Consider the following 230,686-nt stretch of genomic DNA (forward strand, 5'->3'; position numbering starts at 1 on the left):
GTCCCAGTGTGGCCGATCACCCTCTCAGGTCGGCTACGCATCGTTGCCTTGGTGAGCCGTTACCTCACCAACTAGCTAATGCGCCGCGGGCCCATCCCTAAGTGTTAGCCGAAGCCAACTTTCCTTCCAACACCATGAGGTGTTGGAAACTATTCGGTATTAGCACCGGTTTCCCGGAGTTATCCCAATCTTAGGGGCAGGTTGCCCACGTGTTACTCACCCGTCCGCCGCTAATCTTCGGGAGCAAGCTCCCTCAGATTCGCTCGACTTGCATGTATTAGGCACGCCGCCAGCGTTCGTCCTGAGCCAGGATCAAACTCTCCGAAAGATGTTTGATCTAGCTAAATTTTAAAGCAAATTGACGAGATTTTAAAAATCTCTTGTTTTTAGACTTGCTTGGCGTTTCGTTTTGTTTAGTTTTCAAAGAACAATCTGTCGTGTTAGCGACTTTCACATTATATCAAGATAACTTTTTGTTGTCAAGCATTTCTTTTAATGTAATTTACTAACATTTCTAGCTCGTTTGTAAAAGAGCGACTTTCTTATCTTATCATCGTTAGAATCGTAAGTCAACAACTTTTTTCATTTTTTCTTTGCCGTCTCGCTTCGTTTTGTTTACCTCAGCGGCGACGTTTATTAATATACCACCCTAAAATCATTTGGTCAATATAATTTTTTAAATTTCTTTATGAATTTTATAAAACCTATGAAAAAGCTTTGCTCCCTTAGTGTTTTCTAGTACAACATCAATATAGCCACGATCAATCAAGTACTCAATTAATATCCTTAAGTCCTCTCCGTAATAGCATAACTCTTGATGTCCATACAGCTCATCAAATGACCAGTACTCTTCTCCTCTTTCACCTATAATTTCTAATATATGCCCAGACCCGGATTCTGTTCTTGTATGAATAAAAAAGTCACTAACAAGGAAAAGAAGTTCTAGTCTTTGATTAAGACTTTCTTCGCTAAAAACCAGCTCTTCATATAATTTATAAATATCAGGACCAATTTGCTTCACCTGATTCCATACAGTTACTTCTGGGTGAAACCCTTTTTCAATGATCTCTAATCTTGCAAGGTGGTGGAGTGCATGGATTATTTGATTATACGCATCTAGAGAGTTCCCTTGATCAAACAATTCTTTACCTTCCATATAACTTCTAATTAAACGCGCAAACTCTATACCTTTTTTTACTTCCCTTCCATAGATAGGGAATTCATTTAATTCTCTTTTTAATGAGGCAAGATAATCATTACGGTCAAAAACAATTTTCCCATGGTATATCCAATCAATAATTTTTTTATTGGATCCTAATAACCTCCACTCGTTTAACTTTTCATCTGTTACCATGTGGAGTGCTGCTTTTTTATTTTCGTAAGCATAATGTTTAATAAAGACCGGTTGCTTATCCTTACTATCTGTAATGATTAATAAAATATAATCAAATGTATCTGTAATTGAACTCTCAGGAGAGTTCTTCTCAATTAATAAAACTCCTTTTGTATCCGGGTTGCTGGCTCTTTCTTGATAAACGGGTCTTAGGATATCCTCCATGTTCCATTCCTCCACAATTTAATTCGCTCTCCTTATCTATTCAACAATATTCGACAGACTCCTGCCACTATTTTAATATCTATTGTTATTAAATTCTTTGGATATTATGGTATATTATAGAAGATAAAAGGGGGAAAAACGGTGGCAAAGTATTCAAGTAAGATAAATAAAATACGAACATTTGCACTCAGCTTAATTTTTATAGGCTTTATCATAATGTACGGAGGTATTTTCTTTAGAAACTCACCACTGGTTATGACTATTTTTATGGTACTCGGGCTATTAGCTATTTTTGCAAGTATGGCCGTCTATTTCTGGATAGGTATGCTCTCCACAAAAGCTGTTCAAGTTGTTTGTCCAAATTGTAATAAATATACAAAAATATTAGGCAGAGTGGATATGTGTATGTACTGTAAAGAACCATTAACACTTGATAAAGACTTGGAAGGTAAAGAATTTAACGAGGATTACAATAAGAAAAAGTTAAAAAATAAATAAAAAGAAAAAGCTGGCAAACGTCCAGCTTTTTCTTTTTATTTAACTTCCCTATCTGGTTTAATGAACTTCTTTAGCAGAACATTCCGGACAATCACCATAAATCTCCATTCGGTGATGTGTTACTTTAAATCCCGCAACATGCGATGCAAGATGTTCCACTTCATCAAGACCTGGATAATGAAAATCAACTATTTTTCCGCACTTTTCACAAATTATATGATAGTGATCTGATGACACAAAATCAAATCGACTGGATGAGTCTCCGTACGTCAACTCTTTTACTAAGCCAACCTCTTTAAACACACGTAAATTATTATATACTGTCGCTACGCTCATATTAGGAAACTTGCCTTCCAACGCCTTATATATATCATCAGCTGTTGGATGCGCATGGGCAGTTATTATATACTCGAGTATGGCATGACGTTGCGGAGTCATGCGGACACCAGTTTGTTTCAAAGTATCTAACGCTTCTTTAAGTTGTGGTTGAGACACCGTCATGCACTCCTTTTTTATATTATTCTCACTTTGTAATTGTTACAATAAGTTTACTTGATGATTGGTTGAGTTGTCAATATTTCCAGCACCTCATTCAGATATATTATATCCAGGGTGTTGGAAACTCTTGTCTCAAGAATTATGTAAAGTTGGTTCCATTTTTCCTAATTTATAGTTTACATATCTGGCAACAATAAACAAGAAATCGGATAACCTATTCAAATATTTTATAACTAAAGGATTTACCTCTTCTCCGAGAGCAACTGAATTTCGTTCAGCTCTACGTATCACTGTTCTCGCCACATGAAAAGCTGCTCCAGCTGGGTGTCCACCTGGAAGTATAAAATTCTTGAATGGAGGTAATTCCTCATTAAGTTCATCAATATAGGCTTCCAATTCATCAATCGACTCTTCTTTTATAACCCAGCCAACTTTTTTGCCGTATGGAGTAGCTAGTTCTGCACCAACGTGAAATAAATCAGTTTGTATTTTATGGAACTCCTCTAATAACTTATCTTTCCCTGAGAACTCTACATCATTTAAATAGCTTATCCCAAGTCCAATCATAGAATTCCCTTCATCACATGTTCCATACGCCTCTACACGTTGGTCAGTTTTGGATACACGCGTACCATAAACAAGAGAGGTTTGACCCTTATCTCCGGTTTTTGTATAAATTTTCATTCTAATACCCCTTTCCTACATCAATTTTATTCACATAGTTATCATCCTTATGATTAACAAACCGCTGAAAATTCTGCTCAAATATATCAAATGCGCGTGGCAAGTAATTTTTTGAAACGCTAGAAATATGCGGTGTGATAGTCAAATTAGGATATAACCATAGCTTATTATCTTCATTTAACGGTTCATTCGGAAAAACATCAAGCACCATATGACCTATAACTTGATTTTCTAACACCTCATGTATCGTGTCTTCTTTAATTAAATCTCCACGACCAATATTGATAAACATAGCTATATTTTTCATCATTTCAAAATGTTTGTATTTCAAGAGGTCCTTAGTTTCTGATGTACTAGGTAGTACAGATATAATAAAATCTGCATTCGGGAGAGCACCCTCAATTTGAGACATCGTAATAATATCATCAAAATATGAACTGGCGGAAACCCCGCTGCGATTCATCCCAATCGTTTTCATCCGAAAGGCTTTTCCTAATCTAGCTATCTCTTCTCCAATTGCGCCAGTACCTAATATAAGAAGATTTTTCCCATTCAGCTCACCGAAAGGTAGCCTCTTGTCCCATATACGTTTATCTTTATTCTCTGCCATGATCGGGAATTGCTTTATATATGAAAGCATCATCCCCATGGCGTACTCTGCCATAGGTATCGCATGAATCCCTCTCGCATTTGTTACCAGGATATTTCTTTCTCTAATTTTTTCGAAAGGCAATTTTTCAATCCCAGCTGACATTACACTAATCCATTTCAAGCGTAACGCCTGGTCGATTGTTTCCTCATCCACATCTTCTCCATATGTTATGAGCACATCCATATCCTTAATAACAGAACCTGCATTTTTGATACCTTTACAAAAATGAAACTCATGCTCTTTGTATGACTCAATCAAACGTTTCCTAATTTCCCCCGGAGGATAAATTGCAGAAACAACCTTCATCCAAATACCCCCTTCATCCACACATCACTAACATAATAACATCTTTTACCAGTATAAAGTGCTGAGACGACTGTTCAGCTTCGAAAAGCATAAGAGGAGGCACGAAGGGAGGCGTTCTTTCCTCTCGTAATGCCTACACTTATGTCTCGAGGAGCTAGGAGTCGAAGCCGGATTACATAAAAAGCTGAAACGGTTTAGTTCAATGAACGAAGACTAAATTCGCCACGTCCTGTGACAACGCCTTTGTGACCTACATCCTGTTGGCATCCGCAGCAACTCCACTTATGTCTCGAGCGTTTTAAGCTAGCTCACATAAAAGCAGAAACTAAATAAAAAAACGGACAGCCAGTTCCGGCTGTCCTTCTAATAGTTGTATGAGGAGGTATTCCCTGATTCTATCTTATTCAAAATAGCTTGTTATGCTTGGTCTTTTGCCATAGATTTTAAAAACAATCACTATAAAAGTGATTCAGGATTTAATCCTTTTAACTCCGGTAGTACAAATAATCCATCCTTTCGAATCAATTGACCATCAAAATAGATTTCTCCTCCGCCAAATTCAGTTCGCTGGATAAGCACCATGTCCCAGTGAATAGAAGATATATTTCCATTGTCGGCTGCTTTATAGGCTAATCCCGGTGTGAAATGCAGGCTTCCACAGATTTTCTCATCGAATAAAATATCTCCCATTGGATTTGTTATTAACGGGTTTACGCCTAAGGCAAATTCTCCAATATAACGGGCACCTTCATCTATATCAAATATTTTATTGATTTTATCCGCTTGATCTGCTCTTGCATCAATTATTTTTCCATCTTTAAACGTTAAACTGACATCTCTGAAGGTAGTCCCTTGATAAGGACAAGGCGTATTAAAGGTAATCGTTCCGTTTACACTATTTTTAACGGGGGCTGTATATACTTCTCCATCAGGTAAATTTCTTTCTCCGAAACACATCACTGCCGGAATTCCCTTTATAGAAAAAGAAAGATCTGTTCCCGGTGACGTGATTCTGACCTGATCTGTTTGCTCCATTAGAGATTTCAATGGCTCCATTGCCTTCTGCATTTTGGCATAATCAATTGTACAAACATCAAGCAGAAAATCTTCAAATTGACTTGTGCTCATCCCTGCTTTTTGAGCAAGTGATTTAGTCGGATAGTTCAATAATACCCAACGGCAATTATTAATATAGTAATCAACGACTGGCTTCATTACTTCTCCGCTCAGCTGAAATTTCTCTGACGGAATCTCAGCAAATTCCGCATCATTCTCTTCTCCGATCACAATAATGACAGCATCCATGTCTTCAAATTTTTTCAAATCCCAATTAGCCATGATTTCCAACTGTTCCCGGCTATACCCTTTTGCCATATATTTTTGAATCTCATCATCGAGCATTTGTACAAATGGGTATGCTCCTAGCTCATACGTTTGATTGACAAGTTCTACCAACAAAGGTTTCGTTATGTAGTGACCTTCAATCAACACTTTTTGCCCCTTCTCTAACCGTACAGAATGGGTTAGCAGTTGTCTTGCCATTTTTTTAATTCGTGGATCTTTCATACGTCATCTCCCCTGTTCTCTTTATTAAACACCTACTATCAATATACATATTTTTCCTCCAGAGAGCTTTTTATTTATAAAGAAAGCAGGCATTATTTCATGCCTGCTCACAATCTAAATTATGATAATTCATTTTTAATAAATGCTAAGGCATCTTCCACATGCCCTTTCACTCTCACCTTACGCCACTCTTTTACCACTATACCCTCTTTGTTGATAACGAATGTAGAACGTTCCGTACCCATATATTCATTTCCAAAATTGTTTTTTAATACCCATACTCCATACGCTTTTGACAATGTATGTTCTGGGTCTGACAACAAGATAAAAGGAAGATCATATTTCGTTTTAAATTTTTCATGCTTTTCAACCGGATCTGGACTAACGCCAACAATAATTGTATCCAATTCTGCAAATGATGTGTGATTTTCCTTGAAGTCACATGCTTCAGTCGTGCATCCCGGTGTCATATCCTTTGGATAAAAATAGAGAACTACATTTTTCCCCTTAAAATCAGCTAATGTAACCTCTTTTCCATTACTTGCCTGAAGCTTAAAATCCTGCGCCTTCTCACCAACTATACTACTCATAAAGCTCACTCCCCTGTTAGATAAAAATAATTAAGAACAGCTCGTTCTATTATTACTATACCTAATTTCGGGTTGTTTTTGCATGTTCAAAGTCTATGGCAGTCCTTACGACAAAAGCTGCCGGTAACGCATATCCAATTAAAGCTTCCATTGATGCAATCCATCTGCCAAATCCTACAGGTACCATATCTCCATACCCTACCGAGAGAAGAGTCATAGTACTGAAATAGAAGGAAGAGGCAAGCTTTTGAAACAAACCTCCCTCAATAGGTAAACCATTCAAATGAATAACCGTTCCAAATTTCATTTCAACCAATACGTATAGGATTCCGAAACCTATTAAAAAAGTGAAGTACACCGTAATGATCCAATAAAGATAATCGAGTGATATCCGTTCAGCCCGGGTTGGGTCTGTTGGCATCAATAATCCTCTCAAACTCATTAGTAACGTGATAACAACCGCAGCAAGGATAATATAAAACAAAGGTAACACCCCTTTTTATTACAACCGCATTTGTAATATATACGCTCTTATAGGCATACCTATGATTGCTTGTACAGGAATCAATTGCTTAGGTGACCATGTTGTACAAACAAAGAATTCCAGTGCTAAAATGAAGCAGTTACATACGAAGGAGGAGAAATAAAATGAACCACGCTCAATCTGAAAGTTTGCATGCTGAAGCTATGCAGCACATCGTCGGCGGTGTCAATTCACCATCTAGATCATACAAAGCCGTTGGAGGGGGTTCTCCAGTTGCAATGGAAAGAGCAAAAGGCGCGTATTTTTGGGATGTTGACGGCAATCGATATATTGATTATCTTGCCGCTTACGGACCTATAATTACCGGGCATGCCCATCCGCATATTACCAAAGCAATTACAAAGGCAGCTGAAAACGGCGTTCTTTATGGAACACCTACTCCTTTTGAAGTTAAATTTGCCAAGATGCTTAAGGAAGCCATCCCATCCATGGACAAAGTACGGTTTACAAATTCCGGAACTGAATCGGTTATGACCACGATTCGTGTAGCACGAGCGTATACAGGACGGGATAAAATTATTAAGTTCGCTGGCTGTTATCACGGACATTCCGATCTTGTTTTAGTCGCTGCCGGATCAGGCCCTTCCACACTTGGAACTCCCGATTCCGCCGGTGTACCAAAAAGCATTGCTCAGGAAGTCATTACAGTGCCGTTCAATGATATAGATGCCTATAAGGAAGCAATCAATAAATGGGGAAATGAAATCGCGGCCGTTTTAGTTGAACCGATTGTCGGTAATTTCGGGATTGTTGAACCAAACCCTGGTTTTCTTGAAGCAATTAATGACATTACTCATGCAGCAGGGGCACTTGTTATCTATGATGAGGTAATTACAGCCTTCCGTTTTATGTACGGTGGTGCACAAAACCTTCTTGGTGTTGAGCCTGATATGACGGCGCTCGGAAAAATCATCGGCGGCGGCTTACCGATTGGTGCTTACGGTGGCAAAAAAGAGGTTATGGAAACAGTCGCACCCCTCGGCCCAGCCTATCAAGCAGGGACGATGGCCGGAAATCCCGCTTCCATGCTAGCTGGTATTGCTTGCCTTGAAGTATTGAAGGAAGAAGGAGTATATGAACGACTAGATCAACTTGGGGCGATGCTGGAACAAGGAATCCTTCAGGCAGCGGAAGACCATCATGTTTCTATTAAAGTAAATCGATTAAAAGGTGCATTAACGGTTTATTTTACTGATGCTAAGGAAGATATCAGTAACTATGCTCAAGCTGAAGCTACGAATGGCGAAGTGTTCGGCCGATTCTTTAAGCTTATGCTGGAACAAGGGATTAACTTGGCTCCATCAAAATATGAAGCCTGGTTCTTAACGACAGCCCATACAGAAGAAGACATAGAAACTACTATTAAAGCTGTAAATCAAGCATTCAAATTATTATAAATACAAATTTTTGAATATTTATGCATATCATCAATTCTACTAATCACGGTAGAATTGATGTTTTAACGTTGTTGAAAGCGTTTACATTAAGATATTTTGATTTTAATAACCAGATAATGTTTATTTTCCAAAAAAACTAAAATGTATATTTAATTGATTTCTGAAAATTCTAATGATAATATAAATCATACTAGTATTGATTATTTATTACCCTCAAAACTGTATTTCCTTCCTCGTTCGTTTTCCAAAGTAATCTAAAAAACCACAAGTTTAAAGCAGGAGGTGAACCGGCATCGAATAGGCGCAAGCTTATAGTTGCCCAACGTATGAACAAAAGATGGAATCCTAGTACGTTTATGAATTACCACGAATCAGAACATGATGCTTGCGGAATTATTGCATGTATTGAAAAGAAAAAAATACCTACCCGTGATAATATTTTTGCGTGTATTGATGCCCTGGTTACCATGAACCATCGGGCCGGTTTTATTAACGGCGAAGGCGATGGTGTCGGCATTCACATAGATATCCCCCGTCAATTATGGAAGGAGAAGCTAAAGAACTCTGGTGCTGATACAGACCTTGCGGATCATAACCATTTTGTAGTGGGCCACTTTTTTATTAAACGTGAGGCTGAGAAACAACAAACTATTGAGGAAATAATCAAACTGGCAAACGAAAAAGACTTAAAAGAAATTTATGTATCTGATGAAGCTTATTCCACCGATGCATTGGGACCAATAGCATTACAGGAAAACCCTGTATTTCTTCAAGTTGCTTTTATAGCAAAAGAAGATTTAAAACAAACTGACCTTTCATCTCTGTTATTTGATCTCACAATTACAATTGAGAAAAATGACCACATCCACGTATCTTCGCTTAGCCAATATCATGCCATCTACAAAGTGATGGGAGCCGGCGATATTCTACCTAAGTACTATCCAGACCTTGCAAGTCCACTCGTCGCATCAACGATGACACTTGGACATAACCGCTATTGCACTAATACACTATCCAGCTTTTTTCGCGTACAACCATTTAGCGTCCTTGGACATAATGGTGAAATCAATACAATCGCCAAATTACGCGATGAAGCGCAAATGGTTGGTGTTCCATTAGTAAACGGCGGCAGTGACTCACAGGATTTAAGTCGTACATTGGAAACATTCATCTACCGTGAGGGGTATTCTCTATTTGAAGCACTTGATATTGTCTTCCCTCCAATCATTAATGAAATGAAGGAATATCCCGATCATCTTCAGGATCTATATACGTATTTGCGTGAAAGCTGGGGCCATTTCGCTCAAGGTCCGGCAGGAATCATTTCCCGCCACGGCAATGAAGCTGCTTTCTCTGTAGATGCACTTGGTCTACGTCCTTTATGGATGATGGAAACTTCAACCTCTTATTTGTTTGGCTCTGAACCAGGTGTTATTTCACCAACAGAATATGTAGCCAATCCTAAACCAATTGGTCCAGGAGAAAAGGTCGGATTAAAGTGGAATGGCGATTCAATAGAACTATATGAATATATCACTTATCAGGAAGAAGTATTCAAAAGATTTAACAAGAGACTTAACTTTACAGAATCTCGTAATCGCTTAAATCCTCCTGATGTAAAAGAGCATACTTTTGCACAGGAAGAGGACAAAATCCAAAACGGACAATATAAAGCTTTCGGATGGGAACGTGACCATATTCAACTAATTGAACAAATGGCTGAAAAAGGTGCAGAACCAATCCGTTCACTTGGTCACGATGCTCCACTGGCAGCACTCAATCCTGAGCGTAAGAATATTGCAGACTTTATTAAAGAAAGTGTTGCAGTTGTTACAAACCCTGCGATAGATCGCGACCGAGAAATGGAACATTTTTCGACCCGAACCATTATCGGTAAACGCCCTTCTCTGTTTACAGATGAAAAATCTGTAAACACAGTGATTGAGCTATTAACGCCTCTATTAGCTGAAGGAAAAGCTGGACACACTTGTGCACAGTTTGCAAAACAACCTTCTTATGAACAAATTCACCAATTATTTATGGATACAGAAGAATTGAAAACGATATCCATGACATTCACGGAGGGTGAAACGATTAAGGAAGCTCTAGATCGTATCAGTAAAGAGGCTCTTACCTTTGTTACTGACGGCTGTGGATTACTTTGCCTAGATGATGAACTATCCCATCAGGCTGAGCAATTATGGTTGGATCCTGCCCTTGTAGTCGCAGCAGTCGATAGAGCATTAGTAAAAGCAGAAAAACGAAGAGACTGTTCCATTTTAGTTCGCTCTGCTGCCATTCGTAACTTGCATGACATTGTGGTGATTTACGGATTAGGAGCTAATTTGATTAATCCATATTATATGTTCCGTACCGTATCAGATGAGCAGTCGAAATCAGTAATTAATTTATATAACTCTTTATCTAAAGGATTAGAAAAGGTCATTTCAACACTTGGAATTCATGAACTTCGCGGATATGGACGACTATTCTCTTCGATTGGACTACAGGAAGAAATAGCAGACATCCTTCAAATCGTGAACTTCTTTGGATCCAATCAATTAATCTATAATTTTGATAAATTGAAGGAAGATGCGAAACAGCGTGCAATTGATTATGCCAATGAAAAAGAACGTGTCGGCAAGACCTTTCATCTGTTCCCGCGAATCTGGAAAGCAATTGGTGAGGTGGCTTCAACTGGAGATTATCAGGCCTTTGGAGAAAAAATCTCTGAACAGGAAGAACAAAATCCCACAACTATTCGCCATTTAACAGATTTCAAGAAAACCGAACAAAAAGTTGATCCAGAAACAGTGAATATTGGTGTTGGCGATCACAGTCTACCATTTGTAATTGCATCAATGTCGTTCGGCTCACAAAATGAAACAGCCTTTCGCGCATATGCAGAAGGTGCCGATCGCCTTAATATGATTAGCATGAATGGTGAAGGCGGAGAAATTAAAGATATGCTTGGTAAATACCCGCGAACTCGCGGTCAGCAAATTGCCTCCGGTCGTTTTGGTGTAAATGCGGAATTGCTGAATTCCTCTAATTTACTTGAAATCAAAATCGGACAGGGCGCTAAACCGGGTGAAGGCGGTCATCTTCCTGGATCCAAAGTAACATCAAAAATTGCCGAAGCACGTAATGCAACGATTGGATCCGATTTAATATCACCTTCAAACAACCATGATATTTATTCTATTGAAGATTTAGCTCAAATGATCCATGAGTTAAAGACAGCCAATGATCAGGCAAGGGTGGCTGTTAAAGTACCTGTTGTTCCAAATATTGGGACAATTTCTGTCGGGATAGCAAAAGCTGGTGCTGATATTATCACGCTAAGTGGATTTGACGGCGGTACCGGAGCCGCTCGTATCCATGCCCTTCAAAACGTTGGATTACCAGTGGAGATTGGTGTTAAAGCTGCTCATAATGCCTTGCTTGAAGCCGGTCTAAGACAGGATGTTGAGCTTTGGGCTGACGGTGGCCTCAAAAGTGCAAAGGATGTACTGAAGGTTATGCTACTTGGAGCAAACCGTGTAGGTTTTGGAACCCTCTCTATGATTGCTATTGGCTGTACAACATGTCGAGGCTGCCACCTGGATACATGCCATGTAGGGATTGCTACTCAAATTGATTCTGAAGTGGAAGCAAAGGAACATGGGCTAAGGAGATTTGTTCCTAGACAATTTGATTTAGCCGTCCAGGGAATCATCAACCTATTCAGTGCTTTTGGCAATGAATTAAAAACACTTGCGGCTGAACTTGGAATCACAAATCTCCAGGAAGCTGTCGGGCGTTCCGATTTATTAGTACAAACAAAAGGAAAAGAAATGCTGGATTTAAAATACTTACTTAAAACGATTGAGCTTGGCCAGATCACACATCTCGAAGCTGCTGCTACAAAGGACGAATTAATCGTCCAAATGGCCGCAGTCGGTGCAGAATATCTGGATGCAAGTGTAAATGATCTGCTTCAATCCAGACAATTTAAAAATATCAATTCTATTCAGCGCGTACTTGGAAGCCGTGTTTCCTGCCACCGGGTAAGAGGCAGATTAGATGGTTCCTATGTCAAAATGGATCCTGTTAATCTAACCTATAAAGGTTCCATACCTGGAAATGGACTTGGTGCATACAATACAGAAGGCATTACGATAACAGTTGATGGCGGTTCTCAGGATGGCACCGGCAAAACCTCATTTGGAGGAACAATTGCAATTCTTAAAGGAATCGGCAAGGATGACAAATTCTATAATGGTTCCGTCGGAAAAGGCTTTGGATATGGTGCACAAAAAGGTCTATTAATTGCTCAGGGTGACGCTGATGCGCGCGCAGGTATCCGTCTGTCTGGTGCTGACATGATTGTCGGAGGTTCTTTAAAACGGGATATTCCTGTACAAGAACATGGAAACATTGGCGTTTATTCAAATATTAAGGGCTTTGCCTTCGAATATATGACAAACGGCCGAGGACTTGTTCTTGGAGACCCAGGTCCATGGATTTGCGCAGGAATGACAGGCGGTGTCATTTATCAACGTCATTTGCCTGAACGAGGCCTTACAAAAGATGCGCTCCAACGCAGAATTGCAAAAGGAGCCCTCGTCTCTGTTGAAAAATTAAATGAAACAGGTATAAATGATGTAACTGAACTACTTACACGCTATACAACTATTCTTAGAGAAAATGGTCAACAGGCTGAAGCGGAAGAACTGGCCCAATTGCTAGGCAACCCAAGCCAGCACTTCCTCCAAATCGTCCCAGTTAAAACCCAAGCCGACCCATCTGTATCTACAGAATAAGGCTGAAACGACTGCCCAGACCCGACAAGCATAAGAGAAGAGGCACGTAGGGAGTGCTTTTCTCCCGTAGTGACTATTCCTTATGACTCGAGGGGCTAGGAGTTGAAGCTAGAATACACGAGTAAAGCTGAGGCGACTGGTGGTCAGTTATGGGCCATATATCAATTTATATCAGGATGATACATTATTTTCGAACCTCAAGAGACCGTTTCGCTTTATTAAAGCGGCGGCCTCTTTTCTTTTCATTTCTTAACTTTCTATTAAGCCGTTCTCAATTCTTTTTTATATTTTATGAACACATAAACCTTTCATCGAAAAATCTATATATTCCTTCTCTCCATATAGCGTATACCTGATGAATCTTGAAAAAATCGTATTCAATGCATGCCTTTTAGTCTAAAGGGGAAAGTAAACAAAAGAAGTATTTTGCCTGTATATCTTGAACATGAAGACGAAACCCTGTATAGTACAGTCATGTTCGAGATAAAAATAGATAAATATTCGTAAACAACTATGAATAAAAGGAAGAGGTATTATTTATGAAGGTTGGTGCCCGAGTCTTTAAAACGGGAATAGCCATTGTGATAGCCATCTATGTTGCGACAGCATTTAATGTACCGGCTCCCGTACTAGCCGGGATTTCGGCTGTATTTGCCGTTCAGCCTACCATATACCGTTCGTACAGGACATTAATTGATCAAATACAAGCGAATATTATCGGATTTCTAATCGCGATATCGTTTGTATTATTATTTGGTAATGATCCCTTATTAATTGGTTTGGCAGCCATTATAACAATTGTAATCAACTTACAGCTGAAAAATGAAAATCAACTGACAATTTCGCTTGTAACTTTAATCTTGATTATGGAGCAACAAGACGGTAATTTTACTGAATTCGCCTTTTGGAGAGTTGCTGCCATTTTAATCGGTATTCTATCAGCGTTTATTGTTAACCTTGTCTTTCTTCCTCCAAAGTATGAGACAAAGCTTTATAAACGAATTAGCACAACCACAGACGATATTCTACAATGGATCAGAATTGGTTCTAGAAGCTCAACTGAACATATTATGATGAAAAAGGACATTAATCGTATTAAAGAGAATGTCACAAAGGCCGATAGCTTGTACGCTCTATATAAAGAAGAGCGTGAAACTTTCAGGAAAAATACGGTTGCCAAATCCCGTAAACTCGTAATCTACCGTTATATGATAGCAACAAACAAACGATCATTGGATATCTTAAAAAGATTACATCGCTTTGAAAACGAATTCCATCAAATGCCTGAGGATTTTCAAATCCAGGTTCATCATCAACTGGATTTGTTGTTGAGAAAACATGAACATATTCATCTGAAATTTATAGGTAAAGTAAAGCCGGGACTAATGCTTGAGGAATCTACGGACACTTATAACAAACAATTGCTGATTGATATTGTTAAAGGTTTTCGATTAAATACAGACGAGGATTCTCCCGTCCACTACCATATGGTTACACTAATTTCATCTATGCTTGAATATGGTGACTACTTAGAGCATCTAGAAATGCTTGTTAACAGTTTTCACTCTTATCACAAATCAGAGAACAAATCGATCAAGATAAATGATGATGATCAATTATAAACAATCACTAAATGCATCCCAAAGCCAACAAAAAGGCTTTAGGATGTCTTTTTCATTCCATAGGTTTTGTACCTTCTTTATCTGATAGTCAAAAAGAAGATTCTCCATTCAACGAAGAAAAAACCTCCTCCTTTCCAAAACCTATGTCGCTCTTTATTCTCGGCTGTTTTCAGGAGGATTGTTGTTATAATTGAATTGTGAAACAGCCACCTCCAGAAAGGAAGTGGCTGTACTTGTATTTCCCAGTTAATCAAACTTACTGTTTAATTTTTTATCATAGTTAGAAATATAATAAACAATAAAACTATATGCATCCACACCATACATTTCACGATAATTACTGCCCAAACTCTCTTTCGTAAATCATAGTAAAAGATAATAGAATAAATTACGAGAAAGGTTATTCCACGAAAGATATCACCATCCACCAACAATAAAACAACGTTTATCAATATAGATATAATAAATAAAATGGCATATATCTTATCTATCTTGTCTTTTCTTTGCTCCTCATGCTGGGATTGATACATTCCTTCCCCCCATGCTCTCCATATTCTTGATTACTCGATTATACTCTCCTTCACAAACCTTAGTAGAATAGCTAGGCATCCAACTGTTGAACCTGAAAGAGTCTATAATAAGCTCCTTGTTTAGCCATTAATTTTTGGTGTGTTCCCACTTCTATTATACGGCCATGTTCAACCATAACAATTCGATCAGCATGTGTAATGGTAGATAATCTGTGAGCCACTATAAATGTAGTACGGTCACGGGAGAGCTTTTCAAGTGCTTCCTGAATAAGATGCTCACTTTCCAAATCAAGAGCAGAGGTTGCTTCATCCAACACAATAATGGATGGATTCTTCAAAAACACACGTGCAATAGAAATACGCTGCTTTTGACCTCCTGATAATTTGACGCCCCTCTCGCCTACTTTTGTCTCATATCCACTTGGTAATTTGCAGATAAAATCATGAGCATTTGCTGCTTTGGCAGCTTCATAGATTTCTTTATCTGTCGCATCTGGCCTACCCAGTAAAATATTTTCACGAACCGATTCACTAAATAAAATACTGTCTTGCATCACCATTCCAATATTGTCCCGAAGTGAGCGTACCTGAACATCTCGGATATCCACTCCGTCCAATAGTATACGCCCTTGTGTCACATCATAAAATCGTGGAATCAAGCTAACCAGAGTAGATTTACCTCCTCCGCTCATCCCGACAAGCGCAATTGTTTCTCCCCTTTTCACTTCAAGATTAATATCCTTCAGTGCCTGAGTCTCATCTTCTCCATAAGAGAATGATACATGATCAAACGTAATGGTCCCTTGTACATCTTTACATGGACGTGCATCAGGCTTGTCCTCAATATCATACGGAACATCCAAAAATTCAAACACACGGTCCATTGATGCCAGTGATTGCGTTAATGTGGTAGATGAGTTCATCAATCTACGCAAAGGTCCATACAATAAATCGATATAGCCGACAAAGGCAACCATAGTCCCTAATGTCATATTCCCATTAATGACCTGGTATCCGGCAAATAGGATGACAACTAGAGGAGCAATATCTGTAATTGTATTGACTGCTGCAAACGATTTAGCGTTCCAGCTTGTGTGAGCTAACGCTTTTTTTAAGAAGTTTCCATTCACTTTATTAAATTGCTTTTGCTCATGATCTTCAATCGCAAAGCTCTTAATCACGGCCATCCCTTGTACACGTTCATGCAAATAGCCCTGTACTTGAGCAAGCGCCTGTGATCTATCTCGGGTTAATTCTCTTAATTTACCAAAGAAATATTTAATGGAGAATGAGTAGAGCGGTAACAGAAGCAACGATACAATGGTCAATTTTACGTCAAAGGTAAGCATAATTCCAACTGCTATTAAAATTGTAACTAGATCCAACCAAACATTCATAAGGCCGGTTATAACAAAATTCTTAGTTTCTTCAACATCATTAATCACTCTGGAGATAATTTCTCCTGCTTTTGCATTAGAGTAATATTTAAAGCTTAACTTTTGTATATGACTGAACATTTTATCGCGGATATCAAATAAGATTTTACTTGCTGTCCATTGGGCAAAATATTGACGGTAATATTCTACTGGAGGCCGAACTACCACAAAAATGAAAAACATGATTGCCATTAACATATAGAGCTTCCTTAATTGCTCTCCTTTTTGCAAAGCATTGGCACCGATTATATCATCAATCACATATGCCAATAAGGCAGGAGTCAGCAAAGGAATCGCAAATTTAACTATCCCGATTAGGATTGTCACAATGATTTGCCACTTATAAGGCCTTACAAACCTCATATATCTTTTTATACTATTCATCAAATGTCTCTCCCATCAAGCATAAAAACCTGTCCATAAAAGAGACAGGCTTCTTTTCAACTTTTAATTGTTAAATATCGGTTATACCAATTATGAACAAACTCCTGAGAAAACGGCCCTTTTTTCGCTCGAATCATACTAATCAGCTTTTCCACATTTCTCCTGAGAATATGGTCAATGACATTCGGATAACCCATTTGAAGTTTATGCTCTTCGTACTCATCTTCATCTAACAGGTTATATGTCATATCGGGATATACCTTTATATCAAGATCATAATCGATATATTTAACCGCTTCCCCATCAAATACAAATGGAGAACTTAAATTACAGTAGTAGTAAATACCGTCATCACGAAGCATGCCGATGATATTAAACCAATACTGTGAGTGAAAGTAGGTAATAGCTGGCTCTCTTGTGAGCCATGTCCTACCATCAGATTCGGTTACAAGAGTCCGATCATTGCAACCAATTACAATAAATTGGGTACCCTTTAATATGGTCGTCTCTTGCCAAACCCGGTGTATATGTCCATTATGTTTGTAACTGTGTATTTGGATTTCTTCTCCTTCTCTCGGTACTCGCACGTTGTATTACCTACTTTCTCTCCCTATAGGGCAGGGCACTTATATACCGTCTCTGTGTTCAAATTGACAATATATTAACCGTTAAATTAAGATGCTTTTTTCCGTATTCTTCTATTATTATAACGATTCACATACAATTTTAAAACAAAGAGCCACCATGAAAAGCGGATAAGCTATAAATTGTTAAACAAATCGCCATTAACCAGCTCTTTTTTAGAATGAAATATTAATCCTATAACCAAAATTAATCGTTTACAAACATGAGTCATAATGAATGAAGGAAACAGAAGCGGAGAATAAAAATAAAAGAACACCTATAGAGATGCCCTAAATAATGATGAATTGTATTTATATTTTATAGTTTCGGGGCAGATTTTGACTGATAGCTTTCAATCACTTTTTCTGTTAATTGCATAAATATCGTTTGGATTGTATCTAATTCTCTTTTCATCTCACTTATATCGTCCTGGACACATAGTAAATCTTCATCATTCTTTCGATTCCTCAGTTCCTCCTCTAGCTCCATATAACGGTCAAGTTCTGTTTGCATATGTAAAAGCTTATCCATAATGACCATTTGTTCATTAACTAACTCTTCAAAACTCTTCATGCTCTACACCACCCAAAATCAGTATAATAATACATTTCTCTAATAAGCAGAAAATACCTTTGACTTTTTCTGTAGCCTTCTAAGAGGTTTTGTCGAGCCGTTAAAAAGCACTCGCCCGCTACGGGCAAGTGCTTTAATTAAAGGTTTTACATTATTGTTGTCCGGAGTTACCGGAGTTTTTAGCTTTGTTTTTCTCTGCTTTCGCGTTTGCTTGTTTCACAGATTGCACATCAGTTTCACTTGCAAATTCAGAACCAAATTGACCTTGGCTTTGACCTGCAGATTGTGCGTTTTGTTGTCTCACTTGATTTGCATTTGTTTTTGAACTGTTGTTAGCCATTAATATCACCTCCACACCTATTAATGTATCCAACAGAGGTTTTCATATACAAAAAGAGTGTTTCTATTTTTTTCCTTGTTTTTGCTTCACTATATAGCGGCATCCTATATAGAAATTTAAAACAGGAAAAGAGGAGGCTTTATTATGTTTGTAGGAAGAGATATGTCAGAGTTATCCATGATTCCTAAAAGTGAATGGAAGGAAGATGAACTGGAATTTTACCATCATTCATTTCAGCAGATTATGCCCTATTTAAATATAGAGGGACATACCATTCAAAGAGAAATTATTGAGGAAATTGAAAGAAGAGGCGGCCTGAAGAGACAGGAAGCAACCTGGACAAAAGGAACGCGTGTTTCCTACGATTAATTAAAATAGAACCGGCATCAGCTATACCTGAAGATTATTATCTTTTCGCAGGTAGCTGATGCCGGGTTATTTTTTAACCATTAAATACATATGTTTCATAAATTTTTTGATGAGATACAGGTAAAGCATACTGTTGAAAATCATGATCTTTCACATATGCTAATTTATGTGTATTGCTTTTAAAGTTCTCCAAATTATTCACAGTGGCTGTATAGATATCAATTTCCCATGTCAAATGTGAAAATACATGATTGATATGACCGATTGGAGTTAATTGATTTAATTCAACTTGATTCTGTTCCGCAACCATTTCTTTAAGTACTTTAACATCTCCTGTTGTTTCATAGCTTGGGAATTCCCACAATCCCGCGAGAAGACCTGTCTCCGGCCGCTTCCTAATCAGGATTCTTCCACTTTCATCGTTTATCACAATTGCCGATAAATGAACAATTTTGGTCTTTTTAGCTTTCGTTTTTACCGGAAGCTCCTGTTGGATTCCTTTATCAAATGCCCAGCAGTGCTCTCTTACCGGACATAATAAGCATGCAGGTTTACCGGGAACACATATAAGAGCGCCAAGTTCCATCAATGCCTGATTAAATTCTGACGTATGTTCGGGATCAATTAATTCACGTACAGCTGACTCAAATAGTTTGCGGGTGGCAGGCTTTGCTATGTCATCATATATTTCTAATATCCTGGAAATGACTCTCATGACATTTCCATCAACTGCAGGCTCCGGAACACCATAAGCAATGCTTAATATTGCACCGGCAGTGTATGGACCGACACCTTTTAATTTTTTAATTTCTTCAGGAGTGTTTGGCACAATTCCGCCGTAGTTTTCCTTTACCTCTTTAACTGCACTATGCAAATTACGAACCCGAGAATAGTAGCCTAGACCTTCCCATGCTTTTAAATATTTTTCCTCATCAGCATCAGCAAAATCATCAAGCGTCGGAAACCATTCCATAAAACGTTCGTAATAAGGAATAACAGTATCAACACGAGTTTGCTGAAGCATAATTTCAGAAACCCAGACACGATAGGGATCTTTATTTAATCGCCATGGGAGCTGTCTTTGTTCCTGAATAAACCAATCTATAAGATCTTTTCTGAATTGTTCTATATTGCAACTTACAAGTGTCTTCACGTTTCCTCCTGTTTATGTTAAAAATTAATGGAATAGGGAATAAATTAAGTAATCATACTGAGTAGGTTTACCCATGATTTTTTGATTCCCTTCATTTTAAAACAACATGACTGGTATGAAAAGTAATTAATATTGGATAAAAATAGTGGTTTCCTTTATAAGTCAGTAGAAAAGGAGGATGTATTATGGATACCGGTACTCATCTTGTAATGGGTATAGCACTTGGCGGGTTAGCCACCTTGGATCCTGAGGTCGCCTCCCACACAGGAACAGCAACGGCCGTTATGATCGGTACAATCCTTGGTTCCCAGGCACCTGATATAGATACAGTTCTAAAAATGAAAAATAATGCAGTATATATACGCAATCATCGCGGAAGGACACATTCCATACCATTTGTAATTCTCTGGCCTATATTAATTACGGCTCTTATTGCCCTTATTATTCCTGAAGCGAATACCTTACATTTATGGTTGTGGACCTTTTTCGCTGTATTTTTGCATGTATTTGTAGATATATTTAATGCCTATGGTACACAGGCTCTAAGCCCCCTGTCCTCAAGATGGGTCGCGCTCGGGATTATTAATACATTTGATCCCTTTATCTTTGGAATTCATATTGTAGGTCTTATTTTATGGACATTCGGCTTTAATCCAGGAACTATATTCTTAATAATGTATGTAATTATTATCGGTTATTATATCGCTCGGATTACAGAATCTAGAAGCTTAAAAGCTCGAATTCGTTTACAAATCCCTGACGCTCGGCGAATTACACTTTCCCCAACCATGCGTTATCACCGCTGGAAGGTAGCTGTTACAACGCCTGATAAATATTATGTTGGGGGAGCTGAAAATCGTGAAATACAATTTTACGATACATTTGATCGTATTCCTTTACCGGAAAGTCCAATTCTGGATGCTGCTCTAAAGGATGTGAATCTCTCTGCCTTTGTATCTTTTTCTCCGGTATACCGATGGGAAATGGACTATCAGGAGGGAATGCACATTGTCCGATTCATTGATTTACGTTATCGGAGCAGAGGACGATATCCCTTTGTGGCTGTCGTTCATTTAGATGATGATTTAACTATTATCAACTCATTTACTGGATGGGTTTTTACAGAAGAAAAGCTTCAAAAGAAACTAAATATGATTACTGGATAATCAGGAAAGCTTTCTCATGAATGGGTGGGAGCCATTTTAGAATACTAATAAGGCATCCATCATCCCAGAATGAAAGGTGAGAGAATCTTGAGAAATAAAGCAAAAGGCTTTCCTTATGAGCATGATAATAAATTTAATGGGGAACCCCGAGCCAAACCAGAGTATGCTTCAAAACGAGCAGATGGCACTACAAATACTCGTCCACAGGAGCGAATGCATGCCTCTGGAGAACGGGATTCTAAATAAATTCAAAAAGAGCTTTCTACAGAAAGCTCTTTTTTTCTCGTTTTATTTTAATTTCATTAGCAAGGAAATAGGCAGCCCTTCTTCTTCATTTTGTTGAAGACGATACCCCCAGGCAAACACACCTTTTAAATACTCCACCTTAAAATATTCTCCAGGCGCTCCATCTATACCATACATTTCACCGACTATAATATCAGCCGGGTCTAATGTATAAGCCTTTGCCATAACGGCTCTCCTTTTATGTACGGCAAACTCATTAACCATCCCAAGCTGCTCAGCCTTTCTTGCTTTTTCATTTAAATCTGCGATTGTTTGTCTAAGCTCATGCTCTGACATCTCACTGAATTTTTTCTCCTGCATTTCTTTACCCCTCTCAGTACAATTCAAAATCTCCGTTATCAATTCGCTCTTTGCCCAGTTCTACAAAACGAGAAATTAAGTCCATATCAAAACCTTTTCTAAATAGAGCTGTTTTCATTTTTTGACTATACGAATAGTCATCCAGTTGAGCATACTTTCTGTGAAATTTAGTCGCTGTTTTTACAAGACTTTCCCATTCAGCATTCTTATCATCAACCGCTAACTCTTCAGTCACCAATTTGGCCAGGCTCATTGAAAAACCCTTCCGTACAAGAAATTGGATTGTTTTCTGTTTTGCTTCTTTCATGGAACCCTTACTTTTTTTTAATGTCTTACTGGCCCATTCTTCAGCATTTTCTCTTTGCAAATCATTCGTATACTGACTTAATGCAGTCTGCTGATCCTTTTCTGAGATTCCCTTATTGAGCAGCTCTGTCCGGATGACATCAGGTCCTTTTTTACTGACATTCATTTGGGTTCGTACAAATGCATTCGCATATTCCTCATCGTCAACATATCTATACTCACGCAGTTTATGAATTACTTCATCAATAACCGCCTGTTCCCATTCCTTTTCACTCAAATAGGAAATAACCTCATGCTCTGAACGAATACGATAAGATAGATAATTGACAGCAGACTGAAATGCTTTTTGGATATGGTCACGGTACTGAATTTCCATAATGGATAATTCATCGACTTCCATCCCCTTCGATAGCCGCATGCGGACAAGTAAGTCATCATCCACACTAAATGCGTATCTTTCAGGCTGTCCTTCTTCTGTTATGTATATATTAAAACGATTTTTATTCTTTTTTTGTTGTTCAATTTTTGAGATAAGTGGCATCGTTAGCTCGCCTCCTCTTTTAATGTAGCATATATCCTTATCTTAGTCCTTTCTTTGATTTTAGAAAATGAATTAAAACATTTAATTATGGAAATTATAGGAATGACACTACTTTGAAAAGGAGAATGTTCATGGATAAGAAAAAGCGAGATCAAATGAAAAATCGCCTGACCTCTACTCAAGAAGTTCGTTACAAAAGGGAATTTAAAGCAGCAGATCGAGCGGCTGGGTTTACAGGATCTAAAGGAATTCGTCCATAAACTAACCTTTTATTTACCAGAATAATGGCTTGGATTTTGTTGCAATCTAATCAGGAAGATATTCTTCATTTGGGAGGTAATCAAAAATGGGCAGATATAACCATAACTTACTTCACGGCAGAAACAGGATGGCAAGTGGAAACACCACGCCGCCTTCCATAAAATCTGACGGATTAGATGTAGAATTTTCTGAGGCATTAGCTGATCATGATGATCTCGTTGCACAAGCCAGATCAAAAGCAGCTGATGCACGCGCTAAATCCAGGAAATAAACTGATTCGCTTGGGAATTTTCACTCCCAAGCGAATCAAAAAAACAACCGATTAAACAATCGACTGGGTGCCTGCGTTTATTAACCATTTACTTCAGCAGCTAAATTAGGCGCGATAAGATCCTCTGCTTTAAAAATATCGTTAACTTTTTCACTTCCAGCATTAAAGTGCTCATTTGCTTTATCCATATTGGGTTCAGCTGTACCGGACAATTGAATTCCTTTTTCTCTATATGAATCAGAAATAGTCTTTATAGCCTTTTCAAAATCCTTGCTATATTTTTCTAAACTATCAGGAACTTTCACATCTTCCAAAGCATCCACAACAGAATTTGCTGAAGCAGCAGCTTTTTGTTTATCTTCCTCTGTTAAGACAGAAGGATTCTCTGCTCCCTCATAGGTATTTAAATCACGATCACTTCCATTAATCACATTCACTATGGAAAGATAGAAATCTAATAAGTCACTTTTTACATCCGCTGATTCTTTAGTGCCCACTTCCTCTTTTGTCTCTTCTTTTGATGAACAACCCATGACGATAACAAGCATCAAGGCCATAATACTGCATAACCACAATCCCTTTTTCATACTCTCTTACCCTCTTTTCGCTATTTTCGAATTATTCTAATTGTTGCATTAAACATCATACAACTTATGTGAGCATTCGTAAATACTGACCCTTCTAAGTATGAACCCATTAATTTTACAATTACTGTTAATCAATTGATTATCTATGCTTTTATCGTGAAATATTGTACTATTAAATGCGTATAGACCCATTAATTACAAACAATTAAGAGGCAGGAGTATAGATAAATGATATTATCCGTTAAAGATTTAAGCCATGGCTTTGGTGACCGAGCCATTTTTAACAAAGTTTCCTTCCGCTTATTAAAAGGCGAACATATTGGCCTTGTCGGAGCAAATGGGGAAGGAAAGTCTACATTTATGAATATTGTAACCGGACAGCTGGAGCCTGATGAGGGGAAAGTTGAATGGTCTAAGAAAGTTCGTACTGGTTACCTTGACCAGCATGCTGTTCTTGAAAAAGGTATGACCATACGCGATGTACTGAAAACAGCATTTCAGTATCTTTTTGATATGGAAAATGAAATGAACGAAATTTTTGCTAAGATGGGGGAAGCTTCTCCTGAGGAATTAGAAGTCTTACTTGAGGAATCAGGTGTACTGCAGGACGTCCTCACTAACAACGACTTTTATGTCATTGATGCAAAGGTTGAGGAAATAGCAAGAGGATTGGGCCTCGATGAAATTGGGCTTGAGCGCGATGTTCAGGACTTAAGCGGTGGCCAGCGTACAAAAGTCCTTCTCGCAAAATTATTACTTGAAAAACCCGATATATTACTTTTAGATGAGCCGACCAACTATCTTGACGAGCAGCATATCGAGTGGCTCAAACGTTATCTTCAAAATTATGAAAATGCCTTTATTTTAATTTCACATGATATTCCATTCTTAAACAGTGTTATCAATCTTGTTTATCATATGGAGAACCAGGAATTGACCCGTTATGTTGGAAATTATGATGATTTTATGAAAGTGTATGAGGTGAAAAAGCAACAGCTTGAAGCCGCCTATAAAAGACAGCAACAAGAGATTGCCGGCCTCAAGGATTTCGTTGCACGTAATAAAGCTCGTGTATCTACTCGAAACATGGCCATGTCCCGTCAGAAAAAGCTTGAAAAAATGGATATCATTGAACTGGCGAAAGAAAAACCGAAACCAGAATTCCATTTCCGCGAAGCACGTACATCCGGTAAACTTATATTCGAAACAAAGGATCTTGTCATTGGGTATAATGAGCCTCTATCCAGACCATTAAATTTACGTATGGAGCGTGGACAAAAAATTGCTTTCGTCGGTGCCAATGGGATTGGAAAAACTACCTTGCTCAGAAGTATTCTCGGTGAAATTAAACCAATCTCTGGCCAGGTTGAGCTTGGCGAACATTTGTATATGGGATATTTTGAACAAGAAGTAAAACAAACATCCAATAATACCTGTATCGAAGAAATTTGGCAGGAGTTCCCTTCCTATAATCAGGCAGAAATTCGTGCTGCTCTGGCGAAGTGCGGCCTTACTACCAAGCATATTGAAAGTAAAGTTGAAGTACTTAGCGGTGGAGAAAAAGCGAAGGTTCGTTTATGTAAACTAATCAATCGTGAAAACAATTTACTTGTTCTCGATGAACCAACCAACCACCTTGATGTGGATGCTAAAGAAGAATTAAAACGCGCATTAAAGGCCTTTAAGGGAAGTATTCTACTGATCAGCCATGAACCTGACTTCTATCAGGACATAGCTACAGATGTTTGGAACTGTGAATCTTGGACAACTAAAGTATTTTAATGTAACGACGCTATACCTTAAACACCCGTTAGCTTTGGATATTTACATCCTGGTTAACGGGTTTTTTATTTACTTTATACTCTTTACCCCCTGCCTTAGCCTTGGCATAGGCAAGGAATTAGTCGGAAATAATTCCAGTAACCTAGGATATAGAAATGGAGTTGTTTAATAATCTCAGATTAGCAATTAAGAGTTATTGTTTTAATTGATTGCCATGAAAAATTTTAAGAATAAAATCACGATCCGGGACCTGAAGCCGTTCATATGAAGCTAAATATTTTGTATTATCATAGGTAGCATCTTCGTTAGAGATAACCACCTTGTCTCCCGCTATATCTAGGCAGTAGGCTTTGAATTGCAACCTAAAGAGCCTGGATTTAGAAAGACAGTACGTTCACTTCTGAAGAAATGAAGTGGATGATGATGACCAAAACAGATTAACTTTTCTTCCCATCCTTTAAATAAAGTCCTTATATTCTTAAGACTTGGTTCAACAATTCTGCTAAAAGGGTCTTGGCTTATATGGTCATTTAGCTTCGTTGGCTCAATCTGATAATGAATAAACAAAATTGAATTCCCTTCGACAGTTAAATTGATTGCCCTAGGCAACCCTTCCAACTTCCGGATGAATTGCTTATCCATCCTCTCTGCTATCCATTGATGATGCTCTTTTACATGGGAGTGGCTTTGTGGATGTTCCTCTCCTTTTAGAAGTGCTAAAACCGCTTCATCATGGTTTCCCGTAATCATGGATACATCATTTCTTGTAAATAGAATATCCAAAACGTCATTGGTATCGGTCCGATTCCAATCATATCTCCCAGACAATAGATATGTTCAATATCCCTCCTTCAATCAAGCTTAGATAGTACCGCTTTTAAGGCAGGCTCATTCCCGTGAATATCAGCAATCACTCCAATTTTCATGTCAGTCTCCCTTTTTATGTAAAATTATACCTTAAAATAAAACAAAGCATTCTATTACTGCTGGAGGAATGCTTTGTTTTATCTTAGTTATGGTTTTAATATAACCTTCGTACAATTATCTTCATGTTCATTAAATAACGAATACCCTTTCGCTGCGTCCAGAAGTGGTAACTTATGAGTTACAATTTCAGTAGGGTCGAGCTTTCCTTCTTCAATCATTTTATATAATCGAGGCATATAATGAACAACAGGAGCTTGTCCCATCTTCATCGTAATATTGCGTGAAAAAAATTTCTCTAGCGGGAACATATTATAAACAGATCCGTAAACACCGGTAAGCTGCAAAGTACCAAATTTCCTTATCGCCTTCGTGGCAATTTGAATAGCACTTAACGTTCCTCCCTGCAATTTTAGTTTTTGCTCAATTTTTTCAATAGCTGATTTCTTACCATCCATTCCAACACAATCGATGACCACATCAGCTCCACCCTGTGTAATTTCTTTTATATAGCTCCCTGTATCATCATAATTATTAAGATTAATCGTCTCTACTTTATTCATTTTCTCAGCTTGTTTTAATCGATAATCCAAGTGATCAACAGCTATAACCCTTTTAGCACCAGCCATATAAGCAAATTTTTGTGTCATTAAACCAATTGGGCCACAGCCAAGTACGACCACAGTATCATCCGGTTTTACCCCCGCATGCTCCACACTCCAAAGAGCTGTAGGCAAAACATCAGACATAAATAATAATGACTCATCCTCTAATTCACAGGATTCCGGTATGACAAACGGCATATAGTTCGCAAATGGAACCTTTAAATATTCTGCTTGTCCGCCGGGATGATTCCCATATCGCTCTGTATATCCAAAATATCCGCCTGTATCCTGATGTGGATTGGATTCGGTATGATCACATTGACTTTCCATCTCATGCTGACAGTAATAGCATTGCCCGCAGGATACGTTGAAAGGGATAACTACCCGGTCGCCTTTTTTGACTTTTGTCACCTCAGGACCGACTTCTTCTACGATTCCCATTGGTTCATGTCCAATTATATATCCTTCTCTAATCGGCATATTCCCTTGATAGATATGAAGATCAGAACCACATATGGCCGTAGAAGTAATTCTGACGATTATATCATCATTCTTTTCAAGCTTCGGATCTTCAACCTCTTTAACCTCAATTTTTTTGGCCCCTTGGTATGTGACTGCTTTCATATTTCATCCTCCCATTCAGTTTAGTACAGTTACCTTATTCCCGAATAGGAGGACTCTTATGCAGGACATTTTTAAATTATGTGTTCTAATTCCAATTTAGCCCTTTTCATTTATTCTTCATATAATAATAAAGAAACCATACTGCATGCTGTTGTTCATCCTTAGCTGCACGATTAAACAACTTCTTTGCCGCTAAATTAATGGTTCCGTCTGCAACTGAAAGATAAAAATCCACGGTACGCTGCTCATCTTTTAAAGCCGCTTCAAGCCCCCGTAAATAATCATCCTCACAAGGTTCTGTCTGTTTTGGCTTTGGATCTCTCCCTGTTATGCCTGTATATAGTAGTACCAGTTGTTTAAAATGTTTAATCTCATCCTCTCTGATTTCCAATATTCGCTGCCGTTCATCTTCTGTTGGTGCTAGTCGGGCTAATTTTTCATAACACTGTATAGCACTGTACTCTCCATTAATAGCCCTTTGGGTTTGTTTCACTAAATCATTCATCGATTGTTGTCTCAATTATGTAACCTCCCCATTTTTCCTTATGACCTATCCTATGCGTGTTTCCTTTGAACAATTTCTACCTAAGTAAGATAACCTACAGGTTTTTTATCATTTTTATTTGGGTATATGAGAAATAGCGGTTAAACAAGTATCGTGGTTATCTTCGGACGTCGTTCTGTAAAAAACATATTTGACAAACGAAATTATAAAGTATATACTTAGAAGATATAATTTTAAAGTAGTGACTTACACATAGATATGTAAATAAATATGGCATTCTGCAATTTATGTTTTTCGGAACACTTATTCACACTGGAACGGCTTCGGAGCCGTAAGGATATAAGAGAGGTAGGGCTTATATCGTCTAAGTAAAAACGTCCAAGTGGAATAGATAACCGCGGCAATTTACATCACACACATAAACGAATACTAATAAATGAGAAGTTGTTACTTACATTTCAAAATTATTTTAAAACGAATCAGGCAGATGCTTGGTTCGTTTTTCAATGCATAAAAAGAAAGAAGCCATCAAGGAATCGATGACTTCCACTTATAGATATATTATTTATAACTATCTTTTCCTCTTAAATTGGGATCTCCACCCGTGGCTGGATTTATTGTTACTTTCACTTCGCGCTGCGCTCCCACTAATGGATCATCAGATCTTTCATACGTATCGCGAGCTGCATATTTCTTTTGTGATTCGGAGTCGACTAATATAAGAATCTTCCCCTTTTCTACATCAGTAGCATATTTATCAGCTGTATCTTTAGGAATACCCAATCCAACCAGCGCACCGGTCAATCCACCAGCTCCAGCGCCTGCTGCAATTCCTCCCAATGTTGTAGCAATCGGCCCTGCTGCAACAATTGGCCCAATACCAGGGATTATCAGTGCACCGACACCTGCCAATAATCCTGTTAATCCTCCTAAGATTCCACCTGTAGTTGCCCCAGCTGCAAGACCACTGTCAACATTTGTATTAGTCTTAGATGTGATTTTATCTGCCTTTTCTTTGTCCTTCACTACTACGGAAATATCTTCTTTTTGATACCCTTGCTTCTGTAATCTTTCCACTTCCCGTACAGCATCCTGACCATTATCATAAACACCAATTACTTTTTTATCCATTCCCATCATCCCCTCTCTAAAAGTTAATATATGGGTTCAATACCCGCTTAAGCACTTATTAATCCTTTTTCTTTCTAAGTCATTAGTTACTAAACGCTCAATAATGGGTAAGATATAGTTATGATAAGGGAATATTTCAAAGGAGGACTGTGCATGATCATCGTTTGGATTAGTTTAGCTATTATCGTTGGATCAATTGTATATCTCGGTATATATGCTTTTCGAACGTTCAAAGAATCAACACCTACAATTAATGAGATACAAGCAACTGTTACGCGAATACAACAACAAACGGATAGCATTAAACATGAAACAGATCGTTTAACAGGAAAGCAACAAGCAATCATGAGTGATGTTGAATATAAAAAAAGCGCCATTAATTATCCAATCAATCAGGCAAAGGGAATTCTCCCTTCTGCAAAAAAATTATGGAAAAGTACACCTGTGGCAAAACTAATCTCAAATAAATAAAAAAGCTCATATTAGATTGACCATGAAACGCATTTGAATTCCATCCGAATTTCAATGCGTTTTTTAATATTTTTAGATTAGGAAGGCAAGACCTATAAAACATGAAGTAAAGCTTATCAGAAACGATAATGACTCCGAATTTCCAAGCTCGTAATTGAAGATATAAAATGAAAGGTGAAAAGTTTATTGCAAAAGGGGGACGATTTTATGATTTTGGGATTACACCATGCTCAGATTACCATTCCAAAAGGATATGAAACAGAAGGGAAACATTTTTATTGTAGGATTCTCGGTCTGGTTGAAAAAGAAAAGCCTGCTTCACTAAGGGGACGTGGGGGATTTTGGGTATCGGTTGGAGATCAGGATGTACATGTAGGTACGGAAGATGGAATTGACCGGTTAAAAACAAAAGCTCATTTAGCCTATATAGTCGAGGATTTATCATACTGGAAAACGGTTTTAGAAGAACAAAATATTCAATTAATAAAGGGTTTACCCATACCAGGATTTGAACGATTTGAATTTAGAGACCCATTTGGAAACAGGATTGAAATGATTCAAGAATTATTATGAGTTTAAATATACGAAAAGCTTAAAGTTTCTTAAGCTTTTCGTATCGAATGTATACTGCAAATTGTATTGTAATAAACTGCCCTTTATTTATATATGTTTAGTTGAATATCTCTAATAAATCTTTCAAACAATAAATATGGTAATCCGCATCCTCCAGTTCACCATCCTCAGCATATCCAAAGTGACAAGCTATAGCTGGTACATGATGCGCTTTTGCCGCCTCAATGTCAGACGAACGATCTCCTATCATAAAAGCATCAGATTTATTTAAATGTTGAAAGTGCGCTAACAAAATATCCTTTTTCTTACGGCCGCCGACCCTTTCAATACACAGAGGCTCATAAAATAAATCTTTAATTTGCTGTGAATTTAGTATTTCATTTAAATATGCAGTTGAACAATTACTTGCTGTTGATAAAATATGCCCTCTTCTTTTTAGTTCAGTTAACACTTCTCTGGCATAGGGAAGCAGTACATTTTCAGTTTTTAAGCTTTCCAGTAATTCTTTCTCTGAACGCTCAGAAATCATTCTTACTTCCTGTTCGGTGGCATCAGGTGTTAAAAGCTCCCAAAACTCTTTATGAGGTAAACCAAACGCAGATTGAATCTTTTTAGGATTAGGGACCTTTAGGTGTGGATAATTCTTGATTTCCGCATGAATAATAGGTATACTTAATCTCGTTGTCTCAACTAATGTACCATCGAGATCAAATAACAATACAGACAAAAAAATCCCTCCAATTTTTTTATTTTTATTTTTATTTATAAACAAAAAACATATGGAATTATTGCCAATTTTATTATATAATTCCTTTAACCTCTCAATTTATTCCAATTGCCAATTGCTAAGTTTATATTTTTCAAAAAACGGGAATAGTACATTCATCCTCTCAACAACATACCGTCCATTAGAAAAACATCACTTCACTTTTACTCTAAAACCTTGGAAAACCAATTTTAGATGAACAAAAATGATGCATTTAATGCGTCTATTAACTATTGATTAAACGAACAAAAGGAGTAGATTTATATGGTAAATGTTACAGTATTAATAGATTTCATGGGGAAAAACTATCAAACAAATGTCCTTGCACCAAGAGACACTGATGAATCAGAAATCAGACAGTTAGCCTATGAACAAGTCCGTAAGCAATGGACACCGGAAACTAAATAATTGACTCAATTATCCGAGCTACCGATTCCCGATTGGTAGCTTATTTTTTTGTTCTTTTTATATTTACCCATTTATTCTTTATCGGAATCAGCATTCACTTAAACACTCCAAGGCCAAAACCTACCTTTTAACCCTCTCTTTCCCATCACTATATCAAAAAAATATAATATTCTATATAACTTCTATTTCATATCAAAAATTCATATAAAAACTTATTAAAAACGAGGGTTATCAGTTGAATTTTCATTATTTTAAATTTTATCATAATAGTATAATACTTTATTTATATAATATAAATAATTTTCAAGAAAGGAGACTATCATGAAGAAGAAATGGACTTTATTCAGTATGTCTTTTGCTGCTATATTCGCACTGGCAGGTTGTAACCCTTTAATGGTACTGAATCCAAAAGGGCCACAAGCAAAAATTCAATCCGATACGATTATTTTTTCTATGATCGTGATGGCTTTTATTTTAGTGGTTGTTTACGCTCTTTTTATCTATATGATTGTGAAATATCGAGCATCTAAACAGCCCGTAGACTATGTACCGCCATATGAAAAAGGAAATAAGTGGCTTGAAATTATATGGACTGCCATCCCTATCATTATAGTAGTCGTACTTTCAGTTGTTACGGTCATCACCACTTTTCAGGTGGAAAGTACACCAGCTGGATATGAAGACGAAGAGCCTTTAGTGATTTATGCATCTTCTTCCAACTGGAAATGGCATTTCAGCTATCCCGAAGAAGGAATCGAAACAGTCAATTATGTCAACATTCCAACAGATCGGGAGATTGAATTCCGTTTATATTCTTTTGGACCAATCACTAGCTTTTGGGTTCCCCAGCTGGCAGGTCAAAAATACGCAATGAGCGATATGGTAACTACATTACGAATCGTTGCAGACGAACCAGGTTCCTATTTTGGAAGAAACGCCAACTTTAGTGGAGAAGGCTTTGCACAAATGGAGTTCGAAACATTAGCCATGTCTCCAGAAGAATTTGATAGCTGGGTAGATGAGGTCCAAAAAACTGCCGAACCTTTAACTGAGAAGGAATTTAACAAACTGCTTGATATGGAAGTAATGGGCAGAGCCACTTACTCTTCCACACACCTTGATTTCAGTCCGGCTCCTGTATGGCCATTCCATGAAAGCAATGATGATGCTACAGATGGAACAGATACAGAAACGAACGAACATAATCATGAATAAATCAGGAAAGGGGATTAGACCATGAAATGGGATGAATTCTTTGTTACAGGCGATCCGCTTATCTATGGTGCTATGGTTAGCATTGTTGTTGCCATGTTGGCAATCATTATCTATCTGACCTATACCAAAAGATATGGATGGCTGTGGCGTGAATGGTTAACTACAGTAGACCACAAACGTATTGGGATCATGTATATCCTTGCTGCGTTCCTTATGTTATTTCGCGGTGGCGTTGACGCATTAATGCTGCGTTTGCAGCTTGCAACTCCAAATATGACATTCCTGGAGTCACAGCATTACAATGAAGTTTTCTCTACTCACGGAGTTATTATGATTCTTTTTATGGCTATGCCATTTGTATTGGGAGTCATGAATATCGTTGTTCCTTTACAAATTGGAGCTCGTGACGTTGCCTTTCCGGCACTCAACGCTATCAGCTTTTGGTTATTCTTTGTCGGAGCTATGCTTTACAATCTATCGTTTGTTATTGGCGGATCTCCAGATGCAGGTTGGAGTGCCTACTTCCCTTTGGCAAGTAATGAATTCAGTCCGACTGTCGGACACAATTATTATGCAATTGCTCTTCAATTATCCGGTCTTGGTACATTGATGACGGGCATTAATTTTATCGTAACCATTATCAAAATGAGAGCTCCGGGTATGTCTATTTGGAAAATGCCAATGTTCACTTGGTCTGCATTAATCACATGTATCATTATTTTGTTTGCGTTCCCGACATTTACTGTGTCACTTGCACAAATGATGTTTGACCGACTTTTTGGAACACAATTTTTCTCAACCACCAATGGCGGTATGGATATGCTTTGGGCAAACAACTTTTGGATTTGGGGACATCCTGAAGTATACATTGTTATATTGCCAGCTTTCGGTATTTTCAGCGATGTCATTTCTACTTTCGCACGTAAAAATCTATACGGCTATAAATCAATGGTCTACAGTATGATTGCCATCTCATTGCTATCATTCCTTGTATGGACCCATCACTTCTATACAATGGGCCACAATGCAACGGTTAATAGCATATTTGCGATTGCTACGATGGCTATTTCTGTACCAACCGGTATTAAGATTTTCAACTGGCTGTTTACTCTACGAAAAGGGAAAATTGTATTCCCTACAGCCATGCTATTCTCGCTGGCCTTTATACCGATTTTTACAATCGGTGGTGTAACGGGCGTTATGCTCGCAATGTCAAGTGCGGATTACCAGTACCATAATACAATGTTCCTAGTCGCCCATTTCCATTATGTATTAATTCCGGGTACTGTCTTTGGAATGGTTGCAGGTACTTATTATTGGTTCCCGAAAGTTTTCGGTTTCCGCTTAAATGAAAAAATCGGAAAAATTAGTTTTTGGCTGATTGCGATATTCTTTAATGTAACATTCCTGCCTCTATTCTATTTAGGTCTGGATGGTATGGCGCGCCGGATGTATACCTATTCTGAAGCGACAGGCTATGGCCCACTGAATCTCACTGCAAGTATTGGAGCCGTAGGGTTAGCAATCGGCTTTGGATTAATTATCTATAATATCATCTATAGTGCATTCAAAAGTCCTCGTGACAAACATGCGGATCCATGGGATGCACGTACATTGGAATGGTCAATTCCAAGTCCGGCACCATTCTATAATTTTGCGGTTATGCCAAACGTTAAGGACGTCGACCCTTTATGGTATTCCAAAATTAATAATGAACCGCTTTACGAAGATGAAATAAAGCCTATTCACATGCCAAGCAATACAGGAAAACCAGCCATTATGGGTATATTCTTCTTTCTCTCTGGTTTTTGCCTAGTATTCAGTTGGTGGATTCCAGCTATTATATTTGGGATTGGTGTATTTATCACAATGGCTGCTAAATCCTTTGAACGAGATCCTGGCTATTATGTTTCTGTAGAGGAAATAGAAGGAACTGAAAAAGTACTGCGAGGTGAAAAACTATGAAGATAGACTCTTCCCTTCCACTGGAATACAGTACAGAACAAAATCAATTAAGAATCTTTGGTTTCTGGTTATTCCTTGGAGCTGAGATTGCATTGTTTTCTATGTTATTCGCAACCTATTATACCCTCTTTAATGGTACGGGCGATGGTCCTACAGCAAAAGAAATTTTTGAAATTAAAGGCGTCATTATTGAAACGATTGTCCTTTTAACAAGTAGCTTTACTTGCGGGCTAGCTATTCATAGTATGAGACTTAATTTGAAAAAACCGATGATTACATTTTTTATTATTACCATGCTGCTTGGTCTTGTCTTCCTAGGTGTAGAGATTTTTGAATTTATGACCTATATCGAAGAAGGCGCAACCATGCAAACAAGCGGATTTTTATCAAGCTTATTCATGCTGCTCGGTACGCATGGAGCCCACGTAACATTCGGGTTATTCTGGGGATTATGTATACTAATTCAAGTCATACGAGAAGGATTTACGGCAGAAATAGCCAATAAATCTTTTATCTATTCCCTATACTGGCATTTCCTTGACGTAATCTGGATTCTCATCTTTAGCTTCGTTTATTTGAAGGAGTTGATATAGGATGATAAAACAACTATTTCCACTTAAACATGTTTTGGGTTATGTCATATCATTAATTCTAACCATCATTGCGCTATCCGTAGCCTTTTATGATATTTCCTTTACGGCCGGAATGGTGATCCTATCCATAACCGCCATTATTCAAACAGCTGTACAACTCTTTTTATTCATGCATGTTAATGAATCTAAAGAAAAGAGAACAATCTATCTAAACATTATCTATGCTCTATTCGTCGCACACGCAGTCATCTTCGGAACCATCCTAACCATGATCTGGGGCCACGCCCACTAAAAAGCTGAAGGGCCTTGGTCAGGAGTGAGGAGCATAAGACAGAGGCTCGTAGGGGACGTTCCTCCCCCGCAGAGGCTATGCTTATGTCCCGAACTCCTAGGCCCTGAAGCTAGATTGATTAAAAAGGCTGAGACGACTGGTCAGGCCCGACAAGCATAAGGAAAGGCACGCAGGGAGGCGCCCTAACCTCCCGCAGTGGCTATCCTTATGACTCGAGGGACTAGGAGTTAAAGCTGGATTAACTAAAAGGCTGAAGGGCTCGATTAATGAACGAAGACTAAAATCGCCACGTCATGTGGCAACGTCTTCATGACCAACATCCTGTTGGCCCGTGAGGAGCATAAGACAGGGGCACGTAGGGAGGCGCTTTTTCCTCCCGAAGTGGTCATGCTTATGTCCTGAGCTTCTAGCCGTTGAAGCTGGATTGACTAAAAGGCTGAGGCGACTGTATTAAGGAACAAAGACTAAAGACGCCACGTCGTGTGGCAACGTCTTTGTGACCAACATCCTGTTGGCCTCAAGAAAAACCTGTGTTGTACAGCCAACACAGGTTTTTTTATTATTGATAAATCGTTTAAAATATCTTCTTCTTTTCCCTATCATCTGTAATAATTTGTACTGCCTCACGGAATCGCTGAGAATGAACGATTTCTCTTTCTCTTAAAAATCGTAAGCCATCATTTAAATCTGGATCATCTGACATATTGATAATCCATTGGTAGGTAGCCCTTGCTTTTTCCTCAGCGGCAATATCTTCATATAAATCTGCGATAGGATCTCCCTTTGTCTGAATGTATGCAGTTGTAAATGGTACACCTGCTGCATTATGGTAAAAAAGAGCAGAATCATGATCAACATAGTGGTCTGCCAAACCAGCGTCTCTCATCTGCTCTGGAGTAGCATCTTTTGTGAGTTTATATATCATCGTGGCAATCATTTCCAAATGCGCGAATTCTTCTGTGCCTATGTCATTTAGCAAGCCTACCACTTTATCAGGAATGGTATATCGTTGATTCAGGTATCTAAGAGCGGCTGCTAACTCTCCATCTGCCCCTCCATACTGTTCAATTAAATATTTGGCTAAAGTCGGGTTACAGGTACTGACTCTAACAGGGTATTGCAATTTCTTTTCATAAAACCACATTCTTTAATCACCTCATCTTTTATATTTGCCAAGGCCACGGAGTAGTTCCCCAACTCCAATTGGCATCTGTATAACTATTACCAAATTGTTGAAGTGGGCCGAATTTCTTTTCGAACTGCTGTTTAAGCTGCCTGCTCTGATGAGAGAATTCGTTAAATTGCTGCATGGCTTCTAAATCATTGGGATGAGTATCTAAATAAAGGGTTAGCTCCACTAAAGCAAAGTCGATTGCCTGAATTTCCTCTAATAGCTGATAATATTCATCAGGTAATTGGGGCTTCACTGAGAATCCCTCCTTTTATGTTCATAGGGGTTTTCATAAAAGTCATAAAATACAGGCCAGAGTGTGCCCTTGAATAATGCCTCCTTTGGTGAAAATTGAGGCAAATTAGGCGGTTGAAATCCGAGAAATAGATTAGGAGGAGTAGAATAATACTTCTTACCAATTGGTCTGCACGGATCAAATCGACTGTGAAAAGGTGTATAAGATTTCATGTGCGATTTTTCAGGCCGATTTTGCTCAGTCATAGCTACACCATCCTTTTTAAAATTCATTTTCCTTTCAGGCTATGAGCATACAAACTGATTTAGTACATTTAATTGTTTAACAGAGTTTTCAGTATCCAAAAAAATCAACAATCTAATTCTTTCAAATAATATTTCAGAATATCAGGTAGTGGGTAAAAAATGGAGGTTTCCAAAAAGAGCAGAACTACAGAATTTTTTCTTGGTTTACTTGATGGTATTTTGGGGATTTTCGCAGCTGGTATAGCATTATTTGTTGGGGTTTAGATTCTGTACAACCATCAATCTTGGATGGTTAACCGTTCTATTCTTGCGATCATTGGATTAGTTGTTGTCAAAAGCAACCCTAAAATAGGAGGCTCCTTTATGCTTATTGCGGCTATTGGTGGATTTATTTGCACTTCGGCTTTCTATATACTTCCGGGAATCCTTTTACTGATAGCAGGATTAATGGATTTATTGAAAAAAACAAAAAATTAACACCGGTGACATAATTATTTTTGAATAGAATCCTATCCATTGGCGATAAGTCCTTTTTTCTATTCATTCTTTAATTGCAGACTTTAATTTATCATTTTTAATAGTGTAATAACCTAACCATTTACCCCCTAGTTTCAACTATTTGTATTTTAAGTAAAAGTGACATACCATAATTAATATAAGATTTAGTATTTTAGAAGATGGGTGAAAGAAAGTATGTCAATACTTGTGGTAGATGATAATAAAGTGAATTTATTTGTAATTGAGACCATCTTAAAGCAGGCAGGATACAGGTCTATTAAGCTGGCTAAATCAGCAAATGAAATGATTCATATTTTAGAAGAAGATTTAAGTAAAAATCACGGCAGAAGCTCCTTTAATTTAATTCTTTTGGATATTATGATGCCAGAAATTGATGGAATCGAAGCCTGCAGGCGAATCACTGCAACGGAGGAATATAAAGATATACCTGTTATTTTTGTGACCGCATTAGGTGATACCCATAAACTCGCGGAAGCACTGGATGCCGGTGGATCAGATTATCTAATGAAGCCTATTAATAAGGTAGAGCTATTGGCTCGGATACGTGCTGCTCTCCGTTTAAAAGAGGAGAAAGATTGGCATAAAAATCAGGATGAAAAAATAAGCTATGAGCTTGATCTCGCTACAAAGGTGCAGAGAAGCTTGTTAAGTGAGCCCATATTAAATAATCAAATCAAAATAACGAGGTCCTATAAGCCATCCTCTAATCTCGCAGGTGATATGTATTATTGGCAGCAGATTGATCAGGATCGCTATGCCATATTTATGTTTGATATGATGGGGCATGGCATACCTGCATCATTAGTATGTATGTATATCTCCTCTATCCTTCGTGAAGCGGTACGGAATGTGGTTGATCCTGAAAAAGTCATTCTCGAATTGAATCGCTGTATGACTTTACTGGAGGAAAAAACAAAGTTAACATCCTACTACTTAACAGGTATTTATTTATTGGTAGATACGAAATCAAAGACGATTGAATATGTCAATGCCGGCCATCCACCGGGCTACCTTTATATCGATGGGAAAGACTTAATTGAAATGGGACAGCGAAATACAGCAATTGGATTTTTCGAGGAAATGCATATAAATAAAATAACTATTCCTTATACTGATAGTTTTCAGGCTTTAATATATACTGACGGTGTGGCGGAGGCTATTGATAATGATGAAACTAAAGCCTTGGCACATTTGCGAGAAATAGGAAAGTATCAATGGTCAGAAAAAGAAGCAGTGGCTCCTTTAAATGTTATCCTTCCTGAGGAGAAACAGGCAAATCAGCATGATGATATGTGTGTCATCCTTGTAAGGGGATAAAAATCAACTTTTCTAAAAAGATAAAGAACAGATTCTAATGGAGTCTGTTCTTTATCTTTTTGTTTGATATAAGCATTCTCATCTGACAAAAGATCAAAATGTCCTCTTTTTGGATTGATGACAAGACCATATACAGGAATTGTTATTGCTTAATTGATGATTACGGACAACATCAACCTTTTTACACACTTGTTTTTAAATCACCAAGCTTTGAAGCCAACTATTAATGTCAATCGATAAATATATCAAGTGCTTCATCCGAAAATACCCCGTAAGAGAGAGGTAAAGAGTAGTAAATAAGCAGATATAGTATTTAGGGGAGATTAATATGTTAATGGTAAATAAAAATATAAAGGGCAAAGATTATAAGCAATAAATAGATTTACTCTCATTGATAATTTGGTAACCGACATTGAAGAACATATAATCGAAAAAAGAATACAAAAAGAATGAGAAATCACAAGACTTTCTGAAGATACAGCATACGTTTTTTTTTAAAATGAATAATGCTACAAGACAATTTTTGAAAGAACGTTGTAATTCCCTTTTTGATTGGATTGGTCCTGAGCTACCAGAAGACTTTATGTTTTACCATAATGATAAATGTATATTAGCTGTATGCTCCCACGAAGAATACTTTACGGTGGAAAAAACCGTTTGGAAAAGTTTCTTATCGAACTAAAGGCAATAGCAGAAGATCACGGCTGTCAAAATAAAAGGATTTTTATATGCTGCTATATAGATAAAAAGGGGACCTTAAACCCGACTGACACTAAAAAACCTGTGTCAGAACAGTTTGAAGATCTCCTTTTCCTTTTATAAATCCTATTATGAATATAATTTTTTCCTATAAAGCCGCTGATTAATATCTAGTTCCATATACGTATCAGCCAACTCCATGATCTTTAGGGATTCTTTGTTACCAAGCCCCAAAAAGCCGCCAGGACTTAAACTTTCATCAAATAGTTGGAATACTTTCGCCTGCAATTCCAATGTGAAGTATATGATGACATTTCTGCAAATAATCACATGGAATTCATTAAATGATCCATCCGTCACTAAATTATGCTGGGCAAAAACTATATTTCTTGATAGGGATGGACGAAAATATGCATATTGCATATCGGTCTTATAATATTTAGAAAAAGCATCCAATCCGCCAGCCTGCAAATAATTCTTCGTATAAGATTGCATTCTTTTTAGGGGAAATGCCCCTTGGCGAGCTTTTTCAATAACTTTTTCATTCATATCCGTCGCATAAATCTTTGTTTTATCAGCCAATCCCTCTTCTTCCAACAGGATTGCCATCGAATATACTTCCTCACCGGTCGAACATCCCGCATGCCATATCCGTATTTCTGGGAGGTCCTTCAATCTAGGAACAATCTTCTTGCGAAAAGCATAAAAGAAATCTGGATCTCTAAACATGTCTGTAACATTAATCGAAAAGTCACTCAGAAGATTATTTACATACCCTTCTTCATGAATCACTCGTACTAGAAGCTCGGAAACAGTTGTCAGGTGATCCTTATTCAGTCGATTTTTTATGCGGCGAGCAATTGATGAACGCATATAACCACGGAAATCGTACCCTGTCATCCGGTAGATTGCCTCTAGCAATAAATCAATTTCTAAATTCTCGCGTTCTTCTATAGATGATGGATAACCCAACACTATGCAGCTCCCTTCTTCCTATTTCGTTAACCAAACAGACATCACTGAATATAGCTGTTCTAAATTGATTGGTTTGCTGATATAGTCTGTTGCACCAGCTTCCAAACATTTTTCTCGATCTCCCTTCATTGCTTTAGCTGTTAATGCAATGATAGGAATCGATGTAAATTCAGGATTTGCACGTATATGTCTCATCGTATCATAACCGTCGAGTTCAGGCATCATAATGTCCATAAGAATCATATCTAAATCATCTTGCTCCTTAATGATTTCAAGACATTCGATTCCATTTTGGGCAACAATGATTTGAACACCTTTACTTTCCAGGGCTTTTTGTAGAGCAAATATATTACGATGGTCATCATCCGTGATTAATACCTTTTTCCCATTAAAGACATCCAAAATTAATAATTCTTCTTCCTCAGGATCTATTACTTCTTTTTGAACAGCAATTTGCTCCATTACATCATTTGCAATTGGCAAATGAATAATGTCATCGTTCACTTTACTGTTCTTATTAGTCATTCCATCCGGCAGATTCGGCAAGTACACAGTAAATGTACTTCCCTTGCCCTCTTCACTTTCTAGAGTTACATATCCGCCAAGTAACTTTGTAAATTCTCGGCAAATCGATAATCCTAATCCAGTTCCGCCATACTTACGGGCTGTTGCTCCATCTGCTTGCTGGAAGGCCTCAAAAATAATTTGTTGTTTATCATCTGCAATACCAGGACCTGTATCGGTTACAACAATTTTCATCCAGAAGTCGGTTTCCGTAATACCATCAAGAAGTTCTTTCTCTCGAGTATTTCTCACTTTTTCCATCTTCATAGTAACCGAACCTTTTTCCGTAAACTTCACAGCGTTGGATAATAAATTCTTTAGTATTTGTTGCATTCTTTGTTCATCCGTATAAAAAATGGAAGGCAGGTCATCTTCTTTTCCAATAACCAGTTCCAGACCTTTTTGTTCTGCCTGAGGAGAAAAGACTCGTTCTAAGCTCTCAATAACCTCACAAACATTGGTTTCATTAAAGAAGACTTCCAGCTTACCAGCCTCAATTTTAGATAAATCCAAAATATCATTAATGAGTGCCATTAAATCATTACCTGATGTATGGATCACTTTTGCAAATTCTCTTTCATCCTCTGTATATTCACCAGGCTCTTTATCGACCAGCATTTCAGATAATATTAAAATACTATTCAGAGGCGTTCTCAATTCATGAGACATATTCGCAAGAAACTCAGATTTGTATTTTGAACTTTGAAGGAGCTGTTCATTTTTAACCTCAAGCTCCTCTTTAGAAATCTCAAGTTCCCTCGATTTCTGCTCTGCTTCCTGATTGCGTTCTTCTAATTGTTCATTAATCATACGTAATTCTTCTGATTGCATCTGAAGTTCTTCAGATTGTGTTTGTAATTCTTCTGCCTGAACCTGTAATTCTTCTGTCATCGCCTGTGATTCATTTAGTAATTGTTCCACTTCCATCCGGCTCAGTACACTCTTAATAGCCATACCAAGATTATCAAGCATATGATTAATCGTTTTTAATTCTAAATCAGTAAAGCCTTTAATACTTGCAAATTCCAAAACAGCAATAACTTTATTCTCGTATAATACTGGAGCAATGACAATAGATTTCGGTTTAATTTCTCCAAGCCCTGTTGTAATAAGTTTATAATCTCCCGGAACATCATCAAGTAATACAACTTCTTTATTAGCAACCGCCTGGCCGATTACGCCTTCTCCAAAACTAAATCCATCACGTCCTCCGTCACCATAAGAGGCAGCCTTATAAAAATGGTCATCCTCAGTTTCACTTTTTAAATAAAAAGCACCCAGTTCTGCTCCCATGATTGGAGTAATTTTATTAATGAATTCATCTGCAAGCTGTCCAACTTTAAAGATACCCTGATACATCTCCGCAACTTCGGCAACTTGTGTTTGCACCCAGCTTTGATTCTCAATTTCCCGAGTATATTCTTTTTCGTTTCTACTAAATGTCTCCAATGAAGCTGACATCCTATTAAAAGCAGATGCAATTCGGCCAATTTCATCCTCTACTTTTACTTCAATCCTCGGCATAGTCGTGGTATCACTTAGGTCGACATTAGTGATCACCTTTGTAATTCTATTTAATTCCCGCGAAGAGGTCATGATTACCCAATAAGCCAAAAATAACGTTAGAACAATTGTAACAATTAGAGAACTGATAATAATCGTCTGCATTTGTTCATATTTACCGTCGGCACGCACCAGTGCGTCATCCATAAGGTTTTCTTGAAAATCAACGAAGTTTGCAATGACAGCAAGTACATTATCACTTGCTTTATCTTTTTCTGCCCTTACGACATCATAGTTTGATACCCCTTTTTGCATATCAGTGATTAATTGTGTTTCTAGCTTTGTATAGTTCTCATATGATGCACGGAACTCCGCCAACAAGGCCTCGCCTTTTTCCGTATTAGCAATGCTTTCTAATTTTCTAAAACGGTCTTCGATATATATATGATTTTGATCTATTGTTTCAGAGGCTGCGCTCAATTCTTCTTTACTTGGAGTACGCGAATCCTGTCCCAATAAATTAAGAGTACGCTCCGATTCCGCAAAATTTCTTTGAATATCATTAATATAACTAACCTTTTGGTAGCGATCATCCACTATTTCAAGTAAATCTTCTCTAGAGCTGCTCAATCTACCGTCAATTATGACCATCAATATAATTATAATCACTAGTATTGAGCCAAAACCCACTAAATTTTTTTGCTTAAATGTCATGTGTGTACCCCTCCCCCTATTCCAAACTCTCTACTATCTATTAATAAGGAGTATGATTAGAATGTTTTAAAAAACATACCAATATTATACTGCATTACCATAACAAAAAGACACTAACTCGCCCTAGTGTCTTTAAAAACAGTACATATTTACTTCTATTCATAAAACTGGAGACAATAATCTGGATAAAGACTCTTTAAACCGAATTAAAAGGGAACGATTATTATAAATTTCTGATGTAAGTTCATGGCTCTGTTTTAAATCATCTGCAAATGTATCCCTTAGGCGAACAGCTGTGTCTGCATGATATATAATTGCATTCACTTCAAAATTCAATCGAAAACTGCGTACATCTATATTGGCTGTTCCAACAGTTGCCAATCGATCATCTATCACCATAGTTTTCGCATGCAAGAACCCATTCTCATATAAAAACACCTTTGCACCAGCCTTTAATAATTCTCCAACGTATGAATAAGTGGCCCAATAAACAAATAAATGATCTGGTTTATTTGGTATCATTACTCTGACGTCCACCCCTGACATGGATGCAATCCTGATGGCGTCCAACAAACTGTCATCCGGTATAAAATAAGGCGTCTGCAGATATATATACTCTTTTGCATCCAAAATCATACGTATATAGCTTTTTTTAATTTGTTCCCTCTCAGAATCAGGCCCAGAGGTAACAATTTGAAGCCCAACCCCTTTTTCGTTGTGTTGCTTGCTATATTTAAAGTAATCTTCCGTCCATTCCATTTTATCTCCTGAAGCCTGAGCCCAATCGAGCATAAAACGAGACTGTAAATCATTCACAGCGTCTCCGATGATCCGTAAATGGGTATCTCTCCAATAACCAAACTTCGGATCAAGTCCTAAATACTCTTCACCTACATTGAATCCACCAAGATATCCTACTTTCCTGTCAATGATGACAAGCTTCCGATGGTTTCGGAAGTTGATTCTGAGATTAATAAGCGGTAATTTCCCAGGAAAGAACGCTTCTGCATTTCCGCCAGCTTCTCTTAATTTCTTTATTCGCTTTTTAGAGATTCTCCTGGAACCGGCGTCGTCATAAATCAGCCGTATCTCTACACCTTCTTTAGCCTTTTCAATCAACGCATCCAGAAGCCTGTTTCCATATGTATCGTTTTGGATAATGTAATATAAAACATGAATATGTTTTTTGGCACTAGCAATATCCTGAAATAAGGCATTGAATTTTTCCTTGCCATCTGTGAAAATTTCAACTTCATTATCATTGGTATATACAGCATGGTCTGTTTTCATATTCATTAAAATTAAATCCTTATACCTCTGTGTAATAGAAGTATTAAATGGTTCTTCCATATTTTTCATGTGCTCTTTTTGTTCAGCGATACGCTGCTCTAAGTAATCATAGCCCCGTTTATCCCATGTGAATATTTTCCTTTTACTTAAATTCTGCCCTAGAACAATATACAGAATAAAGCCTCCAATTGGAAAAAAGCTCAAAACCATTAACCACGCCCATGAAGCGCTGACATTACGCCTTTCTAAAAAGGTTATAGTAATAGCAAATATCAAATTGATTGCTATTAAAAATTGCCATACATAGCTATCAGTTATTCCCATTCATCTACAACTCCAACCGAAACATTATCTAACCTAATATAAATATTATAACGATAAAGTATTAAAAAACCTACTGAACTATATCATTTATCAAAAGGCAACCTAATTTTGAAGGTTGCCTTTCGCTTCTGAATATTTATCCAATAATATGCCAATAATCTGAGGTTATTATTCAGTTAATGGCATTAAATAACAACCTTGACTACTCCATAAAATTGTATGAATAAAAGAAGTTTAGGGAACTTATAGAATGAATACACAAAAAGAAGGGAATGTTCCTATTGCCCAGAAACAGTGATCAAATCCACGTTAACCCAGAACCAAATCCAGATGGCAGACAGGAATCCATCATAAATGATTCTAAAGCTACTAAAATGGGAGTTGTCACCGGCAGCCTGCAGCCCGGATTTAACCAAAGTCAAAACCCTTACCATGTGAGCAATAAAGATGAAACACCAGAATCAATGGAAGAATTCGAAAAATTAACCAAGGGTAGAAAGTTGGATGAGTTCTAATCTTGATGTTATGGCTTATTGGGGATATTATAAAGGAAATCCATTTAAGGAGTTCATTATAATATGTCTAAAAAAGTAAGTCTTCAAGAAGCGATTAAACAAAAACTTGCTTCTAAGCAACAATCAAATCAAGCCGGCAGCCATGTAAACGGACCTGTCAAAAAAACAAAAGAATTGCAAAGCCAACTGACAAAGAAACCAAACAACCAACGTAAACGTACAGGTGTATAACGACTCAGGGACTGCTATTGCAGTCCCTTTTTCATTATAAAACTTTACTCAAAAACAGCTTTGTTCGATTGTGCTGCGGATTTTCAAATAAACTGGTCGGTTCATTTTCTTCAACGATATATCCATCATCCATAAAAACAACCCGATCTCCCACCTCACGCGCAAATCCCATTTCGTGTGTAACAACCACCATTGTCATTCCTTCGTGCGCAAGCTCTTTCATAACCTCAAGGACCTCTCCAACCATTTCCGGATCAAGTGCTGAAGTTGGTTCATCGAATAACATGATTTCCGGCTCCATTGCCAATGCACGTGCAATGGCGACCCTTTGTTTCTGACCACCTGACAATGAATCTGGATAAGCATTTTCCTTATCTAATAGACCTACCTTTCGAAGGAGCTCCAAACAATGTTTTTTTGCTTCTTCATCAGGAACCTTTTTCACCTTGGTAGGTGCCAGCATTAGATTTTCCAGTACCGTTTTATGAGGAAACAAATTGAAATGTTGAAATACCATTCCTGTTTTGGTTCGTACCTTATTAATATCAATTTTTTTATCGGCAAGATCTACTCCATTTATAATGACATGTCCGTCCGTTATTTGCTCCAGTAAATTTAAACAACGAAGAAAGGTGGATTTCCCTGAACCAGAGGGACCTATCACTACTACAACTTCCTGAGGTTCAATCCTAATAGATATATCTTTTAATACCTCATTGGATCCAAAGTTTTTTTTCAAATTCCTAACATCTATCATTTTGTCTCCATCCTTCTTTCCAATCGATTTAATAACAAGCTAAGAGAAAGCGTAAGGATGAGATAAATCACAGCGGATGTTAAATAAGGCTCCCACACCCGATAATATTCAGTCGCCATAGCTCTACCCCAATACGTTAATTCTGGAGCTGCGATAACAGCGGCTATAGATGACTCCTTAATCAATACAATAAACTCATTACCCAGAGGCGGAATAATGCGCTTAAATGCTTGTGGTAAAATAACGTACCTCATAGCCTGTCCATGAGACATCCCAAGCGACCTGGCTCCCTCCATTTGTCCCGAATCAATCGACTGAATGCCTCCTCGAAATATCTCAGCTATGTATGCAGCTGAATTTAATGAGAGGGCAAGAATAGTTGCGAGTATGGCATTTGTCTCTCCTGTCAATGCTGGTACAACACCAAAGTGAACTAATAGGAGTTGGACAAATATTGGAGTCCCACGAAAAAAAGCAATATAGCAATTTAGGGGAATAGATAACCATTTCCTTTTGGTCAATCTACCAAGACCGATTAATAACCCAAGAATCGAACCTATTAAAATACCAGCTATTGAGAGTCCAATTGTATATAGTGTTCCTTTCATTAACAATGGAGCATAAATTTCAATAATATCCCACCTGAAATCCACATCTGTTCCCCCTTAGACAAAGATTGCGTAGCACAGCAACACCTGTGATACGCAGTCCTCTCACACCTTTATTATTTCGATTGCTGAGCTTTTAATGTTTCAAGATCTGGATCGACTCCAAACCATTTTTTATAGATCTCAGTATATGTTCCATTTTCTATAATTGCTTTTAAAGCTTTATCCACGGTAGCCCTATCTTTACTGTCCTTCGGAAACATTAAGCCATAGTATTCATTGTCAAATGCATTTGGGTCTTTAACTACCACAAACTTATCCTTAGGATTATTTTTTGCGTATTCCTCGACAACTCCATTATCAGCTACAACAGCTTTTGCACCGCCTTTTTTCATATCCATAATCGCCAGTACAGTTGTTTCAAACTTCTTGATGTCTTTATTATTTTTGCCTACTACCTTTTCAACCGCAAATTGACCTGTCGTACCAGCCTGAACAGCAATTTTCTTCCCTTTTAAATCCTGTGCAGATTTAATATCGCTGCCTTCCGGGACAAGAATTTTATTGGTTGATAAAAAATATGGAACAGAGAAATCATATGTTTTTTTCCGTTCATCATTTATTGAGATCGCTGACATCCCAAACGCTGCCCTTTTGTTTTTAATCTCGACAAATAATGGATCCCATCCTACATGTTCAATATTCACTTTAAAACCGGCTTCCTTCGCCACAGCATTCACAATATCAACGTCAAAACCAACCAATTTACCTTCCTTCTGGAATTCAAATGGTGAATATGCCGCATCAGTCACGACTCTCAACGTCTTATCTGTACCGCCTTCACCGCCGGCACTCTCTTCCTCTTTCGAACCGCAAGCTGCAATGACAGTAATAATAGCTATCATAATAAACATAAATAATGATTTCTTTTTCAAAATGACGCCCCCTCTTGTTTTCTATTTTAAATATTCAGAAAAGTCTATGAATAACATTATAAGGTTGCTTACAAGAATACGCAATTTAATTTTGATTTTTTTGTATTTTATGACACTAAAAGTCAAAACTACAAATTCCTTTAAAATAAACCATGTTTTTCTTCCAAAAATAGTAATTAATTAATTGTGTTTTTCTCATAATACACGCAAAATATTGAATATAGAATGGTAAAGAAAAGAGGTCATTATGGAAACTAAATCAAAAGCCTTATATGATTATTTGATTACTCATTCAGATGAAATAATTGAAGATTGGTATTCACTAATGCCGAAGAGTACTGAAGCAGATTATTCTCTTAACGGATCTATCCATACAATTAATGCATTAAAGAAGCAGTTTAAAGAATATTTGTTTTTAATAGCAAACAGCTTGTTTCAATCAGAAGAAGAGAGAGATTATATAATAAAAGAACGCACATTATCTATTGCAGAGGTACGCCTTGAATCCGGTACACCTCTAAGTAATTCTATTAATGCTGCCGGGCTTTTAAGAAGAGTTATATGGAAGTACACCCAAAAATTTATCGATATTACCAGCTTGGATATTACCTTTAAAGATATTTTTTTCTGGGAGGAAAAGTTTAATTCTACAATAGATCAACTTACACATAGCTATACAGAAAACTATACAAACATATTGATAAAGCGAATCCACTCACAATCCAACCTAATCAATGAGTTAAGTTCTCCTGTGATTAAATTGACTGAAAATATCGGATTACTGCCGATAGTGGGTGATATTGATTCCACCAGAGCCAGAGCTATAAACGAAAGTACCCTTCAGCAAAGTGCAGACAATCAAATCTCCAAATTAATTATTGATTTATCAGGGGTTTTTATCGTTGATACTTTGGTAGCACACCGCCTTTTTCAAATGATAGAAGCACTCAAATTAATCGGTGTAGAGGTAATCATGACAGGAATTCGTGCCGAGGTGGCACAAACAAGCATACAGCTTGGAATTGATTTTTCATGTATCCAAACAGAAAGCAGCGTAAATCAGGCATTTACTAAATTAGGTATTATAATTAAAGAACAATAATTTTTCATCATCGATGATGAAAAATTCACCAAATTAATATATTAGAATATTAAACAGCGGTTATCACTTTATTATTATGATAATCGCTGTTTGTTTTCTCAGGTTATGTGGTGCCAACTATTTACCAGACATTTGATTAAAACTAAACTTATTATGGGTATAGTTGTGAATACATTGATTATACATTTGGGGGATGCTCTATGTGGTTTAATAAACCTTTTTATAAATATGCAACCGGCACTATTTTAATACTAATCATTATCTATTTATTAGGGAAGATTGATTACTTTATATGGCCTTTTCAAAAACTGATTATAACCATCTTTTTTCCGATTTTAATAGCTGGGCTTTTATATTATATATTGAGGCCGGTCGTTCATTTTTTGAGTAAGTATATGCCGATTACTATCAGTATACTTCTCATTTATGCAGTAATCGGCGGAATGGGTTATGCTACTGTCCATTTCTTGGGGCCCGTCATTGTTTCTCAGAGCGAAGAACTCATCGATAAAATACCGGACAGAATAGAAACAATCACATCCCAGTCAAAGGAAATTATAAATGAGAATGCCGCCTCAACCTATTTTTCCGTAGACAAGCTCACTCAATACGGGAAAGAATATGCGGATAGTTTTCCTAAAGTATTATCCGATCATGCTGTAACCATATTTTCGACAGTTACGAGCATAGTCACTGTACTTTTAATTGTTCCCTTTATTGTTTTTTATTTTCTTAAGGATGGGCATAAACTCAGACCCTTTTTATTAAAGCATATCCCTGCTAATGTAGAGGACGAGGGCAACAGAATTTTAATGGATGTTGATAAAACCTTATCCACTTATATCGTCGGTCAATTTATCGTTGCAATAGTCGATGGCATCCTTATGTATATTGGATATCTAATTATTGGGCTTGAGAACGCATTAATTTTAGCTATTTTTGCAACGTTACTGACCGTTGTACCTTTCCTTGGACCGTTCCTTGGAACCATCCCTGCGATTATATCAGGTCTATTAATCAGCCCATTTACAGCCTTTAAAGTTCTGATATTATTAGTCATTGTCCAGCAGCTTGAGGGTCATCTCGTTACACCTCAGGTAATGGGAAAACGTCTGGATATCCACCCGCTGACGGTCATATTATTGCTGCTTGTAGCGGGTTCCTTATACGGATTTATAGGAATTCTCATAGCTATACCTACTTATTCAGTAGTAAAGGTTATTGTTAAAAATTTCATTAAATTCTATAAACTGCGAACATCTTAAAGCTCCTAAACTTCACATAAAAAAGGTGATTCAGGATGGCTTAACCACCATCCTGAATCACCTTTTTTTACCTTGAAATAGTTTGAACTTCTTTTTGGCCAATTAAAATCCATTCGTATTGTCGTAATCGCAATTCGTATAGCTTTAATGGGTCACGATACAATTCTGGCTGAGAACGCATCTTCTCAAGTACGCCATTATGTTCAGCAATTTTCTCATTCGTATCTGACATTGCACCATTCATTACTTCTGTCGGATCTGCAAAGAACATTGAAACATCTCGAGTAATCGATTTTTCAAACATATCAAATTGCAGCAGGAATTTATCTGCAATCAATTGAGCAACCTCTGTATAATCCTGTGTTTCAATCAACGTTGTATATTTATTGTACATAACACTTTTATTCGCAATCGATCCGAATAACATGCCTGCACTCTTCAATAATAATTGTTGCGGTGTGTGGCGAAGCAGTATATTAATGGTCTCCATTTGTACACCGCTCGTCATTCGGTTTGCATCCCTGCGCCAGTCATCCAGCACTCTGAAATCACATTCCATTTTCATTCGTTCTTCCTGATAAATGGCATTGAAGCCTTCAGCCATTTCTTTTAAATAAGCCTGACTCTCTTTTAACTCTACTTCCGCTTCGGTAATCCAATCCTTTAAGGAATAAAAATACTTAGGCAAAATCGTATTCTCCAGGTATTCCTGAATCCGTACATTCATTTTCTCATTTAAGTCTATATGAATCTTGCGGAAATCACTGTCCTCTGTAATTAAATCTTTGCTGGCTCGGAGAATTTTAGGTACCGCCGCCTCCACATCAAGGCGAATGGCTTCCTTCCTTTGTTTAAACGTCTTACGCAACAATACTGCTTTTTCTTTCTCCAAATCCTCCATCTGATTCTTCGCACCATTTAGTTTTGCTAAAAGGTCCTCATTCCAATGAATGGATTCAATCAAGCTTTCTTCCCTTTCCAATCGTTGGTCCAGCAAGCTTGATATAGTCTCACGTACAAAGTGAAGCAGCTTAGCAGTACGAGCGCTTTCCTTATATTTGCTTGTTAGATTCATTTTAATAAATTCAGCAAAATCTGAAAGCTGCCTATTGCTTCTATAATGAGCAGAATGAGCAAAAATTGTAGCATTTGGCAGGTAAGGACTGATTCTGGACCAAGCTTCATCCACTATACGAATAGCCTCCTGATCATTGTGAACAAGATCCATTTTATTTAATAAGAAATGAATTGGCAGATCTGGCACTTGTTCATGAAGGGCCATAACAATTTCGCGTTCTTTGTTTGTAAATGGATCATTTACATCTAATACAAGTAAAAGACCATCTGCCATATTCAAATAACGGCGTACTTCCTGGATTTTATTATTTGCAATACTGAATCCGGGAGTATCGATGATTGCTATTTGATTTTCGGCCAAGAATTGACTCGGAAGATGGTATTCAATGATACTTGGCTTGTTATCAACAAAGTTTCTGTTTGAAACCTTATCTTCAAGTTCCTCTAAATTTAGTGGATTAATCGAAGAGTCTGTCACTTCCATTATGCTTTCTTCTTCGGCATTTTTAAACATGATAGCCGATGAAGTTGGTTTATCAAATAACTCTTCTCCTAAAATAGAATGAATTAAGGCAGATTTACCGCTACCGCTAGTTCCGGCAATCATAATATGCTGTACATTTACATCTAATAATTCATCAATAATCCATTTTTGTCTTTCGCTGACAGATAAATTATTTTGATTTGCCCATTGATCAATTTCCTCAAATAATCGAACGCTATCCTCCAAGCCATTCCGGTTATTTTCAGCCTGCATTAATACTCTCTCTGCATGATCAATATCTATTTGACCTATCATACCAGGAAAATTATCGTTCCATGCCAATATAGCAGAAGAAGCTAAAAGAGCATGCTTCCTATCTGTTATGCGAATCCAGTTACGTAATAAACTTGGTAATAAGCCCTTTAATGTTTTTAATAATTTATGTCCATTAATTAATTCGAAGTAACCCTCTTTAAATAAGAAAGATAAATCTGACCATGGTTCGGGATGAACAAGTTCCAGATCCTGCAGTAAATCATTAAATCCCTGAACCCATTGCAAATATGCCGGTTCGCCCTTATAGCTGTTCCAAAGAGATACTGCAAGTTGTTCAAATTGACCGCTATCTATGGAATAGAGCTTATGTAATACTTGGTAAAAATAGCCAGGTTCCATATTTTTCGTTACACCCTGATCAATATAGGACTGCAGAACATCATACCAAAGCAATGACTCCGTACGGATGGATTCATTTACTGCAAGTTCAACTGCACTATTCCAATCACGTTGCTCTTCAAAGAATGAACGTGCTATTTCTGTTACTTGAGAGTCATCTGGATTCAACTTAACTACCTTTTTAATCGTTTTATCAGCCAGTTCAGTTTTATCCAATTTCGTATATAGAGCAAATAATTGCAATCCAACTTCGGTATTCAATATAATCGAGTCTGATTCGATAGATTTATATAGCTCTTCAGCGTTTTTATACATAGCCATTGCAAAGTAAGCATCCGCCATATTCTTTATAGCCCAAGGCGCCAGGTCATTGCTAACCTTTTCCCATTTAAAAATGGATGTCTCATAGTCTTTATAATGGAAATAAAGCTCTCCCTGAGCAAATCTAAGCGTTGATAGCTCAGGCAATTCCTTTTGTTGTTCTGCCAAAAATTCTTCACTTATTATAAGCAACGGATTCGCCGCATTATCGTTTGTTAATAAGGTTTTATATAAGGACTTTTCAATCAAGTTATTTTCATTATTCATCATACGACCCCTCCCTGGTTCTCTCACACAAATTTGTTCAATAGAATAGTTTATAACTTATATAGTGTAATAAAATTTGATTGCAAAACGGTTTCGGTAAAGTTTCATCTTCAATACAATATGATAGCAAAATGGAACATTTGTCATATTTGAAATAAATATATTAATAGATTATATCCTATACCCTCAGAAAATTAACTAAAACAATTCGTGTTTTTTATTTTTCTCCAATTAATTATACCAGTATATCGTTATCTTAATCACGATTCATTTCACCTTACAATAGAATAAGCCCATGATTATGAAAATCACAGGCTTACTTTTTGGTTAGTTATTTCCACCAATTATCGTGAATGGATGCAGGCATTTGACGTTTGTGTTCTGTTTTTAAATATTGTTTTTCAATTTTTAATGCAGCTTCAGCATCGACTTTACGGCCTTCCAAATAGTCGTCAATCGTATCATATTTTAAGCCAAGCTCTGTTTCATCAGCTTGCTGCGGTTTATTATCCAGCAAATCGGCAGTCGGCTCTTTCATATAAAGTCTTTCCTCAGCTCCCAATTCTTTAAGCAATTCTCTGCCCTGGCGCTTAGAGAGACCCGATAAAGGAAGAACATCAGCTCCGCCGTCTCCATATTTTGTATAAAAACCTGTCACTGCCTCAGCAGCATGGTCTGTACCTATTACCAGAAGTCCATTTTGTCCACCAATGGCATATTGCGCAATCATACGAAGCCTTGCTTTCACATTCCCTTTATTAAAATCGGTTAATGCTTCATTAGTTGCTTCTTTGTATTGATCTGTAATGACATCGACAGTAGACTTGACATTAAAAGTAATACTTTCATCTGGTTTAATAAATTGCAGAGCACGCTGAGCATCATCTTCATCTTGCTGTACTCCATATGGAAGTCTGACAGCAATAAATTTAGCCGCAACCCCTTCCTCACGCAGTTCTTCCACAGCCATCTGAGCCAGACGTCCTGCCAATGTAGAATCCTGACCACCACTGATTCCTAGAACAAATCCTTTTGCTCCGCTCTTCTTTAAGTAACTTTTTAGGAACCCAACTCTGTCTTTGATTTCTTCTTTAGGGTTTATTTCCGGTTTAACATGTAATGCTTCAATAATAACTGATTGTAAGCTCATTCCCATTCCTCCTTCAAACACCTATACTATTATTTTCCTTAAATGTTCTCTTTCTAACCTTTTATCATTAAATATATTTTACTCTTATATATAAATTTTTAAATAGCTCATTTAATTAAGAGTGTTATTTTTCATTCTAATACAACACTAATTGGTTCATTATGTAAAAGTTTGTGAAGGAACGAACAATATCACGTTTGTAAAGTTGTTTTTAGTATTAACTTAAAAGGTTCACATATTTTTGTACAAAAAAAGAAACACAGGGATAATGCACCACATTATCAAGCATATGGTATATAAATAAGGTATAGAAAGTTACTGGAACTAAAAACCGCGGATTAGAGCCAGTTAAATCCATATGGGAGTGATTTAAAATGATGAATTGGTTACGAACTAATAAATATGCCTCCGGACTATTATTGATTATAAGACTGTATCTTGGTTATGAATGGATGATTCATGGATTTGAGAAAATTAAAGGCGGAGCATTTGATGCATCCGGATTCCTTGGAAATATTGTTGCTAATCCTGTAACTGGGCCAGACGGAGGGGCACTGTATCCGATTTATGGTTCATTCATTGAAAAATTTGCGATTCCTAACGTAGGGTTAATCAACATCTTAATTCCATGGGGAGAATTTCTAGTTGGGCTTGGGTTACTGCTTGGTGTCTTAACAACTACAGCTGCCTTCTTTGGATTATTAATGAATTTTATGTTTTTATTTGGCGGAACAGTATCTACTAACCCGCTCTACATCATACTGGGAATGGTTATTCTTGTAGCAGGTGCAAATGCCGGCCGATTCGGTGGAGACTATTACGTTCTTCCCTGGATTCGTAAAACTATCTTCAAAAAGGATGACATAAAACCAATCAATACAAAAAAATTAACTCCAAGTCATTAAACTAACGATTAAATAAGAGACGACGCCGAGATTTCTCTCGGCGTCTTTTATTGATTTATGCCAGTCGATCATAACTATACGATGATGTTTTGGCCATGATCCAACTACAATCCTTTGTTGACTAGGCATCTTATTATGCTTATGATTATTTGGTGTCTTCGGAAATACTAAACGTGGTTCGTAACCATCCCACGATAAAAAACTAAGGGAGAGAAAAAAATGAATATTAGAACGCTTGCTGTAAATGGAGTTTTGGCAGCCTTATATATTGCTGTCACTATAATCGTACAGCCAATCGCATTTTCGAACATTCAGTTTCGAGTACCTGAAATGTTCAATCACTTGATTGTATTTAATAAAAAATACATGTATGGGATTGTGATAGGAGTATTTATCTCTAACCTCTTTTTCTCATCAATGGGTGCATATGATTTAATATTTGGTGTTGGCCAATCCATACTAGCATTAACAATCACCATTCTAACCTTCCGATTTGTCCGCAATATTTGGGCAAGGATGGCTATTAATACATTCGTTTTTACTTTTACCATGTTCTTAATTGCTATAGAGTTAAATATTGTTTTGAAACTTCCTTTCTGGTTTGCATGGGCAACAACCGCAGCTGGAGAATTAGCAGTCATGACAATTGGTGCTCCAATTATGTATGCTCTCAATAAACGTATTAATTTCTCAAAATTAATCTGACTTAATAATCCAAGCTTGGTCCTTTATCGGATCAGGCTTTTTATTATGTAAAAATATTCCCTGAACATTTCAAAATCCTGCCACAAAAAAAATGCTTAATATGTAGTAAAGTAGGGTACATTTGAATTATAGAATATAGAAGGAGTGGATTATAGAATGGAAAAAAAATTAAAAGAATTAATAGATGGTTTAAATGAAGATCTAGCAAACGAATATGCTGCATCAATCATGTATTCTAGCTATGCGGCAATGGTTTCTGGTTTATACAGACAAACACTGAAACCTTTCTTTGAAGGTGAAATAGCCGATGAACAGGGACATGCTTTATATCTTGCAGAAAAAATCAGTACATTGGGTGGAACACCAACTGTAACACCAGCAGAAGTTAAACAAACCACTGATGTTAAGGTAATGCTTGAATCTGCCTATCAGGCAGAAAAAGATACAATAGATCGCTACGAAACACGCAAGAAACAAGCTGAGGAATTAGGCTTAACTGAATTAGTTGTCAAACTAGAAGATCTTATCTCCGATGAAACAGGCCATATGGAAGAGATTGGCCGCATTCTTAGTGACTCCAGATTTGATTAATTCTTAACAATCTGCAACATGTTTAACACAGGGATAGAACCGTGATTCTGACAAGCAGAATTACGGTTCTTTTTATAGCTATTACTTCGGTAATGGGATTTCAAATTCTGTCTTTTTACCATTAAATAAATCTTTACCTTCACTGTTTAGGAATGGCCCAAACTCCAATTTTAAATTTCGTGTAATTAAGAACAAATCCTTGTCTATTAAAAAGACATGAAGCTTTTCACTAGATGTTCCGGCAGCAATTTCTCCTTGTTGGCTCGGCTCCAGATTTGTTTCTGGCAGATAGGTTATTTGATTATCGTTCCCTCTTAAAAAAGAACGAATGGATTTAAATATTAATGGTTGTTTGAAATTGTTCACAAGCTTTATTTTCATGGTAAGTATGATACTGTCTCTTTCATTTAAATTTTTGAACTTTGATTTAGTTTCCTCTGATGGGGTTATCTCAGCATACTGTATACCTTCTAACGTAATGATTACGTCCTCAATATTTTTAGTGTCATTCATTTTTAAATTTTCATATAGTATCTTTTTCACACCCATATTGCCAGAAGTAAATCGATCTTGATACACCTCAGAGGATACAGATGGCTCTTCTCCTTTTGATGCCACGCCATTTTTTGTTTCTTTATCTTCGGTACCTTCTTTATTATCCGTACTTACATCTTCTGTAGTTTGATTCTTTTTATTATCCTTATTTATCGTCTCTTCTTTTTCGCTTCCACATGCTGATACTCCTAAAATAAGACATGCCAAAAATATAAACCTCAGTCCCTTTTGCACGATTCAACCTCCAATACTTTTTATTGTAAAATTGTAGTTAATCTATACATTTGCTTATGTCTTAATATTCTAAGCATAAACGCCCTTTTCCTATCTATCCCACATAATTGTTTTAACAGTGCAGTCGAAACAAAATAAAAAAGGATTGTCCGAGACAATCCTTATACTTTCTAGTCAATTATTACTTCGTAAAAATTTTCGTTACCAAAAGACCTGCCACAAAAGTTATACAACATAGCAGTATAGTACCTATTCCTGTTGGCAATCCAGGAACGATTACAAATATAGATCCAATAATCAACCCCATTATGACTGCAAACGTCATATGTGGATATGCCCTCAGTAAAAAGCTAATTGCTTTACTGCTCACAATAAAGCCAACCACTGCTCCAGCCCCTACAAGTATAATAATTGTAAAGTTTAAATCTGATAAAGCAGAAATAACAGTTGAATAAACACCGAGCAACAATAATATAAACGAGCCACTAATACCTGGAAGCAGCATAGCCATACTTGCAAGCCAGCCGGAAAAGAATAATCCAAGCCCAGATAAAAGCGTTACATCAGATATAACAACAGATTCATTCGGCTTCAGGAAACCTAGTGCTGCCATCATGATCGCGACCAAAACGACAACCACAAAATGCTTTCCTGTAAAGTGTTTTTTCACCTCTGCCTGTCTTATAATAAATGGCAGTACACCGATGATTAACCCTACAAAAAAGAATTGTGTCGGTTCATGATGATGCTCTAGCAAATAATCAATCAATCGGCTAAACGTCAGTATAGTAAACCCCATACCGATTGCCAGTGGCAATAAAAAGCCCAGATACCTTCTCCAATCACGGCTAAAAAAGCCACTGATTGATAATAATAAGCGATCATAAATACCTAATATAAACGCTATGGTTCCTCCACTTACACCGGGAATTAAATCACTGATTCCCATTAACATACCACGATATATGTTTTTCCATTCCATTATCTTCAGTCCTTATTTTTTTATTTCACTATAATAGTTTACAAAATAAGAACTAGTAAAAACAATGGCACATAATACAAATTTAATGATGTTTCTTTATTCCATTAAAATGGATATAAGATAATATCAATATAACAATATCAAATAATGTCACATTTATACTTACTCTTATTATAATAAAAAACAAGCATGCTAGAACTGCATGCTTTGCGAGAATATCATCACCTTAACGACGAACCTGGAGTATTACCTTTCCTGTTGTTTTCCTCGATTGCAGTAGCTCATGTACTTTCGCTGCTTCCTCAATCGGATGGACTTCACCTATTATTAATTTTAATTTTCCCTCTTCTAGGAATGAAAAGAGATCACGCATGCTCGGCAACAGCAATTCTGGTTTTCTCATAATTTGCGGAAGAAAGAATCCAATGACCGACTGGTTTCTCGCCATTAAGGATGAGGGGTGCATCACGGCCTGTTCTCCGCTTGCGACACCATATATCACCAATCTCCCGAACGTAGCTAAGCATTTCAGTGTCTCCTTAAAAACATCACCGCCAGCCATTTCGAGCGCCACATTAACTCCACGGCCGTTTGTCGCTTCCAGCACGTCTTTATACCAACCCTCTTTTGTATAGTTGATACATACATCAGCTCCCAGAGAACGTGCAAGCTCCAGCTTTTCTTCCGTGCTGGCAGTTGCAATTACCTTACCGGCGCCCATTAATTTAGCCAATTGGACTGCTAAAGTCCCAACTCCTCCAGCTGCTGCATGAACGAGAACGGTTTCACCCTCTTGCAATTGCCCCATTGTTTTTAAAATATGGTAGGCACTCAAACCTTGAAGTGGGAGGGCGACCGCTTCTTTTAAATCCAGTTCTTCTTTCAGGAGAATTACGGACCGAGCCTCTGCAACAGCATACTCAGCATATCCTCCAGATTCAATCAGCGTGACCACTCTTGCTCCAATGTTTACGTTTGTCACTTCTGAGCCAGTTTCGACTACAACCCCGGCAACTTCTGCTCCTGGCACAAAAGGAAGTTTGGTTGGTACAACATATTGGCCTTCGCGTCTGGCAGTATCTGCATAATTCACACCAACTACATGTATTTCAATTAATACTTCATATGGACCAGGTTTCGGCCTATCTAATTCGACCATTTTTAATACTTCTGGTCCTCCGTACTCAGTAAATTGAATGGCTTTCATAATACATACTCCCTTTCTCTTATTTGCCGGTAAACTGCGGCTTTCTTTTTTCTTTAAATGCAGATACACCTTCTTGATGATCCTCCGTGGCTATCATCATCGTTTGAGTGATACGTTCTCTCTCTAGGACATCTTCGAGAGTAGCCGTAAAAGAATAATCAATCAGTTTTTTCATTTGCCCATATGCTTTTCCTGGACCATGGGATAACATAGTCGCATATTGAATCGCCTCATCACGCAAAGCTTCCAAAGGTACAAGTTTATTAATAACCCCAAGTTCATATAAACGTTCTGCTGGTATAGGTTCAGCTGAAAAGAAAAATTGTTTCGCCAAATGCGGACCAACTAAGCGTGGAAGAAAATAGGAACCTCCTGCATCCGAAATAAGGCCAACCTGTGAAAAACTTAAAACGAACTTACTTCCCTCAGCGGCCACAATCAAATCGGAGGCTAGCGCCAAATTAAAAGCGGCCCCTGCCGCAAAACCATGTACCGCAGCAATAATAGGAGTTTCAATCTCCTTCATCGTTAAAATACATTCATTTATGACTCCTAAATACTCGTAGGTAGTAGCTGCTGATTTGGTTCCCATCGTTTTTACATCTCCGCCGGCACTAAACGCCCGGCCTGCTCCGTTTAAAATAATCACTTTCACATTAGGATTTTTATCAGCTTTTTTTAATTCACTAATTAGTCCTGTTATCATTTCCGGACTAAAAGCATTCAAGCTTTCAGGTCTATTTAATGTTAATACTAATACTGAACCTATTTCTTTTATTAATAAGTGTTCCATCATCCATCTCCCTTTCTCTTTTAAGTGATCATCCATCCCCCATCGACCAGTACATCTGTACCAGTCATGTATGAAGCTTCACTCGATGCTAAAAAGGCAATAACATTGGCTATTTCCTCACTGGTTCCTACTCTTTTCAATGCTGTGTTGCGTTCTATTGATTTCACAAACCGTTCATTCGTTAAAGCCCATTCTGTCAACGGTGTTTCAACAAATCCAGGTGATACGGAGTTTGCACGGATACCATATGGGGCCATTTCAAAAGCAAGTGCCTTCGTAAAATTCAACACAGCTGCTTTTGCAGAACTATAATGAGGTATATGAGCAGCAGCCTTATGGCCAGATAGACTCGCTATATTGACAAATGCCCTATTACCTCCACGGTTAGCGTGCTCCATCATAAACTTTCCAAGTATTTTTGAAACTAAAAACACACTCTTCAAATTCACTTCCTGAACGATATCCCAAGCCTCTACGGCCGTATCCATTATTTTTGATTGCACTGAACCACCTGCATTATTGATGACCACATGCAAGTCCATAAAATGATCCTCAATAAAATCTAACAACGCGGTTACTTCCTCTTCTTTCGTAACGTCGGCCGCAAAACAGGTTGCCTGGATATGATGGCTTTGATTATTAATTTCATCAACAACACTTTCAAGCTTTTCTAAGGTTCTTCCAACTAGAATGACATTTGCTCCTTCTTTAGCCAAACGCAGAGCTGTAGCCTTTCCTATCCCGCTGCCACCGCCAGTGATCACGGCAACTTGCTCATGAAATCGCATCCTATACCTCCTTTTTTACCGTTAATATAACGCGATTATTTTTAAACACAGGAACAATCTCATAACATCCACTTGTACTTGATAACAGAAGATCTTCCTTTAATCCGTATTTGGTTAATAGCAATCCAACTCTGGATGCCGCCAGAACTGAGTATGAATTAGATGAATGGCTGTCATAAAAAGCCAATGCAGCTTTTCCAGCGTCATTCAGCTCAATCCCTTGATTGGTTCTGCAGGTTATATTTGCAATTAAATGGCCGGCACCATAGAAATCCTCTAGGCTGAATTCTCCTGAATTTCCTGAACAAATCACGACAATAGTTTCATCCTTGCTATCATTCAGTATCGCCTGTGCCACGGCAGCATTATTAAGCAAGGAGGATATATACACTAGATTTGCATATGCCGCTTTATGTAGAGCCACTGTGCCGTTAGTAGTTGAAAGAATCAAGGTTTTACCATGGATACGCGTGCTAATTTTAACCGGTCCTGGATAAAAAAATCCATCGATTGGTTCTGCATGTAATTCCCCAGCCATCAAGGCTTGTCCGTTCTCAAATTGTCTGCTTACTTTAATAGCTTCGTCCTGATTTAGAACGGGAATAACCTCTGTTGCTCCATTCTGCAAAGCTGTTACAATCGTGGTTGTGGCCAGGAGAATATCTAGTACAACAGCTATCTTGTTGCCTGAGGCCAGTTTTTCTGGTGATATATCTTCCTTGGTCAGCAAGACATGAACTTTCAGCATCTTATTGATTCCTTGTAAGTGAATAAGCATGCTCAATCAATGTTTTTACATACTTATCAAAGCTGGCAAATCTCGGATCCTTTGTTTGGCCATTATGATAACGATAGTAGATTTGCTGACAAATCCCCGCTAATTTGAAATAGGCAAATGTTAAATAGAAATTCATATTGGAGACATCACGGCCGCTTTGTCTTGCATATTCTGAAATAAATTGTTCCCTTGTATAAAATCCATCCCAAATCGTAACAGATGGCTTCCCCAGTCCTTTCTTCAATACTTCAGAATCGTCCCCCTCTGCCCAATAGCTCATAGCTACTCCAAGATCAGCGAGCGGATCCCCAACCGTCGTCATTTCCCAGTCAAATAGACCGACCATTTCCGTTCCATCCTCATTAAAAATCGCATTGTTCAATTTATAGTCATAATGAATAATTGAAGCATCACATGAAGCTGGAATATGATCGACTAACCACTTTTCTAATTCTTGTATATTTGGAATATCATCTGTTTTTGCTCTTTCATAACGTGCTATCCATCCATTTGTCTGTCTTTCCATAAAACCATCAGGCTTGCTGATTTCCTTTAATCCAGTTTCCTGATATGAAATGCTATGAAGCTGAACAAGCCGTCCTACCATTTCCCGAGATAAGTTTTGAAAGAGTTCACGGGAAGGTTTAATGCCTTCAGGGACAGAAGTATCAAATACAATACCTTGCTTTCGTTCCATAATAAAAAACGGACTCCCTATAACATGTTCATCATCTGAGTAAAGGATTGGTTTTGGAGCCGGACTGAAAAGAGGATGTACTTCTGAGAGGATGCTGTATTCCCTTTGCATATCATGGGCTTTTGGAGCTACAGGACCTAGCGGTGGTTTCCTTAAAACAGCTTCCCATGTTCCTATTTTCAATTGATAGGTTAAATTTGAATGACCTGCCGAGAATTGTTCAATTTCCAGGTTTCCTTCTGGCAAATCGTTAATCTTACTCCGCAGAAATGCTTCAAGTACATGCTGCTGCAATTCTTCTCCGCTTCGTACGGGAATCGTATCTTTACTAACTCTTTGGGTCATGTCTATCCCACCTCTTTCAAAAATCGGACTCATTAAACAGCTTCGACCAGCCTCAACAGTTTCTCTTTTAGCAATTCAGGAATCGGTTCACTTTCCTGTTTGTCAAAATTAAACTGAACAAGGATGGCAGTCCCTTTGGCAATCGGGTTACCGGTTTGGGCACAGTAAATATCATGTTCAAGCTGAAAGCTCTTTGTCCCCACTCTGGATACAGTCGTGTTAATTTTTAATATTTGATCAAAATAGGCTTGAGAGAGGAAATCACATTTAGTCGAGGCCAAAATGAATGACCAATTTCTTATTTTCAAATCCAGTTCCATTTCTTTCAAAAAATGAAGACGAGCTTCCTCGAGATAAATGAAATAACTTGTATTATTCACATGACCAAGTGCATCTGTTTCCGAAAAACGGACGGTTACCATTGATTCCATAGTGGCCTCCTTTTACCCATTCACAGCATCCCGCCATATTTACACCCTGCTGTATAACTCGGAAGATATTCGTAATCTTTACACCAATCAGCTCCAATTAGGCAATTTTATTCAAAAAAGGAGAGTGTGATCCTACTCCCCTTTTTCAATTCCTTTCATGATCATCTCTACAAACATGTCTGCTAATTCATGTTCAGAAATAACACCTTCAGGGTTAAACCACTGATAGCTCCAGTTCAATATTCCAAGAATACCAAATGTGATAATGGTAGGATTTAGATCTGAACGTAACTCCTCTGTCTTTATCCCCTGCTTAATTAAATCTTCAATATTAAAGCGAAATTGATCACGCTTTGGCAAAATCTCTTCCAGCTTATCTTCGGATAATAGTTTCATTTCCCGGAAGTACACCTTTGCACTTAAACCTTGGGTTCGAATATCACTCACTAGTAAATACGCTATATCGTGTATTTTTTGTCTACAGGTTTTCTTCGAGGTATTTAGGATCGCTTCCTGTCTTTCAATTAATCCATTAATATAATCGAGATGAATATTCATCAATAATTCTTCTTTACTTGCAAAATAGTAATAAAAGGTTCCCTTTGTAACTCCCAAAGAATCAACAATATCCTGTATGGATGTTTCTGCAAAACCCTTTTGTTCAAATAAAGAAATGCTGGTGTTCTTAATTTTTTGTTTCATCATCAAGACCCCAGTTCGTGTGTATTCATGTCACCCTTACTTTGTTTCGACTTCTTCCCTCAGAGCCCGGCGAAGTATTTTTCCAACATTTGTTTTTGGTAATTCATCACGAAATTCTACAATTGTCGGCACTCGATAGGCTGCCATATTATTTTTACAATATTCCATAATCTCTTTATCCGTAGCTGACTCATTCGCTTTTAATACTAAAATTGCTTTGACTGTTTCTCCGCGATACTCATCCGGAACTCCTATTACAACAGCTTCCTGTACGGATGGATGTTCATACAGGACTTCTTCTACATCACGAGGGTAGATATTATAACCGCTTGCAATGATTAGATCCTTTTTACGGTCAACAATCGTTAGATATCCATCTTCATCGATCCTGGCAATATCCCCTGTATATAGCCATCCATTGCGGAGAGCAACAGCCGTTTCTTCAGGCATATTCCAATAGCCTTTCATAATCTGCGGACCTTTGACAATTAATTCTCCCAGTTCGCCAACCGGGACTTCCTCCACCCCTGTAGCTACATCCACGATTTTACAATCTGTAGATGGGAAGGCAATTCCGACTGTTCCAGGTTTACGAACACCAAAATCCGGATTACAATGCGTAACGGGTGATGCTTCCGAAAGACCATAACCCTCCAAAATCTTAGAATCCGTTTTTGATTCATATTCCTTCATTAATTCCATAGGCATAGGAGCACTTCCGCTATTGGAAATTTTTATGCTATCAATCCCATATTCCTTTGCTTTAGGATGAGCGTTGATCGCCACGTACATGGTTGGTACGCCAGGGAATATAGTTGGCTTCTCCTGTTTTATGGTTTGAAGGACCTCTTCTAAATCAAAACGGGGTAGCAATATGTTTTCACTCGCCATTAATATGCAATTATTCATACAGGCCGTCATACCAAATACGTGGAATAATGGGATGACAGTCAGATACCGTTCCTTCCCCTTATTTACCATCTTCTTGTAAAATTCCTTTGTTTGATAGATATTGGCAACTAAATTACGATGAGTGAGCATGGCTCCTTTCGATCTCCCCGTAGTGCCACCTGTATATTGGAGCACAGCAACATCATGACTCGGATCAATAACTACTGGCTCTACTGGCATGACTGTTTCAGAGATAAATCGCTCAAATGTCCAATCATCTCCAAATTCTGTCCCGGATGGCTGCAGGCTTACTACAATAATATTTTTGAGATTCGTAGTAGATTGAACCGCTTTAACAGTTTGATAGAATGCATCCATGACAACAATCGTTTCAGCATCGGAATCCTGCAATATATATTCCAGTTCTCTAGCTACTAACATGGGGTTGATTTGTGTGACAATTCCTCCCATCGATAGGGCCCCATAATAGGCAATCACATACTGAGGACAGTTTGGCAGCATTATTGCCACCCTATCACCCTTTTTAACATCATTATTCTGAAGTGCTGCGGCGAAGCGATTGGATGTCCCTAAAAGTTCCTGATAGGTCATTTTTCTTCCAAAAAAAGATAGGGCATTGTTTGTGGGGTAATGGATTGTCGTTTCATGAAGAATGTCTGGCAGTGATTTGTTCGGAATTTCGATTTCAGATGCAATACCTTCCGGATATTGCGTAAGCCAAGCTTTCTTTTTCATATTTTCCATAGTCAAATCTCCTTCATCTTTTATTTAAACCATGGCGTGTTTTCCGCCATCAACTACCAATACCTCACCTGTTATATAATTGGATGCAGCAGAGGCTAGGAATAAAGCAACTCCCTTGAGGTCTTCATCATTTCCAAGCCTTCCAAGCGGTGTCATATATTCAATTGCATCTTTTCCGCGTTCGAGTAAGACCTGAGACATTTTGGTTGGGAAAAAACCAGGTGCGATTGCATTAACATGAATATTATGTTTCCCCCATTTCACTGCCAAATCCTTTGTTAAAGTAAGGACAGCTCCTTTGCTGGCATTGTACCCAACAGTATCCATCATGTCAGCTTGAGTTCCACCGAGCCCCGCAACTGAAGCAATATTGATTATTTTTCCTCGCTTCTGTTCCATCATCACCTTTCCCACTGCCTGGGACATCAGGAAGGTACCTGTCAAATTAGTATTGATAACCTTATTCCAGGCTTCAAGCGGCATATCCAATGCAGAAGCTCCCCATGAGGCACCGCTATTGTTGACAAGAATATCAATATCTTCAAATTTATCTAGTGTTTCTGAGACGACACTATGAATATCTTCCGCATTCGTGATATCACATTTTAAGGCCAAGGTTTCAACTCCATATTCTTTATTCAGATGATCTGCTACCTCGGTGCAAGCCTCAATCTTGCGTGAACATAGAACAATATTTGCTCCCGCTTCTGCCAAACCCTGTGCAATATGGGCTCCAAGCCCACGTCCGCCTCCTGTGATAATCGCTGTCTTACCGGTTAAATCAAACATTTGTAAAACGTTCATGATCAGCTTGTTCCTCCCCTAGATATTTTTTAAGCTCTAGCTTGGCAATCTGTGCACGGTGAACTTCATCGGGTCCATCAGCTAATCGCAATGTTCTTGCATTTGCCCAATGAGCTGCCAAAGGATAATCCTCTGAAACTCCTGCTGCTCCAAGTCCCTGTATAGCCCTGTCGATAACCTTCAAAGCCATATTTGGAGCAACGACTTTGATCATCGCAATCTCGGCCTTCGCTTTTTTGTTCCCAACCGTATCCATCATGTAAGCTGCTTTTAAAGTTAATAATCTTGCCTGCTCAATTTCAATTCTTGAATTTGCAATCCACTCTTTTATTACACCTTGATTAGATAGCGGCTGCCCAAAGGCAGTTCTTGTTTGAATGCGCTTACATAATATTTCTAGTGAACGCTCTGCTGCCCCAATCAGCCTCATACAATGATGAATCCTTCCTGGACCCAGCCTTCCCTGTGCTATCGCAAATCCCTTTCCCTCTCCCCAAATTATGTTCTCAGCGGGTACTTTAACGTTTTCATATGTAATTTCTCCATGTCCATGAGGGGCATGATCATAACCAAAAACAGGAAGCATTCTTTCGATTTTTACTCCTTTTGAATCAAGAGGTACAAGAATCATAGATTGCTGTTCATGCCGATCTGCCATTTTGTTCGTCTTCCCCATCACAATTGCAATTTTACATCTTGGATCTCCTGCGCCTGAAGACCACCACTTGCGGCCATTGATGATATAGCCATCTCCATCTTTTTCAATACTTGCTTCAATATTCGTAGCATCTGATGAAGCGACATCTGGCTCGGTCATTGAAAAACAGGAACGTATTTCACCAGCTAATAAAGGCTTAAGCCATTCCTCTTTCTGTTCAGCAGACCCATACCTTTCTAATACTTCCATATTACCTGTGTCAGGAGCACTGCAATTAAACACTTCAGGGCCGATTAATGAGCGTCCCATTATTTCACATAAAGGTGCATATTCCAAATTGGTCAGACCAGCACCATATTCACTCTCAGGCAGAAATAAATTCCAAAGCCCCGCATTTTTAGCTTTTGATTTTAAGTCTTCCATAATCGGAGGCACCAGACTCCACCGTGATTCTTGCTCATTTAACTGAACCTCATATAATCCTTCATTAGGATATACATACTTATTCATAAAATCACTTAACTGTCTCTCCAAGTCAATCACCTTACTCGAATAGGAAAAATCCATTCCTTCACTCCTTTCACATACTGACCGGTAGGTATTGTTAATTACTCCCAATTATACTTGATGCTCTTTTAAATTCCAACTAATTATCTAAAAATTACAAATACTTATATAGTTTTACAAATTCAGTCAGATTATATTATTCTTATAAATAGTAATAAACACACAGGAAGAAGGAAAGAGTTGTAAAATGAATATCAAACTGATTAAAAACACAGCCAAACAAAAATTAACTGGCTACTGGGGAATTGCGATAGGAGTTTTTTTCATAACTCTCCTTGTTAGCAGAGTTGCTGAATCATTTCTTTTTATTCTTGCATTTTTCTTTATATCAAGCCCATTGGCTGTAGGATATCAATGGTTCCACTTAGCTATAAAGAGGCAGCAAAATCCTTCTATTGAAACACTATTTGATGGTTTTAAATTGAACTATTTCAGGAATGCCTTAACAAACTTTTTAATCTTTTTATTTACCTTACTCTGGTCAGTTTTATTAATTATACCCGGCATCATTAAAGCGTTAGCCTATTCTATGACTTTATTTATCTTGCGTGACCGTTCCGATTTAACCGCTCTTCAAGCGATTACAGAAAGCCGACGAATCATGAATGGTAAAAAGAAAGATTTATTTGTACTATACCTATCTTTTTTACCATGGTTTATTATCCCTATCGTATTAATTTTTATCGGAATCGTATCTATTGCTATTGGTGCTGATACTGTAAATGATGGAGTATATTTAAGCGGCATGGCAAGCCTGATTATCGGGTATATCACAATCTTTGGTATTGCTATATACCTTGCACCTTTTATAACTACTTCATTAGCTGTCTTCTATGATGATTATGTAAAGCCATCAGAAGGATCTCTTATACAGAATCCACTGCCTTCTACTCATAATTCTGCTGCCGATCATATCGACCTTGCTAAGCGTGTAGAATAAAAGATAATCCCAGCTCCATCATAGAGCCGGGATTATTTTCTTTATTGGTAAAAAAGTAAATTATAAAAGCCAGCGGTGTCTCACGCTGGCTTTACATGTACTAACTAGTCTTTCTGCATATCTGGAACTTCATTCATTATGGGAGCAGACTGTCTCATCATACCAATCGGATAACCAATAATAGCGCCCAATATGGCTGGTGCAATCCATCCTAATCCCACGGAGTAAAGCGGTAAATAAGCAAATAAATTATTGATTGCTTCTATTTGCAGACCCGCTGCATTAAAACCATCAAACAAACTAACAATAAAGGTTAATGCCAAACTGCAAATATATACTTCTGAAAAACCTTTAAATACATTGTGCATGAATGTAAGGAAAATCAAGCATATAGCCAAAGGATAAATAGCTGTCAGGACAGGTACTGAAATAGCCACTAAGTCGGCAAGTCCCACATTGGCAACTAATGCACTGAATACCGATAAAACAATAGCATATGTTTTATAGGACCATCTCGGAGCCAATGTATTAAAGTAGGCCGCACAAGCCGTCACAAGACCGATACTAGTCGTTAAACACGCTGCAATAACAGCAAGTCCTAAAATTAATCTTCCATAAGAACCAAAATAATAATGAGATGCTGCTGCTAATATCGCACCCCCATTATCAAATGCACCAATCTCTTCCACACCGGTAGCACCTAAATATGCTAGCCCTGCATAGATTACCGCAAGTAAACCGGCTGCAATGAAAGCAGATTTCATAACACTTGTCATCATTTCTTTTTTGCCATGAATCCCTGTTGAACGAACTGCATTAATAATGATAATTCCAAATACGAAGGATGCCAATGTATCCATTGTTAGGTAACCTTCCTGGAAACCCTTAAAGAATGCGTTTTCTGTATATTGTTCAGCCGGAGCTGTCAGGCTTCCCATTGGATTAAACAAAGCTGCTAGAATCAATAAAGCGATAAAAAATAATAATATTGGTGTTAACATTTTACCAACTATATCTATAATTTTTCCTGGTTTTAATGCAAAGAAACAAGTAATAGCAAAAAAGATTACAGTGAAAAGCGCCATTGCTACTGTGCTATTCATATCACCGATTAAAGGTTTAACACCAATTTCATATGAAACCGTTCCTGTCCTCGGCATCGCAAATAAAGGCCCGATTGCCAAGTAAAGAACTGTAGTAAATATAATAGCAAACATTGGGTGTACACGTTTAGCCATCGTATATAAATCGCTTTGGCCAGAATACCCAATTGCCAATACCCCTAACAGAGGCAATCCCACCCCAGTTATGATGAAGCCAAATGTAGCTTCCCAAACATTTGACCCTGACATTTGTCCCATTAATACTGGGAATATTAGATTTCCAGCCCCAAAAAATAAGGCAAAGAGCATAAAGCCAATCGCTAGTGTTGTAGATTTACTCTTCATATTACCCAATTAAAACCCTCCGTTTCTATCTGGTTGAACATTTTAAATTTTCTAATAATTCTAACATCTTTTAATATAACATTACCCATTTTAACACATTTGTCAAGATTATTCAGACATTTCGCCCTATTTCTCAACTTTCCCACTTTTCTTCTAACATTCACCGTTTTTCCTATATCGGTGATTATAGTAACTGTCCTCTATATTTGCAAGGGTATTAGAGAAACTAAAGTAACGGTAAATTTTATCAATCTATTATATTTAAAGGGGGGAAAACGTACATACATCCAATTTAAGTTTATATTACCCTTTTAAACAGTAAAAACCCTTATTCCATGAATAAGGGCTGATCGAATAATCCAATATACCATTGATGATAAGGACATATGAGATTATTCTACAAAGTATTCAGCATATTGGCTATCCGGTTCCAGCAAACTATTCCAATATTTCTCTGGTCCTAATATATGGTGACTAACAGCCTCATCTATTTGATCAACTTTTTTATTTTCAATAATATCAATAATGTTTTTATGTTGTTTAATAATATCTGTATAATCATATTCGATTTCAGATAGCAATCGGATTCGATTATAATGTGTACTTAACCGATTTATTGCATCCCAGATATGATCTTTTTCCTGATCTTTATAAAATAGGGAGTGAAATTCCTGATCCAATTCATGAAAAGTTCTTTCCATTCCTTTTTTTCCTATAAAATTTTCTTGTAAACTGATAACTTTCTTTAACTCTAATAATGTTTCATCAGAAATAGATTCGCAGGCTAACTTAAGAACCTCTTTTTCTAGTACAGAGCGCATAAAGGCCGCCTCTTTAACCAATTTATAATCAATTTTTGATATGTATGAACCGACCTGCGGCCATACTTCAACCAAATGTTCCTCTTTTAATTTTCCGATTACCTCCCTGATTGGAGTACGAGAAATCCTTAATTCATTAGCCAGCTCAATTTCACTGATTGCTTGTCCTGGTTTTAATTCTAGAGACATAATGCCATTCTTAATAATTCTGTACGAATAATGTTTATTATTTTCTCCAGGTAATTTGGGTGTCACTGTTAACATCATGATTTCTCCCTTATATAAAGCGTATAAATATTCTCTACCAACATCAGCATGTAGCCAGTATACATGTTTTATTTAATTATCATCAAATTTCATTAATTTTTCAAGCAATTCAAAACAAAAAAGCTGAAGGGCCTTGGTCAGGAGCGAGGAGCATAAGACAAAGGCACGTAGGGGATGTACTTCCCCCCGCAGTGGCTTTGCTTATGTCCCGAGCTCCTAGGCCCTGAAGCTAGATTGAATAAAAAGCTGAAACGACTGCATCAAGGAACAAAGACTAAATACGCCACATCGTGTGGCAACGTCTTTGTGACCAACATCCTGTTGGCCTCCGACAAGCATAAGACAAAAGCACATAAACCATATTCTACATCAGTTATGTCAGTATCCTCTAAATATCCTGCTATAGTTCGACATCTTCCAACAATAAACATAGCCTATTTCTTTATCTAAATAAATTAAAACTACCGATTCTGAATATTTTTCTGGGATAAAGGTGAGAGTTGGATTCACCTTATTTCATATAAGTAACAAAATATCCCACCTTAATCCCCAGTCTTTTTTTGAATAAGACAAAGAAAGACTAGTAATTAAATAGCTTAATAAGTCAGATGGCTTATTTTTATTATAATAGTATATTAAAATTCTTCCTCCCTCCTTTTTCATACAACTATCTCCATATGAAATCAGGTATAAGTATATTCTTTTCTAATCATTTCCTAATTAGAATGACACCTACAGCTGTAGCCAAACTACATCCAATGATTCATTTTCAATTTCCATAGTATACTTGCGACATTTAGTGACAGCATTTGTTTACTTCAATTCGTTATGGTAGAAATATCAGCAGGATTACATAATTCGATATTACTTAACAGGGAGGTGAAAAAATACTTGGCATATTGGCAATTTAATAATCTAGTATAGGGAGGAATACTTGTTGAAAACAAAGAGAAAAAAACTGTCGTCACTCATTCTAACATCTATGCTCATTCCATCATTGCTCTTAACTACAGGATTTACGTCTTCACCATCTTCTACTGCTTCCTCAGAATCCATCCATAGTTCAGCAAAATCTACGATTATACAGAATAGCAGTAACAAAATCTCCAAAGATCTTCAAAATGAGTTTAAGGAAGAAGAAAAAGTCACCTTCTTAATTAAACTTAAAGAGCAGGTCGACACTGCCAAGGTAGCAAAAGAAGCTACTGCTACTGCAAAAAAACAAAAGCTTTCATCAGCCAAGACGACCTTGACAAAACGATCTTCCATCGTTACAAATCTGCGCGCAACTGCTGAAGAAACTCAGCATGAGCTAAAAAACTATTTAGAGAAACAAGAAAAAGCCGGTAAGGTTAAAGATATTCAATCCTTCTACATCGTTAATGGTATGGCTGTTACGGCTACAAAAGAAGTCATGGAACAAATTGCCGCATTTCCTGAAGTAGAAAAACTTTTACCGAATGAAAAAGTACACCTTGTAGAACCTGTTAAACAATCCAAAGCTGAGAAACCACTAATCGAGTCCAATATTAAGGAGAAACCTTCTAAAACAGAGACAAAGGCAGAAGTCTCCTCGATTGAATGGAATATCGAAAAAATCAGCGCACCTCAAACATGGGCAATGGGAATTGATGGAGCTGGAACAGTCGTTGCCAGCATAGATACTGGTGTGCAATGGGATCACCCTACCCTAAAGACAAAATACCGTGGGTACAACCCTGCTAATCCAGACAACCCGACCCATGAGTTCAGCTGGTTTGATGCTACTTCTACAAACCGCCCTGCAGCATTTGATGATAATGGTCACGGTACACATACAATTGGAACAATGGTCGGATCAGATTCAAACGGTACTAACCAAATCGGCGTAGCACCCGGCGCTAAATTCATAGCGGTTAAAGCTCTCTCTGCATCAGGTGGAGGCTCGAGTGCTGATTTGTTAGAAGCAGGTGAATGGGTATTAGCTCCTAAAGATGCTAATGGAACTCCACATCCTGAATACGCACCAGATGTCGTAAACAACTCATGGGGTGGCGGACCAGGATTGGACGAATGGTTCCGTCCAATGGTTCAAGCATGGAAAAATGCGGATATCTTCCCTGAATTTTCAGCAGGAAATGACGGAGGAGGAGCAGGAACTATAGCAGCTCCATCCAATTATCCTGAATCTTACGCAACTGCCGCAACAGATATCAATAATGCTTTGGCAAGCTTTTCTTCAAGGGGACCTTCTCCATATGAAGGAGTCATGAAACCAAATATAGCTGCACCAGGTGTAAATATTCGCTCAGCTATACCTGGAAACGATTATGCTTCCTATAATGGAACATCAATGGCCGGGCCTCATGTGGCCGCAGTAGTTGCCCTGCTTAGACAAGCTGATTCGAGCTTAACTGTCGATCAAATGGAAGAGATTATGGACTTAACAGCAACACCATTAACTGACAGCGCTTATCCAGAGTCACCTAACTATGGATATGGTCACGGTTTGGTAAATGCTTTTGATGCTGTCTCTTCAGTTGTTAGTGGTTTAGGAAAAATTAAAGGAACTGTCTCCAAGGAAGGTGATGATACTCATGCACCTGAAATTGAAACAGAGCCTGTGACTACTTCTTATAAAGAAATGGACCTTCCTCTTAGCGCAACCGCTACGGACGATGTATCCGTAACATCTGTCGTTTTGAAATATAAAAAAGCAGATGGCAGCTGGACTGAAGTCGCTGCGGAACGTGTAAGCGGAAATTATAAATCCGGTGAATACGAAGCAACCATACCTGGTGTTGATTTAACCGGTGATTCAACAGAATACCAATTTATCGCATATGACTTTGGAGGCAATTCAAAAGAAACAGCTGTTTATCCAATAGAATTACTTCCGGGTATTACAGTTGGCTATGAAACAGATTTTGAACAAAACCCAATCGGATGGACATCTTACGGTACAAATAATTCATGGGAATGGGGAGTACCAACAACAGGCCCTGGCGCTGCATTCTCTGGTGAAAAGGTATATGCAACAAATCTGACAGGAAACTATGCAAACAGCTCTAATATGAGCCTGGAAATGCCACCAATTGATCTTCCTGAAGGAGCCAGCTACTTACAGTTCAAACAATGGTTTGATTTAGAAAGAAACTATGACTTTGGGCATGTATTTATTTCTACTGATGGTACCAACTGGACACAGGCAGCTCGTTTCAACCAAACATCCGATGGTTGGATTGATGGCGAAGTTGACTTAAGCGAATATGCAGGACAACGCATCTACATTTCCTTCAATGTTACAACTGATGGGTCTGTCCAGAAAGCTGGATGGTATTTGGATGATGTCAAATTATCGGCAACTCCTATCCAACCTTCGTCAAAAGCTAAACATGGTGTGAAGAAAGATACAAAAGCTACTGATACTAAAATCAAAGATACAAAAGCTAAAGACCCTAAAGACGACAAAAAAGCAGCAAAAGAAAAAGTAGACGCAGCAAAAATCAAACCAATATCTGAAAAAGATAGTTCAAAAAATGAAAAACCTAGCAATGAAAGCCCGGGACCACTGCTTTTACCAATTCAAGCAGAGGTAACCGTTCTTGAAACTGGCCGTTCTGTTTACACCAACCCACAGGATGGATCCTATGAATTAACGCACGCAACAGGTGATTACACTGTTCAAGCAGAAACATATGGATTCCAATCTCAAACACAAGCAGTACGTGTTGAAGATGGTGGAGTTGCTACCGCAAACTTTACACTACAGGAAATTCCTAAAGGTACTGTCAGCGGTACAATTACAAATAAAGTAACAGGAAATCCTGTTGCAGGCGCCACAGTTTACCTTGTGGAAGATGCTGCCATTACGCCTGTGACTACAAATGAAGATGGCGAGTATTCCCTTACTGCATACGAGGGTACCTACACACTAAAATTTGTTGCACCATCCTACTACAGTTCCGAAACAACTGTAACCATTGAAGCAGGCGAACCAGTCGTTAAAAATGTTGAGTTACGTCCATTCATTGGCTATGCAGGTGAGATTAAGTATGATGATGGAACAGCTGAAAATGCCAGATCCTTCAATGCGGCAGGCAATAGCTGGGCTGTTAAAATGTCATTAAAAGAAGGGGAAGATCAAGCTCTAGTAACTGGTGCACTCCTTCGCTTCTGGGATATGGAATGGCCAGTCCCAGGCGGTACTGAATTCCAAGTATCCGTTTATGATGCCAGTGGTGCAAACGGCGGTCCTGGTACTAAATTGGCAGGTCCTTTCAACGAGACAGCTTTACGTGACGGCACTTGGACACATGTTGACCTTGCCGAACACGGCATCATGGTAGAAGGAGACTTCTTCATTGTCTATACACAAACAAAAGCAAATCCTAATTCACCTGGCTTGGCAACTGATGAGGACGGTCCAAATGCTAAACGCAGCTGGCAAGGTGTAAGCGGTGCATGGTCTCAATCACCAGAGGCTGAAGGAAACTACATGATCCGTGCGACCGTCAACTATGAATTACAAGTACCATCCATCACTTCTCCTAAAGATGGAGCATTTACGAATAAAAAATCTGTGACAGTTGAGGGTAAATCTTCTCCTGAAACAACCATTGATTTATTCAATGATGGAGAACAAACTGCTACTACGGAAACGAATGCAAGTGGCGACTTCTCAGTTGCAGTCGAGTTGAAAAATGGTGCAAATACACTGACTGCTAAAGCAAAAACTGATGTCGGTTCAACAGACCCATCTGAACCAGTTACGATTACACTTGATCAGGATAAACCTGAACTGACTATTACTTCACCGACAGATGGTTCTAAAACAAATAAAGAAACCGTTACAGTTACAGGAACAATTGCTGATGCCAATCTGGATTGGGTTAAAGTAAATGGTCAAACTGCAACTGTAAGCGACGGGAAATTCAGCAAGCGTATCCTTCTTGATGAAGGTATAAATGAGATTACTGTTCAAGCTAAGGATAAAGCAGGCAACAGCATTAAAAAGATCATCACAATTGATGCCAATTATACGGCACCTGAACTTTCCAACATACTTCCTGCTGAGGACAAAGTATTGGAAAGCGGCGATTCTGTCAAAATCGAATTTGATAGTGAACCTGGGCTAGACGCTACCTTCTCAATCCTTGCTCCAGTCACAAACCTTGGCGTCTCAAATGCACTTGAGCTTCCAATGCGTGAGACATCGGAAGGACACTATGTCGGCTACTATACTGCCACTAAAAATATCAAAGCAAACGGGGCAGCCGTTCAAGTAACCGCAGAAGATGACTATGGCAATAAAACGATTGAAAGAGCGGAAGGATTATTATATATTAACGCTCCGCAGTAAACGATTAAAGCACAAGTGCCGATGCACTTGTGCTTTTCTTTTTTGAGCAGTTCTAAAATAGTTTATACTTAAACTGATGATTAAGATATAAAACACAATCTTATTTTTCATATACATTCTTCCCTTTTCATCAAAAATTACAGTTATATCTTACGAACATATCTTAATGAGATATAGTTTTCTTCCTTGGTATTTCCGTATCCTCTTTGTTCATTATTGAAAATGAATCCTCTTGCTTCATAGAAAGGAATTCCTTTTTGATTTCCCTTTGCTACAGATACCCATTGCTCAGTTGCATGAAATTCCTCTTTTTGTTGTTTTGTAAGAACATCTAATAACCTTGTCCCAATTCCTTCATTACGTCTATTGGGGTTAAGATATAAGACAAAGACCTCCCCAGAAGTCTTATCGATCATACCGCCTCCAATTGCCCCAATGACTTTGTTCTCCTCAACAGCAACAAAATAGCCACCCCATTCTACCCCAGTTTCACTTACTTCCTTCAGAATTCTTTCATGATTATAAAACTCTTTTATAACTCTCTTAATATATTCTTCAGATCGTAATTCGTTATAAGTTGCCCAGTACCCATCACTGCATACTTTCGCAATCCCCTCAACATGACTTGCATTCGCTTTTAAAATATTAACCACTTTCCACACCTCCAATTTCCCCTGTTCCGAAGATTCCCTCTACAAATTCGAGCTTTTACTACCATTTATAATTCAACATAAAAAGGTATTAATCCTTTTTGAATTAATACCTTTCATCTCACCTGTTGATTATATCCCTATGAATCTAAATTAATTGTTCAATATCGCCTCAAATGGCCATTACTTAATAGTATCAGCTTTGGAAACCTGGATAATTACACGGTATCTTTCAACTCTCGGGAGCAACCTCCTTAACTGAAGCTTGTCAGCAGAACCATAATCCCATTAGTCAAACCGTGAATGATAACCGCTGGCCAAATTGAATTAGTTCGTTCATATGCCAGCGCAAAAATGATACCACTGAAGAAATTTACTGGCATCACATTATAGGTCGGAATATGTACGATCGTAAAAATGATTGAACTAAGTAAAATGGCTCCAACAAATCCTATCCGTGTACGCAGCCAGCGATATAAAAATCCTCGATAAAAGATTTCTTCATATATTGGAGATATAATAGCTGCGGAGATAAAAGCAATTAAAAAGGTGAATAAAGTTACATTTTGCTGTAAAGCCTCTGTTTTGTTATTCTCCCACGAATTACCTATAAGACTAGTAAACAAGATTATAATCACCGAACCAACTAATAAAATAGTTGAATACAGAATAATAAGCTTCCAAACTTTCACATTAAATGATTTTATCCCTACCTCGTTCCAAGATAATTTTTTCGGATTAAGAGTAATATAATAAACACCTGAAATTAAAATAATGGCTATTATTAGTCCAATTAATGTCCCTGAATATAAATCATTCTCGAGCCAATTGGTAATAATTGGTTTAAATATCAATTTCACAAAACCAATTACAAACACAAATTCCAAAAGGATTAATAATATGAATTCCTTTAGCCCCCAATCATCTTGTTCTTTCCAGTTCATTTTCATCCGATAGCCCTCTCCCTATATATGGTATAATCCAACTATATTAGATGACGTTACGTCACCTGCAAGTTTTTTTCAGGAGGAAATGAAATGAAACAATGGACGACAGGAGAGGTAGCTAAGCAGCGAAATATATCCGTTCGCACCCTGCGTTATTATGATCAGATTAATTTGCTTACCCCTAGTTATAAAGCAGATAACGGGAGGAGATCTTATTCAGAAGATGATTTATTCAAACTTGAAAAAATCATTATTCTCAAATCCCTTTCACTTCCGTTAGAAACTATTCGCGATATATTAGACAGTCTATCCTTCCAACAAATTCTCATCTCACACTACAATTATCTACAAGATCAACTCACGAATATTCAAACAAGCATTTCTAATACTACATCATTAATTAATATGAGCGAGCTGCAAGCATCCTTATCATGGGAAGATGTTTTAAAACTGGTTCAAAATTCACAAAATAACTCAAAAAAATGGATTGATTACTTCCATCAGGATGAAAAGCTACTTTTACAGAAATCCATACCAAATCTAAGCAGCAATGATAAAACAACGCAACAGTATATGTTCTTACTAAAACAAATTGAGTATTGTATTCAAAACAAAGTTAAACCCGAATCTGAAATAGGAGCCCAAATTGCTTCTGATTTAATTAAACTATCAAATGATACATTTCAAGGGAATGAGGAATTAATGAATCAGTTTTGGGAAATCAGAAAAAAACCCGCAGAAGAAACAGGCTTATACCCAATTCCTAATCATGTACTAGAATTTGCAGAACGATGCATTGCTTATTTAACAGATTTAGAGACTAGCCATTAGATTTGTCTCCCTCGCTTGTTTATTCAAGGCTTAGAGTAAACTCTATTTGCTATGCTGATAATTAATCTATGTTATTTTCGGCTTTTATATATAAAGTTAATCAAATCTAGAGACTCTTTAGATCTCTATTTATTTTCTTAACCCCTTTACTAAATTTATGAACTTTATTCCAATTTATATTGAAGAACGGTAATATAAACTGCCTGCAATGCACAAAATACGAAGAAACAAACTATGAAGGCATGCAGGAGGTATGTATGAATCAATACTTAGAAAATGCACGGGCTATGAAAGAGGAATTAATCAAATATAGAAGAGAAATTCATCAAAATCCTGAAGTAGGCGACCATCTTCCTCAAACCACGAAATACGTAATGGAGAAGTTAAAGGAATTTGGCTATGAACCAAAAGAAATCTGTGAAAGTGGGATTGTAGCACTGGCAGGGAAACCTGATGCAAAAAAAACATTTCTTTTGCGGGCTGATATGGATGCTCTGCCGATTAAAGAGGAGACAGATTACCCGTTTAAAGCAACAAATGGAAATATGCACGCCTGTGGGCATGATATGCACACAACTATGCTACTAGGAGCTGCCAAATTATTAAAACAATATGAGAACGAACTAGAAGGATCCGTTAAGCTCGTATTTCAGCCAAATGAAGAAGGCTTCAAGGGCGCAAAATTAATGTTGAAGTCGGGCGTTTTGGAGAATCCAAAAGTGGATGCAGCAATGGCCTTACATGTACATTCCGGTACACCAACTAATACGGTATTATATGGGCTTGGAACCGCAATCGCAGGTTGTACAATCTTTAGAATTACTGTTAAAGGTGTCGGGTGTCACGGAGCCATGCCTGAAACCGGCGTTGACCCAATTAATATTGCAGCGCATATCTATACCTCCATCCATGAAATCATAGCAAGAGAAATCTCAGCAACCGAATCGGTGGTTATCACGATTGGAAAGTTTCAGGCAGGAAGTACACATAATGTAATCCCTGACCAAGCCATCTTAGAAGGTACGATTCGTTACTTAAATGTGGATTTAGGAGATTTCATTTACAAAAGGATGGAGAAAATAGTAACATCAACAGCTGAAATGTTTAGAGGTGAAGCTAAAATAGAGATTGTTGCATCTGTTCCGCCCTTAACGAATGATAAAGACTTGGCCAATCAATTGTCCTCTTATGTGAGTGATGTAGTCGGTAAACAATCTGTCATCTCTTTTGAAGGCGGAGGCATGGGTTCTGAAGATTTCGCTTCGTACTGTTATGAAGTACCTACCGTTTATTTTTTGCTGGGAGCCGGCACAAAAGAAGAGGACCCTCATTATGGACTTCCCATGCACCATCCACAGGTAGTTTTTAATGAAGATATCCTACCAACCGGTGCCGCCATGCATGCTTATACGGCAATGATGTGGTTAAAAGCGCATCAATAGAGAACGCAGTAAGAGTGTGGCAAAGTTCTTTAAACGATGCCACACTCTTTTAAATCTATTATATTTTATAATATTTAAATTTACTTTTTAAATATAGCTGTTAAAAAACCTTCCTCAGCAAATACACCATTCATTGAATCTGTTTGTCTCATGTTTCTTATTTCGATTTCCTTCAGATCCTTAAATATGTCTCTTAATTTTTGATCTGTAAACCCCAAACCTCCCTTTAGGCTCCAAAATCTATACACATCCCAATCGGTTATATCTGATCCGCCATACTTCCCATTTTCAAGAAAACACGTAATGCCGAACAAGCCATCTGTTTTTAGTGCTCTTTTAACTAAATTATTATAGGTACCCCTCCGATGAGGTGCTATATGATGAAAGCATCCTGAATCAAACACAATATCATAGCTTCCTTCATCAATAGCTAATTCAAATATATTTTTATGTATAAAGTTAATTGTTAATCCACTCTCTTTAGCCCGCTCTTTTCCCCATTTCAAACTTTCTTCAGATGAATCTACGGCATCAACATGACAACCTTTTTCAGCAAAAAAGACTGCATTTCTCCCGGGACCACATCCCAACTCCAATACTTTACTCCCTGGAACAAACAAGCCCTTATCGAAATACTCTACCAAGTTTTCATCAGGCTGATTAGAAAAAAAAGGTACATTCCGATCACGATTTAAATAAAATTGATCCCAATCAAACCTGGTTTTTTCTTTTAATAATTGGTCCATCATCTTCAGCAAATCTTCATGGCTATAAATAGTTTCCACTACTTTTTCCTGCCTCTCTAAATTTATCAACCAATCACATATTACCATTTTATAACAATCCAGCATATTAGACTACATTACTATTAGCAGTCATTTGGAATGATACATCCATCTGTACGACGTTTTAAAATAGCATGTAAAAGCCAGGGATTATAGCGGCCTTTTAATGAATGTATAATTCATCTATATAACAATGCCATCTTCAGGAAGTGATGTTTCACCTAGAGTTGAATGGTTTTCTATTTTGAGTATAACAAAGAGCACCTTCTGGATTATAGGCGGATATATCGATATCCGTTTCTTGCCCGACTATTAACTTTGAGAGCTGTGAAGCGATAAATGGACCCATCGTCAGACCTGATGCCCCTAGGCCATTTATGACATAAAGATTAGAGTGATGCGGCATGCGGCCGAATACTGGAAGAAAGCCTGGCGTAAAAGGCCTGAAGCCAACCCTTGTTTCGACCAAACCCGCATTCGCAAGACCGGGAGCAAGCTTAGTTGCTTTAGTTAGTACTTCCAGTACACCGCCTGCCGTTACCCCGGTATTCATCTCTTCATCGTTTTCGTGCGTAGCACCAGCTATTATCCTTCCATCTGGAAAAGCAAGCAGGTATTGATCGTTAGGCGGAATAATTACCGGCCAATCATGTGTGTCAATATTGTGCAGCTGTAAATGACAAATCTGCGCTTTCTGAAAGCTGACTTGCATCTGATATCCTAAGGGTTCTAATAATTGACCTGCCCAAGCCCCAGCAGTAACTACGACCTGGTCAGGCATCCATTCTTCATTGCCAGCTGTCACAACGATTCGTTCTGCTTTCATAGAAAGCTGTGCTTCGGCTGATACGAATCGTGCATTGTATTTCCTAGCTGCCCTTTGCAAGGCATTTCGTAAAGCCCGTCCATCAACGCGCGCAGCACCGCTGATATGTACCGCTCCATATCCTTCAGTAAGCATAGGAAATAACCGTTTTGCTTCGTTTTCGTTAAGAAAGCTTATCTTGCCCATCTCCGGTGCATCCGTTTTTCGCATTTCAGCACGTTGAAGCATCGCATCCAGTTTTTTCGGATCCTCATGCAGACTCAATGCACCTACACGGGCATAACCTGTTTCAGTTTCTCCATCTTGACGAAGTTCTTCAATTATTTCTGGATAATAGCGAGCACCACCTTTGGCCAGCTGGTACCAATCTTTATTTCGACGCTGGGAGAGCCATGGACAAACAATCCCTGCTGCAGCATCTGTCGCTTGTCCTTTATCAAAACGATCGATCACAGTTACCTGTAAGCCCGCCTTGGCAAGCTTATATGCGGTAACCGAACCTGCTATACCTGATCCAATTATTGTTATATGCATATATACCGAACATCCTTTTCTTCATTTAACTACAATATACCATAGCACAATCGGCCTTTTCTCAGTTTTACGAGTGAATGGGACGCAGTAAAAGTGACCTGAACATTCTCAAGACGGACCACATTGATGAGGATAGACTTACTTTGAATTTGAGAAGTGACAGGTTAGTTGCAGCTCACTCAATCAATAAAATAAATCATGAATTAGCAGAAAAAAAGCCTACAAAAAACCTCTCATATGAGAGGTTTTTAAAAGCAATCCTTCTATCTGTTTATACTCAAAATCTCTTTATGGCATAAGTACCAATGCTGAATTTTCCCTTTATTGGCTATCTCCTGCTATTCTTTTGTCGGAACCCAGCCTTTTGTCTGCAGGATGATGTTCCAAAGCGGATCCGGAAGGCCGTGATGATCTTCACGGGCAGGATCAATTAGGCGGATGATTTCGTCTTCGCGTCCTTCTTTGAGCTTTGTAACGAATTCCGGGTCGATTAACAATTCACGTCCCATGGCAATCAATGGTACTCCCGTATCTTTGGCTGCAGCCACGTCTTCGGCAGAGTACAAGGATCCAACGCCGATAAGAGGCATTCTATTATTGATGCGTTCCTGGATCAAATCAATGCGTTTGGCGCTCGCATCCGCACCGCGGCGAGCTGTGGAATGGAAGTCCATTAAAGAAACATGCAGGTAATCTAATGGCTTTTCCACTAGAGCATCAATCAGCTCAAGTGTTTCTTTCATCGTTAATCCAGGAGTTTCCGGTTCCTCAGGAGAGAAACGATAACCAACTATAAAGTCTTTGGAGCCGTGTTTATCAACAGCACTTCTGACTGAGTCGATGACAGCCAAGGGGAAACGCAAGCGCTCGCCCCATTCATCTTCACGGCGATTGGAAAATGGAGAGTAGAATTGTTGGATAATATACCCATTTGCACCATGAATTTCGACGCCATCAAAACCAGCTTCGATAGCACGTCGAGTTGCTTCGCCGAAATCAGCAACGATTTGCTGTACTTCTGCAGTTTCCAGTGCACGTGGTGTAGCTGCACCTTCTTTTTCTACAGCGCTTGGAGCAACTACATCCCCATTGGGTACAAGATCTGCTCCTGATTCCCGTCCACCGTGGTGAAGTTGGATGATTGCTTTAGCTCCTTCGCCTTTTATTGTATCTGCTAACTTCTTCAGACCTGCTATATATGTATCGCGTACAATGGATGGCTGTCCTGGGAACGCCTTTCCGTTATCGGATACATTTGTTGCAGCAGTGATGACTAAGCCGATATCCTTAGAACGCTGCGCGATATATGGAAGCTCCTGATCGGAAATCGTACCATCAGGATTAGAAGAGTAATGTGTCATTGGAGCGAGTATGAATCGGTTTTTCAGCGTAACGCCATTTGGCAGTGTATAGCTTTCAAAAAGAGAAGCGTATTTTTCATTCATGAACTATTCCTCCTTTGTATGACCTTTATTCTAGTGAGTTACAAAAAGGGTAGCAAACATAACGCTCATTCGTAAGCAGGTTATGATTTGTAACAAGTAAACATGGAAGAAGCTAATCATTGGTTTGCTGGGTTCAGCAGTTAATGATTTCGGTTCGGATTATGAATTCGTCCAAATTTATTGCTTTTATATTGATTCAAATTCCCCCTCGAAAATTTAGTTACTTATTCGTAATAAATTTAATATCTTTTTCATCTAAATGATATTGATAATCGTTATCATTTGAATTATACTAATGGTAGAACACATCATAAAAGCCATAGAACATAAATCCCCCCTCTTGCATAAAGGCCCTAAGATTATCTCTTAGGGCCTTTAGCTATTTATCTATTTCTAAACCCTATCATTTCCATATACTTCCTCACCTTTGCTATGATTGAATCATTACATGTTAAGGGGGTTTTTTTATGAATAACAAAATTCAGCTAGGTAAAACAGACTTACTTGTAAATCCGATAGGTCTTGGAACTAATGCAGTTGGAGGCCACAATATCTACCCAAATCTCGATGAGGAAACAGGACGGGAAATCGTACGGACTGCCATCGATTATGGCGTGAATTTTATTGATACTGCCTATATTTATGGCCCGGAACGGTCAGAAGAATTAATTGGAGAAATTGTTAAAGAAAAAGGCAATCGTGAAAACCTTGTTATAGCTACAAAGGGGGCTCATAAATTCATTGAAAATGATGTTGTAGTTGATAACTCCCCTGCATTCCTTATTAAAACTGTGGAAGAAAGTCTAATGCGTTTACGTACAGATTATATAGATCTCTTCTACATTCATTTCCCAGATCAGGATACACCAAAGGACGAGGCAGTCGGCGCCTTAAAGAAACTAAAAGATGCCGGAAAAATCCGTGCGATCGGGGTATCCAATTTTTCATTGGAGCAATTAAAAGAAGCCAATAAAGATGGATACGTGGATGTAATCCAATCTGAGTACAATCTATTTAAAAGAGATGCTGAAAAAGAGCTTCTCCCCTATACCGCCCAACACAAAATTTCCTTTGTCCCATACTTCCCGCTGGCTTCTGGTCTTTTAACCGGAAAATTCACAAAGCATTCTACTTTTAATGATGGACGTTCCCGTAATCCATTATTTCAGGCAGAACTTTTTAAGCAAAACCTAGAAAAAGTAGAACAACTGCGAAAGATTTCGAAAGCTAAAGACGTTGAAATCGCTCATCTTGTCCTGGCATGGTACTTGGCGCAGGATTCAATTGATGTTGTTATCCCTGGCGCAAAACAGCCGGAACAAGTCGTTGATAATCTTAAAACACTGGAAGTTATGTTATCCCGTGAAGAAATCCAACAAATCAGTTCAATCTTTGAATAAGAAATTATGATACAAATGGTAAAGTGGAATCGAACAGATGATTTGCTTAAGCCAATCGTTTCTCTGTATCAACAAATATGGAATATTAATACCGACTGTACAGAACGATTCATGCGGCACATGGACTACGCTGGTTTCAGAGGATTTGTATGCCTGGATGAAGAGGAAATGCCTGTTGGATTTGCCTATGGTTATGCTTCTCTATCAGGCCAATATTATCGCGAACTATTGACAAGCCATTTGAAACCTGACTTATCCAATGAATGGCTGGCAAATTGTTTTGAGTTCGTTGAATTATGTGTTCATCCATCCGTGCGCCAAAAAGGAATCGGATCACTATTACATGATTCCCTAATGAAAGACATACCTTTTGATACAACTATATTAACAACCCAACAATCCAATCTGGCTGCACGGAATCTATATGTTAGAAAAGGATGGATTGTCATTGATGATTCCTTCTTCCCTAATGAAAAGACAAAAGAACGGTATCTAATATTAGGTAAAAAGCTATCTTAGCTTGCATCAAAAAAAGGAGAGTAGCCTACTCGGCACTCTCCTTCCATCTTTATATTAACCTTGTATTTGATTAATTTTTGCAAGCGCCTGGTCAGTACTCCAGAATATATTGTCTTCTCCAACAACATCCAGAATACCACCTCTTTCAAATCTGCTAAGAACTCTCCGCTGTACTCCGCTAAAGATGATTTTTACACCTTCTTGTTTCTTTAATTCACAGAATTCCACCATAGCTTGTACTCCTGAACCGTCAATGGAGGATACTCCACGCATAGAAAGGATCATAACTCCTTGATTAATGTCTTCAAGGCGCTCAGTCAAAGAGCTCACCGTTGCAAAGAATATAGGACCGGTGAGATAAACTACCCGAATATCTTCGTATGTCTGATTTGATTTTATCCCTTTTCCTTCCAATTTTTCGATATCAACTTTACTGACATTCATTTCTACGTCGGCACTGTTAATAACAAACAATATGGCTGAAAGGACAATTCCTGCAACAATGGCAACCGTTAAATCAAACACAACAGTAGCTAGCAATGTTAGCAAAAATTTAAAGATAGCGCCTTTGAATTTGTGAGAAAAGATATAATGAATACTTTCCCATTCATTCATCCGCCATGCAGTCACAATCAAAATACCTGCTAATGCAGACATCGGTATACTCGACATAATTGGGCTGAGGAGAAACATTGACAAAAGCAAACCAATCGCATGGAAAATCCCCGTCAATCTTGTTACCATACCAGCTTTAATCGCTACACTCGTACGGGCAATCGCAGCAGTAGCCGGAACACCGCCAAAGAATGGGATAATCATGTTCCCAATTCCCTGTGCAACTAGTTCCCGATCCCCATTCATTTTTTCTCCAACCATGCGACCGGCAGATGCTCCGCATAATAAACTTTCAATCATTCCTAATGCCGCAATACTGATTGCCGGCCATATCAAGGCTTCTATTTTAGCGAGGGATAAATCACTAAATACCAGTCGATTTTCCGGAAAAAATGTTTTCGGTATATCTCCCACGACCGCAACCGGTAATTTTAAAACGGTATTAATAATTAAAACAATCAGTAAGGCTGCTAAGGATGACGGGATTATGGCGTTCCATTTTTTCGGCCATACAATCATCGTGACAACTGTTATAATACCAATTAATAATGTAGCAAAATCAGGATTAAAACCATTCTCTATATAAGACATGATTTGGGCAATTGGATTCTCTCCGCTCGATTCGACTCCAAAAAAGTTATCTACTTGTCCCATCGCTATAATGATAGCAATTCCTGATGTAAACCCCGTTATAACTGGCATCGGTATGATAGAAACGACACGGCCAAATTTCAGTAGACCGGCAATCACCAGTAGGATACCCGCCAGCAAACAGGCAATAAATACTCCATCAAGTCCATACTGGGCAACAACAGCAATCAATATAGCAGACATCGCTCCCGTTGGTCCTGATATTTGATAGGACGCGCCTGATAGCATACTGATAATTAATCCTGCAAGAATCGCTGTAATTAATCCAGCAGCCGCATCCGCCCCACTGCTCACCCCGAACGCTAGAGATAAAGGAAGTGCAACAGCGGTTACTGTAATACCAGCCATAATATCTTTGCGTAGCTTTTCAGAATTATAGCCGGCAAATTCATTATGCAAATCGTGAATATATTGTTTAAGCATGCTGATTCTTCTCTCCATAATAATATGATAATAATCGCAACCTTATTATTATACTGACCTCAGATAATGAATTCTATTAACAATCAATTCCAAATTCACCTAGTATAAAAGAAAATGGTATATATCGAATATTAACGTATATTTATTCCCCAAAAATTTAGAGAATACTATATCGTAACTTCTATACAGCACTCCATTTAGGATATATAAATAAATCCAAAAGTTTACAAAATAACCTATAATTAAACTGTAAAATATTGTAGAAATAATTTTTAATCCCATTAGAAAGAGTGAGTTACTCTGTATAAAAAAGTCTTCAAATGGCAAATTGGCCATCGTTTCTTCTGGAGTTTATTATCAATTGGATTTATCTGGATATATTTAAACTTAGGTTCACTGTTCTATGTTAAAAGTGAATTTTCTTCATCGAACAAAGTGCTGAAACAGCTGGATTCTATGAATCAACATGTCCTCGTACTCTATCAGTCTTTAATTGACCAAGAGACCGGACAGCGTGGGATGCATCTCAACTCCCTCTCCATCTCTCCTTTTTATCTATTTTAATGCAAAAAACACTTCATTTTTAGAATGATTTCTTAAATATGAAGTGCTAATCTTAAATCTTGGTTCTCCGATTCTCGGATATCCCAAATACTGTTTAACATGCTAGTCCCCCTATCTAAAAAAGCCCAAACTAAAAAGCATTTCTATCCTCTTCTACTAAAAAGATAGAAATGCTTAAAAAACGTTCCCTAAAACTTAGGTTTACTACTTTTCACACCTCCCTATCTCCACGTAGGTGTTGTAGTGTTAAAAAAGAATGGTAGGTCTCCTGACTTAGGATCTTCACTTTTTCCATATTCGTATAGATTAGTCAAATACCCGTTTTAGGAATCAACCTGATGATGCGGTCATCCTTGTCTGATGGATTCCCCCTGCCATCCCTATTATTCGTCATCATATATAAGGTTCCATCCGGCGCTTCGATGATATTCCTGATGCGCCCATACTGATCTTTAAAGAGCGATTCTATGCTTTTCACCTGTTTTCCGGATTCATCAAGCTCTACCTTAAGAACCTGCACGCCACGCAGATTGGCAATCAGCAATTGGTTTTTCCATTCACCCTTCGAGACAAATGTCATTCCCGACGGGGCCCATGTTTCAGTTGCGCTATGAGCAATCGGCGTTTCCATTCCCTCTTTTGCTTCATCCCCCTGAATTATTGGCCATCCATAGTTTTTCCCTGCTTCAATCAAATTAATTTCGTCATGTGCTGATTGACCATGTTCCGAACTGAATAAATCTCCTGTAACAGGATGCCAGGCAAGTCCCTGCGGATTGCGATGCCCGTAGCTATAGACAGGCGACCCCTCAATTGGATTATCATCCGGAATGGAACCATCAAGATGGATTCTAAAAATTTTACCGCCCATACTTGTCTTATCCTGGGCTAAGTCAGGTTCATACCGATCTCCTGCTGTAATATAAAGCATCCCGTCTGGTCCAATCTTAATTCTCCCACCATTATGATTTGTATCTCCAACAATTCCATCAAGGATCACTTTATCAATCCTTGCTTGATTGTCACCTACTACAAGACGAAGAATACGATTTTTGATTTCACCATTATCTTCATAGGAGTGATACGTATACATAAAATGATTCGTTTGGAAATCAGGATCCAGTGCCAGTCCAAGTAATCCTCCCTCCCCTTCACTGATAAAAGGCGCTGGCAAAGACAGGAGAGGTTCTTCCCTTACTTTCCCATTACGGATTTCTCTTATTTGGCCAGGCCGTTCCGTAAAAAATATTCGTCCATCATCGGCTATAACCATTTCCCATGGTACATTGAGACCTTCAGCAACGACTTCTATCTCATATGGCTGCTTTTCATCTGTCTCAGTCTGTTTAACAACCGTGTCATTTTTCTCTTCCTTTGAACAACCAAGCAGAGCCATCATAATCAAAAAGGGGGGTAACAAGCGAAATATTTTTTTCATATTGGCCTCCTATTTATATGGGCTTTTTCAATGATTCTTCTAAAGAGGTCATACAAGGGGATCACTACTTTTCAGGGCGAGTAGGAGGATATCCCTGAGTATTTCGATATGCCTTCCGCTCGTCCGTAAAATCAGACCATACTAACACACAATTCAATTCATTGGCATGATAAACAATACAGCGGATTTGATCTTCCACACATGGATCGACACGGCATCCAACCAATTCTTCATAGCGGTCGAATAATTCTGCAGGATTTTCATTTCTAACGTCGTTTACAGAATAGAATCCCAGTACTTGTACCATCATTTTAGATGCACCCAACCCGATTGAAGGGATTTCCTGAAAGTCTAACAGACCTTTTAACTCCTTAGCCCGATTTGTAGAACAATTCAGTATGATTTTTAATTCTTCTGTTGTTTTCGTTGGTATTTGGTCTATTCGAACCTTGTTTTTACGAAGATTACTCCGTTCCGTCCCCGATAATGGCAGTTTCATTTTTAGCCTCCTCTTATTCTTAGTTTTGTTAAATTTTATCATAATCCTTTCATACAGCTAAACGATATCGTCTAGAATACAAATACTATATAGAATCTCTTGAAATATTTAAGTAAATTATCCATAATAGAATAACTTGGGAGGAAATGAAAAAATGACTAATTCTGAAGCAAATATCACATTATTTCGTGCAGTCAATGACATTGGTAAAGAGTATCCGGACATCAATCCACTTTTTATTTTTTTTGCTGAATATACAGTATACTGCTTAATACTGGTTCTGTTGTTTTACTGGCTAACTCGTAATACTAGAAATAAATTAATGGTTGTCAGTGCTGTTATTGCTTTTTTTATCGCCGAAGTAACGGGCAAGTTAATTGGTATGATTTATTCACATCATCAGCCATTTGCCGTTTGGTCCGATGTAAACAAGTTAATTGAAAAAGAGGTTGGAAATTCTTTTCCGAGTGATCATACGATTGTATTCTTCTCAGTTTGTATAACCATTGCCCTCTTTCGTAAACGATTCTGGTATTTATGGACAACACTTGCACTCCTTCTTTCTATTTCCCGAATCTATGTAGGAGTCCATTACCCCGTTGATATTTTAGTAGGTGCACTTCTTGGAATAGGTGCGGCTTTGCTCGTTCACAAAATTATTCCTAAACAAAAATGGATTAGACAATCCATCGCTCTATACGAAAAGGGCGAAAGCTATCTGTTTAACCGAAATAAAAGTATTTAATCAACGTTCATTACAGCAATACAGCCGCCGACTAGATCGGTGGCTTTTTTATTTTTGCGTATCTTTTTAAAAGAAGCTATGTTAAGGTTTAATTGTCTGAAAATTACATTTATTAATTTTTAGGCATTATATTATCAAGGAGGTTAATTATATGAATATGGGACTATATCACAACTCAAAAAAAACCAAGGGGAATACAGCTAAATAAAAGAGCGCTTCCCCAAATTAGAAAGGGGAAAATCAGTTGAATCAACTATTATTAATTATTGATGCACAACAGGAACTAATAGATGGGAATCAAGACATGAGGGCTGTTTTTAAAAAAGAACAGCTTATTCAAAATATTAATTTAGTAATTAAAAAGGCAAAAGAGGCAAATGCCACGATAGTTTGTGTAAGAGATCTTGATATAGCCGGAGGTAAAGGGAAAGGATTTCAAGTTCATGATGAAATTCATCTACCTGTGGAAACAAAATTCTTTGACAAAGCAGCAACGAATTCCTTTCACGGAACTGGACTATTAAATTATTTAAAATCTAATGAAATTAATCATATTGTTATAATGGGCTGCGAAACACAGCATTGTATTGATAGTGCAGTCAGAACCGCTACTATTAATGGCTTCGATGTCACTTTAGTTGGTGATGGACATTCCACAATCGGCAATGACATTTTAAGCCCGGAACAAATCATAAACCATCATAATAAAACACTTCATGGCCATTACAATATAGAACATTTTTCTATTGTAAGAAACGCGGAAGATCATTTATTTCATCCCAGCCATGATTCGTACCGATAAACAGCAACAGGATCCCAATTCTTAAACAAATTGGGATCCTGTTTGTTTTACTCAATGATTATCACTGGATTTCTTCCCTGCCGGTTTATCAAAAAGGGCTAAAATGAAGACGGTACTGATAATACAGATTGTACCAAGCCACTCGGCTATTCCAAACGTAACATGCAGCCAAAGTATGGATACAACCGCTGCAGCAACTGGTTCCACAGATGCCAGCACACTTACCTCTGTAGCTCGAATATATTTCATACTTTCCAAATAGCATATAAACGGAACAATCGTACCAAATATAATCACAAAAATAACAGCAAGTATTGCATAAAAGCTCCAATCTCCCTGAAACTCCCATGGAGGATTATAAAATGAAAAGCAAATTCCTCCTATTAGCATTGCCCAGCCTAAAACGAGAGTTGAACCCCATTTAGGAAGCAGCTTACGCGGAAGCAAAGTATAAAATGCCAGAGCGAATGCCGAACCAATTCCCCACATCAAAGCACTAACCGAAATGGATAAACTATGCATATTTCCTTTAGTTGCAATCAAAAATGTCCCTAATATGGCCAAACCTACAACAAGGATTTCTTTATTTGTAGGCAACCTTTTTGAAATTAAGGCAAAATAACAGGTAATGATAACGGGTGTTAAGTACTGTAAAACGGTGGCTGTAGCCGCATTGGAATAATTGATAGCCATAAAAAATGTGTATTGCACAGCCAATAAACCTAAAATGCTGAACAATAAAAGACTTATTGCGTCTTTCCTGTCCTTCCAAATAGCACCTATCCTACTCTTTACTTTTAAAGAGGCTAGAATCAAGAGAACCACCCCAGATACAAGCAAGCGAATACCCACAACCCATTCCGGGGTAAATCCGGCATAATGAAATAAATACTGCGCTACTGTTCCGCATACTCCCCATAATATACCGGCAGTTAATACCAGTAAAATTCCTTTAACTCTTGTATTTTTCAATAAAATCATGCTGTTCCCTCATATATTTCATAGTTTACAGTGCTATTATACTTTTATTTTCACAAAAAAGGGGAGGTTAAGCAGGAAGGTAAGAAAGTAATATTTGAATCATAAAATGCTCTGCTCAATAATAAGATATCCTTGTGTCAAAAAAATCTTTGAAAGCAGGGATGTTAACGTTAGCTTTACATGCAAGAAAATCCTCTATTCTGTTTGCCGTCGTAACAGCCGTTCTTCTACTCTTTTCAACTTTCTTCAGCCCAATGCATGCTGATGCAGCACAGTCTAAAAGTCAAAAGGCGGTTGCTTATTCAAAAAAATAACGAACAGTCCATATAAATGGGGCGGAACAACACCAAAAGGGTCCGATGCCTCCGGTTTCACACAGTATGTATTCTCAAAAAGCGTTGCAAAAAAATTACCACGTACCAGTGCCGATCAATATAAAACAGGTACTTCCGTTGCCAAAAACAAATTAAAAGCCGGGGATCTAGTATTTTATAAAACGGACGGGAAAAAGGTATCATTTGTTGCCATTTATATCGGCAATAATAAATTCATTGGCGCTACATCAAAAGGAGTTAAAACACAAGATATGAATCTCGATTATTGGAAGAAACGTTATGTAGGAGCAAAACGAGTAGTTAATTAAAGAATTGGATTAGCGAAGTAAAAACTCTTTTTCTTTAGAGAAAAAGAGTTTTTACTTTTGATCAACCTCTATACACTTATAGACTGAACCACTCAGTACAATTTCACCCACATCAGCCAGGTGTTCTGTTTCATACGTTTTTATTTTTTATACACGAAAATGCCAGCACAACTGGAATTCTAAGCCTTCTTTTATATTCTTTCTCATCGGTAAAGTTATCACGCACAGGTGTACCTTCTCGCAAATCAACCACTGAAAATCCAGAACTGATAAGCGCTCTAAAATACTGTTCGACTGTTCGATGATATTTCACCACGATTTGTTCAATCCAAGGTTCTTTTCTTTCCCCCTCCAGGAAATAGTCATCCACAATCCAATTTTCACGTCTATCACCTTTTTTTTTACTAGTAAAAGATGCGGTCGTAAGAGGATGCTGAACACTGAAAACAAACTTACCTTCCTCTTTTAAAGACAAATCGATGTTTTGAAACAAAGCATCAATATCAGCTACATAATGGATTGCAAATCTGGAAGTTACAATGTCAAACTTTTCTTCTCCGTATGTATATGATTCCATCGTATGAAGATGCACGCTTCCATTCACTTGTGATAGGTTCCTCTTAGCTGCTTCCACCATTTGTTCAGAGCCTTCTATTCCACTGTAGGACGCTGCACCGCGTTCTACTAAATCTTTGCCGAAGGAAGCGTCACCGCAGCCCAAATCTAGTATATCTTTATTTTGAAAATCTTGTATTAGCTCATACATGATTGGAGTTTCAATAGCATTATTGGGACTATCTTTCCTACTTCTTCTTTTCATATAATCCAAAAAAAAATCTTCCTGATCATAAACACTAGGTCCCCTATATTCCATACATTTCCCCCTATGAAGTTCTTAACCTACCCTCTAATGGCATATTTATCTGCTTTCAATGAAGAGCTATGGAATATTAAAAGGAAGGCTACTCAACCTCCCCCTTCTTAGAAGATTGACCTCTAAAACTCCTATTTCAGCTTTAGTTACCTTCATAGTCCCTGCTTCGGGAGTGTGTAAACCTCGAACCTTAATTCACACCCGCTTCAAGTATGCTAAATGTTTTTCTTTCACAATCCAATTCAGCCATAGCCCCGAGAGGAATAATACTCATTGGAGCCGTATGTCCAAAACTCATATTATATAGAATCGGCAAATCCGTTAACTTTAGCTCATCCCGTACCACACTAAGGATTGCTTCCTTATACTCATCGTAATAACAATCATCATATGGCTTGGAAAATAATAAACCCTTAGCATTTTGCAGAATTCCCTGCGCCGCGTAATTTCGCAGCCATCCAAGAAACAGATCCGGACTCACTTTCACTTCTGATGTCTCAAAAAATATCAGTTTATCCTTCCATTCATCAATTGCAGGCCACACTACAGTCCCTTTAAGCATTTCCAGCACATCCATGCATCCTCCTAATAATTTCCCCTTATGTATTCCCTCTCCCTGTAATAACTCATAACCGCTATGCGGTGATGTTTTTCTTTTACGTGTCCAGTTTTGCTTTTCCCAAGGGATAAATTCACTTGTCCATTCAGATGGCGGTCCAACTTCGCCAATAGGTTCACCAGAAAATAAAACCCGTTTCACCCAATGATTCGTATAATCAAAAGCCTCTACATTCTCTGCAAATTCAGCCAGAATCGAAGGACCATAATAACTCATTACCCCTGCCTTATAACAAATAAAATGCGTGACGGTAGAGTCAGAATAGCCAAGGAAAATCTTTGGATTATTTTTGATTACCTCATAATCAATGTATGGCAGCATTCGAATGCTGTCATCTCCGCCAATACAAGAGAATATCCCCTTAATCGATGGATTTTGAAAGGCATCCATCAAATCGCGTGCCCGTTCTTCTGGATGATTATATACATACTCTGATCCCTTTAATGTATGAGGCAGCTCAATAACTTCTAAACCAAACTCCTCCAACCGTTTTTTCCCTATCTGATAACGCCAGCGAATATCTGGATCTCCTGCCCCACCCCAAGAAAAACTGGCAGTAGCTATCCTGTCACCGCTACTTAGTCGATCTGACTTCTTCAAATCCATCTCATCCACCACTTTCTCTAACATTTCTTTAGCTTAGTTGAATTATATTATAAAAAATCCCAAATATATAAATAATTGTTTATTTATTATATTTCTAATAGTAACCTTCCATTTTCCTATAAGCTTAAATGTAGGAATAAAGTGTGACGAACGTATTGAAACTCTGAAAAATTACAATAATTGTACAATATTAACTCTCAAAGACCTGAAACAGCATTATAGTAAATAGCTCCTTTAATCTTCCATCAAAATCGTAGAGTAAGTTCCCTTTTAACGCATACAAAATACCCCCATATGTACACAAACCCAACTTGTACATACGGGGGCTAAAACCCATAAAGTGTATAAATCAAGATTTCCCACAGCATTTCTTATACTTTTTCCCGCTTCCGCATGGGCATGAATCATTTCTGCCCACTTTTATGCTTCTGGAAGCCTGTGAATTTCCGGGTTGATAATGACCAGCCCACCAAGTGAACTCTTCATGAACATTTGTAATGGGCCGGCAATCATCTGCATATAACGGATCATAGTTCCTAAATTGCTCCTCCACATCATCGAGCGACATATCAAGGGCATTCACTTTCTTTTGGGCAAAAACCTCTGCGATATCATCATATAAATCTCGGAAATTTAATACCATACATGAATCAATTAGAATGGTATACATATAACCTGATTCATCTACCAAATCCCCCTGCAGTAGATCATGATAGTAATATTCAACCATTTCCCTTGATATACGTTTTTGCAGGACAAGGGATGTAATTGCTTGAATTCCAGTAGCACGAATACACTCATCCAAAGATTGATCATCAATTAAATCAAATAATGCATCCAAATCCGGCATGGAAGGGATATTTCCATCCATAACTATTTCACCGGGATATGTATCAGCAAGTATACGGCCAGCCGTTGTAACCAGGTAATCATCATATAATTCCAATGCATTATCATCCGGTAATTTTAATGTTTGTAAAAATGGATAAAATGCTTCTCTGATGTTTAACTGTCCCAACAAAACAGCTGCATAAATATGGTCAATTCGATCAGGTTCACTAAGAAACAATTCTGGTTCCTTGCGAACCAAATCTAATATACTCAATAGTTCAGGAATAGCATCCTCACGAATCAATAGAAGATCAAGTTCCTCTTTCGGATAGGTGTCGTCTATATAGCGAATTTTTTTTACTAATTCCTTGGTCGAAATAGTTGGATCATCCATCTTATTTCACCCCCGTACCTTTCTTATATAATTAGTTTATCAAACTCTTTCTCGATTCTTCTACTCGCAAACCAATTTTATAATTGCTAAAATGAACAACAGTACAAACAATCTGCTATATTGTTATATCACTAGGGAGTTGTTTTGATGAACAGACATTGGTTAAAGGTTATTATAGGGGCCTTCTTTGAAATCATCTGGGTAAGCGGTCTTAAAAATGCAGACAGTATATGGATGTGGCTGATTACACTTGCTGCAATCTGTATCAGCTTTTATATGATGATTGATGCAAGCCGCTACCTGCCGGTTGGGACGGTATACGCTGTCTTTGTCGGATTGGGAACAGCTGGAACGGTTATTGCGGAGATTCTCTTCTTTGATGAACCGTTAAAAATAGAGAAAATAGCATTAATTCTTCTCTTATTAATAGGTGTGATTGGTTTAAAAATAGTGACTGATGAAGACACCTCCAAAAAGGAGGCTAACTAATAATGGCCTGGTTTGCACTGGTTATCGCTGGATTTTTAGAAATATTTGGGGTCGGCATGATTAATAGATTGAATAAAAATAGGGATCTCTTATCTCTGCTTCTTTTGATTGTCGGTTTTTCGGGGAGCTTTTTCTGTCTATCATTCGCAATGAAGACACTTCCCATGGGTACTGCCTATGCTGTATGGACTGGTATTGGTGCCAGTGGAGGAGCATTAATTGGCATGCTTTTATTTGGAGAAGCGAAAAGCTTAAAACGAATTATTTTCATATTACTCATTTTAATCTCTGCCATTGGTCTTAAATTTGTATCAAAATAGCCCATAACAAAATGACTCGCCCAAAAAGAGCCATGCTATGGCAAACTACTTGCTAACATGGCTCTTCTATTACTTATTCAACCATTCCATGATGATTTCTCTAAACCTTCCATAGCAGGAAGTACCCCTCAAGATAGAATCATGATTTAATGAAGCAATCATATTTTTAACTAAGTAATGTCGCGGCTCTTTATTATGCAATAGTTCATCTTGCAGGAATTCGATTATTTGTAGCTTTTCCGCACGAAACTCAGCATCAACAACCTCTTGTTCAAGGTAAGTCTTTAGTTGGTTAACGGATTGGATTAAATCGTAGCAAAAATCCCTGTTTCCTTTTGGACCCCCCGGAATAAACATAGTTAACACTTCCGGTTCTATTAAAACAACATCATTCTTACTTACATCATCAACAATCACCTTTATGCGATCTAAATAATAACGAATTGCTTTTTTCGCATCAAGATCTCCTTTTGCAATACTATAAAAATGCATGTGGTGTTGGACCATGGCGGATAGAATAATTGCACAATCTAACAAATACGGTTTCTTCTCCACCCCAAAAATATCGACAAGGCGGTTGTGAATCCAATTTAAATATAACCATCTCGTTTGTTTCAAATAATCTTTTAGTTCAATATCATTAGATACCATTACATCTTCAATAAGGGCAAATAATTGATTATGCGAATGTGATTTCCTTTGTACATAAAGTTGCTCTATAAAGATGTCTATATTACTGAGATCCCTCCCAATAATTAATTCATCTCGCTGTTGGTGATACTCTTCAAGGAAGGAATCGTATACAGCTTTGAAAAGTTCACTTTTAGAAGGAAAATAATTATAAAATGTTCCTCTGGAGATCCCGCTATCTTCAATAATTTCTTGAATAGACGTATTTCTATATCCCTTTCCAATGAAAAGTTTCTTTGCATGGCTGATAACTTGCTTTTTTCTTACGTTCATAACAACTCAATCCATTCCTATGACTTCAGTTATTTGAGTGTATATTAGCTTATTTTTAGGGTAAATACAAATTTATATATTCTAAATTATTTTAATTGCTAAACGAAAAGAAAGAGAGTAATATAATCAACATGAATTATGAGTCTAATAATTAAACATATAGTATAAATCAAAAGGAGAGAAGTACATGACAGCAACAGAAAGACAACAAATGCGTCCCAATTATGGGATTATAGCCATTCTTTTAGCCGGTGCATTTGTATCTATATTGAATTCAACATTATTGAATGTTGCCCTTCCGTCCATGATGGCGGATTTTAAAGTTGAGCCAACAACGATTCAGTGGCTCGCAACAGGTTATATGCTGATAAACGGAATTATCATTCCATCAACAGCGTTTTTAATTCAGAAGTTCTCGGTTAGACACTTATTTATAACCGCGATGATTCTATTTACAATCGGAACAATCTTTTCCGGATTTGCACCGAGCTTCGCATTATTATTGGTTGGAAGAATGATTCAAGCAGCAGGCTCTGCCATTATGATGCCCCTCTTAATGAATGTTCTTTTAACGAGCTTCCCAATTGAAAAACGTGGTGGTGCGATGGGGATTTTAGGGCTTGTTATGATTTTTGCCCCTGCAATTGGTCCTACATTATCAGGGTGGATTATTGAACATTATGAATGGAGATATCTGTTCTATATGATCATCCCGTTTGCCGTTATTGTTTTACTACTATCGATTTTTAAATTAAAAGATAAGAAAGAAAAAAGTAACGCTTCATTGGATGTATTATCCGTTATTTTTTCAAGTGTCGGATTCGGAGGGTTATTATATGGATTCAGCTCGGCGGGTAGTAAAGGCTGGGATGATGTTGAAGTATTCGGTACACTGATTGCAGGTGTAATTGGCTTGATTTTGTTGATTGTTCGCCAATTTCAACTGGAAAAGCCGATGCTCGATTTCCGTGTCTATAAATATCCAATGTTCTCCTTATCTTCAGCTATATCGATTGTTTTGAATATGGCGATGTTTTCAGCCATGATTTTAATGCCAATTTACCTGCAAAATATACGTGGTATATCCCCATTAGATTCTGGTTTATTAATGCTTCCAGGTGCAATCATTATGGGAATTATGTCACCAATTACAGGTAAATTATTTGATAAATTTGGCGGTCGGATTCTTGCCATAATCGGTTTAACCATCACAGTCGCTACAACTTATTTCTTCAGTCAATTAACAACTGAAACTACTTATGGAACATTAATTGTGATGTACTCTGTTCGTATGTTCGGTATGTCAATGGTCATGATGCCGATTATGACCAACGGGATGAATTCATTGCCTGCCCGATTAAATCCACATGGTACAGCTATGAACAGTACACTTAATCAAGTATCCGGTGCAATTGGTTCCGCCTTACTTGTTTCCGTTATGACATCACGTACGAAAATACATGCGGAAGAATTGGCAGAAAAAGCAATGAGTAAGCTTACCGGTCAACCAAGTCCAGAAGAAATAGCTCAATTGGAGGCACAAATCTATACTCAAGCAACAGTAGATGGGATTAACGATGCATTCTTTATAGCGACATTTATTGCTGTATTGGCTCTTATCCTTGCCTTCTTTGTTAAACGACCAAAGAGAGCAGACGAACAAATCAACTTACAAAAAACACAAGACCTCTCCCAGTAACAGGAGAGGTTTTTCTTATTATTCCCAAGTCCATTCTTCTATATTGTTTAACAAAGATAGAGGCTGTTCATTTGATTGAAATGCCACCTCCCCTAAATTTAATCCTTTCTTTGTATAGTATAAATGATCTGGATGGACCAACCATATCCATGGTAAATCCTTCGCGGTCTGCCTCAGAATTGATTGCCATATTTTAAAATCACCGCTAGCGAGCACTCCCTCAACCAACTGATTCACTTCAGCAGATATATGTAAATTCACCTTAGAATTATCTTTATGGAACCTATGATACAAATCAATCGGACTATGATTACCCACACGCATAATTAACGGATTATTAAACTTATTTGAATTGATTTCCTTCTCATTCTGACCAACCACTTCTACTGAGATTCCAATTTCAGCTAATTGTTGCATAAGTAATGTCCCCATGGACTGCGCTATGGGGTCAGACTCCAAAAATAAAAGCTTAAACTTCGCTTCTATTCCCTGTTTTTCCAATACACCATCCTCATCATTATCAATCCATCCCGCAATTTGCAAAATTTCTTTAGCTTTGTCGATATTATTATATTCAACCTCTGTATCTTTGTGGCCCCATGGAAGCCGCTCAGCATCATGATAGGCTGCTTCTCCATATCCATATAGAACTTCATTTATGAGGTAATCACGATTAACTGTTAAATTAATTGCCTGGCGGATGGGCCATTCACTCGTTACCTCGTTTCCAGTTTCTTTGGCAGAGACATCCGATTTCGTTGGGGCAGCAGTAAAGGAGATTCCATACTGATCACTACCTTTAAAAGCATTGATATCCATTCCATCTATTACGCCGACATTTGCAAATGCGGGAGATGTTTGAGCGACATCTACCAGATCCTTTTGCGCCGCTGCATAGGCTTCTTCCTCATTCATGAAAAGAATGATAATCCTTTTAAAGATAGGCTTTTTCCCATAATATTGCTCATTTCTGACAAAAACCGCCTGCTCTCCTGCATTCCAATCCTCCAGAATATAAGGACCTGAACCAATAGGATTCAATGTGAATAATTCATCATAATGATTCTCAGGGACTATTCCAAGCTGAGCAGCTGTATAACTAAAGGTTGACAAGGGTTTCTCCAATCGGAAATGGATAGTGTATTCATCTATGACCTTGACTTCTTTTAACAAAGATAAATCCTGCCATCCATTGTACTTAGCAGTATTAAAGGTAAAAGCTACATCACTCGCTTTCACTTGTTCCCCATTCGAAAAATATGCATCATCCCTAATTTTAAATTCCCAGGTCATTTTATCTTCACTGACCTGATATTCATCAGCTAAATCATATGTAATTCCCATATCCTTATCAAAGGATAATAAAGTACTTTGAATTAAAGGAGAACCGTTTGCCTGTGTATACAGAAAAGGGTCAAATCCTTTAATCGCATTCGGAGACAGCGCAACCGTTAATTCTTCCTGAATGGCTTCAGCTGTACCTATCCCTGCTCCCATATTAAAATATCCGGTAATCAAAATTATGATGATGATCCTTTTTATGATTTTCTCCATCTTAATCCCCCGTTAGATAACGGCATTACTTAAATAGATACCAAGTAGCCACAATAATAATATGTATTATGTACATACACCCCTAGTTAATTCTATTTATCCAAAAGAAAAGAAACAGGCTTTGAAACCTGCCTCTCCTCTAAATTCCTTTTATTTACCCCCTTAGAATCCAAATCAGTATAACTAATGAAATATACCTGATGATCTAACTAATATGAGTAGTCTAAGAAGTGCCAGGTATGTTTTGGATTCTATCGTCTTTATCTTCTTTTTGATTCTCGGAGCTCTCCTCCGAATGGTTCGGAACTACATTTTCACTTTCAGAACGACCTTCTGAATCATTCGGAGTCTTATTTTAATTATCTTTTGTTTGTTCTATATTGTTGCTTTTGGAATCAATTATCCCAGCTAAGCTTTTTTTAAATAAATACGTGCTTCATAGGCATTTAATTTTGTGCTTGTCGTTTCATTATAGTTAGAAATCAGAATAGATGTCCCCTCCAAATCCATTTCATTGTTCAGCTCAATTTGTGTAGGCTTTGATTGAACATTAGAGACAATGTAAATCGTCTCATCAGCGTAGCTTCTTTTGTATCCATAAAGATGAGGGTGTCCTTTAAATAATTCCTGATAATCCCCATATACGAAAACCTTGTGCTTTTTTCTTAATTCAATAAGCTTTTGATAAAAATAAAAGATTGATTCTGAATTACACAATTCATTGTTCACATTGATTAATTTATAGTTTGGATTAACTCGAATCCACGGTGTACCTGTTGTAAATCCCGCATGTTCTTCATTGGTCCATTGCATCGGTGTACGGCTATTGTCTCTGCTTAATGGCTGCAAATCTCTAAGAACCGTATTCGGGTCACGTCCCTTTGACACCAACTCAGCATACTGATTTTTCATCGCAATATCGTTATATTCGTCAATAGAAGAAAGGCGAATCCCTGTCATTCCTATTTCCTCTCCTTGATAAATATAAGGCATACCCGGCAAAGAATGCAGCAACGCAGCAAATAGTTTGGCTGATTGAACACGATACTCTTTATCATTACCATATCTGGTTACCACTCTTGTATGATCATGATTATTAATAAATTGTGAGTTCCAGCCTTTCTCTTTCAATCCTTCATACCAGCGCGCCTGAATCTCTTTAAATTTCTTTAAGTCCCAGGTTGGCATTTCATCACAAACTTCAAAATGAAACAAGGTATTCAGTTCATGGCGGTTTTTATCCACATATAATAACCCTTGCTCCGGCGTCACGAAGGCTACCTCCCCTACGGTTAACACATCATAATGACGGAATACCTGTTCATTCATCTCCTGCAAATAATCATGAACTTTGGGATGGTTGGCCAAATAACGAATATCATCCGGATCGTCTGCATCCGGAAAATCCTCCGGCTTCGCAAGCAGGGCAATTGCATCTAGCCTAAATCCATTAATCCCTTTCTTTAACCAAAAATTTAGAATTCGATATATTTCTTTACGGACTTCTTCATTCTCCCAATTCAAATCGGGCTGTTCAGCTGCGAATGAATGAAAATAATACTGACCAGTCCGTTGATCATATTCCCATGCTGACGGGGAAAAGTAAGAACGCCAATTATTGGGAGGGTTCACTTGGTCTCCATCTCTCCAAATATACCAATCTCTTTTTGGATTATCTTTGCTGGATCTGGATTCTTTAAACCAATCATGCTCATTTGAAGTATGATTTATGACTAAATCCATAATAATTTTTAGATCTCGTTTTTGTGCTTCCCTCATTAATTCCTCAAAATCCTCCATACTGCCCGCTTTCGGCATAATGGAATAATAGTCGGAAATATCATATCCATTATCTTTATCAGGAGAAAGGTAAAAAGGATTGAGCCAGATTACATCTGCACCCAACTCTTTTATATAATCCAGCTTCCTTATTACCCCTCTTAAGTCTCCATATCCATCCCCATCACTATCATAAAAGCTTCTCCAATAAACCTGGTACACGACACTTTCTTTCCACCATTGTTTATCCATCTCTCCCACCTCATAAAATGAATTATGTGAAGCTTATCTTTCTATTATTTTTCATTAGTTTAAGTAGAACTTTTTCTCTACCATTTAAGAGCATACATCTCGCGCTTCTTCTTGTTCCTCAGCAATTTAAATAAGAAAAGTTGAGCTTGTATGCCCTTTCATTTTTATTTTTAGGATATCGCAATATTTAATATAGAAGTTCTATTTGAAGTAAGCCTGCTTTCTAAATCCTTTTAATATTCGCAGTGCGTCCTTTAACAACACGTATTCTTCCAGGGAATTAGAAAGCTGAAGTCTGTCATATAATTGACCAGCCTGCTCATTTACACAATCCCCTTCTAAAGCCAGAATCGAATCGAGCTTTACTAATATTTCTCTCATCAGTTGGACATCTACATCCTCCCTTTGCATCCGCAAGAACATATCATAAATGGCATGATTCAAACGGCGCTGAGATGATAGAAAGTTTTCCATTTCTTCAAGCTGCAGCATTTGATTATTTAAAAGAATTCTTTCCTCCATTAAAGCGGAAACAGCAAATAAATGATTGATTGTATGCGCATTATTTCTTTGGTTTAAATAAGCGGACACTTCACGCTGTAATTCCTTGGATACTTGTTTGTAGCTTTTCATCAAATCTCTTGTACCCTTTTCCAGCGTATGTGGAAGTAATAAACGATTTGCAAGCATACCAATACCTATCCCTATCAGTACAAGCATAACTCTTCTCACTGAAAGGAGCGTCGGGTCGCCCGTGAGAGCAGCTGTTCCAAGAGCAGATATCGTGACAGTCAATACGACATTTCTATACTTCACCGCATAGCCATTCAAATACCCAACCAGCAAGACCAGGAAGGAGCGTATAGTCGTTTCATGAAAAATACTAAATAATAGTACAAAGATAGCCGCTCCCATTAAAGTGCCGATCACGCGTTCCTTGAAGCGATATTTAGCTGTCTCATAATAAGGTTGCGTCACAGAAAATATAGTAAATAAAATCCAGCGTCCTTCATTGATGTTAAAATAATCAACGATTAAAGCAACAGCTGCAATAGTGATACCCAATCGCAGTGCATATGTGAAACGAGCTGAATGTCGATTAATGTCCTTTAAAAATTGATAGGTATTCCGGTAGCCTCTAGGAATCTCTACCACACTCTCAACCTTGTTCAGTTCAGATGATTCACTGGTATGAAGGTACCTCAATAATTCACGCAATAATTTCAACGTACTAATCATTTCGACTATGTATGCGGATTCATGTTTGTTAAGCGCTATGTTTAGATTATTCAATGAATCATCAGATAAGCTTAACCCTTTATTGGCGTAATCCCTCATCTGTCTCAATTCAAAATTCAGAGCATCCAAGACATCCTCTGGGTAGTCACTTGCAGCTTTGCGGTTTAACATCAAATGCAGTTTTTCAAGACAGACCGAAATCTTCAAACGAACTCTGCCTTCGTGAGTCAGATAATAACCCTTGACACTCCGAAAATAAATCACCTTCCTGAACTCGTTGATATCAGACAGAATGATGGAATCCAACTCTTGATCAGGCTGGTTATCTCGAATACGATTTAACTTTTCTTGCAAATGGCTACATACCTGCAAGAAATAATGATTGCCCCTTTTAGATAATTTCCTTCTATTAAATACCCATTGTACCATCATGATAATCAAAGCCCCTGCAACCAGAGACATTAGTCTCAATGGGAATTCCTCCAACGGAACTGGATCGGTCAAAATGAATAAATATTGCAAACCAACCGCAATTTGGATAGGTCCTTTTATGTTAGATGTGAAAAAGTATCCTACAATAAACATAGCGATAAAGTTTACTAAAATTCCTACCCAGGGATTGATCAAGGCCAGTTGACCAAATATTCCTTGGGACAAATTGACTGCCAAAATCAGCATGAAACTCTTCCATGGGGATACAGTAAAATCCCTCTCTAAATACATGAGCAGAGCAACCACAGTCGTGACCCCAATCAAAACATTATGCTGCCCAAACACAGCCTCAAAGCCTGTCACAAAAAGGATAACAAAGATAAATATCAATGTTTTTGATATGATCAGCTGCTTCATAGCTTCCCTTCCTTACCTATAAATTGCTATACCAGAATATTAAATCACAGTATAACATACTATGCTGCCAGGAAAAAAACACAGGAAAAGGCTTTCTAGCTTGGAACATTCATTAATGCTAATAAAAAAATGTCCCAAAAGATAAGTTTTCACTTCCTTTTGGGACAGTCTATATAAAATCTATATTTATAGTACTCTCTTATTTGCCTATAAACATTTGTGTCCAGTAGTTGCCGTTCTCCACATAACCAATTCCGATATGTGTATAGCTGGAGCTTAAGATATTTTTTCTATGACCGTCACTATTCATCCACGCATTTACTACTTCTTCTGGCGTGCGTTGACCCATAGCAATATTTTCAGCTGCCGCTCTATAAGAAATGCCAAATTGTTTCATCATATCAAATGGAGATCCGTAAGTTGGGCTTGTATGACTGAAATAGTTATTCTTCTGCATATCCTCTGATTTGATACGCGCTACTATACTTAGCTCTGTATCTAGTGTTAAAGGTTTTAAGCCTTGTTTTTCACGTTCCGCGTTAGTAAGTTCTAGTACTTCCTGCTCATATGCACTTACTTCATAATCGTTTGATTCTGTATCATTGGAATCAGAATTATCTTCTTCCACAGTTGGAGCATCCGTACTTGGTTTATTTTGTTCCACGGCATTGTTTGAACCAGAATCCGTATCCTGACTTGGTTTATCAATAGTTGGAAGTTGAACAGATCCCCATGGGAATTTAATAATGCCTCCGCTGATCATCACTTTATATGAAGTTGTTGTATTCGGTTTAGAAGATACACTGGCTGCCTCCGCTCCTGTTATAGCTGTAATGGAAAGCGCTGCGGCTGCTGCAATTGTAACGATAAGTTTATGTTTCATTGGTAAATCTCCTCCTGTCATGATGTTTGTTTAATCGACAAAGACATCGTAACATGAGTTTTTTGTAACATTTGAACCATAAACTACCAGACAGCTCGAGATAGGATAATAGACATCCTTCTCACATAGCGCGCACCTAACTTAATATATTGATATATCAACAGTCCTGCTTAAATCTCTCTTTTTTCCATATTCCGGATATCAAGTCCCTCTTTTTGTAAAATCCCCACTTTTATCCTATAAAATAATTATTGACAGGTATTTAATAATAGAGGATTCATTACTGATACTACAGGTATGTTACAAGCATTGCAGTTATTTTTAAATAATGTTGAGTATACCCATATTGCAGTCTATGGTATGGAGAATTTAAATAGATGGAGTTTCCTATACAGTACTTTTATAGAACAAATGGAGATAACAAATTGTTTTCTCCATCTCTGTTCTTCTGACTTGTTCGTTGAATATAGCAGGGTAATTTCTATATAGCAGACATCTCGTAAGCGACACCATAACTTTACAATCAAATCCTTAAAGGTTAACTAACTACTTTAAAGAGTCGTGACAGTTACTTATATATACAGGAGACTGTCGCTGAAAATCCCTTTATCATAGTCAATAGAAAAGGAGCAGGTTGTTACCTGCCCCTACCATATCACATTCATTTGTGACCTCTTTATTTCCATTCGACAACTTTGTCTACTGCAAGACGCATAGTCGGGAATCCATTATCAGCCGCCTTACCCATGGTCATAATCATGACCGGAGCATGTCGTTCTTGATCCAATCCAAACACATCATTAATACGGGTTTTATCGAATCCCGCAATAGGATTGGTATCATATCCGTGAGCACGAGCCACAAGCATCAATTGCATAGCTACATGGCCGCAGTCGGTCATGACGATATCTCTGCGATCCTGTTCAGTTAGTGAAGCAATCCATCCTAAAACACCTTCAAGCTGGCGTTCTTTATATTCAGCAGGCATATACCCAAGCTCTACATTTGCGCTATAAATCTCATCAGCTTTTAATGTATTGTGCAAGTCGCCAAAAATTGCAATCGTCACCGCTGATGTATCAATTTTTTTATGATTGGTCGGTGAGGCAATATCCATCAATTTTGCTTTTGCCTCATCGCTTTCTATAACAAGAAAAAATCAAGGCTGTAGATTCGTTGAAGATGGTGCGCTGGTTGCTTCACTGAATATTGCTGTCATCTCTTTATGACTGATTTTAACCATAGGATCGTAACTTTTTATGGAACGGCGTCCCATTAAGATTTTTCTGAAATCATTAGTTGGGATAACATGAGAACTATTGGACATGTTTATTCTCCTTTATGATTAGATTGGACTGGACGGTATTACATCAGGTCTTGATTAAAAAATTTAATCAGTTTCCGAATCACTATTAATATATAACTCTATTCTCGATTGCTTGATAGGCCTTGAATAATCCCTTACATTCTTCATGATCAACTCGCTGTAAATCATATGAACGCTTCCCATCAATCATTTTATAAAAGACATCATCTCTAAACCCTATTTTATCTGTATCCAATCGATCACATCCATAATAAACAGTCGTGATACCTGCCCAAAGGATGGCCCCTAAGCACATAGGACAAGGCTCAGCCGTTGTATAAAGCTCTGCTCCGGATAGGTCATAATGATTTTCATGAAGGCATGCTTCCTTAATCGCAACTATTTCTCCATGCATGGTTGGATCAAGCTCCTTAACCACCATATTATGGCCCTTTCCAATGATTTTCCCATCCTTGACAATGACAGCTCCGAAAGGTCCGCCATGCCCTTGTTTAATTCCTTCATACGCTTCTTCAACAGCGGCTTTCATAAATGGATTCATACTCCTTAATACCCCCGATATTTGATTTATCAATAGGATGCTGTATCTTCGGTGTAGACTCATAATTCAAATCTATTGTATTACTTGACGGTTAGTCAATATTCCCGTTAGACCTTACTCATAATCATCAATTGCTTTATCACGCCATTTTTGTTCAGATGGATAAAACATTTCCAAATAACGATTTTCAATCCTTTCCTCAGTCCATTTACTATCTGATCCATGTGCGTATAGTCAGTTCTCATCAACTGGCAACCATTCATTATCAAACGCAGGGATGGCATTCATTAAAGATTTGGAAATGAACTGCACCAGCGTGAATTAATTAGGAAATAAAAAACAAGAGTATTCCAAATGATTAATTAATTGGAACGCTCTTTTTTATGAATTTTATTCTATACTAATAAGTAATGATGAATTCAATAAAGAACTTGAGGTGACCTTTTTGGAGAAACAAAAATACAGGGACCTTAAATTAGGTGAACGCGGAGCAATCCTAAGTATTGTTGCATACTTATTTCTTTCCATATTAAAGCTGATTGTTGGATATATAAGTGAGTCTGAAGCATTACGTGCAGATGGGCTGAACAATATAACTGACATCATTGCCTCAGTAGCTGTATTAATTGGTTTAAAAGTTTCTCAGCGGCCTCCCGATAGCGATCATGCATATGGGCACTGGAAAAGTGAATCGATTGCCTCTCTCCTATCTTCTTTTATCATGATGACAGTAGGTATCCAAGTTCTAACGGATGGATTCCAATCCATTTTAAGCAGGGAAAAAAATATACCTGATATAACGGCAGCATACACGGCGATTTTTTCCGCCCTCGTCATGTACTTCGTCTATCGCTATAATATAAAGCTAGCCAAAAGAATCAACAGCCATTCCGTAAAAGCTGCTGCCAAAGACAATATTTCTGATGCGTATGTCAGTATTGGAGCAGCAATTGGCATATTCGGCTCCCAGCTAAATATGCCTTTCCTCGATACAATTACTGCCATACTCGTAGGGTTATTGATTTGCAAAACAGCCTGGGATATTTTTAGAGAAGCATCCCATTACTTATCAGATGGCTTTGATGAGTCTAAGATTAAAATCTATCAAAATTCCATTGACCAAATAGAAGGGGTTAAAGGGATTAAAAAAATCATGGGACGAAATTACGGGAATAATGAAGTCATCGATATCATTATTTTGGTAGACAACACGTTAAATATTAAAGAAGCCCATGATATTGCTACTCTTGTAGAAAAAGATTTAATGAAGGATCATGGAGTATATCGTGTCCATGTTCATGTGGAACCATATGAAGAAAAAACAGAAAAAAGGCCAGGCCCAAATTAATGATAGGTATCCGGCTGTTTGCCCTAAAGAGCTACAAATTGGTTGTTTATATTACTGAATCTACCACTACTCCATAAACCTTCTGATATTTTATACGAAAAAAGGCATTCCAATGGGAACGCCTTTTTCAATTTAATAAGCTAGCCGGTAGATCAGTATTCTCTCAAACGGATTCGTTTCATTTAGAACAATCTCTTTGTGTAGTTCAAACACAGATTGATTTTCAAGAAAATATATATAATCCTCAGATGGATAATATAATATTAGGTGTACCTCGCGATATGTTTCTTCAACGGACAACAGAATGTTCGTTAGAACCTGGCGGAATATTTGTATCGTAAAAGGATTAAAGAAATAAAACCTATTATAAGTTGGTTGAATTTGAAACTCCTCTGCCAGACAACAGTGAAATTGAATTCGGTCTTTCCCCTTGTAATTATAGTTCTTGAGATTTTCCTCAGCTTCATTAATAAATTGTTCATTCATTTCTACCCCACTTACAAACGCCCCTGTCTTGTAATGAAGAAAGAAATTTAGTCTCCCCTTTCCGCATCCAAAATCGACCATATGATCATCCCTATTAAGGTCATACTCATCCAATAACTTTTCTAAAATCCAATACGGAGTCGGCTCATATCGGTGATAATGCATAGAATTATAAAATCCAGTTTGATTACCGACTGTTTTTATATGTAATAACTCATCATAATCTTTTTCGTTCATTGTATAACTCCGTTTCACTTATCTAGATTACTCATAAGTTTAAGCCTTTTTGATACTGATCGAAACCCTTTTTCTATATAATAGGCGTTTTCAGATTTCACATCCTAGTATTCACATAAAAATGCTACTTTAAAGTGACAATTTTACAATAAATTCTAAGAATATAATTAATTGTTAATTTGTTCACAACTTTGTCAAAATTGAAGATTTCCATGTCTTCTTTTAGTTTCATATATTTGTAATTTTGAAATTCAGTTATTATATTGAAAATCAGGGGCTATGGAAAAAGGAAGAATTATACCTAAATAGCAGCAAGAAAGGGAAATTATAACTATCAAGGTGTGCAGATTTACTGAATTTCCCTTACATAGCTTGAATTTACTTATTACATTAGGAAGGGGAAAAATATGAATAAAAAATGGGCACTTTTGAGTTCCATGATGGCGTCTATTCTTATGTTAGCGGGATGTGACTGGGTTGTATTCGACACAAATGGTCCTGTCGCAAAAACACAATCCAATGCCATTCTTTTCTCAATGGCTTTAATGGCAGCTGTTGTGCTTGTAGTATATGTACTTTTTATCGTTATTTTATATAAATACCGAGCATCCAAAGCTCCAAAAGATTACGAGCCTCCACATATGGAAGGCAGCAAGGCGCTTGAAATAACATGGACAGTCATACCAATTATTATTGTAGCCATTTTAGCTGTAGTCACAGTTAAAACTACATTTGAAGTAGAAGGAAAGCCAAAAGGCTATGAAGATCAAAAACCATTGGTTATCTACGCAGCTTCTTCAAACTGGAAATGGCATTTCAGTTATCCAGAGCAAGGTATTGAAACGGTTAACTATGTAAACATTCCAACTAATAGAGTAGTAGAATTCCGTCTATATTCTTATGGACCAATTACAAGCTTCTGGATTCCACAGCTCGGTGGTCAAAAATACGCCATGAGTGACATGGTAACAAAATTAAATTTTGTAGCTGAAACACCAGCTTCCATGATGGGAAGAAATGCAAACTTCAGTGGTGAAGGCTACGCCCATATGGATTTTGAAGCACTGTCTATGACTCCAGATGATTTCGAAGAATGGGTTAGTGATGTAAAAGCAAATGAAGATAAGTTAACAGAAGAAAAATTTGAAAAACTGCTTGATACAGCACACGTCGGCAGACAATCATATTCTTCTACTCACTTGGATTTCAGCCCTCCACCGGAAGGACATCATCATGGTTCTGAACCATCTCCATCAAACGAGAGCGATGAAGCAGACAACACGTTTGATGAAGATACAGAAAAAGGTAATTCCGAGCACGAGAATCATTCAAATCATTAAAATTAAAGCTTTCATAAGAAAGGAGTTACAACCTTGGATTGGGATAAATTTATAGTACATGGTGGCCCGTTAATCTATGGCGCAATGGTAAGTATTGTCGCTGTATCGCTGGCTATCGTTATCGGCCTGACTTATTTTAAGAAATGGCGCTGGCTTAAAGATGAATGGCTTACCACTGTTGATCATAAACGTATTGGGGTCATGTATATTCTCTGTGCTTTAGTTATGTTATTCCGCGGCGGTGTTGATGGTTTATTAATGCGTGGACAGTTAGCTAAGCCTGAAAACGGACTGCTTGATGCACAGCATTATAACGAAATCTTTACAACGCATGGCGTGGTTATGATTTTATTTATGGCAATGCCATTTATCATTGGATTAATGAATATTGTTGTGCCTCTTCAAATTGGGGCGCGTGACGTTGCTTTCCCTTATTTAAATGCTATCAGCTTCTGGTTATTCTTTGCCGGAGCAATGCTATTTAATATCTCGTTCGTTATTGGTGGATCACCGGATGCCGGATGGTCAGCCTACTTCCCGCTTGCAGGTATAGAATTCAGCCCTACTGTGGGGAATAACTACTACAGTATTGCGATTCAGATTGCCGGTATTGGGACGCTGCTAACGGGTGTTAATTTTATCGTTACAATTTTAAAAATGAGAGCACCTGGTATGACTCTATGGAAAATGCCAATGTTCACATGGTCTATTTTAATCACTAGCATCATTATCGTTTTTGCTTTCCCTGTTTTAACAGTAGCTCTTGCCTTAATGATGTTTGACCGTTTGTTTGGTACACAATTTTTCACTATGCAAGATGGCGGAATGGATATGCTTTGGGCTAACCTGTTCTGGGTATGGGGCCATCCTGAAGTATATATCGTTATTCTTCCTGCCTTTGGTATATTCAGTGAGGTTATTTCAACATTCGCGAGAAAAAATCTGTATGGATACAAATCAATGGTGTTCAGTATGCTTGCCATCTCTGCCCTATCCTTTACTGTATGGGTTCACCATTTCTATACGATGGGTCAAGGTGCCATGGCAAACAGCTTCTTCTCGATTACTACGATGTTAATCGCTGTACCTACAGGAGTTAAGATATTTAACTGGCTCCTTACGATGTATAAAGGAAAAATTGAAATTACCACGCCAATGCTGTATGCCCTGGCATTCATACCAATCTTCACCTTTGGTGGAGTCACAGGGGTTATGCTAGCGATGGCAAGTGCGGATTATCAATATCATAATACAATGTTCTTGGTAGCCCATTTCCACTATGTTTTAATACCGGGTACAGTGTTTGGGGTACTGGCGGGTATGTATTTCTGGTTCCCTAAAATCTTTGGATTCAAATTAGACGAGAAATTAGGAAAAATCGCATTCTGGATTATTTCTATTTCATTCAATGTCACATTCCTGCCTCTATTCGCATTGGGACTTAAAGGGATGAACCGAAGAATGTATACGTACTCTGAAGAAACTGGGTATGGACCATTGAACCTTATCGCATCATTAGGTGCTGTCGGTTTAGCAATTGGATTCATCGTTCTCGTTTATAGCTTCTACTGGAGCTTCCGTTATGCTCCAAGACTAAAAGGAGACTCAGATCCATGGGGTGGCCGTACATTGGAATGGGCAACGAAAACACCTGTTCCAGCCTATAACTTTGCCATTACTCCTGAAGTGGATTCTGTAGATTCCTGGTGGGATCACAAAAAAGGTACACATAATCTGTTCACACGAAAAATCGAAGAAATACACATGCCTAGCAGTGACTTTAAACCGTTTCTAATGGCAGTGGCCTTCTTCTTCTGGGGATTCTTTATGGTATTTAGTATGTGGATTCCAGCCATTATCGCTGCGGTTCCAATTATCTATTTGATGTTTGTACGTTCCTTCAATGATGATCATGGGTTCCATATATCTGTGAAAGAAATTGAAGAAGAAGAAAGAAAATTGCGAGGTGAGACAGAATGAAATTAGATGCCTCTCAACCATTGGAATATAGTACTGAACAAAATCAGCTTAAGATACTGGGCTTCTGGATTTTCCTTGGAGCAGAGATCGTATTATTCGCTACACTGTTTACTGTCTACTTTGTACTGGAAAATCGTACAGGTGATGGGCCTTCCGGGAGCGATATCTTCGCTCTTGGTGGGGTTTTAGCTGAAACCTTTATTCTTTTGGCAAGTAGTTTTACGATTGGGATCGCGATTCACGCTATGCGGATGGGCATGAAAAAAGCAATGATGGTTATGTTCTCGATTACGCTTGTCCTTGGATTAGCCTTCCTAGGCATTGAAATTTATGAGTTCTTCCATTATGTACACGAAGGAGCTTCCATCCAAACAAGCGGCTTCACTTCTGCATTACTTACATTGCTTGGAACACACGGAGCCCACGTAACCGGAGGCATTCTATGGGGAATCGCTATTCTGATTCAAGTGAGCAGACGCGGAATTAATCACCTTACTGCCAATAAAGCATTTATTTTTTCACTGTACTGGCACTTCCTGGACGTTGTTTGGATTTTCATCTTCAGCTTCGTCTACCTGAAAGGACTGATGTAAAATGGCTAAGTTATTCCCTAAAGAGCATATCATAGGATTTTTATCATCCATCGCTCTAACAGTGGCAGCATTATTAGTTCTTTTCCTGGAGATATCATTTGGATTTAAAATGGCTATTTTGCTTATCACAGCTGGCTTACAAGCAAGTTTGCAGATATTCCTGTTCATGCATATTAATGAATCCAAGGAAAGAAGAACACTCTATACCAATATCCTTTATGCATTATTTGTAGCCCTAGTTACCATCTTCGGTTCCATGTTCGTCTTGCTTTGGGATTGGTAAAAATCGATACAGCTATACGAAACGGACAGCGAGTTCTAGTCGCTGTCCGTTTTTCTTATTATGAGTTTGCCAAAGTAAGAGCTCCTATACCTACCATTCCCCTCATTCTGTTCGGCCCTTTATCCTATATGATAGATATTTCCCTATTACTCAAATTATCTGCATACCATACACATGCTTCTATAAACTACCATGTATTCATTTTAAAAATTCTTTTATGATGGAACTATATGAACCAGGAGTGATTGTATGAAAATATCTCTAATAAACAAGGATGGCATTATAAAAGAGGTCAAGCTTGGCTTCAGTTGGACTACTCTCTTTTTTGGAATATTCCCTGCTTTATTTCGCAAAGACTATAAATGGGCGATTATTATGCTTGGTATATCCATCACAATCAATCTTTTTCTATTTGGATTAGGCGCATTGCTAACAAGCGGCGTTTTCGCCTTTATCTATAATAAAATCTATATTAAAAACCTAATTACAAACGGCTATCGCCCTGTTTATGCTGCCGATCGAGAAATATTAATCAAGAAACAGCTATTAGCTGCTTAAAGTTATGATGGTCCCTTAGCCTTAAGGGACCATTTCTATTACAACCCCATCTACTCATCTCTTTTCATTGGAAGAACTAATTTATTACCTCAACCACCCTTTCTAATCTATCTACTCTCGAAAATATATACCTGCAACGAATGATTGACATAAAATACAGCCATCTTATAGAATAAAACAGTCACTCATTTATATAGACCAGTCATTATACTTGAAAAGAGGGATTTCATGTGAGTGCAAAAATGGACTCGCGTCAAAAAATTTTAGAGGCTGCTACTCGCCTTTTCAACATACAGGGATATCATGCAACAGGCTTAAATCAAATTCTGAAAGAAAGCGGTGCCCCTAAAGGGTCTTTATATTATCACTTCCCTGATGGTAAAGAACAACTGGCCGTAGAAGCAGTCAATAAAATGGCCGTTCAAATTGAAAATGATATTAAGCTGGCCATGAATCAGTATGATCATGCCTTAGAGGCATTCCAATATCATATTGAAAAAATCGCTCAACATTTCAATAAAAATGACCTTTTTGAAGGTTTACCAATTGGATTATTGGCAGCGGAAACTTCCTTAATGAGCGAACCTTTACGCAAAGCGTGCAAGGCAGCATTTGAAGGCTGGGAAACACTTTATTATGATAAAATGCTTCAAGATGGCTTTGAACCAGAAAAAGCGCACCGTTTAAGTCTATTGGTTAATTCAATGATAGAAGGAGCCATCACCCGGTCGCTAACCAATTTAAATGGACAGCCTTTACTAAACATCTCTAAATGTCTGCCCGATATAATAAAGAAATAAGCAAAGATGTATATCCTTAATCAGCATATTATATAGACTGGTCTAGTAATTATACATAATGAAAGGGGAATATTATTTGAGTAATAATCATGCTACAAACTTAGAAAATAAGCAGATTAAGCCACTTCCAATCGTGATTGCTATTATGATTGGTGCTTTTATCGGACTCTTTAGTGAAACTGCCTTAAATATGGCATTCACCAATATTATGGAGGACTTTCGCATTGAACCACATGTCGTTCAATGGTTAACAACCGGCTACTTACTAGTACTTGGTATTCTTGTGCCTGTAACAGCATTGCTTCTTCAATGGTTTACTACCAGACAACTATTCAGTGCCTCCCTCATTTTTTCTATTGCAGGAACATTAGTAGGAGCTTTGGCACCTAATTTTGAAATACTCCTTCTAGCCCGTGTCATCCAGGCTATAGGAACAGGTCTCTTACTTCCATTAATGACAAATGTTATTTTGGTTATTTTCCCACCTCATAGACGCGGAACAATTATGGGGATGATGGGGCTTGTCATTATGTTTGCACCTGCTGTTGGTCCAACCCTATCAGGATTAATCGTAGACAGTCTGGGTTGGCAATCAATTTTCTGGCTATGCTTACCTTTGCTAATTTTTACATTCGTATATGGTCTCATCTATATGCAAAATGTATCAACCATCACAAAACCCAAGATAGATATTCTTTCTATTATTCTTTCATCCATTGGTTTTGGAGGAATCGTCTTTGGTTTCAGCAGTGCCGGGGAGGGTGCTGGCTCATGGAGCGACCCAGCAGTTCTTTTACCGATCATTGTTGGGGTACTCAGCCTAATCCTATTCTCATTCCGCCAGTTTAAAATGGAACAGCCAATGCTGAATTTACGCGTATTTAAGTTCCCTATGTTCTCTATTGGACTTTTAATGGTATTCTTGGGTATGATGATCATCTTATCCTCATCAATCCTATTGCCTATGTACTTAAAGGGCGGAATGTTATTGTCAGCTTTTGCAGCCGGCCTTGTCTTATTGCCTGGCGGTATTGTGAATGGAATTATGTCACCAATTACGGGGAAATTATTTGATACCTTCGGGCCAAAATATTTGGTTATCCCAGGTTTTATATTAACAACCATATTTACTTACTTATTTACTAATATATCAACTGAAACTTCACAACTAACAGTTATCATCTTACACACATGTATGTTTATTGGGGTTGCCATGCTTATGATGCCTTCGCAAACAAATGGCTTAAACCAGTTGCCAAGACAGTATTACCCTGATGGAGCTGCGGTCATGAATACACTTCAACAAATTGCCGGAGCGATCGGTACGGCTATTGCTGTCAGCATCATGTCCGCTGGCCAGGCAAGCTATTTGGCTACGGCTGACCCCAATAATCCGCTTGCTGCCTCTGAAGCTTTGACAGCCGGTGTGCAAAACGCCTTTCTATTTGCGTTAATTGCCTCCATAATCGGACTGGTAGTCTCTTTCTTCATTAAGCGTGTAGATGTTTAAAAGTATATAGAATAAGAGGGTGGCAAAATCGGTGCCACCCTCTTTTTTATTTATTAATCTAATTACATAACAAAATCTCTCTTGTAAACCCAATCTTCTTCGCTTGACATCGATCCTGTATAGTTAAGCCAGCTTCCTTAATCATGTCATCAATTCGTTCCCCGGTAACAACAACAATTCTGTCTGCAATGCGATTGGCATGCGTTAAAATGGATAATTGTTCCTCCGGGCTCGCTGTATGGCATAAATTATAGGGTAAATCAATAATAGCTGCATCGTAATAGTCGGTAACTTCCTCAATTGCCCCTATTGCAATATCACAGCTATATCCAAAATGAGCTACATTTTCTCTGGCGCCAATAGCTGGCAATGGCTTGATATCACGTCCACATATCGTAATCCCCATCGACAAGGCTTCTACCAATACATTCCCAATTCCACAGCATGGGTCAATCGCTTTCACACCAACAGGGTTGGGAACCGCGATATTAGCAACTGCTCTTGCCATTCTAGTACTGAGAGCTGTCGAATACTCTCGTGGTTTCTTCTGATGATGCAACCAGATCGCTTCATTTTTTTCATAAATACCTACATACCATTTACCGCCGCAAGTAATGATGCCAAGAACGATATCCGGCTTCTCCAAATCAGCTTCACCCTGGATTTTTAATCCGATTTCCCGTTCAATCTTTCTTCGTTGACTAAAGCTAACTTTATCCTCTAGATCATTCGTTTTCACAAAGATTGTTTTGAATGTCTGATCCGGGAAGGAAAGTTTGTCTGCCTTGTGATAAAGGGCCTCCAAACTATCCCCTTCGGTCAGTACTTCTATTCTTTCCCTAATAAAGGGACTTCGGCTTGGATCGACTTTTCTTGTACTTTTAAAAACAAAATCATCAGGATTCATATCAAACAACGCCCTGAATTCCATTTTGCATAAAGGTTCTTCCTCTGAACTGCATGCATATGTGTATATAAAAATTGGCTCCACCAATCCCATTCTGTTGTATTCTCTTCAACAATCTATAAAAAGCTTATATCACTCTATTATAATGCATTTTTATAGGAAACTAAAATCCCATCCATTATAGTTAAGAATATACCTCACTTGAAGGAGGCACCAAAAATGATTATTGAAATGGACGAAGAATCAAAAAAGTGGATTTCATCAAAAGGAGATCAAGTAACCATTAAAACGTTGGATGTTAAAGCCTGCTGCGGACCCGGTGTTCAAGAACTTGTAGCATTGCCTGGTAAACCTAAAACTCTGAATCATTATTATCAAATTACATCCGATCAAGTATTATTTTATATTCATAAAAATGTACGAAAAAAGGAAAAACTGATTCTTACATTATCGGGCATTCCTTTCCTAAAATCCCTCTCCGTTAAGCTTCAATAATTCGCTTTTAAACATAAAAAAACAGGTAAAGAGACCATTTATTCGGACCCTTTACCTGCTAATTTTTCACATCGTTTTCATCAGTTCTTCCTCTGACTGTTTAACCAATTCTGCTTGTGGTATTTTGGATAGATTAATCCATTTCATGATGGAAGCCACCATAATCACTACACCTAACGCAAGCATGATAATGGATAGAACACCGTTCAATACATTATATCCACCTGCATCCGGATTCAAATAGACATTCTTAATCATCCAGAATCCACCCACATTAACCGTAACATATAGATACGCCAATGGGACTAAGCATGTCAGCATATACCAGCGTTTCTCTGCAATTTTCAAAACAACTGTAGCTCCGACAATCAATCCGATTGACGCCATCAACTGGTTGGATACTCCAAACAGTGCCCAGACGGAACTGATATCTCCAGAGAATAATAGATATCCCCAAATAAAGCAGGCTAATGCACTGGCAAAAATGTTAGCCCCAAGAGAATCTGTTCGTTTCAAAGGTTTAATAAAGTCTCCGAAGAAGTCCTGGATGAGATATCTGGCAACCCTGGTTCCTGAATCAATCGCTGTTAAAATAAATACCGCCTCAAACAGAATTACGAATTGATAGAAATAGGAAGCTAAGTGTTGGAAGAATGGTACACTGGTGAAGATTTCCGTCATACCAACAGCAAGTGTTACGGCTCCACCTGTTCTTCCTTCAAGGTCCATATCTACTGCTTCTTCCAATCTATCTAAATGGACTGTTTCCATTCCTAATGTTGAATAGACCTCAGGTGATGAGTTTATCGCAAAATAATCACCAGGCTGAAGAGCAACTGCAGCAATCAATGCCATAATAGCCACTAAACATTCTACTAACATCGCACCAAAGGCTATGCCTTTAATATCGCTCCAACGGCTGACCATTTTCGGAGTCGTACCTGAACCAACAAAAGCATGGAAACCTGAAATGGCACCACAGGCAATTGTGATTGAAATAAACGGCCATACTGGGCCGGCCACAATTGGTCCTCCACCGTTAATGAAATCTGGAATAATAGCAGGAAACTCAACTGAAGGGTTAACGATAAATACACCAATAATAAGTGCTGCGAAAACTCCTATTTTCATGAATGTACTTAAATAATCACGTGGTGCAAGCAATAACCAAACAGGAAGTGCAGCAGCGAAAAAGGCATAGACTGGTAAAATAATAGCAAGAGTGCTCTTTTCAAGCGTTAAGAAATCGCCTAACCATGTTCCCTGAATTTGTGGACCAAAGAAAATTGCTAGCATAATTAAGATAAATCCAACGGTCGTCGGGACTTTTAAATTCCCTGTCTTTTTATGATAGATTCCCACTAACATCGCAATCGGAATTGTAATCCCTACCGCAAATGTACCCCATGGGTTTCTTTCAAGTGCTCCAAGTACAACCAATGACAAACCTGCCATCGTAATTGTGATAATGAATAGCATGGCCAATCCAGTACAGAATCCCGCTACAGGCCCAAGTTCTTCTTTTGCTACCTCGGATAATGATTTACCATCGCGGCGCATAGAGGCAAAGAGCACAACTGTATCATGAACTGCTCCTCCAATTACTGCCCCAACCAATAGCCAAATCAGTCCGGGTAAATAACCAAACTGAGCTGCCAAAATCGGACCAACCAATGGGCCTGCAGCAGCAATGGCTGCAAAATGGTGTCCAAATACCACCCATTTATTTGTTGGCACATAGTCCTGACCATCCTCAAGCTTTTCAGCTGGTGTTGGTTTATCATTAGATAATTTCAACACCTTTGCCGCCATAAATGTCCCATACAAACGATAGGCTATTAAAAGGATACAAATCGAGCCGATAACAATTGTAATCGCATTCATTTTAGTGTTCCCCCTTTTTTTGCATACGTATTATACTATCATAGTATCAAATGAAAACACTTACACCTCATTTTCAAAATGAACCGCAAAATAAATGGGATGAATTACAACTTACAACTAATGAATAGCAAATCAATCCTATAATCCTAGTAATTGTTTCAGTTCCTTTACATAGGTTCGACTGACTGGAACCTCGGAACCATCCGACATACGTAAGTTATAGGTTGAATTAAACCATGGTAATATCTCCACGATATGATCGATATTCACAAGATAGCTCCGATGTACCCGAAAGAACTGTGTCCGGGGCAATTTTTTTTCCAATCCAATCAGTGCCTCACTTACTTTATAAAGATGATTAACAGCCCGGATTTTACACTTTCCTTCGTATGATTCTAGGAATACGATATCATTGCATGTAAGCAATATAATTTTTTCTTCTGTCATAACAGCTATTTTTCCCTTACATTGAAGATTACTGGTATCTACTTTTCCAGGCTCCTTTGTGTGTAAATGAAGCTTTTTAACTTTGTCCAGCATTTTATGAATACGTTCTTCACTGAAGGGTTTCAAAAGATAATCTACCGCATTTACGTCAAAAGCCTGAAGAGCATACTCGTCATAGGCAGTCGCAAAAACGATAGCTGGAACCGGGTTCAGTCCTTCTAGTTTAGCGGCTAAATGTAATCCGTTCTCTCCCGCTAATTCAATATCTAAGAAGACAATATCCGGCTTTAACAGTGGAATATCATGTAATGCATCTTCTATACAATCACTTTCACCCAAGACCTCCACTTCTCTGCTTCTTGCTAGTAAATATTTTAATTCGTCCCTGGCTAATGGTTCATCATCCACTACATAGGCTCGCAGCATCCTGCTCGTCACCTCCTTTACTTTCCAGCGGGATTAAGATATTAACAGTGGTGCCCTCACCCACTTTGCTATCAACCTTAAAATGGGCTTGGTTATTATAAATACCTTTTAAGCGTTCACTAATATTAAAAATGGCTGTACCGTTTCCACCGGCTGACGGTACAACCTGCTTGCTCAGACTTTTCAATCTTTCTTCCACAATCCCCTGTCCATTATCCGCAACAATCATTCTCATATAATTGCCATTTGAGCACACTTGTATATTAATTTTCCCAAACTGTTTTCTTTGTGGAAATGCATAATGAATCGCATTCTCTACCAAAGGCTGCAATAAAAATGGGGGAATCAATACATTTTCTAATCCATTCTCTATATCAAAATTAACTTCATATTTATGAGGAAAACGTGTTTGCTCTAAAGATAAATAGGCTTTTACATTTTCCAGCTCTTTTTCTAACGGGATCAGCAACTGTCTGGCTCCTTGTAAATTGCCTCGAAAAAATAAACTTAATTCCAATAGTAGTTTACGAGCTTTATCAGGATCAGTCCGGCATAAGGCAGATATCGTATTTAAACTATTAAATAAGAAGTGTGGATGAATCTGAGCCTGCAGGGCTTTAATCTCAGCATCCTTTAAAAGCCTCGCCTGCCGTTCCGCTTCTGCCAGCTCAAGCTGAGTTGAAAATAAATTAGCCAGCCCCTCTGCTAACTGCTGCTGAACTCTGTCTAATTTATCCGGCTTTGTATAATACAATTTTAAAGTTCCAGAGATTTCCCCCTTCACTTTTAAAGGGAGGACGATGGCAGCTACGAGCGGACAGTCCTTATGCCTGCACTCGATTTCCTCCTTCGATTTGGCTATTGAAACATATCCTGATTCAAGTACTTTTTTAGTCAGCCCAGTACTCGGCTTCACGCCAGGTTTATGATGATCGGAGGCTGCCCCCAAATGTGCAAGAACCAAATGTTCATCCGTGATAGAGACAGCATCTGCATCGGTTAAATTAAGCATAATTTTTGATATTTCTTTGCATGATTGGGTGTTTAAGCCCTGTCGAAAATGCGGAAGAGTCTGGTCCGCAATTAAAAATGCCTGATTGGTTTGATTCGCACGCGCTATCTCCCCATCACGTTTTATAGACTGAACGATCAGCATAAATAATAGTGTTCCGAATCCATTCATGGTGATCATTGGTAAACCGATAAACTGCACGAGGCTCCATGCATGCTCAAGAGGTTTGGCAGTCGCAAGGATAATCACCATTTGCAAAGCTTCGAGGGACATCCCAATTCCTGCAGCAAACAAAGGAGTTATCTGACCCCCGCTCCTTTTTCTTCTGTTGCCTATATACCCTGCCAATATTCCGGCCAGGATGGTAGAAAGGGCGCAGGAAAAGGCTGTAAACCCTCCCAATGTATAACGGTGTATACCGGCTATCAGACCAGCTCCTCCTCCAACAACGGGACCTCCCAATAATCCGCCTATCACAACACCCATCACTCTTGTATTAGCAATGGCACTATCTTCTCCAATAGCTGAAAGCCATCTATTCTCTTCAACCATAGAATGATAAACTTCTATTCCAGTATAATTACTAATAACCCCAAACATGCCGAATAATAGAAATAATTTCAACTGCTCATTTAGATTATGGTCTGGGTGAATGATTTGGCGAAAGGAATTCATTTTAGAAATTAAAAAGGCTACAATGACAATAATGCCTACCTTTTCAAGCATAATTGGGACTAAATCTAACATAGCCATCTCCCCTGGTTAGCGAACTTTCCATCCTCTTCTATAATTGTTAATTCTCCCTTTATTATATTTGAAAAATTAAGAAAAACAAAAAGATAGCCCTTTCATTACTATTGTTATATTAAATGCACACTTCTATTATAGTTTCATCCTTTAAATCCCTTGACACAGTTTACAATGAAATTATATTCTTGACTCTGTGACTCTATTAAAATTCATTTTTATTCACAGCTCTGCTCTCCGTTTTGCAATAGCAGCAGTAACGTCTTCTCACTTGAGTAAACGATTCTGTATGTCTTGTTATACGGGGTTCAGAAAGCTTATTAAACTTCAACAAGGAGAATCGTTATGTGGTTTATTTTTTCACTACTAACAGCTTTAGCATGGGGTGGTGCTGACCTATTTTATAAAAAGGGATCAGACAGCAACGACAAGTACAGCCATATTAAAATTATCATCATGGTTGGTCTTGTCATGGGAATTCATGCAACAGCCTATATGATTATAAAAGATATACAGTTCAATCCAATGGAGATGATTCATTATTTACCAGTATCTTCTTTATACATCCTTTCCATGGCATTTGGGTATATTGGTTTGCGCTATATTGAATTGTCTATCGCCTCACCAATACAGAATTCCTCAGGTGTCGTAACAAGCATTCTGCTCTTCATCTTTTTCACTCATGAGCTAAGTATCATTGAAGTACTTGGGATTATCATTATCACTCTTGGGATTGTGGGAATTGCCGTTCTGGAAAAAAGAGCAGAAGATGAAGTTCGTCGACTGAATTCCGAGCATATCGATAAAAAATACCAAATTGGTTTCTTGGCTATTATCTTCCCAATTTTATATTGCATTATTGATGGACTTGCTACATTTGCGGATGCCATCTATCTGGATGAATTGAATCTAATCAGCGAAAATTCAGCTTTACTTGCGTATGAATATACCTTTTTCCTATGCGCTGCCGTATGTTTTATCTATCTTCGCTTTATAAAGAAGGAATCCTTCCATGTATTTAAAGAGCGCGATAAAGGGATAGCAGCTATTTTGGAAACGATTGGTCAATTTTTCTACGTATTTGCCATGGCATCAGGCTATGCAATTATCGCAGCACCATTGATTGCTTCTTACAGTATCTTTTCAATTATCCTGTCACGAATCTTCCTAAAAGAGAAGCTGACTAAAAAACAATACATGATCATCGCAGTTGTTATCTTCGGTATTATCCTGCTGGGGATAGCGGATGAACTCTAAATTTGAATTTGCCTTTTAATAATGTAGATTAAAGACCAAATCCCTTATGGATTTGGTCTTTTTTTCAGAATGAATTGTGCTACTGCTAAGATAAACATGAAAAAGAGAGCTTTCGATTCTGGCCTTCCCCTTAACCTCACTGCCATGCTTATATATCTGAAGGAATACTCCTCAAGATGTTTAAATTAGTAAACAAAAAAAGAGAGAGACCTAGTACCTTTCTTTACTATTTAATACTTATTGTAATGGTTTATCAGAACTGAAGCTTGTTTAGTATCATTAATTGATTGTTCAAAAGCATATGGGTTAAATATATTTCAAGTAAATCTTGGTCTCTTCCATATGCTTCAACAAATCATTTAATTACATGTACTTAGTTTGACAACATAATAATTTAGTGATAGCATTTTTTCCATAACATTTTTTCAGAATTATGTTAATAAGGTAACATACTCTGATAATTGATAATTTAATATAGCACGCTTTGATCGCTGTGGATAAAACTATGGCGGGAGCAGCTTCTGGAGAGACTGTATTTATACAGCGCCGAAGGATTCACAATCTCAGGCAAAAGGACAGAATGGTAACGATTTTTGTTATTCTTGCCCTTTTAGAGATTGGAGACAACCAATCTCTTTTTTTATTTTCCAATATCAATAGTGAGGTGAGACATAGTATCTAAATCAAGCGAGAAAAATGATAAATATCTATTTTACTAGGTGCCTGTTTTAGACATCTAAGATTAAACGGGGGCATGCAACTTGGCTAAGCAAGAGTTAAAAAGGGATTTAAAAAATCGTCATGTACAATTAATAGCAATTGGGGGCACAATTGGAACCGGCTTATTTTTAGGCTCCGGAAAATCCATTCATTTAGCCGGTCCATCCATCTTATTTTCTTATCTGATTATCGGAGTAGCTCTATTTTTTGTTATGAGAGCACTGGGTGAATTACTTTTATCCAATACAAATCATACATCATTTATCGATTTCGCAGCTGAATATTTGGGTCCATGGGCTGGATTTGTGACTGGCTGGACGTATTGGTTCTGCTGGATTATGACAGCCATGGCTGATATTATCGCTGTTGGTTTATATACACAATACTGGTTTGATATCCCGCAATGGGTGCCTGCCATCATCTGTTTAGTAATTCTATTAGGATTAAATCTATTAACCGTCAAACTGTTTGGTGAGTTGGAATTCTGGTTTGCGATTATTAAAGTCGTCACTATTGTTGCACTAATTGTCGTAGGAATCGTACTGCTTGTGATTGGATTTGAAACAGATAGCGGAACTGTTTCTGTTTCTAACCTTTGGAATCATGGCGGCATGTTCCCGAATGGAATATCAGGGTTCTTACTATCACTGCAAATGGTTGTCTTCTCCTTCGTCGGAGTTGAACTTATTGGTGTATCTGCTGCTGAAACAGCTAATCCACGAAAAAACATTCCATCTGCTATCAACAAAATACCGGTACGGATTTTACTGTTTTATGTAGGTGCCTTATTTGTTATTTTATGCATCAATCCTTGGGATCAATTAAGTGCGACAAGCAGCCCATTTGTAGGTGTCTTCGCCTTAATCGGGATTCCAATGGCGGCAGGTATTATCAACTTTGTTGTATTAACATCGGCAGCCTCTGCTGCAAACAGCGGTTTATTCTCAACCAGCCGGATAATGTACAACTTAAGCAATCATAATGAAGCACCAAAAAAACTTGGCAAATTAAATAAACACCATGTACCGAGCAATGCATTATTAACTTCTACTATTGTAGTTTCTGTCGGTGCACTGCTTAGCAAGCTGATACCAGAGCAGGCCTTTACAATCGTCACAACAATCAGCGCCATCTGTTTCATTTGGGTATGGAGCATTATTTTAATCTCGCATATCAAATATGTAAAAACAAGACCTGATTTAAGAGCTAAATCTACATTCAAAGCTCCATTAACACCAGCTATAAATTATGTAATCCTAGGTATGTTTGCTTTCATACTGATTGTAATGCTCATTGCTGCGGAAACACGCTTAGCAATGCTGCTTACACCATTATGGTTTGTCTTATTGTTCATTTTATATAACTATCATAAAAAGAAGAGATTATGATAATAGAGCAAAAGCAAAAATAATAATGCACTCCAGTTGTTAGATTACACTTAACAATTGGAGTGCATTTTTTTTCTATAGTATTCTGCTTGAGGTTTATTACTTAAGGTTATTGATTGGAATTATTCGTGTTTGTGCATATCGATGACCATACGGCCCTGGATTTTACCTGCTTCCATTTCTTCAAAAATATCATTTACTTCATGCAAGCATCTTGTTTTAACGATTGGCACTACTTTGCCCTCTGCTCCAAATTGGAAAGCCTCTTCTAAATCCTTACGTGTACCAACTAAGGAACCAACGATTTGAATACCATCCAATACGGTTTTCACGATAGCCAAATCCATTGTTTCAGGAGGTAATCCTACTGCAACAACTTTAGCAGTGGCACGAACAGAGTTAACAGCCTGGTTAAAGGCAACTTTGGAAACAGCTGTAACAACTGCAGCATGAGCTCCTCCAACTTTCTCCTGAATCCACTCACCTGCATCTCCATCTGTTAATGGGTTACATACAAGATCTGCTCCTACTTCTTTGGACAATGCCAATTTATCATCATTAATATCCACTGCAATTACTTTTGCATTGAATACATTTTTCGCATATTGGATCGCAAGGTTACCTAATCCACCACAGCCATAGATAGCAATCCATTGACCAGGTTTAATATCAGAAACTTTAATTGCTTTGTAGCAAGTTACCCCTGCACATGTAATACTGCTCGCTTGAGCTGGATCAAGACCTTCAGGTACTTTAACTGCATAGTCCGCTTCTACGATACATTGCTCAGCCATTGCTCCATCAACCGTGAAGCCGGCGTTTTGTACGCTGCGGCAGAAGGTTTCATTTCCCGTCACACAGTATTCGCAAGTTCCGCATCCCTTAAAGAACCAGGCAATGCTGACACGATCTCCTACTTTTAAACTTGTAACGTCGTCTGCAATTTCTTTCACAATGCCGATTCCTTCATGTCCAGGAATTCTTCCCGGAACTGCACCGAAATCACCTTTTGCTACGTGCAAGTCTGTATGACATACTCCGCAATATTCTACATCAACTAAAGCTTGACCGGGTTTTAACTTAGGAAGCTCCTTTTCAACTAATTCTACTTTACCAGGATTCTTTGCACTCACTACAGCTGCTTTCATTCCAATCAATCCTCCGTATGTATATTAACTTGCTCAATGTTTCACATACTTATTATAATTATAATAGTTAGCAAAGTAAATACATATTGAACGATTTTATATATTCAGATTATTAAAATATATACATCTCCAACTAACTTCCACAAATACGACTAAATTACGTGTTTTAGCAGAATTGTATACTCAGAAATGTATAATACACCTCAAAATCCAATACACCACGTGTTGCTTTCTTACTAATAAATCCATAAACACTAAAATGGCCATTCCATTTGAAGAGAAGGCCATTTTAGTTTCTATATATGATTATCATATTTGCATTTGTACAATGATTATTCAGCTTTTACTAATATTTTAATATGATTTCGTTCGTTTAATAAACCTTCAAAGCCTTCTTCAATCACATCATCCAACTTAATTCGTTTGGTAACGAGTTTGTCAGCTGGGAAGTAGCCCTGAGCCATTAAATTGATAACAGCAGGAAATATATCACGGTATCCAATAATACCGTTGATTGTACGTTCTTTCATAACAATATCGTTTGGATGAATAGACGCTTCTTTTTCAAAAATACTAACAATCATCGTTTCACCATTAAATTTAGTTGAATGAATAGCTTGTTTTAAAACAATCGGTACTCCTGTTACTTCATATGAAACGTCAACACCGCCATTTGTCAATTTAGTTATTTGTTCAACGACATCACCCTGATTCGGATCGATAGCAATAGCACCAAGTTCTTCTGCTTTTTGCCTGCGTTGTTCTGATAATTCTACTGCATAAATTTCAGCCGCACCAGCTGCTTTTAACGCTTCAATAACTAATAAACCAATTGGTCCTGTTCCAAATACCGCTGCTTTATCGCCAACTTTAAGTTTACTTTGTTTAACAGCGTGTACAGCAACAGCTGAAGGTTCTACGAGTGCCCCTTGTTCAAATGAAACATTTTCAGGCAGCTTATGTAACATATGTTCCGGTATAGAAGCGTATTCAGAGAATCCTCCACCGCCTCCTGCTAAACCATAAAAGCCCATTAGCTCACATAGATTATATTTTCCTTGTTTACAAGCTTCGCATTTTCCACAGGAGTAGACGGGCTCAACTGTAACACGGTCACCAACTTGGACTCTGGTTACGCCTTCGCCAACCTCTACAACTTGTCCAGAAAATTCATGTCCCATTACAATCGGAGCTTTCTCCTTACTCAATGGGTGTGGCTCTTCGGTTGGGATAAAAATTGGACCGGCTGTATATTCGTGTAAGTCACTTCCACAAATACCGCACCATTCAACTTTAATTTTTGCTTCTCCCTTTTTGGCAGTAGGTTCCTCTAAATTGTCTAACCTTAAATCTTTAGCATTGTACCATCTGAGTGCTTTCATATTGGTCATCTCCTAAAATTTTGTTAGAAACGCATAATACAGAACACTTTTATTATATCATTATATCGATTGATAACAAATTTATTAACTGATTAATCTGAATTATATTTGTTTTTATGACAAACACTTGAACAATAGAAAGGTAATCTTAATAACCCCTAAAAATATCTTAGTCATATATTTGTGTAAAATAACTTAAATATTAAAGGATGACTCCATCACTAAGAGCCATCCTTTAATTCACTAAAAACCAAGTTTTAATTAAAATCCTGCTTACGCTTCAATTCTTTTGCTTAAAAACAACTTAACTTCATCCATACTTGGATAAGAATTCTGTGTACCACGTTTTGTGACACTTAATGCTGCAAAGGCATTAGCCATTTTTATCGATTGGACAATATCCCCATTCTGAATATAATTATAGGCGAAACAGCCGATGAATGCGTCTCCGGCCCCCGTTGTGTCTACAGCATCAACCTTGAATGAATCAACGATTTGCGTTCCTCTATCGGTTATCCACATCACGCCTCGGCTTCCCATCGTCACGATAACATTTTTAACTCCTTTATCTATCAGGCTGACTGCAGCAGCTTTAATTTGCTCAATCGTTGAAACAGGCATGCCAGTCAAGATATCCAGTTCACTTTCATTGGGAACAAAAAAGTCACATTTGCATACATAATTGAAATCCAAATTTTTGGTAGCAGGAGCAGGATTCAGAATAACAGGAATCCCATGCTCGTTCCCAAATTCTATCGCCCGATAAACGGTTTCGAGCGCGATTTCTAACTGAAGAATAATTAAAGAACATGTCTTGAGCTTTTCGGCCGCTTTATCGACATCCTCAGGTAAAAGGTACTGATTGGCCCCTTTAATGATTAAAATACGATTTTTGGAATCCGAATCTACAAAGATTGGTGCGACCCCGCTGCTGCTTCCGGGGACCTTATTCGTAAATTCTGTATCAATTCCATAGCGTTTAAGATTTTGAATGGTGTTATCTGCAAAAATGTCATCGCCTACCTTCGTAACCATCATGACCTTGGAGCCCAGTTTTGCAGCTGCCACTGCCTGGTTGGCCCCTTTTCCTCCACACCCCATTGAAAAGCTAGGTGCTTCAAGTGTTTCTCCCTCTTCTGGCATTCTATCAATATAGGAAATTAGATCGACCATATTGGATCCTATCACCGCAATATCCATGCTATTACCACCTTATTTTTCTCTTGCCGACTGAATTAAATATAGATCATTTTTTTTGCAGCGCTGCATTTCGGCAGAATAAGAGCGCCCGTATCTGTTGGTTGCTGTTAGTAAAATTAAACAGCCTGTCTCCAATCTCTTGTTCCATTCATGGGTGAATAATTCTCTTTAGATGTAATAGATAACCTGCAAAATTTATCTATCTAGTAACGAGTAATGGAAGACACATTTTTTTCCTATTTCTATACTACACTTATACATCATATTTCTCCTATATTCACAGTCATATTATTTGAAATTTTATTAAATTAGACAAATAATAGTATAGAAAACGCTTCACTGGTGTATTTTTATTCCAAAGTGGCATCAAAACTTTATATTTAAGAGTTTTCAATACGAACATAGGGGAGATATCAACATGATTTATGCAAATCCAAATACAGAAGGCGCAGTTGTGCATTTCAAAGAGAAATACGATAACTTTATCGGCGGAAAATGGGTCGCACCTGTTAAAGGTCAATACTTTGAAAATAAATCTCCGGTAACCGGAGAAGTTTTTACAAAGGCTGCTCGTTCTTCTGCTGAAGATATTGAATTAGCATTAGATGCGGCACATGCAGCAAAAGAAGCTTGGGGGAAAACTTCTACTGCTGAACGTGCACGTATTTTAAATAAAATTGCAGATCGTTTAGAAGAAAACCTGGAAATGCTCGCTGTAGCTGAGACTTGGGATAACGGGAAAGCAGTACGTGAAACATTGAATGCTGATGTTCCTTTGGCAATTGATCACTTCCGTTATTTCGCAAGTGCCATTCGTACACAAGAAGAAAGAACTACTCAATTAGATAATGATACAGTAGCTTACCACTTCCAAGAACCACTTGGTGTTGTTGGTCAAATCATTCCTTGGAATTTCCCAATTCTAATGGCTGTCTGGAAGATTGCCCCGGCATTAGCAGCAGGTAACTGCATCGTATTAAAACCAGCTGAACAAACTCCTGCATCCATTATGGTTCTTGTTGAGTTAATTCAGGATATACTCCCAGCGGGTGTTCTGAACATCGTAAATGGTTTTGGTATTGAAGTAGGAAAACCACTTGCAACAAATCCACGTATTGCGAAGATTGCCTTTACTGGTTCTACAGCAGTGGGACGCCAAATAATGCAATATGCTACTGAAAACATTATTCCTGTCACATTGGAGCTTGGCGGTAAATCACCTAACGTATTCTTTGAAGATGTAATAGACAAAGATGATGAATTTTTAAATAAAGCAATCGAAGGCTTAGTGATGTTTGCTCTAAACTCCGGTGAAATTTGCACATGCCCTTCCCGTGCATTAATCCAGGAATCAATCTATGATAAATTTATGGAACGTGCATTAGAGCGTGTGAAAGCTATTAAGATTGGCAACCCACTTGACACAGAAGTTATGATGGGCGCACAGGCTTCAAATGAACAAAAAGAAAAAATCTTATCCTACATTAAACTCGGCAAAGAAGAAGGTGCTGAATGTTTAATTGGCGGAGAAGAAAATGACCTTGGTGAAGACCTTAAAAATGGTAACTATATTAAACCGACTGTTTTCAAAGGTCATAACAAAATGCGTATATTCCAGGAAGAAATCTTTGGTCCAGTTCTTAGTGTAACGACTTTCAAAGATTTTGACGAAGCAATGGAAATTGCAAATGATACCTTGTACGGATTAGGTGCCGGTGTATGGTCCCGCAGTGGAGATCTTGCTTACCGTGCTGGCCGTGCGATACAAGCTGGTCGTGTATGGACAAACACATATCATCAATATCCAGCAGGTGCTGCTTTCGGCGGTTACAAATTATCCGGTATCGGCCGTGAAAACCATGCTATGATGTTAGATCATTACCAACAAACAAAATGTTTGTTAGTAAGCTATGATAAAAATGCTCAAGGTTTCTTCTAAAAGGAGTGACTCTAAATGGTAGAACGTGTCGTAGCAACCGAAGAGGCACTTCAATTAATAGATTCATTAAAAAGAACTCACGGCTCTATTATGTTTTACCAATCCGGAGGCTGCTGTGATGGATCTGCTCCCATGTGTTATAAGGAAGATGATTTTAAAACGGGGGATTCTGATGTATACCTCGGTTCCATTGGAGGAGCACCGTTTTATATCCATAAGATGCAATATGAGTACTGGAAACATACTCAATTGATCCTAGATACTACTGATGGAAGAGGAGCAGCCTTTTCACTTGATAGTATAGAAGATTGTCATTTCATTACGAAATCACGAGTATTCTCTGATGAAGAATATGCAAAACTAAAAAATCAAATAGAAGCCTAAATAAAAATGCCCCAAAGTTATCAATAACTTTGGGGCATTTTCTATTAAACATTATTTATTCTTCTTTATTTATCACACATAATCTAACATTTTTCGACATATTTCTATTAAATAAACAAAATTATAGTCTCTCAATTTTGATTTTTTAGTTAATCTAAAATAAAATGGTATATTGTACTACATCATGCTAAAGGAGAGAGAATTTTTGGTTAAATTAAACAAACAGTCGGGTGTTCCAGGCATTCCGAACACAGGTTTTTTCGGACACCCTAAAGGACTTTTCACATTATTTTTCACAGAGTTTTGGGAACGTTTTTCGTATTATGGAATGCGGGCCATCCTGGTCCTCTACTTATACGCTGAAGTTAGCAAGGGCGGACTGGGGTTTGATCAAACCACAGCCATGTCAATTGCTGCAATCTATGGATCTTTAGTCTATCTATCAGGTATTATCGGTGGATGGGTTGCAGACCGTTTACTTGGGACAAGCAGAACCGTATTCTACGGTGGAGTTTTTATTATGCTTGGTCATGTTGTTCTGGCATTACCGCTCGGGGCTGAAGCCTTTTTTGCCAGTATGTTCTTAATTATCATTGGTACCGGATTGCTAAAACCGAACATTTCCAGTGTTGTTGGTGACTTATATACAAAGGCCGACAATCGCCGGGACTCAGGATTCAGTATCTTCTATATGGGGATTAATTTAGGTGCTTTTATAGCTCCATTTGTTGTAGAAGGATTACGTGGGCATTACGATAGCTACCATGCAGGTTTTTCAGCTGCTGCTGTAGGTATGTTTCTTGGATTAATCGTATTTGTTATTACGAAAAAGAAAAATCTGGGCACCATTGGAACACAGCCACCTAATCCATTAAGCCCTGAAGGCAAAAAGAAATTTGCTCTTTATTTTGGGGTAACAATTGCTCTATTAATTGTCCTTTTCTATGCTCTGATTACAATCGGTTGGCTAACCATTGATCGATTTGTTTTACTCGTAACTATTTTGGCAGTTATTATACCAGTCGTTTACTTTGTTTGGATGTACAAAAGCTCTAAAACAACTGCAGAAGAACAATCAAGATTACTTGCCTATATTCCATTATTCCTGTCAGCAGTTATCTTCTGGGCTATTTATGAACAAGGCTCTAATTTACTGAATATTTATGCTTTAGAACGGACTAATTTAACATTGTTAGGCTTTAAAATCGCACCTGGTGTGCTACAGGCAATGCCTGCCCTCTTCGTGATCATCTTTGCACCAGTTGCAGCTTGGTTATGGATGAAGCTTGGGGATAGACAGCCTTCAACTTCCAGAAAATTTTCAATTGGCTTGCTATTAGCAGGTCTATCATTCATTGTGATGCTTGTACCAGGATACTTAAGTGGCGGTGACTCACTTGTTAGTCCTTATTGGCTCATATTGAGCTACCTAATCGTCACACTTGGAGAGCTTTGTCTATCTCCTGTTGGTTTATCTGCTACAACTAAATTGGCACCTGCTGCATTCTCCGCTCAAACGATGAGCCTATGGTTCCTCGCAAGCGCAGTTGCACAGGCTATAAATGCACAGCTTGTAAAACTTTATAGTACGGAAACGGAACTCCTGTATTTTGGATTAATTGGTGGATTCGCAATTCTATGTTCAATTATTATTTACTTCATCTCACCAACCATCCAAAAATACATGAGAGGCGTTAAATAAGGAAAAAAGATGCCCCTGGTTTTAAAACCGGGGGCATCTTTATGTTCTGAATGTTCTCTGCTATCAGGCAGCGAACAGACAATCACTTTAGCGCTCTCTGTTCACCATATAATTCAATAAGTGCTTTAAAAATGAACTCTTCGGTGAAATTTGTACAATAGCTTCCATAGCATAGCAGTAATGGTCCCACATTACTTTACGAGCACCCTCCCTGCCAAGAACTGATACAAATGTAGAATTATTATTCTCTTTGTCCTGACCGACAGGTTTTCCAAGTAAAAGGTCATCCCCCTCCAGATCAAGCAAGTCATCTTTAATTTGAAATGCGATTCCGGCATGATGAGCGAATTTTTTTAACTTCTCTATCTCGGATTCCTCTACTTGAGCAAGAATGGCAGGCATAATGAGTGATGCCTCAAATGCGATTCCTGTTTTGTAAAAGGAAAGCGTGTTTAATTCCTCTAAAGTCAGCACTTTCCCTTTCGATTCTAAGTCCATCGCCTGACCTCTGCACATATCCATGGCTACCTGGGATGAGTATCGAATTAACTGTAGAACAGACGCGGCATCAAATTGTTTCAGTGATGCTTGTTCCTTCATAGCATTCTGAATAAGATATACCGAAGTTATTTCTGCTATACCCGTATTATGGACCTTATGCAAGGTAGCACGCCCTCTTCGAAAAGGCGCATTATCCTGAGATGGCAGATCATCGAGAATAAGAGATGCCGTATGCATATATTCCAGGGATTTAAGAAGCGGTACAATCGCTGTAGAATCCAGCCCATACTCCCTGACTCCCATCATCCAAGTCACGATTGGCCTTAACCTCTTTCCATCACCTTCAAGACTGTAATTTGCCGCATCAATGATTGGATCATTCGTCAAAAGTGTAGATTCTAGTTGATTAATAGGCAGATATTGATTAATCTCCTGACGAATGCTCTTTATTGTGTTAGCAAATTCGCTCTCCTCTTGACGATCCTTTCTCATATTGGAAAGGATATGATCTCGGAGCAATTTATCAAAGAAATCCACATCATCCGCTTTCTGAACCATCGTTTGGATGAGGCTGTTGAATGCTGGTATATTTGCTGTTAACAACTTCATCAATTCATCATATTTCTTAGTACCTAATCGTTCTTTATTTCTTTTTAAGCCATTGATTGCTCGATCCAGTATGACCTCACAAGCATGAGGATCAGAATCATATACATGATGAATTAAGTTGAAAATAACCGTCCAATATAATTCGAATGGGTTAATAAGGTCAGGACGCTTATCATGATAGGTTAGATAATACGTATATGGAGTGACCGCTCCTGCATCCATATCCTCAAATAAATCCGCAAAGTCATCTGCCAATTGATTGTATATTCCATAGTAAAACGTACGTTTGTTAAACCCTTCATCCTCCGGTGCACTAATAACAGAACGAACAATCAATCGTGAAGAAGATGATTTTAATATGATTGGAATAAACAAATCTTCATTGGAGTAATGTTCATTTGTTAACTCTTTAACTCGGTCCACTTCCTGTGAATGAAAAAACACATACGCCTGGTCGAAAAATATTCTAGCATTTTCTGGGCTTTGGCATCCTTTAATATACTCAAATGCTTCCTTCAGTTCTGAATGAATAAACCGAATAAGATTTTCATTTTCTCCTGACCACTCGTCTATTTCTGGGACTGTCCCATTTATAAGCGTCATTCTAATGATAGTTGAAAACTGCTTTTTCTCCTCATCGGATAAAACATTTGCATCTAGTAAATCATCTATAAAAGGATAGGTCAGACCATAGGAATATCCTAACCGAATGGCTTCATCAAGCTTCTGTGCTCGTTCTTCCGGGGAAATATCAGAGCCCATCTCTTCCCTAACGTGCATCATAACTCCACCTATGATTTTGATTAATTTACGTTGGGCATTTTCGGCATCCATCCCATTCGGTATAGAGGATGAAACGATTCTTAGCTTGTCGAATAGCCAGATGATTGTTGACTCGATATTCTCCTTTTGACCCCATCTGTACAAACCGTGTGTACTAAACAAATCAAACTCACTAGATTCTTCAAATTTATCTGTAACTAATTGAGAAATGAGCGTATCCACGACTTGTTTGATTTTAGTTTGTGTTTCAGGCTCGTCCAAGGCTTTGCCCAAATCTCTCAGATAGATATATGAAATACTTCGATGAAGATACTGCTCCAGTTTCCCTCTCTTATTCAACCAGCTTATATACTGATGATACTCCTTATTTGTTGTTTTTTTATTTTTATGAGCAAAAAGGGAAGCTAAGGATCGATGACGAATATGATTCTGCTTCCACGATTGAATATCTTTCGTTAATGCATCGATATAGCTCTTTTCAATCACCTGCGCACGCAAGGATTCAAAATACTTTTCAGCCTTCTCTTCAGCCAATACATAACATTTATCACTATTATTTATGACCTTCTCATTCATAAGTTCAACTACCTCTTGTTTTCTTTTGGTTATACAATTTCCTACTCACTTAATACAAAAGTACCATCTTTATAAGCATAAAGCTAAAATAAACAATGTGGTATTTTTGACCTATTTCTCACTGAACGATTATCGCCCCTGACCAACGACTTATTTATATACTCGTCAGGAAAACATACCTTTACTAACTATAAAAATCCCCCTTCAAACTTTGAAAGAGGATTTCTCATGCATGTTTTATAAATAACATTTAATTGATTTTTCAATCCAATAGGTAAATATCGTATTTGGACATCTTTTTTCAAATAATTTCATTTTTAAATACATATCAATCCCATCTGAAACATCATGCCATAAATCCGTAAAAACAAAATCAAATTGACCCTTTGCCATAGATTTTTGAGCATATTCAAAGGCATTAGCTTTAATGATCTTAATCTTTTGATGGTTTTTGAATTGCGGCAATATATACGTTTGGAACAAGTTAATCACGTCTTCATTCATTTCGACTACCGTGATGCTATCAACATTTTCTTTTTCAGAAATCATATAGGTATAATAGCCAAGTCCCAACCCATATGTAAGTACATTTCCAAACGCCTGTTCAATCGGTTCTTTCATGGTTTCAATTTCATTAGGCGTTACTGTCATCCATATTCTTCCATTTTCCAAAATAGCTGGATACTCAAATTCTGTTTCAAAAAAACCAATTTGCGGGATTTGCCTGCCTTCTTTTGTTTTGACAATATCATTGCATACAAAGCCCTCAAACGGTTTATACTTTTCATATTTCAGATCACTATTACCAATCTTCAACGTTGGGATCTTGATATTCTTATAATAAGTGTTTTCGTAATATTCCTTTTCATCCAGTTTAAAAAACATTCCATTAAAGTAATTGTTGAATAGATTCTTATCATCCATCTTATCCACAATATCCAATCCAAAAGCAGACGCTAAAATGACCGCAAACGCATGCTCATAAGATACTCCAAACTGAACAATCTCTTTTATCTCTTCCCCATCAACAAAATCGGGCGCCTTATTTAAATAATTGCTTAGCAATGCGAACACTTTATAATTATCTTCTTTTACTCCATCATTCGGTTTCATTTCTTCACCTGTATTCATTGAGTTATAGTAAAATAATAGCGAAAAAATCGAGATGGAGCAATGAAACTGGAATTCCTCTTAAGTAAAACAGGCACTTCAGATAAATGAATGAATAAAAAAGTCCCTGATTCCAGTATAGAAATCAGGGACAGCTTACTGTATAGCTTTGCTGTAATTCGATTAGCAATTAATTATGTTACTTACTATGCACTTTTCGCCTTAGCTTGTTTACTTTCTCCAATTTTTTCTATATCCTCTAAACTGCGACCGCGAGTTTCAGGAACGCATGTCCGTATAAATAGGACTCCCAGTAAACAAATACCGCCGAAGATGGCAAAAACAGCTTCTTGAGGCATAAAAGCAATCATGATTGGGAAAAGCAATCCGACCAAGAAAGAACCAATCCAGTTAAATGATGAAGCTAATCCTGACGCACGTCCGCGAATGGCTAGCGGGAATATTTCTCCAACTATGACCCAAGTTAAAGGAGCCCATGTGAATGAATAAAACGCAACATAGATACTTAGAAAAACAACCATCATCATCGGATTCACATTAGGAATTAGTATGTTTAAGATGGCAGGAAAAATAAAGGAGAGTCCCATAATGGTTCCGCCAACTGTTAATAAAGTACGGCGCTTAAATTTATCAGCAATGACCAGGAATACTAATGAACCTATTACGAGGATAATCCCCTGAATGATTGGCCACATCAACGCGGAACTGGCTGCATGACCCGTAGCATTTTCCACAATCAAAGGAATGTAATAGAAGATGGCATTTGCACCCTGGAATTGTTGAAAAGCTGCTACACCTACACCCGCAAAGACCAAGTAACGGTATTTACCACTTAAGAGAGTTCCCCAAGACGTTTTCTGACTTACCGTTTTTTCTTCTTTTGCAGCTTCTTGAATTTGTTTTATTTCAGCATCAATATCTTTTTTATTTGAACAATATAGCCCAATACCTTACGAGCTTCATCAAATTTATTATTCTTAATTAAAAATCTTGGTGATTCAGGTAACTTTAACATTCCAAAAAATAAGATGATAGCAGGTACTGCAGCCAAACCAAGCATCATCCGCCATGCCATAGTTTCTGGCAGGTCTTTCAATAGATAATCAACAATGTATGAGAGCAACATCCCAGAAACGATCATGGTTTGATTTATTCCTGACAGACGACCGCGCAATTTTGCAGGCGCCATTTCCGACATATAGGCTGGAACCAACGCAGAGGCAGCCCCAACAGCTAGTCCTAGAAACATCCGTGATACAATCAAAAATAGTATTCCATCATGGGGGGCTATGCCTGACAATATGGATCCCACAACAAAAATGACAGCAGATATTAAAATCATTTTGCGTCGTCCTAAACGGTCAGACAGCTGACCAGCTACGACACCTCCAAAAATAGCTCCAAACATTACCGAAGAGGTAATCCAACCAATAGCGGTAGCTCTTCCTTCGAGGCTCCAATCACTTTCTAAAAAAGGTAATGCTCCCGTCATAACACCTATATCATAACCAAAAAGAATGCCGGCAAAAGCTCCAAAGAAATAAATAAAGCGACTTGATATTTTCTTTTCATTAACCATGAATGTTCCCTCCACTAGGTGCAAAAATATATTGCTAGAAATCCTACCACTAAGACTATTAATAGCCTTAACATATATAAAAGCGTTTTCAAGTCCTGCAAAATTGCTATAATACCAGTAAGTTTTTAATAGAATATTTACGTTCATAGCTTGTCTTACATGATAGTAGGTGTTGCCTATTTAATAATAGAGATGCTCTGTTTAATTTAATGAATAACGCATTAGGGATATATATAAACAAAGAACACGCTTACAAATAAAAGCATCTTATTCTACCTTCTGGGATAATCTATTATCCTCCAAGAAAGCATAAGCCCCCTCGGAGGATAAAGCCATTACCTAATAACTACATAATCTAAGTCAACAAGCTTTGCATACGTGATAATTTGATCTGTTGTCAGATTCAATGAAACAACTGTATGGTGACCGCCGCCATTCTCAATCCACGCTTTAACCCCATCCTGGAAGTTTGGCTTTACTTCCCATAGTACACGTGCTACTGGAAGATTAGGTGCTTTAACAGTTGGCTCAAAAGCAGAAACTTCATTAATCAAAAGCATGTAATGTGTACCAAAGTCAGCCATTGAAACAACAACACCATCTCCTGCCTTACCATCGAAAACTAAACGAGCCGGATCTTCACGATCACCGATACCTAATGGAGATACGACAATTTTTGGCTTGTTGCAAGCTAATGTTGGATCTACTTCAAGCATATGTGATTGAAGAGCAGCTTCTTGCCCAACAGCTAGTTCATAAGTGTAATCCTCCATAAATCCAGTCGATTGGTTATGGCTCATCACTTTAAGTAAGCGATCTAGGGCTGCAGTCTTCCAATCCCCTTCACCAGCAAATCCATATCCTTGGGCCATCAAACGTTGCACTGCAAGGCCAGGAAGCTGTTTCATGCCATATAAGTCTTCAAAGTTAGTTGTGAATGCATTGTAACCACCATCATCAAGGAAACGCTTAATGGCAATTTCATAGCTTGCTTGCACCTTCACGCTCTTTTCCCAATCTTCTTTGCTGTATATGCCATAATCAAATTCATATAGTTCCGCATACTCAGCAATTAAATCGTTCACTTCTTCGTCCTTAACGTCATTCACATATTGAACAAGATCGCCTATACCAAAGTAGTCAACAGTCCATCCAAATTGAATTTGAGCCTCTACCTTATCCCCTTCGGTTACTCCAACATTACGCATGTTATCACCAAAACGAGCAACTTTTATATTGAAGCTTTCGTTATAAGCAACCGCTACATCCATCCATTCTGCTATTTGCTTTTGGACTTCAGCACGTTTCCAGTAACCTACTACAACTTTATTTTGCTTTTTCAAACGCGCATTGATAAATCCATATTCACGATCACCATGAGCTGATTGATTCAGATTCATGAAGTCCATATCAATGGTTTCCCATGGAATACTTTCGTTAAACTGCGTTGCTAAATGTAGCAATGGCTTTTGTAATAATTTTGTTCCGCGAATCCACATTTTTGCTGGTGAGAAGGTATGCATCCAAGTAATTACGCCCGCAACCTCATCACGATAGTTCACTTCTTTCATAATGCTTGTAATTTTATCTGCACTTACAGCTAAATCCTGCAATACAAGCGGGTAAGGTAATATACCGCTTTCATTTAAGGCATCCGTCATCGTTTGTGCGTGTGCTTTGACTTCCGCCAGTGCTTCTTCCCCATATAGATGCTGTGAACCTACGACAAACCAAAACTCTTTTACTTTAGACATAATAATCCTCTTTTCGTAGTTTGATAGTTTGTATTATTTTTGCCCATAGTAGGCATTTTTTCCATGTTTACGTAGATAGTGCTTATCTAAAATACGTTGTGGCAATTCTTCAGCAAAATGATTTAGTTCTCGTGTAAATAAATTCATTTTTGAGACCTCTTCTAATACCACACTGTTCATAACCGCTGATTTTGCATCTTTGCCCCAAGTAAATGGTCCGTGTCCATGAAGTAAAATACCGGGAACTGCCAATATATCTAATCCACGTTGTTCAAATGTTTCGATAATGACCTTTCCAGTTTCCACTTCGTACCCACGGTCAACTTCCTCTTGAGTTAAAAACCTTGCACATGGAATGGAACCATAGAATGTATCGGCATGAGTAGTTCCCATCGCCGGAACATCTAAACCTGCTTGAGCCCATATAGTCGCCCAGGTTGAGTGCGTATGCACAATGCCGCCAATCTCTGAATAATGCTTGTAAAGTACTGCATGAGTTGCTGTATCTGATGAAGGATTCAATTCCCCTTCAACCACCTGACCATCCAAATCAACAACCACCATATCACTTGGCTTCATCGTCTTATAATCAACACCGCTCGGTTTGATAACAAATAAGCCACTATCACGGTCAATTGCACTTACATTTCCCCATGTATATTTGACGAGTCCATGCTTGGGCAATTCTAAATTTGCTTCAAATACTTCCTCTTTTAACTTTTCTAACACTTGAACCCCTCCAAACTTGGACTCATAAAATCAAATGATCGACAGCTGCCTGCTCAATTACAAGACCTTTTTTATATCGCTCTATAAATTTCTCAAAACCTTTAACATCAAACTGATCCGGATATATTTCTTGACTATCAACCTCGAAAAAGACTTTTTGGTCAAGGAATTCTTCCAAGTATTCCTTCTCATTTTTGTTCATCATGTAAGAAGCCAGAATAGCCATCCCCCACGCACCGCCCTCTCCGGCTGTTGCCATAACGGATACTGGTGCATCAATGGCAGCTGCGACGATTTTTTGACCTACAATAGGTGTTTTGAATAATCCGCCGTGAGCCAAAATGCCGTCAATTTCAACACTTTCTTCTTTAGTCATAATGTCCATTCCAATTTTTAATGCGCCAAATGCAGTAAAAAGATGAGCTCGCATAAAGTTTGCTAAATTAAACTGACTACCAGGAGGTCGTACGAATAGCGGTCGCCCCTCATCTAATCCTGTAATATTCTCACCGGATAAATAGCCATAGCTTAGCAATCCGCCAGCATCCGGTTCAGCCTCCAAAGCTTTATTCAGCATCACTTCATATAATTGATCCGTTTCTATCTTTTGGCCCATTGCTTCAGAGAACTCACGGAATAATTTCAGCCAGGCATTTAAATCACTGGAGCAGTTATTAGCATGAACCATCGCTACAGGACTGCCATCAGGTGTTGTTACTAAATCAATTTCCGGATACACTTTTGAGAGTTCTTTTTCCAGTACAATCATGGCAAAGACTGATGTTCCTACTGAAATATTACCAGTACGCTTTCTCACACTATTTGTAGAAACCATTCCTGTACCCGCATCACCTTCCGGCGGACAAAGCGGAATACCTGGTTGTAAATTCTGTGATTGATCAAGAATTTTTGCCCCAACTTCAGTCAATTCACCAGCTTGTTCTCCTGAAAGATAAACTTTAGGAAGAATCTCCTCTAGGCTCAAAGGACAACCCTTCGTGGAAATTAGTTCATCAAATTGCTTAACCATTGATTCATTATAATTCTTTGTTGATTCATCGATTGGAAACATACCTGAAGCATCTCCAATACCGATCGCTTTATTACCAGTCAGTAACCAGTGGATATAACCTGCTAAAGTCGTAACATAATCAATACGCGGCAAATGTTTCTCTTCATTTAAGATAGCTTGATAAAGATGAGCAACGCTCCATCGTTCTGGGATATTGAATTTAAATGTATCAGTCAATTCTTTAGCTGCCGCACTCGTTGTTGAGTTACGCCAAGTACGAAACGGAACAAGTAATTCTCCTGTATGATCAAAGGCCATATATCCGTGCATCATGGCTGAGATTCCAATAGAACCAATCTTCCGAATCGTTATCCCATAGTTTCTTTCAACTTCTTGCTTCATCTCACGATACGCTGCTTGTAGGCCAGTAATAATATCGACTAGGCTGTATGTCCAAAAACCATCCTCCAAGCGGTTTTCCCACTCATAGCTTCCAGATGCAACCGTTTCAAAATTATGATCAATTAACACTGCCTTGATACGTGTAGAACCAAATTCAATTCCAAGAGAAGTCTCTCCCCTAGCAATTGCCTCTTGTATGTTTGCTTTGTTCTTTCTCATATAAACCCCCATCTGATAGCGGTTTCAATATCCGGAATGATTACGCTTTCTATTTGTTAACTTGATTATATTTATTTGTACGTACAAATGTCAACTAATGTGTAATTAGTACACACAAATTTAACATTCTCGATTTTAGTACAAATCAAACAAAGACCCACAAAACCATTTATTGGGTATACTATTAAAAGAACTAATGAAAGATGTTACTTATAAAATAGAATTAGATTGCTTATTTTATTTCTTACTAATTCAAAGTAAAATATGTACATACAACTATTTCGAATCAATCAATTAGTGCAAGAGCACCAATGAAGGAAGTGAGCTATAAATGAAACCAAAATATCAGGTCATCATTGATGATATAAAAAGCAAGATTCTTTCGGGAGATTATAAAGTTGGTGACCAAATCCCTACTGAAGCTTCCCTCCAAGAAAAATACGAAGTGAGCCGACAAACTGTTCGTAAAGCTATTTTAGAACTATCAAACGAAGGATTTTTAAGAAGTGAAAAAGGGTCTGGCACTTATGTCAGTAACCAATATCAAGCAAAATCTGGCGGTCAATCTAACACTAAAACAATCGGAGTCATTACAACCTACATTTCTGATTATATTTTCCCCTCCATTATTCGAGGGATTGAAGGCAGATTAAATGAAGAGAATTATTCGTTATTATTAGCCAGTACAAATAATGATGTCGAACAGGAAAAGAAAGCTTTGGAAATGATGCTGTCATTTGGAGTGGATGGTTTGATCATAGAGCCTACGAAAAGCAATCTATATAATCCAAACATCTCTTATTACCTGTCATTTAAAGAACAAGAGGTTCCATTCATTATGATTAATGCTTATTATGAAGAATTAAGTGTTCCCTTTCTTTGTCTTGATGACGTCCAGTCCAGTTATCTCGCAACAAAGGAATTAATTTCGAAGGGACATACACATATCGGGCTAATATCAAAATCAGATGACCTACAGGGAAAATATCGAATGAAGGGATATATAAAAGCGCTTGGAGAAGCCAAATTAGGATTTCGACCTGAGCATGTGCTTACATTCGATACAGAAACAAAGCCCAATTTATCAGCTAGCTTGAAGAAATTTTTAGAGGAAAATATTCACCTATTAACCGCGATTGTTTGCTATAACGATGAAGTCGGTTTAGAAGTAGTAAATGTGTGTAAACAGCTTAATATTTCCATTCCAGAGAAGTTATCAATAATCGGGCAGGACAATTCCTATATTGCCAAAAATGCTACTATTGCACTGACAACATTAACCCACCCACAGGAACAAATGGGACGTGATGCAGCTGATTGGCTCATTAAGAAATTGCAAGGAAAACGAGATTTACCAAACGAAACCTATTATCAGCCAGTGTTAGTTGAAGGAGAAACAGTAAAAGATTTAGAGATACATTAAGCAATAGTTATGAATATATTTTATTTCATATGGTGCTACTAAATTACTTAATGAAAAAGAAAAGCCCTGTTTATGCTCGTTATGATACCCGAGCATAAACAGGGCTTTACTCTATTTCTGCTATATATGGTATTTGACTGTGCACTAATCAAATCTTAACTACCAGTTAGCTACTTCCACCTCTGCTTTTAACCATTTTTCCCAAACAGAATCCGTTATTTTGAGTAAGCTTAATGAAATACCTTTCATATCTAAGGAAGTTAAATGGTTTCCAACCTTCACAAATCTAATATCCAAGCCTTCCAGCTCGCATAAACGTCGGATGTCATTGGTAAAGATATACTGTTCCATCAGCGGTGTAGCCCCTAACCCATTCACCAAAATGGCAAATCGATCTCCTTTTTTCCATCGATAAAGACTTTTAAGTTTATTCATAAGCTCTATGGCTAAAATTTCAGAGGAATGAAATTCTTCTTTCCGGTATCCCACTTCACCATGAATCCCAATTCCGTAAAATACTTCATTATCCTGTAGTATAAATGACCTTCTATCTGTCTCAGGATGGGTTACCGGTGAAAGTGCAACTCCCAATGTATGTAAATGATTGATGACAGACTGGCCAATTTCCGTTAGTTCGTTTAGAGAATATCCCTCACGTGCAGCAGCTCCAAGTATTTTATGGACAAACACAGTACCAGCCACACCACGTTTCCGCTTATTGAAGGAATTGTCGTCTTCAATGGAGACATCATCACTTACAATGACATGATCAACAGTCCAGCCTTCTTTTTGGGCGATGGATTCAGCCATCAAAAAACTCTCTAAATCTGCTTTAAAATTTTTGACTATGAGCAAGACACGCTTATTTTTATCAATCATCCGAATGGCGGCTACTATTTGCTCAGTTGTTGGCGGCGTGAAAATTTCTCCATTAACAGAAATGGAGAGCATTCCTTTCCCTACATATCCATAATGAGCCGGTTCGTGTCCGCTGCCGCCTCCGCTAATAATGACTACCTCCTCTCTTATATCTTTTAAATCTTTCCGATAAACAATATCATGCTTGGGCTCATAAGAAACCCTTTCTTTATGTTCAAAACAAAATCCAGCCAACATGTCTCTTACAACATGCTGAACATCATTAATTATTTTTTTCATTCTTATTCCCTCTCGCTGCTCACTCCTGCAGAAATGGCAGTAATTGATCATTTATCATATATTTCATCAAGGATGACATCGTGGAAGATTCGAGAGTGCAATCTTTCTCAATCCACTCTTTGATTATCCCTACAAACCCATAGCTATAAAAAGAAGCCATTAATTCTTTCCTTTCATTAGAAACCTTTAATCTGCTTCCGTCCAAACGGTTAGTAATAATCTCAAGATACAAATTCTTTGTGTGTTCATATAAGTATTCGTTAAAGGAATTTTGCTCTTCTACTTTAAATGCATTTTGATAGAATCGTCGATTCTGACTGAAGTATTCCAATAACAAATGAAAGATGTTCTCCCACTTTTCATATCCAATAAAGTCTGTAATATTTTCCTTCGTTTCTTCTTTATAAATCCAGCCAAGCAATTCATATTTATCTTGAAAATGGTAGTAAAATGTTTGCCTTCGCATCTTACAGTTTACCATAATGTCGCTTACTGAAATTTTATGAAAAGGTTCAGTTACCATTAAATCTTTTAATGATTTTGCAATTATTTTTTGTGTGATAATCGATGAGGTCATGGGTTACCTTCCCTATTAAAATTGTAATTTAATTATACAAAAATGATATAATTACGGCTATTTTGACAAATACGGTTATTTGTCCGTTTACTTTAAAACGCTTACATTATACTGTTAACAGTATGAATAAATTTAGCAAGACTACCAATTTTTAATAGAAACGGGAGGCAATACAAATGAAAAAGATTATAAATAAACCTGAGAACCTCGTAATGGAGATGGCTAATGGATTAATCATGGCACATCCGGAACTCGAGTTTCTGAAGAAATATAAAATTATTAAGAAACGAGTAATAAATGAAAACAAAGTGAGCTTAATTAGCGGGGGAGGCAGTGGGCATGAACCTGCACATGCGGGCTTTGTCGGAAAAGGTATGCTTGATGCTGCAGTATGCGGGGATGTGTTTGCTTCGCCATCACAAATACAAGTGTATCAGGGAATCAAAGCAGCTGCCGGTCAAAAAGGGGTCCTGATGATTATTAAAAATTACAGCGGTGACATCATGAACTTTAAAAATGGTGCCGCTTTAGCAATCGAGGATGGTATCCAGGTTGAATATGTTCGAGTAGCTGACGATATAGCCGTTGAAGACAGTCTGTATTCTGTAGGACGCCGCGGTGTTGCAGGAACTGTACTTGTTCATAAAATTGCCGGTGCAGCTGCCGAAGAAGGCAGAGACCTTATGCAGGTAAAAGCAATTGCAGAAAAAGCCGCAGAAAATGTAAAAAGCATCGGGGCAGCTCTTACATCCTGTACCGTTCCAGCTAAAGGAACTCCGACATTCAAATTAGAAGAAGATGAAATCGAATACGGTGTCGGCATTCATGGAGAACCAGGAATCAGAAGAGAAAAATTGATTTCTGCAAATGAGTTGGCTAAACAAATGATAGATGATCTTCTAAAGGATTTTGGACAAGATGGGGATGAAACATCTGATATTGCTATTCTTGTAAATGGCTTCGGAAGTACTCCACTTCAAGAACTCTATTTATTTAACAATTCGGTTATGAGAGAAATGAGTAACAGAAATATTCATGTTTATAGAACCTTTGTCGGCAATTATATGACAAGTATTGATATGGCTGGAGTATCCTTGACAATTATGAAGCTTGATGATGAGCTGAAATCATTATTATCAAGCGAATGTTCTGCTGCGGCATTTAAAGTGGATGCACCTGTTGAGGGTGTTCAGTATACCGATCCTATTGATGAGATTGAAGAAAGAAGCGTTTCATTCAATACTGAGACAAGTGAGGAATACGCTGTAATCCACGATGATGTCCTTTCCTTAGAGAACATCATCTATCTCATTGATAAAATGAGCGAAGTCATTATCCGAAATGAGATACCATTCTGCGAGCTTGACTCTCATGCCGGTGACGGAGACTTTGGTATGAGCGTTGCTAAAGGATTCAAGCAATTGAAGCGAGAATGGAGTTCTATCTTAAACCAAGAACCATTAACTATTGGAGCATTCCTTGATGCATGCTCAATGGTCATTATGGAATATTGCGGTGGAGCGTCCGGTCCAATTTGGGGTTCTGCATTCCGTGCAGCCGGCAAAGCCGCAGGCGATAAAAATGAATTAACGATCGAGGAGTTTGCAAACCTACTACAGGCAGCTGTTGAAGGAATACAAGTAACTGGTGAACGTTCATTTGGTAGAGGTGCAGTCGTCGGTGACAAAACTCTGATTGATGCTTTAGTTCCATGTGCTGACTCTTGGTCTGAGTGCGCAAAAGCTGGAATAGACTTTAAAACTGCCTTTGAAAATGGGGCAGCTGCTGCAGTTAAAGGCGCTAAATATACAGAAACAATCGTCGCCCGCATGGGACGTGCTGGTACGGTTGGAGAAAGAAGCCTGGGTTATCCTGATGCTGGAGCTTATGGACTTGGAGTTATCTTCACAGAGCTCTCCAGCAGCCTAAGATAAATAGTATTGATTGCCAACCATACAATTCTTATAACCTAACCACTCTAAGGGGCTGCAAACTTTGCAGCTCTTTATTTATAGAATAATAAAGCAGCTTCAGTTGATAGGGCTATTTTCGAACAATGGTAACAAGGAAAATTAAAAGGACCAACTTTTGGTCATCCTTGTTCAACTTAGACATCTTTAATAAATATTATTTAAATAATAGGTATAGAACAATGGCACTGACTACGACTATTCCTCCTATTGTTGGACTTCCATAAACGGTTCTATTCCAACCATCCTCGGTGTCATCTTACTTTTGTTACGCTTATCTTTGTCGTCATTCAACGATAACACCTCCATATATGTGCTAAAACGCTTTTAAAACTACTACCTTAGGCGATGAAATTTTGAAAAAGATGGACGGTCAAAACTGTTGTTAACAAACACCCACAGGAAGTTAAGACTATTGTTTTTCTATTGTCTTGTTTTTCTTCAGGTTTATTGAACTCATTAATTTGTATAATCCATATTGTCATAGTTACAAGGGCAAGAATTCCGATGGACATATCAATCACTTCCTTTTTCCCTTTTATTTTTTTGAAGACTATCTCACTTCGAATTGTAACATTCTGTAAATCCGCAATAAATCCTTCTTAGCTAACTTGTCCCTTTAATACCATAAGAAATTCAACATAGAAAGACATCTTTTGGTCAACTTGGCCTTCTACTCTTTCCCCTGTCAATTCCAACCTTTCCCCTTTTACATCCACTCTTTTCCGTGTTCACTAATGAACTTGATATCATTTTGATAATGTTCAAGGTGTCCTTCATCTATCATTTTTTGAAAATTACTATCGCCTTCTTTAGCTTTTCTTTCAATTGTTTTACATAGCCCTTGTAATCGCAACAATACCATCTCTAAAAAAACTTCTTCCACTTCCTTTCCATAGGATTCAAAAAACAATTTTACTCTGTGTTTTATTTTCATAGCGTGGTCTAAGAAATTATAAATAACTTCTTCACCTGTTTCAGATTGATAAGCTCTACTTAAAGGAATACAAGTATAAAGGGTATAGGCAATGTCCCAGAGTCTCGGTCCAGGGCCAGCAACATCAAAATCAATTATACCTACCGGTCGTTTACGATTAAAGATAATGTTATATATAGCGAAATCATTATGACAAAGCACCTCGAATGGTTGCGGAGTATTATCTATCGACTTCCAATCTTCTTCAATTAAAAAATCACTCACTGAATCGTGGTAGAGACTAAGCATCTGAGCTATTTCTTTTAAAACTTCATCAGACCACATATATCCCTTTAAAGGATAATTACCAGCTTCACCTTCTATATATGACAAAATCTCTCTACCTTTTTCATCAATACCAAAAAATTTAGGTGCATAAGTGAATCCTTTATTTTCTAAATGTATTAATAGCTTGTGAATTTTCGTACTGTCTGGCTTTAAATCTCTTCGAACGGTATCTCCTAAACGATATACGGTTGAGACATTTCCTCCAGTTAGAATTTCTTCTTTTTCGTATTTTGACATTTCACAAATACCCCTCAATATAAATTTGCCACCGTTTAGTTTCTGTCTATTGTTTAACATTCCTGCTTCTTTATCTCCATAAGAAATTCAACACGAAAAGGCATTAATCCTCCTAAGATCAACGCCCTGAAAATTTAAGTGAGAATTCCACTTACTATATGAATTATAAACATGGCTACTTACGTTTTTGGATTATTTGACGCACTGGAGATGCCAAAGCAAAAAATATAAGTGCTATAAAAATTGCTTTAATTAAAGAAACTTGCTCCATCATAGGTGTATGCGTTGAACGGCTCGAGGAAAAGATAGACCACCAACTTGGTTCGGCGTATGGTAGAGATACTCTGTACCAAATGATAAAAATTAAAAACACTAATAACCAGTAAATCTTCATAAAAACTCTCCTATACTTTTTAGATAAGTAAGGCTCGAATTAGTTACCATTATCTCTTATTTTCCGAACTTTTCAGCCAGTGTCTAAGTCCTTTGCCAGCATAGGGTTCATCACTAAATCGAGGAATAATATGTAGGTGAGAATGCATGATATGTTGACCTCCAATTGCATTGCAGTTCCAACCAATATTGTACCCATCAGGTCGATATGTTTCATCCAGGAGATCTTTCACTTCTTGCAGTAATGAATAGGTTGCAAACCATTCATCTTCTGTTAAGTCAAACACTGTTTCACGGTGTTTTATTGGAACTATTAATCCTGACCCGACTAATACTTCTTGTGGCATTTGTAGAAACATACAATGTTCATTTTTTACAACAACTTCTTGCAGTTCTATTGTTTCAGGATTACAAAATGGGCATTCTTTCACTTCAATAACCTCCTCAGTTTCAGTTTTATTTTATATTATTTTACTCTTATTATAGTAACCTTTAAGAAAACAATTTTTAGAATAAACAAAAACGCAAAGGCAGTCATATAATCCTCCAAATTTAAAATTTGGTTAAATAATTCGATTAAAACATATAAATCCTTCTTAATCTAACCTGCATTCCTAGTTAACCGGCTTGTTATAGGAAATCAATTGAATAAGATAGGAAAGGGTCCTCCAGAAAGTCAGTAAAACTAACGTTCCGGATAACCCCCAAAAAACTTTTGTTATGATTTTGTTTTTCTCACTTCATAAAATAAATAAATTCCGATCAATATATATGTTATAGCTAAACCCATAATTAACTGCAATTCTTCATTTAAAGTTGATCGAGCTAATACGATGGTCGGTAAGTGAAATGAAATTAAAAAAACGGGCAGGATTGCGGTTTTTGCCCAAATGGAGAATGTAACGATAAAGCAAAGAAAAAGTAAGCCGATGACTGTACTCCCTAAAACACCAAAGTTAATGGTTGGTGTAGGATAGATTGAATCAGCGACAAGCAAACCCATAAAGACGACCATACTAATGAAAATAGGGGCTAATAATATTAAAAACTCTCGAATTTTAGACACTTGATTCCTGGCTGTATAGCGAAATGCAATCATTACTCCGATAAAAAAGAGCACACAATACACAGCCGTTCCAATGATTTTTAATACACTATAGCTTAATGTACCTTTCAAAAGATCTCCGAAAATCGAAAATGACATTGCTCCAGCTATAATCAGGGGTATATATTTTACCCATGCTTTATAATCCGTCCTCATTTCATTGGAGATACTCTGCATATACTCTTTAGGAGAAGATCCAATAATCTGATCAATAGATTTACCATTTAGCTCGGCTTCATATAAATGCTCCTCAAGTTCTTTCGTAATATCATTAATCTCCTGATCATTTTTTCCACTTGAAAACAAGTATATCTTTAAATCATCAATAAACTTCTGACTTTTATCAGACAGTTGAAGTTGCTCCACTTTTGCATCACCTCATCCTTCAATTTCTTTCTTAATGACCGCGTTTACGCTGTTCTCAAGGTAACCCCATCTAACCAGAAAATTTTCTAAAGCTACCTGTCCTTCATCTGTTAATGAATAATATTTTCTCTTTGGTCCAGCAATTGAATCCCGGCGAACAGACGTAATAAGTCCTTCCCGTTGCATTCGGAGCAATAATGGATAAATGGTACCTTCGCTGATTGTCTCAAATCCATACTCACTTAAACGTTCTGCCATCTCATATCCATAACATTCTTTTCCTTTGATAATAGCCAAAAGGCAACCATCCAATATCCCCTTTATCATCTGGGTTTGCGACATCTATAATCCACCACTCTTTTTATCTTGCATTGCAAGGTATATTACCAGTTTAAACCACACTACCTTGCAATACAAGATAATTGTTAATTACTTACAAATATCTTTCTTATATGAAGGTCAAAAAGAAAACACTAGGGCAAGATCCCCTATTAAATTCAAGTCTCTCCATCTCTCAAATAGAAAGAAGCAATGTAGCCCACTACATTGCTTCTTTAATGAATCCGCTCGATTAATTTATAAGCTTATCCTTCTATTTATTTTTTAATTGGTATCCATATTTCTGAATAATAATCCTTAGAAGATGGATCTCCATCACTTAAGTAAACCTCCATCTCAGGTCCACCCGAATGCTCATAGCCTGTTGCCGGAAACCATTCAGAGAAAATTCGATTCCACACCTTTGGCATGGCATCAGGCATAGCGCCATGAACAGGAAAAACAGCCCAGGTAGCAGCCGGAATCTGTCGTTCTTCCCAATCATTTGGGACATGTTCTATATGTTTCTCTGCCCCGATCAAGTAACTTAGATTTTCTTGTAGTTTATCAAAGTCCATACAAACTCCAATTAATCCAAGAGATCCACTATTTTTAGCAAGTACAGCGGCGAATCCATTCTGATTAGATTCATCCCAGAAAGAGGCTATTTTCCGATTGTTCTCTCCCCCACTAGTACTCGTGCGTATGCTTTTCCCAACAACCTTAAATGCTTCCTTTTCGACAATCTTATAATCCATTCCCACATCACCCTTTAACTGAATTTGAAAGGAGAGCCTCGGATAAGCCTTCAAGGATTGAGTATTTTTCTTTGCAGATGACGGATTGATTCCATGAATTTTCCGGAATGCTTTTGTAAAGGATTCCGGAGTTTCATAGCCATATTTCAGTGCAACATCGATTACCTTAGACTTGGAATATACCAGTTCCTGCGCAGCAACTGTGAGACGGCGATTCCTAATATATTCACTTACGGTATATCCCGTCAGCATGCTGAACATCCGCTGGAAATGAAATTTTGACATACACGCAATTTTAGCAATATCTTCCATACAAAGATACTGTTCCAAATTACCTTCTATATACTCGATGCTGTCGAGCATCCTTTGAAGCCCCTCCATGTAAGCACTCTCCTTTCTAAACTCAGTCTACCAACATGAGTTTAGCAAATCCGGTTAATCCGTGCTCTTTTATGACAGTCCAGAATAGAATAAGAGCACCCAATTAGTTCATTAAGCTATCTCTATTTAACTGCCTGAATATCGCATAACAAAAGTTTTACTCAAACTATTTTCAGAGTTCACTTTCCCAATTCCAAAATTCTATTTCGTCTACTTCTAATTCACTTACTTTTCCTTCATCCTGTAATTTTAATACTTCTTTAGTTGGTCCTGTAATAACAGCCCCATAATGCTTATAACCATGTTTTTCCATGTATTGAATACGTTTTGAAAGATTTAAATCTCCCATATAAAAATTTTCTGCTTTTTCTTCATATTCTTCCAGGAATTGCAGTGTTTTTCGGAATTGCTTATGCAGTGGTTTTCCTTCGCCTACCTCGTATTCCGGTGAAGAAGACCCTTCAGAAACTATTTCTGTTCCAAAAAAACCTTTTTCCTCTTGTTGAAAATCTACGATCATGTCATCTTCATGCCAAATTGGTTCACTAGGAAAACCAATTGGTTTAAATATAGCTTCCTCTTTCTTTTCAAAACCAGTATCTACTGCAAGCCATATTAATCTCATATCCTTAGCCTCGAATAATGAAAATACCTCTTCTGTCTCTAGTACAGTAAATGAAACATAGGCTGAAACAACCGTCCCTTCTGGAACCTTTTTTAATCGTTCCCACCCTGAAAAACCTCGTGGGCTTGAGCCCGGATAAATAAAAGCAGGACTGTTATTAGATATAGGGCTGAAATAGGTAACTTCAGGATATGACATCCTTGAGAAGAAAAAATCAGTTTCCATTTCACCTACCTTGATCGTATCATCTCCAATAACTTTATTTATATCTTTTGAGGCTGTCATTCCAAAATAGGCAGAAGTGCTCGTACTTGTACCATCCATATGACCATAAGGATTCATTACAGTCAGACTGTAATCAACGATATTACGTAATTTCTCTACTCGGTCAGGAGCTCCGAACGAGTAATACATCAGAGTTAGGATGGAAGAAAAGAATGAAAATAGAAGAAATAAACCTATAGCCATAAGTGCTGTTTGAAATCTTGCCTTCCATTTTGCAAATTTCATAATTCGTTGTTGTTTTTTTATGCCAATATCAGAATCAGTTAACTTTCCCCTGTTTTCTTCATCAGTTTCTTCCAAATATCTCTCCATGCTCTCCAGTTCTTTCTCAATCTCTTTTGCCTCTTCTGCAGAAAGTTCACCATTTTCATATGATTCCAGGCGATTTTTAAATTCATCACACATATTCTTTACTCCTTCTTTGCCTTATTGCTTTTCTCCCCCGAAATAAAAGAACTTTTACATAGGCTTTACTCACCTTCATTACTTCAGCAGCTTCCTCATATGATAAACTATTAAAATCACAAAGCAGTACTGCCATCTTATGTTTTTCAGGTAATGTATTCACTTCACGTAATAGCTCTTCTATTTCCTCATGAATTACAATCGTTTCATCAACCGCTTTATTCTTATCTAAAAATCTAGAAAAATAGCCTTCATCCTGAATTGTTACTCTTTTATGCTTTCTATGATGATCAATATATGCATGATAAGCTACCGTAAAAAGCCATGCCTTTACACTTCCACTTTGATAATTCTCAATATATAAATAGGCACGAAAGAAGGTCTCTTGAACAAGGTCCTCCGCTGTATGATGGTTATGACAAAGAGAGAAAAGGAAACGATATATATCAGAAAAGCACGTGCTATAGAGACTATCTATTGAATCCGCCATCATTCCCTCATCTCTTTAATACCACGTACAAAAATAAAAAAGGTTACAAATATTAAAATACTTTCTAAATTACCAATCTTTATGAGCATATCAAAAGATGGGGAATTAAGTTTACTTTTGTTTGGTTTGATGTTTATATAAACAAAAAAAGACATCAATGGAGATGCCTTCTTTCGCGCACTATATATGTAAATAGCCACCAAGGAGATTAATAAAAAAAGACCCGTATTCGTAAAATCCACGAAATAAGGATCAATCTTGCAAATGTATTTTTCGGGGTCTTCAATATCCTTCTTCGATTTCAAAAGTAATATCGATACTATAAATCCTTTTTGGACTAGGGTGAATCAACTAATTAACTTATATTTACTTTCCTCGATTAACAAAACAATATTCTTTATATAACTTGATTAATTCTTGGACAATTCCAGGTCTCTGCTTCGTTATCTAAGCGTTCATTTAGAAAACCGAGAAAGAATACTGGATTAAATATAGAACCTAAAAGAAAGATTTATCATTTTTTTGTCGAATTCTATTATATATAGCTTAACTAAAATAGCCTCCAGCATTTTAGGAAGAGACAAAATTAGAATAGAGATAGGGTGACGAAGACATGGACAGTATTTCAAACAAAATAAAGTTTGAATACAATTTTGTAGTAGATAAAGAAATGATCTCAAAAAAGCATAAAAGGGATGTGCCTGCCATATTAGCCGTGGATGCCACATTTACAATAAAAATCAACAACGAATTATACTTTGAAACAGAACTAGCTATACTCGAATTCTATAAAGCATTGTATAGATGGAAAGAAGAGATTACGAAGAAGAATCCTACACCGGAATTCCATTATTACACGATTGAATATGCTGACTATGAGAATGGAGCTATCCTGTCATTAATCCCCTTTTCCAATAAGGCCAGAGTGAAATCAATCTGGGCAGAACAAGATCTATATAATGTTTTCGATCTAGACTATATTGTAATGGAATTCATTCTACTAGAAGAGATACTAAAACGGGATATAGAGGATTATTTTGATATAAGATTAAAAGATTTCATCAAACACATTCCTGTCCAAATTTCAAACCCGCTTTTGCTAAAGGGGAATTTGTAAATGGTTTAGGTAGCAGGACATGTTCAAAAAATTATATTAAATAGACAAACCTATCTGCTAATCGGATTCAATAAAAAAAGACCCAGTTTTCATAAAAGATTATTTATACGAAAACTGGGTCGATTAACAAATGTTTATTTAGTTAGCCAAGAGTATTTTTATTGGTTACACCTTCAACATAATCTCCACAACGCACTCAATATGAGAAGTTTGTGGGAACATGTCCACTGGTTGGATATATTTTGGTCTGTATTTTTTGCTTAGGTAGTCCAAATCCTTGGCCAGTGTGGATGGGTTACAGGATACATAGACGATTTTTCTTGGACGTGTGCGCAGGATGGCATCCATTAATTTATGATCCAAGCCGCTTCTTGGCGGATCGACGACAACGACATCTGGCTTCCAGCCTTCGCGCAGCCATTTAGGCATGAGAACTTCTGCTTTGCCTACTTCGAAGCTGACATTATCCATATGATGCTTTTTAGCATTCTGAATGGCATCTTCAATTGATTCCGGAATGACATCCATGCCTCTAACTTCTTTACAAAAATCCGCAAGCCACAATCCTATCGTTCCTACTCCGCAATAAGCATCTACTACTCGTTCATGACCGTGAAGGCGAGCTGCTTTTTTCACTTCATCATAGAGCTTCACGGTTTGTACTGGATTCAATTGGAAGAAGGTACGCGCTGATAGCTCATAGGATAAATCGCCAAGTTCTTCTTCAATTGCTTCTTCTCCCCACAGATGAATCGTCTTTTCGCCGAATATAAGCGGAGTCTGTTCTTTATTCACGTTTTGAACAATGGAAACGACTTCCGGTAAACGTTTGTTGATTTCTTCTATGATTTGGCGCTTCTTAGGAAGCTTTTCAGAAATGGTGATGATCACCACTTGGACCTGATCCGATGAGAAGCCGACACGGGTTACGACCGTTTTAACAATCCCGCTTTTCTTTTTCTCATCATAGGATGGCAATCCAAATTCCTGCAAAATATCCAATACTGTACGAGTAACCTTGTTCGTTGCTTCATGCTGAACGATACAATTTGGAATATCAATCAAGTTATGAGTATTTGCCGCATAAAGGCCGGCAATCAACTCTCCAGTCTCATTGGTGCCAACCTGGAATTGGTTTTTATTACGGTAATTCCATGGATTCTCCATCCCAATTGTTGGACGGATATCTACATTGCTGGCATCGTATTGGCTATGGCGCTCCAATGATTGAATAACGATATCACGTTTTTCCTTCAATTGTTGGCTGTATTCCAAATGCTGCAATTGGCATCCACCACATACGTCATAAACCGGACATGGTGCTTCGACTCGATGTGGCGATGCCTTTTTAATCTTTTTGACAAGACCTTCCGAATACTTCGGATGGACCTTCGTAATCTTTACTTCTACAATTTCATCCGGCAGAGCACCCGGTACAAATACAACCTGACGTTTATAGTAGCCGACTCCCTCACCATTTATGCCAAGGCGTTTAATAGTTAGTAAAATCTCTTGTCCTTCACGGACTAATGTTGCCTGTTGGTTCATCAATATTCCTCCGTTTTTCAATGCTTCTCCATAAGTAAAGTGAAGCGTAGCTTAAATAAGGATGCCACTCCTTACTGAATTGCTCCATCTCTTCCATTGTTGGCTTTCGTTCTAGGTTATATAGCAGCTTAATAGCATTCTGAATGCCGATGTCTGCTTTTGGAAATAAATTCGGGCGGCCAAGACCAAATAACAGGAAGTTTTCAGCCGTCCATCTGCCTACACCTCGAATTCTTGTTAATTCTTCTATAATTTCTTCATCTGTCTTTGTGCGCAACTCTTCCAACCTGAGTTCACCGCTTGCAATCTTTTCTGAAAGGCCAATGACATACTCTGCTTTTCTGCCGCTGAATTTCATTCCTTTTAACTCATCTACTGTGAGAGCAGCGGTTGTCTCTGGAGATGGATAAAACCATACTCCGTCCTTCTGATACCCATAGGCTGTGACAAAATCCTTCGTTAGTTTTTGAGCAAACGCCATATTCAGCTGTTGATGGATAATACTTTTCACGAGACAGCCATATAGGTCGAATTCTAAAATAAGCGGGGTACCGCGATGGCGAGTAAAAATATTATTGAGCTTCGTCTCGCCAAAGTGAGCATGTATATCAGAAAGTGGCAAATGCCACTGAAAAATCTCCTTTAAACGATCCGTTGCCAATACTTGTTCCTTTTTGCCGCTAATTGTAAAGGCCGGCTTATCTACCGTACCGATCGCTTGGACGGTATAAACATTGGGCTTACCATGAATCAGTAAAGGGACCTGAATCAAGCGATTGCGGTAATCTATTTCATACAGAGGATCAAGACCGATCCTTTCCAATACCAGGTCAAAATCATAGGGAGCTTCTACATGAATGGTTTCTTTCCACATCATTATCACTCCTTTATGGACTAGTCCAGTTATTATAACAGGTTTTGCAGCTATATGGGTACATAGGAAAACGGCCCATTAAATTGGAGCCGTATCCATGTTCTTCTTCGTTATTACCGCTTTAATCGCACTGTAGCTGATTTCATTAGGAAGATGCTCTTTAATTGGCTTTAAAAAATCATTCCCCACTTCCTCAATCGCCTGTAGAACCTGGATTTCCTCCTCAGGTGAGAAGAAATACTCCCAATTCAGAGGCAATCCTTCTTCTGCACATCGGAATAGATGCCTTTCTACTGTTTGGGAGGATAAATCTCTTTCTTTTGCAATCTCCTTCAGCGTAAGCCCTTGTTTATATAATTCATACGTATCCATATGTGAGTTGGCAGTACCTGCCTTGGATTTTTTCACCGCAGGCATTTTTTCCTCTTGTTCTACAATTGGTGCTTCATAATCATTTTCCTTTATAAACGCTGTGATCACTTCCACAAATCGCTCACCATACTTATCTGTCTTTTGAGCTCCGACTCCCTTCACCTCAAGGAACTCATCTGTGGTTTGCGGTTGTTTAACGCACATATCGCGCAAAGCTTGGTCGGAGAATATCAAATATGGAGGCACATTTTCCTCTCCTGCAATTTGTTTTCGCAAATTACGCAGCACTTCGAATAAAGGATCATCTGTTGAAATAGCGGTGATCCGCACAGCTTCTTTTCTCATTACCGCACGTTTCCCGAGCAACACTTCTTTGCCGGCAGCTGTGACATATAAGAGCGGATATTGCCCACCCGTAATCCCAATTAATTGCTCAGATGTTAGAAAATCAATCAGTTCAGCGACCTCTTTGGTTGATTGATTTTTCATTAACCCATACGTTGATAAGGATTGAAAGTTTTGTTCAAGCAATTTCTTATTGGATGAGCCCGTTAACACTTGGGCAATCATTGTTTTTCCAAAACGTTCGCCAGTTCGGATTATACAGGATAAGACCATTTGGGCATCTTTTGTCACATCCTTCGCACTTCGTTCATCTAGACAGTTAGAGCACCGCCCGCAATCATCTGCCTCCTGCTCACCAAAATAGTGCAGAATATAAGCTTGCAGGCAGCCTTGTGTATGGCAATAGTCACGCATTTGATACAGCTTTTGCAACTCTTGATTTTTATGGTTTTCATCACCAAACGATTGATCAATCAAAAAGCGCTGGACCTGAACGTCCTGTTCAGATTGAAGCAATATACATTCACTCGGCAAGCCATCACGTCCGGCACGGCCTGCCTCCTGATAATAACTTTCCATATTTTTAGGCATTTGAGCATGAATCACATATCGTACATTCGATTTATCTATCCCCATCCCAAACGCATTCGTTGCGACCATGACAGTAAATTCATCACTTAAAAATTTGTTTTGCTCTGTTTCACGTTCTGTACTTGATAAACCCGCATGATATCTCCCAACTGTTATACCTTTTTGTTGGAGACGTTCATATAGATGGTCCACTGTTTTTCGTGTGGCACAATAAATAATCCCGGATTCCTGTTTATTTTTTCCTACATACGCATCAATATATTTTTGTTTATTTTGCCCTTTCACGACCTGGAAGCTTAAATTTTCCCGTTCGAAGCCAGTTATAACCGTATGTGACTCTTCAATATTCAAGGATCGGCGAATATCTGCCTGCACTCGCGGAGTTGCTGTTGCTGTCAGGGCAAGGACAACCGGATTGGAATTCAATTGTTCGGCTAATGATTGGATGCGTAAATAACTCGGGCGGAAATCATGACCCCATTGTGATATACAGTGAGCTTCATCTACAGCAATTAATCCAACCGGCAATTTACGGATATCCTCAATAAAGCCATGGGATTCCAGTCTTTCAGGCGCCAAATATAAGAGCTTATAGGCCCCCTGCTGGATGTCATACAAACGATCATTCACTTCACTCGCGGTTAGGGAACTATTGATAAAGGTGGCGGGTATTCCGGCCTGATCCAGTGAATCTACCTGGTCCTTCATGAGAGAGATTAATGGAGAAATAACGAGGGTAACGCCCGGTATTATCATCGCCGGGATTTGATAACAAATTGATTTACCTCCGCCTGTCGGCATAATTCCTAGTGTATCGATTCCTTGTAGCACCTGCTCAATAATTTTGGCTTGTCCATTGCGAAAAGAATCATAACCAAAATACTTCTTTAAAAGAGAGCTTGCTTCTGTAAGCATGAATTCCCTCCTCCATTCATTGATCATTCTACCATCCATTATAGCTTATAGAGATTGATCTATACTAGTGAGACAAGATAGCTGGAGTCTTAAAAATCACCAAATATATCCTTCTTATATGATAAACTGATAGTAATCTATAACTGGAGGTTTTCCGATGCTGGCTGATTCCTTGAAATCATATCAAATAATAGATGAAACTCGTGAAATGGAAGATTTAAATAAACCAATTTTGATCAGTACTTTCACTCTTATGGTCGGATTGCTTATCCCCTATTGGTTCATTTGGAAAATCGGTGAGATTGACCTATTCTTTTTAATTGAACTGGCTGTTGGATACATCCTCCTAATTTTCATGCATGAAGTACTGCATCTAGTAGGCTACATATTTTTCGGGAAAGCCAAAATAAGTGAGGTTAAACTGGGTGTTTTATGGAAGTATCTTACTCCTTATGCCCATTGCAAAATACCAATCAGGATCAAAGCTTATCGGATCAGTGTTTTATTACCGATTGTCCTCGGAATCGTGCCATTAATTTATGCATTTTTAAACGGAAATGATTATTGGTTTTTTATTGGATTGTTTATGACTATCGGATCATTAGGGGACCTTATCATTCTTTGGATATTGCGCAAGTATTCAGTAGATGTCCTTGTTCAGGACCACTCCAGTAAAATTGGCTGTATTGTTTACACTCCTCAATCTTAAATGTTTTTCGATTCCATACTGTCAATGAAAATGAAAGTGAAAGGCTCCCAAATCGATTGACAGGAATCCAACCATCAAAAAGGGAACCCCACACAGGAATGCCCTTATCTTACCATTTTCTCAAGATAAATATGATGCCCGTTGTTTTTTCAATATTAATACTAAAAACCGCTTATTATTTGTAAGCGGTTTTTTTGTTTAGGCACATTATATCTTTATGTCTATTTTCTGTTTTTGTGGTGTCTTCTGTGGTTTTTCACAATTCATATCATCCAAGCTTTTAAAGGTATACCCTCTCTTTTTTAAATCTGTAATCACCTGGCCAAGTGCTTCTGCATTGTCCTTAGACACAGAATGTAAGAGCAAAATGGCACCGGGATGAATTTGAGCCATAATTTGATCATAGGAATGCTTCCACCCCTGCTGACGATTCACATCCCAATCAAGAAAAGCAACCGACCATAAAATATGTTTATAGCCCAGATCATTTGCCACCTGTAAAGTTCGTTCACTAAATATTCCTCGTGGCGGTCTGATATAGGACATATCCTTTTGCCCTGTTAATTCCTCTGTCTTCTTCTTAACCCGTTCCAGTTCATCAGCTATTTTATCATCCGATACCTGTGTGAAATTGGGATGGCTCCATGAATGATTGCCAACTATATGCCCTTCCTTCACCATTCTTTTCACTAACGGTTCAGCTGTATTCAAATAATGACCTGTAACAAAAAAGGTAGCCGGAACTTTATGTTCTTTCAGTACATCCAGTACCTTCTCCGTATATCCATTTTCATAGCCATTATCAAACGTTAAGTAAATCTCTTTCTTTGTCGTGTTTACTTTATAAACAGCACCGTATTTTTCAACGATTGCATTATATTTAGGCCCTGCATCAGCAGGCTGTTCATTCTTTCCCTTATTAAAGCCCCAACCATACTGTACGTTTGAAATCGCCTCAGCAACGCCCAGGAATAATGTCCCCGAAAGCATGATGGCAGATAATCCGGTGATAAGCCATTTTTTCACTATTTTCCCTCCTGAATATACTTTTGATAAAGATAGTTTTAATCAGAGTAAGGGAATTTATGCAGCACAGCGAATGATTGCATTAACGATATAATATAAAAAAGACAAATCCGCTTATAACGGATTTGCCATATAATCTTATTCATTTATACCTCTTTATTAGGTTCTGTTTCCGGTCGATTTTGAAAGCTTTGAAACTTCTCCTCAATTGAATCCACGATTTCAATTAGGCGGTCAATATCTTCAATATCCGCTGTTTCAGGCTCAATCCGGTCTAAAACCTCCATAAATAACTCAAGTCGGTCTTTTAAGTATTTTACTTGTTCATCTTTATTATAAATCGGTGTTGTCAAACTAATCCGGCTCCTTTCATCATAAATATTATCCTAAACGATAGTAGCCTATTTCGCAACTGACCATTTTCTATTTTACCCAAAAGCAAGAAGCTTCAACCAAAACCGGCTGAAGCTTGCAGACTTAAACGGCAATCAATATGGTCGGTTGACCGCTCTGAACTGGAATGAAACATGATCTTGAATAGGAATCCAGGCTCCAATCCCTTGTGAGGTTACATTCCTTACTACAATCTCACGTTTGCTTCCTTTCAATACTAAATAGACCTCACCATATGTGACTTTACCCTTCTCGTTTATTGCCGGCGCATACCCATAGAGGTAGCCAAGTCTCATTGGCGGTATATTGTATACTCTGTCTTTTTTTGTACCGCTACCTATGATGGTCTCAAATGCCAGTGGCAGTTTAGATTTTTCTGATGCTCTCGCCAGCATCATTTTTTGAATATCCTGACTGGAAGGTACTTTTGCTGTCAATCCTCCGCGCACCACTTTTTGTGTCTCTTGGACATAATGAATTTGGAAATTCGTATCCCCGCCACGGTTATCATAAAAATTCGTATTGATTTTTTGATACTCCCAGTTTGGAGAGGTTTCCATCGATTCATAATTTAAAGCCCACTTACCTAAGTAAACAGTGGCTCTATACCAAAAGGCAACCGGATTGGTTCCGATATTGGTTTCATTAAGCATGTGAACTAATTCAGGATTTTCTATTTTAACGTTGCTGGACTTAAGCAATTGTTTGGATAACTCACTTGGCTCAAGCATTGGCGTGTCCTGACTGGAATTGGGATATGTGTTTTCTTTATTGATCGATAAAACGGACTCCGGAATTTTATACTTAGCTTCCTCAACCGTAGGGTCTGCTCCTTCTTTTGGGGCAGCCCAGTTATGCTGGGTTGGAATAATAACGAGCATGGCTATAACGATCATGATAAAAAAATTTCTTCTCATGCTTGAAGCTCCTTTCTTACATACAAAAAAGAATGATTGTTCCGTTATTTTCCCTCTTAAGCAAAAAAACTATTCAAAAATCAGGATTGTTTTATTACACCTTGCAGTTACTAGAATTAACAGATTGTTAAGCTATATTAACTGTTTATTTAGCACATTACAAACCAGTATTTTTTGTCACAGTTTTGTAAAATTCAGAATATTTACAAAACTACAGGAAGGTGCTATACTAAAACCAATATATCGTAAAGGAGGCGAAATCAACAGCCGGAATAACTGCAGGGAGGAATGCTTATCGAAACCATCCTCACACGGAAAACTTAATGTAGATTTCGTCACAAATCAGGACAATAAAGATAAAGGATGTGACCTATAGGGCTAACTAACATGACTGTTTAAAACAGAAATATCTACCTTTGAAAAGATACATTTATTTTTGGAAGGATTAGAATTTAGTTAGACATGACTTATGATGAAGCAAATTGGAAAAACATAAAAAAGACTCTGAATCCATAGTAGATCAGAGTCTTTTTTAATTTATTATTATAACAGAAAGAAACCTATCCCCATCACTAAATAAGCAGCAAGTAAGGTGAGTCCTTCAAACCAGTTTGTTTCCCCATCGTTCGTTATTACAATCATTAAAAAGACAGATAGCACCATCGCCACAAGTTCAGGCAATGTAAAGACAAGTGGCATTTGCGTTTCAAATAATAAAGATACCAGAACAAGTACCGGTGCTACAAACATGGCCACCTGTAAAGTAGAACCAACAGCAATTTCAACAGCAATGTCCATTTTATTTTTGTAAGCGAAAATAATGGCAGATGCATGCTCAGCTGCATTTCCGACAATTGCTACAATGATAACCCCGATAAATAATTCAGACCAGCCCAATTGATTCCCTACGTCTTCGAATGTATGTACCAAATTCTCAGATACATAGGCTACTGCCACTGTTGCCAAAGCTAGGACCATAATCGACCATTTTTTGCTCCACTCTGCTTCTTCAGTTTCTTCCTCTGCAAAAGACAAGTCTTCCTTACGTTGATAGACACCGCGATGGGTGACCAATTTAAAGAATAAAGCAGCCAAATATAAACAGATCAGGATAATGGATATGCCTGTACTCATGACCATTTGGTTACTTCTTTCCATCTCTCCGGCAAATACTTCAGGAATGATAAATGCAACTAATACACCGAATGTTAATAGCCCTGCATTGTGCCTGGCATCAAATACATTAAATTTTTGTCTTTTATACTTAATACCACCCAAGAAAAATGAAGCCCCACTAACTAATAATAAGTTACCGATGACACTTCCTGTTAAAGAAGCCAATACAATTCCCACCAGTCCCGCTTTAAGAGAAAAAATGGAGATGATCAGCTCAACAGCATTTCCAAATGTTGCATTTAGCAATCCTCCAATCCTCGGTCCGGATATGATTGCTAAGCTTTCTGTCGCCCTCCCCATAAAACTTGCCAGAGCAATAATCGTTAAACAATAAACAGCAAACATGAGCAGACTTGGCCAATGTAAAATGGAGCCGGCTATGGATACCGGTAGGCCAATCATTAGCATTGCAGAAAATATTTTTTGTCCCATCCCTTGAATTCCTTCTTTCTAATCTAAAATATATTCATTTATTCCCGAATTACCTTTAGATTAGTCTTCAAAATCTCCTTGCTAAAGTTTGTGAACAACTCTAATATTGATTCAGATAGATATAGGAGAGATAATTATGAACTATCAAAAAATTAGATTTTCTGCACTTATTATTCTAGTTGCTGTGTCAGGTTTCTCACAGGGAATGCTGTTACCCTTAATTGCCATTATTTTTGAACAGGATGGAGTAAGCTCCGGTCTAAACGGATTAAATGCTACAGGACTATATCTGGGAATACTATTAATCTCACCTTTCATGGAAATTCCTCTGCGAAAATTTGGTTATAAACCCCTGATTTTTTTCGGCGGACTGTCGGTGATTATTGCGTTTCTGTTATTTCCGATCCTAGATTCTTTCTGGTTTTGGTTCATTCTCCGTATGATTATCGGAATTGGAGATCATACCTTACATTTCACAACCCAAACCTGGATAACCGCTTTTACGCCAGTAAACAAGAGAGGCAGAAATATATCCATTTATGGCTTATCCTTCGGCATAGGTTTCGCAGTTGGGCCATTACTGACTAATTTAATTGAAGTTAATCGGGCATTACCCTTTATCGTTGCATCAGCAATCAGTCTTATTGCTTGGTTGACCGTCTTTTTATTAAAAAATGAATTTCCAGATGAAGATTTGGAAACAACCAATGTTTTCGGTACCTTACATCGTTTCAAAAAAGTTGCCAAGTATGCATGGGTTGCGTTCTTGCCTCCTTTTGGTTATGGATTTTTGGAAGCATCCCTAAATGGAAATTTCCCTATCTATGCTTTACGAATTAATATGGATGTTCAACAAGTCTCCATCATCTTGCCTGCTTTTGCAGCAGGCAGCATTATTACCCAGATCCCATTAGGAATTTTAAGTGATTCCTTAGGGAGGAAACGCGTTCTTCAATATGTTCTTTTTAGCGGTTTTGCCATCTTTTTAACAGCTGCCTTAATTGAACAAACCGTTACAGGTTTATTTATCTGTTTCTTTATTGCAGGTATGCTTGTCGGCTCCACCTTCTCTTTAGGAATCAGTTATATGACCGATCTATTGCCTACACAACTGCTTCCTGCCGGCAATATTATTTGTGGAATAGTCTTTAGCCTTGGAAGCATCTCTGGGCCATTTTTTGGCGGCTTGGCCATTCAATATCTGCCTAATGGGAATTTCCTTCTTGTAATCAGTGTTATCCTGTTACTGATTTTCATCGCTCTTAGCAGATTTAAAAGAAATCCAATTAATGACCAGATTCAAACCTCTGTGTAAGCAGAGGTTTTTTCATTCGACTTTATTACTGTAATTGTTGCTGTATTTATTCATCCACTCAATTTTATCTCATATTCACCTTCACGCATCTTCAGTTAAAATTTCCCCTATCCACAAATAAGCAAGGTAGAAAATTGCTATTTTTTCTTTTCCAAATAAATTCACTTAACTTCTTTAGCGACTCATGTTATACTAATATGTAGATAATAATTATTATAAATAAGAAAGAAAAATGTTGCTGTCACAGTATTTGTGGCAGCATCCGCTATTTTATAAGCCTAATGATTTTGAACATCATTCTCAATTAGAAAAGAAAAACAACGAGATCTATTCTCAATTACAAGGAGGTTATTCACATGGAAACAGCACTGAATAAATCAAGCTTGAAAAATTCACCTAGCCAATATAATAGATGGAAAGAATTCACCTCTAAACTTACGTCCAATTGGGAGCTCTTGGCTGCCGGTTTAAGCGGAATTCTGATTTTATGCGGCTGGCTATTATCAACAAAGGATTTGAATGCCTCATCTGCCTTCGTCTATATACTGGCATATGTAATTGGGGGTTATGCCAAGGCTAAAGAAGGCATCACTCAGACGATTGAAGAGAGAAAACTGAACGTAGAGCTTTTGATGATTCTGGCAGCGATTGGGTCAGCCATTATCGGATATTGGACTGAGGGAGCAATCCTGATTTTTATTTTCTCTTTGAGCGGTGCACTTGAAACGTATACGATGAATAAAAGTCACAAAGAAATTTCTTCATTAATGGATTTGCAGCCTGAACAGGCTTTGAGAATAGTCGATAACACTGAAGAAATAGTACCGGTTTCTTCCCTGCAAGTTGGAGATTTGATTTTAATTAAGCCTGGGGAACGCATCCCCTCAGATGGAGAAATCTTATTTGGAGAGACTGCTGTTGATGAAGCTGCAATTACCGGAGAATCGATTCCCGTCAGCAAATATATTCAAGACGAGGTATTTGCAGGGACGGTTAATGGACATGGAACCATAAAAGTTAAGGTTACAAAACCTAACAGTGAAACTTTATTCCAAAAAATTATCACACTTGTTCAAAATGCGCAAAGTGAAAAATCTCCTTCTCAATTATTTATTGAAAGATTTGAGGATACGTATGTAAAAGTTGTTCTTGTTGTCGTTGGAATTATGTTGTTTCTCCCACATTTTGTTCTGGGTTGGTCCTGGACAGAGACCTTCTACCGGGCAATGGTTTTGTTAGTGGTAGCTTCTCCATGTGCATTAGTTGCTTCTATCATGCCGGCTACTTTATCCGCGATTTCGAATGGCGCTAAAAGTGGGATTTTATTCAAAGGCGGTATCCATCTAGAAAACCTAGGCAATGTAAAGGCCATTGCTTTCGATAAAACAGGGACACTAACTCAGGGGAAACCCGTTGTGACGGATATTTTAATCCGCGATGACATCGATCAAAAAGAATTTTTATTAAGTGTAGCTTCCATTGAACAGAATTCGAATCATCCGCTGGGACAATCCATTGTTAAGCATGTTGAACAGCTTTATTCACAGACCATGCCGCGCGTAGAATCTGAAGAAATATCCGGATTTGGTGTTCAAGGACATGCAAATGGGCACTATTGGAAGATTGGGAAGAAGGATTTTGTAGGCGAAGAAGCCGCCATGTCATTTAAAAATGGAGCGGCACTTGAATTAATGTCTGAAGGGAAAACATTGTCCTATGTAAAAGATGAGAAAGGTATTGCAGGAATAATTGCATTAAAAGATATCATTCGTAAAGAGACTGCCGATGCTCTCGAAGCATTGAAGGAACTGGATGTATATACATGCATGCTGACTGGAGATAACGAGCACACTGCCAAGGTAATCGCCAAAGAAAGCCATTTATCTGGGTTTGTTGCTGGATGTTTACCTGAACAAAAGGTAGAAGAAGTTAAAAAACTTAGAGAGAAATATACTACCGTTGCCATGGTTGGGGATGGCATTAATGATGCGCCTGCGTTAGCTACTGCTTCTGTCGGAATTGCCATGGGTGAAGGATCTGATGTGGCTCTTGATACAGCTGATATTGTTCTCATGAAAAACGACTTACCAAAAATAGCAGAAGCCATTCAATTATCCAAACGAATGAACCGAATCATTCGCCAAAATGTTATCTTTTCAATTTCCGTCATTATGATTTTAGTTGTATCAAACTTTTTTCAGGCTCTCGACCTACCATTCGGTGTAATCGGCCATGAAGGCAGCACCATATTAGTCATCCTAAACAGTCTCCGTTTATTAAAATCTAAATAGAATACAAATAGAGGCTATCCTGTAAGTCTGTTAATGACTTTCCGGACGGCCTCTATTTTCTTTATTCATGGGAAGTTAATCTGAAACACATCAAATCTTCCTAAAACTACGGTGGCTGTTCATTTAATAATCAATCACCGTTCGTCCGCACATTAGTTCTGAACCATTATAATTTGAATCCACGCTCTACTTATTTAATCGTCCAGTGCCTCTTATTTCTGGACAATACTGCATTAATTTCTCCGCCTACAATAATGACAAGACCTGATATATATAACCAAAGCATTAAAACAATCAAGCCTCCGAGACTGCCATATGTGGAAGAATAGTTACCAAATGTACTCACGTAAACTGAAAATGCCCACGATGATAGCGCCCATCCGACACTCGCGAAGATTGCCCCTGGTAAAACGTCTCTACATTTCATTTTAAGGTTGGGCCCAATCCAATACAAAATTAAAAATACAAAGGTAATGACAGCAATAGAAATCACCCAGCGCAGTAAATCATAAACAAAGGAAGGCTCGTATCCTAGGAAATCAAATACAATATTGAGAATATATTTCCCAAACACTGGCAATAGCAAAGAAACCACTACAACCAGGATTAATCCAATGGTTAAAATCAAAGCTAATCCTCTTGTTTTAATAAATGATCTGGTTTCCTCAACATCATATGCATGATTAAGAGCCTTTATAATGGCATTGGTCCCGTTGGATGCTGACCACATCGTTGCCAAGATACCAAAAGATAACAAGCCGCCGTTTTGGTTAGCCATGACATCCTTTAAACTCGATTCTAATAAATTTGCCGATTCTGCAGGAGCATACGTATGCAAAAGCTCCATCAAATCCGCTTGGGAAACCTGCAAAAAAGGCAATAACGTGATAACAAATATTAAGAGCGGAAAAATTGAAAGTAAGAAGTAATAGGCTAATTGCGCTGCCAAGCCTGTTACTTCATCACCTTGAATTTTATCGTATAAATGTTTAAATACGCTTTTATTTACATACTTCTTCCTACCTTCCATTCCAGTACCACCTCTATTCAGCTTGTTTGACTTTATTTGCGCGTAGAAGTGGTACTTATATCATCAGATACAGAGGAAGTATTACTGTTCTCTGTCGTAGAAGCCGAACCATCAGAAGATTTTTTGTCTACCAGTACTTCTTTTGTTTCCTTAATAACCCCTGCTACTTGCGGTGGCATTTCTTTCATTTCATCTACCTTTTCAGATATAAAAGATACATCCTGACCAATTTGATCTATGTTTGTACGAATTTTACCAGACATCTCCTTCACATTTTCCACTATAGAATTCGGATCTTTAGCCATCGATTTAACATTCGTTATCATTTTTTGGCCGCCTGTCATTACTGTTTTGCGAGTGTTCTTATCCAATAGGCTGATTGCAAAACCTGCTGCTGCTCCACCTAAAATTCCTAACCATAGCTTATTGCTCTTTTGACTGCTTCTACTCATTATTTATCCCTCCCGAATTAATTTTACTTGCTTATTCTTATATTTATTGATTTACCTATAATAGCGGAATTCTAAACATAAAATGTCAATTAAGTATTTTTTATCTTGACGCAAAATTGTTTCAAGAATATTCTTAATATTAACAACATACAGATAGGGTGAATTTACTTGATTGACTTTTTGAATAAGTTTTCAAAAGATTTGACTGTACTTTTAGAAACAATAAGTAATTTTCTTTGGGGGCCACCCCTCTTAATTTTAATTGTTGGTACAGGTATTTATTTAACATTTCGAATTGGATTTTTACAAATTAAATTATTGCCTTATTCATTAAAATTGGCCTTCACTAAAAGCCAGGATAAAAAATCGGACGGAGATATTTCCCATTTCCAGGCTTTAATGACTGCTCTTGCAGCAACAGTCGGAACTGGGAATATTGTTGGAGTGGCTACAGCAGTCGTCAGCGGTGGACCAGGGGCCGTCTTCTGGATGTGGGTTGCTGCCTTTTTTGGTATGGCGACGAAATACGGAGAAGCAGTACTTGCGGTTAAATACAGAATCGTAAATGCTAATGGTGAAATGTCAGGTGGACCTATGTATTATTTAGAAAAAGGGCTGAGAATGAAATGGCTTGGCGTCGCCTTTGCGATTTTCGGTGCGATTGCAGCTTTTGGAATCGGTAATATGGTCCAAGCTAATTCAGTAGCCAACACGATTCATGATACTTTCTCCATCCCAACCTGGGTAACCGGGATTGTCCTGACTATTTTTGCCGCTCTTGTGTTAGTCGGAGGCATTAAAAGCATCGGTAAAGTCACCTCCTATTTTGTACCGGTTATGGCCGCCTTTTATTTAATTTGTGGAATCTTAATTCTTATCTTAAATGCTGAACTCGTTCCAAATGCAATTAAACTGATTTTCACAGATGCCTTCACTGGACAGGCAGTAGCTGGCGGTGCAATCGGAACAGTAATCCGTTGGGGTGTGGCTAGAGGTGTCTTTTCGAATGAAGCTGGTTTAGGATCAGCTCCGATTGCGGCAGCAGCGGCTAAAACGGATTTTCCTGCCCGACAAGCACTTGTATCAATGACGCAAGTATTTATTGATACAATTATTATTTGCTCAATAACAGGAATTTCACTTGTAATGGCAGACCAATATCATAGTGGGTTAGAAGGAGCAGAACTGACATCCGTCTCCTTTGATTTATTATTAGGTCCTGTTGGTTCCTACATCGTTTCAATCGGGTTAATTTTCTTTGCTGCCTCCACAATTATTGGTTGGGCTTATTATGGTGAGAAATGCTATTCCTACTTATTTGGAGATAGGACCGTAATTAGCTATCGAATCGTTTTTGTTTTAGCTGTTTTTATTGGCTGCGTAAGCTCCCTTGATCTTGTTTGGAGCTTTGCTGATATTATGAATGCTTTAATGGCAATCCCTAACTTGATTGGCCTCCTCGGCCTTTCAGCTGTGATTATAGCTGAAACAAAAATCATTATCAGAATTATTAATAGTGAAAAACAAAATAAGCAGAGAAAGACATTTGAAACTTGAATTTGACAGATAGCGAATTCCATGGAATGATATTTCTATCTAGTGCGGAAGGGATGAATGAAGTGGCAGATTTATCGGTTAAATCCACTGAGAATATTAAAATTATGATTAATGGCATCCAAGAAAAATTACAAATGATCAACAGTTCAGCTATGCGTGCAGACAGCTTTAATGATAGCTCCTATGAGGATTTACTGGAGATATATGAAATGGTCATGTCCAAGGACCGCTTCAGCCCTAGTGAAATGCAAGCAATTGTCGAAGAGATTGGCAAATTGAGAAAGTAAATAGGCAATAAAAGCTCCTCTGTTCATTGAACAGAGGAGCTTCATTTTATTTGGACAGCAATGCAAGGGATTCTCTGTTGAAAGCTGGGATATCATCAGGCTGTCTGCTTGTTACTAATTGTTCTCCACATACAAATACCTCTTCATCATGATAAGTGGCACCTGCATTCTCGAGATCAACTTTAATTGATTTATAACCTGTTGAATCTCTTCCTTCCAGCGCTTTTGCAGTAATCAACAATTGCGGACCATGGCAAATTGCGAATACTGGTTTCTTTGCGTCCATGAATTCCTTGGCAAAAGAAACAAAACGATCGTCTCCTCTTAAAATGTCAGGAGAGAATCCACCCGGAATAAATAAAGCATCAAACTCATTCGCTTTTACCTCATCAATGCCCTTTTGAATTTCCACCGTTTCTTTTCCTTGCTTACCTTCAACATTTTGTCCACTTTCAAAGCCGATGGTTACTACTTCATGACCAGCTTCCTTATAAGCCTTAGCAGGGTCTGTATATTCTACATCTTCAAACATATCCGTTATGACACATGCAATTCTTTTACTCATACTATCAATCTCCTTTTTTGAAAAATAATAGTTACAGTTTCATCTTTCCCTCGGCAAAATTTTCATAAACATTCTCTTTTATCTAATCAAGGAATATAAAAACAGTGTGAATGATATTCACACTGCCTAAGTCATTCGCTTAGAGATTTCCACATTTCCCTAATAAACTTCACCGTTTTACAATGTCTTCAAAATCTTTGAACTAATCCTCATCCTACCTAACAATCAGATACCCCCTCTAAATTCATTAACCAACCTAATGGATAATCCACTACTCACCAATTAATGTTTTACGGGGCATGATGAGGATTTCTACGCGTCTATTTTTCTCCCGCCCACTGTCAGTGGTATTAGGCGATACTGGTTTAAATTCTCCAAAGCCTTTTGCACTAAACCATTCCGGTTTTAATTTTTTATTATCTTGAAGAAGCTTCATAAAGTTAACAGCTCTCATAACGCTTAATTCCCAATTTGACTCAAACTCTGCATTACGAATCGGAACATTATCCGTATGTCCGCTAATGATAATATTTCTGGGAGGTTCCATTACAAGCAGTTCAGATATTTCCTTGGCAATTATTTCATCTCTCTCTCTGACCATTGCGATCCCCGAATCAAACAATACATTATCACGAATGGTTAACAGCAACCCTTCCTCTGTCAGAGATGTCTCTAAATTGGATTTTAAATGACTGTCATTAATATAAGTATCTATTTTTTCTTGGACTACCTTTAATTCTTCCAATTCAGGGCTGGCTTCCTCTGTTCCTTCTTCTTCTTCCCCATCAAATTTCTCTGGGTCTGTTTCTGCCATCATCCCTTCAGGCATCGGGCTCGGATGCTCAAAAACACCTGTTCCTCCATCTAATGCTTTATTAAAGGCTCGTGATAGTTCAGAGAACTTTTGGGCATCTACAGAACTCATAGCAAATAAGACAATAAATAACGCTAATAATAAGGTTAATAAGTCACTATATGGGAGCAGCCAGGATTCGGACATATGCTCCTCATGCTGAGATTTCTTTTTTCGCCTGGACATTGTTTCTCATCTCGCCTTCCAACCACTTCTTCCTTTCCGCAGCAGGTAAATAAGAAGATAGTTTTTGCTCTATTGTCCTTGGTGCTTCACCTTCTAATATAGATAGAATACCTTCTACCATCATCTCTTTAATACGTACTTCCTGTTTAGATTTTCTCTTTAATTTATTCGCAAACGGGTGCCACAATAAATATCCCGTAAAGATTCCCATCAATGTAGCAACAAATGCTGCACTTATGGCATGGCCCAGTATCTCTGTATCACTCATATTGCCCAAGGCTGCAATTAATCCTACTACTGCACCTAATACCCCGAGGGTCGGAGCATAGGTACCAGCCTGTGTGAAAATCTGAGCCCCAACAGCATGCCTTTCCTCCATGGCATCTATTTCTTCTGAAAGGATGTCGCGAATATAATCTGCACTTTGTCCTTCAACCGCCAAATTCAAGCCGTTCCTTAAAAACGGATCTTCAACTGATTCTGAAATTTTTTCTAGCGCCAGCAAACCTTCTTTACGAGCTGTTTGTGCCCAATCGCAAAATGTATGAATTAATTCTTCCGTTGAGACCATTGCTTTTTCTGAAAAAATGATGACAAATAGCTTAGGAAGCTTAATCAATTCATTAACTGGAAAAGCAACTAATATAGCTGCAGCCGTTCCTAAGAAAATGATTAATATAGCAGCTGGATTGACGAGAACTGCGATATCAACACCTTTAAGCACCATTCCAACACCTACTGAAACGATGGCCAACATAATCCCTATGATTGAAGACTTGTCCATATAATTCACCCGTTTTCTACTATTCTTTTATCTCTTCTAGTATCGACATTTCAATAAATTCCTTAACACTAATAAGCTTTTAAAAAGATATGAGAATCAATTTTAGGTAAAAAGACATAAAAAAAAGTGATGAAAACATCACTTTTTTTAATCGATTAAGAGTTGAATCAACAATTACAGATACCTTGCAATAGCAATTCTGAGGAGAATGACTTAACTTTATCCCCTCTATCATTTAATCTTCCATGAATATAATATGGGGTTTTTTAACAAATATGTCGAAGTAACCAAATTTCTGTAATATTTTTGTAAATTAAATTCAATAATGCTGTAACCATAGAAACTAGTATTTTAGTTATAGTAAAAAAGTAGAGAAAAAGGCGGTAAGATTTAACAATGCTGCCAAAAAAACATTTCGGGGGTCACTATGAAAAAAATAATTATTGCTCTTGCTATTTTTCTGTCATCCACGCTTGTGCCATTTGGACCATTTGAATCTAAAGCCTCAGCCGCTATTTCGACAAGTAAAGCTAACAAAGTTGTTTCAACCGGGAAAAAATATGTAGGAACGCCTTATCGATACGGCGGAACAACACCTAAAGGATTTGACTGTTCTGGTTTTGTGGGGTATACCTACAAAAAAGCGGCAGGAAAGAAACTTCCAAGGACCTCAACCAGTATGTATAAACAGGGGAAAAAGATCGCTAAATCTAAGTTAAAAAAAGGTGATTTAGTTTTCTTTAATACTTCTGGAAAAGGAGTTTCCCATGTAGCAATCTATATTGGCAGCAACAAAGTCATTCACTCTGTATCTAAAGGTGTAAAAATAGATTCATTAAGCTCTTCATATTGGAAGAAGCGTTATGTAGGTGCTAAAAGAATATAAACTCTATTTTCCAGGCGGACATCCTTCGCCTTTTTATTTTGCCTTTTTTTTACCCACTTGTAAAAAGTGTAGACCTTTTCATCGAGTATAGCTTGCATACTGTCTTAACCAGTCAGCATCTCACTTGATGGTATTTCACTATAGACTCTGATCTCTCCTTCTCTTTTCAGGAAGGTTTTTAAAGCATCTATTTTTTTATTGGTCGCATTAATGCGTATAAGTCTTCATCCAAACGTGCAGCATATGCTTCAGCATGTTTCCCTGCATCCTTCACTCCAGCATTGTAAAAATGAGGTCCTAACGTTTCTGTGAAAAACTCTAAAATATTCTCAGCAGCCAGTTCTCCAATCTCTTCATCACGCTCTTTTTGAAAATATTGTTGAATTTGACCAATTATCCATCTTTTATCTTCTGCTTTCCAATTGATTAGCAATTGTACCCCTCCTTTGAAATTTACTTTATCTTTCATTTATAACAAAAAAATAGTAGGATATAAACCTTCATGTGGTTTATCCTACTATTTTTTAAGCGCAACACCTATTGTTTGTGCCTTTAATTATTTAATTTAGTCTTCGCTCTACTTTTCAAGCTGGCTTTTTCATATACTTGGTTAGCATTTTGTAGGCATGCTCTACTTGTTCATCACTAGGAGATTGGATTCCCGCCAGTGGATATTTGTAGCCAAGTGTTTCCCATTTATAAACACCTAATTGATGATATGGTAAGATTTCTACCTTTTCAATATTATTAAGTGTACCTAAGAATTGACCCATTCTTTCCAAGTATTCATCCTGGTCATTAACCGTTGGAACTAGTACGTGTCTAATCCAAACCGGTTGTCCTTTGTCAGAAAGATAACGGGCGCAATCCAAAATATGTTCATTCGGTTTACCAGTTAGCTTAATATGGCGTTTGCTATCTATGTGTTTAATATCCAGTAGGATTAAGTCTGTATATTCAAGCAGTTCATCGAATTGCTCTAAAAATTCTGGTGATCTCGAAAAACAGCCAGCTGAGGAATCAATGGTCGTGTGAATTCCTCTTTCCTTACATAATTTAAACAGTTCTATGATAAAAGGAATTTGCAACAGCGGTTCTCCGCCGCTGACGGTAACTCCCCCGCCTGATGCATCCATGAATGGTTTATATAATTCAATATCTTTAACGATTTCTTCAGGACTCATTTGCTTGCCTGTTCCAATTGACCACGTATCGGCATTATGGCAATATTGGCAGCGCAACAAACACCCTTGCGTAAAGACAATGTAGCGGATCCCCGGGCCATCTACTGTGCCGCATGTTTCAACGGAATGTATATTTCCATATGTTGTCATGAGATCCCATCCTTTCTTTTCTAAAAATATCCAAGTAGAAGTTAAAAGTTAGTCTCCCTGCTAATACAGGGAGACCTCCTAGTAACAAGTACTTCTATATTACATAGTTTCGTGGAACGTACGATTGATAACGTCAATTTGTTGCTCACGAGTCAACTTGATGAAGTTAACAGCGTATCCAGATACACGGATTGTTAATTGTGGATACTCTTCTGGATGTTCCATAGCAGCTAGCAATGTGTCACGATTGAATACGTTGATATTCAAGTGGTGACCTTCCTTGGAAGCATAACCATCCAAGATTGCAGCAAGGTTCGCTTCACGTTGCTCTTCTTCACGTCCAAGTGCTTTTGGCACCATAGAGAATGTGTTAGAAATACCGTCTAAAGAGCAATCGTATGGAAGCTTAGATACAGAAGATAGAGAAGCTAGAGCACCTTTTGTATCACGTCCGTGCATTGGGTTCGCACCTGGTGCGAATGGTTCGCCAGCGCGACGTCCATCTGGAGTGTTACCAGTTTTCTTACCATATACTACGTTAGAAGTAATTGTAAGAATGGATTGTGTGTGCACAGAGCTACGGTATGTTTTATGCTTTTTCAATTTAGTCATAAAGTTACGAACAAGCTCAACAGCCATGCTATCTACGCGATCATCATTGTTTCCGTATTTAGGGAAATCACCGATGATTTCAAAGTCAACTGCTACACCATTTTCATCACGGATTGGTTTAACTTGTGCATATTTAATCGCACTTAATGCGTCGGCTACTACAGACAATCCAGCAATTCCCGCTGCCATTGTGCGAAGGATTTCAACATCATGTAATGCCATTTCAATACGCTCATAGCTATACTTGTCGTGCATGTAGTGGATTACATTCAATGTATTGATGTATAGCTCTGCAAGCCATTCCATTGTGCTATCGAAGTTAGCCATAACTTCATCATAATCTAACACGTCAGAAGTAATTGCTTTGAAGTTCGGTCCAACTTGAATTTTAAGTTTTTCATCCACCCCACCGTTGATTGCATAAAGCAATGCTTTTGCAAGGTTTGCACGTGCTCCGAAGAATTGCATTTGTTTACCGATACGCATTGCGGATACACAGCAAGCAATACCGTAGTCATCGCCGTATTCTCTGATCATGATGTCATCGTTTTCGTACTGAATCGCACTTGTTTGGATAGACATTTTTGCACAGAAACGTTTGAACCCTTCTGGGAACTTCGTAGACCATAATACAGTCAAGTTTGGTTCTGGAGCTGGTCCAAGGTTTGTTAATGTATGCAAGAAACGGAAAGAGTTTTTCGTTACAAGTGTTCTTCCGTCTAATGCCATACCACCGATTGATTCTGTTACCCAAGTAGGGTCTCCACTGAACAATTGGTTGTAATCAGGTGTACGAGCAAATTTTACAAGACGAAGCTTCATAACAAAGTGATCGATGATCTCTTGTGCTTCTTGTTCAGTTAATGTGCCTTCACGAAGGTCACGTTCGATATAAATATCAAGGAAGGAAGATGTACGTCCTAGTGACATCGCTGCACCGTTTTGTTCTTTAATTGCAGCAAGGTAAGCAAAGTATAACCATTGTACTGCTTCTTTTGCATTTGTAGCTGGTTTAGAGATATCATAACCATAAATCTCAGCTAATTGTTTTAATTCACCTAAAGCACGGATTTGCTCGCTTAATTCTTCACGTTGACGAATAACTTCTTCGGACATTGTTCTTAATCCGTAGTTTTTCAAATCTTTCTTACGTTCAGCGATCAAGAAGTCTACACCGTATAATGCTACACGACGGTAGTCACCGATGATGCGTCCGCGTCCGTATGCATCTGGAAGACCAGTGATGATACCAGCCTTACGAGCAAGCTTCATTTCATCCGTATAAGCATCGAATACACCTTGGTTATGTGTTTTGCGGTAATCAGTGAAGATTTTTTGCACTTCTTCATCTACTGTGAATCCGTAAGATTCAGCTGCAGCTACCGCCATACGGATACCACCGAATGGTTGAAGAGAACGTTTGAATGGTTTATCTGTTTGGAAACCAACAATTGTTTCAAGTTCTTTATTTAAATATCCAGGACCATGTGATGTAATAGTAGAAACAATTTTAGAATCAAGATCAAGGACGCCGCCTGCTTCACGTTCTTGTTTAGTAAGTTCCATTACTTGCTTCCATAATTCTTTTGTAGCTTCTGTTGGGCCTTCTAAGAATTCATCGTTTCCTGTGTATGGAGTGATGTTTTTCATAATGAAGTCACGTGTGTTAACTTCATTCTGCCAATCTCCGCCAGCAAAGCCTCTCCATGCATCTTTTTTAGTTACATTATCCATAACCATTGCCATTTTATTTTACCTCCTAATATTACGTTCAGGAATATTATTTCAAATTTCTAGATGTTCAGCTTTTTTAAATTATATAACAGCTTTCTATACTCTTATAATACACATTATATGTGAAAAAGTGAACATGTAAATTATGACAATCTGGTGAAATCGAAAACAACGTTGTTAAATCAATCTTTTCTTTCTATTTTCTAATAATTCTAATATCAGGAACCCTTGACAGTAAATAAAACTGTTATAGTAAAATCCACTCTGAAAGCTAAACTGTACTATAAAAGGCATCTGTTCTTAAATACAGATGCCTTTATAGATACCATTATATAACAATTCTGTCATTTATGCACGTCTGATCTATTTTTAAAGGCTTCCTTCGTCACAATATATTGTTCGTGGTTTGTATGTTGTTCCTGATTTCCACCCGTTTCAGCATGGTGAGGAAAATTCCCAGGATGACTTTTACGTTTATGATTAAAACCTTTACCTCTCGCCATAATCCTACCTCCTTCCCTTATTATCATTTTCTACAGAAAGGCGAGAATTATGGCAGGTAAGTTGAGGCAATATAGTACAAAAAGAACATCATTATTGGCAGCCATAGACCACTTGTTTAAGCAATTTGGGAACAACCTCAGTGGAAAATGGAATATGCAGCCTTTCTGTACGTTTGTGTGCGTCCTTACCATATGGACCGATATTTACGGCTGGTATATCCAATTCCCCAATAATAGAAAGCGGAAGATTATACCCCTTCCCGTATAGAGGCATTTCATTTTCTAACACCGGCATCACTAAATCACGATCACGTAAACGGCAATAGCTTACATCGGAAAGCCCTGGAAAATAAGACATGATCTTTATTTCTTCATTAAATTTCTCTTTAGCGATCCTAACGCAGTGCTCTACTATACCTTTTGCTTTCTGATCCCTTTCATCATCTTCCAAATAAACGTGTGGATAATAAGGTGGAGCGAGCATGATCATATAAAAAGGGGCCTCTGATTTGAAAAACGCTGCCACTACATCTGCAATTTCAGCTGTTAATTTGGCCATATTCATGCCTGCGTCCTGTTCGAGCAATGCAATCTTTGCGTTTATTTCTTTCATAAACATATGGCCATATTCTCTACAGCCTTTATCAAATAACTCTTGATAAGTATATACACTGGGCTTAAGGTTAGGTTTTCTTGAACCATGTCTTCCATACCCAAGTAAATCATAAATATTTGATAACCGTCCTTCTATATACCTGCTGCTATCTTCGCCAATATCTTTCAGCTTGTTTATGACTTCTTCCGGATTTTGCTTTAGCGTAAGGATATTAGCTAGTACATATGCTGCAGTTGGCGTTTGGACATTATATGCTTCTTTTAGATCCATTAATTTTAAGATCGTAGGCAGAGGATTCTGTTCCCCGCGTTCTTGTTCTAAAAAGGCTAAGGATAACTCCAGTCTTTCCGCTATCACACCTGCCATCCAGGCGGCATTCATGCCCTCAAGCGGTTCGCCCACATGTGTTTCAGTTCCTACACAAAAAATTAAGGGCAATAACTTACCCACAGATCCTGTATAAAAATATTTTGTACGGTCTCCTGGATATGCACCAAAACTCGGCTCCGAGCAAATGGCCACTTCCAAATCCAGTTGATATTGGTCCTTGAGTCCCTTAATCAACTCAACTCCCGCAAACATTCCGGCCGAATATCTCTCTTCATCCGGTGTAGCTAAAAATAATAGGTTATGTTTCAAATTGCCATGTTCGGCAGCTTCTGATAGTAAAGCCATCTGAATAGCAAGTCCGGCTTTCATATCCATAATTCCTCTTCCAAAGATCCACTCTCCAGACTTCAAATCCTGCTCGGCATCAACTGAAAGGTTTTCCTCTGCCATTGCACTTGTACATTCCAATGGTGAAAAAGCGAGCGGTGCAAGGCGTCCGTAATCTTCAACCCCAACTACATCATAATGGCTTAAAAGTATAATTGTTTTTTTACTCGTTTTACTACCTTGATAAAACGCAGCAACTGCTTTTCGATTTAATAGATCTCCTGTAATTTCTTTTCTGTATATTTGATCGGGGTAATTTTGAAAATAAGGCATTTCCTTAAGGATCGCAGAAATTTCGTCCTCCATACGCAGCTCACCTCTTGTTCCCGTTACACTTGGCACTTTTACAAGGCGGTATAATAACTCCAAAATCCCTTCCTTTGTATTCCAATGCCCCATACCTTATCCCCCCACTTTTTCTATCTTTTTCTAAAATTATAGCAGTATTTGGTAGAATATTCAGTTAAATATTAATAGTATAGCTCTCTATTTTGCCGTTGCTAATTAGATATGTTACGGTATTCTTACAATTAAAGGAGCGGTTACAATGGATATTTCTATCAATATTAAAGAGATTACTCTCCACTATATTTCAATGGAACTAAAGAATTCCTTTACTACTAGCTTTGGAAGCTTGAAGGATAGAGAAATGATTATTATTGAAATGGTTGATTGCGACGGTATGGTTGGGTGGGGTGAATGTGTTGCCTTCCGAGAACCTTGGTATACGGAGGAAACACTCCAAACTGCTGCACATATTATGAAAGATTTTTTAATCCCCAAACTCATCCAGCAGCCAATCTATCATCCGGATGAACTTCAGCATCTTTTTTCTCCCGTTCGCAAAAATCCAATGGCTAAATCGGCTCTCGAAGGCGCAATTTGGGATTTATATGCGAAGAAAAATAATAAATCCTTATCGAGAGCTTTAGGTGGAACTAAAAATGAGATTGAAACAGGAGTTAGTATTGGACTGCAGACCTCAGATGAACATTTATTTCGCCTGATTGATTATAGCCTTGAGCAGGGATATAAGAGAATTAAGCTTAAAATCAAACCCGGTCAGGACATCTCTCTTATTCGGACAGTTCGTAGGAGATACCCACACTTACCCATTATGGCTGATGCAAATTCAGCCTATTGTTTAGCAGATATGGACCTCCTAAAAGCGCTGGATGAATTTGATTTAATGATGATTGAACAGCCGCTTCGTTTTGACGATTTTTATGAGCATGCCATTCTTCAGCAACATATCACAACACCGGTATGCCTGGATGAAAGCATTCAATCATTCGAGAACGCCAAACAAGCAATTGCTCTGGGTAGCTGCAAAGTGATTAATTTGAAAATTGGACGAGTCGGCGGTTTATCAGAAGCCATTAAAATTCTTCATCTTTGTGAAGCCAATAATATTTCCGTTTGGTGCGGCGGTATGCTTGAATCTGGAATTAGCCGAGCCCATACGATTGCACTGGCTTCCATGCCACAGGTTAATCTGCCTGGTGACATTTCGAGCTCCAGCCATTATTGGGAGCAAGATATCACGTCCCCTAGCGTGATTGTCGAGAACGGTGTCATTCAAGTTCCTGAACAAGCCGGAATGGGTTTTGAAGTTAATCGAAAATGGCTAGCCCATTACTCAACTCACAAAGAGTCCTTCACTTCCAAATAATGTGTATTCTTATTCTATAGGGGTATAGAATAAGAAACGAACAATGGGAGTGAATACACATGACAAAGGAAAAACCATTATCGAAGAAAAAAATGGACAATCCTGAAAACTCAATGACTGACAAAGAGCATATGCTCGATAGATTTGAAGATGAACAGCATGTAGACACCATTCCTATCGAAGATTTACGAGAAGAAAATCTTGAAGAAAAAGATAAGACTGCTACGAAGAGCACTTCTTCCAGCGAAAAGAAATACGAGCCCGAAAAACAGTAAGCATGGAGCCAGTTTATCTGGCTCTTATTTATTTCGCCTTTCCAAAAATCCCCTAGCTAATATCCCTCTGTAAACACCGTAATTAAATTCAAAAATATTCCTCAAAAAGTCATCCAAGACCCTCTATATTTCTTATACAAGGGGGGGTTCTAAGTAGGCCAATAAAGTTCAAAACATACTCAATCCGCTTACAGCCAAATCTCAAAGGATTGCAACAGAGATTATCCGAATATCCAGCTTTACACAGGAAAGTTCTGCATCCTCACAGGAGATTCTCGCTAATATCAAAGAGCAAAACCAGCTAATAACCGGTATTTCTCATAGCTTTAATGAACTTGATAATCTAGTTGAAAAACTGGATGGATTAGTGCAGATTTAAATAAAAAACCCGCTATTCATGTTTACGCAGCACCTATTCGATGCGGATTCATGATTGACGAGTTTTTAAATTACATATTAATGTAACTCGTCGTATTTAGTCCCTATCGTTAAAGGACTTCAACAAATGTCTAATACTAACTATTCTTTAATATGTCGCAGTCCCTTTAATCAAAAAATGACGTGTCCCCACGTCATTCATTAATAAACTTATTCCGATTTCACTTTTTCATATCCATTGACGACAACAGATAATTCCCCGGTCGATGGATGAATAACCATTCCCGTTACTGGTATATATGCAGGCATTAACGGATGATTCTTAACCAGATTAACACTTTCCGTTACGCTTTCATGGACATTAGAGAAGCCCTTAACCCACTGCTTCACATCTATTCCTACATGCTCCAAAGTAGAAAAGGTCTCATTAGGTACTCCATTATCAGTCATTTGTCCAATCAATTGATTTGGATCCATGGCAGCCATACCGCAATCCTCATGGCCTACAATAAATACTTCTCTTGCTCCCAATGCATGAATTGCCACAATGATGGAACGCATCACACCGCCAAATGGATGATTTACGATTGCCCCGGCAGTCTTTATAATTTTGACATCTCCGTTAGCAATATTCATGGCCTTTGGTAACAACTCAACCAGCCTGGTGTCCATACAGCTTACTATAACCATTTTTTTATCGGGAAATTTAGTGGTCTCATATGGCAAGTATTCTTCCTTGTTTACAAATTCACGATTATAAGCAAGAATTTCATCTAATGTATTCATTTATTTCTCCCCTTCATACAGCCTTAAATCCATTGTACCTAAGTATTTATAATAGTTGAAATAATATACAATTTCATCCGAAGGAAACTTTCAACAAAATATGCGTACACTATCATAACAGGTTACTAAACAGTATTGCCGGACAACTAATGAAAGGATCCATATACTTTGAAGACAAAACTTAGGCAACTTGAACCCTATATACATTCCATTTTTGAATATTTACACTCACATCCTGAGATAAGCTGGAAAGAGCATGAAACTGCAGCCTTTATTGAAAAGCGATTAATCGAAGAAGGGGTTAAGTGTAACGCTTTCCCCTCATTTCCCGGTTTAGCTGCTGAAATAGGCTCCGGCAAGCCAGTCATTGCTTTACGAGCGGATATGGATGCCCTTTGGCAGGAATGTGATGGAACCTTTAGAGCTAATCATTCATGCGGACATGATGCGCACATGTCAATCGTTTTGGGTGTAGCCTTGATGCTCAAAGAATTGACTGAGACTGAAAAAGAAAAAGGAACAGTTCGATTTATCTTTCAGCCGGCAGAAGAAACGGGTGAAGGTGCCAAGGCTGTAACGAATCTTGGAATTGTAGATGACGTTGATTATTTATACGGTCTCCATCTTCGTCCAATAGAAGAGCTGCCTCTTGGCATGGCAGCTCCTGCGATCAATCATGGGGCAACCTACCATCTTTCAGGAAAAATCATTGGAGAAGATGCACATGGAGCGCGGCCTCACTTAGGGACAAGTTCAATAGATGTCCTAATTATGATGCATCAGCTGCTTCAACAAATTAAACTGTCGCCGATGAAACCACATTCCATCAAAATCACCAGATTCGAAACAGGTAATGAAAATTTAAATGTTATACCAGGTACTGCTTTGTTTGGAATTGATGCCAGGGCTCAATCAAATGAAGACCTGAACATCATTAAAGAGCAAATAAAGCAAACCTTTGCTCAATTAGAATCAATCTTCCGCATTCATATCCAACTAGAACCATATCCAGATACACCGGCTTCCATCATCTCCGCCAAGGCGGCTCAGTTTATGGAAAAAGCTATTTTGGATACAATGGGGCATAAAGCATTAAGCCCTACAGTGTTAACTCCCGGAAGTGACGATTTTCACTTTTATACGAAACTTCGCCCTTCCATAAAAGCAACCATGCTGGCACTTGGTGCTGATTTAACTCCCGGACTTCATCACCCAAATATGACATTTGATCGTTCCTGTATAATAGAAGGCATCGAAATCCTAACAAGAGCTATTCTCCATACGTTAAAGGCTGAATCTCTATAATAAAGATTCAGCCCCTTTATAGTTATACCTAATCATTTCCCAGCGCTTGTTTTATATCCCCCCATAGATCTTGCCAGTTTTCCAATCCAACGGATACACGCAGCAATTGGTCTGTAACACCCATTTCCAATCGTTCAGATTCCGGAATAATAGCATGAGTCATTGAAGCCGGGTGACAAATCAATGTTTCAACATCACCTAAGCTGACTGCAATTTTAATAAGCTTCATCCTGTTAAGGAAGGCTTGTGCATCCTCTTTACTGCCTTTTATTTCGAAAGCGATAATCCCTCCTGGCTGACGCATTTGTTTCATAGCTGCCTCATATCCAACGTTTTGCTTATCTCCAGGATAATAAATCCGCTCAACTTTTGGATGTTCTTTAAGCTTCTCATAAATTTTTTGAGCATTTTCGCTATGACGGTCCATCCGAATTGGCAAGGTTTTGATTCCCCTTAACAATAGCCATGCATCAAAAGGCGCCATAATTCCCCCGACGTCCTTTAACATTGTTTTTCTAACGCGTGATATGAATTCACGGGAACCCGCAGCCAAGCCCGCTACAACATCCCCATGTCCGCAAATATATTTTGTTGCACTGTGTACAACTATGTCACATCCCAGCTGAAGGGGCTGTTGCAAGTATGGCGAAGGAAATGTATTGTCCACAATGACAGGGATCCCATTTCTTTTAGCCACCCGTGCCACCATTTCCAAGTCAATGACTCTCATAGTTGGGTTTATTGGCGTTTCAACAAATATACACGTTGTTTCAGGTTTAATTAACTCCTGTATTTGTTCCTCTGTTTCCATCGGACTAAAGTCATGATGGATGTTATACTTCTCTTTCATCATGACTAATAAATCGAATGTACAACCATAAATACCGAGTGAGCATAGAATATGGTCATTTGCCTTGGTAAGTTCCATTAAAACAGCTGATACAGCAGCCATACCAGACCCAAATGCAATTCCTTCCTCAGCTCCTTCCAATACTGCTATCTTCTCTTCTAATGAGCGTACGGTTGGATTGCCTAATCTCGAATAGATAAATCCATTATCTGTACCGGCAAATCGCTGTTCCCCCTGTTCAGCAGATTCAAATGTAAAGGTGGAAGTTTGATAGATTGGCATAGAAAGGCTTCCTTGATGTTCGTTTGATTCATATCCGGCATGGATAGCTGCAGTTTCAAAGTGGGTATATTTCTTATTCATATAGCTCCCCCTATTTCAAATGTAAAAAATTTCAATCCCCACTTTATCATATGGCATTCACCCAAAAATTGTAAACAGTCTTATCCAGATATTTTAAAACCCGACTTTCATTACATACAAACTACTGACCCAACATTAAATAGAACTCATCACTTCATACAGAGAAAAATAAGGACCCAATACTTATTAAATCCGGTGTATCTGTTTACTAATCTCCCTAAATTACAAGAAAAAAAGGCCCTAATCAGACCTTTCACCCATGTATAACGTCAGCAAAATCGCCATCTACTACTGATGTAAGTAAATCAGCAACCTTTACTTTCATTTGCACTCCTATTTTTCCTGCACTGACTATAATTTTTTCCTGAATTTCAGCTGATACATCTATGTATGTTTTATACTGCTTTTTCATCCCAACCGGTGAACAGCCACCGCGGATATACCCCGTATATTTTTGTATGTCTTTCATAGGCAGCATTTCAACTTTCTTTTCACCAGAAACTTTAGCTGCTTTTTTCAAATCTAGCTCTGAATCTACAGGAATCACAAATACATAAACAGAGCCAGTCCCTGAAATGGTAACGAGAGTCTTATAGACAAGACGATAATCCTGGCCTATCTTCTCTGCAACGGAAATACCATCAATTTTCCCATCGCGATTTTCGTATTGAAATATTTCATACTCAATTTCTTTTTGATCTAAAAGGCGCAGTGCATTCGTCTTTACGTTTCCCACTTAAAAACTTCCTCTCAAAATTTGCCCGATTTAAAAATTGAATAAAGTAAATACAGTACCATTAAGGTGGCGATAATCGATCCAATTTCAATAATAGGCACTTGCCATAATATAGAACCGCTCCCTCTAGATGATGATCCTATAATCAAGCCTGCCATAATAATACTAAAGGACAAGAGAATAATCGCATAGGAAAGCTGGTTCCCGACCTTATCCATTTTACCAAGGAACACATCTAGTTGCGGCACTTCTATTTGTACACGAAATTTACCTTCTTTCAGCTTATTCATCAATTCATTTATATTGCGAGGCATTTCGTCCAGGATATCCGAGTATTCCACTACTTTGTTCCACAAGGAGTCCGCCAGGTTTTTAGGCTTCAGTCTTTCTTTAATCAACTTCTCCCCAAACGGCTCAATTACATCAATAATATTGAATTCCGGATTCAATGTTTCTACAACACCTTCCACTGCAAGGAAGGTTTTACCCAGCATAGTCAAATCAGATGGGATACGGATATGATGTAAGTAGGTTAATGTAAAGAAGTCATTCACTGCTTCACTCATATTTAAAGTATTTAAAGGATGACCATAATACTTATCGATAATTTCTTCTACATCAGATCGCAGTTTATCATAATTGATATCATCAGGTGTGAAGCCCAGCTTCAGGATTGCACGCATGACACTATCCGTATTACCTCGTTTTAAGGCAATAATCAATGTTGCAAATGCATACTTTATCCGTGTATCCAGGTGTCCAATATTACCGAAATCAATCAAAACAATTCGATTTCCAGGTTGAATCAGGACATTGCCTGGATGTGGATCTGCATGAAACAGACCGTTGATTAAGATTTGATTCATCATCGCATCCGTAAAGCGCTCACTGATTAGTTGCCTGTCAAACCCAAGTTCATCTAGCATTTCGATTTCATTTATTTTAATACCTTCTACATATTCCATCGTTAATACTCGCTTAGTAGAGTAGTCCCAATAAATAGATGGTATCTTAATTATGTCATTATCGATAAATTGATTAGCTATTTTTTCGGAATTTCTTCCCTCAATTCCATAATCCAGTTCCTGATGTAAGGATTGAGAAAATTCATCCACTATATCACTTATGCCATAATCTCTAGCCCAGCTGAATCGCTTTTCTGCCAATCTAGCAATATTATGCAAGATTTCTAGATCTGTCTCAATATTACCCTGGATATTAGGGCGTTGCACCTTTACAGCGACCTCTTCCCCTGTATGAAGAACAGCCTTATGTACTTGACCAATAGAAGCCGCAGCCAATGCTTCTTCTGTAAAGTCGGAAAACAGTTCATCAATTGTTGCTTCCAGATTCGATTCGATAATCTTTTTGACTTCTTCAGGGGAGAAGGCAGGCACATGATTCTGCAGCTTTTCCAATTCCAAAATAACGGAAGGAGGAACGATATCAGGTCTTGTACTCAGCATCTGCCCAAGCTTTACAAAAGTCGGGCCCAATTCCTCAAGAATGGCACGAATCCGCTCGGCAGCCGGCCGATTTTTAACCTCCTTGCCTTCAAACGTCCACTGCCCTCCAAACGGTAGCATATCGGATAATCCCAGTTCTTTGGCAATGGATCCAAATCCATTATGAATCATTGCACGGATGATATCCTGGTACCGATTAAAGTGACGTATTCTCTTTTCAAGCATCTGCTTCCCCCCTAACCTGCTCATTCATAAACTTGTGTTGTTATTGATTTTTCTCCTCTAACAAAGCAATTCGATTTTCCAATCGTGCAATGTCTTCTTTTGTGGCAAGATCCATTTCTGCCAGACGTTGCTTAACCTTTAAATTAATTTGTTGTTCAAATTCTGTCCGGGCTTCATTACCCTTTTTCACTAGATCTTCCACCATTGATTTAGATTCTGCCTGAGTTACTTCACCCTTTTTCACCAATTCATCCACTAATTTTTCAATTTGTTCCTTGCTTGTTACAGCTGCTCCAATTCCCATAGAAAACGTTTTGTTTATAATGTCCCTAATCATGCTCACTTCTCCTCCTTGAACTTATGATTAATAGAATAAAGCAAAGTTTTTCCCACTATTACCTTTCCACCCCTTAATTAAAACAAACCTATAAATTGTGTATTTTTTTTGAATTAATAAACATCTCTGCTTATAAAAAATAGAAGACCGCCCTGCCGGCAGCCTTCTATTAAAAAATTATTCAGATTCTCTTTCTGTACTAAATACAATTCCACTTTCTTTTCGGGAGTACTCTGTAATTTCCAGTACCCCTCTACTAATCTCAATTAGCTTTTGATAATCTGGCTGTTTATCATGGTTGATAATATCGATAAAGGTATCAATTTCATACACCATATCATTCTCTTTTTGAGGAATTGAAAAGGGTTCGCATACTTTTGTTTCTCTATCAATATACTCAAGCTTTTGAATGGTTCCTGATCCAGGAAAGATAATATTCCCCGTCTCCCCATGAATTTCATTTGACCCATAGGAATTAACTATTTTCGAGCAAACAATTGTACATACAAAATCAGAATACTTGAGGATTAGTGTTCCTCCTCCATCAACGCCACTATCAAGCATAACTGGAGTATAGCTGGTCGAGATAGGTTTTCCGAAAAGGGCGAAGGCCATGGCAAGAGGATAAACACCTAGGTCCACCAAAGCACCACCTGAATAATCAGCTGAGAAAATATTAGGAATCTCCCCCTCCAGTAGTTGATCATATCTGGAAGAGTATTTCATATATTGTAAGTTTATATTACGAATTCTCCCCACTCGTCTAATATTATCCTGCAGTAACTTGAAGTTGGGTGTATGAAGGGTTCTGATGGCTTCAAAAAGATAGACGTTATTCCTTTTAGCGATTTGATATGCCTGATCCAGCTCTGCCACATTAGAGAATAACGGTTTTTCACATATGACATGTTTCCCGTTTTCTAACATTAAAACCGCTTGTTCAAAATGACATGAGTTCGGAGAAGCGATATAGACAATATCGATTTCCTTACATTTAGCTAGTTCCTCCAGCTGATTAAAAACAAGATCGACCTCATGCTTATTCGCAAAACGAGACGCCTTATCCAAATTTCTTGAATAAATCGCCTTTAGATAAAGACCATCGCTTTCTAAAACTGCATCTATAAATTGTTCTGTAATGCTACTAGTACCAATTGTTGCTAGATTCATAAGTAACCTCTCCCTCGCCTACCAAAATAAAAATCATAATTTCAAAAGTGCCATTATATTCTTACTAGTACCCCAATAAAGGAGCATGCTTACCTATAATAAGAATTTTTTATAATTACGAACGCTACATAAATCATATCAAAAAATGACTGCAGACATTACAATTAGATGCAAAGATTGGTTGTTACTAACTGTTTAATTGGCAATGAAGATGGGATAAGGATTTAAGCAAAAAAAAGAAGGCAAAATTTGCCCCCCTGTTTTATTAATCCTCATCTTTTGCATCCCAATCTTCAGGAATCGGTTCAGTTAACCATTCCTGGAAAAGCTTTTTATATTCCTGCAGCTGCTCTTGATAATTGGAGAATTGATCATTGTTAATCAAATACTGCTCCCCGTCAAATATAGCCCGGATTTTCTTTTGCTTGATAAGAGTTTCAAGATAGGATTCCGGCAATGATAAGTATTCTGCTGTTTCTTTCACGGAAAGGTACACCAATCATCCCCCTCTTCTCCCGAAAATATTGTTTATTAAGTCTATCATATTTTCTACTGTTCTTCATTCAGTTGAGGATTTAGAGTATACATATCTTTCATATCTGGTACTGTTATCTATTATAGAAATCATTAATTCTATCCAGAATTCAATGTAACCATACACTGTTTTTCTTCAAAAACCTATATTTTAAAATAATATATTTTTTTAATTTATTGATAAATTACACGAACGTAAAGGAACCGTAAAGTTATAGTTAAATATGACTGTTTAGTATTTACTTTCAACTTCTTGTCAATAATAATGATAATCGAAAATATTTTTCTAAAATAATGTTGAGGTGTAAACAGTGGATGTAAGTATTCAAGAAATGCTTTTTCAATTTCTCGGCGGATTGGGTATCTTCCTATTCGGTATCAAATACATGGGGGATGGACTCCAAAAATCCGCAGGTGATCGACTAAGAGATCTATTGGATAAATATACAACCAACCCTATTATGGGGATTCTGGTTGGTATTCTAGTTACAGTTTTAATTCAAAGTAGTTCAGGTACAACAGTTATCACGGTTGGATTGGTAAGTGCCGGATTTATGACACTCCGCCAGGCTATTGGTGTCATCATGGGGGCAAATATCGGTACAACCATTACTGCCTTCATTATCGGTATTGATGTTGGCGAATATGCATTACCAATTATCTTTGTCGGTGCATTTTTATTATTCTTCTTTAAAAACCAAAAGCTGCACAACTTCGGTCAAATCCTATTTGGATTCGGATTATTATTCTATGGCCTAGAGCTTATGAGCAGTGGAATGAAGCCTCTACGTACCTTCGAATGGTTTCATGATCTAACTGTCAGCTTAAGTGATTATTCCATACTCGGTGTTGTAGTAGGAACAGTCTTTACATTATTAGTACAAAGCTCCAGTGCTACAATCGGAATCCTTCAGGGATTATTTGGTGAAGGGCTTATTGACCTGCAAGGTGCCTTACCGGTACTATTCGGAGATAACATCGGAACAACTATCACTGCCCTTCTTGCATCGATTGGTGCATCAGTTGCCGCTAGACGTGCTGCTTGTGTACACATACTTTTCAATGTGTTCGGTACAATCATTTTTATGATTTTGCTCGTTCCATTTACGTCCCTTATTGGCTGGTTCCAACAAACACTTGGACTAAATCCGGAAATGACCATTGCCTTTGCACATGGAACATTCAACATTACAAACACACTGATCATGATTCCATTCATTGGTGTATATGCGTGGATTGTTACTAAACTCATTCCAGGAAAAGATACTGTTATTGAGTATAAACCAGAGCATCTGGATGAACGAATCATCGACCAATCTCCTTCTATTGCACTTGGACAGGCGAAAAAGGAAACTTTGCGAATGGGCGAGTTTGCTATTAAAGGATTGGAAGAAACGTATAACTACCTGTTAACTAATGAAACTGCTTCATTGAATACAGGTAATCAAATTGAAGAGGCTCTTAATAATTTAGATCACAAAATAACAGATTATCTTGTTAAAGTCTCCACAAGTTCACTGTCTGCTAATGAATCTGACGAACATAATATTCTAATGCATACCATCACTGATATCGAACGCATTGGCGACCATTTCGAAAATATTCTGGAATTTGCAGAGTATAAAAATACAAATAAAGCAACATTTACAGATGAGGCCACAGAAGGCATGTCTCAAATGTTCACACTAACTATAGAAGCGGTCAAAGAAGCGATGGCGGCAATAGAGAATCAAGATAAGGAAAGTGCCTATAAGGTACTCGAATTGGAACGTAAAATCGATAAGATGGAGCGCCAATTAAGAAAGCAGCATGTCATCCGTTTAAATAATGGATCCTGTTCTGCACAAGCAAGCCTTGTTTACGTTGATATTTTAAGTAATCTTGAACGCATCGGCGATCACGCTAAAAACATTGCCGAAACTATTATCGGTGAACAAGAATAAACAGAAAATAGACTCTCCTCGGAGAGTCTATTTTTTTCCCTTCATTCATTATTTCACTATTATAAAATGCCCTAAACACACTCTCTCCCCATTAACTATTTTAGATTTACACATATTTATCATCCTCAAAAATCCTCCTGTTTTCATTATTTATAAATCAAAATTACAACGGTAACTATTGATGAATGAAATATTTCACTATCAATATAGTGTAAATAGTATTCTTTTTGCTATGAAAGCGCTTTTTTCGAGCAAAAAGTTTTGTGAATTTATACACAAGGAGTATGCTTAAAGTAGAGGATTTATGGTTATATAAATATAACTAATTTAATTTTTCGCTATAACAAACAGAAATGGGGTATTTGCTATGTCAGACACAATGAAACAGCAATCAGAGACACAATCCTCTCCGGTTGCTTCACAAGAAGAATTGTTAAAACAATTATCAAAACCAGAGGTTCAGGAATCATTAGTTACACTATTAAATCAATTACCACAATTAACTGAAGTTGTAACAGCACTGAACAAATCATATGAATTCGCTCAATCCGTCGCTACTGATAAAGTATTAGTAAACGATTTTGCCAATACAGCGAAGGAATTTGCAGAGCCTGTTACGAAAACAGCCAAACATATAGCTGTCAATGCAATGGAAGCAAAAGAAAGAGCTGAACAAAGCAAAGAAGTGATCAGTGTGTTCGGTTTGATGAAAATGCTAAAAGATCCTCAAATCCAAAAGGTTCTTCGCTTTGCCAGCGCTTATCTTCAAGTAAGCAACGAACGTTCCAAATAAAAGCTTATTCATTTATACAAAAAGCACTTATTAAATGATTTTAATAAAATACTAGATTAAAAATATTACAAACAAGGGTGGAACATATCATGGCACAAGAAATTGTTATTTTAGGAGCAGGGTATGGCGGTCTTCTTTCAGCATTATCAGCACGTCAGCATTTAACATCTGAAGAAGCTACTATTACAGTTGTTAACCAATATCCGACACATCAAATCATTACTGAACTGCATCGTTTGGCAGCAGGCAATATTAGCGAAGGCAGAATTGCTATGCCATTAGATCGTTTGTTTAAAGGAAAAGATATTAATCTAATCATCTCTAAAGTTGAATCTATATCAGCAGATGAAAGAAAGGTAACCCTTTCAAGCGGAAAAATCTTAACCTATGATAAATTAGTCGTTGGATTAGGCAGCCAAACTGCTTATTTTGGCATTCCTGGACTTGAAGAAAATAGTATGGTCTTAAAATCAGCAGAGGATGCTAATAAAATTAACAAGCATATCGAAGATCGAATTAAAGAATATGCACAAACTAAAAATCCAGCCGATGCAACCATTGTAATCGGTGGCGGCGGACTAACCGGTGTTGAATTAGTTGGAGAAATTGCAGATACAACCCCTAAAGTAGCTAAAAAATATATGGTTGATCCTTCTGAGCTTAAATTTATCTTAGTTGAAGCAGGTCCAAAAATTTTACCTATGCTTCCTGATCATTTAATTGAACGTTCAATGACAAGCTTAGAGAATCGTGGAGTTCAATTCTTGACTGGACTTCCTGTCACAGGTGTAAACGGAAATGTGATTGAATTAAAAGATGGCCAACAAATTATCGCCAACACATTTGTATGGACTGGCGGTGTACAAGGCCTTCCTGTTATCGGCGAATCTGGTTTAGCAGTAGATCGTAACCGTGCTACTGTTAATGAATATCTACAATCTACTTCACATCCTGATGTTTATATTGCTGGTGACAGTGCAGTTGTCTTCCCTGCTCCTGGTGCGAGACCATACCCGCCAACTGCACAAATGGCTTGGCAAATGGGTGAATTGATTGGTTATAATATTGCGGCATCCATTAAGGGTACTCTTCCTGAAGTATTTGCTCCAGTAAACTCAGGAACATTAGCAAGTCTTGGACGTAAAGATGGCGTAGCCATTATTGGCGGGAACTCAACACCATTAAAAGGCTTACCGGCTACAATAATGAAAGAAGCAAGTAATATCCGTTATCTTTCACACATTAAAGGTTTATTCAGCATAGCCTATTAATAAATGTTAAATCCTGTCCGCTAAACCAGCGGACAGGATTTTTTATTGGCTTTATACACCTCTCTCTTGTCCTATTAACCTTTTCCATGGATAAGTAGCTGGCGGACCAATCAACTACTTGCGGCCAAAGATTATTTCTACAGATTGCCCTCTATCTCTAAAACCTAATGTCAGATAATATTAGAAGTTTCTGATATTTCCCCTTGGTAGGATGACAAAAAGGGTATATGCTTTATATAGACACGTCATCTTAGAAGGGAGCCATATTAGTCATGAACATATTGATTGCTTATGCTTCAAAAAGCGGAACTACAGAAACATGCGTACATATCCTTGAACAAGACTTTAATGGGCATGCAAAATTAGTTGATCTTACGCACACTGATCCTTCGCTGGATGCCTATGATACTGTTTTGATTGGCGGTCCCATCCGTTATGGGAAACTTCATTCGTCGGTTAAAAAATTCGTAAAAAACCATCTTAAAGATTTTAAACAGAAAGAGGTCGGTCTATTTATTTGCTGCGCTGATGTCGGAAATGCTGAAAAATACTTTCAAACCAACTTTCCAGATGAGTTACTTGAGCAAGCAACAGCAATTGACTGCTTCGGTGGAGAAATTCGTTCTCACGCATTGGGAATTTTCGAGAAATTCATTGCCAAAATAGCATTAAAATCGTACCCGGCAGACCAACAGCCTTCTATTCTTAAAGATAATATTCATATATTTGCAGATCGAGTGGAAGCTACCTGACTATAATAAAAAGCCTTGAACCTGTTTAGAACACACGTTCAAGGCTTTTACTTTGTTTATTTCAGTACACCATATTTAATAAAATGAAATTGACGCTCCATGTCTTTTCTTTTTTGGCTTACAGTCGAAAGATCATTTAACGCCAGGATAATTTGATTGAATGTGATAGTTCTCAATATCTCAATAACTTGAAACAATTCCTCTTTTATTTCAACCTTTAGTAAATGAGTGTCAGTAACTAGATTCAGAAACTTCTCTTGTTTCTCTTCCATTTCACGTACATCCGTAAAGCTCATTAAATGTTCAGCTAGCTTACTATCCGTCCGCGTAAATACATTGACCAAAAACTTGGAATGAGCAGGATCCATCGCTTTCTTAGTTATATAATCAAATAGCAGAAAGTGAATTGAAAAGAGGTTTACCCCGGCGTTAATCTTGCTGTTAATCTGATCCAAGAGGTCACTTTTATATTCATTTAATAAATACAGAAACAGATCTTCTTTATTTTCAAAGTAACGATAGAAGCTTCCCCGAGGAATTTGCGCTTCTTTAATAATTCGATTAATTGATGCATCATAGAAGGAATATTGGCTAAATTCCTCCTTAGCAGCCTGAATAATCCTGATTCTCTTTTCCGCTGGTAAATTCACAAATGTTTGACTCGGCATATACTTTCCTACTCTCTGCGTAAAGAGTCAACTGGATCCAATTTAGCCGCTTTATTGGCGGGCATAAGTCCAGAAAGCATGCTAATAATGATGCTAGCAGCAACACCGAAAACAAGATATGCTGGGGTTATTTGTACAATTTCAAAATCAATTAATTTAGTTGAAAGGCTATTAGCTACAAAGGTTAATAAAGAGGCTGCCAGAACACCGATAATTCCACTCGATAATCCAATCAGGAATGCTTCAGATACAAAAATTCTTCTAATATCCATGCGTCTTGCACCAATCGCTTTTAGGACCCCGATTTCCTTCGTACGCTCAACAACACTAATATGGAGAACAACCAAAATCATGATTGCTGAAACAAAAAGTGAAATGCCTGAAATCCCGGTTAATACATATGTCAAAACATCCAGCATTTCGTTCATCATAGCTGTCATTGTTTCTTGCGATGAACCATTGTAGCCCATATCCTTGATTTTTGCTTTTATATCTTCCGTAAACTCTTCATTATCTGCAACTAAATAGATACTTGTAGGATCCAATGTCTGACCGTTATCCTCTGCAAGCTGTACCAGATCCTCATAATTGGCATAGATTAAATCCATCGCTGCAAATTGACTGCCTAATGAAATAATTCCACTAACCGTATAGGTTTTTTCATATAACTGTTCATTAAGCATTAGCGTTACGTTAACATCTTTACCGATCATATCTCCGCCTAATTTTTCAGCGGTACCCTCCGCAAGGAGAATTTCTTGTTTTCCAGGTAAAGTGCCTTCCTTAATACTCGTATCTGTTATGTTAGATGAAATGGTTGTAATCATCATCAAATCAACCTTTTTGTCTCCATATTTAACCGCATTGGAGCCAAATGAGATGAGATTAAATCCCTTTTCCACTGAAGAAACATGCTCGATTTCGGATAATTTCTCGATATCCTTTTCCTCAAATGGTGTCTGTTCTCCCATCATCGATAGCATCATTGCCTGATTTTCATCCACTGATGGCGGAAGTTCCTCTTCCTCAGAAGGCATATTAACTTCTACGACAAGCGGATTCACCATACTGTTCATAGAGTCATTCATATAGGTCTTCACACCATTTCCTAATGAAAGGAAAAAGATGACACTCATGATTCCTATGCTTGCTCCTAATGAAACCCAAACATTTCTACCAAGCTTCTCTTTCATATTCAGAAATGCAAGTTTCACGGCCGCCACAAAGCTAAGGTTTTCACCACCCTTCTTTTCCACTTGATTGGATTGAGGTTCCATTTGTTCTAGAGGTTCTCCTCTGTCATCACGGATAATTTTCCCATCTGCAATTTGGATTACCCTTGAGGAATGGTTCGCTACTCGCTCAGAGTGAGTAACCATAATAACCAGCTTACCTTGCTTAGCAATATCTTTTATGATCGCCAATACTTGTTCCGTTGTTTCAGAATCAAGTGCTCCGGTTGGTTCATCGGCAATGATGATTTCAGGATCATTAATTAATGCACGCGCAATCGCAACCCTTTGCTTTTGACCGCCGGATAATTGATTTGGCTTTTTATAAATATGATTTTTCAAACCAACCTGAGTTAGAATCTCCTCCGCTCTTTTAATGCGTTCCTCTTTCCCTACATTCGATAAAGTCATCGCAATCGTGACATTATCGAGGACAGACAAATGCGGAATCAGATTAAAGCTTTGAAAAATAAAGCCTATTTTATTTTTTCGATATTCATCCATTTCTTTTTCATTAAACTCACCAATATTCTTCCCTTCAAACTGAACGGAACCGGTAAAATCAGAATCCAACCCGCCAATCAGATTCATTAGAGTGGATTTACCACTTCCTGATTCACCAATGATGGAGACCAATTCTCCCTTCTCAAAGGAAACATTAACATCTTTAAGAGCAGGGAAGTATTGACCATCTGCAATCGGGTATTGTTTGTTCACATGATGCAACTCAAGTACTTTCATATACGTTTGATGACACCCTTTACTTATTAGTCTCTTGATGTAATTAGTCTGGTCAGTTTCATGACAGTTTATCAAGTAAGACTACTATAAGTGACAACCTGTCACCTGTCAATTAATTATATTAAAATAATATTTATTAACTGAATATATTTTATTTAAAGTGATTATGTGAAATTTTGTTATTTAAATATATATTTTCTTATTCAAAAGAAAAAGCAGCTTGTCCCTCTAAATCAGAGAAACAAGCTGCCTAATTGTAATCAATTATTTAATATTTATTAGAATGCTGAAGTCCAACCACCATCAACTACTAAAACTGTACCATTTACAAAGCTGGAATCCTCAGAAGCAAGGAATAAGGCAGCTGCTGCAATTTCTTCCGGCTGTCCCACTTTAGGAATCGCAGCTTGTGCTAATCTAGAACGTCCCATTCCAAATTCATTAACTTTTCCCATCGATGCAGAAATATTGGTCTCAACCGCACCTGGTGCGATTGCATTACAGCGAATGCCTTCTTTTGCATACATAAAGGCTGTGTTCTTAGTAAGACCAACCACCGCATGCTTGGAAGCACCATAGGCTGCACCTGCATGAGCACCGTTTAATCCACCAGTAGAAGCAATATTTATAATTATGCCTTGGCCTTTTTCCTGGAATAATGGAACGACCTTACGCATGGAACGCATAACACCTTTTGTATTTACATCAAAAATTAAATCCCATCTTTCATCTTGTATATCCGCAACAGGTTCGAAACCATCCATAATGCCTGCATTGTTAACAAGTATATCTAATGTACCAAATTCACTAACAGCTGTATCAATCATTCCCTCGATATCTTCAAGCTTTGCAACGTTCACTTGCAATGCTTTCGCTGTACCACCATTGTTTGTAATCCCTTCGACTACATTTTCGGCACCCTCAAGGTTAAGATCTGTTACAAGGACTTTAGCTCCTTCTTTTGCATAAAGCTCTGCAATCGCTTTCCCCATTCCGGATGCTGCACCTGTTACAACCGCTACTTTTCCCTCTAATTTCATTTTGAACTACCTCCTCATTAAAGTATAGGCTCTGTTTATCCATACGGATTTTAAAATTTATACTTGGATTTGTCTGTGACACTTCGTATTAATCCAGCATAAAAGCGAGACATACCCAATGTCCTCAGATCCATTTCAAGTAAAACCTGCTTAGCCAACATAACGGACTTTAACATAGCCTAATTTTGCCTAGACATAAAAGAAAGTAAGTTTACCCGAAAAAAATGATATTCTTGCTTCAGGAATATTTTAACTTATATTTAAATTTAAATAAAACTAAAACACCTAACCTACTAGATCAAAAGTTGGACACAATGTGACAATTAGTAGTTAAAGAGAAAAAAGAGTGAAAGTATATTAAGACTTTGTCGAATTAAACTTCCATCCCCCACTTTTTCTGTTCAGCTTCCTTCATCTGTTTTTCTGTTTGCTCTGGATAAACTGTACGGAATTTATGGTGTTCTGCCGGGATAATTTCTATCATTTTTTCAATCATATCCTCTGGATCCATTTGATTTTTCAATCCCTCTTCCATTGCTTTCATATCTTCTTTACGGGTAAAGTGTTCTTCCTCATTAAACCAATTCCATTTTTCTTCTACAGCCCGATCGTTGAAACCCGTATCAAATGAACCCGGGTTAATAGTCGCCACCTGTATGCCAAACTCTTTTAATTCATCCTTTAATGTCAAAGCCATTGCTTCAATGGCATGCTTGGTCGCTGCGTATGGACCTGCATAAGGAGTTGTCATAATGCCTGCCATTGAACTTAAGAAAACAATTTTGCCCATACCTTTGTTAACCAGCTTTCTTGCAGCGATTTGAGCTGTCTCAAGCGTGGCAAAAACGTTCACTTCAAAGATAGCGCGGAACCGTTCCATTGGTATTTCAGCGAGCGGTCCACCTTCATTAATCGCGGCATTCGCCACAAAAATATCAAAATCATATTTATCAATTTCTCTTAAATCAATAGGATTGGTAATATCGAGCTTAAAAACTTCCATATTTATTCCCAAGTCTCTCGTTTCCCGCATAAGCGCTGTTTTCTGAGATGTCGTCTCAGTCGTCGCTATGACATGATGACCTTTTTTCGCCAGACCAATAGCCGATCCTTTGCCGAGTCCGCTCCCTGCTCCAGTAATAAAAATTGTTTTTTCCATTTTATATTTCCTCCTTTCCCCTTCTATCACTTCTTTTTTCTTCTTCCCGATGGCAATTAGCATAAACATTCATCCATTGGCTGAAAATTATTACTTGATATCTGCTATATTGGTAAACCATGTATTAATTTTAAAAATATTTCATTAAATATCCGTAAAATTCATAGAACAATAGAACGAAATTGGGCAGGACCACATGATTAAAAAATTTAAATCTAGTAAAATAAGAAGAGCTCGTTTACGACTACATTTAGAAGTAAATAGAATAAGGAAGTACATAAATTATTAAGGAGAAGTGAATACATGATCAAAAAGGGGATTGCAATCATAATCGCACTGTTCGTGATTCTTTCAGGTCTTCCCGTGGAAAATAACGTTCAAGCTGCATCATCCAAATATGTAACGGCCAGTACACTAAATGTACGAAGTGGTCCAGGAACTACATACAAAGTTGTTACAACTGTTAAAAAGAATACCTCAGTCAAAGTAGCTCAAACGAAAGGCTCATGGGAAAAAGTAACGGTTGGAAGCAAGACTGGCTGGGTTTCCAGCAAATATTTAACATCTAAAAAACCTGTTGCAGAAGTAACTTCTAAAACGATGTATGTCACAGCAAGTACATTAAATATTCGCAGTGGAGCCGGAACTAAGTACAAAGTAGTTACAACTGTTAAAAAGAACAGCTCAGTTAAAGTAACTCAAACGAAAGGCTCTTGGAGCAAAGTAATCATTGGCAGCAAAACCGGTTGGGCTTCCAGTAACTATTTAACTTCCAAAAAGCCCGCAGCTCCGAAAAATTTAGCTGAAGGCTTAAAGACAGTCGAAAGCAACAAGCAACTCATTCTCGTTACTTCAAGTGGATATAATACATCGAAAGCTGAAATCCGCACATTCGAGAGGAACTCTAAAGGAAAATGGGTACCTGTATTAATAACCAAAGGTTATATTGGGAAGTATGGATTTGCAAAGGAAAAGGACATGAAAGAAAGTGGCAAGAGGTCTCCGATTGGGAAGTATACAATCGGTACAGCTTTTGGCCGAAAAGCAAATCCCGGAACAAAGCTGAATTATCGTAAAATCACAGCGGATGACGTATGGGTTGATGATCCGAAATCGAAACTATACAACACTTGGCAGTCCAAAAAGAAAACCAAGGGTCAATGGAAAAGTGCAGAAAATATGAATATATCAGCCTACACATATGGGTTTGTAATCAACTACAATACGAAGCGAACACCTTATAAGGGAAGCGCAATCTTCTTCCACATTGGCAACAGCTATACTTTAGGCTGCACCGCAACATCTGAAGCAAACGTGAAAAAGATTTTGAAATGGTTAGACCCTAAAAAGAAACCAGTCATTATTCAGACTCCAATTAATGAACTTAATACGTACTAATAAAACAACCCTGCATTTGTAAGTCTAGTGCAGGGTTGTTTCTACTGTTCATAAAATAAAGATAGGGCAACCCGCTTAGTATAGTGAGTTGCCCTTATTTATAATTAAGCTATGCTTAGTTACAGATCATTTCTTTTGTACAAAGTCCCAGTGTTTCTGTAGTTGATTGATTAATTTCTTTGAAAAGATCAGGATTTTCCATTAAAGATAGACCATAAGATGGAATCATTTCTTTTATTTTAGGTTCCCACTCCTTCATATTTTGAGGGAAACATTTATCCAATACTTTAAGCATAACGTGAACAGCAGTAGAGGCTCCAGGAGAGGCTCCGAGCAATGCAGCAACCGAACCATCTTCAGCACTGACCACTTCTGTACCAAATTGAAGTGTTCCCTTTCCTTTTTCTGTATCTTTGATTACTTGCACACGTTGGCCTGCCACAACTGTATGCCAATCTTCGCTGTTGGCGTTTGGAATAAATTCACGTAATTCCTCCATACGCTTCTCATTCGATAGCATGACTTGCTGAACCAAATATTTAGTCAATGCCATTTCTTTAACTCCCGCCGCCAGCATCGTAATAACATTATTCGGTTTTACGGACCCAAATAAATCAAAGTTGGAACCAGTTTTTAAGAACTTGGGCGAAAAACCGGCAAATGGCCCAAATAATAACGTTTTCTTATTATCGATATATCGTGTATCTAAATGAGGAACAGACATTGGTGGTGCACCAACCTTAGCCTTTCCGTATACTTTTGCATGATGCTTTTCAGCGATTTCCGGATTGTTACAAACCATAAACAGTCCGCTTACAGGGAAACCTCCGATATGCTTGGACTCCGGAATGCCTGTTTTTTGAAGTAAAGGGAGACTTCCGCCTCCTCCACCGATAAAGACGAAATGTGCCGTATGGTACTCAAGTTTACCATCTTCTAAATCATGCACCTTCACCTGCCATAGACCATCAGTGGTACGTTTAATATCTTCTACACTATGACTATAATTGACTTCTACACCGCTACTATGTAAATGTTCAAACAGCATACGTGTTAACGCACCGAAGTTAACATCGGTTCCTGAATCAATTTTTGTGGCTGCAATCGGTTCATCCGTTGAGCGTCCCTCCATTATAAGAGGAATCCATTCTTCTAGTTTCTCTGGATTCTCTGTAAATTCCATTCCTTCAAACAAAGGATTTTTAGAAAGCGCTTTAAAACGCTTTTTCAAAAAAGTTATATTATCCTCTCCCTGCACTAAACTTATATGAGGAATTGGCATGATAAAATCCTGTGGATTTTGAATCAAATTTCTGTTAACCAAATATGACCAAAACTGCTTCGATTGCTGAAACTGCTCATTAATATTGATAGCCTTGCTAATATCTAAAGATCCATCAGCTTTTTCAGATGTATAGTTAAGCTCACACAGTGCAGAATGACCCGTCCCTGCATTATTCCATTCATTTGAGCTTTCTTCCCCTGCACTTGCAAGTTTTTCAAATACTTTGATGTTCCATTCAGGTGCTAACTCTTTAAGTATTGCCCCCAATGTCGCGCTCATAATCCCGGCACCAATTAAGATAACGTCTGTTTTCTTCTGCATGTTGCTCATTATAACCATCCTCATCCCCTAATTTGTAAAAAAGAGCAAGCTCTCCTGTTTAAACAAAGCAAAAAGAAAGGCTCTACTTAAGAAACCCTTTCATCTCATTTTTTACCATATCTCATACCATTATAATGATTCTTCGACTAAAATTTCTACTATTTACAGATAATTATAAACTATTTGTCGTTTTTATTGAAGATGGAAGCTTTTATTTAAAGAGAGGCAGACAAAACACCTTATACCCTTATTCAGATTGGTTAAGGGTTTTGCCTCTTATAATGAAATCAGCTTCTTGTGTCCTGCCTAGGAAATCTATTTTCTTGAAGTTTTAACAATCTGTCCCTTAATTCCGGATCATGTGCATATATGTACAGGCCATGTATGCCCCTCTTCATCAGTATGTTAAGTGAATTTAAAATAATTCTTTCCATAATTTCTTCACTGTTTTTATACTCATTCCTTCCCCTAAAGGCCTCTGTATCCTTATAGTTTTCAGGAATGATTTTTAACATATCTGTTTCCTTATCATAGCCGATTGATGGACCTAGAATAACCCCAACATAATTTAAGTCAAAGCCCTGAATTGTATAAATGGATCCTACTTCCTTTATGGTATTTGCTTCTTCTGCCCATGTATGATTTCCATAATCATTATTCCATGGAAGTTTAAAACCATCCTCTTCCACATAATAGGTTTGTCCATCTTTCTTATGTATATAATCGAAGGTGGACACAATTCTCGCCAAACCAAATTTGTTATTCTGCTCTTGGATTACTTTATACATTTCTGCTGCCGATTCGAAAATCCGAAAATCATATGCGTCTTCAATCGGCATCGGTGTAATTTTCTTTTCCACAAAATAATTAATCCAATTGACCATATTATCGGAGGCACGCATTCGAAATTGATTTGTCAGTACATAATTCCCTGTATTACAGCTCTTTGTGATTGAGTATAGCTTTTCTTCGTCCCAGTAACTTTTCATTTTCAAGACTTGCTTGTCATCATAGACGATAATGGCTACCTTGCTATGTCTAATGATCTCTTCCAATTGATTTTCTTCATTGAAATTATTGTAACTATCAGGTTTTGTTAACAATAAATGAGCTTCATCTACTAGAACGATATCAGCCTTTTTCCCCAATTTCTTTCGCTTGTTGATAAATGTTGTCGGCTTTTCAAAATTCTTTTTAGAAAGTACTTTAACATTTCCAGCTATTTTTCTATAGGTCTTTAACATCTCAGAATGATTAACTAATAAATAGTTTTCAGTTTTGGATAAATCGTTATCTTTTTCCTTGGCGAGCTCTTGTATTTTATTAAAAACCGAACTTAAGACAACACTCTTTCCGACACCCGCTTCCCCTTTAATAAGAAAAACAAACGGTTTTTCATCCTTTATATGTTCTTTGCATACCTTTATAATTTCCTGTTGCAGCTCTAACTGTTCAGTCGTCATTTCCTTAAAGGGGGATAACTTAAAGATATCTTTATTTTCAATTGCTTGTGCTGAATGATCGACAATTTTTCTTTTTAAAAGTTCAGTCCAAATTTCATCAAAAATTTGTTCGTCATAGTATTGTTTTTCATAATAATTATGCATTACATTCTTTGCAGTTTGACTCTTGTTCTGCAGCTTATAACGCTCATCCGCCAAGAAATAATTGATTAGCTTCGTTTCTATATTATATGTAGCAGAACGATTAAATTTATTATGGATAATTAAGGACATCTTACTTAATGATTTTCGTTCATTATTATTCAGATGGTCCCTCATCCGATTTTTGACTGCCACTGTTTCGCCTATATAGACCGTAGTTTCATTGTTCAGAAAATACACGACAGGATAATCAATATAATACCCGCTCAGGCGATTTATTGATGCCTTGTTAAAAGGCAGTGTCTCTATTTTTACTGTACTTGTACTCATACCGCACCTCCACATCACACATGATTGTAAGCTGAATATGATTCATAATATGACTATTTCTTTGCCGGAGCCGGGTATTTTATGGCGTTCTTCTTCAGTTTCTTGAGTGCTTCCTCTTCCAGATTGATATCCAATTTATCCGCTAACTGCAAGAGATAGATAAATACATCGGCCATTTCTTCTTTTATATTGTCTATTGAATCAGCCGCTGCCTCTTCGCTATCTCTCCACTGGAAATTCTCCAATAATTCATTCGCTTCCAATGAAATCGAAATCGCTAAATCTTTCTCATTATGATATTGTCCCCAATTCCGCTCATCCCTGAACTCTAAAACCTTTTGTATGACTTCTTTCATTTTTTATTACCACCTAGTCTTTTATTCGATATATTCTACTTTACCATTTTTAATATAAAATATATAAAAACATTATCCAGTAGAGTTTTCGGTTAAGAACTAGTTAGAAATAGAGTAAATACACTATTGAAAGGAAGGCTTTGTTGATTCGCTATTGATTTCTAAGCCTGCCCTTCACTTTCCTTAATTTACCAACTTTACAATTATCCACTGCTTTTATCCGCCTAATTTATTCATCATAGGAAATTGATTGTTTTAAACAAATGCGCAGTAAAGTTAACAAGATACTGGTTTCTCCTATTTATTGCATAAGGAAAAGACCCTATATTACGAAAAAAAGCTCTATGAAAAAATTTAGGGCCAGTAGAATATCTTTTACTTTTTTTGATTCAGGTATCTTTACTTACTTCCCATAAATAATCTTCGCCAGACCGTAGTGACTTATATTTTCAATCAGATTGGCAATCTCTGAGGGAGACTCCTTGTAATCATTTTGAATCCATTCATTCAGGATACCTATTGTCCCAGCAGTTATGAACGTTGATAGATACCCCACTTGTGTTTGCGGTACATTTTTCCCGTAACGATTCCACTTTTCTATACATTTCATATGGGCAATATCTAACACATCATCAAGAAAGTCTTTTCCGTTCTTCAAAGTAAAGAGAATTCTGCTCAGTTCCTTATTTCTTAGAATCACCTCAAGAATTTCACTTGTAAATCCCGAGATCGTGTAGTCGTCCTTTGAAATGGAGATAGCTGCCTTCAGTTCATCCACATATTGACTCTTTAGCTTCTCCATCAAATCATATACATCCTCATAGTACCGATAAAAGGTAGCCCGATTGATTTCAGACTTTGCACATAGCTCGGTTACGGTAATTTTATTGATTGGCTTTTGTTCTAACAATTCAATAAATGTGTCTTTAATTACTTTTTTGGTATATCTTATTCTGCGATCTTCCATCCATTCTGACTCCTATTCTTAAACAAATCGTCCCATTCTGTTTAATAACTTTCATTCTGATTAAAATTGATGATTGATGCTTCCGGGGCAACATTATACAATGATAACAAATTTTATACAACACAGTGTTTAATAACTAACGGAGGTTTTCATGAAGAATATATCAATTATTACCGATGGAAGTTGCGATATCCCAGCAGAGGTAATCGAAAAATATGGAATAAAATTAATTCCTCTTCATTTTCAGTTTGAGGATCAAATAGAGTACGGTTCCGAACGTAAAATGGAAATTACGGAGTTTTATAATAGATTAGCAAATGGCGAGGTTGCCAAGACCAGTGCCAGCTCTCCTTCAGCCGCAATTCAAGTATTAAAAGAAGAATTGGAAAAAGGAAATGATATCATTTGTGTAACTCTTTCCAGCGCATTAAGCTGCACGTTTAATAATATTAGATTGGCAAGTCTGGAATTACTAGATTCATATCCGGAAAGTCGCATCGCCGTAATCGATTCCTTGACCGGTTCTATGGCTATGGGTATGTTAGTGGTTAAAGCTTGCATGATGAGAGATGAGAAGTATTCCTACGACCAAATTGTCGAATATCTGGAAGAAAACAAACAATCCTTCCACGTGGAATTTTACGTGAATGACTTACAATACTTAGCCAGAGGTGGCAGACTAAATCCGGCTATTGCGAAGATTGGTGGACTAATCGGAATCAAGCCAATCCTTTCTGTTACAGATAATGGAGTCATTGAATCTGTCTGCAAAGCTCGAAAAACATCCGGTGCAACCAAGCAAATCAAAGAAAGATTCCTAGCTTCAAATGTTGAGAGAGAAATGATTTGTATTTTACACTCTAATAATCTTGATCATGCATTAACCTTAAAAGCAGATCTAGAATTAGAACAATCCTTCGATCAAGTATTCATCACTGAAATCGGCCCATCCATTGGCAGCCATACAGGCCCAGGTTGTCTAGGACTTGCTTATATAAAACAATAAATGAGAATAGAAGGGATATCTCCGATTGGGCGACAGGAGATTATCACCTAACTAAACTCAATGAGCCAATTAGAGTATCAAACATTGATATTATTGCCTCAATAAGAGACAAAAAGAGATTGGGACAAAAGGTCTCCAGCATCTATAAAAGCCGAACTATTATATAATGCAGTGTTAACATCAATTATTAATAATAGTTCGGCTTTTTCTATTTAGATTAATAAAAATCAAATACATCATTCGGTTTTAGACATAGTAAATTTAGTTATGTCCCAGCCTCTTTTTAATGTAGAAATTTCCTACTCTAGATCGCTAATAGTTTATATATGCACATAAAAAATCCCTTAAACTCATCGTCTAAGGGAGCAAATAAATATAAACTAACCTTCCTTCAAGTCATCTGGATGAATTAATAGATTCCCACCGCATCAAAACCAGATTGTACGGCCGCCTCTTCCTCGCTGCCTTCACCATACAAATCAATAGCAGACTGCACAATTGCGTTCCGAGCATCGCTAAAATTGGAATTAGAGGTTAAATAAACCGTTAAAGCTCGATAGTAGATTTTCCCCAATTTTTCTCTTCCAAGTTCTTGACCGATCAGGTATGCAGCATGGTTTGTAATAGATGAATTAACATGGACACCACCGCCATCTACGGAAGTCGGCATATGATAAAACTCGTCCATATGGTCTGGATAGACACCACCATTTGTGCTATATTCTCTTCTTTGCTCGTTGCTGACGATTACACTGTTAGGATTACTTAAACTGCGCAATACCGTCACCCCTTCAGCTTTGGCAGCTGGTGCCATAATATCCTCTCCCATTTCCCAGTCACCATCATCAACTAGTACACCAAACACGTCAGCAAAAGACTCGTTTAGTGCTCCTGATTGATTCCGGTAAACCAGATTAGCTGAGTGAGAAATTACACCATGGGTCATTTCATGAGCAGCTACATCAAGACCTGCTGCCAGAGAAATCATAAACTCTCCATCTCCATCACCGTAGGTCATCCAACGTCCGTTCCAGGAAGCATTATTATAATTGGTACCATAGTGGACTTTAGATATAATTGCCATTCCCTCTCCATCTAGAGAATTACGGCCATGCTCGTTTAGAAAATACTCGTATACTTTTTCGGAATTATAGTGCGCATCGACAGCAGCACGATCGTAGTCTTTGATAAATGAAGCTGAATTCCCTACATAAAGCGTATCATTACTGGAAGTGTTATCGTTTTTGGCATCGTATGTTTCAATTCCACCAAGGTTAGCATGAGCATAATCCGCTAAAGAAAACTTAGTACCAGAATTCGCTTCCTTTACACGGGTAATGTGTAATTCTCTGCGTTCTCCATGCACACCGATTCCTGTACCTTTTTGTGTTTTTCTTTCAGCGGCATGCATGATGGCATTATACTGATCAATTATCTCACCCGTTTGTGCATCTACAAAGACAAACCAGTTTCCAGGTTCCACACCCATAAAGTTAACATTTACTTTATAGACTGTATGGTTTTCTCCTTTAAAAGGATAGACAACCAATTCAGTAGTAGGTTCATATGTCAGCTCTTCAGGGGCTTTAACAGAGGATAAGGCTTCTTTTACTGCTCTTTCACTGCTTAAAGAGACAGCTGTATTCACTTTTGATTCACTAAGTGTCTGATTCATCCTACCATTAACGGATTCAACTTCATTATCCTTATTAAAATGAACGATAATGTCTGAACCTTCAACATTTACTCCATTTACCGTCTGATTAAAGCGGATATGCGTCATGCCCAGTTCATCCTTTTGTACATCTTTCACCTTCAAGTTTTTCTCCGGATTACTGATTCCAGTCTTTCCTTGACTATTCTTCAAATAATTCAAAGCATTGGAAGGGGTACTAGAAGAGTATTTTTCAGCAGACCGCTCCTTCACGAATAAAGGAACGCTAGCCCTCTCATTCCACTCCTTACTAACTGCTTTCGAATTAACTGGCTGCGCAATTACACTTTCGGCCGGAATCGAGCCTACTAATATAGCGGATGTTAGAAGTACTGGTACTATCAATTTTTTCTTCAATGTATTCCCTCCACTAAACCCTATTTTATTCATTATAAAGCGGAGGAAGAATAATATCATGAATAATTTGAATTATTAAAATATTTAAATCGATAGATAGTTAATCCTACAATACTAGAAACAGCAATAGATTATTCTAAAGGAAAAACCCTTAGACATGCGGAAATCACGCAGTTCCAAGGGTTATTTTAAGATTAGGATTACTTCATAACATACCATACAGATTTGAAATCCGTTCTACTATAGAGAAGTAGCAACAATTTTCTCATTCGATTGCTTCTTACTTTTCGTCCATCCCATTAAGCTCTTCAAATTTATTGATCAATGCACGCGCTTCATCTGAGGACTTCGTATTCATCAACTCATTTCTTAATTCACCAGCCCCATGGAATCCACGGACATAGATTTTAAAGAAACGATGAAGATGTGTATACTTGCGAGCTACTACTTCTAAATATTTATCATGGAGATCTAAATGCAGCCTCAAGAGATCCAGCAATTCCTTACTGCTATGTTCCTTTGGCTCATGCTCAAAGGCAAATGGATTTTTGAAAATACCACGCCCAATCATAATCCCATCTACACCGTATTGTTCAGCCAGTTTCAATCCCATTTCACGGTCAAGGATATCTCCATTGATCGTTAAAAGTGTATCGGGTGCGACCTGATCACGAAGTTTCTTAATCTCCGGAATAAGCTCCCAATGAGCATCTACTTTACTCATTTCATCTCTTGTACGCAAATGAATAGAAAGATTAGCAATGTCTTGCTTCAATATATGTGTCAGCCAATCACGCCATTCGTCTATATCCGCGAAACCAAGCCGCGTCTTCACACTTACCGGCAATCCCCCTGCTTTAGCTGCTTGTATTAAATCGGCTGCAACTTCGGGACGGCAGATCAGACCACTTCCCTTCCCATTGTCAGCTACATTGGGTACGGGACATCCCATATTGATATCTATGCCTTTAAACCCTAACTCCGCCATACCAATACTCATTTTTCGGAAGTTTTCAGGCCTGTCACCCCAAATATGGGCTACCAACGGTTGTTCATCCTCTGTATAGGCTAAACGTCCACGCACACTCTCTTTTCCCTGAGGGTGACAATAGCTTTCCGAATTTGTAAACTCTGTAAAAAACACATCAGGTCTCCCAGCTTCACTCACGACATGACGAAAAACAACATCAGTCACATCTTCCATTGGTGCCAGTACAAAAAAAGGTCGTGGTAGATCACGCCAAAAATTTTCTTTCATATTTAAATTCCAATCCTCTCATTAAATGGGATATCATATAAAAATCTATCCCAAAACTAAACAGAAATAATCTTCTTTTACACTTATAGCATGCTTGGGCACTTTTTATCAAACTATAGAAATTTTGAACATATTATCCCTTATTATGAACAAAAAGTACAAAGAAAACCAGGAAAATTAGGTCCAGTCTGGTCAATGATAAAGTACATCAACCATGTTCATATTCATTACTTACTTATTTCCAAATTATTTTACTAAGATATTGAATTGCTAATCTGAATAATTCCTAGTAAGAGAACCAATATATTAATGGAATGGAACAGAAGAAATCAAATAGACGATATTTCACTTGATTGTCATCCTCATCAGTCTTAGCTTATAGATGTTATAATTATTTTTATATAATATATCCCTAACTATAAGAGGAAAAGAAATGAAGGAGGGAAACTCAATGACGGAAAAGAGGATAGATTCATCTAAGGTTAAAAAGATACCTGAAGTCGAAAAGGCAGATGAAGAGTGTACACTATATACGCCAAATACGTGGTTCGGAAATGCCATCCTGCATCGAGCAATTCTCTTTGCAACGAAAGCACATCAGGGACAGACTCGTAAAGGAACCGATATTCCGTATATTTCTCATCCATTCGAGGTTGCCCAGATTCTAACCTCTGCCGGCTGTAATACTGCGCTGATTATTGCAGGCCTGCTGCATGACGTTCTGGAAGATACAGACGAGACTTCTGATGCAATTGAAAACGAGTTTGGTCCTTTAGTTTTATCCCTTATTCAGTCAAACAGCGAGGACAAGTCACGCAGCTGGGAAGAGCGAAAGCAGCATACCATCGACTACATGACAGAGTCAGCTAGCTTTGAAGAGCTCTTACTTGCCTGCGCGGACAAACTATCCAATCTCCGCAGTATTAAAGCAGACTATATTGAATGCGGAGACGAACTCTGGACCAGGTTCAACCGTGGAAAAGAGCAGCAGAGCTGGTATTACAGTAGGCTAATTGATGCATTTGCACCCCTGCATGAATATGATATGTATTGGGAAATTTCCAATCTGTATACGGATATTTTCGTAACCTATTATCGTGAATTTAACGAAGGTGCAGAAATTATTTATCAGACCAATGGTCAGGAGACTTACTTCTACCATGAGGACAATTGCCAATGGATACCCATTATGCTCGATGAGTGGGAAAAAATTCAACCGACACTGACTGCCATTTCGAAAAGAGAAGCTCTTGAGATGGAAAATAGACTTCGTGAAGACTATCCGTCTCCGATGTGCTTGTTACGTCATCAACGCGATCCGAATATGATAGTCTTATACGCCAAAAAGCTACTGCGTGAAGGTCATAGTCCTAGACTATTCGCTGATCTGTGGAATAATATGGGCGGCGGAATTCCAGCCCATACTTTGCGCGCAATAGAATGTGCATTTCTGGCTCTCTACGAGCAAAAAGATCAATAAGATATGTGAGGCTGGTTAGCATCACATACAACTGTGTTTTCCTAAAAAAGTGGACAGCCCTCAATACCATGCATAGTGTGCCGTATTGGGGGCTGTCTCTATCATTTAATTTTATTTTATTTTATTTTAAATTCTTAATGCCAGTTTCTAATATTTCCATTTGCAGCAGTGTCTGTTCATCTGTAATAGTTTTATCTTTACCATTCATAATGGCTTCATATAAATCATCATACACTAACCCATAATCACCATTGATGGATTTCACTTTTTCTTCATGGATGGTACCTTCTTCATCAACATATGTCAGTACACCATAATGTTCTAGCGTATCTACTCCAAAATCCTTGTTATCCGGCATGTAAAATAATTTTAGGTGTTCTTCCTGGCGGTCCTTCGTTGCTTTCACAAAGCATCCCTTTTTACCGTAAACTACAAAGCTAGGCCTTTCTTTAATTCTAAAATAACTGGATTTTACAGTAACCTTCAATTCAGCATAATATAGATCTAAATCAAAATAATCATTCATTTTGCCTTGCCCCAATAATTGCCTAACATCATAGTGGATGTGATCCGGCTTGCCGAAATAGCTGATAACCTGATCCAATGTATGGCATGCATGTCCATATAAAAATGACATAGCAGGATCGAAAGTAGTAGTGGATTCTGGTACTTCGGGGCGGAAATAGTCAAAATGCATTTCTACTTCCAGCAGTTCTCCTAACTTCCCTTCTTCGATAACCTTTTGAACAGTTAAAAAATCACTATCAAAGCGTCTGTTTTGGTAAGCTTGAACAATTAGTCCCTTCTCACGCGCGATTGCAAATATTTCTTTTGCCTGCTCGGAGGTTTCCATAAAAGGCTTCTCAACTAAACAATGTTTATTATGTTCTAATACCAATTTGGCGTATTCATAATGACTGTCATGTTTTGTACAAACTACAATGAGTTGTATATCTTTATCATTTAACAGTTGATCTAAGTCAGATGTATAAGTGACCCCTGGAATCCGATCCCAGCTTTCATGTTTAGGATTCCTTTGATAAATTGTCTTTACCTTTATATTCTTTCTTTGCAGGACGAACGGTAAATGGTATCTGTTCGTGCTTTTCCCATTTCCAATATAGCCAATTGTAAGCATGGCAGCCTCCTAAAATATAAATTTATACTTAATATCTTCTATTAAGCAATAGTTTAATTCAAAATGGTTTCCATTGATATGTATATAGTAGTAATGATCAAGTTTCTGGCGGTATATAAAGAGCACCCCCTGAAAATGATTCGCTCAATTTCAGGAGGTGCTTCCCTATTTGTTTAACAGTCTTATAATCTATCTTTGTATAAGTCTGAACAAGCTTTATAAATTTATTTTTACATGATGCCTAATACATGGAAGACAACACCAACGACGAACAATCCAAGGATCATTACGATTGGTGATACTTTCTTCCTAAGCAGCCACATACAAAGAAGTGTTAATAGCAATCCAGATAAGCCTGGGATTAAACTATCTAAATTTTGTTGTAGAGTTGTTACTTTAACATCACTTAATGATAGACCAGCAGCTTGTTGTTCCAACGCTGTTTTAATTCCCTCTGCTCCTGCAGGTAACTTATCCCAATCAATATAGGCACCTTCATCAAGCTGAACGGAAGATACAGTTGGCGTAAACTTAACAGAAACCCAACGGTTAACTAATGCACCAAGGATAAACATCCCGAGTATCGATGCACCTTTAGTAATATCTCGAAGTAACCCGCCAGATAAGTCATCTGTAATTTTAGATCCTGCTTTGTAACCAAATTCCTGTGTATACCAAGTGAATCCCATACGAATAAGATTCCATAAAACGAAGTAAAGAATCGGTCCAAGTATATTACCAGTCATGGCAAGAGAAGCTGCTAACGCACCAAGGATTGGCTTAACCGTGAACCAGAAAACTGGATCTCCGATACCCGCTAAAGGTCCCATCATACCAACTTTAACACCTTGAATAGCTACGTCATCAACCGGTGCACCATTTGCACGTTCTTCCTCAAGCGCTAAAGTTACCCCGAGTATAGGTGAAGCTACATATGGATGAGTGTTAAAGAACTCTAAGTGACGTTTTAGTGCAGCAGAGCGGTCTTCTTTTGTTTTATATAATCTTTTAATAGCTGGAATCATTGCATACGCCCAACCACCGTTTTGCATTCGTTCATAGTTCCAAGAACCTTGAATGAAGGTTGAACGCCACCAAACAGAAATACGATCTTTTTTCGATAATCTCAATTCTTTTTCCACTTTCTGTCCTCCTCCTTCTTAGTAATTATCAATAATAGCGCCTATTGGATCACCTGTATTACCATTTCCGCCATTACCTGAACCGCCTTGTTTAGAAAGAGCTAAATAGATGAGTGCTAGAGCCACACCGATAGCACCTAAACCAATAAGTGTAATTTCTGTAACAGTTGCTAATACGAATCCAATTGCAAAGAATGGCCATACTTCTTTTGTAGCCATCATATTAATAACCATTGCATAACCAACAGCTACAACCATTCCACCACCGATAGCTAAACCATTTGTCAGCCACATTGGCATAGATTCAAGCAAGCTACGAACCGGACCTGCACCAATGGCTAAAATTAATCCAGCTGGGATTGCAATACGTAATCCTTGCATACAGATTGCAGCAATGTGCCAAAATTCTACTACTCTGATATTTCCTTCTGCAGCTGCAGCATCCATAAAGTGAACAAATGCAGTCGCAATCGTACGACAGATAATTGTTAATAAAAGGCCAGCAACTGCAAGCGGAACTGCAATCGCGATTGCAGAAGATACTCCATCTTGACCTTGTCCACTTAAAACTAAAATAATAGCAGATGCAACTGATGCTAACGCAGCATCCGGTGCTACGGCTGCTCCAATATTTGCCCATCCTAAAGCAATCATTTGAAGCGTACCGCCTAAGATAAGACAAGGTACAAGTTCTCCTGTAACTAAGCCGATTAACGTACATGCAATAATTGGCTGATGGAAATGGAATTCATCCAAAATTCCTTCTACACCGGCTAAGAATGCTACGAAAAGGACTAATATTATTTGAATAATAGTCAAATCCATAATGATTTATCCTCCCTTTTTTTCGTGATAATCATGATTATTTTTGTTTGTTTAACTCTTCTTGAGCCTTCTTGATAATCTCGTCCATGTTGCCTTTTGAATCGTTCGGAACTTTACGTACATCAAATTTCAAACCACGCTCTTTTAAACTAGCAAAAGCCTCAATATCCTCTTGATTGAATGCCAATACCTTATTCGGTTGAACTTTACCAGGTGAGTGTGCCATAGAACCAACATTGATTGTCTCTAATGGAACGCCACCTTCAACCGCCCTAAGTGCATCCTGCGGGTTTTCGAAAAGAAGCAATGCGCGCTGACCGCCAAAGTGTTGATCATCTTTTGCAAGTTCAATCATTTTATGTACAGGAACAACATGTGCCCTTACACCTGGTGGAGCAGCTTGTTGGATTAATTTCTTACGAAGATCGTCCTTAGCTACTGTATCAGATACAACAATGATACGAGTAGGATTTGTTGCTTTAGTCCAACCAGTCGCTACTTGTCCGTGAAGCAAACGAGAGTCGATGCGAGCTAACACGTACTCAAATTTACCAGGCGCACCTGCAGTTGACGGTTTATCAGCAGGTTTAACCTCTGTAACGGGTTCTAACTCTTCTGGTTTAACTTTAACTCCTTCTTTAGCAGTGCCCAAAATATGAGCGGCAATTTCATGTGCTTTGTTCATTGAAAAACGAGATGCAAAAGCTTCAATCAACATTGGCAAGTTCATACCAGCAACGATTGCCCATTTGTCTTGGTGATCTTCAAGCAAGCTATTGGCTTGGTTGAAAGGAGTACCACCCCAAAGATCGACTAAGAATAAGACTTCATCTTGGTTATCGAAAGAGGCAATTGCTTCTTTCATTTTTGCCTTTACATCATCAGGTCCTTCGCTCGGCATCAATGTAACAGCTTTTACATTTTCTTGTACTCCGAAGATCATTTCTCCAGATTGCAAGAGACCATTCGCAAATTCACCATGACTAGCAATGATAATCCCTACCATCTTTTTACCTCCTATTATTATAGTTACAAGCAAACTAATACGGTAAAACACGTCTATTTCTATATTTCTATAGATGTGTTTTCCAACCATCTGAAAACGACTATATTCGACAAAAAAAGACATAAAAAAAAGTGATTAAATGAAGTTATAGGTACAAAGACTCCCCTTTTTCTCTTCATCAATCAATACTTTTTACTTACATCTAATCGAAGTAGTATCGCGTAAAAAATAAAGGAGATGGTTATTTAGACTAGCTTTTCGAAAATTTCAATAAACTTTCTTAGTGATTATAGCACGCTATATAATCCGCTTTCAAGCAGGATTAAAATTTTCTATGTCCAAAGCCTCTTTGCCAAGGACATTTACATACCGTGCAATTTTTGTTTTTTTCGACAAAAAAAAAGACAAGTACTAACTTATCTTTTTTTAAAACTATTACTTTTTAAATATACTACTCATACCGCGTTTGACCACATCAAAGAAACTTAATGATTGCACCATATGAGCGGGATCAACATGTTCACGAATGACTCGCAAAACTTTTTTTGAATCCTTCGAGGAGAATGTAAATGTCCCATTTCGTTTAGTTTGAATAGCATAACGCGGAATCCATTTCCCTTTAAACATGATAGAAGCAATCACATAATCAACTTCCTCCCAAGGAATTTGAATAAATTTACGAGCATCACGTTCATTAAAGAATTCAAATCCTTTGTCACCAATCATAATTTTTCCGTATTCAGGAAGCCCGTTATGTGAGGTCGCATCAATAACTAACTCGACTTTTGTATTGATTGATTGAACCATTTGATATACTACTCCATTTCTCTCTTTTAATATTCATTATTATACGCATTTTCTCACTTTAAGTGAATAGAGTTAATAAACATAGAAAAACCAGCATCATAGATAAAACTAAACAAGTAGATGCTTGCCAGTGGATATTACTACTAACTGAGCTTATCTAGAATAATGAAAGATATTAATCAACTTAATGAAGATCCTTTCAATCCTAAAGACAATAACTGCAACTCCTTCACTCACTTGCCGAGAAAATGCCTGCATTTCCGGAGTCTATACATATTGATAAATCCAATACTGGAAAAATCAAAAGGCAGCGTCCCATTAGCTAAGGACGGAGTGCCTTTTAATATAAGTTACGAAATATTTTTCGCTTATGTAAACTCTTAGGTAAACCTAATTCTGATAATTGAAATCCTGGTTTGTGAGGTATTTAAAGATTTTAAGATTTGTCCCCTCTAATTGTTCCTTATGCATATCTATCGCATTGATACGATTATTTTCATACGTTTTATAGTAATAAACACCTTTTTCTTGATCCATACAAGAAGAATAGGTTGTACCATCCTCTAACCCATCATCTGTAAGGACCCCTCCTTTAACCATTTTTACATAATCCAGCATATGAAAAAATTGTGTAATAGAATGTATATCTCCTTCAATTTTAGGCATATGTGTACGAATATAAGCTATCCTTACAAATCTGGAAACGGAAGCAAAGTCTCCGGGTATCCCTAATGTTCCAGCTCCAATGCCTAGTGCTTTTAATGTTTGCTTGCCCCATTTTGTTTCTTTTGGTGAAATTGGTGTCAGATGTAAATACTCATTCAAGTTAGTTAAATGCCAATCAAAGGTAGGATTGTTGGTCAAAACTCCTATCAGATTGTCATGTACAGTCAATCGGTCTTTTGTCTTTTCTACCACAATAGCCTTTCCTGTCTTATCTGTAATCATCCAGTGAAGCATTGAAACAGGTGTATTTTCATTGATTGGGCAATCCACAAGTTCTAAATGCTCAATTCCACGTTTAACTTCTTCTACTGTTTCGTGATTTGATAAAACCCATTGTATAAAGTCGTAGGGTGCAATATTATTTTTCCCTTCAATCGGTTCTTTCTCAAAGTACGCGTACCCTTCAAAATTTAATCCTGCACAGGCTAGGCCAACTTCGTTCATAGCATCCGCCAGAAGAGGATGGTTATCAATTACCGTCCCCATTCCAATGATAGCGCGTTTATTGGTTACCATATTACCTGAGACTCTATCTTGATATTGATAATTTCTTGGGATAATCATAACTGCTTGATTGAAGTAATAGGCTAAGTCCATATTCCTTCCAAAAAACCACTTACCCTCTTGAGATTGAATACTTAATCCTGTACAAATATCGGTCACCTCATTTTTATATTACAAAAGATCAGATATGCAAAAATAACCATCTATCATCCACTATATTTTTCTGCATTTTTTAATTTTTATACAAGCTATGTTCACATCGTAATCATTATTGAATCAGTTTTGTTTAAAGACTCTAGATTAGGCTCTCATTAGTATCAGTCAACAATATACCAATTTCTTCTTCTGATGGTTCTTATAGCATATCTTTTATTTATCTATTAGACGTTTTAATAATACGTTAACATTTCGTAAACAATCACATGCTATAATGTCAAAAATACAACGAGGAGAATACATATGTTTCAAATATTAGTAGTAGAAGATAATGAAAATTTAAATCAGACAGTCTGTACTTATTTGAACCTAAACGGCTATCAAGCTAAAGGTGTTCAAAATGTCAATGATGCCTATGATGCGATGACTGACCATATATTTGATTTAATTATTTCTGACATAATGATGCCGGGGATTGATGGATTTGAATTTGCTAAGTCTGTTAGGGAATTGAACAATGATATCCCTATGTTATTTATGACAGCAAAGGAAGATCTCGAATCAAAAAGAAAAGGATTCCATGCCGGTGTGGATGATTACATGGTTAAACCTGTAGATTTGGATGAATTACTCCTTCGACTGGAAGCATTGCTCCGCAGGGCAAAAATTGCATCCAATAAAAAAATCGAAATTGGCCAGCTGAGGCTTGATATCGAAGAGCATACAGCTTATTTGAACGAGGAAGAAATCAATCTGACAGTAAGAGAATTCAAGTTATTGTATAAGCTGTTGTCATACCCAAAGAAAACATTTACAAGAACTCAATTGATGGATGAGTTCTGGGATGCCGAATCCCAGTCCGGACCACGTGTAGTGGATGTTTATATTACAAAATTGAGAGATAAGTTTTCTGCGTGCAAGGATTTTGAAATTGTCACCGTGCATGGATTAGGATATAAAACGGTGCTCAAATGAAAATTACAACAGATGAACGAAATAGGAAAAAGTTTTTATTTAATTTTGGGAGATTCCTAATATTTTTTATACTGATGGCATTTGTAGTTACCTGCAATCTGGTACTGTTTTTACATTGGGTTGATTTGACGACGGAAGAAATGAAAGCTGCTGTTCCCATTACCTTCTTAAACGTTATCATTCTCACATTTATTTTCAGTATGATTGATGAAATTCGCCGTACCTTGATGGTAAGAAAACCAATAGCACGGATTCAGGCAGGTCTGGATGAAATAATGTCCGGCAATTTCAAGACACAGATTCCCTATATTAGAAATGAAAAAAGTAGCAATGAATTCGATGCAATTATCAAAGGGATTAATGAGCTGGCTGTAGAGTTGTCTGGAGTAGAAACTCTCCGAACAGATTTCATTTCAAATGTCTCTCATGAAATTAAGACTCCCCTTGCGGCTATCCAAAATTATGGAACACTGCTTCAGGGACATTCCCTTTCAGAAAAACAGAAGGTAGAATATGCAAAGGCCATTACCGAGCAGACAAGAAGATTATCTGGTCTGATTACAAATATATTGAAATTAAATCGCCTGGAAAATCAACAAATCTTTCCTGAGAGAAAATACTATAATTTAACAGAACAGATTCGCGAATGTTTACTTCTATATGAACAGTCATGGGCAAGTAAGAACATTAATATTGAAACCGATCTAGAGGAAGATATTTTCATACACGAAGATGCCGAACTGTTAAGTCTAGTATGGAACAATCTGTTTTCAAATGCGATAAAGTTTACAGATAATGGCGGAGCTGTTGGTGTTAAGGTGAAAAAAGAAGGACTTACCGCATTTGTAGAAGTCAGCGACAGCGGTTGTGGCATTAGCCCGGAAACAGGGAAGCATATTTTCGAAAAATTTTATCAGGGGGATACTTCCCATGCTGTGCAGGGAAACGGTTTGGGACTAGCTTTGGTAAAGAAAGTGATTGATATAGTTGGTGGCGATATTCATGTACAAAGTACATTAGGAGAAGGAAGTACGTTTACTGTCTACTTAAGGGAGAGCGTCATCAAATAAAATTATAGAAATATTGTCTTATGCGTAAATATAAATCAGAAATGGAGGACAATGATGGAAAATAGTAAATTTGAGTATATATATTCTGCAAAAAGGCAGGCAGAAATAGAAGCTATTAAAAAGAAATATATGAAAAAGGAAGATGATCCATTCGAACAGTTACGAAATTTGGATAAAAGTGCAGAAAGACCAGGAACAATCTTGGCCATTATGTCAGGCCTTATAGGAACATTATTGTTTGGAATAGGTATGAGCTGCTGTCTAGTATGGGGTGAACAGCTTTTAATACCAGGAATAATCATAGGTTTTTTAGGACTTGTGCTAATAAGCGTTGCCTATCCCATATATGTGAAAATAACAAAAAGAAAACGAGAGAAACTAGCACCAAAGATACTGTCTTTAAGCGAGGAATTATTAAAATAGATTTCATAAGGGAAGTAGAACATCCTATAAACGGTAATCGTTTATAGGATTCTTTTATATATAGATAATATTTTTTCATTTTAACATTTAGTAAACATTTCTTTTGCAATTCACAAACATCAAATAGGTAAGATAAAACTATCAAATGAAGTATACAAAGGAGATATTACAAGATGGAAAACAAAAAGACTTTTATTACATTATTGATTGATGCTGCAGAAGGGTATGTGCTTACACTAGGTTTGTCGAATCCACCTTATAAAGTTATCCAATAATCACTGCATTCTCAAATATAAAAAGGTAGCGCCCTTATTACGCAGGGATACTGCCTCATTTCAATAAGCTTTGCGACACTTTTTCACTGAATTAGTTATACATACAGGTGCTCCATCCAATGGATATTTTTAAACAAATTTACTGGGGAGGATTCATACGCACTAGCACAAACAAAGAAGGGCCTCTCAAAAATCATTGATGACTTTAGAGAGGCCCCTCTGATTAATTTATACACTTACATCTACAAACGTAAATGTATCAACATCAAACAATCCTTGATTCGTAAGCTTTAACGAAGGAATAACTGGCAAGGCCAAAAAGGATAATGTTAGTAAAGGTGAGAATTCATCCGTAATTCCAAGTGATGACAGTGCAATCAGCAACTGGCTGTATTGCTTATTTAATTCTTCAGGTGAGATAGTTGTCATTAATCCTGCCACAGGCAATGATAATGAAGCCATTGTCTCTCCATTGCAAGCAATTGAAATACCTCCGCCAATTTTCTCAAGCTCCCTGATTGCGACATCCATATCTTCATCATTCTTTCCGATGCAGATAATATTATGCGAATCATGAGCAATCGTTGTAGCAATAGCTCCTTTTTGCAGACGGAAGCCCTTTACAATACCGACTCCTACACTTCCTGTACCTTTATGTCTTTCGACTACAGCCATTTTCACGAAATCCTCTTCTTCACTTGGCACAAACAGGCCATTGACAACCGGTACCTTGTATTGCGCTTTTTTCGTCACAATCGAATTAGGAATAATTTCAATTACCCTCGCTATATCAGTAGTCAATGACAGACGCAAAAGCTCTTTTGAGTAGCTTCCCAATATAACGGTATTTTCAAAAGACGCTTCTTTCTCTTGTTCGTTATCTTCTTCGTAACGGATTCCGTTTACCCAAACAGAATGTATATCAAAGCCTTCAATGGCATTCAATAAAATAAAATCAGCATCATAGCCAGGCGCAATTGCCCCTTTTCCTTTTAGATTATAGCATTGAGATGCATTAAGAGATGCCATTCTCATAATAGAATATACATCGATTCCAGCCTTTAAGCATTCACGTACATGATAATCAATGCTTCCCTCTTCCAATAGATCATCTATATGCTTATCATCTGTACAAAACATTAAACGATGTGAAAGCTCTTTACTATAACCGGCTAACAAATCATGAAGATTGCGGGCAGCAGAGCCTTCGCGAAGCATCACATACATACCTCGTCTGACGCGTTCAATCATTTCCTCTGGTACTACGCATTCGTGATCCGTTGTAATACCCGCTGTCAAATAGGCATTAATATCTTTTCCGCTTAAACCGGCACCATGTCCGTCAATCGGAACATTGTTGATCATTGCCCCTGACAGCTTTGCCATTATATCTTCCTGACCAGATAATACTGCAGGGAAATCCATCACTTCCGCCAAGCCAAGCACAAGCTTATGATTATAAAACGGCGCAAGATCCTCAGCCGTCAGAGTCCCTCCATTGTCCTCAAAGGAAGTTGCCGGGACACAGGACGGCAGTTGATAGCGATAATTCAATAGACAGTTTTCACTGTCCTGCAACATCCATTCTATTCCTTTTAATCCTTGGACATTAGCTATTTCATGAGGATCTGTGATAATAGTTGTAATCCCTCGCGGTAAAACAGCTTTTTGAAATTGAGAAGGAGAAAGCATACTAGATTCGATGTGGACGTGTGAATCAATTAAACCCGGAACCATTGTATATGGAGTGCCATCGATTTCCTTTTTACCATTATAGTGGCCGATACCTACGAACTTACCATTATGAATGGCAACATCTGCACGCTCCATTTCATCCGTAAACACATTTACTAATTGAACATTTTTAATAACTAACTCAGGTAAACTGATATTTCTTGCCGCTAGTATTTGGGATTTGATTTGTTTTTGGGTTTTCATCTTATTCCTCCTCATTTTTTGCTCGGCGGGAAAAATAAGAAAGTAGAAGGATGTATAAATAAAATATAGCAGTTTACTATACATTCTGTACGTATCTATTCCCGTAGACGAACTAATTAAAGTGGTTAGTTTGTAGAAACTCTTGGACCATATTTCCAAGATTATACGAGTTTATTTTTATAATTTAGTTGTTTTTATTTCGTAAACCTTTTTTGCATTCTAACAACGCATGCAGTGATAGTCAATGAAAATATTTTTACTAAATTTATTTTTGTGAAAAGAAGCATTTACCTTATTATTTTAATCTTAAACTTCCTGGTATGGGATCAATAGCTTTTATCACCAGGAATAATCGTAGGTTTATGAGGAATTTGTTAAGCATAGCCTACCTATCCCATATATAAGAACTTTATTTGTTATGTGGAAGGAATACATGCTGGATGCGCCGAATAAAGTCAGAGTATTATAGTTTGGTTGTATTCTCAATATAAATGTATAGAGCATTTTATTGAGAATATATTCGTCCTTATATAGCCAACAGTCCAAAATGATGGTTATTTTATGCGTATGAGTGGCTTTTTGTTAAATAGATTATAGGATTATTATTGTCAGATTTTTACTTTAAATTATCCCAAACAGAGAGGAGATTGGTTGTATGCAAGTTGTAACTAAAGTGTTTTTAGAACAACTCGACATGCACTGCCATGAGAATGAATGGTTTGCTTCCATGAATCAGGCACTTCATGGAGTCACTGCAGCTGAGGCGGCATGGAGAAGTTCGGAAAACAGCAATTCGATTTGGCAAATTGTCAATCACTTGATATTTTGGAATGAAGATGTAATCCACCGAATTAAGGGAACTGAGAATCCGCATAAGCCAGAAAACAATGAAGAAACCTTTGGAAATCCAGGGGATCCAGAAGACGAAATCAGATGGGCCCAGACAGTGCAGCGCCTTAATGAAGTCATGAGTAAATTAAAAACGGTCATTGCGGCGGACCTTGAGGATGAAAAGCTAAAAACTTTGTATGCAGCTAACAGGTACTCTATTGAGCGTTTACTCAGCAATATCATGATGCACGATTCGTATCATATCGGCCAAATTGTTCTATTGCGAAAGTTGCAATCCTCTTGGGATAGCATTTGGTAGGTAACCTGACAATCAGATAAGACAATTCACATTAAATCCAGCTTTGTAAATTCATTGTAAGAAACCTAAAAAGGCAGCGCCCCAATGAGGGCTGCTGCCTTTTTCATTATAAGCTTTGCTACACTATCCACATGTGGACTGTATGTCCACACTCTAGGTATATTTCCACCTTATGTCGACGCACGATAAGAGTGTGCATTATCTTAGACCGTAATTTATCGATACTCACACGTTGCGTCAACCAAATTTAACATGTTAGCCCATGGAAACTGCTTAGTAAATTTATTTATCTCTTTCCTTTGTCATAAATCTCACCTAACGCTTTCGGAGCACGGTTTGATTTAGAAAAGAAGATTAATAACAATAATGTTAATACATACGGCAATATCATAAATAAATCAGTATAACTGCTTGGCAATGCCATTGATTGAGCAATAAAAGCTCCACCAGATTTCGCAAAACCAAACAAAAGACACGCAGCTAGCGTCGGGACAATCTTCCAATTACCGAAAATTAATGCGGCAATGGCTAAGAACCCATATCCCATATAAATGCTGGAAGAAAAGTTAGCTGAAATGGAATAGGCAAAACACATGCCGCCCAGACCAGATAATAGACCTGATATTAAGACTGCTGTAAACCTGAGTTTCGCAACATCTACACCTGCTGCATCAACGGAATGAGGATTTTCCCCACACGCTCTTAAGCGCATGCCGAACTTTGTTTTATATAAAAGATACCAAGCAAAAATGGCAATCGCGATGATAATTACTTCAAACGGATACACATTCGTAAAGATTGCACCTATTACTGGTATATCGGCTAAACCAGCAATAGTAAACCGCTCCATGACACCTAACTGGAACTTGTCCGAAGCAGTTCCGAAGACAAGCGCATTGATCTGTGTCGTTAAGAATGTTGTTAAAGCCAACGCCAGTATATTAATGACGACACCACTGATAACTTGGTTTGCCTTAAACTTAATGCATAGTACAGCGTGAATAACTGCGAAAACCATTCCGCCGATCATGGCAAATAGTAACGCTACGTAAAACAAATCTTGAATATCTGTACCAAAGGCATTTGCGATTAATACAGCTGACAGCGCCCCGATGAATGCCCCAAAACCTTGAAATCCTTCAAGTGCTAAGTTGGTAATACCACTCTTTTCACTGTATATACCGCCAATTGCTATAATAAAAAGAGGCAAAGCAAAGGATAGACCATCAATAAGTACTGTATCCATTATGATTTACTCTCCTTTCGTTCCGCTGCTTTTTCATTCATGCGGCTAATTTTATACTTCAGATATACACCACATGCACTAAACAATAGGATCAACCCGATGATCACAGAAGAAATTTCTTGTCTGATTCCTGCCTGTGAACTCATATATGTGCTTCCCTGATCAATGATTGATATGAGTGAGGAAGAAAAAATAACACCAATTGGATGAGAGTTTCCTAATAGGGCTACAGCAATGGAATCAAAGCCGATGTCTGATAATACCTTTGGTTGTATAGAAGCGTAATAACCTAAATAATATGTGACACCTGCAAGTCCAGCCAAACTACCCGATATAACCATTGCCAGGACTGTATTTCTTCCCACATTAATTCCCGCATATTTTGCAGCATTACGATTGGAGCCTACCGCTTTAATATCAAATCCAACAACCGTTTTGTCCATGAGAATCTTTATTAGAATAGCGGTAATGATGGCCAAAACAAAGCCTAACGGAATATCCATTTTCAGATTTCCTATTTCAACATTCGCCAATGTTAATCTTGCTGCTTCAGAAATATATTTAGATTGCCTTGAGACTGGATCAATATAATACATTTGAATAAAAAAGCTGATAACATATTGAGCAATATAATTCAACATAATCGTAGATACGACTTCATTGATGTTAAATTTATATTTGAGCCACCCAACTAATCCTCCCATTAGTCCCCCGGTGACTATACCAATCAGTAAAACAAGCGGCTTTGCGATCACCGCATCCAAGCCACTGTAGCCGACAATAATCGTCGCAAAAAAACCAGAGACGAGCATTTGACCGGCAACCCCAATATTAAATAGACCCGCTCTAAATGCGACAGCAACTGCCAAGCTTGCAAATAAAAGCGGCGTCATCGCATTCAGCAAACTCATGAAATCAGTCAGCATGCTTTTATAGCCAGCATAAAATGGCTTCGGTAAAATTCCTGCCCCTTGAAATAAGTTGTAAAACGCCTGCAAAGGATTTTTACCCATTAAAAGTATGACAATAGCTGCCGCAATAAAACTCATGATTATGGCGACTAGTGGAATGGAGATCGATTGCCACTTCTCATTATTTATCAGCCGAATAAGACTACTACGTAACTTATTACTTTTTCTATCTTTACTCATGCTTTGCCCCCATCATATATTCACCGACTTCATTGGTCGTTAATGACTCTCTGCTAGCAATCTTTTGAAGTTGGCCATTATAGATAACTCCTATCGTATCTGCTACATTCATAATTTCATCTAGCTCCAATGATATAAGGAGAATCGCTTTTCCACGATCACGTTCCTGAATGATCATCTTATGGATATTTTCGATTGCGCCAATATCTACTCCCCGTGTTGGTTGAACAAAAATCATAAGAGGTGATTGCAATTCGATTTCTCGGGCAATAATGGCTTTTTGCTGATTACCACCGCTCATCGAACGAACTTGCGTTTTGACGCCTTGTCCGCTTCTAATATCATATTTATCAATCAACTCACTGCCAGATCGCTCGAATTCCTCTTTATTTAGCATCCACTTACTAGAAAAAGGCTCCTTATAGTACTGCTTTAATGCTAGATTAGTAGCTAAATCGAAATCCAAAAACAGTCCAAAGCTTTGTCTATCTTCAGGTATATACGATATACCAGCTTCTGTTCTGCTTCTTATCGTTTCATTCGTAATATCCTTGCCATTAAGATGTATATTTCCGCTGCTGACCTTTGTTAGTCCAGCTATTGCATCCGCTATTTCAACCTGTCCATTATCTGCAACTCCTGCAATGGCAAAGATTTCACCGCTGCGAATGGTAAAGGAAACATCTTTCACTACTTCAAACCCATCTTCATTCTTAACGGTTAGGTTTTCTACCTTCAATACTTCGTCTTTAAATTGAGCTGGCTCTTTCTCCGCTTCAAAGTTTACCTCTCGCCCTACCATTAATTGGGCCATATGATTAACGGAGGTTGTCTTTACATCCAAAACATCAATTAATCTGCCTTTATTCAATACGGCGCATCGATCGGCGACCTTCTTAATTTCTTCCAGCTTATGTGTAATTAATATGATCGTTTTCCCACCGTCTCGCAGTCCTTTGATTATATCCAGCAAGAATTCAATTTCCTGCGGTGTTAAGACTGCAGTCGGTTCATCAAAAATAAGGATGTCTGCTTCCCGATAAAGCACCTTTAAAATTTCCACACGCTGTTGCATGGAAACATTTAAATCAGCTATTTTTTTCGTAGGATCCACTTCTAATCCAAAGCTCTTGGATAGCTCTTCAATTTTTCGATTGGCATTTCGAATATCCACATATGGAAAGAGACCTGCAAATTTTCTGATTGGCTCGATTCCCAAAATAATATTCTCTGTAATCGTATAATCTGATACCAGTTTAAAATGCTGATGGACCATCCCTATATTGAGCTTCGCCGCATGGTTAGGTGAGCTGATATTCACTTTCTCACCCCGGATATAGATTTCGCCTTCATCCGGTTCATACATGCCACCCAGCATACTCATCAACGTTGATTTACCAGCACCATTTTCTCCAAGTAAAGCAAAGATTTCTCCCTTTTTTATGCCAATGGATACATCATCATTCGCTACTATTCCAGGAAATCGTTTGGTTATATGTTTCATCTCTACAATATAATCAGACATCTTTCTGCTCCTTTATCACATTAAATGGAAAGGAAAAAATTAGAAGTTCACCCTCCCCCTGATCCAGTAAATCAGGAAGGGATAAACTTCTAACGATTATTCCATCATGCTTTTCTAATGAATATTACAACCCTGGGAATTTTTCTGGCGTATAACCATTAAAGTTAGATGCCGGCACGATTTTGCCTTCTTTCACTAACTCGTACGCTTCATTCATTTTCGTAAGGGTATCTTCTGATAATTGGTGACGTCCTTCTTCTTTTATAAATCCAGTAGAATTTGAATCTGCATGAAGAACTACGTTTCCGCTTTTAAAGCTTCCGTCAACAATTGCATTCAATTGCTTTTCAACGTTCATGCCCATAAATTTAGCTGCAGATGTTAATACAATGTTCTCAGAACCATTTACACCATCATCAAATTGGTCAACGTCACAACCAATTACTTTAACATCGCCTTTCGCTTCCTTAACAGCAGTGAACACACCGTTACCCGTTCCACCTGCTGCAACAAAGATTTGGTCTACACCTTTTTTAATCAATGCATTACCAATTACTTTTCCTGTTGCTTCATCTCCAAAAGATCCTGCATAGTTACCGCCAACATCCACTCCGTTGACATCAGTTCCTGCATATCCA

207 protein-coding genes, 1 rRNA gene, 3 pseudogenes and 3 riboswitches (1 of these 214 cut by a window edge) are annotated in these 230,686 nt (G+C 37.8%); of the genes and pseudogenes, 76 read left to right on the forward strand and 135 right to left on the reverse strand.

Features of this window, described 5'->3' with window-relative positions; translation table 11 throughout:
• A 16S ribosomal RNA gene (locus AC4G3N_RS14205) occupies positions 1–328 on the reverse strand; the annotation flags it as partial.
• 348 nt (positions 329–676) lie between these two features.
• Complete coding sequence (locus AC4G3N_RS14210; protein WP_491090385.1) at positions 677–1,558, reverse strand: nucleotidyltransferase-like protein; 882 nt, start codon at positions 1,556–1,558, stop codon at positions 677–679.
• A gap of 141 nt (positions 1,559–1,699) precedes the next feature.
• Between AC4G3N_RS14210 and AC4G3N_RS14215 the strand changes: the two genes are divergently transcribed.
• Positions 1,700–2,056, forward strand: a complete 357-nt coding sequence (locus tag AC4G3N_RS14215; protein ID WP_066107876.1) for a YgzB family protein — start codon at positions 1,700–1,702, stop codon at positions 2,054–2,056.
• A 57-nt stretch (positions 2,057–2,113) separates the two neighbouring features.
• Here AC4G3N_RS14215 and perR read toward each other — a convergent pair whose 3' ends face one another.
• From perR to AC4G3N_RS14245, 6 genes are all read right to left on the reverse strand, one after another.
• Positions 2,114–2,557 (reverse strand): peroxide-responsive transcriptional repressor PerR, encoded by a 444-nt coding sequence (perR, locus tag AC4G3N_RS14220; RefSeq protein ID WP_066107879.1) that lies wholly within the window; start codon positions 2,555–2,557, stop codon positions 2,114–2,116.
• Between the two features lie 129 nt (positions 2,558–2,686).
• Complete coding sequence (locus AC4G3N_RS14225) at positions 2,687–3,238, reverse strand: cob(I)yrinic acid a,c-diamide adenosyltransferase (RefSeq protein ID WP_066107883.1); 552 nt, start codon at positions 3,236–3,238, stop codon at positions 2,687–2,689.
• Position 3,239: 1 nt separating this feature from the next.
• Positions 3,240–4,196 carry a D-2-hydroxyacid dehydrogenase gene (locus AC4G3N_RS14230; RefSeq protein ID WP_139892654.1) on the reverse strand — a complete coding sequence of 319 codons (957 nt, stop codon included), beginning with the start codon at positions 4,194–4,196 and terminating at the stop codon, positions 3,240–3,242.
• Positions 4,197–4,652: 456 nt separating this feature from the next.
• Positions 4,653–5,762: an aminopeptidase gene (locus tag AC4G3N_RS14235; protein ID WP_148631054.1), complete on the reverse strand. Its 1,110-nt coding sequence runs from the start codon at positions 5,760–5,762 to the stop codon at positions 4,653–4,655.
• 119 nt (positions 5,763–5,881) lie between these two features.
• Positions 5,882–6,352 carry a thioredoxin-dependent thiol peroxidase gene (gene bcp / locus AC4G3N_RS14240; RefSeq protein WP_139892656.1) on the reverse strand — a complete coding sequence of 157 codons (471 nt, stop codon included), beginning with the start codon at positions 6,350–6,352 and terminating at the stop codon, positions 5,882–5,884.
• A 61-nt stretch (positions 6,353–6,413) separates the two neighbouring features.
• Positions 6,414–6,836 carry a potassium channel family protein gene (locus AC4G3N_RS14245; RefSeq protein ID WP_140462201.1) on the reverse strand — a complete coding sequence of 141 codons (423 nt, stop codon included), beginning with the start codon at positions 6,834–6,836 and terminating at the stop codon, positions 6,414–6,416.
• Between the two features lie 164 nt (positions 6,837–7,000).
• Here AC4G3N_RS14245 and AC4G3N_RS14250 point away from each other — a divergent pair, with 164 nt between their 5' ends.
• The 3 genes from AC4G3N_RS14250 to AC4G3N_RS14260 all read left to right on the forward strand — a co-directional run bounded on the left by AC4G3N_RS14250 (position 7,001) and on the right by AC4G3N_RS14260 (position 14,720).
• The gene (locus AC4G3N_RS14250) at positions 7,001–8,293 is read left to right on the forward strand and encodes a glutamate-1-semialdehyde 2,1-aminomutase (protein ID WP_140462200.1); all 1,293 of its coding nucleotides are present in this window, start codon (positions 7,001–7,003) and stop codon (positions 8,291–8,293) included.
• A gap of 326 nt (positions 8,294–8,619) precedes the next feature.
• The gene (locus tag AC4G3N_RS14255) at positions 8,620–13,098 is read left to right on the forward strand and encodes a glutamate synthase-related protein (RefSeq protein WP_491090390.1); all 4,479 of its coding nucleotides are present in this window, start codon (positions 8,620–8,622) and stop codon (positions 13,096–13,098) included.
• A 539-nt stretch (positions 13,099–13,637) separates the two neighbouring features.
• On the forward strand, positions 13,638–14,720 hold the full coding sequence (locus tag AC4G3N_RS14260; RefSeq protein ID WP_066107900.1) for an FUSC family protein: 1,083 nt from the start codon (positions 13,638–13,640) through the stop codon (positions 14,718–14,720).
• Between the two features lie 601 nt (positions 14,721–15,321).
• On the opposite strand, the gene AC4G3N_RS14265 is transcribed toward AC4G3N_RS14260, so the two are convergent.
• The 4 genes from AC4G3N_RS14265 to AC4G3N_RS14280 form a co-directional block, all read right to left on the reverse strand.
• On the reverse strand, positions 15,322–17,070 hold the full coding sequence (locus AC4G3N_RS14265) for an ABC transporter ATP-binding protein (protein ID WP_491090393.1): 1,749 nt from the start codon (positions 17,068–17,070) through the stop codon (positions 15,322–15,324).
• Positions 17,071–17,126: 56 nt separating this feature from the next.
• Entirely contained in the window at positions 17,127–17,657 is a 531-nt protein-coding gene (gene ntdP / locus AC4G3N_RS14270) for a nucleoside tri-diphosphate phosphatase (RefSeq protein ID WP_066107906.1), read from the reverse strand.
• 355 nt (positions 17,658–18,012) lie between these two features.
• Positions 18,013–18,267 (reverse strand): YgaB family protein, encoded by a 255-nt coding sequence (locus AC4G3N_RS14275; RefSeq protein WP_066107909.1) that lies wholly within the window; start codon positions 18,265–18,267, stop codon positions 18,013–18,015.
• A 151-nt stretch (positions 18,268–18,418) separates the two neighbouring features.
• Complete coding sequence (locus AC4G3N_RS14280) at positions 18,419–18,613, reverse strand: gamma-type small acid-soluble spore protein (protein ID WP_225983705.1); 195 nt, start codon at positions 18,611–18,613, stop codon at positions 18,419–18,421.
• Positions 18,614–18,751: 138 nt separating this feature from the next.
• Here AC4G3N_RS14280 and yfhS point away from each other — a divergent pair, with 138 nt between their 5' ends.
• Positions 18,752–18,976 carry a mother cell protein YfhS gene (yfhS, locus tag AC4G3N_RS14285; protein ID WP_066107915.1) on the forward strand — a complete coding sequence of 75 codons (225 nt, stop codon included), beginning with the start codon at positions 18,752–18,754 and terminating at the stop codon, positions 18,974–18,976.
• Positions 18,977–19,049: 73 nt separating this feature from the next.
• On the opposite strand, the gene mutY is transcribed toward yfhS, so the two are convergent.
• Complete coding sequence (gene mutY / locus AC4G3N_RS14290) at positions 19,050–20,129, reverse strand: A/G-specific adenine glycosylase (protein WP_148631060.1); 1,080 nt, start codon at positions 20,127–20,129, stop codon at positions 19,050–19,052.
• Positions 20,130–20,314: 185 nt separating this feature from the next.
• On the opposite strand from mutY, the gene AC4G3N_RS14295 reads away from it, so the two are divergent.
• Together AC4G3N_RS14295 and AC4G3N_RS14300 are read left to right on the forward strand one after the other, a co-directional pair.
• A complete protein-coding gene (locus AC4G3N_RS14295) occupies positions 20,315–21,295 on the forward strand; it encodes a metal-dependent hydrolase (RefSeq protein ID WP_491090397.1) in 981 nt (326 codons plus the stop codon).
• A gap of 84 nt (positions 21,296–21,379) precedes the next feature.
• Positions 21,380–21,541: a small, acid-soluble spore protein K gene (locus AC4G3N_RS14300; protein WP_306821562.1), complete on the forward strand. Its 162-nt coding sequence runs from the start codon at positions 21,380–21,382 to the stop codon at positions 21,539–21,541.
• 42 nt (positions 21,542–21,583) lie between these two features.
• On the opposite strand, the gene AC4G3N_RS14305 is transcribed toward AC4G3N_RS14300, so the two are convergent.
• Both AC4G3N_RS14305 and recX read right to left on the reverse strand, forming a co-directional pair.
• The gene (locus tag AC4G3N_RS14305; protein WP_066107926.1) at positions 21,584–21,901 is read right to left on the reverse strand and encodes a YfhH family protein; all 318 of its coding nucleotides are present in this window, start codon (positions 21,899–21,901) and stop codon (positions 21,584–21,586) included.
• A gap of 13 nt (positions 21,902–21,914) precedes the next feature.
• Positions 21,915–22,748: a recombination regulator RecX gene (recX, locus tag AC4G3N_RS14310; RefSeq protein WP_139892665.1), complete on the reverse strand. Its 834-nt coding sequence runs from the start codon at positions 22,746–22,748 to the stop codon at positions 21,915–21,917.
• 131 nt (positions 22,749–22,879) lie between these two features.
• Here recX and AC4G3N_RS14315 point away from each other — a divergent pair, with 131 nt between their 5' ends.
• A complete protein-coding gene (locus AC4G3N_RS14315; RefSeq protein ID WP_139892666.1) occupies positions 22,880–23,008 on the forward strand; it encodes a YfhE family protein in 129 nt (42 codons plus the stop codon).
• Between the two features lie 86 nt (positions 23,009–23,094).
• Positions 23,095–23,280: a YfhD family protein gene (locus AC4G3N_RS14320; RefSeq protein ID WP_140462195.1), complete on the forward strand. Its 186-nt coding sequence runs from the start codon at positions 23,095–23,097 to the stop codon at positions 23,278–23,280.
• Between the two features lie 80 nt (positions 23,281–23,360).
• On the opposite strand, the gene AC4G3N_RS14325 is transcribed toward AC4G3N_RS14320, so the two are convergent.
• Positions 23,361–23,867 carry a hypothetical protein gene (locus AC4G3N_RS14325; protein ID WP_139892668.1) on the reverse strand — a complete coding sequence of 169 codons (507 nt, stop codon included), beginning with the start codon at positions 23,865–23,867 and terminating at the stop codon, positions 23,361–23,363.
• A gap of 228 nt (positions 23,868–24,095) precedes the next feature.
• Here AC4G3N_RS14325 and AC4G3N_RS14330 point away from each other — a divergent pair, with 228 nt between their 5' ends.
• Entirely contained in the window at positions 24,096–25,649 is a 1,554-nt protein-coding gene (locus AC4G3N_RS14330) for an ABC-F family ATP-binding cassette domain-containing protein (RefSeq protein ID WP_139892669.1), read from the forward strand.
• Between the two features lie 193 nt (positions 25,650–25,842).
• Here AC4G3N_RS14330 and AC4G3N_RS14335 read toward each other — a convergent pair whose 3' ends face one another.
• The 5 genes from AC4G3N_RS14335 to AC4G3N_RS14355 all read right to left on the reverse strand — a co-directional run bounded on the left by AC4G3N_RS14335 (position 25,843) and on the right by AC4G3N_RS14355 (position 29,438).
• The gene (locus AC4G3N_RS14335) at positions 25,843–25,968 is read right to left on the reverse strand and encodes a hypothetical protein (protein WP_258188260.1); all 126 of its coding nucleotides are present in this window, start codon (positions 25,966–25,968) and stop codon (positions 25,843–25,845) included.
• Positions 25,969–25,985: 17 nt separating this feature from the next.
• Entirely contained in the window at positions 25,986–26,477 is a 492-nt protein-coding gene (locus AC4G3N_RS14340) for a metallophosphoesterase family protein (protein ID WP_491090401.1), read from the reverse strand.
• Between the two features lie 185 nt (positions 26,478–26,662).
• The gene (locus tag AC4G3N_RS14345; protein WP_066107947.1) at positions 26,663–27,802 is read right to left on the reverse strand and encodes a zinc-dependent alcohol dehydrogenase; all 1,140 of its coding nucleotides are present in this window, start codon (positions 27,800–27,802) and stop codon (positions 26,663–26,665) included.
• 106 nt (positions 27,803–27,908) lie between these two features.
• Positions 27,909–28,307: a ferritin-like domain-containing protein gene (locus tag AC4G3N_RS14350; protein ID WP_066108539.1), complete on the reverse strand. Its 399-nt coding sequence runs from the start codon at positions 28,305–28,307 to the stop codon at positions 27,909–27,911.
• 561 nt (positions 28,308–28,868) lie between these two features.
• On the reverse strand, positions 28,869–29,438 hold the full coding sequence (locus tag AC4G3N_RS14355) for a general stress protein (RefSeq protein WP_225983649.1): 570 nt from the start codon (positions 29,436–29,438) through the stop codon (positions 28,869–28,871).
• Positions 29,439–29,591: 153 nt separating this feature from the next.
• On the opposite strand from AC4G3N_RS14355, the gene AC4G3N_RS14360 reads away from it, so the two are divergent.
• Positions 29,592–29,909, forward strand: a complete 318-nt coding sequence (locus tag AC4G3N_RS14360) for a DUF948 domain-containing protein (protein WP_181162051.1) — start codon at positions 29,592–29,594, stop codon at positions 29,907–29,909.
• Positions 29,910–30,116: 207 nt separating this feature from the next.
• On the forward strand, positions 30,117–30,482 hold the full coding sequence (locus tag AC4G3N_RS14365) for a VOC family protein (RefSeq protein ID WP_066107959.1): 366 nt from the start codon (positions 30,117–30,119) through the stop codon (positions 30,480–30,482).
• Between the two features lie 97 nt (positions 30,483–30,579).
• On the opposite strand, the gene AC4G3N_RS14370 is transcribed toward AC4G3N_RS14365, so the two are convergent.
• On the reverse strand, positions 30,580–31,209 hold the full coding sequence (locus AC4G3N_RS14370; protein ID WP_066107961.1) for an HAD family hydrolase: 630 nt from the start codon (positions 31,207–31,209) through the stop codon (positions 30,580–30,582).
• Between the two features lie 303 nt (positions 31,210–31,512).
• Between AC4G3N_RS14370 and AC4G3N_RS14375 the strand changes: the two genes are divergently transcribed.
• The 5 genes from AC4G3N_RS14375 to qoxD (AC4G3N_RS14395) all read left to right on the forward strand — a co-directional run bounded on the left by AC4G3N_RS14375 (position 31,513) and on the right by qoxD (AC4G3N_RS14395) (position 35,721).
• Positions 31,513–31,656 (forward strand): BA3454 family stress response protein, encoded by a 144-nt coding sequence (locus AC4G3N_RS14375; RefSeq protein WP_066107964.1) that lies wholly within the window; start codon positions 31,513–31,515, stop codon positions 31,654–31,656.
• Between the two features lie 321 nt (positions 31,657–31,977).
• Positions 31,978–32,871, forward strand: a complete 894-nt coding sequence (gene qoxA / locus AC4G3N_RS14380) for a cytochrome aa3 quinol oxidase subunit II (protein WP_066107965.1) — start codon at positions 31,978–31,980, stop codon at positions 32,869–32,871.
• A 21-nt stretch (positions 32,872–32,892) separates the two neighbouring features.
• On the forward strand, positions 32,893–34,836 hold the full coding sequence (gene qoxB / locus AC4G3N_RS14385) for a cytochrome aa3 quinol oxidase subunit I (protein ID WP_140462192.1): 1,944 nt from the start codon (positions 32,893–32,895) through the stop codon (positions 34,834–34,836).
• Entirely contained in the window at positions 34,833–35,429 is a 597-nt protein-coding gene (gene qoxC, locus AC4G3N_RS14390; protein WP_491090406.1) for a cytochrome aa3 quinol oxidase subunit III, read from the forward strand. The genes qoxB (AC4G3N_RS14385) and qoxC (AC4G3N_RS14390) overlap by 4 nt, the downstream gene beginning before the upstream one ends.
• A gap of 4 nt (positions 35,430–35,433) precedes the next feature.
• Positions 35,434–35,721: a cytochrome aa3 quinol oxidase subunit IV gene (gene qoxD, locus AC4G3N_RS14395; RefSeq protein WP_066108542.1), complete on the forward strand. Its 288-nt coding sequence runs from the start codon at positions 35,434–35,436 to the stop codon at positions 35,719–35,721.
• Between the two features lie 574 nt (positions 35,722–36,295).
• On the opposite strand, the gene AC4G3N_RS14400 is transcribed toward qoxD (AC4G3N_RS14395), so the two are convergent.
• Genes AC4G3N_RS14400 through AC4G3N_RS14410 form a run of 3 tightly spaced genes read right to left on the reverse strand, consistent with a single transcriptional unit; the run spans position 36,296 to position 37,393 of the window.
• Entirely contained in the window at positions 36,296–36,865 is a 570-nt protein-coding gene (locus AC4G3N_RS14400; protein WP_066107973.1) for a manganese catalase family protein, read from the reverse strand.
• Positions 36,866–36,884: 19 nt separating this feature from the next.
• On the reverse strand, positions 36,885–37,148 hold the full coding sequence (locus AC4G3N_RS14405; RefSeq protein WP_066107978.1) for a spore coat protein CotJB: 264 nt from the start codon (positions 37,146–37,148) through the stop codon (positions 36,885–36,887).
• Positions 37,145–37,393 carry a spore coat associated protein CotJA gene (locus AC4G3N_RS14410; protein WP_066107980.1) on the reverse strand — a complete coding sequence of 83 codons (249 nt, stop codon included), beginning with the start codon at positions 37,391–37,393 and terminating at the stop codon, positions 37,145–37,147. Before AC4G3N_RS14410 ends, AC4G3N_RS14405 begins: the two co-directional genes overlap by 4 nt.
• 159 nt (positions 37,394–37,552) lie before the next feature.
• Here AC4G3N_RS14410 and AC4G3N_RS14415 point away from each other — a divergent pair.
• A pseudogene (locus AC4G3N_RS14415) lies at positions 37,553–37,870 on the forward strand (hypothetical protein).
• A gap of 216 nt (positions 37,871–38,086) precedes the next feature.
• Entirely contained in the window at positions 38,087–39,229 is a 1,143-nt protein-coding gene (locus tag AC4G3N_RS14420) for a SpoIIE family protein phosphatase (protein ID WP_066107983.1), read from the forward strand.
• An 828-nt stretch (positions 39,230–40,057) separates the two neighbouring features.
• On the opposite strand, the gene AC4G3N_RS14425 is transcribed toward AC4G3N_RS14420, so the two are convergent.
• The 3 genes from AC4G3N_RS14425 to cls form a co-directional block, all read right to left on the reverse strand.
• A complete protein-coding gene (locus AC4G3N_RS14425; RefSeq protein ID WP_257469175.1) occupies positions 40,058–40,900 on the reverse strand; it encodes a CheR family methyltransferase in 843 nt (280 codons plus the stop codon).
• 21 nt (positions 40,901–40,921) lie between these two features.
• On the reverse strand, positions 40,922–43,684 hold the full coding sequence (locus tag AC4G3N_RS14430) for an ATP-binding protein (protein WP_148631071.1): 2,763 nt from the start codon (positions 43,682–43,684) through the stop codon (positions 40,922–40,924).
• 159 nt (positions 43,685–43,843) lie between these two features.
• Positions 43,844–45,298, reverse strand: coding sequence for a cardiolipin synthase (cls, locus tag AC4G3N_RS14435; protein ID WP_066107992.1), 1,455 nt, complete (start codon positions 45,296–45,298; stop codon positions 43,844–43,846).
• Positions 45,299–45,579: 281 nt separating this feature from the next.
• On the opposite strand from cls, the gene AC4G3N_RS14440 reads away from it, so the two are divergent.
• Both AC4G3N_RS14440 and AC4G3N_RS14445 read left to right on the forward strand, forming a co-directional pair.
• The gene (locus AC4G3N_RS14440) at positions 45,580–45,813 is read left to right on the forward strand and encodes a hypothetical protein (protein WP_066107998.1); all 234 of its coding nucleotides are present in this window, start codon (positions 45,580–45,582) and stop codon (positions 45,811–45,813) included.
• A gap of 63 nt (positions 45,814–45,876) precedes the next feature.
• Positions 45,877–46,044, forward strand: a complete 168-nt coding sequence (locus tag AC4G3N_RS14445; RefSeq protein WP_175354307.1) for a hypothetical protein — start codon at positions 45,877–45,879, stop codon at positions 46,042–46,044.
• Positions 46,045–46,078: 34 nt separating this feature from the next.
• Here AC4G3N_RS14445 and AC4G3N_RS14450 read toward each other — a convergent pair whose 3' ends face one another.
• The 3 genes from AC4G3N_RS14450 to AC4G3N_RS14460 form a co-directional block, all read right to left on the reverse strand.
• Positions 46,079–46,801, reverse strand: coding sequence for an amino acid ABC transporter ATP-binding protein (locus tag AC4G3N_RS14450; RefSeq protein ID WP_148631073.1), 723 nt, complete (start codon positions 46,799–46,801; stop codon positions 46,079–46,081).
• Positions 46,798–47,454, reverse strand: coding sequence for an amino acid ABC transporter permease (locus AC4G3N_RS14455; RefSeq protein ID WP_066108002.1), 657 nt, complete (start codon positions 47,452–47,454; stop codon positions 46,798–46,800). The genes AC4G3N_RS14450 and AC4G3N_RS14455 overlap by 4 nt, the downstream gene beginning before the upstream one ends.
• A 71-nt stretch (positions 47,455–47,525) precedes the next feature.
• Positions 47,526–48,344 (reverse strand): basic amino acid ABC transporter substrate-binding protein, encoded by an 819-nt coding sequence (locus AC4G3N_RS14460; RefSeq protein ID WP_066108005.1) that lies wholly within the window; start codon positions 48,342–48,344, stop codon positions 47,526–47,528.
• Between the two features lie 247 nt (positions 48,345–48,591).
• Between AC4G3N_RS14460 and AC4G3N_RS14465 the strand changes: the two genes are divergently transcribed.
• Together AC4G3N_RS14465 and AC4G3N_RS14470 are read left to right on the forward strand one after the other, a co-directional pair.
• Positions 48,592–49,446, forward strand: coding sequence for an STAS domain-containing protein (locus AC4G3N_RS14465; protein ID WP_066108008.1), 855 nt, complete (start codon positions 48,592–48,594; stop codon positions 49,444–49,446).
• 200 nt (positions 49,447–49,646) lie between these two features.
• Positions 49,647–50,711 carry an AI-2E family transporter gene (locus tag AC4G3N_RS14470; protein WP_066108011.1) on the forward strand — a complete coding sequence of 355 codons (1,065 nt, stop codon included), beginning with the start codon at positions 49,647–49,649 and terminating at the stop codon, positions 50,709–50,711.
• Positions 50,712–50,778: 67 nt separating this feature from the next.
• Here the strand turns inward: AC4G3N_RS14470 and AC4G3N_RS14475 are convergent, their stop codons facing one another.
• Both AC4G3N_RS14475 and nadE read right to left on the reverse strand, forming a co-directional pair.
• The gene (locus AC4G3N_RS14475; protein ID WP_139892676.1) at positions 50,779–53,538 is read right to left on the reverse strand and encodes a GTP-binding protein; all 2,760 of its coding nucleotides are present in this window, start codon (positions 53,536–53,538) and stop codon (positions 50,779–50,781) included.
• 328 nt (positions 53,539–53,866) lie between these two features.
• Positions 53,867–54,685, reverse strand: coding sequence for an NAD(+) synthase (nadE, locus tag AC4G3N_RS14480; RefSeq protein WP_066108014.1), 819 nt, complete (start codon positions 54,683–54,685; stop codon positions 53,867–53,869).
• A 374-nt stretch (positions 54,686–55,059) separates the two neighbouring features.
• Between nadE and AC4G3N_RS14485 the strand changes: the two genes are divergently transcribed.
• From AC4G3N_RS14485 to AC4G3N_RS14495, 3 genes are all read left to right on the forward strand, one after another.
• On the forward strand, positions 55,060–55,590 hold the full coding sequence (locus tag AC4G3N_RS14485) for a DoxX family membrane protein (protein WP_148631075.1): 531 nt from the start codon (positions 55,060–55,062) through the stop codon (positions 55,588–55,590).
• Positions 55,591–55,757: 167 nt separating this feature from the next.
• A riboswitch (PreQ1 riboswitch) is annotated at positions 55,758–55,802 on the forward strand.
• A gap of 7 nt (positions 55,803–55,809) precedes the next feature.
• The gene (locus AC4G3N_RS14490) at positions 55,810–56,295 is read left to right on the forward strand and encodes a QueT transporter family protein (RefSeq protein ID WP_066108019.1); all 486 of its coding nucleotides are present in this window, start codon (positions 55,810–55,812) and stop codon (positions 56,293–56,295) included.
• A 156-nt stretch (positions 56,296–56,451) separates the two neighbouring features.
• The gene (locus AC4G3N_RS14495) at positions 56,452–56,886 is read left to right on the forward strand and encodes a ferritin-like domain-containing protein (protein ID WP_066108023.1); all 435 of its coding nucleotides are present in this window, start codon (positions 56,452–56,454) and stop codon (positions 56,884–56,886) included.
• Positions 56,887–56,967: 81 nt separating this feature from the next.
• Here the strand turns inward: AC4G3N_RS14495 and AC4G3N_RS14500 are convergent, their stop codons facing one another.
• The 12 genes from AC4G3N_RS14500 to AC4G3N_RS14555 all read right to left on the reverse strand — a co-directional run bounded on the left by AC4G3N_RS14500 (position 56,968) and on the right by AC4G3N_RS14555 (position 68,083).
• On the reverse strand, positions 56,968–57,675 hold the full coding sequence (locus AC4G3N_RS14500; RefSeq protein WP_140462189.1) for a DUF4352 domain-containing protein: 708 nt from the start codon (positions 57,673–57,675) through the stop codon (positions 56,968–56,970).
• A gap of 181 nt (positions 57,676–57,856) precedes the next feature.
• On the reverse strand, positions 57,857–58,657 hold the full coding sequence (locus tag AC4G3N_RS14505; RefSeq protein WP_066108029.1) for a DUF368 domain-containing protein: 801 nt from the start codon (positions 58,655–58,657) through the stop codon (positions 57,857–57,859).
• 226 nt (positions 58,658–58,883) lie between these two features.
• Positions 58,884–59,864: a quinone oxidoreductase family protein gene (locus AC4G3N_RS14510; protein ID WP_140462188.1), complete on the reverse strand. Its 981-nt coding sequence runs from the start codon at positions 59,862–59,864 to the stop codon at positions 58,884–58,886.
• Between the two features lie 19 nt (positions 59,865–59,883).
• Complete coding sequence (locus AC4G3N_RS14515; RefSeq protein ID WP_375138420.1) at positions 59,884–60,693, reverse strand: enoyl-CoA hydratase/isomerase family protein; 810 nt, start codon at positions 60,691–60,693, stop codon at positions 59,884–59,886.
• Positions 60,678–61,445 carry an SDR family NAD(P)-dependent oxidoreductase gene (locus AC4G3N_RS14520; RefSeq protein ID WP_140462187.1) on the reverse strand — a complete coding sequence of 256 codons (768 nt, stop codon included), beginning with the start codon at positions 61,443–61,445 and terminating at the stop codon, positions 60,678–60,680. Before AC4G3N_RS14520 ends, AC4G3N_RS14515 begins: the two co-directional genes overlap by 16 nt.
• 1 nt (position 61,446) lies before the next feature.
• Entirely contained in the window at positions 61,447–62,193 is a 747-nt protein-coding gene (locus tag AC4G3N_RS14525) for a 2-phosphosulfolactate phosphatase (RefSeq protein ID WP_139892678.1), read from the reverse strand.
• A gap of 1 nt (position 62,194) precedes the next feature.
• Complete coding sequence (locus tag AC4G3N_RS14530; protein WP_181162050.1) at positions 62,195–63,265, reverse strand: phosphotransferase family protein; 1,071 nt, start codon at positions 63,263–63,265, stop codon at positions 62,195–62,197.
• Positions 63,266–63,297: 32 nt separating this feature from the next.
• Entirely contained in the window at positions 63,298–63,696 is a 399-nt protein-coding gene (locus tag AC4G3N_RS14535) for an acyl-CoA thioesterase (RefSeq protein WP_066108042.1), read from the reverse strand.
• A gap of 132 nt (positions 63,697–63,828) precedes the next feature.
• On the reverse strand, positions 63,829–64,398 hold the full coding sequence (locus AC4G3N_RS14540; RefSeq protein ID WP_140462210.1) for a TetR/AcrR family transcriptional regulator: 570 nt from the start codon (positions 64,396–64,398) through the stop codon (positions 63,829–63,831).
• A 36-nt stretch (positions 64,399–64,434) separates the two neighbouring features.
• On the reverse strand, positions 64,435–66,045 hold the full coding sequence (locus tag AC4G3N_RS14545) for a long-chain-fatty-acid--CoA ligase (RefSeq protein ID WP_140462209.1): 1,611 nt from the start codon (positions 66,043–66,045) through the stop codon (positions 64,435–64,437).
• Positions 66,046–66,078: 33 nt separating this feature from the next.
• A complete protein-coding gene (locus tag AC4G3N_RS14550; protein ID WP_139892681.1) occupies positions 66,079–66,858 on the reverse strand; it encodes an SDR family oxidoreductase in 780 nt (259 codons plus the stop codon).
• Positions 66,836–68,083: an acyl-CoA dehydrogenase family protein gene (locus AC4G3N_RS14555; protein ID WP_139892682.1), complete on the reverse strand. Its 1,248-nt coding sequence runs from the start codon at positions 68,081–68,083 to the stop codon at positions 66,836–66,838. The genes AC4G3N_RS14550 and AC4G3N_RS14555 overlap by 23 nt, the downstream gene beginning before the upstream one ends.
• A 187-nt stretch (positions 68,084–68,270) precedes the next feature.
• Between AC4G3N_RS14555 and AC4G3N_RS14560 the strand changes: the two genes are divergently transcribed.
• Positions 68,271–69,023 (forward strand): DUF975 family protein, encoded by a 753-nt coding sequence (locus AC4G3N_RS14560; RefSeq protein ID WP_139892683.1) that lies wholly within the window; start codon positions 68,271–68,273, stop codon positions 69,021–69,023.
• Positions 69,024–69,127: 104 nt separating this feature from the next.
• Here AC4G3N_RS14560 and brnQ read toward each other — a convergent pair whose 3' ends face one another.
• Complete coding sequence (brnQ, locus tag AC4G3N_RS14565) at positions 69,128–70,480, reverse strand: branched-chain amino acid transport system II carrier protein (RefSeq protein WP_373925501.1); 1,353 nt, start codon at positions 70,478–70,480, stop codon at positions 69,128–69,130.
• A 383-nt stretch (positions 70,481–70,863) separates the two neighbouring features.
• Complete coding sequence (locus AC4G3N_RS14570; protein ID WP_139063869.1) at positions 70,864–71,559, reverse strand: GntR family transcriptional regulator; 696 nt, start codon at positions 71,557–71,559, stop codon at positions 70,864–70,866.
• Positions 71,560–72,493: 934 nt separating this feature from the next.
• Here AC4G3N_RS14570 and AC4G3N_RS14575 point away from each other — a divergent pair.
• Complete coding sequence (locus tag AC4G3N_RS14575; protein ID WP_181162049.1) at positions 72,494–76,900, forward strand: S8 family peptidase; 4,407 nt, start codon at positions 72,494–72,496, stop codon at positions 76,898–76,900.
• A gap of 143 nt (positions 76,901–77,043) precedes the next feature.
• On the opposite strand, the gene AC4G3N_RS14580 is transcribed toward AC4G3N_RS14575, so the two are convergent.
• Both AC4G3N_RS14580 and AC4G3N_RS14585 read right to left on the reverse strand, forming a co-directional pair.
• Positions 77,044–77,553, reverse strand: a complete 510-nt coding sequence (locus tag AC4G3N_RS14580) for a GNAT family N-acetyltransferase (protein WP_066108060.1) — start codon at positions 77,551–77,553, stop codon at positions 77,044–77,046.
• Positions 77,554–77,804: 251 nt separating this feature from the next.
• Positions 77,805–78,500 (reverse strand): CPBP family intramembrane glutamic endopeptidase, encoded by a 696-nt coding sequence (locus AC4G3N_RS14585; protein ID WP_490553503.1) that lies wholly within the window; start codon positions 78,498–78,500, stop codon positions 77,805–77,807.
• Positions 78,501–78,587: 87 nt separating this feature from the next.
• Between AC4G3N_RS14585 and AC4G3N_RS14590 the strand changes: the two genes are divergently transcribed.
• Together AC4G3N_RS14590 and AC4G3N_RS14595 are read left to right on the forward strand one after the other, a co-directional pair.
• A complete protein-coding gene (locus AC4G3N_RS14590) occupies positions 78,588–79,328 on the forward strand; it encodes a MerR family transcriptional regulator (protein WP_491090422.1) in 741 nt (246 codons plus the stop codon).
• A 257-nt stretch (positions 79,329–79,585) separates the two neighbouring features.
• Complete coding sequence (locus tag AC4G3N_RS14595) at positions 79,586–80,770, forward strand: M20 metallopeptidase family protein (RefSeq protein WP_491090424.1); 1,185 nt, start codon at positions 79,586–79,588, stop codon at positions 80,768–80,770.
• A gap of 80 nt (positions 80,771–80,850) precedes the next feature.
• Here AC4G3N_RS14595 and AC4G3N_RS14600 read toward each other — a convergent pair whose 3' ends face one another.
• The 3 genes from AC4G3N_RS14600 to AC4G3N_RS14610 form a co-directional block, all read right to left on the reverse strand.
• Complete coding sequence (locus AC4G3N_RS14600; protein ID WP_140462182.1) at positions 80,851–81,603, reverse strand: SAM-dependent methyltransferase; 753 nt, start codon at positions 81,601–81,603, stop codon at positions 80,851–80,853.
• 169 nt (positions 81,604–81,772) lie between these two features.
• On the reverse strand, positions 81,773–82,915 hold the full coding sequence (locus AC4G3N_RS14605; protein ID WP_491090426.1) for an NAD(P)/FAD-dependent oxidoreductase: 1,143 nt from the start codon (positions 82,913–82,915) through the stop codon (positions 81,773–81,775).
• A 338-nt stretch (positions 82,916–83,253) separates the two neighbouring features.
• Positions 83,254–84,360 carry an NADH-dependent flavin oxidoreductase gene (locus tag AC4G3N_RS14610; RefSeq protein ID WP_491090428.1) on the reverse strand — a complete coding sequence of 369 codons (1,107 nt, stop codon included), beginning with the start codon at positions 84,358–84,360 and terminating at the stop codon, positions 83,254–83,256.
• Between the two features lie 467 nt (positions 84,361–84,827).
• On the opposite strand from AC4G3N_RS14610, the gene AC4G3N_RS14615 reads away from it, so the two are divergent.
• Complete coding sequence (locus AC4G3N_RS14615; RefSeq protein WP_139892690.1) at positions 84,828–85,760, forward strand: aldo/keto reductase; 933 nt, start codon at positions 84,828–84,830, stop codon at positions 85,758–85,760.
• A gap of 6 nt (positions 85,761–85,766) precedes the next feature.
• Positions 85,767–86,279 (forward strand): GNAT family N-acetyltransferase, encoded by a 513-nt coding sequence (locus AC4G3N_RS14620; protein ID WP_139892691.1) that lies wholly within the window; start codon positions 85,767–85,769, stop codon positions 86,277–86,279.
• Positions 86,280–86,333: 54 nt separating this feature from the next.
• Here AC4G3N_RS14620 and AC4G3N_RS14625 read toward each other — a convergent pair whose 3' ends face one another.
• The 3 genes from AC4G3N_RS14625 to AC4G3N_RS14635 form a co-directional block, all read right to left on the reverse strand.
• Positions 86,334–87,968 (reverse strand): SulP family inorganic anion transporter, encoded by a 1,635-nt coding sequence (locus AC4G3N_RS14625; protein ID WP_066108084.1) that lies wholly within the window; start codon positions 87,966–87,968, stop codon positions 86,334–86,336.
• 874 nt (positions 87,969–88,842) lie between these two features.
• The gene (locus AC4G3N_RS14630) at positions 88,843–89,970 is read right to left on the reverse strand and encodes a PQQ-dependent sugar dehydrogenase (protein ID WP_139892692.1); all 1,128 of its coding nucleotides are present in this window, start codon (positions 89,968–89,970) and stop codon (positions 88,843–88,845) included.
• Positions 89,971–90,034: 64 nt separating this feature from the next.
• Complete coding sequence (locus AC4G3N_RS14635) at positions 90,035–90,469, reverse strand: helix-hairpin-helix domain-containing protein (RefSeq protein ID WP_180350016.1); 435 nt, start codon at positions 90,467–90,469, stop codon at positions 90,035–90,037.
• A 154-nt stretch (positions 90,470–90,623) separates the two neighbouring features.
• On the opposite strand from AC4G3N_RS14635, the gene AC4G3N_RS14640 reads away from it, so the two are divergent.
• Complete coding sequence (locus tag AC4G3N_RS14640; RefSeq protein WP_066108088.1) at positions 90,624–91,214, forward strand: undecaprenyl-diphosphatase; 591 nt, start codon at positions 90,624–90,626, stop codon at positions 91,212–91,214.
• 244 nt (positions 91,215–91,458) lie between these two features.
• On the forward strand, positions 91,459–92,016 hold the full coding sequence (locus tag AC4G3N_RS14645) for an isochorismatase family protein (RefSeq protein ID WP_066108091.1): 558 nt from the start codon (positions 91,459–91,461) through the stop codon (positions 92,014–92,016).
• A 51-nt stretch (positions 92,017–92,067) separates the two neighbouring features.
• On the opposite strand, the gene AC4G3N_RS14650 is transcribed toward AC4G3N_RS14645, so the two are convergent.
• Entirely contained in the window at positions 92,068–92,997 is a 930-nt protein-coding gene (locus AC4G3N_RS14650; protein ID WP_066108095.1) for an EamA family transporter, read from the reverse strand.
• Between the two features lie 134 nt (positions 92,998–93,131).
• On the opposite strand from AC4G3N_RS14650, the gene AC4G3N_RS14655 reads away from it, so the two are divergent.
• Both AC4G3N_RS14655 and AC4G3N_RS14660 read left to right on the forward strand, forming a co-directional pair.
• Positions 93,132–93,311, forward strand: coding sequence for a hypothetical protein (locus tag AC4G3N_RS14655; protein WP_139892696.1), 180 nt, complete (start codon positions 93,132–93,134; stop codon positions 93,309–93,311).
• Positions 93,308–93,640, forward strand: coding sequence for a C40 family peptidase (locus tag AC4G3N_RS14660; protein ID WP_139892765.1), 333 nt, complete (start codon positions 93,308–93,310; stop codon positions 93,638–93,640). Before AC4G3N_RS14655 ends, AC4G3N_RS14660 begins: the two co-directional genes overlap by 4 nt.
• Before the next feature lie 130 nt (positions 93,641–93,770).
• Here the strand turns inward: AC4G3N_RS14660 and AC4G3N_RS14665 are convergent, their stop codons facing one another.
• The 3 genes from AC4G3N_RS14665 to AC4G3N_RS14675 all read right to left on the reverse strand — a co-directional run bounded on the left by AC4G3N_RS14665 (position 93,771) and on the right by AC4G3N_RS14675 (position 96,964).
• Positions 93,771–94,514 (reverse strand): class I SAM-dependent methyltransferase, encoded by a 744-nt coding sequence (locus tag AC4G3N_RS14665; RefSeq protein WP_139892697.1) that lies wholly within the window; start codon positions 94,512–94,514, stop codon positions 93,771–93,773.
• A gap of 190 nt (positions 94,515–94,704) precedes the next feature.
• Positions 94,705–95,739 carry a S66 family peptidase gene (locus AC4G3N_RS14670; protein WP_139892698.1) on the reverse strand — a complete coding sequence of 345 codons (1,035 nt, stop codon included), beginning with the start codon at positions 95,737–95,739 and terminating at the stop codon, positions 94,705–94,707.
• Between the two features lie 349 nt (positions 95,740–96,088).
• Positions 96,089–96,964, reverse strand: coding sequence for a DUF1186 domain-containing protein (locus AC4G3N_RS14675; RefSeq protein ID WP_066108100.1), 876 nt, complete (start codon positions 96,962–96,964; stop codon positions 96,089–96,091).
• 147 nt (positions 96,965–97,111) lie between these two features.
• Between AC4G3N_RS14675 and AC4G3N_RS14680 the strand changes: the two genes are divergently transcribed.
• Both AC4G3N_RS14680 and AC4G3N_RS14685 read left to right on the forward strand, forming a co-directional pair.
• Positions 97,112–97,453 carry a DMT family transporter gene (locus tag AC4G3N_RS14680; protein WP_066108103.1) on the forward strand — a complete coding sequence of 114 codons (342 nt, stop codon included), beginning with the start codon at positions 97,112–97,114 and terminating at the stop codon, positions 97,451–97,453.
• A 2-nt stretch (positions 97,454–97,455) separates the two neighbouring features.
• A complete protein-coding gene (locus tag AC4G3N_RS14685; protein ID WP_066108107.1) occupies positions 97,456–97,773 on the forward strand; it encodes a DMT family transporter in 318 nt (105 codons plus the stop codon).
• A 69-nt stretch (positions 97,774–97,842) separates the two neighbouring features.
• Here the strand turns inward: AC4G3N_RS14685 and AC4G3N_RS14690 are convergent, their stop codons facing one another.
• Complete coding sequence (locus AC4G3N_RS14690; protein ID WP_066108110.1) at positions 97,843–98,736, reverse strand: TetR/AcrR family transcriptional regulator; 894 nt, start codon at positions 98,734–98,736, stop codon at positions 97,843–97,845.
• A 187-nt stretch (positions 98,737–98,923) separates the two neighbouring features.
• On the opposite strand from AC4G3N_RS14690, the gene AC4G3N_RS14695 reads away from it, so the two are divergent.
• Positions 98,924–100,435 carry a DHA2 family efflux MFS transporter permease subunit gene (locus AC4G3N_RS14695; RefSeq protein WP_066108113.1) on the forward strand — a complete coding sequence of 504 codons (1,512 nt, stop codon included), beginning with the start codon at positions 98,924–98,926 and terminating at the stop codon, positions 100,433–100,435.
• Positions 100,436–100,453: 18 nt separating this feature from the next.
• On the opposite strand, the gene AC4G3N_RS14700 is transcribed toward AC4G3N_RS14695, so the two are convergent.
• The 6 genes and pseudogenes from AC4G3N_RS14700 to AC4G3N_RS14725 all read right to left on the reverse strand — a co-directional run bounded on the left by AC4G3N_RS14700 (position 100,454) and on the right by AC4G3N_RS14725 (position 108,859).
• The gene (locus tag AC4G3N_RS14700) at positions 100,454–101,989 is read right to left on the reverse strand and encodes an ABC transporter substrate-binding protein (protein ID WP_491090436.1); all 1,536 of its coding nucleotides are present in this window, start codon (positions 101,987–101,989) and stop codon (positions 100,454–100,456) included.
• A gap of 408 nt (positions 101,990–102,397) precedes the next feature.
• Positions 102,398–104,020 (reverse strand): glycoside hydrolase family 13 protein, encoded by a 1,623-nt coding sequence (locus AC4G3N_RS14705; RefSeq protein ID WP_491090438.1) that lies wholly within the window; start codon positions 104,018–104,020, stop codon positions 102,398–102,400.
• Positions 104,021–104,221: 201 nt separating this feature from the next.
• On the reverse strand, positions 104,222–106,108 hold the full coding sequence (locus tag AC4G3N_RS14710; protein ID WP_491090440.1) for an FUSC family protein: 1,887 nt from the start codon (positions 106,106–106,108) through the stop codon (positions 104,222–104,224).
• Between the two features lie 199 nt (positions 106,109–106,307).
• A complete protein-coding gene (locus AC4G3N_RS14715; RefSeq protein WP_491090442.1) occupies positions 106,308–106,991 on the reverse strand; it encodes a CAP domain-containing protein in 684 nt (227 codons plus the stop codon).
• 676 nt (positions 106,992–107,667) lie between these two features.
• Positions 107,668–108,318 (reverse strand): annotated as a pseudogene (locus tag AC4G3N_RS14720) (nitroreductase family protein).
• Positions 108,319–108,403: 85 nt separating this feature from the next.
• A complete protein-coding gene (locus AC4G3N_RS14725; RefSeq protein WP_066108129.1) occupies positions 108,404–108,859 on the reverse strand; it encodes a nucleoside deaminase in 456 nt (151 codons plus the stop codon).
• 445 nt (positions 108,860–109,304) lie between these two features.
• Between AC4G3N_RS14725 and AC4G3N_RS14730 the strand changes: the two genes are divergently transcribed.
• Entirely contained in the window at positions 109,305–110,207 is a 903-nt protein-coding gene (locus AC4G3N_RS14730; protein ID WP_139892702.1) for a cation diffusion facilitator family transporter, read from the forward strand.
• A gap of 132 nt (positions 110,208–110,339) precedes the next feature.
• Here the strand turns inward: AC4G3N_RS14730 and AC4G3N_RS14735 are convergent, their stop codons facing one another.
• A complete protein-coding gene (locus AC4G3N_RS14735; RefSeq protein WP_139892703.1) occupies positions 110,340–110,930 on the reverse strand; it encodes a methyltransferase domain-containing protein in 591 nt (196 codons plus the stop codon).
• 407 nt (positions 110,931–111,337) lie between these two features.
• Between AC4G3N_RS14735 and qoxA (AC4G3N_RS14740) the strand changes: the two genes are divergently transcribed.
• The 7 genes from qoxA (AC4G3N_RS14740) to AC4G3N_RS14770 all read left to right on the forward strand — a co-directional run bounded on the left by qoxA (AC4G3N_RS14740) (position 111,338) and on the right by AC4G3N_RS14770 (position 117,994).
• Positions 111,338–112,270 carry a cytochrome aa3 quinol oxidase subunit II gene (qoxA, locus tag AC4G3N_RS14740; RefSeq protein WP_491090445.1) on the forward strand — a complete coding sequence of 311 codons (933 nt, stop codon included), beginning with the start codon at positions 111,338–111,340 and terminating at the stop codon, positions 112,268–112,270.
• Positions 112,271–112,303: 33 nt separating this feature from the next.
• A complete protein-coding gene (gene qoxB / locus AC4G3N_RS14745) occupies positions 112,304–114,250 on the forward strand; it encodes a cytochrome aa3 quinol oxidase subunit I (protein ID WP_066108144.1) in 1,947 nt (648 codons plus the stop codon).
• Positions 114,247–114,843, forward strand: a complete 597-nt coding sequence (qoxC, locus tag AC4G3N_RS14750) for a cytochrome aa3 quinol oxidase subunit III (protein ID WP_066108148.1) — start codon at positions 114,247–114,249, stop codon at positions 114,841–114,843. The genes qoxB (AC4G3N_RS14745) and qoxC (AC4G3N_RS14750) overlap by 4 nt, the downstream gene beginning before the upstream one ends.
• A gap of 1 nt (position 114,844) precedes the next feature.
• On the forward strand, positions 114,845–115,126 hold the full coding sequence (qoxD, locus tag AC4G3N_RS14755) for a cytochrome aa3 quinol oxidase subunit IV (RefSeq protein WP_066108151.1): 282 nt from the start codon (positions 114,845–114,847) through the stop codon (positions 115,124–115,126).
• A 249-nt stretch (positions 115,127–115,375) separates the two neighbouring features.
• Positions 115,376–115,684, forward strand: coding sequence for a hypothetical protein (locus AC4G3N_RS14760; protein WP_066108154.1), 309 nt, complete (start codon positions 115,376–115,378; stop codon positions 115,682–115,684).
• A gap of 242 nt (positions 115,685–115,926) precedes the next feature.
• Positions 115,927–116,484, forward strand: coding sequence for a TetR/AcrR family transcriptional regulator (locus tag AC4G3N_RS14765; RefSeq protein ID WP_491090558.1), 558 nt, complete (start codon positions 115,927–115,929; stop codon positions 116,482–116,484).
• 76 nt (positions 116,485–116,560) lie between these two features.
• Entirely contained in the window at positions 116,561–117,994 is a 1,434-nt protein-coding gene (locus tag AC4G3N_RS14770; protein WP_257469177.1) for a DHA2 family efflux MFS transporter permease subunit, read from the forward strand.
• A gap of 58 nt (positions 117,995–118,052) precedes the next feature.
• Here AC4G3N_RS14770 and AC4G3N_RS14775 read toward each other — a convergent pair whose 3' ends face one another.
• Positions 118,053–118,994, reverse strand: coding sequence for a TRM11 family SAM-dependent methyltransferase (locus AC4G3N_RS14775; protein ID WP_139892708.1), 942 nt, complete (start codon positions 118,992–118,994; stop codon positions 118,053–118,055).
• 126 nt (positions 118,995–119,120) lie between these two features.
• On the opposite strand from AC4G3N_RS14775, the gene AC4G3N_RS14780 reads away from it, so the two are divergent.
• Positions 119,121–119,396, forward strand: a complete 276-nt coding sequence (locus AC4G3N_RS14780; protein WP_140462166.1) for a CC/Se motif family (seleno)protein — start codon at positions 119,121–119,123, stop codon at positions 119,394–119,396.
• 66 nt (positions 119,397–119,462) lie between these two features.
• On the opposite strand, the gene AC4G3N_RS14785 is transcribed toward AC4G3N_RS14780, so the two are convergent.
• From AC4G3N_RS14785 to AC4G3N_RS14795, 3 genes are all read right to left on the reverse strand, one after another.
• Positions 119,463–121,280, reverse strand: a complete 1,818-nt coding sequence (locus tag AC4G3N_RS14785) for a carbon starvation CstA family protein (protein WP_139892710.1) — start codon at positions 121,278–121,280, stop codon at positions 119,463–119,465.
• Positions 121,281–121,418: 138 nt separating this feature from the next.
• Positions 121,419–122,153 carry a LytR/AlgR family response regulator transcription factor gene (locus AC4G3N_RS14790; protein ID WP_139892711.1) on the reverse strand — a complete coding sequence of 245 codons (735 nt, stop codon included), beginning with the start codon at positions 122,151–122,153 and terminating at the stop codon, positions 121,419–121,421.
• Positions 122,128–123,912 carry a sensor histidine kinase gene (locus AC4G3N_RS14795; protein WP_139892712.1) on the reverse strand — a complete coding sequence of 595 codons (1,785 nt, stop codon included), beginning with the start codon at positions 123,910–123,912 and terminating at the stop codon, positions 122,128–122,130. Before AC4G3N_RS14795 ends, AC4G3N_RS14790 begins: the two co-directional genes overlap by 26 nt.
• A 345-nt stretch (positions 123,913–124,257) precedes the next feature.
• Between AC4G3N_RS14795 and AC4G3N_RS14800 the strand changes: the two genes are divergently transcribed.
• Entirely contained in the window at positions 124,258–125,169 is a 912-nt protein-coding gene (locus AC4G3N_RS14800) for a DMT family transporter (RefSeq protein WP_140462165.1), read from the forward strand.
• A 511-nt stretch (positions 125,170–125,680) separates the two neighbouring features.
• Positions 125,681–125,758, forward strand: a riboswitch (glycine riboswitch).
• Positions 125,759–125,930: 172 nt separating this feature from the next.
• Entirely contained in the window at positions 125,931–127,277 is a 1,347-nt protein-coding gene (locus tag AC4G3N_RS14805; protein WP_066108180.1) for an amino acid permease, read from the forward strand.
• Positions 127,278–127,399: 122 nt separating this feature from the next.
• Here the strand turns inward: AC4G3N_RS14805 and adhP are convergent, their stop codons facing one another.
• The 3 genes from adhP to rbsK all read right to left on the reverse strand — a co-directional run bounded on the left by adhP (position 127,400) and on the right by rbsK (position 131,007).
• Entirely contained in the window at positions 127,400–128,425 is a 1,026-nt protein-coding gene (gene adhP / locus AC4G3N_RS14810; RefSeq protein WP_491090452.1) for an alcohol dehydrogenase AdhP, read from the reverse strand.
• A 332-nt stretch (positions 128,426–128,757) separates the two neighbouring features.
• Positions 128,758–129,807 carry a 2,3-butanediol dehydrogenase gene (locus tag AC4G3N_RS14815; RefSeq protein ID WP_491090454.1) on the reverse strand — a complete coding sequence of 350 codons (1,050 nt, stop codon included), beginning with the start codon at positions 129,805–129,807 and terminating at the stop codon, positions 128,758–128,760.
• A gap of 273 nt (positions 129,808–130,080) precedes the next feature.
• A complete protein-coding gene (gene rbsK, locus AC4G3N_RS14820) occupies positions 130,081–131,007 on the reverse strand; it encodes a ribokinase (RefSeq protein WP_139892716.1) in 927 nt (308 codons plus the stop codon).
• Positions 131,008–131,425: 418 nt separating this feature from the next.
• On the opposite strand from rbsK, the gene exaC reads away from it, so the two are divergent.
• From exaC to AC4G3N_RS14835, 3 genes are all read left to right on the forward strand, one after another.
• On the forward strand, positions 131,426–132,946 hold the full coding sequence (exaC, locus tag AC4G3N_RS14825) for an acetaldehyde dehydrogenase ExaC (RefSeq protein ID WP_491090456.1): 1,521 nt from the start codon (positions 131,426–131,428) through the stop codon (positions 132,944–132,946).
• Between the two features lie 15 nt (positions 132,947–132,961).
• Positions 132,962–133,330 carry a DUF779 domain-containing protein gene (locus AC4G3N_RS14830; RefSeq protein WP_491090458.1) on the forward strand — a complete coding sequence of 123 codons (369 nt, stop codon included), beginning with the start codon at positions 132,962–132,964 and terminating at the stop codon, positions 133,328–133,330.
• A gap of 205 nt (positions 133,331–133,535) precedes the next feature.
• Positions 133,536–135,032: a peptide MFS transporter gene (locus AC4G3N_RS14835; protein WP_175354309.1), complete on the forward strand. Its 1,497-nt coding sequence runs from the start codon at positions 133,536–133,538 to the stop codon at positions 135,030–135,032.
• A gap of 87 nt (positions 135,033–135,119) precedes the next feature.
• Here the strand turns inward: AC4G3N_RS14835 and AC4G3N_RS14840 are convergent, their stop codons facing one another.
• The 6 genes and pseudogenes from AC4G3N_RS14840 to AC4G3N_RS14865 form a co-directional block, all read right to left on the reverse strand.
• Positions 135,120–137,501 (reverse strand): polyprenyl synthetase family protein, encoded by a 2,382-nt coding sequence (locus AC4G3N_RS14840; protein WP_148631091.1) that lies wholly within the window; start codon positions 137,499–137,501, stop codon positions 135,120–135,122.
• A 237-nt stretch (positions 137,502–137,738) separates the two neighbouring features.
• A complete protein-coding gene (locus AC4G3N_RS14845) occupies positions 137,739–138,614 on the reverse strand; it encodes a spermine/spermidine synthase domain-containing protein (protein WP_491090461.1) in 876 nt (291 codons plus the stop codon).
• 203 nt (positions 138,615–138,817) lie between these two features.
• Positions 138,818–140,211: pseudogene (locus AC4G3N_RS14850) on the reverse strand (sugar porter family MFS transporter).
• 335 nt (positions 140,212–140,546) lie between these two features.
• Positions 140,547–141,965, reverse strand: coding sequence for an L-arabinose isomerase (gene araA, locus AC4G3N_RS14855; protein ID WP_491090463.1), 1,419 nt, complete (start codon positions 141,963–141,965; stop codon positions 140,547–140,549).
• A gap of 33 nt (positions 141,966–141,998) precedes the next feature.
• Positions 141,999–142,694, reverse strand: a complete 696-nt coding sequence (locus tag AC4G3N_RS14860) for an L-ribulose-5-phosphate 4-epimerase (protein ID WP_066108210.1) — start codon at positions 142,692–142,694, stop codon at positions 141,999–142,001.
• Positions 142,695–142,716: 22 nt separating this feature from the next.
• Positions 142,717–144,327: a xylulokinase gene (locus AC4G3N_RS14865; protein ID WP_491090465.1), complete on the reverse strand. Its 1,611-nt coding sequence runs from the start codon at positions 144,325–144,327 to the stop codon at positions 142,717–142,719.
• 331 nt (positions 144,328–144,658) lie between these two features.
• Here AC4G3N_RS14865 and AC4G3N_RS14870 point away from each other — a divergent pair, with 331 nt between their 5' ends.
• Positions 144,659–145,750 carry a GntR family transcriptional regulator gene (locus AC4G3N_RS14870; RefSeq protein WP_139892720.1) on the forward strand — a complete coding sequence of 364 codons (1,092 nt, stop codon included), beginning with the start codon at positions 144,659–144,661 and terminating at the stop codon, positions 145,748–145,750.
• Positions 145,751–145,909: 159 nt separating this feature from the next.
• On the opposite strand, the gene dhaQ is transcribed toward AC4G3N_RS14870, so the two are convergent.
• Both dhaQ and dhaS read right to left on the reverse strand, forming a co-directional pair.
• The gene (dhaQ, locus tag AC4G3N_RS14875) at positions 145,910–146,908 is read right to left on the reverse strand and encodes a DhaKLM operon coactivator DhaQ (RefSeq protein ID WP_139892721.1); all 999 of its coding nucleotides are present in this window, start codon (positions 146,906–146,908) and stop codon (positions 145,910–145,912) included.
• Between the two features lie 19 nt (positions 146,909–146,927).
• Complete coding sequence (gene dhaS, locus AC4G3N_RS14880) at positions 146,928–147,485, reverse strand: dihydroxyacetone kinase transcriptional activator DhaS (RefSeq protein WP_491090468.1); 558 nt, start codon at positions 147,483–147,485, stop codon at positions 146,928–146,930.
• 176 nt (positions 147,486–147,661) lie between these two features.
• Between dhaS and dhaK the strand changes: the two genes are divergently transcribed.
• Entirely contained in the window at positions 147,662–149,419 is a 1,758-nt protein-coding gene (gene dhaK, locus AC4G3N_RS14885) for a dihydroxyacetone kinase subunit DhaK (protein ID WP_066108223.1), read from the forward strand.
• 377 nt (positions 149,420–149,796) lie between these two features.
• On the opposite strand, the gene AC4G3N_RS14890 is transcribed toward dhaK, so the two are convergent.
• From AC4G3N_RS14890 to AC4G3N_RS14925, 8 genes are all read right to left on the reverse strand, one after another.
• Complete coding sequence (locus tag AC4G3N_RS14890) at positions 149,797–149,970, reverse strand: hypothetical protein (protein WP_181162047.1); 174 nt, start codon at positions 149,968–149,970, stop codon at positions 149,797–149,799.
• A gap of 194 nt (positions 149,971–150,164) precedes the next feature.
• On the reverse strand, positions 150,165–150,956 hold the full coding sequence (locus tag AC4G3N_RS14895) for an aminoglycoside phosphotransferase family protein (RefSeq protein ID WP_066108226.1): 792 nt from the start codon (positions 150,954–150,956) through the stop codon (positions 150,165–150,167).
• 443 nt (positions 150,957–151,399) lie between these two features.
• A complete protein-coding gene (locus AC4G3N_RS14900; protein WP_491090472.1) occupies positions 151,400–151,780 on the reverse strand; it encodes an HIT family protein in 381 nt (126 codons plus the stop codon).
• A gap of 287 nt (positions 151,781–152,067) precedes the next feature.
• Positions 152,068–152,820, reverse strand: coding sequence for a DUF1129 family protein (locus tag AC4G3N_RS14905; protein ID WP_491090474.1), 753 nt, complete (start codon positions 152,818–152,820; stop codon positions 152,068–152,070).
• A gap of 12 nt (positions 152,821–152,832) precedes the next feature.
• Positions 152,833–153,162: a PadR family transcriptional regulator gene (locus tag AC4G3N_RS14910; RefSeq protein ID WP_491090476.1), complete on the reverse strand. Its 330-nt coding sequence runs from the start codon at positions 153,160–153,162 to the stop codon at positions 152,833–152,835.
• Between the two features lie 254 nt (positions 153,163–153,416).
• Positions 153,417–154,277: an AraC family transcriptional regulator gene (locus AC4G3N_RS14915; protein ID WP_491090479.1), complete on the reverse strand. Its 861-nt coding sequence runs from the start codon at positions 154,275–154,277 to the stop codon at positions 153,417–153,419.
• Positions 154,278–154,449: 172 nt separating this feature from the next.
• On the reverse strand, positions 154,450–155,592 hold the full coding sequence (locus tag AC4G3N_RS14920; RefSeq protein WP_491090481.1) for an anti-sigma factor: 1,143 nt from the start codon (positions 155,590–155,592) through the stop codon (positions 154,450–154,452).
• Complete coding sequence (locus tag AC4G3N_RS14925; protein WP_491090483.1) at positions 155,585–156,085, reverse strand: RNA polymerase sigma factor; 501 nt, start codon at positions 156,083–156,085, stop codon at positions 155,585–155,587. Before AC4G3N_RS14925 ends, AC4G3N_RS14920 begins: the two co-directional genes overlap by 8 nt.
• Positions 156,086–156,695: 610 nt before the next feature.
• Here AC4G3N_RS14925 and AC4G3N_RS14930 point away from each other — a divergent pair.
• On the forward strand, positions 156,696–157,199 hold the full coding sequence (locus AC4G3N_RS14930; RefSeq protein WP_066108243.1) for a DUF7878 domain-containing protein: 504 nt from the start codon (positions 156,696–156,698) through the stop codon (positions 157,197–157,199).
• Positions 157,200–157,364: 165 nt separating this feature from the next.
• On the opposite strand, the gene rlmD is transcribed toward AC4G3N_RS14930, so the two are convergent.
• The 3 genes from rlmD to recQ all read right to left on the reverse strand — a co-directional run bounded on the left by rlmD (position 157,365) and on the right by recQ (position 161,844).
• Complete coding sequence (gene rlmD / locus AC4G3N_RS14935) at positions 157,365–158,747, reverse strand: 23S rRNA (uracil(1939)-C(5))-methyltransferase RlmD (RefSeq protein WP_139892728.1); 1,383 nt, start codon at positions 158,745–158,747, stop codon at positions 157,365–157,367.
• Positions 158,719–159,621, reverse strand: a complete 903-nt coding sequence (locus AC4G3N_RS14940) for a DNA-3-methyladenine glycosylase family protein (protein ID WP_148631101.1) — start codon at positions 159,619–159,621, stop codon at positions 158,719–158,721. Before AC4G3N_RS14940 ends, rlmD begins: the two co-directional genes overlap by 29 nt.
• A gap of 78 nt (positions 159,622–159,699) precedes the next feature.
• Positions 159,700–161,844 carry a DNA helicase RecQ gene (gene recQ / locus AC4G3N_RS14945; protein WP_491090486.1) on the reverse strand — a complete coding sequence of 715 codons (2,145 nt, stop codon included), beginning with the start codon at positions 161,842–161,844 and terminating at the stop codon, positions 159,700–159,702.
• Positions 161,845–162,001: 157 nt separating this feature from the next.
• Between recQ and AC4G3N_RS14950 the strand changes: the two genes are divergently transcribed.
• Positions 162,002–162,553 carry a DUF3267 domain-containing protein gene (locus tag AC4G3N_RS14950; RefSeq protein ID WP_066108256.1) on the forward strand — a complete coding sequence of 184 codons (552 nt, stop codon included), beginning with the start codon at positions 162,002–162,004 and terminating at the stop codon, positions 162,551–162,553.
• Positions 162,554–162,760: 207 nt separating this feature from the next.
• Here the strand turns inward: AC4G3N_RS14950 and pdaA are convergent, their stop codons facing one another.
• The 4 genes from pdaA to cax form a co-directional block, all read right to left on the reverse strand.
• Entirely contained in the window at positions 162,761–163,543 is a 783-nt protein-coding gene (pdaA, locus tag AC4G3N_RS14955; RefSeq protein ID WP_148631125.1) for a delta-lactam-biosynthetic de-N-acetylase, read from the reverse strand.
• A 182-nt stretch (positions 163,544–163,725) separates the two neighbouring features.
• Positions 163,726–163,932 carry an SE1561 family protein gene (locus AC4G3N_RS14960; protein WP_066108258.1) on the reverse strand — a complete coding sequence of 69 codons (207 nt, stop codon included), beginning with the start codon at positions 163,930–163,932 and terminating at the stop codon, positions 163,726–163,728.
• Between the two features lie 135 nt (positions 163,933–164,067).
• Positions 164,068–164,889 carry a YfkD famly protein gene (locus AC4G3N_RS14965; protein WP_066108261.1) on the reverse strand — a complete coding sequence of 274 codons (822 nt, stop codon included), beginning with the start codon at positions 164,887–164,889 and terminating at the stop codon, positions 164,068–164,070.
• A gap of 543 nt (positions 164,890–165,432) precedes the next feature.
• Entirely contained in the window at positions 165,433–166,497 is a 1,065-nt protein-coding gene (cax, locus tag AC4G3N_RS14970) for a calcium/proton exchanger (protein WP_066108268.1), read from the reverse strand.
• Between the two features lie 136 nt (positions 166,498–166,633).
• Between cax and AC4G3N_RS14975 the strand changes: the two genes are divergently transcribed.
• Together AC4G3N_RS14975 and AC4G3N_RS14980 are read left to right on the forward strand one after the other, a co-directional pair.
• A complete protein-coding gene (locus AC4G3N_RS14975; protein ID WP_066108271.1) occupies positions 166,634–167,812 on the forward strand; it encodes an MFS transporter in 1,179 nt (392 codons plus the stop codon).
• A 356-nt stretch (positions 167,813–168,168) separates the two neighbouring features.
• The gene (locus AC4G3N_RS14980; RefSeq protein ID WP_066108274.1) at positions 168,169–170,103 is read left to right on the forward strand and encodes a heavy metal translocating P-type ATPase; all 1,935 of its coding nucleotides are present in this window, start codon (positions 168,169–168,171) and stop codon (positions 170,101–170,103) included.
• A 190-nt stretch (positions 170,104–170,293) separates the two neighbouring features.
• Here the strand turns inward: AC4G3N_RS14980 and AC4G3N_RS14985 are convergent, their stop codons facing one another.
• The gene (locus AC4G3N_RS14985; RefSeq protein WP_066108277.1) at positions 170,294–171,133 is read right to left on the reverse strand and encodes a YihY/virulence factor BrkB family protein; all 840 of its coding nucleotides are present in this window, start codon (positions 171,131–171,133) and stop codon (positions 170,294–170,296) included.
• A gap of 32 nt (positions 171,134–171,165) precedes the next feature.
• On the reverse strand, positions 171,166–171,585 hold the full coding sequence (locus tag AC4G3N_RS14990; protein ID WP_140462155.1) for a YtxH domain-containing protein: 420 nt from the start codon (positions 171,583–171,585) through the stop codon (positions 171,166–171,168).
• Between the two features lie 201 nt (positions 171,586–171,786).
• Between AC4G3N_RS14990 and AC4G3N_RS14995 the strand changes: the two genes are divergently transcribed.
• Positions 171,787–173,142, forward strand: coding sequence for an alanine/glycine:cation symporter family protein (locus AC4G3N_RS14995; RefSeq protein WP_066108579.1), 1,356 nt, complete (start codon positions 171,787–171,789; stop codon positions 173,140–173,142).
• A gap of 53 nt (positions 173,143–173,195) precedes the next feature.
• The gene (locus AC4G3N_RS15000) at positions 173,196–173,429 is read left to right on the forward strand and encodes a DUF1128 domain-containing protein (RefSeq protein ID WP_066108582.1); all 234 of its coding nucleotides are present in this window, start codon (positions 173,196–173,198) and stop codon (positions 173,427–173,429) included.
• Positions 173,430–173,475: 46 nt separating this feature from the next.
• Here the strand turns inward: AC4G3N_RS15000 and AC4G3N_RS15005 are convergent, their stop codons facing one another.
• The 3 genes from AC4G3N_RS15005 to motA form a co-directional block, all read right to left on the reverse strand.
• Positions 173,476–173,994, reverse strand: a complete 519-nt coding sequence (locus tag AC4G3N_RS15005) for a type 1 glutamine amidotransferase domain-containing protein (protein ID WP_066108283.1) — start codon at positions 173,992–173,994, stop codon at positions 173,476–173,478.
• A 271-nt stretch (positions 173,995–174,265) separates the two neighbouring features.
• Positions 174,266–175,033, reverse strand: a complete 768-nt coding sequence (gene motB, locus AC4G3N_RS15010) for a flagellar motor protein MotB (protein ID WP_066108285.1) — start codon at positions 175,031–175,033, stop codon at positions 174,266–174,268.
• Positions 175,002–175,817 (reverse strand): flagellar motor stator protein MotA, encoded by an 816-nt coding sequence (motA, locus tag AC4G3N_RS15015; protein WP_066108286.1) that lies wholly within the window; start codon positions 175,815–175,817, stop codon positions 175,002–175,004. Before motA ends, motB begins: the two co-directional genes overlap by 32 nt.
• Positions 175,818–176,244: 427 nt before the next feature.
• On the opposite strand from motA, the gene AC4G3N_RS15020 reads away from it, so the two are divergent.
• Positions 176,245–176,703, forward strand: coding sequence for a C40 family peptidase (locus AC4G3N_RS15020; RefSeq protein WP_066108289.1), 459 nt, complete (start codon positions 176,245–176,247; stop codon positions 176,701–176,703).
• 187 nt (positions 176,704–176,890) lie between these two features.
• Here the strand turns inward: AC4G3N_RS15020 and AC4G3N_RS15025 are convergent, their stop codons facing one another.
• The 5 genes from AC4G3N_RS15025 to AC4G3N_RS15045 form a co-directional block, all read right to left on the reverse strand.
• On the reverse strand, positions 176,891–177,136 hold the full coding sequence (locus AC4G3N_RS15025) for a DUF2164 domain-containing protein (protein ID WP_490553116.1): 246 nt from the start codon (positions 177,134–177,136) through the stop codon (positions 176,891–176,893).
• Between the two features lie 151 nt (positions 177,137–177,287).
• A complete protein-coding gene (gene pflA / locus AC4G3N_RS15030; protein WP_066108295.1) occupies positions 177,288–178,037 on the reverse strand; it encodes a pyruvate formate-lyase-activating protein in 750 nt (249 codons plus the stop codon).
• A gap of 99 nt (positions 178,038–178,136) precedes the next feature.
• The gene (pflB, locus tag AC4G3N_RS15035) at positions 178,137–180,395 is read right to left on the reverse strand and encodes a formate C-acetyltransferase (protein ID WP_139892733.1); all 2,259 of its coding nucleotides are present in this window, start codon (positions 180,393–180,395) and stop codon (positions 178,137–178,139) included.
• Positions 180,396–180,727: 332 nt separating this feature from the next.
• Positions 180,728–180,886: a hypothetical protein gene (locus tag AC4G3N_RS15040; RefSeq protein ID WP_175354311.1), complete on the reverse strand. Its 159-nt coding sequence runs from the start codon at positions 180,884–180,886 to the stop codon at positions 180,728–180,730.
• 91 nt (positions 180,887–180,977) lie between these two features.
• The gene (locus AC4G3N_RS15045) at positions 180,978–182,618 is read right to left on the reverse strand and encodes a M20/M25/M40 family metallo-hydrolase (RefSeq protein ID WP_491090495.1); all 1,641 of its coding nucleotides are present in this window, start codon (positions 182,616–182,618) and stop codon (positions 180,978–180,980) included.
• Positions 182,619–182,766: 148 nt separating this feature from the next.
• Between AC4G3N_RS15045 and menC the strand changes: the two genes are divergently transcribed.
• Both menC and AC4G3N_RS15055 read left to right on the forward strand, forming a co-directional pair.
• Entirely contained in the window at positions 182,767–183,891 is a 1,125-nt protein-coding gene (gene menC, locus AC4G3N_RS15050) for an o-succinylbenzoate synthase (RefSeq protein ID WP_491090497.1), read from the forward strand.
• Between the two features lie 59 nt (positions 183,892–183,950).
• Positions 183,951–184,166: a YczO family protein gene (locus tag AC4G3N_RS15055; protein ID WP_066108303.1), complete on the forward strand. Its 216-nt coding sequence runs from the start codon at positions 183,951–183,953 to the stop codon at positions 184,164–184,166.
• Positions 184,167–184,754: 588 nt separating this feature from the next.
• Here the strand turns inward: AC4G3N_RS15055 and AC4G3N_RS15060 are convergent.
• On the reverse strand, positions 184,755–185,330 hold the full coding sequence (locus AC4G3N_RS15060; protein WP_066108306.1) for a beta-class carbonic anhydrase: 576 nt from the start codon (positions 185,328–185,330) through the stop codon (positions 184,755–184,757).
• Between the two features lie 168 nt (positions 185,331–185,498).
• On the opposite strand from AC4G3N_RS15060, the gene AC4G3N_RS15065 reads away from it, so the two are divergent.
• Entirely contained in the window at positions 185,499–186,635 is a 1,137-nt protein-coding gene (locus AC4G3N_RS15065) for an amidohydrolase (RefSeq protein ID WP_066108308.1), read from the forward strand.
• A 28-nt stretch (positions 186,636–186,663) separates the two neighbouring features.
• Here AC4G3N_RS15065 and megL read toward each other — a convergent pair whose 3' ends face one another.
• The 6 genes from megL to AC4G3N_RS15095 form a co-directional block, all read right to left on the reverse strand.
• Positions 186,664–187,848 carry a methionine gamma-lyase gene (gene megL / locus AC4G3N_RS15070; protein WP_066108311.1) on the reverse strand — a complete coding sequence of 395 codons (1,185 nt, stop codon included), beginning with the start codon at positions 187,846–187,848 and terminating at the stop codon, positions 186,664–186,666.
• Positions 187,849–188,101: 253 nt separating this feature from the next.
• Complete coding sequence (gene ybaK / locus AC4G3N_RS15075) at positions 188,102–188,584, reverse strand: Cys-tRNA(Pro) deacylase (RefSeq protein WP_066108313.1); 483 nt, start codon at positions 188,582–188,584, stop codon at positions 188,102–188,104.
• A gap of 14 nt (positions 188,585–188,598) precedes the next feature.
• Positions 188,599–190,275 (reverse strand): ABC1 kinase family protein, encoded by a 1,677-nt coding sequence (locus AC4G3N_RS15080; protein WP_066108315.1) that lies wholly within the window; start codon positions 190,273–190,275, stop codon positions 188,599–188,601.
• A gap of 40 nt (positions 190,276–190,315) precedes the next feature.
• Complete coding sequence (locus AC4G3N_RS15085) at positions 190,316–190,612, reverse strand: phasin family protein (protein WP_225983642.1); 297 nt, start codon at positions 190,610–190,612, stop codon at positions 190,316–190,318.
• 177 nt (positions 190,613–190,789) lie between these two features.
• On the reverse strand, positions 190,790–191,782 hold the full coding sequence (locus AC4G3N_RS15090; RefSeq protein WP_066108319.1) for a Gfo/Idh/MocA family protein: 993 nt from the start codon (positions 191,780–191,782) through the stop codon (positions 190,790–190,792).
• A 265-nt stretch (positions 191,783–192,047) separates the two neighbouring features.
• Positions 192,048–192,278 (reverse strand): excisionase family DNA-binding protein, encoded by a 231-nt coding sequence (locus AC4G3N_RS15095; RefSeq protein ID WP_066108321.1) that lies wholly within the window; start codon positions 192,276–192,278, stop codon positions 192,048–192,050.
• A gap of 349 nt (positions 192,279–192,627) precedes the next feature.
• On the opposite strand from AC4G3N_RS15095, the gene AC4G3N_RS15100 reads away from it, so the two are divergent.
• From AC4G3N_RS15100 to AC4G3N_RS15115, 4 genes are all read left to right on the forward strand, one after another.
• Positions 192,628–194,259 carry a Na/Pi cotransporter family protein gene (locus AC4G3N_RS15100; RefSeq protein ID WP_175354313.1) on the forward strand — a complete coding sequence of 544 codons (1,632 nt, stop codon included), beginning with the start codon at positions 192,628–192,630 and terminating at the stop codon, positions 194,257–194,259.
• A 367-nt stretch (positions 194,260–194,626) separates the two neighbouring features.
• A complete protein-coding gene (locus tag AC4G3N_RS15105) occupies positions 194,627–195,052 on the forward strand; it encodes a DUF1641 domain-containing protein (RefSeq protein WP_148631109.1) in 426 nt (141 codons plus the stop codon).
• An 89-nt stretch (positions 195,053–195,141) separates the two neighbouring features.
• Positions 195,142–196,323 carry an NAD(P)/FAD-dependent oxidoreductase gene (locus tag AC4G3N_RS15110; RefSeq protein ID WP_490553128.1) on the forward strand — a complete coding sequence of 394 codons (1,182 nt, stop codon included), beginning with the start codon at positions 195,142–195,144 and terminating at the stop codon, positions 196,321–196,323.
• Positions 196,324–196,595: 272 nt separating this feature from the next.
• Positions 196,596–197,075 carry a flavodoxin domain-containing protein gene (locus AC4G3N_RS15115; RefSeq protein ID WP_066108330.1) on the forward strand — a complete coding sequence of 160 codons (480 nt, stop codon included), beginning with the start codon at positions 196,596–196,598 and terminating at the stop codon, positions 197,073–197,075.
• Between the two features lie 56 nt (positions 197,076–197,131).
• Here AC4G3N_RS15115 and AC4G3N_RS15120 read toward each other — a convergent pair whose 3' ends face one another.
• The 4 genes from AC4G3N_RS15120 to AC4G3N_RS15135 all read right to left on the reverse strand — a co-directional run bounded on the left by AC4G3N_RS15120 (position 197,132) and on the right by AC4G3N_RS15135 (position 201,915).
• The gene (locus tag AC4G3N_RS15120) at positions 197,132–197,743 is read right to left on the reverse strand and encodes a TetR/AcrR family transcriptional regulator (RefSeq protein ID WP_066108333.1); all 612 of its coding nucleotides are present in this window, start codon (positions 197,741–197,743) and stop codon (positions 197,132–197,134) included.
• 8 nt (positions 197,744–197,751) lie between these two features.
• On the reverse strand, positions 197,752–199,716 hold the full coding sequence (locus AC4G3N_RS15125; protein ID WP_066108336.1) for an ABC transporter ATP-binding protein/permease: 1,965 nt from the start codon (positions 199,714–199,716) through the stop codon (positions 197,752–197,754).
• Between the two features lie 278 nt (positions 199,717–199,994).
• Positions 199,995–200,756: an SDR family oxidoreductase gene (locus AC4G3N_RS15130; RefSeq protein ID WP_066108337.1), complete on the reverse strand. Its 762-nt coding sequence runs from the start codon at positions 200,754–200,756 to the stop codon at positions 199,995–199,997.
• A gap of 373 nt (positions 200,757–201,129) precedes the next feature.
• Positions 201,130–201,915 (reverse strand): SDR family oxidoreductase, encoded by a 786-nt coding sequence (locus AC4G3N_RS15135; RefSeq protein ID WP_066108594.1) that lies wholly within the window; start codon positions 201,913–201,915, stop codon positions 201,130–201,132.
• A gap of 303 nt (positions 201,916–202,218) precedes the next feature.
• Here AC4G3N_RS15135 and AC4G3N_RS15140 point away from each other — a divergent pair, with 303 nt between their 5' ends.
• Positions 202,219–203,313 carry an SH3 domain-containing protein gene (locus tag AC4G3N_RS15140; protein WP_066108340.1) on the forward strand — a complete coding sequence of 365 codons (1,095 nt, stop codon included), beginning with the start codon at positions 202,219–202,221 and terminating at the stop codon, positions 203,311–203,313.
• 115 nt (positions 203,314–203,428) lie between these two features.
• Here AC4G3N_RS15140 and AC4G3N_RS15145 read toward each other — a convergent pair whose 3' ends face one another.
• The 4 genes from AC4G3N_RS15145 to AC4G3N_RS15160 form a co-directional block, all read right to left on the reverse strand.
• Complete coding sequence (locus tag AC4G3N_RS15145; RefSeq protein WP_066108596.1) at positions 203,429–204,928, reverse strand: malate:quinone oxidoreductase; 1,500 nt, start codon at positions 204,926–204,928, stop codon at positions 203,429–203,431.
• Positions 204,929–205,206: 278 nt separating this feature from the next.
• Positions 205,207–206,853, reverse strand: a complete 1,647-nt coding sequence (locus AC4G3N_RS15150; RefSeq protein ID WP_066108344.1) for a DUF2075 domain-containing protein — start codon at positions 206,851–206,853, stop codon at positions 205,207–205,209.
• 53 nt (positions 206,854–206,906) lie between these two features.
• Entirely contained in the window at positions 206,907–207,209 is a 303-nt protein-coding gene (locus AC4G3N_RS15155; protein ID WP_066108347.1) for a nucleotide pyrophosphohydrolase, read from the reverse strand.
• Positions 207,210–207,612: 403 nt separating this feature from the next.
• Positions 207,613–208,176 carry a TetR/AcrR family transcriptional regulator gene (locus tag AC4G3N_RS15160; protein WP_140462146.1) on the reverse strand — a complete coding sequence of 188 codons (564 nt, stop codon included), beginning with the start codon at positions 208,174–208,176 and terminating at the stop codon, positions 207,613–207,615.
• Positions 208,177–208,327: 151 nt separating this feature from the next.
• Between AC4G3N_RS15160 and AC4G3N_RS15165 the strand changes: the two genes are divergently transcribed.
• Entirely contained in the window at positions 208,328–209,182 is an 855-nt protein-coding gene (locus AC4G3N_RS15165) for a DegV family protein (protein ID WP_491090507.1), read from the forward strand.
• Positions 209,183–209,591: 409 nt separating this feature from the next.
• Here the strand turns inward: AC4G3N_RS15165 and AC4G3N_RS15170 are convergent, their stop codons facing one another.
• Positions 209,592–211,253 carry a M4 family metallopeptidase gene (locus AC4G3N_RS15170; protein ID WP_491090509.1) on the reverse strand — a complete coding sequence of 554 codons (1,662 nt, stop codon included), beginning with the start codon at positions 211,251–211,253 and terminating at the stop codon, positions 209,592–209,594.
• A gap of 280 nt (positions 211,254–211,533) precedes the next feature.
• Positions 211,534–212,511: a tRNA dihydrouridine synthase gene (locus tag AC4G3N_RS15175; protein WP_490558872.1), complete on the reverse strand. Its 978-nt coding sequence runs from the start codon at positions 212,509–212,511 to the stop codon at positions 211,534–211,536.
• Positions 212,512–212,962: 451 nt separating this feature from the next.
• Here AC4G3N_RS15175 and AC4G3N_RS15180 point away from each other — a divergent pair, with 451 nt between their 5' ends.
• Positions 212,963–213,991 (forward strand): HD domain-containing protein, encoded by a 1,029-nt coding sequence (locus tag AC4G3N_RS15180; protein ID WP_066108359.1) that lies wholly within the window; start codon positions 212,963–212,965, stop codon positions 213,989–213,991.
• A 121-nt stretch (positions 213,992–214,112) separates the two neighbouring features.
• Here AC4G3N_RS15180 and AC4G3N_RS15185 read toward each other — a convergent pair whose 3' ends face one another.
• The 6 genes from AC4G3N_RS15185 to bsh form a co-directional block, all read right to left on the reverse strand.
• A complete protein-coding gene (locus AC4G3N_RS15185) occupies positions 214,113–215,129 on the reverse strand; it encodes an oxidoreductase (RefSeq protein WP_066108362.1) in 1,017 nt (338 codons plus the stop codon).
• A gap of 230 nt (positions 215,130–215,359) precedes the next feature.
• Positions 215,360–216,271 (reverse strand): PTS system mannose/fructose/sorbose family transporter subunit IID, encoded by a 912-nt coding sequence (locus AC4G3N_RS15190; RefSeq protein ID WP_066108365.1) that lies wholly within the window; start codon positions 216,269–216,271, stop codon positions 215,360–215,362.
• Between the two features lie 18 nt (positions 216,272–216,289).
• Complete coding sequence (locus AC4G3N_RS15195) at positions 216,290–217,096, reverse strand: PTS mannose/fructose/sorbose transporter subunit IIC (protein ID WP_066108368.1); 807 nt, start codon at positions 217,094–217,096, stop codon at positions 216,290–216,292.
• Between the two features lie 37 nt (positions 217,097–217,133).
• On the reverse strand, positions 217,134–218,102 hold the full coding sequence (locus AC4G3N_RS15200) for a mannose/fructose/sorbose PTS transporter subunit IIA (protein ID WP_066108371.1): 969 nt from the start codon (positions 218,100–218,102) through the stop codon (positions 217,134–217,136).
• 435 nt (positions 218,103–218,537) lie between these two features.
• Positions 218,538–218,909: a DUF956 family protein gene (locus AC4G3N_RS15205; RefSeq protein WP_066108374.1), complete on the reverse strand. Its 372-nt coding sequence runs from the start codon at positions 218,907–218,909 to the stop codon at positions 218,538–218,540.
• Positions 218,910–219,299: 390 nt separating this feature from the next.
• Positions 219,300–220,298 carry a choloylglycine hydrolase gene (gene bsh / locus AC4G3N_RS15210; protein WP_217491085.1) on the reverse strand — a complete coding sequence of 333 codons (999 nt, stop codon included), beginning with the start codon at positions 220,296–220,298 and terminating at the stop codon, positions 219,300–219,302.
• A 300-nt stretch (positions 220,299–220,598) separates the two neighbouring features.
• Here bsh and AC4G3N_RS15215 point away from each other — a divergent pair, with 300 nt between their 5' ends.
• The 3 genes from AC4G3N_RS15215 to AC4G3N_RS15225 are packed head-to-tail and all read left to right on the forward strand — an operon-like array spanning position 220,599 to position 222,763.
• Positions 220,599–221,270, forward strand: coding sequence for a response regulator transcription factor (locus AC4G3N_RS15215; RefSeq protein WP_139892744.1), 672 nt, complete (start codon positions 220,599–220,601; stop codon positions 221,268–221,270).
• Entirely contained in the window at positions 221,267–222,340 is a 1,074-nt protein-coding gene (locus tag AC4G3N_RS15220) for a HAMP domain-containing sensor histidine kinase (protein ID WP_139892745.1), read from the forward strand. Before AC4G3N_RS15215 ends, AC4G3N_RS15220 begins: the two co-directional genes overlap by 4 nt.
• A 54-nt stretch (positions 222,341–222,394) precedes the next feature.
• Positions 222,395–222,763: a hypothetical protein gene (locus tag AC4G3N_RS15225; protein WP_139892769.1), complete on the forward strand. Its 369-nt coding sequence runs from the start codon at positions 222,395–222,397 to the stop codon at positions 222,761–222,763.
• 503 nt (positions 222,764–223,266) lie between these two features.
• On the opposite strand, the gene ade is transcribed toward AC4G3N_RS15225, so the two are convergent.
• A complete protein-coding gene (ade, locus tag AC4G3N_RS15230; protein ID WP_491090514.1) occupies positions 223,267–224,976 on the reverse strand; it encodes an adenine deaminase in 1,710 nt (569 codons plus the stop codon).
• 84 nt (positions 224,977–225,060) lie between these two features.
• Positions 225,061–225,165: riboswitch (purine riboswitch) on the reverse strand.
• A gap of 466 nt (positions 225,166–225,631) precedes the next feature.
• Between ade and AC4G3N_RS15235 the strand changes: the two genes are divergently transcribed.
• Positions 225,632–226,126 (forward strand): DinB family protein, encoded by a 495-nt coding sequence (locus tag AC4G3N_RS15235; protein WP_139892746.1) that lies wholly within the window; start codon positions 225,632–225,634, stop codon positions 226,124–226,126.
• A gap of 286 nt (positions 226,127–226,412) precedes the next feature.
• On the opposite strand, the gene AC4G3N_RS15240 is transcribed toward AC4G3N_RS15235, so the two are convergent.
• The 4 genes from AC4G3N_RS15240 to AC4G3N_RS15255 all read right to left on the reverse strand — a co-directional run.
• Positions 226,413–227,372: an ABC transporter permease gene (locus AC4G3N_RS15240; protein WP_139892747.1), complete on the reverse strand. Its 960-nt coding sequence runs from the start codon at positions 227,370–227,372 to the stop codon at positions 226,413–226,415.
• Positions 227,372–228,523, reverse strand: coding sequence for an ABC transporter permease (locus tag AC4G3N_RS15245; protein WP_139892748.1), 1,152 nt, complete (start codon positions 228,521–228,523; stop codon positions 227,372–227,374). Before AC4G3N_RS15245 ends, AC4G3N_RS15240 begins: the two co-directional genes overlap by 1 nt.
• Positions 228,516–230,048, reverse strand: coding sequence for an ABC transporter ATP-binding protein (locus AC4G3N_RS15250; RefSeq protein ID WP_066108391.1), 1,533 nt, complete (start codon positions 230,046–230,048; stop codon positions 228,516–228,518). The genes AC4G3N_RS15245 and AC4G3N_RS15250 overlap by 8 nt, the downstream gene beginning before the upstream one ends.
• 124 nt (positions 230,049–230,172) lie before the next feature.
• Positions 230,173–230,686, reverse strand: the 3' end of a protein-coding gene (locus tag AC4G3N_RS15255; RefSeq protein ID WP_217491086.1) for a BMP family lipoprotein. It continues 626 nt past the right edge of the window; only the last 514 of its 1,140 coding nucleotides appear in the window; its start codon lies beyond the right edge, outside the window — the gene reads right to left on this strand; the stop codon is at positions 230,173–230,175.

Source organism: Bacillus sp. z50 (assembly GCF_058313585.1).

What these genes read in the sequence shown, in the direction of transcription:
- AC4G3N_RS14210 (WP_491090385.1), bottom strand. Translation starts at nt 1,558, where the DNA reads ATGGAGGATATCCTAAGACCCGTTTATCAAGAAAGAGCCAGCAACCCG.
- perR (WP_066107879.1), bottom strand. Translation starts at nt 2,557, where the DNA reads ATGACGGTGTCTCAACCACAACTTAAAGAAGCGTTAGATACTTTGAAA.
- AC4G3N_RS14225 (WP_066107883.1), bottom strand. Translation starts at nt 3,238, where the DNA reads ATGAAAATTTATACAAAAACCGGAGATAAGGGTCAAACCTCTCTTGTT.
- AC4G3N_RS14230 (WP_139892654.1), bottom strand. Translation starts at nt 4,196, where the DNA reads ATGAAGGTTGTTTCTGCAATTTATCCTCCGGGGGAAATTAGGAAACGT.
- AC4G3N_RS14235 (WP_148631054.1), bottom strand. Translation starts at nt 5,762, where the DNA reads ATGAAAGATCCACGAATTAAAAAAATGGCAAGACAACTGCTAACCCAT.
- bcp (WP_139892656.1), bottom strand. Translation starts at nt 6,352, where the DNA reads ATGAGTAGTATAGTTGGTGAGAAGGCGCAGGATTTTAAGCTTCAGGCA.
- AC4G3N_RS14250 (WP_140462200.1), top strand. Translation starts at nt 7,001, where the DNA reads ATGAACCACGCTCAATCTGAAAGTTTGCATGCTGAAGCTATGCAGCAC.
- AC4G3N_RS14255 (WP_491090390.1), top strand. Translation starts at nt 8,620, where the DNA reads ATGAACAAAAGATGGAATCCTAGTACGTTTATGAATTACCACGAATCA.
- AC4G3N_RS14260 (WP_066107900.1), top strand. Translation starts at nt 13,638, where the DNA reads ATGAAGGTTGGTGCCCGAGTCTTTAAAACGGGAATAGCCATTGTGATA.
- AC4G3N_RS14265 (WP_491090393.1), bottom strand. Translation starts at nt 17,070, where the DNA reads ATGAATAGTATAAAAAGATATATGAGGTTTGTAAGGCCTTATAAGTGG.
- AC4G3N_RS14275 (WP_066107909.1), bottom strand. Translation starts at nt 18,267, where the DNA reads ATGAAGAGTTTTGAAGAGTTAGTTAATGAACAAATGGTCATTATGGAT.
- yfhS (WP_066107915.1), top strand. Translation starts at nt 18,752, where the DNA reads ATGTTTGTAGGAAGAGATATGTCAGAGTTATCCATGATTCCTAAAAGT.
- AC4G3N_RS14295 (WP_491090397.1), top strand. Translation starts at nt 20,315, where the DNA reads ATGGATACCGGTACTCATCTTGTAATGGGTATAGCACTTGGCGGGTTA.
- AC4G3N_RS14305 (WP_066107926.1), bottom strand. Translation starts at nt 21,901, where the DNA reads ATGCAGGAGAAAAAATTCAGTGAGATGTCAGAGCATGAGCTTAGACAA.
- recX (WP_139892665.1), bottom strand. Translation starts at nt 22,748, where the DNA reads ATGCCACTTATCTCAAAAATTGAACAACAAAAAAAGAATAAAAATCGT.
- AC4G3N_RS14315 (WP_139892666.1), top strand. Translation starts at nt 22,880, where the DNA reads ATGGATAAGAAAAAGCGAGATCAAATGAAAAATCGCCTGACCTCTACT.
- AC4G3N_RS14320 (WP_140462195.1), top strand. Translation starts at nt 23,095, where the DNA reads ATGGGCAGATATAACCATAACTTACTTCACGGCAGAAACAGGATGGCA.
- AC4G3N_RS14325 (WP_139892668.1), bottom strand. Translation starts at nt 23,867, where the DNA reads ATGAAAAAGGGATTGTGGTTATGCAGTATTATGGCCTTGATGCTTGTT.
- AC4G3N_RS14330 (WP_139892669.1), top strand. Translation starts at nt 24,096, where the DNA reads ATGATATTATCCGTTAAAGATTTAAGCCATGGCTTTGGTGACCGAGCC.
- AC4G3N_RS14345 (WP_066107947.1), bottom strand. Translation starts at nt 27,802, where the DNA reads ATGAAAGCAGTCACATACCAAGGGGCCAAAAAAATTGAGGTTAAAGAG.
- AC4G3N_RS14350 (WP_066108539.1), bottom strand. Translation starts at nt 28,307, where the DNA reads ATGAATGATTTAGTGAAACAAACCCAAAGGGCTATTAATGGAGAGTAC.
- AC4G3N_RS14355 (WP_225983649.1), bottom strand. Translation starts at nt 29,438, where the DNA reads ATGGATAAAAAAGTAATTGGTGTTTATGATAATGGTCAGGATGCTGTA.
- AC4G3N_RS14360 (WP_181162051.1), top strand. Translation starts at nt 29,592, where the DNA reads ATGATCATCGTTTGGATTAGTTTAGCTATTATCGTTGGATCAATTGTA.
- AC4G3N_RS14365 (WP_066107959.1), top strand. Translation starts at nt 30,117, where the DNA reads ATGATTTTGGGATTACACCATGCTCAGATTACCATTCCAAAAGGATAT.
- AC4G3N_RS14375 (WP_066107964.1), top strand. Translation starts at nt 31,513, where the DNA reads ATGGTAAATGTTACAGTATTAATAGATTTCATGGGGAAAAACTATCAA.
- qoxA (WP_066107965.1), top strand. Translation starts at nt 31,978, where the DNA reads ATGAAGAAGAAATGGACTTTATTCAGTATGTCTTTTGCTGCTATATTC.
- qoxB (WP_140462192.1), top strand. Translation starts at nt 32,893, where the DNA reads ATGAAATGGGATGAATTCTTTGTTACAGGCGATCCGCTTATCTATGGT.
- qoxC (WP_491090406.1), top strand. Translation starts at nt 34,833, where the DNA reads ATGAAGATAGACTCTTCCCTTCCACTGGAATACAGTACAGAACAAAAT.
- AC4G3N_RS14400 (WP_066107973.1), bottom strand. Translation starts at nt 36,865, where the DNA reads ATGTGGTTTTATGAAAAGAAATTGCAATACCCTGTTAGAGTCAGTACC.
- AC4G3N_RS14410 (WP_066107980.1), bottom strand. Translation starts at nt 37,393, where the DNA reads ATGACTGAGCAAAATCGGCCTGAAAAATCGCACATGAAATCTTATACA.
- AC4G3N_RS14420 (WP_066107983.1), top strand. Translation starts at nt 38,087, where the DNA reads ATGTCAATACTTGTGGTAGATGATAATAAAGTGAATTTATTTGTAATT.
- AC4G3N_RS14430 (WP_148631071.1), bottom strand. Translation starts at nt 43,684, where the DNA reads ATGACATTTAAGCAAAAAAATTTAGTGGGTTTTGGCTCAATACTAGTG.
- cls (WP_066107992.1), bottom strand. Translation starts at nt 45,298, where the DNA reads ATGGGAATAACTGATAGCTATGTATGGCAATTTTTAATAGCAATCAAT.
- AC4G3N_RS14445 (WP_175354307.1), top strand. Translation starts at nt 45,877, where the DNA reads ATGTCTAAAAAAGTAAGTCTTCAAGAAGCGATTAAACAAAAACTTGCT.
- AC4G3N_RS14450 (WP_148631073.1), bottom strand. Translation starts at nt 46,801, where the DNA reads ATGATAGATGTTAGGAATTTGAAAAAAAACTTTGGATCCAATGAGGTA.
- AC4G3N_RS14465 (WP_066108008.1), top strand. Translation starts at nt 48,592, where the DNA reads ATGGAAACTAAATCAAAAGCCTTATATGATTATTTGATTACTCATTCA.
- AC4G3N_RS14470 (WP_066108011.1), top strand. Translation starts at nt 49,647, where the DNA reads ATGTGGTTTAATAAACCTTTTTATAAATATGCAACCGGCACTATTTTA.
- AC4G3N_RS14475 (WP_139892676.1), bottom strand. Translation starts at nt 53,538, where the DNA reads ATGATGAATAATGAAAATAACTTGATTGAAAAGTCCTTATATAAAACC.
- nadE (WP_066108014.1), bottom strand. Translation starts at nt 54,685, where the DNA reads ATGAGCTTACAATCAGTTATTATTGAAGCATTACATGTTAAACCGGAA.
- AC4G3N_RS14485 (WP_148631075.1), top strand. Translation starts at nt 55,060, where the DNA reads ATGATGAATTGGTTACGAACTAATAAATATGCCTCCGGACTATTATTG.
- AC4G3N_RS14490 (WP_066108019.1), top strand. Translation starts at nt 55,810, where the DNA reads ATGAATATTAGAACGCTTGCTGTAAATGGAGTTTTGGCAGCCTTATAT.
- AC4G3N_RS14495 (WP_066108023.1), top strand. Translation starts at nt 56,452, where the DNA reads ATGGAAAAAAAATTAAAAGAATTAATAGATGGTTTAAATGAAGATCTA.
- AC4G3N_RS14505 (WP_066108029.1), bottom strand. Translation starts at nt 58,657, where the DNA reads ATGGAATGGAAAAACATATATCGTGGTATGTTAATGGGAATCAGTGAT.
- AC4G3N_RS14510 (WP_140462188.1), bottom strand. Translation starts at nt 59,864, where the DNA reads ATGAAAGCCATTCAATTTACTGAGTACGGAGGACCAGAAGTATTAAAA.
- AC4G3N_RS14515 (WP_375138420.1), bottom strand. Translation starts at nt 60,693, where the DNA reads ATGGATGATCACTTAAAAGAGAAAGGGAGATGGATGATGGAACACTTA.
- AC4G3N_RS14520 (WP_140462187.1), bottom strand. Translation starts at nt 61,445, where the DNA reads ATGCGATTTCATGAGCAAGTTGCCGTGATCACTGGCGGTGGCAGCGGG.
- AC4G3N_RS14525 (WP_139892678.1), bottom strand. Translation starts at nt 62,193, where the DNA reads ATGCTGAAAGTTCATGTCTTGCTGACCAAGGAAGATATATCACCAGAA.
- AC4G3N_RS14530 (WP_181162050.1), bottom strand. Translation starts at nt 63,265, where the DNA reads ATGACCCAAAGAGTTAGTAAAGATACGATTCCCGTACGAAGCGGAGAA.
- AC4G3N_RS14535 (WP_066108042.1), bottom strand. Translation starts at nt 63,696, where the DNA reads ATGGAATCAATGGTAACCGTCCGTTTTTCGGAAACAGATGCACTTGGT.
- AC4G3N_RS14540 (WP_140462210.1), bottom strand. Translation starts at nt 64,398, where the DNA reads ATGAAACAAAAAATTAAGAACACCAGCATTTCTTTATTTGAACAAAAG.
- AC4G3N_RS14545 (WP_140462209.1), bottom strand. Translation starts at nt 66,045, where the DNA reads ATGAAAAAGAAAGCTTGGCTTACGCAATATCCGGAAGGTATTGCATCT.
- AC4G3N_RS14550 (WP_139892681.1), bottom strand. Translation starts at nt 66,858, where the DNA reads ATGAACGTTTTACAAATGTTTGATTTAACCGGTAAGACAGCGATTATC.
- AC4G3N_RS14555 (WP_139892682.1), bottom strand. Translation starts at nt 68,083, where the DNA reads ATGGATTTTTCCTATTCGAGTAAGGTGATTGACTTGGAGAGACAGTTA.
- AC4G3N_RS14560 (WP_139892683.1), top strand. Translation starts at nt 68,271, where the DNA reads ATGAATATCAAACTGATTAAAAACACAGCCAAACAAAAATTAACTGGC.
- AC4G3N_RS14570 (WP_139063869.1), bottom strand. Translation starts at nt 71,559, where the DNA reads ATGATGTTAACAGTGACACCCAAATTACCTGGAGAAAATAATAAACAT.
- AC4G3N_RS14585 (WP_490553503.1), bottom strand. Translation starts at nt 78,500, where the DNA reads ATGAAAATGAACTGGAAAGAACAAGATGATTGGGGGCTAAAGGAATTC.
- AC4G3N_RS14590 (WP_491090422.1), top strand. Translation starts at nt 78,588, where the DNA reads ATGAAACAATGGACGACAGGAGAGGTAGCTAAGCAGCGAAATATATCC.
- AC4G3N_RS14595 (WP_491090424.1), top strand. Translation starts at nt 79,586, where the DNA reads ATGAATCAATACTTAGAAAATGCACGGGCTATGAAAGAGGAATTAATC.
- AC4G3N_RS14600 (WP_140462182.1), bottom strand. Translation starts at nt 81,603, where the DNA reads ATGGTAATATGTGATTGGTTGATAAATTTAGAGAGGCAGGAAAAAGTA.
- AC4G3N_RS14605 (WP_491090426.1), bottom strand. Translation starts at nt 82,915, where the DNA reads ATGCATATAACAATAATTGGATCAGGTATAGCAGGTTCGGTTACCGCA.
- AC4G3N_RS14610 (WP_491090428.1), bottom strand. Translation starts at nt 84,360, where the DNA reads ATGAATGAAAAATACGCTTCTCTTTTTGAAAGCTATACACTGCCAAAT.
- AC4G3N_RS14615 (WP_139892690.1), top strand. Translation starts at nt 84,828, where the DNA reads ATGAATAACAAAATTCAGCTAGGTAAAACAGACTTACTTGTAAATCCG.
- AC4G3N_RS14620 (WP_139892691.1), top strand. Translation starts at nt 85,767, where the DNA reads ATGATACAAATGGTAAAGTGGAATCGAACAGATGATTTGCTTAAGCCA.
- AC4G3N_RS14625 (WP_066108084.1), bottom strand. Translation starts at nt 87,968, where the DNA reads ATGCTTAAACAATATATTCACGATTTGCATAATGAATTTGCCGGCTAT.
- AC4G3N_RS14630 (WP_139892692.1), bottom strand. Translation starts at nt 89,970, where the DNA reads ATGAAAAAAATATTTCGCTTGTTACCCCCCTTTTTGATTATGATGGCT.
- AC4G3N_RS14635 (WP_180350016.1), bottom strand. Translation starts at nt 90,469, where the DNA reads ATGAAACTGCCATTATCGGGGACGGAACGGAGTAATCTTCGTAAAAAC.
- AC4G3N_RS14640 (WP_066108088.1), top strand. Translation starts at nt 90,624, where the DNA reads ATGACTAATTCTGAAGCAAATATCACATTATTTCGTGCAGTCAATGAC.
- AC4G3N_RS14650 (WP_066108095.1), bottom strand. Translation starts at nt 92,997, where the DNA reads ATGATTTTATTGAAAAATACAAGAGTTAAAGGAATTTTACTGGTATTA.
- AC4G3N_RS14665 (WP_139892697.1), bottom strand. Translation starts at nt 94,514, where the DNA reads ATGGAATATAGGGGACCTAGTGTTTATGATCAGGAAGATTTTTTTTTG.
- AC4G3N_RS14670 (WP_139892698.1), bottom strand. Translation starts at nt 95,739, where the DNA reads ATGGATTTGAAGAAGTCAGATCGACTAAGTAGCGGTGACAGGATAGCT.
- AC4G3N_RS14675 (WP_066108100.1), bottom strand. Translation starts at nt 96,964, where the DNA reads ATGGATGATCCAACTATTTCGACCAAGGAATTAGTAAAAAAAATTCGC.
- AC4G3N_RS14680 (WP_066108103.1), top strand. Translation starts at nt 97,112, where the DNA reads ATGAACAGACATTGGTTAAAGGTTATTATAGGGGCCTTCTTTGAAATC.
- AC4G3N_RS14685 (WP_066108107.1), top strand. Translation starts at nt 97,456, where the DNA reads ATGGCCTGGTTTGCACTGGTTATCGCTGGATTTTTAGAAATATTTGGG.
- AC4G3N_RS14690 (WP_066108110.1), bottom strand. Translation starts at nt 98,736, where the DNA reads ATGAACGTAAGAAAAAAGCAAGTTATCAGCCATGCAAAGAAACTTTTC.
- AC4G3N_RS14695 (WP_066108113.1), top strand. Translation starts at nt 98,924, where the DNA reads ATGACAGCAACAGAAAGACAACAAATGCGTCCCAATTATGGGATTATA.
- AC4G3N_RS14700 (WP_491090436.1), bottom strand. Translation starts at nt 101,989, where the DNA reads ATGGAGAAAATCATAAAAAGGATCATCATCATAATTTTGATTACCGGA.
- AC4G3N_RS14705 (WP_491090438.1), bottom strand. Translation starts at nt 104,020, where the DNA reads ATGGATAAACAATGGTGGAAAGAAAGTGTCGTGTACCAGGTTTATTGG.
- AC4G3N_RS14710 (WP_491090440.1), bottom strand. Translation starts at nt 106,108, where the DNA reads ATGAAGCAGCTGATCATATCAAAAACATTGATATTTATCTTTGTTATC.
- AC4G3N_RS14715 (WP_491090442.1), bottom strand. Translation starts at nt 106,991, where the DNA reads ATGAAACATAAACTTATCGTTACAATTGCAGCAGCCGCAGCGCTTTCC.
- AC4G3N_RS14725 (WP_066108129.1), bottom strand. Translation starts at nt 108,859, where the DNA reads ATGAATCCATTTATGAAAGCCGCTGTTGAAGAAGCGTATGAAGGAATT.
- AC4G3N_RS14735 (WP_139892703.1), bottom strand. Translation starts at nt 110,930, where the DNA reads ATGAACGAAAAAGATTATGATGAGTTATTACATATAAAAACAGTCGGT.
- qoxA (WP_491090445.1), top strand. Translation starts at nt 111,338, where the DNA reads ATGAATAAAAAATGGGCACTTTTGAGTTCCATGATGGCGTCTATTCTT.
- qoxC (WP_066108148.1), top strand. Translation starts at nt 114,247, where the DNA reads ATGAAATTAGATGCCTCTCAACCATTGGAATATAGTACTGAACAAAAT.
- qoxD (WP_066108151.1), top strand. Translation starts at nt 114,845, where the DNA reads ATGGCTAAGTTATTCCCTAAAGAGCATATCATAGGATTTTTATCATCC.
- AC4G3N_RS14760 (WP_066108154.1), top strand. Translation starts at nt 115,376, where the DNA reads ATGAAAATATCTCTAATAAACAAGGATGGCATTATAAAAGAGGTCAAG.
- AC4G3N_RS14765 (WP_491090558.1), top strand. Translation starts at nt 115,927, where the DNA reads ATGGACTCGCGTCAAAAAATTTTAGAGGCTGCTACTCGCCTTTTCAAC.
- AC4G3N_RS14775 (WP_139892708.1), bottom strand. Translation starts at nt 118,994, where the DNA reads ATGGGATTGGTGGAGCCAATTTTTATATACACATATGCATGCAGTTCA.
- AC4G3N_RS14780 (WP_140462166.1), top strand. Translation starts at nt 119,121, where the DNA reads ATGATTATTGAAATGGACGAAGAATCAAAAAAGTGGATTTCATCAAAA.
- AC4G3N_RS14785 (WP_139892710.1), bottom strand. Translation starts at nt 121,280, where the DNA reads ATGAATGCGATTACAATTGTTATCGGCTCGATTTGTATCCTTTTAATA.
- AC4G3N_RS14790 (WP_139892711.1), bottom strand. Translation starts at nt 122,153, where the DNA reads ATGCTGCGAGCCTATGTAGTGGATGATGAACCATTAGCCAGGGACGAA.
- AC4G3N_RS14795 (WP_139892712.1), bottom strand. Translation starts at nt 123,912, where the DNA reads ATGTTAGATTTAGTCCCAATTATGCTTGAAAAGGTAGGCATTATTGTC.
- AC4G3N_RS14800 (WP_140462165.1), top strand. Translation starts at nt 124,258, where the DNA reads ATGTGGTTTATTTTTTCACTACTAACAGCTTTAGCATGGGGTGGTGCT.
- adhP (WP_491090452.1), bottom strand. Translation starts at nt 128,425, where the DNA reads ATGAAAGCAGCTGTAGTGAGTGCAAAGAATCCTGGTAAAGTAGAATTA.
- AC4G3N_RS14815 (WP_491090454.1), bottom strand. Translation starts at nt 129,807, where the DNA reads ATGAAAGCACTCAGATGGTACAATGCTAAAGATTTAAGGTTAGACAAT.
- rbsK (WP_139892716.1), bottom strand. Translation starts at nt 131,007, where the DNA reads ATGGATATTGCGGTGATAGGATCCAATATGGTCGATCTAATTTCCTAT.
- exaC (WP_491090456.1), top strand. Translation starts at nt 131,426, where the DNA reads ATGATTTATGCAAATCCAAATACAGAAGGCGCAGTTGTGCATTTCAAA.
- AC4G3N_RS14830 (WP_491090458.1), top strand. Translation starts at nt 132,962, where the DNA reads ATGGTAGAACGTGTCGTAGCAACCGAAGAGGCACTTCAATTAATAGAT.
- AC4G3N_RS14840 (WP_148631091.1), bottom strand. Translation starts at nt 137,501, where the DNA reads ATGAATGAGAAGGTCATAAATAATAGTGATAAATGTTATGTATTGGCT.
- AC4G3N_RS14845 (WP_491090461.1), bottom strand. Translation starts at nt 138,614, where the DNA reads ATGAAACCGAATGATGGAGTAAAAGAAGATAATTATAAAGTGTTCGCA.
- araA (WP_491090463.1), bottom strand. Translation starts at nt 141,965, where the DNA reads ATGTCTAAAGTAAAAGAGTTTTGGTTTGTCGTAGGTTCACAGCATCTA.
- AC4G3N_RS14865 (WP_491090465.1), bottom strand. Translation starts at nt 144,327, where the DNA reads ATGAGAAAGAACAAAGCAAACATACAAGAGGCAATTGCTAGGGGAGAG.
- AC4G3N_RS14870 (WP_139892720.1), top strand. Translation starts at nt 144,659, where the DNA reads ATGAAACCAAAATATCAGGTCATCATTGATGATATAAAAAGCAAGATT.
- dhaQ (WP_139892721.1), bottom strand. Translation starts at nt 146,908, where the DNA reads ATGAAAAAAATAATTAATGATGTTCAGCATGTTGTAAGAGACATGTTG.
- dhaS (WP_491090468.1), bottom strand. Translation starts at nt 147,485, where the DNA reads ATGACCTCATCGATTATCACACAAAAAATAATTGCAAAATCATTAAAA.
- dhaK (WP_066108223.1), top strand. Translation starts at nt 147,662, where the DNA reads ATGAAAAAGATTATAAATAAACCTGAGAACCTCGTAATGGAGATGGCT.
- AC4G3N_RS14890 (WP_181162047.1), bottom strand. Translation starts at nt 149,970, where the DNA reads ATGTCCATCGGAATTCTTGCCCTTGTAACTATGACAATATGGATTATA.
- AC4G3N_RS14895 (WP_066108226.1), bottom strand. Translation starts at nt 150,956, where the DNA reads ATGTCAAAATACGAAAAAGAAGAAATTCTAACTGGAGGAAATGTCTCA.
- AC4G3N_RS14910 (WP_491090476.1), bottom strand. Translation starts at nt 153,162, where the DNA reads ATGTCGCAAACCCAGATGATAAAGGGGATATTGGATGGTTGCCTTTTG.
- AC4G3N_RS14915 (WP_491090479.1), bottom strand. Translation starts at nt 154,277, where the DNA reads ATGGAGGGGCTTCAAAGGATGCTCGACAGCATCGAGTATATAGAAGGT.
- AC4G3N_RS14920 (WP_491090481.1), bottom strand. Translation starts at nt 155,592, where the DNA reads ATGTGTGATGAATTTAAAAATCGCCTGGAATCATATGAAAATGGTGAA.
- AC4G3N_RS14925 (WP_491090483.1), bottom strand. Translation starts at nt 156,085, where the DNA reads ATGATGGCGGATTCAATAGATAGTCTCTATAGCACGTGCTTTTCTGAT.
- AC4G3N_RS14930 (WP_066108243.1), top strand. Translation starts at nt 156,696, where the DNA reads ATGGACAGTATTTCAAACAAAATAAAGTTTGAATACAATTTTGTAGTA.
- rlmD (WP_139892728.1), bottom strand. Translation starts at nt 158,747, where the DNA reads ATGAACCAACAGGCAACATTAGTCCGTGAAGGACAAGAGATTTTACTA.
- AC4G3N_RS14940 (WP_148631101.1), bottom strand. Translation starts at nt 159,621, where the DNA reads ATGTGGAAAGAAACCATTCATGTAGAAGCTCCCTATGATTTTGACCTG.
- recQ (WP_491090486.1), bottom strand. Translation starts at nt 161,844, where the DNA reads ATGCTTACAGAAGCAAGCTCTCTTTTAAAGAAGTATTTTGGTTATGAT.
- AC4G3N_RS14950 (WP_066108256.1), top strand. Translation starts at nt 162,002, where the DNA reads ATGCTGGCTGATTCCTTGAAATCATATCAAATAATAGATGAAACTCGT.
- pdaA (WP_148631125.1), bottom strand. Translation starts at nt 163,543, where the DNA reads ATGCTTTCGGGGACATTATTCCTGGGCGTTGCTGAGGCGATTTCAAAC.
- AC4G3N_RS14965 (WP_066108261.1), bottom strand. Translation starts at nt 164,889, where the DNA reads ATGAGAAGAAATTTTTTTATCATGATCGTTATAGCCATGCTCGTTATT.
- cax (WP_066108268.1), bottom strand. Translation starts at nt 166,497, where the DNA reads ATGGGACAAAAAATATTTTCTGCAATGCTAATGATTGGCCTACCGGTA.
- AC4G3N_RS14975 (WP_066108271.1), top strand. Translation starts at nt 166,634, where the DNA reads ATGAACTATCAAAAAATTAGATTTTCTGCACTTATTATTCTAGTTGCT.
- AC4G3N_RS14980 (WP_066108274.1), top strand. Translation starts at nt 168,169, where the DNA reads ATGGAAACAGCACTGAATAAATCAAGCTTGAAAAATTCACCTAGCCAA.
- AC4G3N_RS14985 (WP_066108277.1), bottom strand. Translation starts at nt 171,133, where the DNA reads ATGGAAGGTAGGAAGAAGTATGTAAATAAAAGCGTATTTAAACATTTA.
- AC4G3N_RS14990 (WP_140462155.1), bottom strand. Translation starts at nt 171,585, where the DNA reads ATGAGTAGAAGCAGTCAAAAGAGCAATAAGCTATGGTTAGGAATTTTA.
- AC4G3N_RS15000 (WP_066108582.1), top strand. Translation starts at nt 173,196, where the DNA reads ATGAATGAAGTGGCAGATTTATCGGTTAAATCCACTGAGAATATTAAA.
- AC4G3N_RS15005 (WP_066108283.1), bottom strand. Translation starts at nt 173,994, where the DNA reads ATGAGTAAAAGAATTGCATGTGTCATAACGGATATGTTTGAAGATGTA.
- motB (WP_066108285.1), bottom strand. Translation starts at nt 175,033, where the DNA reads ATGTCCAGGCGAAAAAAGAAATCTCAGCATGAGGAGCATATGTCCGAA.
- motA (WP_066108286.1), bottom strand. Translation starts at nt 175,817, where the DNA reads ATGGACAAGTCTTCAATCATAGGGATTATGTTGGCCATCGTTTCAGTA.
- AC4G3N_RS15020 (WP_066108289.1), top strand. Translation starts at nt 176,245, where the DNA reads ATGAAAAAAATAATTATTGCTCTTGCTATTTTTCTGTCATCCACGCTT.
- pflA (WP_066108295.1), bottom strand. Translation starts at nt 178,037, where the DNA reads ATGACAACATATGGAAATATACATTCCGTTGAAACATGCGGCACAGTA.
- pflB (WP_139892733.1), bottom strand. Translation starts at nt 180,395, where the DNA reads ATGGCAATGGTTATGGATAATGTAACTAAAAAAGATGCATGGAGAGGC.
- AC4G3N_RS15040 (WP_175354311.1), bottom strand. Translation starts at nt 180,886, where the DNA reads ATGGCGAGAGGTAAAGGTTTTAATCATAAACGTAAAAGTCATCCTGGG.
- AC4G3N_RS15045 (WP_491090495.1), bottom strand. Translation starts at nt 182,618, where the DNA reads ATGGGGCATTGGAATACAAAGGAAGGGATTTTGGAGTTATTATACCGC.
- menC (WP_491090497.1), top strand. Translation starts at nt 182,767, where the DNA reads ATGGATATTTCTATCAATATTAAAGAGATTACTCTCCACTATATTTCA.
- AC4G3N_RS15055 (WP_066108303.1), top strand. Translation starts at nt 183,951, where the DNA reads ATGACAAAGGAAAAACCATTATCGAAGAAAAAAATGGACAATCCTGAA.
- AC4G3N_RS15060 (WP_066108306.1), bottom strand. Translation starts at nt 185,330, where the DNA reads ATGAATACATTAGATGAAATTCTTGCTTATAATCGTGAATTTGTAAAC.
- megL (WP_066108311.1), bottom strand. Translation starts at nt 187,848, where the DNA reads ATGAATAAGAAATATACCCACTTTGAAACTGCAGCTATCCATGCCGGA.
- AC4G3N_RS15080 (WP_066108315.1), bottom strand. Translation starts at nt 190,275, where the DNA reads ATGCTTGAAAAGAGAATACGTCACTTTAATCGGTACCAGGATATCATC.
- AC4G3N_RS15085 (WP_225983642.1), bottom strand. Translation starts at nt 190,612, where the DNA reads ATGATTAGGGACATTATAAACAAAACGTTTTCTATGGGAATTGGAGCA.
- AC4G3N_RS15090 (WP_066108319.1), bottom strand. Translation starts at nt 191,782, where the DNA reads ATGAATCTAGCAACAATTGGTACTAGTAGCATTACAGAACAATTTATA.
- AC4G3N_RS15105 (WP_148631109.1), top strand. Translation starts at nt 194,627, where the DNA reads ATGTCAGACACAATGAAACAGCAATCAGAGACACAATCCTCTCCGGTT.
- AC4G3N_RS15110 (WP_490553128.1), top strand. Translation starts at nt 195,142, where the DNA reads ATGGCACAAGAAATTGTTATTTTAGGAGCAGGGTATGGCGGTCTTCTT.
- AC4G3N_RS15115 (WP_066108330.1), top strand. Translation starts at nt 196,596, where the DNA reads ATGAACATATTGATTGCTTATGCTTCAAAAAGCGGAACTACAGAAACA.
- AC4G3N_RS15120 (WP_066108333.1), bottom strand. Translation starts at nt 197,743, where the DNA reads ATGCCGAGTCAAACATTTGTGAATTTACCAGCGGAAAAGAGAATCAGG.
- AC4G3N_RS15125 (WP_066108336.1), bottom strand. Translation starts at nt 199,716, where the DNA reads ATGAAAGTACTTGAGTTGCATCATGTGAACAAACAATACCCGATTGCA.
- AC4G3N_RS15130 (WP_066108337.1), bottom strand. Translation starts at nt 200,756, where the DNA reads ATGAAATTAGAGGGAAAAGTAGCGGTTGTAACAGGTGCAGCATCCGGA.
- AC4G3N_RS15135 (WP_066108594.1), bottom strand. Translation starts at nt 201,915, where the DNA reads ATGGAAAAAACAATTTTTATTACTGGAGCAGGGAGCGGACTCGGCAAA.
- AC4G3N_RS15140 (WP_066108340.1), top strand. Translation starts at nt 202,219, where the DNA reads ATGATCAAAAAGGGGATTGCAATCATAATCGCACTGTTCGTGATTCTT.
- AC4G3N_RS15145 (WP_066108596.1), bottom strand. Translation starts at nt 204,928, where the DNA reads ATGAGCAACATGCAGAAGAAAACAGACGTTATCTTAATTGGTGCCGGG.
- AC4G3N_RS15150 (WP_066108344.1), bottom strand. Translation starts at nt 206,853, where the DNA reads ATGAGTACAAGTACAGTAAAAATAGAGACACTGCCTTTTAACAAGGCA.
- AC4G3N_RS15155 (WP_066108347.1), bottom strand. Translation starts at nt 207,209, where the DNA reads ATGAAAGAAGTCATACAAAAGGTTTTAGAGTTCAGGGATGAGCGGAAT.
- AC4G3N_RS15160 (WP_140462146.1), bottom strand. Translation starts at nt 208,176, where the DNA reads ATGGAAGATCGCAGAATAAGATATACCAAAAAAGTAATTAAAGACACA.
- AC4G3N_RS15165 (WP_491090507.1), top strand. Translation starts at nt 208,328, where the DNA reads ATGAAGAATATATCAATTATTACCGATGGAAGTTGCGATATCCCAGCA.
- AC4G3N_RS15175 (WP_490558872.1), bottom strand. Translation starts at nt 212,511, where the DNA reads ATGAAAGAAAATTTTTGGCGTGATCTACCACGACCTTTTTTTGTACTG.
- AC4G3N_RS15180 (WP_066108359.1), top strand. Translation starts at nt 212,963, where the DNA reads ATGACGGAAAAGAGGATAGATTCATCTAAGGTTAAAAAGATACCTGAA.
- AC4G3N_RS15185 (WP_066108362.1), bottom strand. Translation starts at nt 215,129, where the DNA reads ATGCTTACAATTGGCTATATTGGAAATGGGAAAAGCACGAACAGATAC.
- AC4G3N_RS15195 (WP_066108368.1), bottom strand. Translation starts at nt 217,096, where the DNA reads ATGGATTTGACTATTATTCAAATAATATTAGTCCTTTTCGTAGCATTC.
- AC4G3N_RS15200 (WP_066108371.1), bottom strand. Translation starts at nt 218,102, where the DNA reads ATGGTAGGGATTATCATTGCTAGTCATGGTGAATTTGCGAATGGTCTC.
- AC4G3N_RS15205 (WP_066108374.1), bottom strand. Translation starts at nt 218,909, where the DNA reads ATGGTTCAATCAATCAATACAAAAGTCGAGTTAGTTATTGATGCGACC.
- AC4G3N_RS15215 (WP_139892744.1), top strand. Translation starts at nt 220,599, where the DNA reads ATGTTTCAAATATTAGTAGTAGAAGATAATGAAAATTTAAATCAGACA.
- AC4G3N_RS15220 (WP_139892745.1), top strand. Translation starts at nt 221,267, where the DNA reads ATGAAAATTACAACAGATGAACGAAATAGGAAAAAGTTTTTATTTAAT.
- AC4G3N_RS15225 (WP_139892769.1), top strand. Translation starts at nt 222,395, where the DNA reads ATGGAAAATAGTAAATTTGAGTATATATATTCTGCAAAAAGGCAGGCA.
- ade (WP_491090514.1), bottom strand. Translation starts at nt 224,976, where the DNA reads ATGAAAACCCAAAAACAAATCAAATCCCAAATACTAGCGGCAAGAAAT.
- AC4G3N_RS15235 (WP_139892746.1), top strand. Translation starts at nt 225,632, where the DNA reads ATGCAAGTTGTAACTAAAGTGTTTTTAGAACAACTCGACATGCACTGC.
- AC4G3N_RS15240 (WP_139892747.1), bottom strand. Translation starts at nt 227,372, where the DNA reads ATGGATACAGTACTTATTGATGGTCTATCCTTTGCTTTGCCTCTTTTT.
- AC4G3N_RS15245 (WP_139892748.1), bottom strand. Translation starts at nt 228,523, where the DNA reads ATGAGTAAAGATAGAAAAAGTAATAAGTTACGTAGTAGTCTTATTCGG.
- AC4G3N_RS15250 (WP_066108391.1), bottom strand. Translation starts at nt 230,048, where the DNA reads ATGTCTGATTATATTGTAGAGATGAAACATATAACCAAACGATTTCCT.